Source organism: Klebsiella sp. JB_Kp031 (assembly GCF_040064295.1).
Taxonomy (GTDB): Bacteria; Pseudomonadota; Gammaproteobacteria; order Enterobacterales; family Enterobacteriaceae; genus Klebsiella; species Klebsiella quasipneumoniae.
In genome coordinates this window covers 1-228,762 of record NZ_JBEAJW010000038.1, presented here as the reverse complement: position 1 = coordinate 228,762, position 228,762 = coordinate 1, and the positions used below count along the sequence as shown (strand labels likewise).

At 58.6% G+C, this 228,762-nt stretch carries 201 protein-coding genes, 2 tRNA genes and 1 pseudogene (1 of these 204 only partly in view); 80 read left to right on the top strand and 124 right to left on the bottom strand.

Features of this window, described 5'->3' with window-relative positions; genetic code table 11:
- Window positions 1-264 carry the 5' end (the start) of a LysR family transcriptional regulator gene (locus tag ABLV64_RS18285; RefSeq protein ID WP_135690244.1) on the bottom strand. It extends 651 nt beyond the left edge of the window, so the window shows 264 of its 915 coding nt (coding positions 1-264); the start codon lies at window positions 262-264; its stop codon lies beyond the left edge, outside the window.
- Between the two features lie 120 nt (window positions 265-384).
- Here ABLV64_RS18285 and ABLV64_RS18280 point away from each other — a divergent pair, with 120 nt between their 5' ends.
- Both ABLV64_RS18280 and ABLV64_RS18275 read left to right on the top strand, forming a co-directional pair.
- Window positions 385-2,196 carry an adenine deaminase C-terminal domain-containing protein gene (locus ABLV64_RS18280; protein WP_048295199.1) on the top strand — a complete coding sequence of 604 codons (1,812 nt, stop codon included), beginning with the start codon at window positions 385-387 and terminating at the stop codon, window positions 2,194-2,196.
- Between the two features lie 2 nt (window positions 2,197-2,198).
- Complete coding sequence (locus ABLV64_RS18275) at window positions 2,199-3,542, top strand: NCS2 family permease (protein WP_004201588.1); 1,344 nt, start codon at window positions 2,199-2,201, stop codon at window positions 3,540-3,542.
- Here ABLV64_RS18275 and ABLV64_RS18270 read toward each other — a convergent pair.
- Window positions 3,532-4,431, bottom strand: coding sequence for a LysR family transcriptional regulator (locus ABLV64_RS18270; protein ID WP_004201589.1), 900 nt, complete (start codon window positions 4,429-4,431; stop codon window positions 3,532-3,534). The genes ABLV64_RS18275 and ABLV64_RS18270 overlap by 11 nt on opposite strands.
- A gap of 183 nt (window positions 4,432-4,614) precedes the next feature.
- On the opposite strand from ABLV64_RS18270, the gene ABLV64_RS18265 reads away from it, so the two are divergent.
- Together ABLV64_RS18265 and ABLV64_RS18260 are read left to right on the top strand one after the other, a co-directional pair.
- On the top strand, window positions 4,615-4,932 hold the full coding sequence (locus tag ABLV64_RS18265; RefSeq protein WP_004201590.1) for an RcnB family protein: 318 nt from the start codon (window positions 4,615-4,617) through the stop codon (window positions 4,930-4,932).
- A complete protein-coding gene (locus ABLV64_RS18260) occupies window positions 4,922-5,368 on the top strand; it encodes a GNAT family N-acetyltransferase (protein WP_032425762.1) in 447 nt (148 codons plus the stop codon). Before ABLV64_RS18265 ends, ABLV64_RS18260 begins: the two co-directional genes overlap by 11 nt.
- Here the strand turns inward: ABLV64_RS18260 and apbC are convergent.
- A complete protein-coding gene (gene apbC, locus ABLV64_RS18255) occupies window positions 5,365-6,474 on the bottom strand; it encodes an iron-sulfur cluster carrier protein ApbC (protein ID WP_062914156.1) in 1,110 nt (369 codons plus the stop codon). The genes ABLV64_RS18260 and apbC overlap by 4 nt on opposite strands.
- A 153-nt stretch (window positions 6,475-6,627) precedes the next feature.
- Between apbC and metG the strand changes: the two genes are divergently transcribed.
- The gene (gene metG / locus ABLV64_RS18250; protein WP_348843049.1) at window positions 6,628-8,661 is read left to right on the top strand and encodes a methionine--tRNA ligase; all 2,034 of its coding nucleotides are present in this window, start codon (window positions 6,628-6,630) and stop codon (window positions 8,659-8,661) included.
- A 109-nt stretch (window positions 8,662-8,770) separates the two neighbouring features.
- On the opposite strand, the gene ABLV64_RS18245 is transcribed toward metG, so the two are convergent.
- From ABLV64_RS18245 to ABLV64_RS18235, 3 genes are read right to left on the bottom strand one after another with little or no spacing between them, the layout of a single operon-like run.
- Window positions 8,771-9,241, bottom strand: a complete 471-nt coding sequence (locus ABLV64_RS18245) for a DUF1456 family protein (RefSeq protein WP_017899341.1) — start codon at window positions 9,239-9,241, stop codon at window positions 8,771-8,773.
- Window positions 9,242-9,288: 47 nt separating this feature from the next.
- On the bottom strand, window positions 9,289-10,008 hold the full coding sequence (btsR, locus tag ABLV64_RS18240; protein ID WP_149796341.1) for a two-component system response regulator BtsR: 720 nt from the start codon (window positions 10,006-10,008) through the stop codon (window positions 9,289-9,291).
- Window positions 10,002-11,690 (bottom strand): sensor histidine kinase, encoded by a 1,689-nt coding sequence (locus ABLV64_RS18235; protein WP_004201596.1) that lies wholly within the window; start codon window positions 11,688-11,690, stop codon window positions 10,002-10,004. The genes btsR and ABLV64_RS18235 overlap by 7 nt, the downstream gene beginning before the upstream one ends.
- Window positions 11,691-11,919: 229 nt before the next feature.
- Between ABLV64_RS18235 and ABLV64_RS18230 the strand changes: the two genes are divergently transcribed.
- Complete coding sequence (locus ABLV64_RS18230; protein ID WP_002912762.1) at window positions 11,920-12,033, top strand: protein YohO; 114 nt, start codon at window positions 11,920-11,922, stop codon at window positions 12,031-12,033.
- Here the strand turns inward: ABLV64_RS18230 and ABLV64_RS18225 are convergent.
- The 5 genes from ABLV64_RS18225 to bglX all read right to left on the bottom strand — a co-directional run bounded on the left by ABLV64_RS18225 (window position 12,008) and on the right by bglX (window position 18,185).
- Window positions 12,008-12,745, bottom strand: coding sequence for an ABC transporter permease (locus tag ABLV64_RS18225; RefSeq protein WP_004201597.1), 738 nt, complete (start codon window positions 12,743-12,745; stop codon window positions 12,008-12,010). The genes ABLV64_RS18230 and ABLV64_RS18225 overlap by 26 nt on opposite strands.
- Window positions 12,729-13,676, bottom strand: coding sequence for an ABC transporter ATP-binding protein (locus ABLV64_RS18220; RefSeq protein WP_017899338.1), 948 nt, complete (start codon window positions 13,674-13,676; stop codon window positions 12,729-12,731). Before ABLV64_RS18220 ends, ABLV64_RS18225 begins: the two co-directional genes overlap by 17 nt.
- Complete coding sequence (locus ABLV64_RS18215; RefSeq protein ID WP_348843015.1) at window positions 13,669-14,826, bottom strand: ABC transporter permease; 1,158 nt, start codon at window positions 14,824-14,826, stop codon at window positions 13,669-13,671. Before ABLV64_RS18215 ends, ABLV64_RS18220 begins: the two co-directional genes overlap by 8 nt.
- 7 nt (window positions 14,827-14,833) lie before the next feature.
- The gene (locus ABLV64_RS18210) at window positions 14,834-15,751 is read right to left on the bottom strand and encodes an ABC transporter substrate-binding protein (RefSeq protein WP_348843016.1); all 918 of its coding nucleotides are present in this window, start codon (window positions 15,749-15,751) and stop codon (window positions 14,834-14,836) included.
- A gap of 136 nt (window positions 15,752-15,887) precedes the next feature.
- Complete coding sequence (bglX, locus tag ABLV64_RS18205) at window positions 15,888-18,185, bottom strand: beta-glucosidase BglX (protein ID WP_348843017.1); 2,298 nt, start codon at window positions 18,183-18,185, stop codon at window positions 15,888-15,890.
- A gap of 194 nt (window positions 18,186-18,379) precedes the next feature.
- On the opposite strand from bglX, the gene dld reads away from it, so the two are divergent.
- Together dld and ABLV64_RS18195 are read left to right on the top strand one after the other, a co-directional pair.
- The gene (dld, locus tag ABLV64_RS18200; protein ID WP_004201602.1) at window positions 18,380-20,125 is read left to right on the top strand and encodes a D-lactate dehydrogenase; all 1,746 of its coding nucleotides are present in this window, start codon (window positions 18,380-18,382) and stop codon (window positions 20,123-20,125) included.
- 85 nt (window positions 20,126-20,210) lie between these two features.
- A complete protein-coding gene (locus tag ABLV64_RS18195; protein ID WP_002912829.1) occupies window positions 20,211-20,765 on the top strand; it encodes a GNAT family N-acetyltransferase in 555 nt (184 codons plus the stop codon).
- Between the two features lie 111 nt (window positions 20,766-20,876).
- Here ABLV64_RS18195 and pbpG read toward each other — a convergent pair whose 3' ends face one another.
- Entirely contained in the window at window positions 20,877-21,827 is a 951-nt protein-coding gene (pbpG, locus tag ABLV64_RS18190; RefSeq protein WP_074194143.1) for a D-alanyl-D-alanine endopeptidase, read from the bottom strand.
- 188 nt (window positions 21,828-22,015) lie between these two features.
- Window positions 22,016-22,603, bottom strand: coding sequence for a Yip1 family protein (locus ABLV64_RS18185; protein WP_004201605.1), 588 nt, complete (start codon window positions 22,601-22,603; stop codon window positions 22,016-22,018).
- Window positions 22,604-22,756: 153 nt separating this feature from the next.
- On the opposite strand from ABLV64_RS18185, the gene ABLV64_RS18180 reads away from it, so the two are divergent.
- Window positions 22,757-23,326 (top strand): DedA family protein, encoded by a 570-nt coding sequence (locus ABLV64_RS18180; RefSeq protein ID WP_117263296.1) that lies wholly within the window; start codon window positions 22,757-22,759, stop codon window positions 23,324-23,326.
- Window positions 23,327-23,359: 33 nt separating this feature from the next.
- Here ABLV64_RS18180 and mdtQ read toward each other — a convergent pair whose 3' ends face one another.
- Entirely contained in the window at window positions 23,360-24,799 is a 1,440-nt protein-coding gene (gene mdtQ / locus ABLV64_RS18175) for a multidrug resistance outer membrane protein MdtQ (protein ID WP_032425764.1), read from the bottom strand.
- Window positions 24,800-24,927: 128 nt separating this feature from the next.
- Between mdtQ and ABLV64_RS18170 the strand changes: the two genes are divergently transcribed.
- Entirely contained in the window at window positions 24,928-25,662 is a 735-nt protein-coding gene (locus tag ABLV64_RS18170) for a class I SAM-dependent methyltransferase (RefSeq protein ID WP_004201609.1), read from the top strand.
- Window positions 25,663-25,695: 33 nt separating this feature from the next.
- Here the strand turns inward: ABLV64_RS18170 and ascB are convergent, their stop codons facing one another.
- The 5 genes and pseudogenes from ascB to dusC form a co-directional block, all read right to left on the bottom strand.
- Complete coding sequence (gene ascB, locus ABLV64_RS18165) at window positions 25,696-27,090, bottom strand: 6-phospho-beta-glucosidase (protein WP_004201610.1); 1,395 nt, start codon at window positions 27,088-27,090, stop codon at window positions 25,696-25,698.
- Window positions 27,091-27,105: 15 nt separating this feature from the next.
- A pseudogene (gene bglF, locus ABLV64_RS18160) lies at window positions 27,106-29,077 on the bottom strand (PTS beta-glucoside transporter subunit IIABC).
- A gap of 28 nt (window positions 29,078-29,105) precedes the next feature.
- The gene (gene bglG, locus ABLV64_RS18155; RefSeq protein WP_049115890.1) at window positions 29,106-29,939 is read right to left on the bottom strand and encodes a transcriptional antiterminator BglG; all 834 of its coding nucleotides are present in this window, start codon (window positions 29,937-29,939) and stop codon (window positions 29,106-29,108) included.
- A 155-nt stretch (window positions 29,940-30,094) separates the two neighbouring features.
- On the bottom strand, window positions 30,095-31,459 hold the full coding sequence (locus ABLV64_RS18150; RefSeq protein WP_004201617.1) for a carbohydrate porin: 1,365 nt from the start codon (window positions 31,457-31,459) through the stop codon (window positions 30,095-30,097).
- A 356-nt stretch (window positions 31,460-31,815) separates the two neighbouring features.
- Window positions 31,816-32,748, bottom strand: coding sequence for a tRNA dihydrouridine(16) synthase DusC (gene dusC, locus ABLV64_RS18145; RefSeq protein ID WP_004201619.1), 933 nt, complete (start codon window positions 32,746-32,748; stop codon window positions 31,816-31,818).
- Window positions 32,749-33,105: 357 nt separating this feature from the next.
- On the opposite strand from dusC, the gene ABLV64_RS18140 reads away from it, so the two are divergent.
- The 4 genes from ABLV64_RS18140 to sanA all read left to right on the top strand — a co-directional run bounded on the left by ABLV64_RS18140 (window position 33,106) and on the right by sanA (window position 36,200).
- A complete protein-coding gene (locus tag ABLV64_RS18140; RefSeq protein WP_004201620.1) occupies window positions 33,106-33,510 on the top strand; it encodes a CidA/LrgA family protein in 405 nt (134 codons plus the stop codon).
- Window positions 33,500-34,195, top strand: coding sequence for a CidB/LrgB family autolysis modulator (locus ABLV64_RS18135; protein ID WP_004201621.1), 696 nt, complete (start codon window positions 33,500-33,502; stop codon window positions 34,193-34,195). The genes ABLV64_RS18140 and ABLV64_RS18135 overlap by 11 nt, the downstream gene beginning before the upstream one ends.
- A 128-nt stretch (window positions 34,196-34,323) precedes the next feature.
- Entirely contained in the window at window positions 34,324-35,208 is an 885-nt protein-coding gene (gene cdd / locus ABLV64_RS18130; RefSeq protein WP_004201623.1) for a cytidine deaminase, read from the top strand.
- 275 nt (window positions 35,209-35,483) lie between these two features.
- Window positions 35,484-36,200: an outer membrane permeability protein SanA gene (gene sanA / locus ABLV64_RS18125; protein ID WP_004201624.1), complete on the top strand. Its 717-nt coding sequence runs from the start codon at window positions 35,484-35,486 to the stop codon at window positions 36,198-36,200.
- Between the two features lie 70 nt (window positions 36,201-36,270).
- Here the strand turns inward: sanA and mglC are convergent, their stop codons facing one another.
- The 6 genes from mglC to folE form a co-directional block, all read right to left on the bottom strand.
- Window positions 36,271-37,281: a galactose/methyl galactoside ABC transporter permease MglC gene (gene mglC / locus ABLV64_RS18120; RefSeq protein WP_002912871.1), complete on the bottom strand. Its 1,011-nt coding sequence runs from the start codon at window positions 37,279-37,281 to the stop codon at window positions 36,271-36,273.
- Window positions 37,282-37,296: 15 nt separating this feature from the next.
- Window positions 37,297-38,817, bottom strand: coding sequence for a galactose/methyl galactoside ABC transporter ATP-binding protein MglA (gene mglA, locus ABLV64_RS18115; RefSeq protein ID WP_004201625.1), 1,521 nt, complete (start codon window positions 38,815-38,817; stop codon window positions 37,297-37,299).
- Window positions 38,818-38,935: 118 nt separating this feature from the next.
- Complete coding sequence (gene mglB / locus ABLV64_RS18110) at window positions 38,936-39,934, bottom strand: galactose/glucose ABC transporter substrate-binding protein MglB (RefSeq protein ID WP_348843019.1); 999 nt, start codon at window positions 39,932-39,934, stop codon at window positions 38,936-38,938.
- A gap of 295 nt (window positions 39,935-40,229) precedes the next feature.
- Complete coding sequence (galS, locus tag ABLV64_RS18105; RefSeq protein ID WP_017899327.1) at window positions 40,230-41,252, bottom strand: HTH-type transcriptional regulator GalS; 1,023 nt, start codon at window positions 41,250-41,252, stop codon at window positions 40,230-40,232.
- 155 nt (window positions 41,253-41,407) lie between these two features.
- A complete protein-coding gene (gene yeiB / locus ABLV64_RS18100) occupies window positions 41,408-42,565 on the bottom strand; it encodes a DUF418 domain-containing protein YeiB (RefSeq protein WP_004201630.1) in 1,158 nt (385 codons plus the stop codon).
- Between the two features lie 15 nt (window positions 42,566-42,580).
- Window positions 42,581-43,249 (bottom strand): GTP cyclohydrolase I FolE, encoded by a 669-nt coding sequence (folE, locus tag ABLV64_RS18095; RefSeq protein WP_004201633.1) that lies wholly within the window; start codon window positions 43,247-43,249, stop codon window positions 42,581-42,583.
- A gap of 360 nt (window positions 43,250-43,609) precedes the next feature.
- On the opposite strand from folE, the gene fghA reads away from it, so the two are divergent.
- A complete protein-coding gene (gene fghA / locus ABLV64_RS18090; RefSeq protein ID WP_004201634.1) occupies window positions 43,610-44,443 on the top strand; it encodes an S-formylglutathione hydrolase in 834 nt (277 codons plus the stop codon).
- Window positions 44,444-44,513: 70 nt separating this feature from the next.
- Here the strand turns inward: fghA and cirA are convergent, their stop codons facing one another.
- From cirA to yieE, 3 genes are all read right to left on the bottom strand, one after another.
- Window positions 44,514-46,487: a catecholate siderophore receptor CirA gene (gene cirA / locus ABLV64_RS18085; RefSeq protein WP_023318747.1), complete on the bottom strand. Its 1,974-nt coding sequence runs from the start codon at window positions 46,485-46,487 to the stop codon at window positions 44,514-44,516.
- Window positions 46,488-46,787: 300 nt separating this feature from the next.
- On the bottom strand, window positions 46,788-48,257 hold the full coding sequence (locus ABLV64_RS18080) for an amino acid permease (RefSeq protein WP_004201637.1): 1,470 nt from the start codon (window positions 48,255-48,257) through the stop codon (window positions 46,788-46,790).
- A 181-nt stretch (window positions 48,258-48,438) separates the two neighbouring features.
- Window positions 48,439-49,305, bottom strand: coding sequence for a DNA-binding transcriptional regulator YeiE (yieE, locus tag ABLV64_RS18075; protein WP_004201638.1), 867 nt, complete (start codon window positions 49,303-49,305; stop codon window positions 48,439-48,441).
- Between the two features lie 265 nt (window positions 49,306-49,570).
- On the opposite strand from yieE, the gene ABLV64_RS18070 reads away from it, so the two are divergent.
- Together ABLV64_RS18070 and nfo are read left to right on the top strand one after the other, a co-directional pair.
- Window positions 49,571-50,620 (top strand): YeiH family protein, encoded by a 1,050-nt coding sequence (locus ABLV64_RS18070; protein WP_004201639.1) that lies wholly within the window; start codon window positions 49,571-49,573, stop codon window positions 50,618-50,620.
- A 71-nt stretch (window positions 50,621-50,691) separates the two neighbouring features.
- Window positions 50,692-51,546 carry a deoxyribonuclease IV gene (gene nfo, locus ABLV64_RS18065; RefSeq protein ID WP_023318749.1) on the top strand — a complete coding sequence of 285 codons (855 nt, stop codon included), beginning with the start codon at window positions 50,692-50,694 and terminating at the stop codon, window positions 51,544-51,546.
- Window positions 51,547-51,599: 53 nt separating this feature from the next.
- Here nfo and fruA read toward each other — a convergent pair whose 3' ends face one another.
- The 3 genes from fruA to fruB are packed head-to-tail and all read right to left on the bottom strand — an operon-like array spanning window position 51,600 to window position 55,380.
- A complete protein-coding gene (fruA, locus tag ABLV64_RS18060; RefSeq protein WP_004201641.1) occupies window positions 51,600-53,294 on the bottom strand; it encodes a PTS fructose transporter subunit IIBC in 1,695 nt (564 codons plus the stop codon).
- A gap of 16 nt (window positions 53,295-53,310) precedes the next feature.
- Window positions 53,311-54,249, bottom strand: a complete 939-nt coding sequence (gene fruK, locus ABLV64_RS18055; protein ID WP_002912941.1) for a 1-phosphofructokinase — start codon at window positions 54,247-54,249, stop codon at window positions 53,311-53,313.
- The gene (gene fruB, locus ABLV64_RS18050; RefSeq protein ID WP_004201642.1) at window positions 54,250-55,380 is read right to left on the bottom strand and encodes a fused PTS fructose transporter subunit IIA/HPr protein; all 1,131 of its coding nucleotides are present in this window, start codon (window positions 55,378-55,380) and stop codon (window positions 54,250-54,252) included.
- Window positions 55,381-55,716: 336 nt separating this feature from the next.
- On the opposite strand from fruB, the gene setB reads away from it, so the two are divergent.
- On the top strand, window positions 55,717-56,898 hold the full coding sequence (gene setB / locus ABLV64_RS18045) for a sugar efflux transporter SetB (RefSeq protein ID WP_004201643.1): 1,182 nt from the start codon (window positions 55,717-55,719) through the stop codon (window positions 56,896-56,898).
- 34 nt (window positions 56,899-56,932) lie between these two features.
- On the opposite strand, the gene ABLV64_RS18040 is transcribed toward setB, so the two are convergent.
- Window positions 56,933-58,069, bottom strand: a complete 1,137-nt coding sequence (locus ABLV64_RS18040) for an HlyD family secretion protein (RefSeq protein WP_004201644.1) — start codon at window positions 58,067-58,069, stop codon at window positions 56,933-56,935.
- Between the two features lies 1 nt (window position 58,070).
- Complete coding sequence (locus tag ABLV64_RS18035) at window positions 58,071-58,415, bottom strand: DUF3302 domain-containing protein (RefSeq protein ID WP_004201645.1); 345 nt, start codon at window positions 58,413-58,415, stop codon at window positions 58,071-58,073.
- Window positions 58,416-58,628: 213 nt separating this feature from the next.
- Between ABLV64_RS18035 and ABLV64_RS18030 the strand changes: the two genes are divergently transcribed.
- Complete coding sequence (locus tag ABLV64_RS18030) at window positions 58,629-59,561, top strand: LysR family transcriptional regulator (RefSeq protein WP_049004214.1); 933 nt, start codon at window positions 58,629-58,631, stop codon at window positions 59,559-59,561.
- A gap of 2 nt (window positions 59,562-59,563) precedes the next feature.
- Here the strand turns inward: ABLV64_RS18030 and ABLV64_RS18025 are convergent, their stop codons facing one another.
- Window positions 59,564-59,818 carry a YkgJ family cysteine cluster protein gene (locus ABLV64_RS18025; protein ID WP_004201647.1) on the bottom strand — a complete coding sequence of 85 codons (255 nt, stop codon included), beginning with the start codon at window positions 59,816-59,818 and terminating at the stop codon, window positions 59,564-59,566.
- Window positions 59,819-59,965: 147 nt separating this feature from the next.
- On the opposite strand from ABLV64_RS18025, the gene yeiP reads away from it, so the two are divergent.
- On the top strand, window positions 59,966-60,538 hold the full coding sequence (yeiP, locus tag ABLV64_RS18020; RefSeq protein ID WP_002912951.1) for an elongation factor P-like protein YeiP: 573 nt from the start codon (window positions 59,966-59,968) through the stop codon (window positions 60,536-60,538).
- 70 nt (window positions 60,539-60,608) lie between these two features.
- On the opposite strand, the gene uxuA is transcribed toward yeiP, so the two are convergent.
- Window positions 60,609-61,799, bottom strand: a complete 1,191-nt coding sequence (gene uxuA, locus ABLV64_RS18015; protein WP_241366011.1) for a mannonate dehydratase — start codon at window positions 61,797-61,799, stop codon at window positions 60,609-60,611.
- A gap of 207 nt (window positions 61,800-62,006) precedes the next feature.
- On the opposite strand from uxuA, the gene ABLV64_RS18010 reads away from it, so the two are divergent.
- The 9 genes from ABLV64_RS18010 to yejF all read left to right on the top strand — a co-directional run bounded on the left by ABLV64_RS18010 (window position 62,007) and on the right by yejF (window position 73,663).
- Window positions 62,007-63,473 carry a fructuronate reductase gene (locus tag ABLV64_RS18010; protein ID WP_004201649.1) on the top strand — a complete coding sequence of 489 codons (1,467 nt, stop codon included), beginning with the start codon at window positions 62,007-62,009 and terminating at the stop codon, window positions 63,471-63,473.
- Window positions 63,474-63,593: 120 nt separating this feature from the next.
- On the top strand, window positions 63,594-64,571 hold the full coding sequence (locus ABLV64_RS18005; RefSeq protein ID WP_004201650.1) for a GTP-binding protein: 978 nt from the start codon (window positions 63,594-63,596) through the stop codon (window positions 64,569-64,571).
- Between the two features lie 37 nt (window positions 64,572-64,608).
- Entirely contained in the window at window positions 64,609-65,322 is a 714-nt protein-coding gene (locus ABLV64_RS18000; RefSeq protein ID WP_004201651.1) for a phosphatase PAP2 family protein, read from the top strand.
- Window positions 65,323-65,749: 427 nt separating this feature from the next.
- Window positions 65,750-66,319 carry a bifunctional murein DD-endopeptidase/murein LD-carboxypeptidase gene (mepS, locus tag ABLV64_RS17995; protein ID WP_004201653.1) on the top strand — a complete coding sequence of 190 codons (570 nt, stop codon included), beginning with the start codon at window positions 65,750-65,752 and terminating at the stop codon, window positions 66,317-66,319.
- Between the two features lie 187 nt (window positions 66,320-66,506).
- Window positions 66,507-68,069 carry a cyclic di-GMP phosphodiesterase gene (locus tag ABLV64_RS17990; RefSeq protein ID WP_080828030.1) on the top strand — a complete coding sequence of 521 codons (1,563 nt, stop codon included), beginning with the start codon at window positions 66,507-66,509 and terminating at the stop codon, window positions 68,067-68,069.
- A 68-nt stretch (window positions 68,070-68,137) separates the two neighbouring features.
- Entirely contained in the window at window positions 68,138-69,943 is a 1,806-nt protein-coding gene (locus tag ABLV64_RS17985; RefSeq protein ID WP_048295217.1) for an extracellular solute-binding protein, read from the top strand.
- Between the two features lie 9 nt (window positions 69,944-69,952).
- The gene (locus ABLV64_RS17980) at window positions 69,953-71,047 is read left to right on the top strand and encodes a microcin C ABC transporter permease YejB (RefSeq protein WP_004201658.1); all 1,095 of its coding nucleotides are present in this window, start codon (window positions 69,953-69,955) and stop codon (window positions 71,045-71,047) included.
- A complete protein-coding gene (locus ABLV64_RS17975; protein WP_348843023.1) occupies window positions 71,047-72,072 on the top strand; it encodes a microcin C ABC transporter permease in 1,026 nt (341 codons plus the stop codon). The genes ABLV64_RS17980 and ABLV64_RS17975 overlap by 1 nt, the downstream gene beginning before the upstream one ends.
- 1 nt (window position 72,073) lies before the next feature.
- Complete coding sequence (gene yejF / locus ABLV64_RS17970) at window positions 72,074-73,663, top strand: microcin C ABC transporter ATP-binding protein YejF (protein ID WP_348843024.1); 1,590 nt, start codon at window positions 72,074-72,076, stop codon at window positions 73,661-73,663.
- Between the two features lie 3 nt (window positions 73,664-73,666).
- Here yejF and ABLV64_RS17965 read toward each other — a convergent pair whose 3' ends face one another.
- The 3 genes from ABLV64_RS17965 to rsuA all read right to left on the bottom strand — a co-directional run bounded on the left by ABLV64_RS17965 (window position 73,667) and on the right by rsuA (window position 76,254).
- Entirely contained in the window at window positions 73,667-74,011 is a 345-nt protein-coding gene (locus tag ABLV64_RS17965) for a YejG family protein (protein WP_002912974.1), read from the bottom strand.
- Between the two features lie 330 nt (window positions 74,012-74,341).
- On the bottom strand, window positions 74,342-75,538 hold the full coding sequence (locus tag ABLV64_RS17960; RefSeq protein WP_004201661.1) for a Bcr/CflA family multidrug efflux MFS transporter: 1,197 nt from the start codon (window positions 75,536-75,538) through the stop codon (window positions 74,342-74,344).
- Entirely contained in the window at window positions 75,535-76,254 is a 720-nt protein-coding gene (gene rsuA / locus ABLV64_RS17955; RefSeq protein WP_064178377.1) for a 16S rRNA pseudouridine(516) synthase RsuA, read from the bottom strand. The genes ABLV64_RS17960 and rsuA overlap by 4 nt, the downstream gene beginning before the upstream one ends.
- Before the next feature lie 147 nt (window positions 76,255-76,401).
- On the opposite strand from rsuA, the gene ABLV64_RS17950 reads away from it, so the two are divergent.
- Together ABLV64_RS17950 and rplY are read left to right on the top strand one after the other, a co-directional pair.
- A complete protein-coding gene (locus tag ABLV64_RS17950) occupies window positions 76,402-78,159 on the top strand; it encodes a DEAD/DEAH box helicase (protein WP_065878339.1) in 1,758 nt (585 codons plus the stop codon).
- A gap of 136 nt (window positions 78,160-78,295) precedes the next feature.
- Window positions 78,296-78,580 carry a 50S ribosomal protein L25 gene (rplY, locus tag ABLV64_RS17945; protein WP_004201664.1) on the top strand — a complete coding sequence of 95 codons (285 nt, stop codon included), beginning with the start codon at window positions 78,296-78,298 and terminating at the stop codon, window positions 78,578-78,580.
- A 58-nt stretch (window positions 78,581-78,638) separates the two neighbouring features.
- Here rplY and ABLV64_RS17940 read toward each other — a convergent pair whose 3' ends face one another.
- Entirely contained in the window at window positions 78,639-79,526 is an 888-nt protein-coding gene (locus ABLV64_RS17940; protein WP_217324772.1) for a LysR family transcriptional regulator, read from the bottom strand.
- A gap of 103 nt (window positions 79,527-79,629) precedes the next feature.
- On the opposite strand from ABLV64_RS17940, the gene ABLV64_RS17935 reads away from it, so the two are divergent.
- On the top strand, window positions 79,630-80,916 hold the full coding sequence (locus ABLV64_RS17935; protein WP_085845924.1) for a serine hydrolase: 1,287 nt from the start codon (window positions 79,630-79,632) through the stop codon (window positions 80,914-80,916).
- 19 nt (window positions 80,917-80,935) lie between these two features.
- Here ABLV64_RS17935 and ABLV64_RS17930 read toward each other — a convergent pair whose 3' ends face one another.
- Entirely contained in the window at window positions 80,936-81,532 is a 597-nt protein-coding gene (locus ABLV64_RS17930) for an NUDIX domain-containing protein (RefSeq protein ID WP_004201667.1), read from the bottom strand.
- An 81-nt stretch (window positions 81,533-81,613) separates the two neighbouring features.
- Between ABLV64_RS17930 and ABLV64_RS17925 the strand changes: the two genes are divergently transcribed.
- Window positions 81,614-82,381: a DeoR/GlpR family DNA-binding transcription regulator gene (locus ABLV64_RS17925; protein ID WP_004201668.1), complete on the top strand. Its 768-nt coding sequence runs from the start codon at window positions 81,614-81,616 to the stop codon at window positions 82,379-82,381.
- Between the two features lie 14 nt (window positions 82,382-82,395).
- Here ABLV64_RS17925 and yejK read toward each other — a convergent pair whose 3' ends face one another.
- Window positions 82,396-83,403, bottom strand: coding sequence for a nucleoid-associated protein YejK (yejK, locus tag ABLV64_RS17920; RefSeq protein ID WP_004144267.1), 1,008 nt, complete (start codon window positions 83,401-83,403; stop codon window positions 82,396-82,398).
- Between the two features lie 186 nt (window positions 83,404-83,589).
- On the opposite strand from yejK, the gene ABLV64_RS17915 reads away from it, so the two are divergent.
- The 5 genes from ABLV64_RS17915 to eco all read left to right on the top strand — a co-directional run bounded on the left by ABLV64_RS17915 (window position 83,590) and on the right by eco (window position 87,709).
- Window positions 83,590-83,817: a YejL family protein gene (locus tag ABLV64_RS17915; protein ID WP_004195346.1), complete on the top strand. Its 228-nt coding sequence runs from the start codon at window positions 83,590-83,592 to the stop codon at window positions 83,815-83,817.
- Window positions 83,818-83,835: 18 nt separating this feature from the next.
- Window positions 83,836-85,596, top strand: a complete 1,761-nt coding sequence (yejM, locus tag ABLV64_RS17910; RefSeq protein ID WP_348843027.1) for an LPS biosynthesis-modulating metalloenzyme YejM — start codon at window positions 83,836-83,838, stop codon at window positions 85,594-85,596.
- Between the two features lie 76 nt (window positions 85,597-85,672).
- Window positions 85,673-85,749 (top strand) — tRNA-Pro (locus tag ABLV64_RS17905).
- 185 nt (window positions 85,750-85,934) lie between these two features.
- Window positions 85,935-87,044, top strand: a complete 1,110-nt coding sequence (locus ABLV64_RS17900) for an AI-2E family transporter (protein ID WP_004201670.1) — start codon at window positions 85,935-85,937, stop codon at window positions 87,042-87,044.
- 173 nt (window positions 87,045-87,217) lie between these two features.
- Window positions 87,218-87,709 (top strand): serine protease inhibitor ecotin, encoded by a 492-nt coding sequence (eco, locus tag ABLV64_RS17895; RefSeq protein WP_004201671.1) that lies wholly within the window; start codon window positions 87,218-87,220, stop codon window positions 87,707-87,709.
- Window positions 87,710-87,764: 55 nt separating this feature from the next.
- Here the strand turns inward: eco and mqo are convergent, their stop codons facing one another.
- Entirely contained in the window at window positions 87,765-89,399 is a 1,635-nt protein-coding gene (mqo, locus tag ABLV64_RS17890) for a malate dehydrogenase (quinone) (RefSeq protein ID WP_004201672.1), read from the bottom strand.
- 280 nt (window positions 89,400-89,679) lie between these two features.
- Between mqo and ABLV64_RS17885 the strand changes: the two genes are divergently transcribed.
- The gene (locus ABLV64_RS17885; RefSeq protein WP_228741305.1) at window positions 89,680-90,918 is read left to right on the top strand and encodes a SulP family inorganic anion transporter; all 1,239 of its coding nucleotides are present in this window, start codon (window positions 89,680-89,682) and stop codon (window positions 90,916-90,918) included.
- Here ABLV64_RS17885 and mgtE read toward each other — a convergent pair.
- The 6 genes from mgtE to ompK36 form a co-directional block, all read right to left on the bottom strand.
- Entirely contained in the window at window positions 90,881-92,317 is a 1,437-nt protein-coding gene (gene mgtE, locus ABLV64_RS17880; protein ID WP_004201674.1) for a magnesium transporter, read from the bottom strand. The two genes, ABLV64_RS17885 and mgtE, sit on opposite strands and share 38 nt — an antisense overlap.
- 148 nt (window positions 92,318-92,465) lie before the next feature.
- Window positions 92,466-94,109 (bottom strand): multidrug ABC transporter permease/ATP-binding protein, encoded by a 1,644-nt coding sequence (locus ABLV64_RS17875; protein WP_064189625.1) that lies wholly within the window; start codon window positions 94,107-94,109, stop codon window positions 92,466-92,468.
- 74 nt (window positions 94,110-94,183) lie between these two features.
- On the bottom strand, window positions 94,184-94,837 hold the full coding sequence (gene alkB, locus ABLV64_RS17870) for a DNA oxidative demethylase AlkB (RefSeq protein ID WP_017899302.1): 654 nt from the start codon (window positions 94,835-94,837) through the stop codon (window positions 94,184-94,186).
- A complete protein-coding gene (ada, locus tag ABLV64_RS17865) occupies window positions 94,837-95,901 on the bottom strand; it encodes a bifunctional DNA-binding transcriptional regulator/O6-methylguanine-DNA methyltransferase Ada (RefSeq protein WP_017899301.1) in 1,065 nt (354 codons plus the stop codon). Before ada ends, alkB begins: the two co-directional genes overlap by 1 nt.
- A gap of 73 nt (window positions 95,902-95,974) precedes the next feature.
- The gene (apbE, locus tag ABLV64_RS17860) at window positions 95,975-97,027 is read right to left on the bottom strand and encodes an FAD:protein FMN transferase ApbE (protein ID WP_004201678.1); all 1,053 of its coding nucleotides are present in this window, start codon (window positions 97,025-97,027) and stop codon (window positions 95,975-95,977) included.
- Window positions 97,028-97,130: 103 nt separating this feature from the next.
- On the bottom strand, window positions 97,131-98,222 hold the full coding sequence (gene ompK36 / locus ABLV64_RS17855) for a porin OmpK36 (protein ID WP_044524243.1): 1,092 nt from the start codon (window positions 98,220-98,222) through the stop codon (window positions 97,131-97,133).
- 772 nt (window positions 98,223-98,994) lie between these two features.
- On the opposite strand from ompK36, the gene rcsD reads away from it, so the two are divergent.
- A complete protein-coding gene (gene rcsD / locus ABLV64_RS17850; RefSeq protein WP_348843032.1) occupies window positions 98,995-101,652 on the top strand; it encodes a phosphotransferase RcsD in 2,658 nt (885 codons plus the stop codon).
- Between the two features lie 15 nt (window positions 101,653-101,667).
- Complete coding sequence (gene rcsB, locus ABLV64_RS17845; RefSeq protein ID WP_004201684.1) at window positions 101,668-102,318, top strand: response regulator transcription factor RcsB; 651 nt, start codon at window positions 101,668-101,670, stop codon at window positions 102,316-102,318.
- 45 nt (window positions 102,319-102,363) lie between these two features.
- On the opposite strand, the gene rcsC is transcribed toward rcsB, so the two are convergent.
- A complete protein-coding gene (gene rcsC, locus ABLV64_RS17840) occupies window positions 102,364-105,204 on the bottom strand; it encodes a two-component system sensor histidine kinase RcsC (protein ID WP_017899297.1) in 2,841 nt (946 codons plus the stop codon).
- A 131-nt stretch (window positions 105,205-105,335) separates the two neighbouring features.
- Window positions 105,336-107,969, bottom strand: coding sequence for a DNA topoisomerase (ATP-hydrolyzing) subunit A (gene gyrA / locus ABLV64_RS17835; protein WP_004201688.1), 2,634 nt, complete (start codon window positions 107,967-107,969; stop codon window positions 105,336-105,338).
- Window positions 107,970-108,115: 146 nt separating this feature from the next.
- Between gyrA and ubiG the strand changes: the two genes are divergently transcribed.
- From ubiG to yfaE, 4 genes are all read left to right on the top strand, one after another.
- Window positions 108,116-108,844, top strand: a complete 729-nt coding sequence (ubiG, locus tag ABLV64_RS17830; protein ID WP_004201690.1) for a bifunctional 2-polyprenyl-6-hydroxyphenol methylase/3-demethylubiquinol 3-O-methyltransferase UbiG — start codon at window positions 108,116-108,118, stop codon at window positions 108,842-108,844.
- Between the two features lie 344 nt (window positions 108,845-109,188).
- Window positions 109,189-111,474: a class 1a ribonucleoside-diphosphate reductase subunit alpha gene (gene nrdA, locus ABLV64_RS17825; protein ID WP_004201691.1), complete on the top strand. Its 2,286-nt coding sequence runs from the start codon at window positions 109,189-109,191 to the stop codon at window positions 111,472-111,474.
- 101 nt (window positions 111,475-111,575) lie between these two features.
- On the top strand, window positions 111,576-112,706 hold the full coding sequence (gene nrdB / locus ABLV64_RS17820) for a class Ia ribonucleoside-diphosphate reductase subunit beta (protein WP_004140835.1): 1,131 nt from the start codon (window positions 111,576-111,578) through the stop codon (window positions 112,704-112,706).
- Window positions 112,706-112,960 (top strand): class I ribonucleotide reductase maintenance protein YfaE, encoded by a 255-nt coding sequence (yfaE, locus tag ABLV64_RS17815; protein WP_004201692.1) that lies wholly within the window; start codon window positions 112,706-112,708, stop codon window positions 112,958-112,960. Before nrdB ends, yfaE begins: the two co-directional genes overlap by 1 nt.
- Before the next feature lie 463 nt (window positions 112,961-113,423).
- Here the strand turns inward: yfaE and glpQ are convergent, their stop codons facing one another.
- Window positions 113,424-114,494 carry a glycerophosphodiester phosphodiesterase gene (gene glpQ, locus ABLV64_RS17810; RefSeq protein WP_339110533.1) on the bottom strand — a complete coding sequence of 357 codons (1,071 nt, stop codon included), beginning with the start codon at window positions 114,492-114,494 and terminating at the stop codon, window positions 113,424-113,426.
- A 9-nt stretch (window positions 114,495-114,503) separates the two neighbouring features.
- Entirely contained in the window at window positions 114,504-115,850 is a 1,347-nt protein-coding gene (glpT, locus tag ABLV64_RS17805; protein WP_004201695.1) for a glycerol-3-phosphate transporter, read from the bottom strand.
- 272 nt (window positions 115,851-116,122) lie between these two features.
- On the opposite strand from glpT, the gene glpA reads away from it, so the two are divergent.
- The 3 genes from glpA to glpC are packed head-to-tail and all read left to right on the top strand — an operon-like array spanning window position 116,123 to window position 120,169.
- Entirely contained in the window at window positions 116,123-117,745 is a 1,623-nt protein-coding gene (glpA, locus tag ABLV64_RS17800) for an anaerobic glycerol-3-phosphate dehydrogenase subunit A (RefSeq protein WP_004201696.1), read from the top strand.
- Complete coding sequence (gene glpB / locus ABLV64_RS17795) at window positions 117,735-118,994, top strand: glycerol-3-phosphate dehydrogenase subunit GlpB (protein ID WP_049092580.1); 1,260 nt, start codon at window positions 117,735-117,737, stop codon at window positions 118,992-118,994. Before glpA ends, glpB begins: the two co-directional genes overlap by 11 nt.
- Window positions 118,991-120,169: an anaerobic glycerol-3-phosphate dehydrogenase subunit GlpC gene (glpC, locus tag ABLV64_RS17790; RefSeq protein ID WP_135722270.1), complete on the top strand. Its 1,179-nt coding sequence runs from the start codon at window positions 118,991-118,993 to the stop codon at window positions 120,167-120,169. The genes glpB and glpC overlap by 4 nt, the downstream gene beginning before the upstream one ends.
- Window positions 120,170-120,190: 21 nt before the next feature.
- Here glpC and yfaU read toward each other — a convergent pair whose 3' ends face one another.
- The 6 genes from yfaU to ABLV64_RS17760 all read right to left on the bottom strand — a co-directional run bounded on the left by yfaU (window position 120,191) and on the right by ABLV64_RS17760 (window position 126,386).
- Window positions 120,191-120,994: a 2-keto-3-deoxy-L-rhamnonate aldolase gene (yfaU, locus tag ABLV64_RS17785; RefSeq protein ID WP_004201703.1), complete on the bottom strand. Its 804-nt coding sequence runs from the start codon at window positions 120,992-120,994 to the stop codon at window positions 120,191-120,193.
- Between the two features lie 14 nt (window positions 120,995-121,008).
- On the bottom strand, window positions 121,009-122,298 hold the full coding sequence (locus ABLV64_RS17780) for an MFS transporter (RefSeq protein ID WP_163619429.1): 1,290 nt from the start codon (window positions 122,296-122,298) through the stop codon (window positions 121,009-121,011).
- 41 nt (window positions 122,299-122,339) lie between these two features.
- Window positions 122,340-123,545 carry an L-rhamnonate dehydratase gene (gene rhmD, locus ABLV64_RS17775; protein ID WP_017899291.1) on the bottom strand — a complete coding sequence of 402 codons (1,206 nt, stop codon included), beginning with the start codon at window positions 123,543-123,545 and terminating at the stop codon, window positions 122,340-122,342.
- Between the two features lie 10 nt (window positions 123,546-123,555).
- Window positions 123,556-124,341 carry an IclR family transcriptional regulator gene (locus tag ABLV64_RS17770; RefSeq protein WP_048325206.1) on the bottom strand — a complete coding sequence of 262 codons (786 nt, stop codon included), beginning with the start codon at window positions 124,339-124,341 and terminating at the stop codon, window positions 123,556-123,558.
- Between the two features lie 203 nt (window positions 124,342-124,544).
- A complete protein-coding gene (locus tag ABLV64_RS17765; protein WP_064178364.1) occupies window positions 124,545-125,741 on the bottom strand; it encodes a nicotinamide mononucleotide deamidase-related protein YfaY in 1,197 nt (398 codons plus the stop codon).
- A 102-nt stretch (window positions 125,742-125,843) separates the two neighbouring features.
- Window positions 125,844-126,386: a YfaZ family outer membrane protein gene (locus ABLV64_RS17760; protein WP_064178363.1), complete on the bottom strand. Its 543-nt coding sequence runs from the start codon at window positions 126,384-126,386 to the stop codon at window positions 125,844-125,846.
- 414 nt (window positions 126,387-126,800) lie between these two features.
- On the opposite strand from ABLV64_RS17760, the gene nudI reads away from it, so the two are divergent.
- Window positions 126,801-127,226: a nucleoside triphosphatase NudI gene (gene nudI, locus ABLV64_RS17755; RefSeq protein ID WP_348843035.1), complete on the top strand. Its 426-nt coding sequence runs from the start codon at window positions 126,801-126,803 to the stop codon at window positions 127,224-127,226.
- On the opposite strand, the gene ABLV64_RS17750 is transcribed toward nudI, so the two are convergent.
- Together ABLV64_RS17750 and tctD are read right to left on the bottom strand one after the other, a co-directional pair.
- Entirely contained in the window at window positions 127,218-128,624 is a 1,407-nt protein-coding gene (locus ABLV64_RS17750) for a sensor histidine kinase (RefSeq protein WP_032456424.1), read from the bottom strand. The genes nudI and ABLV64_RS17750 overlap by 9 nt on opposite strands.
- Window positions 128,611-129,288: a transcriptional regulator TctD gene (tctD, locus tag ABLV64_RS17745; protein ID WP_004201723.1), complete on the bottom strand. Its 678-nt coding sequence runs from the start codon at window positions 129,286-129,288 to the stop codon at window positions 128,611-128,613. Before tctD ends, ABLV64_RS17750 begins: the two co-directional genes overlap by 14 nt.
- 133 nt (window positions 129,289-129,421) lie before the next feature.
- On the opposite strand from tctD, the gene ABLV64_RS17740 reads away from it, so the two are divergent.
- Genes ABLV64_RS17740 through ABLV64_RS17730 form a run of 3 tightly spaced genes read left to right on the top strand, consistent with a single transcriptional unit; the run spans window position 129,422 to window position 132,378 of the window.
- Window positions 129,422-130,402 (top strand): tripartite tricarboxylate transporter substrate binding protein, encoded by a 981-nt coding sequence (locus ABLV64_RS17740; protein WP_288466169.1) that lies wholly within the window; start codon window positions 129,422-129,424, stop codon window positions 130,400-130,402.
- A gap of 15 nt (window positions 130,403-130,417) precedes the next feature.
- Window positions 130,418-130,849, top strand: coding sequence for a tripartite tricarboxylate transporter TctB family protein (locus tag ABLV64_RS17735; RefSeq protein ID WP_004201725.1), 432 nt, complete (start codon window positions 130,418-130,420; stop codon window positions 130,847-130,849).
- A gap of 11 nt (window positions 130,850-130,860) precedes the next feature.
- Window positions 130,861-132,378, top strand: coding sequence for a tripartite tricarboxylate transporter permease (locus tag ABLV64_RS17730; RefSeq protein WP_004201726.1), 1,518 nt, complete (start codon window positions 130,861-130,863; stop codon window positions 132,376-132,378).
- Here the strand turns inward: ABLV64_RS17730 and menE are convergent.
- From menE to ABLV64_RS17695, 7 genes are all read right to left on the bottom strand, one after another.
- Window positions 132,375-133,736, bottom strand: coding sequence for an o-succinylbenzoate--CoA ligase (gene menE, locus ABLV64_RS17725; protein WP_065903316.1), 1,362 nt, complete (start codon window positions 133,734-133,736; stop codon window positions 132,375-132,377). The genes ABLV64_RS17730 and menE overlap by 4 nt on opposite strands.
- Window positions 133,733-134,698 (bottom strand): o-succinylbenzoate synthase, encoded by a 966-nt coding sequence (gene menC, locus ABLV64_RS17720; protein ID WP_348843036.1) that lies wholly within the window; start codon window positions 134,696-134,698, stop codon window positions 133,733-133,735. The genes menE and menC overlap by 4 nt, the downstream gene beginning before the upstream one ends.
- On the bottom strand, window positions 134,698-135,555 hold the full coding sequence (gene menB / locus ABLV64_RS17715) for a 1,4-dihydroxy-2-naphthoyl-CoA synthase (RefSeq protein WP_032456427.1): 858 nt from the start codon (window positions 135,553-135,555) through the stop codon (window positions 134,698-134,700). Before menB ends, menC begins: the two co-directional genes overlap by 1 nt.
- A gap of 14 nt (window positions 135,556-135,569) precedes the next feature.
- On the bottom strand, window positions 135,570-136,328 hold the full coding sequence (gene menH, locus ABLV64_RS17710; protein WP_348843037.1) for a 2-succinyl-6-hydroxy-2,4-cyclohexadiene-1-carboxylate synthase: 759 nt from the start codon (window positions 136,326-136,328) through the stop codon (window positions 135,570-135,572).
- Entirely contained in the window at window positions 136,325-137,995 is a 1,671-nt protein-coding gene (gene menD / locus ABLV64_RS17705; RefSeq protein ID WP_069603717.1) for a 2-succinyl-5-enolpyruvyl-6-hydroxy-3-cyclohexene-1-carboxylic-acid synthase, read from the bottom strand. Before menD ends, menH begins: the two co-directional genes overlap by 4 nt.
- 81 nt (window positions 137,996-138,076) lie before the next feature.
- Window positions 138,077-139,366 (bottom strand): isochorismate synthase MenF, encoded by a 1,290-nt coding sequence (gene menF, locus ABLV64_RS17700; protein ID WP_049092498.1) that lies wholly within the window; start codon window positions 139,364-139,366, stop codon window positions 138,077-138,079.
- Window positions 139,367-139,501: 135 nt separating this feature from the next.
- Window positions 139,502-139,963 carry a GNAT family N-acetyltransferase gene (locus ABLV64_RS17695; protein WP_017899278.1) on the bottom strand — a complete coding sequence of 154 codons (462 nt, stop codon included), beginning with the start codon at window positions 139,961-139,963 and terminating at the stop codon, window positions 139,502-139,504.
- Between the two features lie 57 nt (window positions 139,964-140,020).
- Here ABLV64_RS17695 and rnz point away from each other — a divergent pair, with 57 nt between their 5' ends.
- Window positions 140,021-140,941, top strand: a complete 921-nt coding sequence (gene rnz, locus ABLV64_RS17690) for a ribonuclease Z (protein ID WP_348843038.1) — start codon at window positions 140,021-140,023, stop codon at window positions 140,939-140,941.
- A 56-nt stretch (window positions 140,942-140,997) separates the two neighbouring features.
- Here rnz and nuoN read toward each other — a convergent pair whose 3' ends face one another.
- The 14 genes from nuoN to ABLV64_RS17620 form a co-directional block, all read right to left on the bottom strand.
- Window positions 140,998-142,455, bottom strand: coding sequence for an NADH-quinone oxidoreductase subunit NuoN (gene nuoN / locus ABLV64_RS17685; RefSeq protein WP_004201737.1), 1,458 nt, complete (start codon window positions 142,453-142,455; stop codon window positions 140,998-141,000).
- A 6-nt stretch (window positions 142,456-142,461) separates the two neighbouring features.
- A complete protein-coding gene (gene nuoM / locus ABLV64_RS17680; protein ID WP_004201738.1) occupies window positions 142,462-143,991 on the bottom strand; it encodes an NADH-quinone oxidoreductase subunit M in 1,530 nt (509 codons plus the stop codon).
- A gap of 298 nt (window positions 143,992-144,289) precedes the next feature.
- The gene (gene nuoL / locus ABLV64_RS17675; protein WP_004201740.1) at window positions 144,290-146,131 is read right to left on the bottom strand and encodes an NADH-quinone oxidoreductase subunit L; all 1,842 of its coding nucleotides are present in this window, start codon (window positions 146,129-146,131) and stop codon (window positions 144,290-144,292) included.
- The gene (nuoK, locus tag ABLV64_RS17670) at window positions 146,128-146,430 is read right to left on the bottom strand and encodes an NADH-quinone oxidoreductase subunit NuoK (protein ID WP_002913148.1); all 303 of its coding nucleotides are present in this window, start codon (window positions 146,428-146,430) and stop codon (window positions 146,128-146,130) included. Before nuoK ends, nuoL begins: the two co-directional genes overlap by 4 nt.
- Window positions 146,427-146,981, bottom strand: a complete 555-nt coding sequence (gene nuoJ / locus ABLV64_RS17665) for an NADH-quinone oxidoreductase subunit J (RefSeq protein WP_004201743.1) — start codon at window positions 146,979-146,981, stop codon at window positions 146,427-146,429. The genes nuoK and nuoJ overlap by 4 nt, the downstream gene beginning before the upstream one ends.
- Before the next feature lie 10 nt (window positions 146,982-146,991).
- On the bottom strand, window positions 146,992-147,534 hold the full coding sequence (gene nuoI, locus ABLV64_RS17660; protein ID WP_002913152.1) for an NADH-quinone oxidoreductase subunit NuoI: 543 nt from the start codon (window positions 147,532-147,534) through the stop codon (window positions 146,992-146,994).
- A gap of 14 nt (window positions 147,535-147,548) precedes the next feature.
- On the bottom strand, window positions 147,549-148,526 hold the full coding sequence (gene nuoH, locus ABLV64_RS17655) for an NADH-quinone oxidoreductase subunit NuoH (protein WP_002913156.1): 978 nt from the start codon (window positions 148,524-148,526) through the stop codon (window positions 147,549-147,551).
- A complete protein-coding gene (gene nuoG, locus ABLV64_RS17650) occupies window positions 148,523-151,249 on the bottom strand; it encodes an NADH-quinone oxidoreductase subunit NuoG (RefSeq protein WP_004201744.1) in 2,727 nt (908 codons plus the stop codon). The genes nuoH and nuoG overlap by 4 nt, the downstream gene beginning before the upstream one ends.
- Before the next feature lie 33 nt (window positions 151,250-151,282).
- The gene (gene nuoF, locus ABLV64_RS17645; RefSeq protein WP_002913158.1) at window positions 151,283-152,620 is read right to left on the bottom strand and encodes an NADH-quinone oxidoreductase subunit NuoF; all 1,338 of its coding nucleotides are present in this window, start codon (window positions 152,618-152,620) and stop codon (window positions 151,283-151,285) included.
- Window positions 152,617-153,117, bottom strand: coding sequence for an NADH-quinone oxidoreductase subunit NuoE (gene nuoE / locus ABLV64_RS17640; protein ID WP_002913160.1), 501 nt, complete (start codon window positions 153,115-153,117; stop codon window positions 152,617-152,619). Before nuoE ends, nuoF begins: the two co-directional genes overlap by 4 nt.
- 2 nt (window positions 153,118-153,119) lie before the next feature.
- Complete coding sequence (nuoC, locus tag ABLV64_RS17635; protein ID WP_004201746.1) at window positions 153,120-154,928, bottom strand: NADH-quinone oxidoreductase subunit C/D; 1,809 nt, start codon at window positions 154,926-154,928, stop codon at window positions 153,120-153,122.
- Window positions 154,929-155,015: 87 nt separating this feature from the next.
- Window positions 155,016-155,690 carry an NADH-quinone oxidoreductase subunit NuoB gene (gene nuoB, locus ABLV64_RS17630; protein ID WP_002913178.1) on the bottom strand — a complete coding sequence of 225 codons (675 nt, stop codon included), beginning with the start codon at window positions 155,688-155,690 and terminating at the stop codon, window positions 155,016-155,018.
- 15 nt (window positions 155,691-155,705) lie between these two features.
- A complete protein-coding gene (nuoA, locus tag ABLV64_RS17625) occupies window positions 155,706-156,152 on the bottom strand; it encodes an NADH-quinone oxidoreductase subunit NuoA (protein ID WP_002913181.1) in 447 nt (148 codons plus the stop codon).
- A gap of 650 nt (window positions 156,153-156,802) precedes the next feature.
- The gene (locus tag ABLV64_RS17620) at window positions 156,803-157,729 is read right to left on the bottom strand and encodes a LysR family transcriptional regulator (protein ID WP_049004653.1); all 927 of its coding nucleotides are present in this window, start codon (window positions 157,727-157,729) and stop codon (window positions 156,803-156,805) included.
- Between the two features lie 875 nt (window positions 157,730-158,604).
- On the opposite strand from ABLV64_RS17620, the gene alaA reads away from it, so the two are divergent.
- Window positions 158,605-159,822: an alanine transaminase AlaA gene (alaA, locus tag ABLV64_RS17615; RefSeq protein ID WP_004201748.1), complete on the top strand. Its 1,218-nt coding sequence runs from the start codon at window positions 158,605-158,607 to the stop codon at window positions 159,820-159,822.
- 81 nt (window positions 159,823-159,903) lie between these two features.
- A complete protein-coding gene (yfbR, locus tag ABLV64_RS17610; RefSeq protein ID WP_004201749.1) occupies window positions 159,904-160,503 on the top strand; it encodes a 5'-deoxynucleotidase in 600 nt (199 codons plus the stop codon).
- Between the two features lie 45 nt (window positions 160,504-160,548).
- Here yfbR and ABLV64_RS17605 read toward each other — a convergent pair whose 3' ends face one another.
- The 4 genes from ABLV64_RS17605 to yfbV form a co-directional block, all read right to left on the bottom strand.
- Window positions 160,549-162,381, bottom strand: coding sequence for an SLC13 family permease (locus ABLV64_RS17605; RefSeq protein WP_004201750.1), 1,833 nt, complete (start codon window positions 162,379-162,381; stop codon window positions 160,549-160,551).
- Between the two features lie 76 nt (window positions 162,382-162,457).
- Window positions 162,458-163,117 carry a sugar phosphatase gene (locus tag ABLV64_RS17600; protein ID WP_004201751.1) on the bottom strand — a complete coding sequence of 220 codons (660 nt, stop codon included), beginning with the start codon at window positions 163,115-163,117 and terminating at the stop codon, window positions 162,458-162,460.
- A gap of 11 nt (window positions 163,118-163,128) precedes the next feature.
- Window positions 163,129-163,623: a YfbU family protein gene (locus ABLV64_RS17595; RefSeq protein WP_004201754.1), complete on the bottom strand. Its 495-nt coding sequence runs from the start codon at window positions 163,621-163,623 to the stop codon at window positions 163,129-163,131.
- 87 nt (window positions 163,624-163,710) lie between these two features.
- Window positions 163,711-164,166 carry a terminus macrodomain insulation protein YfbV gene (gene yfbV / locus ABLV64_RS17590; protein ID WP_002913194.1) on the bottom strand — a complete coding sequence of 152 codons (456 nt, stop codon included), beginning with the start codon at window positions 164,164-164,166 and terminating at the stop codon, window positions 163,711-163,713.
- 338 nt (window positions 164,167-164,504) lie between these two features.
- Between yfbV and ackA the strand changes: the two genes are divergently transcribed.
- Both ackA and pta read left to right on the top strand, forming a co-directional pair.
- Window positions 164,505-165,707, top strand: a complete 1,203-nt coding sequence (gene ackA, locus ABLV64_RS17585) for an acetate kinase (RefSeq protein ID WP_004201756.1) — start codon at window positions 164,505-164,507, stop codon at window positions 165,705-165,707.
- A 190-nt stretch (window positions 165,708-165,897) separates the two neighbouring features.
- Entirely contained in the window at window positions 165,898-168,045 is a 2,148-nt protein-coding gene (pta, locus tag ABLV64_RS17580; protein WP_348843039.1) for a phosphate acetyltransferase, read from the top strand.
- A gap of 88 nt (window positions 168,046-168,133) precedes the next feature.
- Here the strand turns inward: pta and yfcD are convergent, their stop codons facing one another.
- The 3 genes from yfcD to yfcF are packed head-to-tail and all read right to left on the bottom strand — an operon-like array spanning window position 168,134 to window position 169,995.
- Window positions 168,134-168,685 (bottom strand): NUDIX hydrolase YfcD, encoded by a 552-nt coding sequence (yfcD, locus tag ABLV64_RS17575; protein WP_002913197.1) that lies wholly within the window; start codon window positions 168,683-168,685, stop codon window positions 168,134-168,136.
- A 57-nt stretch (window positions 168,686-168,742) separates the two neighbouring features.
- Window positions 168,743-169,294 carry a phosphodiesterase gene (gene yfcE / locus ABLV64_RS17570; RefSeq protein WP_049092044.1) on the bottom strand — a complete coding sequence of 184 codons (552 nt, stop codon included), beginning with the start codon at window positions 169,292-169,294 and terminating at the stop codon, window positions 168,743-168,745.
- Between the two features lie 56 nt (window positions 169,295-169,350).
- Complete coding sequence (yfcF, locus tag ABLV64_RS17565) at window positions 169,351-169,995, bottom strand: glutathione transferase (protein ID WP_004201762.1); 645 nt, start codon at window positions 169,993-169,995, stop codon at window positions 169,351-169,353.
- 169 nt (window positions 169,996-170,164) lie between these two features.
- Between yfcF and yfcG the strand changes: the two genes are divergently transcribed.
- The 3 genes from yfcG to ABLV64_RS17550 all read left to right on the top strand — a co-directional run bounded on the left by yfcG (window position 170,165) and on the right by ABLV64_RS17550 (window position 172,134).
- Window positions 170,165-170,794 carry a GSH-dependent disulfide bond oxidoreductase gene (gene yfcG, locus ABLV64_RS17560; RefSeq protein ID WP_004201763.1) on the top strand — a complete coding sequence of 210 codons (630 nt, stop codon included), beginning with the start codon at window positions 170,165-170,167 and terminating at the stop codon, window positions 170,792-170,794.
- 65 nt (window positions 170,795-170,859) lie between these two features.
- Window positions 170,860-171,222, top strand: a complete 363-nt coding sequence (gene folX, locus ABLV64_RS17555; RefSeq protein WP_002913200.1) for a dihydroneopterin triphosphate 2'-epimerase — start codon at window positions 170,860-170,862, stop codon at window positions 171,220-171,222.
- Window positions 171,223-171,240: 18 nt separating this feature from the next.
- Window positions 171,241-172,134, top strand: coding sequence for a TIGR01777 family oxidoreductase (locus ABLV64_RS17550; RefSeq protein ID WP_217324761.1), 894 nt, complete (start codon window positions 171,241-171,243; stop codon window positions 172,132-172,134).
- Here the strand turns inward: ABLV64_RS17550 and ABLV64_RS17545 are convergent.
- Window positions 172,114-172,230, bottom strand: a complete 117-nt coding sequence (locus ABLV64_RS17545; protein ID WP_032425776.1) for a hypothetical protein — start codon at window positions 172,228-172,230, stop codon at window positions 172,114-172,116. The genes ABLV64_RS17550 and ABLV64_RS17545 overlap by 21 nt on opposite strands.
- Before the next feature lie 119 nt (window positions 172,231-172,349).
- On the opposite strand from ABLV64_RS17545, the gene ABLV64_RS17540 reads away from it, so the two are divergent.
- Window positions 172,350-172,877, top strand: coding sequence for a GNAT family N-acetyltransferase (locus tag ABLV64_RS17540; RefSeq protein WP_017899517.1), 528 nt, complete (start codon window positions 172,350-172,352; stop codon window positions 172,875-172,877).
- A gap of 5 nt (window positions 172,878-172,882) precedes the next feature.
- Here the strand turns inward: ABLV64_RS17540 and hisP are convergent, their stop codons facing one another.
- The 5 genes from hisP to argT all read right to left on the bottom strand — a co-directional run bounded on the left by hisP (window position 172,883) and on the right by argT (window position 176,962).
- On the bottom strand, window positions 172,883-173,656 hold the full coding sequence (gene hisP / locus ABLV64_RS17535; protein ID WP_002913206.1) for a histidine ABC transporter ATP-binding protein HisP: 774 nt from the start codon (window positions 173,654-173,656) through the stop codon (window positions 172,883-172,885).
- A gap of 7 nt (window positions 173,657-173,663) precedes the next feature.
- Window positions 173,664-174,380 (bottom strand): histidine ABC transporter permease HisM, encoded by a 717-nt coding sequence (hisM, locus tag ABLV64_RS17530; protein WP_002913207.1) that lies wholly within the window; start codon window positions 174,378-174,380, stop codon window positions 173,664-173,666.
- A complete protein-coding gene (locus tag ABLV64_RS17525; protein ID WP_004201769.1) occupies window positions 174,377-175,063 on the bottom strand; it encodes a histidine ABC transporter permease HisQ in 687 nt (228 codons plus the stop codon). The genes hisM and ABLV64_RS17525 overlap by 4 nt, the downstream gene beginning before the upstream one ends.
- Window positions 175,064-175,129: 66 nt before the next feature.
- Window positions 175,130-175,912 (bottom strand): histidine ABC transporter substrate-binding protein HisJ, encoded by a 783-nt coding sequence (gene hisJ / locus ABLV64_RS17520; RefSeq protein WP_002913209.1) that lies wholly within the window; start codon window positions 175,910-175,912, stop codon window positions 175,130-175,132.
- Between the two features lie 267 nt (window positions 175,913-176,179).
- Window positions 176,180-176,962, bottom strand: coding sequence for a lysine/arginine/ornithine ABC transporter substrate-binding protein ArgT (argT, locus tag ABLV64_RS17515; RefSeq protein ID WP_348843040.1), 783 nt, complete (start codon window positions 176,960-176,962; stop codon window positions 176,180-176,182).
- A 40-nt stretch (window positions 176,963-177,002) separates the two neighbouring features.
- Between argT and ABLV64_RS17510 the strand changes: the two genes are divergently transcribed.
- On the top strand, window positions 177,003-177,164 hold the full coding sequence (locus tag ABLV64_RS17510; protein WP_004140952.1) for a hypothetical protein: 162 nt from the start codon (window positions 177,003-177,005) through the stop codon (window positions 177,162-177,164).
- Window positions 177,165-177,220: 56 nt separating this feature from the next.
- On the opposite strand, the gene ABLV64_RS17505 is transcribed toward ABLV64_RS17510, so the two are convergent.
- The 10 genes from ABLV64_RS17505 to pdxB form a co-directional block, all read right to left on the bottom strand.
- Window positions 177,221-177,814 carry a UbiX family flavin prenyltransferase gene (locus ABLV64_RS17505; protein WP_017899515.1) on the bottom strand — a complete coding sequence of 198 codons (594 nt, stop codon included), beginning with the start codon at window positions 177,812-177,814 and terminating at the stop codon, window positions 177,221-177,223.
- A 137-nt stretch (window positions 177,815-177,951) separates the two neighbouring features.
- On the bottom strand, window positions 177,952-179,469 hold the full coding sequence (purF, locus tag ABLV64_RS17500) for an amidophosphoribosyltransferase (protein ID WP_004180758.1): 1,518 nt from the start codon (window positions 179,467-179,469) through the stop codon (window positions 177,952-177,954).
- A gap of 33 nt (window positions 179,470-179,502) precedes the next feature.
- Complete coding sequence (gene cvpA / locus ABLV64_RS17495; protein WP_002913214.1) at window positions 179,503-179,991, bottom strand: colicin V production protein; 489 nt, start codon at window positions 179,989-179,991, stop codon at window positions 179,503-179,505.
- Window positions 179,992-180,208: 217 nt separating this feature from the next.
- A complete protein-coding gene (gene dedD / locus ABLV64_RS17490) occupies window positions 180,209-180,895 on the bottom strand; it encodes a cell division protein DedD (RefSeq protein ID WP_004201770.1) in 687 nt (228 codons plus the stop codon).
- On the bottom strand, window positions 180,885-182,153 hold the full coding sequence (gene folC, locus ABLV64_RS17485) for a bifunctional tetrahydrofolate synthase/dihydrofolate synthase (RefSeq protein ID WP_064183446.1): 1,269 nt from the start codon (window positions 182,151-182,153) through the stop codon (window positions 180,885-180,887). Before folC ends, dedD begins: the two co-directional genes overlap by 11 nt.
- A gap of 75 nt (window positions 182,154-182,228) precedes the next feature.
- Window positions 182,229-183,149 (bottom strand): acetyl-CoA carboxylase, carboxyltransferase subunit beta, encoded by a 921-nt coding sequence (gene accD, locus ABLV64_RS17480; protein WP_004201773.1) that lies wholly within the window; start codon window positions 183,147-183,149, stop codon window positions 182,229-182,231.
- Window positions 183,150-183,334: 185 nt separating this feature from the next.
- Window positions 183,335-183,994 carry a DedA family protein gene (locus tag ABLV64_RS17475; RefSeq protein ID WP_002913221.1) on the bottom strand — a complete coding sequence of 220 codons (660 nt, stop codon included), beginning with the start codon at window positions 183,992-183,994 and terminating at the stop codon, window positions 183,335-183,337.
- Between the two features lie 26 nt (window positions 183,995-184,020).
- Window positions 184,021-184,833, bottom strand: coding sequence for a tRNA pseudouridine(38-40) synthase TruA (gene truA, locus ABLV64_RS17470; protein ID WP_004201775.1), 813 nt, complete (start codon window positions 184,831-184,833; stop codon window positions 184,021-184,023).
- A complete protein-coding gene (locus ABLV64_RS17465) occupies window positions 184,833-185,846 on the bottom strand; it encodes an aspartate-semialdehyde dehydrogenase (protein WP_004201776.1) in 1,014 nt (337 codons plus the stop codon). The genes truA and ABLV64_RS17465 overlap by 1 nt, the downstream gene beginning before the upstream one ends.
- A 63-nt stretch (window positions 185,847-185,909) precedes the next feature.
- Window positions 185,910-187,046, bottom strand: a complete 1,137-nt coding sequence (gene pdxB, locus ABLV64_RS17460) for a 4-phosphoerythronate dehydrogenase PdxB (RefSeq protein WP_069135489.1) — start codon at window positions 187,044-187,046, stop codon at window positions 185,910-185,912.
- Between the two features lie 110 nt (window positions 187,047-187,156).
- On the opposite strand from pdxB, the gene flk reads away from it, so the two are divergent.
- On the top strand, window positions 187,157-188,134 hold the full coding sequence (gene flk / locus ABLV64_RS17455) for a flagella biosynthesis regulator Flk (protein ID WP_017899511.1): 978 nt from the start codon (window positions 187,157-187,159) through the stop codon (window positions 188,132-188,134).
- Window positions 188,135-188,220: 86 nt separating this feature from the next.
- Here the strand turns inward: flk and ABLV64_RS17450 are convergent, their stop codons facing one another.
- Window positions 188,221-189,396 (bottom strand): MFS transporter, encoded by a 1,176-nt coding sequence (locus tag ABLV64_RS17450; protein WP_023318791.1) that lies wholly within the window; start codon window positions 189,394-189,396, stop codon window positions 188,221-188,223.
- Between the two features lie 209 nt (window positions 189,397-189,605).
- Window positions 189,606-190,826: a beta-ketoacyl-ACP synthase I gene (fabB, locus tag ABLV64_RS17445; RefSeq protein WP_002913291.1), complete on the bottom strand. Its 1,221-nt coding sequence runs from the start codon at window positions 190,824-190,826 to the stop codon at window positions 189,606-189,608.
- A 158-nt stretch (window positions 190,827-190,984) separates the two neighbouring features.
- On the opposite strand from fabB, the gene mnmC reads away from it, so the two are divergent.
- Window positions 190,985-192,973, top strand: coding sequence for a bifunctional tRNA (5-methylaminomethyl-2-thiouridine)(34)-methyltransferase MnmD/FAD-dependent 5-carboxymethylaminomethyl-2-thiouridine(34) oxidoreductase MnmC (mnmC, locus tag ABLV64_RS17440; protein WP_004201784.1), 1,989 nt, complete (start codon window positions 190,985-190,987; stop codon window positions 192,971-192,973).
- A 61-nt stretch (window positions 192,974-193,034) separates the two neighbouring features.
- Here the strand turns inward: mnmC and ABLV64_RS17435 are convergent, their stop codons facing one another.
- From ABLV64_RS17435 to prmB, 6 genes are read right to left on the bottom strand one after another with little or no spacing between them, the layout of a single operon-like run.
- A complete protein-coding gene (locus ABLV64_RS17435; protein ID WP_004201785.1) occupies window positions 193,035-193,316 on the bottom strand; it encodes a YfcL family protein in 282 nt (93 codons plus the stop codon).
- A 31-nt stretch (window positions 193,317-193,347) separates the two neighbouring features.
- Window positions 193,348-193,896 (bottom strand): elongation factor P hydroxylase, encoded by a 549-nt coding sequence (locus ABLV64_RS17430; RefSeq protein WP_004201786.1) that lies wholly within the window; start codon window positions 193,894-193,896, stop codon window positions 193,348-193,350.
- The gene (locus ABLV64_RS17425; RefSeq protein WP_004201787.1) at window positions 193,896-194,705 is read right to left on the bottom strand and encodes a sulfite exporter TauE/SafE family protein; all 810 of its coding nucleotides are present in this window, start codon (window positions 194,703-194,705) and stop codon (window positions 193,896-193,898) included. The genes ABLV64_RS17430 and ABLV64_RS17425 overlap by 1 nt, the downstream gene beginning before the upstream one ends.
- Window positions 194,705-195,529, bottom strand: coding sequence for a penicillin-insensitive murein endopeptidase (mepA, locus tag ABLV64_RS17420; protein WP_348843042.1), 825 nt, complete (start codon window positions 195,527-195,529; stop codon window positions 194,705-194,707). Before mepA ends, ABLV64_RS17425 begins: the two co-directional genes overlap by 1 nt.
- A 2-nt stretch (window positions 195,530-195,531) precedes the next feature.
- Window positions 195,532-196,617, bottom strand: coding sequence for a chorismate synthase (gene aroC, locus ABLV64_RS17415; RefSeq protein WP_004201789.1), 1,086 nt, complete (start codon window positions 196,615-196,617; stop codon window positions 195,532-195,534).
- A 42-nt stretch (window positions 196,618-196,659) separates the two neighbouring features.
- Window positions 196,660-197,592, bottom strand: a complete 933-nt coding sequence (gene prmB / locus ABLV64_RS17410) for a 50S ribosomal protein L3 N(5)-glutamine methyltransferase (protein WP_004201790.1) — start codon at window positions 197,590-197,592, stop codon at window positions 196,660-196,662.
- A 167-nt stretch (window positions 197,593-197,759) separates the two neighbouring features.
- Here prmB and smrB point away from each other — a divergent pair, with 167 nt between their 5' ends.
- Complete coding sequence (gene smrB / locus ABLV64_RS17405; protein ID WP_004201792.1) at window positions 197,760-198,311, top strand: endonuclease SmrB; 552 nt, start codon at window positions 197,760-197,762, stop codon at window positions 198,309-198,311.
- Between the two features lie 19 nt (window positions 198,312-198,330).
- Here smrB and sixA read toward each other — a convergent pair whose 3' ends face one another.
- From sixA to ABLV64_RS17385, 4 genes are all read right to left on the bottom strand, one after another.
- Complete coding sequence (gene sixA / locus ABLV64_RS17400) at window positions 198,331-198,816, bottom strand: phosphohistidine phosphatase SixA (protein WP_004201794.1); 486 nt, start codon at window positions 198,814-198,816, stop codon at window positions 198,331-198,333.
- 209 nt (window positions 198,817-199,025) lie between these two features.
- The gene (gene fadJ / locus ABLV64_RS17395; RefSeq protein ID WP_348843043.1) at window positions 199,026-201,170 is read right to left on the bottom strand and encodes a fatty acid oxidation complex subunit alpha FadJ; all 2,145 of its coding nucleotides are present in this window, start codon (window positions 201,168-201,170) and stop codon (window positions 199,026-199,028) included.
- Window positions 201,170-202,480, bottom strand: coding sequence for an acetyl-CoA C-acyltransferase FadI (fadI, locus tag ABLV64_RS17390; protein WP_017899503.1), 1,311 nt, complete (start codon window positions 202,478-202,480; stop codon window positions 201,170-201,172). Before fadI ends, fadJ begins: the two co-directional genes overlap by 1 nt.
- Before the next feature lie 158 nt (window positions 202,481-202,638).
- Window positions 202,639-202,923 (bottom strand): YfcZ/YiiS family protein, encoded by a 285-nt coding sequence (locus ABLV64_RS17385; protein ID WP_004201797.1) that lies wholly within the window; start codon window positions 202,921-202,923, stop codon window positions 202,639-202,641.
- A gap of 373 nt (window positions 202,924-203,296) precedes the next feature.
- Here ABLV64_RS17385 and fadL point away from each other — a divergent pair, with 373 nt between their 5' ends.
- The gene (gene fadL / locus ABLV64_RS17380; protein ID WP_064183442.1) at window positions 203,297-204,619 is read left to right on the top strand and encodes a long-chain fatty acid transporter FadL; all 1,323 of its coding nucleotides are present in this window, start codon (window positions 203,297-203,299) and stop codon (window positions 204,617-204,619) included.
- A gap of 59 nt (window positions 204,620-204,678) precedes the next feature.
- Here the strand turns inward: fadL and mlaA are convergent, their stop codons facing one another.
- Window positions 204,679-205,440, bottom strand: coding sequence for a phospholipid-binding lipoprotein MlaA (gene mlaA, locus ABLV64_RS17375; RefSeq protein ID WP_004201799.1), 762 nt, complete (start codon window positions 205,438-205,440; stop codon window positions 204,679-204,681).
- A gap of 289 nt (window positions 205,441-205,729) precedes the next feature.
- Between mlaA and ABLV64_RS17370 the strand changes: the two genes are divergently transcribed.
- The 5 genes from ABLV64_RS17370 to ABLV64_RS17350 all read left to right on the top strand — a co-directional run bounded on the left by ABLV64_RS17370 (window position 205,730) and on the right by ABLV64_RS17350 (window position 210,348).
- Complete coding sequence (locus ABLV64_RS17370) at window positions 205,730-206,659, top strand: formate/nitrite transporter family protein (protein WP_004201800.1); 930 nt, start codon at window positions 205,730-205,732, stop codon at window positions 206,657-206,659.
- Window positions 206,660-206,748: 89 nt separating this feature from the next.
- Window positions 206,749-206,823, top strand: a tRNA-Arg gene (locus ABLV64_RS17365).
- A gap of 363 nt (window positions 206,824-207,186) precedes the next feature.
- Window positions 207,187-208,524 carry a sensor domain-containing diguanylate cyclase gene (locus ABLV64_RS17360; RefSeq protein ID WP_186933353.1) on the top strand — a complete coding sequence of 446 codons (1,338 nt, stop codon included), beginning with the start codon at window positions 207,187-207,189 and terminating at the stop codon, window positions 208,522-208,524.
- A 117-nt stretch (window positions 208,525-208,641) separates the two neighbouring features.
- Window positions 208,642-209,124: a WbuC family cupin fold metalloprotein gene (locus tag ABLV64_RS17355; RefSeq protein WP_032456441.1), complete on the top strand. Its 483-nt coding sequence runs from the start codon at window positions 208,642-208,644 to the stop codon at window positions 209,122-209,124.
- Window positions 209,125-209,487: 363 nt separating this feature from the next.
- Window positions 209,488-210,348: a hypothetical protein gene (locus ABLV64_RS17350; protein WP_025999167.1), complete on the top strand. Its 861-nt coding sequence runs from the start codon at window positions 209,488-209,490 to the stop codon at window positions 210,346-210,348.
- Between the two features lie 30 nt (window positions 210,349-210,378).
- Here the strand turns inward: ABLV64_RS17350 and cynR are convergent, their stop codons facing one another.
- The gene (gene cynR / locus ABLV64_RS17345; RefSeq protein ID WP_186933354.1) at window positions 210,379-211,287 is read right to left on the bottom strand and encodes a transcriptional regulator CynR; all 909 of its coding nucleotides are present in this window, start codon (window positions 211,285-211,287) and stop codon (window positions 210,379-210,381) included.
- 132 nt (window positions 211,288-211,419) lie between these two features.
- Here cynR and ABLV64_RS17340 point away from each other — a divergent pair, with 132 nt between their 5' ends.
- The 3 genes from ABLV64_RS17340 (at window position 211,420) to ypdK (ending at window position 213,480) form a co-directional block, all read left to right on the top strand.
- The gene (locus ABLV64_RS17340) at window positions 211,420-211,878 is read left to right on the top strand and encodes a nucleoside deaminase (RefSeq protein ID WP_004202034.1); all 459 of its coding nucleotides are present in this window, start codon (window positions 211,420-211,422) and stop codon (window positions 211,876-211,878) included.
- Window positions 211,875-213,071 (top strand): CynX/NimT family MFS transporter, encoded by a 1,197-nt coding sequence (locus ABLV64_RS17335; RefSeq protein ID WP_017899497.1) that lies wholly within the window; start codon window positions 211,875-211,877, stop codon window positions 213,069-213,071. Before ABLV64_RS17340 ends, ABLV64_RS17335 begins: the two co-directional genes overlap by 4 nt.
- Window positions 213,072-213,408: 337 nt before the next feature.
- A complete protein-coding gene (ypdK, locus tag ABLV64_RS17330) occupies window positions 213,409-213,480 on the top strand; it encodes a membrane protein YpdK (RefSeq protein ID WP_099119320.1) in 72 nt (23 codons plus the stop codon).
- A gap of 69 nt (window positions 213,481-213,549) precedes the next feature.
- Here the strand turns inward: ypdK and alaC are convergent, their stop codons facing one another.
- Together alaC and ABLV64_RS17320 are read right to left on the bottom strand one after the other, a co-directional pair.
- Window positions 213,550-214,764, bottom strand: a complete 1,215-nt coding sequence (alaC, locus tag ABLV64_RS17325; RefSeq protein ID WP_004202031.1) for an alanine transaminase — start codon at window positions 214,762-214,764, stop codon at window positions 213,550-213,552.
- Between the two features lie 286 nt (window positions 214,765-215,050).
- A complete protein-coding gene (locus ABLV64_RS17320; protein WP_032431109.1) occupies window positions 215,051-215,149 on the bottom strand; it encodes a hypothetical protein in 99 nt (32 codons plus the stop codon).
- Here ABLV64_RS17320 and ABLV64_RS17315 point away from each other — a divergent pair.
- Together ABLV64_RS17315 and ABLV64_RS17310 are read left to right on the top strand one after the other, a co-directional pair.
- The gene (locus ABLV64_RS17315; RefSeq protein WP_017899496.1) at window positions 215,148-216,845 is read left to right on the top strand and encodes a sensor histidine kinase; all 1,698 of its coding nucleotides are present in this window, start codon (window positions 215,148-215,150) and stop codon (window positions 216,843-216,845) included. The genes ABLV64_RS17320 and ABLV64_RS17315 overlap by 2 nt on opposite strands.
- Window positions 216,846-216,856: 11 nt before the next feature.
- Entirely contained in the window at window positions 216,857-217,594 is a 738-nt protein-coding gene (locus ABLV64_RS17310) for a LytTR family DNA-binding domain-containing protein (protein WP_069135932.1), read from the top strand.
- Window positions 217,595-217,648: 54 nt separating this feature from the next.
- On the opposite strand, the gene glk is transcribed toward ABLV64_RS17310, so the two are convergent.
- Window positions 217,649-218,614, bottom strand: a complete 966-nt coding sequence (gene glk / locus ABLV64_RS17305) for a glucokinase (RefSeq protein WP_348843044.1) — start codon at window positions 218,612-218,614, stop codon at window positions 217,649-217,651.
- A gap of 263 nt (window positions 218,615-218,877) precedes the next feature.
- Between glk and ABLV64_RS17300 the strand changes: the two genes are divergently transcribed.
- Window positions 218,878-220,113, top strand: a complete 1,236-nt coding sequence (locus tag ABLV64_RS17300) for an ion channel protein (RefSeq protein ID WP_348843045.1) — start codon at window positions 218,878-218,880, stop codon at window positions 220,111-220,113.
- Here ABLV64_RS17300 and ABLV64_RS17295 read toward each other — a convergent pair.
- Entirely contained in the window at window positions 220,110-221,771 is a 1,662-nt protein-coding gene (locus tag ABLV64_RS17295; protein WP_004202025.1) for a thiamine pyrophosphate-binding protein, read from the bottom strand. The genes ABLV64_RS17300 and ABLV64_RS17295 overlap by 4 nt on opposite strands.
- Window positions 221,772-221,951: 180 nt before the next feature.
- Here ABLV64_RS17295 and ABLV64_RS17290 point away from each other — a divergent pair, with 180 nt between their 5' ends.
- Together ABLV64_RS17290 and ABLV64_RS17285 are read left to right on the top strand one after the other, a co-directional pair.
- On the top strand, window positions 221,952-222,944 hold the full coding sequence (locus ABLV64_RS17290) for an aldo/keto reductase (protein WP_348843046.1): 993 nt from the start codon (window positions 221,952-221,954) through the stop codon (window positions 222,942-222,944).
- A 130-nt stretch (window positions 222,945-223,074) separates the two neighbouring features.
- Window positions 223,075-223,434 (top strand): DUF2502 domain-containing protein, encoded by a 360-nt coding sequence (locus tag ABLV64_RS17285; protein WP_023318845.1) that lies wholly within the window; start codon window positions 223,075-223,077, stop codon window positions 223,432-223,434.
- A 56-nt stretch (window positions 223,435-223,490) separates the two neighbouring features.
- Here the strand turns inward: ABLV64_RS17285 and ABLV64_RS17280 are convergent, their stop codons facing one another.
- Complete coding sequence (locus ABLV64_RS17280) at window positions 223,491-224,732, bottom strand: Nramp family divalent metal transporter (protein WP_004202021.1); 1,242 nt, start codon at window positions 224,730-224,732, stop codon at window positions 223,491-223,493.
- 345 nt (window positions 224,733-225,077) lie between these two features.
- Between ABLV64_RS17280 and nupC the strand changes: the two genes are divergently transcribed.
- Complete coding sequence (nupC, locus tag ABLV64_RS17275) at window positions 225,078-226,280, top strand: nucleoside permease NupC (protein WP_012540950.1); 1,203 nt, start codon at window positions 225,078-225,080, stop codon at window positions 226,278-226,280.
- Between the two features lie 48 nt (window positions 226,281-226,328).
- Here nupC and ABLV64_RS17270 read toward each other — a convergent pair whose 3' ends face one another.
- Window positions 226,329-228,500 carry an EAL domain-containing protein gene (locus ABLV64_RS17270; RefSeq protein WP_080841613.1) on the bottom strand — a complete coding sequence of 724 codons (2,172 nt, stop codon included), beginning with the start codon at window positions 228,498-228,500 and terminating at the stop codon, window positions 226,329-226,331.
- Window positions 228,501-228,762: the final 262 nt, after the last annotated feature.

Genomic DNA, 228,762 nt, shown 5'->3' with positions numbered 1-228,762 from the left:
CGCCTGCGCCACGCTGAGGATCCGCTGGGCGTGGGGTAAAATCGCCGCCCCCAGCTCAGTCAGGGTGACCGCCGAAGCGGTGCGGTTGACCAGCTTGCCGCCGAGCACCGTTTCAATCTGCCGCAGGGCGCTGCTCAGCGCCGGCTGGCTAATCGCCAGCCGACTGGCGGTATCGGTAAAATGGCGCAGCTGGGCCAGGGTGACGAAATACTGAAGCTGTTTAAGAGAGAGCGCGGGCAGCCGCTGCCAGGGTTCGTTCATCATCGGGTTCGCTACGGTGGTCCTGCACAATAACCCGAGCTTATCGGGTGATAAATTTATTCATCTGGGCAAACGTTTGCTGTGCCCCTAGAGTATCCGCATTATCCTTGTGCCGGAGTGGTTATGTCCAGCAATGCTCAAGTCCGCCGTCGCGCCGTACAGGCCGCGCGCGGCGAATCCCCGTTTGATCTGCTGCTGGTCGATGCGCAGATCGTCGATATGGCCACGGGCGAAATTCGCCCCGCTGACGTCGGTATCGTCGGCGAGATGATCGCCAGCGTCCACCCCCGCGGCAGCCGCGCCGACGCCCATAAAGTGCGTTCCCTGGCCGGTAGCTACCTGTCGCCCGGCCTGATGGACACCCACGTGCACCTCGAAAGCTCGCATCTGCCACCTGAGCGCTACGCCGAAATCGTCCTCACCCAGGGCACCACCGCGGTGTTCTGGGATCCGCATGAGCTGGCCAATGTGCTCGGCGTCGAGGGCGTGCGCTACGCGGTAGACGCCAGCCGCCACCTGCCGCTGCAGGTGATGGTCGCCGCGCCGTCGAGCGTGCCCTCCACCCCCGGCCTCGAAATGTCCGGCGCCGATTTCGCCGGCGCGGAAATGGAGACCATGCTCGGCTGGCCGGAAGTGCGCGGCGTGGCGGAAGTGATGGATATGCACGGCGTGCTGCACGGCAGCGAGCGGATGCAGGAGATTGTCCAGGCCGGTCTCAACAGCGGCAAACTGATTGAAGGCCACGCCCGCGGCCTGAGCGGCGCCGACCTGCAGGCCTACCTCGCCGCCGGCGTCACCTCCGATCATGAACTGACCTCGGCGGACGACGCGCTGGAAAAACTGCGCGCCGGACTGACGATCGAGATCCGCGGCTCGCACCCCTATCTGCTGCCGGATATCGTCGCGGCGTTGAAAACGCTGCCGCACCTCTCCTCGCAGATCACCGTCTGCACCGATGACGTGCCGCCGGATATGCTGCTGGAGAAAGGCGGGATCATTGCCCTGCTCAACCTGCTGATCGAGCACGGTTTACCGGCGGTCGACGCGCTGCGTTTCGCCACCCTCAACGCCGCTATTCGTCTGCAGCGCCACGATCTCGGGCTGATTGCCGCCGGGCGACGCGCCGACCTGGTGGTGTTTGACTCCCTGGAAAAACTGGCGGCCCGCGAAGTCTATGTTGGCGGGGAACGGCTGGCCCATGCCGGCCGCCTGCTGAAGCCGATCGCCCCGGCGCCGGGCGTGACGCCGCCGCGCGATACCTTACAGATAGCCCCCCTCGCCGCCGATGACTTTATCCTGCGCATCAAGGGCATTCGCCACGGCGTCGCCCGCCTGCGCCATATCCGCGGCGCGCGCTTCACCCAGTGGGGTGAGGTCGAGGTGCAGATCCGCGACGGCCAGGTCCAGCTGCCCGCCGGCTTCAGCCTGATCTGGGTCAAGCACCGCCACGGCCGCCATCAGGCGACGCCGCAAATCGCCCTGCTTGAAGGCTGGGGCGAGCTGCGCGGCGCCATCGCCACCAGCTACTCCCACGACTCACATAATCTGGTGGTGCTCGGGCGCGATGCTGAGGATATGGCGCTGGCGGCCAACCAGCTTATCGCCTCCGGCGGCGGGATGGCGCTGGCGCAACAGGGCGAGATCCTCGCCCATGTGGCGATGCCGATTGCCGGCATGCTGTCGGATCTGCCGGCCGCCGAGCTGGCGCGTCAGTTCCGCGAGCTGCGCGATCTGAGCAGCAGAGTCGCTGACTGGGAGCCGCCGTACCGGGTCTTCAAGGCTATTGAAGGCACCTGTCTTGCCTGTAACGCCGGGCCGCATTTAACCGATTTGGGTCTCACCGACGGCGGCAGCCGCCAGATAGTCGACCCGTTGATAGCCTGCCGGGAGACCCCGGCACCAACGCCTCACAACAATAATCCTCAGGGAGCCTGAGCATGGCCGATAACACACTTCACTCTTCCGCCCGCGATAACTGGCTGGAGCGCCGCTTTGCGCTGCGCTCGCGCGGCGGCACGCTACGCACTGAATGCCTGGCCGGGATCACCGGTTTCCTCGCCGCCGCCTATTTACTGGTGGTCATCCCGGGACTGCTGGCGATCGGCGGGATGGACAAAGGCGCCGCGACCACCGGCACCATTCTGGTCTTCGTCGTCGGTTCGCTGCTGATGGCGTTTTACGCCAACCTGCCGTTTATCGTCGGCCCGGGCATTGGCGGCTCGGTGCTGGTAGGGGTCACGCTGGCAGGTAGCGAGGGGATTGGCTGGCAGACAGGCCTCGGGATCGCCTGCTGGTCAGGGGTTCTCTTCTTCCTGCTGACCCGCTTTGGCCTGCGCGAAGTGGTCACCCGCTCGGTGCCACAGTCGATCAAGCTGGGGCTGACGGCCTCCATCGGCCTGTTTGTCGCCGTTCTCGGCTTTCGCAACGCCGGGCTGGTGCTCGCCAATGCCAAAACCAACGCCCTGATGCTCGGCGACTTTCTCGCCCCCAGCGCGCTGGTGGCGCTGTGCGGCCTGTTCCTGGCGATAGCCCTGCAGGCGCGTAAGGTGCCGGGCGCCATTTTGTGGGCCATTCTGTGCGCTACCCTGGTGGGGATCCCGTTCGGCGTGACCAAACTGCCGACGCATTTTATCGATGTCCCCCACTCGCTGGCGCCGGTGCTGGGACAGGTTGACCTGCTGGGGGCGTTAAACATCGCCTTCCTGCCGTTCCTGTTCGTCTTTTTCGCTTCTGAGTTTTTCTCCACCATGGGGACGACGCTGGCGGTGGGCGGCGAGGCAGGTCTGCTGGATGAAGAAGGCAACATGCCGCAGATTAATCGCCCGTTTATGGTCGATTCGATTGCTGCGGCGCTCGGCCCGTGGGTGGGGATTCCGGCGGCAACGGCGCTGATCGAGTCCTCGGCGGCAGCGGAAGCCGGCGGCAAAACCGGCCTCACCGCGCTGTCGGCGGCGGTGATGTTCCTGCTGATGCTGCTGTTCACGCCGGTGGCGCTGATGATCCCGAAGGAGGCCACCGCCCCGGCGCTGATCCTGATCGGCCTGAACATGTTCAGCGGCCTGCGCAAAGTGGATCTCGGCAACTTCACCGACGGCCTGCCGGTGCTGATGATGGTGATGATCACCCTCATCGCCAACAGCTTCGGCACCGGTATCGCCGGCGGGCTGCTGTTTTACATTGTGATCAAGGCCATCGCCGGCAAGTGGCGGGAAATCCCGATTGGCCTGTGGGTGCTGGCCGTCCCGCTGGTCTACTACTTCGCGACCTTAGTCAGACATTAAGCCCTTCACAATGTGCTTTCACCTCTTCATATAACAAACGCACCGCGGCAGAGAGCTGCTTGCGGTGCGGACAAATCAGGTTTAACGGCACCATATCCCCCTGGTAACGCGGCAGCAGGCGCCGCAGGCGGCCCGCCCGCAGATCGTCGCTGACGTCGAGCATCGATTTATAGGCAATGCCCTCCCCGGCCACCGCCAGCCGCCGGATCACCTCCGCGTCGTCGCTCATCACCGTGCCGGAGACCTTCTGCTGCTGAACTTCTCCGTCGAGGCTCAGTGACCAGCGGTCGAACGGGCGGCCGCGCAAAATGTAGATCAACGCATTGTGCTGGCCGAGCTCCTGAAGGGTCTGCGGCTCGCCGTGGCGGGCGATCCACTCTGGGGAGGCCACCAGCACCCGACGATTTTCCGGCGCCACCGGCAGCGAAATAAACGAGGCGTCATCGTTATTTCCATAGCGAAACGCGACGTCCACCGGATCTTTAAACACGTCGGTCAGCTGGTCGGAAAAGAGCAGCCGCAGGCGCAGCGCCGGATGGCGTTGCCGAAAGTCGCGGAACAAGGTCAGGAGCAGGTTACGCCCGAGGTCTGACGGCACGGCAATCTGCAGCATGCCGCGAATTTCATCATCCGGGGTCTGGATCTTCTGCAGGCCGGCCTCGAGGGTATCGAGCATCTGGGTGGCATACGGCAGCCAGGTCTCCCCCTCCGGCGTCAGGCGCAGGCTGCGGGTCGAGCGGGCGAACAGGCGAATATTGAGGATCGTCTCCAGACGTTTAATCGCCGCGCTCACCTGCGCCGGCTGCTGCCCCGCCTCGCGCGCGGCGTCGCTAAAACTGCCCAGTGCCGCGGCGCGGACAAATAAGGTCAGATCTTCCAGCCTGAACATGCCGATTCTCCCCTGCTTCAGATTGCTCCCAAAATACGCATCACCGTCGCTGCAACGCAAGCGGCGCAGGACTTGCGCCGTGTTTTGCTTACACTTTTTAAAAATCCAGTGCTTGCCATTTCAGCAACGCATCAGGAATGATACGAGGCTGCTATTTTGAGTCCAGGTAATATTGAGGAAATTATGCGTAAAACAAAAATGATGCTTCTGGGCGTACTCCTTGCCACCGCTGGCGCCAGCTGGACGGCTTCTGCCGCGGGGATCGATCAGTATGCGCTGAAAGAGTTCACCGCCGACTTCACCCAGTTTCACATTGGCGACACCGTTCCGGCGATGTACCTCACCCCGGAATACAACATCAAAGGCTGGCAGCAGCGTAATCTGCCCGCGCCGGACGCCGGCAGCCACTGGACCTATATGGGCGGTAACTACGTGCTGATCACCGACACCGAAGGCAAAATCCTCAAGGTGTACGACGGCGAGATCTTCTATCATCGCTGATCCGCTCAATATCCGCATCCGCCCCGGCGAACCAGCGGACTCTCCGGCGCTGCGCCAGCTCTTCCTGCGGGCGCGCAGTGTGTCGTGGACCTGGCTTCCCTCCACGACGTGGCGGCTGGAAGATTTCGATGCCGCCACCGCGGATGAACAGCTGTGGGTCGCGGAATGCGACGGCCTGCCGGTGGGCTTTGCCGCCGTATGGACCGCCGATAATTTCCTTCACCATCTGTTCGTCGACCCGGACTGGCAGGGCAAACATATCGGCAGCGCGCTGCTGGCGCAGGTCGAACGGACCTTTACCGCCAGCGGGACGCTGAAGTGCCTGATGGAAAATAAAAACGCCCTGCGCTTCTACCAGCGTCACGGCTGGACCATCGAAGCACAGGGCGCCTCGCCCGAGGGCAGATACTGGCTGATGCGCTCGCCGCGGCCTTAAACGGCGCGGAAGGCAATCTCACCCGGGATCACTTCTCCCTGCCAGTACATCTGGGCCGCCACCCGGCCCGCCAGCTGGCGGTAAATGTCGGTAAATTCGCTGTCCGGACGCGCCACCACCGTCGGCGTGCCGTTATCCAGATCTTCCCGCAGCGTAATATGCAGCGGCAGCTGGCCTAGCAGCTGGGTGTGGTATTTCTCGGCCAGTTTTTGCGCGCCGCCGGTGCCGAAGATCGGCTCGTGGTGCCCGCAGTTGCTGCAGATATGCATGCTCATGTTTTCCACGATCCCCAGCACTGGCACTTCCACTTTCTCGAACATCACGATGCCCTTTTTGGCGTCGATCAGCGCGATGTCCTGCGGCGTGGTGACCACCACCGCGCCGGTGACCGGAATGTTCTGCGCCAGCGTCAGTTGAATGTCGCCAGTGCCCGGCGGCATATCCAGCACCAGGTAATCCAGATCCGGCCACAGGGTCTCCTGCAGCATCTGCATCAGCGCCTTGCTGGCCATCGGGCCGCGCCAGACCATGGCGTTGTCGTCAGTCACCAGGTAGCCGATGGAATTGGTGGCCAGCCCGTACTTCATGATCGGCGCCATATGGGTGCCGTCCGGCGAGGTCGGGCGGCTGTCTTCCGCGCCAAGCATGGTGGGAATCGACGGGCCATAGATATCGGCATCCAGAATGCCCACCTTCGCCCCTTCCGCGGCGAGTGCCAGCGCCAGGTTTACCGCCGTGGAGGATTTACCGACGCCGCCTTTCCCGGAGCTGATGGCGATAATGTTCTTCACGCCGTTGATCCCGGGCTGGTTTTTCACGCGCTTGAGGGTGGCGATGCTGTGGGTCAGCTTCCAGTCGATAGCCTTCGCGCCAGTGATGCGCAGCAGCTCGGCGCTACACTGCTCTTTCAGCGCTTCGAAGGCGCTGCTCCAGACGAACGGCATCTGCAGCTCAATATGAATGGTATCATCCAGCCAGGCGACATGGTGCAGCGCCTTGAGGGTGGTGAGGTTATGCTTCAGGGTTGGGTGCTGGAAATTGGCCAGCGTCCCGGCGACCATCGCACGTAGGCGCTCGGGGGATTTGGCCTGGGATTGCGAATTCATCCCGACTCCTTTGTTGTTTTGAGATGCTTTCAGTAATCACAGAGTTTATCACAGGTAAGGATTATCCATATATGGGCAGCCATTTATGGCGCACCCACAGCCCTTTTGGTAATATCGGAAGCCCTTTTTACAACAGAAGATGTAATGCTCACTATGACTCAAGTCGCGAAGAAAATTCTGGTAACGTGCGCCCTGCCGTACGCCAACGGCTCCATCCACCTCGGCCACATGCTGGAGCACATCCAGGCTGATGTCTGGGTCCGTTACCAGCGAATGCGCGGCCATGAAGTCAACTTCATCTGCGCCGACGACGCCCACGGCACGCCGATTATGCTCAAGGCGCAACAGCTCGGTATCACTCCGGAGCAGATGATTGGTGAGATGAGCCAGGAGCATCAGACCGATTTTGCCGGCTTCGACATCAGCTACGATAACTATCACTCGACGCATAGCGATGAGAACCGCGAGCTGTCGGAGCTGATCTACACTCGTCTGAAAGAGAACGGTTTTATCAAAAACCGTACCATCTCTCAGCTCTACGATCCGGAAAAAGGCATGTTCCTGCCGGACCGTTTTGTGAAAGGCACCTGTCCGAAGTGTAAATCTCCAGACCAGTACGGCGATAACTGCGAAGTGTGCGGCGCGACTTACAGCCCTACCGAGCTTATCGACCCGAAATCGGTGGTCTCCGGCGCCACGCCGGTGATGCGTGACTCCGAACACTTCTTCTTCGACCTGCCGTCATTCAGCGAAATGCTGCAGGCGTGGACCCGCAGCGGCGCGCTGCAGGAGCAGGTGGCGAACAAAATGCAGGAGTGGTTTGAGTCCGGCCTGCAGCAGTGGGACATCTCCCGCGATGCGCCGTACTTCGGCTTCGAAATTCCGAACGCGCCGGGCAAATACTTCTACGTCTGGCTGGACGCGCCGATCGGCTACATGGGCTCCTTCAAGAACCTGTGCGACAAGCGCGGCGACACCACCTGCTTCGACGAATACTGGAAGAAAGACTCCACGGCCGAGCTGTATCACTTTATCGGCAAGGACATCGTCTACTTCCACAGCCTGTTCTGGCCGGCGATGCTGGAAGGCAGCCAGTTCCGTAAGCCGACCAACCTGTTCGTGCACGGCTACGTGACGGTCAACGGCGCGAAGATGTCCAAGTCGCGCGGGACCTTTATCAAGGCCAGCACCTGGCTGAAACACTTTGATGCCGACAGCCTGCGCTACTACTACACCGCCAAGCTCTCTTCGCGCATCGATGATATCGACCTTAACCTGGAAGACTTTATCCAGCGCGTGAATGCCGACATCGTCAACAAGGTGGTTAACCTCGCCTCGCGCAACGCCGGCTTTATCAGCAAGCGTTTTGACGGCGTGCTGGCCGCTGAGCTGGCCGACCCGGCGCTGTACAAAACCTTCACCGACGCGGCGGAAAGCATCGGCGAAGCGTGGGACAGCCGCGAGTTCGGCAAGGCCATCCGCGAAATCATGGCGCTCGCCGACGTGGCCAACCGCTATGTCGATGAGCAGGCGCCGTGGGTGGTGGCGAAACAGGAAGGCCGCGACGCCGACCTGCAGGCCATCTGCACCATGGGTCTGAACATGTTCCGCGTGCTGATGACCTGGCTGAAACCGGTCCTGCCGCAGCTGGCCGCGCGTGCGGAAGCGTTCCTCAACAGCGAGCTGAGCTGGGACGCCATTCAGCAGCCGCTGCTGGCGCATAAGGTCAATCCGTTTAAGGCGCTGTACAACCGCATCGAGATGAAACAGGTCGAAGCCCTGGTTGAAGCGTCAAAAGAAGAGGTGAAAGCCGCAGCTGCGCCAGTGACCGGCCCGCTGGCGGACGATCCGATTCAGGACACCATCACCTTTGACGATTTCGCCAAAGTCGATCTGCGCGTGGCGCTGATTGAGAACGCGGAATTTGTTGAAGGCTCCGACAAGCTGCTGCGCCTGACGCTGGATCTGGGCGGCGAGAAACGTAACGTCTTCTCCGGCATCCGCTCCGCTTATCCGGATCCGCAGCCGCTGATTGGCCGCCTGACGGTGATGGTCGCCAACCTGGCGCCGCGCAAAATGCGCTTCGGTATCTCGGAAGGGATGGTGATGGCCGCCGGCCCTGGCGGGAAGGATATCTTCCTGTTAAGCCCTGACGACGGCGCCAAGCCGGGTCAGCAGGTGAAATAATAAAAAAGCCGGATTAACCATCCGGCTTTTTTTTGCCCGGCGGCGCTGCGCTTGCACGGGCCTACGGGTTATGTAGACCGGGTAAGGCGAAACCGCCACCCGGCAAAAATCACGGTTTCGGGTGATGCACCCGCTGGGTCAGCCCGCGCAGGAAATTGCGCAGAAACTGGTCGCCGCACTCGCGGTAGTTTTTGTGGTCAGGCGATCGCATCATGGCGGTCACTTCCGGCACCGACACGCGGTATTTCTGCTCGCTCATGATCGCCACAATATCGTCCGTTTTCAGCGAGAAGGCGATCCGTAGCTTTTTCAGCACCGTGTTGTTATTCACCCGACGCTCCAGCGCTAACTCCGGCGCCGAATCGTCTTTGCCGCGCTTGTCATAGATAAGGCCGTTGAGGAAACCCGACAGGATAATGTCCGGGCAGCGGACAAAGCCCTCTTCATCCTCTTTCGTGGTCCAGGTGTCGAAGCTGGCGGAGGTGGATTCCATAGCGGATAGCGCAAGAATGCGCACCATATCGTTATTATTGACTTTCAGGGTGTAGCGCAGGCTACGAAGAATATCATTACTGAGCATGAGTGCCTTTTACTGTCGATGATGCAATGGGGCGCAGTGTAGCAGCTTTACAGGCCAATCGCCTCTTTCAGGCTTTTTAAATAGCGTCGGCTCACCGGCACCGTTTGCCCGGCGCGCATTAGCAGCTCCGCCTGACCATTCTCCTCCAGGCGAATCTCCTTCAGGTGCGCCATATTCACCAGATACTGGCGATGGCAGCGCAGCAGCGGCGTGCGGCTCTCAAGGGTGCGCAGGGTCAGCTCGGTAAACCCTTCCTTGCCCTCGCGGTCGGTCACGTAGATGCCGCTCATCCGGCTGCTGACGAAGGCTACATCCTCCATCTGCAGCAGCCAGATACGGCTGTGACCGGTACAGGGTATGTATTTCAGCGTCTGCTGAGCATCATCCAGCAGCGACACATCCTGCAGATTACGCTCCTGGCACAGGCGGGCGAGGGTTTTCTCCAGCCGCGCAGCTTCAATCGGCTTGAGCAGATAGTCAAAAGCATGCTCCTCAAAGGCTTTCACCGCGTATTCATCAAAGGCGGTGAGAAACACAATATAGGGGCGATGCTCCGGGTCGAGCATCCCGACCATCTCCAGACCGCTGATGCGCGGCATCTGGATGTCGAGAAACAACACGTCGGGACGCAGCTTATGTACCGCGCCAATCGCCTCCACCGCGTTGCCGCACTCGCCGACGATCTCGATATCGCGCTGTGTCTCCAGCAATATACGCAGGTTTTCCCGCGCCAGCGGCTCATCATCGACGATCAATACTCTCAGCATGCATTCTCCTCCAGGGGCAGACGTAGGGTGACACGGGTAAAGCGCTCCGGCTCGCAGGTGACGCTGATGCCGCAGTCGGCGCCAAAACGCGCCCGCAGCCGCCTGTCCACCAGATTCATCCCCAGCCCGCTGGCCTGAGGGTTGGCCTGGTACAGCCCGGCGTTATCTTCGATATCCAGCTGCAGCCAGCGATCGTCCTGGCTGGCGCGAATGGTAATTTCGCCGACGCCAAGATGCTGCGATGTGCCATGCTTAATGGCGTTCTCCACGATCGGCTGCAGGGTAAAGGCCGGCAGCTGGTGATGCGCCAGCCCTTCCGGCACCGCCATCTGGATCTGCAGGTTAGCCTGAAAGCGGGCCTTCTCAATCTGCAGATAGGCGTTAACATGCTCTATCTCATCGGCGAGGGTGACGATTTCCGTCGGCCGCTTCAGGTTCTTGCGAAAGAAGGTCGACAGATACTGCACTAGCTGGCCGGCCTGCTCGCTGTCGCGACGGATCACCGCCTTCAGGGTGTTGAGCGCGTTAAACAGGAAGTGCGGGTTAACCTGGGCATGCAGGAGCTTGATTTCGGATTGCGTCAGCAGCGCCTTCTGCCGCTCGTACTGCCCGGCGAGGATCTGCGCCGACAGCAGCTGAGCAATCCCCTCTCCGAGGGTGCGGTTGATCGAACTGAACAGACGGTTTTTCGCCTCATACAGTTTGATGGTGCCGATCACCCGCTGGTTCTCACCGCGTAAGGGGATCACCAGCGTCGATCCCAGCTTACAGTGCGGATGAATCGAGCAGCGGTAGGGAACCTCGTTGCCGTCGGCATACACCACCTCCCCGGTCTCAATCGCCCGTTGCGTATACGACGAGGAGATAGGTTTGCCCGGCAGATGGTGGTCGTCGCCGATGCCGGTAAACGCCAGCAGCTTGTCGCGATCGGTGATCGCCACCGCGCCGATATCCAGCTCCTGGATAAGCACCTGGGCCACCTTCATGCTGTTCTCTTCGTTGAACCCCTGACGCAGGATCCCCTCGGTGGACGCCGCCACCTTCAGCGCCGTGGCGGAAAAAGCGGAGGTGTACTTCTCGAACATCGCCCGCTTGTCCAGCAGAATGCGCATAAACAGCGCCGCACCGACGGTATTGGTCACCATCATCGGCGCGGCAATGCTCTGCACCAGATGCAGGGCGTCCTGGAACGGGCGGGCAATCAGCAGAATGATCATCATCTGCACCAGCTCGGCCACGAAGGTGATCGCCCCGGCGGTGAGCGGGCTAAAGACTTTGTCCGGCCGGCCGCGTTTGACCAGCACGCTGTGCACCAGACCGCCCAGTAGCCCCTCGACGATGGTGGAGACCATGCAGCTTAAGGCGGTCATCCCCCCCAGCGAGTAGCGGTGCAGTCCGCCGGTCAGCCCCACCAGCCCGCCGACCACCGGGCCGCCGAGCAGGCCGCCCATCACGGCGCCGATGGCGCGGGTGTTGGCGATAGAGTCTTCGATATGCAGACCAAAATAGGTCCCCATAATGCAGAAAATGGAGAAGGTGACGTAGCACAGCAGCTTGTGCGGCAGGCGAACAGTGACTTGCATCAGGGGGATAAACAGTCGGGTTTTGCTCATCAACCACGCGATGACCAAAAATACGCACATCTGCTGAAGCAGCAGCAACACCAGATCAAACTCGTACATACCCGCAAACCACACATTTCAGAAAGCGCGTACCATACCCTGACTGGCGAAAACTTTCTTTGAAGCCCTGCATAAAAATGAAAAATGACGGGCAGGATCACACTTTTTTGCGGCGCGTTGCTCAGCCAAATAGGCAAAAAGCCCGGCGCGGCGCGCTAAACCGCAATTAATGTTTCATTAACACCTGCGCTTCACCGTATAATCCCCCTGTTAACATCAGGAGCCTATTATGAAGCCAGCGAAAATCGCGGTCGTCACTCTCTTCTTACTTATGGCCATCGGCGGGATCAGCGGCGTAATGCTGGCCGGCTATTCCTTTATTGTGCGTGGCGGTGTCGGCTGATCCAGCGGGTCAGACGCTCAAACGCGCGGTCGACAATGATCGCCGCCAGCGCCACCAGTAGCGCCCCCTGCACAATATAGGCGGTATTAAACCCGCTCAGGCCGATGATGATCGGCGTCCCAAGCGTATTGGCCCCCACCGTCGAGGCTATCGTCGCGGTACCAATATTGACGATGACCGAGGTGCGGATCCCCGCCAGGATCACCGGGGCCGCCAGCGGCAGCTCCACCTTATACAGACGCTGCCAGCCGGTCATTCCCATCCCTTCTGCCACATCTGACACGCCCGACGGTATCGATCCCAGCCCGGCCAGCGTCCCCTGCAGCACCGGCAGTATGCCATACAGCGCGAGGGCGATCAGCGCCGGCAGCCAGCCAAAGCCCAGCACCGGTACCGCCATCGCCAGCACCGCCACCGGCGGAAAGGTCTGCCCGATAGCGGCGATGGTCTCCACCAGCGGACGAAAAGCGCTGCCCGCGGGCCGGGTAACCGCCACCCCTGCCCCCAGCCCGACGGCGGTTGCCGCGAGGCTGGATACCACTACCAGCCAGCCGTGATCGAGAGTGAGCGCCCAGAAGCTCTCCTGCTGGTAAACCGGCCGCGGCAGCTCCGGAAACAGCCGGCTGAACAGCGGCGCGCTGTAGGGTAGCCCCATCAGCAGGCCGATGAACAGCGCGATAAGCCACCACAACGGCTCACGAAGCGCCTTCATGGCTCGCCTCCTGGCGCAGCAGATCGGCAAAATGCAGCGTGCCGCAGGGCTGCCCCTCGGCATCCACCACCGGCAGCGCCTCGCAGCGCCGGGCGACAAACTGCGATAGCGCTTCCCGCAGGGTCATGGTGACGATCAGCCCCTCGCCCGCCAGCCGCTCGTCGGGGCGCAGATAGTCCCGCACCTCACGCAGCGACAGCAGGCGCACGCCCAGCTCGCTGCGGCCAAAAAAGGTCTGCACAAAGCTATTCTCTGGCCGCAGGAGCATCGCCAGCGGCGCCCCCTGCTGGACCACCTCGCCACCGTCCATCAGCACCAGGTGGTCCGCCAGACGCAGCGCTTCGTCAATATCATGGGTCACCAGGACAATGGTTCGCCCCAGCAGGCGGTGAATGCGCAGCATCTCCTGCTGCAGCGCCTCGCGGGTCACCGGGTCGAGGGCGCCGAAGGGTTCATCCATCAGCAGCACCTCCGGGTCTGCCGCCAGCGCCCGCGCCACCCCGACCCGCTGCTGTTGGCCGCCGGAAAGCTGATGGGGATAGCGGTCGCGCAGCGTCGCCTCCAGCCCCAGCAGCGCCATCAGCTCGTCGACCCGGTCGGCGATCCTCGCCCGCGGCCATTTTTGCAGCTGCGGCACGGTGGCGATATTCTGCGCCACCGTCCAGTGGGGAAACAGGCCGATAGACTGGATGGCATAGCCCATCCGTCGCCGCAGGGTCAGGAGCGGCTGCTGGCGGATGTCTTCGCCGGCAAAGCGAATCATGCCCCGGTCCGGCTCCAGCAGGCGGTTGATCATTTTCAGCGTCGTCGACTTGCCCGAGCCGGAGGTCCCCACCAGCACCGAAAATGCGCCTTCGCGCAGCTCCAGGGTCAGGTCCTTCACCGCCGGGTGGCCGGCAAACGCTTTGCTGACCCCTTGAAACTCAATCATTGGCCTCTCCTTTTAGCCAGGCGCCCCACAGGGCGAACAGAGCATCCACCACCACCGCCAGGGCAATGGTCGGCACCACGCCCAGCAGCACCAGATCCAGCGCGCTGCTCAGCAGCCCCTGAAATACCAGCGCGCCAAAGCCGCCGGCGCCGATCAGCGCCGCCGCCACCGCCATGCCGACGGTTTGCACGCTGACCACCCGCAGGCTGCGCAGCAGCACCGGCATCGCCAGCGGGAGCTGCACCTGACGAAAGCGCTGCCCGGCGCTCATGCCCATCGCCGTCGCGCTCTCCAGCGCATCCTGCGGCACCTGCTGCAGGCCGGTCACCACCCCGCGCACCAGCGGCAACAGCGCATACAACGTCAGGGCAATCAGGGCCGGCGCCACGCCGGTCCCGGAGACGCCCAGCTCGCCCAGCGCCGGAAAATAGCGCGCCACACCGGCAAGCGGGGCAATCAGCAGGCCGAACAGCGCCACCGACGGGATAGTCTGGATCACATTGAGCACGGTGAAGGCCGGCGCCTGCCAGCGCGGACGCCGCCAGAGCCATACCCCCAGCGGCAGGCCGATCAGCAGGCCCGGCAGCAGGGTGCCAAACAGCAGAAGCAGATGCTGGCGCAGAGCGTCGTCAAACACCTCCTGGCGGTTGGCATACTCTTTCAGCAGCGAGAGCTGATCGAGCGCCCCGGCGGCGAGCAGGATGATGGGCAGAAGCCAGACTTGCGCATTGAGCAGCCAGCGCCATAGCGGCCGGGCGGTAAGATGACGAATGGCCTCGCTGGCCAGCAGCAGGCAGAGCGCCAGCGACAGCCACAGGCCGCTGCCGGGCGAGGTGCGCGCCAGCGGCGAGCCGTGCCGGGAGAGCTCAAGCGCCGCCTGGCCGCTGCCCCAGATAAGCAGCGGGAAGAGCAGTTCGGCCAGCAGCAGATGGAGAAGCGGCGCGACCCTGCCCGGCAGCCAGCAGAGCAGGATCCCGGCGAGGGCTGCCGCCAGCTGAACGCCGGCGAGCCAGGGCATCACCTGCCACAGCCCGCGCCCTTCCCCGGAGAGTAAGCGATTCGGCGCGTAAGTGATAAACGGCAGCGCCAGCGTAACCAGCAGCAGGCCTGTCAGCAGCAGGCCGACGCGGTGAGTACAGCGAATGGTCACCGGTGGCTTACTTCAGCAGGCCTTTCTGCTGCAGATAATCTGCCGCCACGCGCTTCGCATCCTGGCCTTCCACTGCGATGCGGGCGTTGAGCTGCTGCAGGGTCTTTTCATTGAGGCTGGCGAAGACCGGCTTCAGCCAGTCGGCGATCTGCGGGTAGGCTTTCAGCACCGTCTCGCGCACCACCGGCGTTGGGGCGTAAATCGGCTGCACGCCCTGCGGGTCGCTCAGCGTCTGTAATCCCAGGGCCGCCACCGGGCCGTCGGTGCCGTAGGCCATCGCCGCGTTGACGCCGGAGGTCTGCTGCGCCGCCGCTTTGATGGTCACCGCCGTATCGCCCCCGGCCAGCGACAGCAGCTGGTTCTGGTTAAGTTTGAAGTCATACGCTTTTTCAAACGCCGGCAGCGCGTCCGGGCGTTCAATAAACTCCGCCGAGGCCGCCAGCTTAAATTCGCCGCCCTGCTGCAGATAGCGGCTGAGGTCGGCCAGCGAAGTCAGGTGATTTTTCTCCGCCAGCTCCTGACGCACGGCGATGGTCCAGGTGTTGTTAGCCGGCGCCGGGGTAAGCCATACCAGCTGATGTTTCTCCTGATCCAGGCGCTTCACCTTCTCATAGCCCTGCTGGGCATTCTTCCACGCCGGGTCGTTTTCATCTTTAAAGAAAAAAGCGCCATTGCCGGTATATTCCGGGTAGATATCCAGCTCGCCGGCGACAATCGCCCCGCGCACCACCGGCGTGGTGCCGAGCTGGATTTTGTTAATCGTTTTGACGCCGTGGCTTTCCAGCACCTGCTGGATCATATTACCGAGCAGCGCCCCTTCGGTATCAATTTTCGAGCCGACCTTCACCGGCTCCGCCGCCTGCAGCGGCACACTTATCAGGGCGGCCAGCGCCAGCGCGCCGGACCATTTCGTCGCCATCTTCATCCCGCATCCCTCAGTTCTTTTGCGCTTCGCTTACAGAAGCTTAAGAGAAAAGCGTAGTCCATTTGCCAGCGATACGAAAAAGAAAAGGCCGATTAATCGGCCTTTTAAGTGTGACGTTGGGCTTAAGGGCTATATCTTACAACAGCTCAAACTCGCTCTGCTTCACGCGGGCGGAGTCCACGCCGATAAAGACATTGAATTTGCCCGGCTCAGCGACGTATTTCATCTGCTGGTTCCAGAACTTCAGCGCGTCGACGTCGATCGGGAAGCTGACGGTTTGCGTTTCGCCCGGCTTGAGGTTGACCTTTTTAAAGCCGCGCAGCATTTTTACCGGCCGGCTCATGGAGGCGGTGACGTCCTGCAGATACAGCTGAATGACCGTCGCCCCTTCGCGTTTGCCGGTATTGGTCACCTGCACGCTGGCGGTCACGCTGCCGTCGCGCGGCAGCATGGCCGACGACATGGTGACATCGGAGACGCTAAAGGTGGTATAGCTCAGGCCGTAGCCAAACGGGTACAGCGGGCCGTTGGCTTCATCGAAGTAGCGCGAGGTGTACTTGTTCGGCTTCTCCGGATTATACGGACGACCGGTATTCAGGTGGCTGTAGTAGGTTGGGATCTGCCCCACCGAGCGCGGGAAGGACATCGGCAGCTTGCCCGACGGGTTATAGTCGCCAAACAGCACGTCGGCGATGGCATGCCCGCCTTCGGTGCCGGCAAACCAGGTCTCCAGCAGCGCATCGGCTTGCTGATCCTCTTTCACCAGCGCCAGCGGACGGCCGTTCATCAGCACCAGCACCAGCGGTTTGCCGGTGGCCTTGAGGGCGGCAATCAGGTTGCGCTGGCTCTGCGGCAGGGTGATGTCGGTCCGGCTGGAGGCCTCATGGGCCATGCCCTGCGCCTCGCCCACTACGGCAACCACCACGTCGGATTGCTTCGCCGCCGCGACGGCTTCGTCGATCATTTCCTGCGGCGAGCGCGGGTCAACCTGCACCGCGTTCTCATACAGGTTAAGGAAATCGACAATGCCTTTGTCGTCGGTAACGTTCGCCCCTTTGGCGTAAATCACTTTGCCGTTATCGCCCAGCGCTTCTTTGATGCCGGTCAGGACGGTCACCGACTGGTCGGCCACGCCCGCTGCCGACCAGCTGCCCATCATGTCGCGTTTGCTGTCCGCCAGCGCGCCCACCACCGCGATAGTGCCGGATTTTTTCAGCGGCAGCGTATCAAGCCGGTTTTTCAGCAGCACCAGGCTCTCGCAGGCGACTTCCCGCGCCTCTTTACGATGCAGACGGCTTTCTGCGTTGGTGTCCTGCGGGTCAGAATCTTTTGGCCCCAGGTGGCTGTACGGATCGTTGAACAGCCCCATATCATATTTGACGTTAAGCACGTGACGGGTGGCGTCATCCAGCTCGGCCATGGTCACCTTGCCGGACTTCACCAGCCCCGGCAGGTACTTGCTGTAATACTCGTCGCTCATGCTCATGTTGATGCCGGACTTGAGCGCCACGCGCACCGCGTCTTCCGGGTCGGAGGCCACGCCGTGCTTGATCAGCTCTTTAATGGCGCCGTGGTCGGAGACCGTGATGCCTTTAAAGCCCCACTGGTCGCGCAGGACATCTTTCAGCAGCCAGGAATCGGCGGTCGCCGGGGTGCCGTTCAGCGAGTTCAGGGCCACCATCACCGCGCCGCTGCCGGCATCCAGCCCGGCTTTATACGGCGGCATATAGTCGTTGAACAGGCGCTGCGGGCTCATGTCGACCGTGTTGTACTCTTTCCCGCCCTCCACCGCGCCGTAGGCGGCGAAGTGCTTGACGCTGGTCATCACCGAATAGCGGTCCGCCGGGCTCTTACCCTGCATCGACTCCACCATCGCCTGGCCCATCATCGTGGTCAGATAGGTGTCTTCCCCGAACCCTTCGGAAGCGCGTCCCCAGCGCGGGTCGCGGGAGACGTCGACCATCGGCGCCCAGGTCATATTCAGCCCGTCATCGGCAGCTTCATAAGCTGACACGCGGCCCACGGTCTTCACTGCGTCAAGGTTAAACGACGAGGCCAGGCCGAGGCTTATCGGGAACACGGTACGCTGGCCGTGCAGCACATCGTAGGCAAAGAACAGCGGGATCTTCAGGCGGCTAAGCTGCATCACCTGATCCTGCATCACGCGGATATCCGGGCGGGTGACGGTGTTAAAAATCGCCCCCACCTGACCGTTTTTGATCATTTCACGGATCGCCTCTTTGGGGTTATCCGGGCCGACGCTTATCAGACGCAGCTGGCCGATTTTCTCGTCTACGGTCATTTTTTTCAGCAGGTCGGTGACAAAGGCATCCCGCGCCTGCGGGGTCAGGGGGTGGTTACCAAACAGTTCATCCGCCAGCGCGGGTTGCAGCGCCAGACTCACGGCGACGCCTACAGTGCAGAGCCATTTCATTGTTATCTCGCTTTTTCTCAGACGGGGACTCGGTAAAACATAATAAAAACCGCAGTTTGCCATATATATAAACAACGCGCCCGCAGAATGCTAAGGTTCTTCTCTGATTTTTGCGAAACATTCATGCATCAAATTGTCATACAAAGCGCTATGCTTATCCTCGATATTTCGCGCACCACCACAAGGAGTGGAACATGTCATCTGCACCCACTAACACCAATAAAACGTTTCTGGCTGACCTCGCGCGCCTGGTTGGCCCTTCGCATCTGCTGACCGACCCGGCAAAAACCCAGCGCTACCGCAAAGGCTTCCGCTCCGGTCAGGGCGAGGCGCTGGCGGTTGTCTTTCCCGGCACCCTTTTGGAACTCTGGCGCGTGCTCAACGCCTGCGTCGACGCCGATAAAATCATTCTGATGCAGGCGGCCAACACCGGCCTGACCGAAGGCTCCACCCCCAACGGCAATGATTACGATCGCGAGATCGTGATTATCAGCACCCTGCGCCTGGATAAACTGCATCTGCTGGACAAAGGCGAGCAGGTGCTGGCCTGGCCCGGCACCACGCTCTACTCACTGGAAAAAGCGCTGAAACCGCTGGGGCGCGAGCCGCACTCAGTGATCGGCTCATCGTGCATCGGCGCGTCGGTGATCGGCGGGATCTGCAACAACTCCGGCGGTTCCCTGGTGCAGCGCGGGCCGGCCTACACCGAGATGTCGCTGTTCGCACAGATTGACGCCGACGGCAAGCTGAAGCTGGTCAACCATCTGGGCATCGATCTCGGCAGTACGCCGGAGCAGATCCTCAGCCGACTCGACGACGAGCGGATCAGCGATAGCGATGTGCTGCACGATGGCCGCCACGCCCACGATCACGATTATGTTACCCGCGTGCGCGATGTCGATGCCGACACCCCGGCGCGCTACAACGCCGACCCGGACCGCCTGTTCGAATCCTCCGGCTGCGCCGGCAAGCTGGCGGTTTTCGCCGTGCGTCTCGATACCTTCCCGGCGGAAAAGCGCCAGCAGGTGTTTTACATTGGCACCAACCAGCCGCAGGTATTGACCGAGATCCGCCGCCATATCCTCGCCGAGTTCCAGCATCTGCCGGTGGCCGGGGAATATATGCACCGCGATATTTACGATATCGCCGAGAAGTATGGCAAAGACACCTTCCTGATGATCGACAAGCTCGGCACCGACAAAATGCCGTTCTTCTTCACCATGAAGGGGCGCACCGACGCGATGCTGGAGAAAGTGTCGCTGTTTAAACCGCACTTTACCGACCGCTTTATGCAGAAGCTCGGCCACGTCTTCCCGGCGCATTTACCGGAGCGGATGAAAACCTGGCGCGACAAATATGAACACCATCTGCTGCTGAAGATGGCCGGCGACGGCATCGAAGAAGCACAGCGCTGGCTGACGGAATACTTCCAGCAGGCCGAGGGAGATTTCTTCGCCTGTACGCCAGAAGAAGGCAGCAAGGCATTCCTCCACCGCTTTGCCGCCGCCGGCGCGGCGATCCGCTATCAGGCGGTGCATGCCGACGAAGTCGAAGATATTCTGGCGCTGGATATCGCCCTGCGCCGCAACGATACCGAGTGGTTCGAACATCTGCCGCCGGAGATCGACAGCCAGCTGGTGCACAAGCTCTACTATGGCCACTTTATGTGTCATGTGTTCCATCAGGATTACATCGTCAAGAAAGGGGTCGATGCCCATGCGCTGAAGGAGCAGATGCTGGAGTTGCTGAAAGCGCGCGGCGCCCAGTACCCGGCGGAGCATAACGTGGGTCATCTGTATGAAGCGCCGGAGAGCCTGCAGCAGTTCTATCGCCAGAACGATCCGACCAACAGCATGAACCCGGGGATTGGTAAAACCAGTAAGCAGAAATATTGGGGTGAAGCGGCCCCGGCGCCGGTCTCCCCGGCGGATCCGCAATAATCGGCGGCAGGACTATTCAGCCTGGCGCTTCTGTATTACGCTGCACGCCGGAGAATGTCTCTCCGGCAGATTCAGGAGCGCCGCCATGCCCGCAGAGGCCCCGTTACTCGACAGTGATTTAGAAATTCGTGAAGCGCTGCCCGACGATGCGCACGCCATCGCCGCGCTGTATGTCTGGCACGTGCTTAATGGCCGCGCCTCCTTCGAAGAGATCCCCCCCACCGTTGACGAAATGCGTAAACGGATCCAGACCGTGCGCGATAACGGGCTGCCCTGGCTGGTCGCGCTGTGGCGCGGGGCTATCGTCGGCTACTGCTACGCCACTTTCTATCGCCCGCGCCCGGCCTATCGCTATACCCTCGAGGAATCCATCTACGTGGAGTCCGGAATGGGCGGGCGCGGCATCGGCAGCGCGCTGCTGTCGCGGCTGATCGCCGAATGCGAGAAAGGCCCGTGGCGGCAGATGCTGGCGATCATCGGCGATGGCCATAACAATGCCGGCTCGCTGGCGATCCATAAAAAGTTCGGTTTTACCGTGGCGGGTCAGCTGCGCAGCGTCGGCTATAAGATGGGCGACTGGCGGGATACGTTGATTATGCAGCGCGCGCTGGGTGACGGCGACTGGACGCTCCCGGAGTAATATTCGGCGTCAAATCCCCGGCTCGCGGCGTAAACGCCTCAGCCGGGCTACCGTTCAGCGCGGTTCCCCAGGCCGGCTAAGGCGTCAGCCGCCATCCGGGGGATGTGCAGATTAATCGTTCTGCGCGGTCTGGGCGCCGCCTTTCAGCATCGCCTCCGCCATCTGCGCTTCGCGCTGCTTCTTATAGCTCAGCGCCGAAGCCGGCACCGGCATCACCTTCCCGGTCTCGATCCACGTGCGCAAACGGCTGGCGTCGGCAAAGTGGGTATATTTGCCGAAGGCATCCATCACCACCAGCGCCACCGGGCGTTGGTTGATCACCGTGCGCATAATCAGGCAGTGGCCGGCGGCGTTGGTGAAGCCGGTTTTGGTCAGCTGGATGTTCCAGTTGTCGCGATACACCAGATGGTTAGTGTTGCGGAACGGCAGGCTGTAGGCCGGATGGGCAAAGGTGGCGGTCTCTTCTTTGGTGGTGCTCAGCTGGCCGATCAGCGGGTACTGCTCGCTGGCGATCAGCAGTTTGGTCAGATCGCGGGCGGTGGAGACGTTATGCACCGACAGTCCGGTGGGCTCCACGTAGCGGGTATGGGTCATCCCCAGCGCCTGCGCTTTGGCGTTCATCGCGCGAATAAAGGCGTCGTAGCCGCCCGGATAGTGATGCGCCAGGCTGGCGGCCGCACGGTTCTCGGAAGACATCAGCGCCAGCAGCAGCATATCGCGGCGGCTGATTTGGCTGTTGAGACGCACGCGCGAGTAAATCCCCTTCATTTCCGGGGTATGGCTGATATCCACCGTCAGCATCTCATCCAGCGGCAGATGGGCATCGAGCACCACCATGGCGGTCATCACCTTGGTGATCGACGCCATCGGGCGCACCAGATCCGGCTGGCTGGCGTAGATGATTTTTTTGGTGGCCAGATCGACGATCATGGCGCTGCCGGAAGCGATGTCCGGCTGCGAGGCGGTCACCGCCATCGGGGTTTTTGCTAACGCCTGGGGCGCAAAAGGCACAGCCAGCAGCAAGGTCAGGCTGAGCAAAGAGACTCGAAATTTCGGCATCATGGGCATTCTGAAAAGTATTTTTGCACGTTATGCAACGTACGCCGCGAGGTTAAGTGGGCAACTTCGCTGGCAAACGCCATCATACCGCGCTGTAAGGCCCTGTGCCTAATAAGAATCGTGAAGAAATGCTGCATTGCCGACATAAAATACATATTTGCCGGCAATGCATATTGACCCGTTACGTCCGATCAGAAGAGTCGGTAGCCATACCCCCACAGCACCACGGTGATCGCCAGCAGGACTTCCAGCACCAGCACCCCGATGGCCAGGGTTGAGCTGGCGAAACTGAGCCCCTCTTCCCGGTTAATGCTCAGGAAGGTCGGGATCCCGAGATAGAGCAGATAGCCAGTATAGAACAGGGCAATGGTACCGATCAGCGCGCATAGCCAGACCAGCGGATAGAGCGCCACAATCCCGCTCAGGAACAGCGGTGTGGCCACATAGCCGGCAAATACCATGCAGCGTTTCAGGGAAGGCTGCTGTGGATACTGCCTGGCCATCCACCAGATGACCCGCCCCATGATCGCCACCCCGGCGAGCATCACGGCATAAAACAGCACCGCCAGCGCCAGCCCGGTCAACATCGACAGTTTAATAATAGTGCCGTCGCCGAAGTTCCAGCCCAACTGCGTGGTGCCGATAAAGGCGCAAACCACCGGAACCGCCGCCATCAGCAGCACATGGTGCGTATAGTGATGAGAAATGGTTTCATTCTCGCTCTTAATCACGCTCATCTCCCGGTTGGGATGAGCGAAGAGCCCCCAGACATGGTTCATAGCGTCCCCCTTGTCACGGCTTCGTACTGCACTGATCCAAGTATAATTCACCCTGTAGATTATTTTGTGTACAGCGCAAAAAATCTGCCTCGCCGCGTTTTGGTCAGCAGGGTGTATGATTAAGAGGTGAAGAGGTAAGGAGAAAAGCTGTTTATGGATATCAATCACCTGATTTCCCAGTATGGCTACGCGGCGCTGATCGTCGGCAGCATGGCGGAAGGTGAGACCATTACCCTGCTGGGCGGCGTCGCAGCGCATCAGGGGCTACTGAAGTTTCCCCTGGTGGTGATCGCCGTCGCCCTCGGCGGGATGATTGGCGATCAGATGCTCTATCTGCTTGGTCGCCGCTTCGGCGGGCGCATTCTGCGCCGTTTCGCCAGCCAGAAAGCGCGGATCCGGAAAGCGCAGCGCATGATCCAGCACCGGCCGTGGCTGTTTGTCATCGGCACCCGCTTTATGTACGGCTTCCGGGTGATCGGCCCCCTGCTGATCGGCGCCAGCCGCCTGCCGCCGCGCATTTTCCTGCCGCTGAATATTGTCGGAGCGCTGGTGTGGGCCCTGCTGTTTACCACCATAGGCTATCTTGGCGGCGAGGTGGTCGGCCCGTGGCTGCACCATCTGGACGCCCATCTGAAGCATTGGATCTGGCTGATCCTCGCGGTGCTGGTGGTTGTGGCCGCCCACTGGTGGCTCAGGCGGCGCGAGAGTAAGAAGAAAGACTGAGCGGCGCGCCCGCGGGCGCACCGTGGTTGGCGGTTACTTCACCGTCTGATGGTAGCCGCCGCCAAGGGCTGAGGTCAGCTGAATGCTGGCGTCAATCCACTGGCCGTGCAGGCGCAAGGCGGTGATACGCTCCTGCAGCGCCGGGAGTTTCGCCAGGCTCACCCTGGAGCCGGGCAGGATCCCCGCCGCCATTCGGGCCTGCGCCAGATCCACCACCCGCTGGGCGTCTTTTTCAACCTGCTGCTGCTGTTGGCTTTTGGCCATCAGCGTCTCAACCTGGCTGGCGGTTTTCGCCACCTGGTTGACGGCGTCCACCACCGCTTTGTTGTATTGGGCGATGGACAGGCTGTTCTGCGCGCTGGCGATATCCAGATTAGCATTGAGACGACCGCTGTCGAAGATCGGCAGCGTCAGTCCGGCGGTGACGCCCATCTGCTGCGCCGAATGGCGGAAAAGATCGCTTAAGTGCAGGGCATCCTGCTGCAGGAAAGCCATCAGGTTGATGTCCGGATAAAACGCCGCCTTCGCCGCGTCCACTTCGCTCAGCGACGCCTCGATATACCAGTGAGCGACCTGCAGATCCGGGCGGCGCGCCAGCAGCTCATAGCCGAGGGTATCCGGCAGCTGCGCGCTGACCGTCGGCAGGCTGGCGGGTTTGAGGTTTAGCGACTGGCTCTGGCTGTTGGTCAGGGCCATCAGCCGCGCTTCAATCTCTTTCATCGTGCCCGCCACGTCCGCCAGCTGCTGGTCGGTTTTGCTGACGTTAATATCGTTCTCCGCCCCTTCGGCGGAGTTGGTGATCCCGCGCTGATACAGGGCCTTGTCGACCGTCACGATATTATTTTGCTCGTTTTTCACCTGCTGCAGCACCGCTTTGATCGCCGCTTCCGTCTGCCACTGCCAGTACAGGCGCGCCACGCTGCCGGAGAGCAGCTCGCGGGTCTGGGCCTGCTCGGCCACCTGGGCTTTCAGCTCGCCGATGCGCGCTTTCACCAGCGCGCGGTTTTTGCCCCACAGATCGAGATCCCAGCCGGCAGTCAGGCCGAAGGTGCCATTGGTGTACCACGGGCCGGTATTGCCGTCGGTATCGGTGGCGAACGGCCCCATCAGGCCTTCAGCGGACATTTTCTGCCGTTCGATATCGGCGGAGAAATCCATCTCCGGGCCAAGATTCGCCTGCGACATTCGCGCCTGCGCTTCAGCAAGCCTGATGCGCTGTTCGGCAATCTGCATGTCCGGCGCGTTGGCGAGTGCGCGCTGAATCAGATTATCCAGTTGGGCATCGTGGTAGTCTTTCCACCAGTCGGTGTGTGGCCAGCCATTTTGGACGGCGGCGGGAAGATCCATGGAAACGTGGGAAGCCGGAATTTGCTGCTGCGGCGGATTAGCGACCTCATGAGAAGGCGCGCAGCCAGCCAGCGCGATGGCCAGGGGCAACGCCGCCAGCACGCTATTTTTTAATATCAATTTCATTTAACAGGTCAGATAACGTAATCAGGTTGGTTATCATAAATTAATTGAATTAAACGCGTTTAGTAAAGCGTGTGACTAAATTATTAGTTAGCTAAAAATAAACAACCTTATCAATTCAAGGGATGAATATGAGTCAGAATATTTATGACGACCCGCAGTTCTTTGCCGGCTATGCGACCCTCGATCGCTCGGTGAAGGGACTGGAGGGTGCACCAGAGTGGCCATCGCTGCAGGCAATGCTGCCGCCAGTAACCGGTTTGCGGGTGGTGGATCTCGGTTGTGGCTACGGCTGGTTTTGCCGCTGGGCGCAGCAGCAGGGAGCCAGCCAGATAATTGGTTTTGATATCTCCCGACGTATGCTGGCGCAGGCGCGAGAGATGACCCGCGGGGATGAGATTGACTACCGCTGCGCCGATCTGCAAACCCTGACGTTGCCCGCCAACAGCTGCGATCTGGTCTACAGCTCACTGGCGCTCCATTACTTACCAGACATCGCCCCGCTCTTCACCGCCCTGCAGCAGGCGCTGGTCCCTGGCGGCATCCTGGTCTTTTCCGCGGAACATCCCATCTATACCGCGCCGCTGCAGCAGGGATGGCAGGTGAATGAGCAGGGGCAAAAAAGCTGGCCGGTCAGCCACTATCAGCAGGAGGGCGAGCGCGTAAGCAACTGGTTTGCCGAGGGCGTCATTAAACAGCACCGCAAACTCTCAAGCTGGGTAAACGCGCTTATCGCCGCTGGTTTTGTGCTGGAGCAGCTGGATGAGTGGGGTCCGAGCGCCGAACAGATTGCTCAACAGCCCGCCCTGGATGAAGAGAAAGAGCGTCCGATGATCTTTTTACTGCGCGCGCGTAAACCGGGCTGATCCCTCGCCCGGCGATGGCCGGGCGGGGAAGTATTACGCTTTCAGGCTGGCGCCGCGGCTGGCAATCACCTCTTTATACCAGTCAAAGCTCTTCTTCTTACTGCGTGCCAGGGTGCCGGTGCCGTCATCATGGCGGTCAACATAGATAAAGCCGTAGCGCTTCGACAGCTCCGCCTTCGAGGCGCTCACCAGGTCAATCGGCCCCCAGCTGGTAAAGCCCATCAGCTCAACGCCATCGTCAATGGCTTCCCGCGCCTGCACCAGGTGGTCGTTCAGGTAGCTGATGCGGTAGTCATCATTAATGCTGCCGTCGGCTTCCACCTTATCTTTGGCGCCCAGACCGTTTTCCACGATAAACAGCGGCTTCTGATAGCGATCCCACAGCACGTTCAGCAGCGTACGCAGGCCGAGGGGGTCTATCTGCCAGCCCCACTCCGAGCTCGCCAGGTGCGGGTTCGGCACCATGCTGAGAATATTGCCGCGCGCCTGCTGGTTCAGCGCCTCATCGGCGGTGACGCACCCGGTCATGTAGTAGCTGAAGGAGATAAAATCGACGGTGGTTTTCAGCGTTTCGCGATCGGCCTCGGTGATGTCGAGCGTGATGCCGTTGTCGCGGAAAAAGCGCTGCATATAGCCCGGGTACGCCCCGCGCGCCTGCACGTCGCCGAAGAACTGCCAGCTGCGGTTCTCCTGCAGCGTCGCAAACACATCTTCCGGTTTGCAGCTCAGGGGATACATCAGCCCGCCGAGCAGCATATTGCCGATTTTGCCCTCGGGCACCAGCTCATGACAGGCTTTGACCGCCAGAGCGCTGGCCACCAGCTGGTGATGAATGGCCTGATACACCTCGCCTTTACTGCTGCCGGCCGGCAAGCCGACGCCGGTCATCGGGGCATGCAGCGACATATTGATTTCGTTAAAGGTCAGCCACAGTTTGACTTTGTTTTTATAACGGCTGAACACCGTCCGGGCGTAGCGCTCAAAGAAGCCAATCACCTGCCGGCTGCCCCAGCCGCCGTAATTTTTCACCAGCGCCCATGGCATTTCATAATGCGACAGCGTCACCAGCGGAGTGATGTTGTGCTTCGCCATCTCGTCGAACAATTTGTCGTAGAAGGCGAGTCCGGCTTCGTTCGGCTCGGCGTCGTCGCCGTTGGGGTAGATGCGCGTCCAGGCGATGGAGACCCGCAGGCAGTTAAAGCCCATCTCAGCGAACAGGGCGATATCTTCCGGGTAGCGATGGTAAAAATCGATCGCCACATCCTTTATGCCGCTGTCGCCGGGTACGCGCTCGACCACTTCGCCGAAGACGCCGTGCGGCTGCACATCGGAGGTGGATAACCCTTTGCCATCTTCCAGGTACGCCCCTTCCACCTGATTCGCCGCGGTCGCGCCGCCCCATAAAAAATCTGTCGGGAATGTTTTCATCTCTCTCTCCTGTGATTAATGGCTGACTGACAACAACGGCTGACCGGCTTCGACGGCGCTGGGCGCCACCGTGTCGATCTCACGATAGTCATCGCTGTTGCTGATAATAATCGGGGTCGCCAGGTCGTAACCGGCGTCCAGAATCGCCTGACGATCGAACTCAATCAGCAGATCGCCGGCCTGTACCCTGTCGCCCTCTTTCACATGCGCGGTAAACGGCACGCCATCGAGTTTGACCGTGTCGATGCCAACGTGGATCAGCAGCTCGATGCCGCTGTCGCTCTGCAGGCCGATGGCGTGTTTAGTCTGAAACAGGGAAGCCACTTCGCCCGGGAATGGGGCGATGACTTTGCCCACCGCCGGGATAATGGCGACTCCTTTTCCCAACAGGCCGCTGGCGAAGGTGCTGTCCGGCACCTGATCGAGGGCGATGACGCTGCCGCTCATCGGCGCCAGGATGTCATTTGCCGAGACCGGCGCTACCGCCACGGCGCCCGGCGCGGCGCTGGCGCGCGGCAGGCCGGCGAAGAAAGTTAAACCACAGGAGATAATCAATGCCGCGAAGATACCCACTACGCCGCCCCAAACGGTGCTATCAAGCCCTTGGGGCGGGATCATTTGTGCGACAGTAAAAATGTTCCCGAAACCGAATGAATAGACGTGAGCGTTACTGAAGCCCACAATCGCGCCGCCAATGGCGCCCGCCACGCAGCCGAAGATAAACGGCCGGCGCAGCGGCAATGTTAAGCCATAGATAGCCGGCTCGGTAATGCCGAAGATGCCCGCTGAAAACGCAGAGCCGGCCAGCACTTTCTGGCGGGCGTCGCGGGTTTTCAGCAAAATACCCAGCACCGCGCCGACCTGTCCCATCACGGCCGGCAACAGCATGGGCAGCATGGAATCATGGCCAAGCACCGTCAGATTGTTAATCATCAGCGGAATCAGCCCCCAATGCAGGCCGAAGATCACACAAACCTGCCACAGCGCGCCCATCGCCGCTCCCGCCAGCCACGGCGCCACCGCGTAGATAATCTGATACCCCTGGGCCAACAGATGACTGAGCCAGGTCGCCAGAGGACCAATCAGCAGAAACGTCAGCGGAACCACAACGGCGAGACAAATCGCCGGGGTAAAAAAGTTTTTCATCGATGACGGCAGCAGCGCGTTGCTCTTGCGCTCCAGCCAGCAGCAGACCCATGAAGCGAGAATAATCGGGATCACCGATGAGCTGTAATTGATAAAGGTCACCGGGATGCCGAGAAAGTGCTCCACCGCCGCGCCCGGCGCCTGGCTGGCCTCAAAGGCCTGAATCATCAGTGGGTGGGTTAACGCTCCACCGATCACCATTGAGACAAACGGGTTACCGCCAAATTTTTTACCGGCGGTGTAACCGAGAAACAGCGGGAAGAAAAAGAACAGCGCGTCGCTGGCGGCAAACCAGATTTTATAGGTTCCCTGTTGCGGGGTCAGCCAACCGCAGACGACCGCCAGCGCCAGCATTCCTTTGAGGATACCAGAGGCTGCCAGCACGCCGATAAACGGCGTGAATATCCCCGACACGACATCGATGATCTGCCCCAGCAGCGACCCTTTTTCAACGCTTTCCGCCGTCGGCTCGCTGTCATCGCTCAGCCCAGCCTCCTGGCGCACCGCCTGCCAGACGTCGTGGACGTGGTTGCCAATCACCACCTGAAACTGGCCGCCGCTCTCCACCACCATAATGACGCCCGGATTCGCCTTCAGCCCTTCGGCATCGGCTTTGCCGTTATCTTTCAGTTTAAAACGCAGACGTGTCGCACAGTGAACCAGACTCACAATGTTCTCTTTGCCGCCGACGCGGTTGAGAATATCCTGCGCGAGTGCTTTATATTCCATGCTCTTTTCCTTACTGCCGCTGCCCGCAGACAACCGGCGACTGAGTAGTAAAAATAAAAAAAACCCGAGAACCACGCCGGTAGGCGTCGCGCTCAGGTTTTGCCTGCATCATGCAGTAACAATCCAGTTTGTCGGGAGACTTAGCGTCCCTCTTTTCTTACCCGTTCAATATGAATGGCAAGAAACATAATTTCTTCGGTGGTCAGCGCCCGCTGATACTGCTTTTGCAGATGCGTCGCCACCGTTTCCGCACACTTCCACGCTTTGGCGTAGTTGTCTTTCACCGCGCTGTGCAGCGAGACGTCGTCATCTTCCACCACCGTGCGGGTCAGCATCCGCTGAGCGAAAAACTTCAGGTGGGTGACGAAACGCTGATAGCTCAGCGACTCCTCGTCGTAGTTCAGCTGCAGCTGATACTTCACCAGCTGCAGGATCTCCTGCATCACCCGGGTCACGTGCATGACCTCCGGCATTTCGCTGTTGAGCTGCGCCGTCACCAGATGCAGGGCGATAAATCCGGCTTCATCCTCCGCCAGCGCCACGCCTAGCCTTTTGGCAATGATGGCCCTTGCCTCCTGGCCCAGCGCGAACTCCTTCGGATAGAGCCGCTTGATCTCCCACAGCAGTACGTTACGCAGCGCGATGCCCTTTTTTTGCCGCTCGATAGCAAAGTGACAGTGATCCGTTAACGTGATGTACAAACTTTCCTGTAACTTGCCCAACCGCCCGCGTGCCAGGTCGATAATGCGATCGCAGGTGGTCATCACTTCTAACGGAATCTGACTGAGTAACTCACCCAGACGGCCTACCAGTTCATCGCTTTGTAAGGCGAAGACTTTTTCAATTTTGCTGTCGTCCAGCGCGTCGCCCGGGCGTTTCTGAAAGGCCAGCCCTCGCCCCATCACCACCTGTTCGCGCTGGTGCTCGTCAAGAACCACCACCACATTGTTATTGAGTACTTTGGCGATTTGCATATTGACCCCAGAAACAAAAAAACCTGACCCCCGACGAAACGCCAGGTAATCAGGTTTTGCCTGCCGCAGCAGTTGCAATCCAACGCCAGCACTGTAACAACTTCTGCTGCGCGCTCAACCTGACAAGTGAAAAAACGTGATAAAGATCGCGACTATCAGAAGGTCACGACGGTTTTCCACTCCACCACCCACGCGTCCTGGGTCTGCGCAACGCCGCCCGGACGGTGCCAGTACTGCAGGCCCGGCTGCAGCTCCAGCCAGGAGACCGGGCGGAAGCGATAATAGAGTTCGCCATTCAGCGAGTGGCCTGCCACCGGCTGCCAGGCCGGATCGTTATAGTCGGTGGCGCCGCTGAGCTGGTTCATATAGCGCTGATTGCGCGCGTAGTGGCTGCTCATGTCGATCCACGTCAGGCCGAAGCCGATCCAGTCCTCCGGACGGGCGTCAAACAGCCCGCGGTAGCGCAGTGAGGCGGCGACGGCGGAGTGGATATAGTTGCTGCGCTGGTCGCTGAGGCTGCCGCTCAGCGAGACGCTCATTCCCCGCAGCGGATCGTCGGCATGGCGGGTAATCTGCTGGTTCAGGCCAGCGTACATAAACCAGGTGCTGTCGTGCTCGGCGTAGCCTTGCGGGTCCGTCGCCCCGGCGCCCCCAGATTTGCCGCTATAGAGGTCGCTTTGCGGCGCGTTAGTCCAGACCACACCGAGGTTATAGGCCCCCGGAAGGCCATTAATCAGCGGGCGGGTTTCGATCTCCATTGGCAGTAAAATGCCTTTGCTGCCCTTCGTCGACCAGCTCCAGGCGTGGCTGCGCGAGGCGGCCTGCGGGTTCTGCTCCATCACCCCGCCTTTGAGGGTGACCGTCGGCGTCAGCTTGTACTCGAGGGTGGTGCCCCAGGTGTGGATGTTCCAGTTATTCCACGTCAGCGAGTTGGCCGATTTGCCGCCGCACTGGGTCAGCAGCTGGAAATCGCAGGGAATGATTTGGTCGAAGGTTTGCACCTTGTTCATCATGCCGATACGCCAGGTCAGGCGACGGTCGTCAAAGCTGCGGGCGAAGGTCAGCCAGCCGAGACGGGTGATCGACCCGCCGCCCCAGCTCTCCTGCGACAGATCGTTAAAGCTGACCCGCGGATCCTGCAGCCGTTTCGTGGTGAGGTTATCATCATGGTTGCGATTGACGATATTACCCTCAAGCCGCGCGTCCGGTATGCCGGTCCAGCGCTCCAGATCCTGGGTAAAGGTCAATGACACCTGGTCAATATAGGCCAGATGTTTATCATGGTTATAGCCGCCGCCGGCGTTGTAGGCCATCTCGTTAAGATAGCCAAGATTATAATGAAAGCCGTTCTCTTCAAGGATGGGACGAATGCCCAGCATATCGCCCAGCAGCCCTGGCTGTCCGGCTTCAAACCCCAGCACGCTGCCGTTCCACGCCGGGGTTTGCGCCGCGTTCACGGCGGGCGCCATAGTCGCCAGCGCCGCGCCGATAAAAAGCTGATTTATTTTTTTGTTATACATTGTGATCTCCACCGTGACTGAATAAAAACAAAGGGGATCCCCAGGCTATTTATTTACCTGTTTTCTTTTTTAAAAAATGAATGGCAAGGGGCGTCCTTCGGTAATAAAACCGCGACCGAGCCAGAGAAAAGATTAATTACAACCTCTTGTTTTACGTCATCATTTACCCACCGTTAAATTTTTGCCAAAAAAAAACCTAAGCACTTGCCGCCACGCATGACGGAAGTGCTTAGGTTTTGCCTGTGTTCAGTAGCAATCCTGAATTGATTGACGGCACATTATCACTTTATTCAACCCATGCCTATCATCAATAGGCATGCAAGTAATAATATGTGAAGCGAATAACAATATGGCGCTTAATAGCGGGCGATCGCCGCCGCTATTTCAGCAGAGGTTTGCAGGGCGCGAATTTCATTAAATAGCGTCAGCGCCTCGGTATATTCCTTGCGTAAATAGCCTAACCATTGCTTAATTCTCGCTACATGATACAGGCCGGTATCGCCCTGCTTTTCCAGACGGGTATATTTTTGCAACAGCTGAACCACCTGCGGCCACGGCATGCGCGGTTCGTTGTATTTGATCACCCGGCTGAGGTTCGGCACGTTGAGCGCCCCGCGGCCAATCATCACCGAATCGCAGCCGGTGACGGCCATACAGTCCTGCGCGCTTTGCCAGTCCCAGATCTCGCCGTTGGCGACCACCGGAATAGTCAGACGCTGGCGGATCTCGCCGATGGCCTGCCAGTTGATGCGCTCTGCTTTGTAGCCATCTTCTTTGGTGCGGCCATGGACCACCAGCTCGCTGGCCCCTGCCTGCTGCACCGCGTCGGCGATTTCAAAGCGCCTTTCGCCGCTATCCCAGCCGAGACGCACCTTGACGGTAACCGGTAAATCCGCAGGGACCGCTTCGCGCATGGCTTTCGCGCCGCGATAGATCAGCTCTGGATCTTTCAGTAGCGTCGCCCCACCGCCGCTGCCGTTCACCAGCTTCGACGGACAGCCGCAGTTTAAATCAACGCCCCACGAACCCAGCGCCACCGCGCGGGCGGCGTTTTCCGCCAGCCACTCGGGATATTGTCCCAGCAGCTGGACGCGCACGCGGGTACCGGACGGGGTGCGGCTTTGATGATGCAGTTCCGGGCACAGCCTGTAGAACGATTTGACCGGCAGCAGTTGGTCCACCACGCGCAAAAATTCGGTGATGCACAGATCGTAATCGTTAACCTCGGTCAGCAGCTCGCGCACCAGCGAATCGAGCACGCCTTCCATCGGCGCCAGTAGTACACGCATATCGTTACCCGGAAAAAAAAGAGGCGCTATGGTAGCGCCTCCGGGCGTTGGTTGAAAGCGCTCAATGCGTCCGACCCGGCGCACTCCGGTCCCCGGACGCCCGAGGCGGCAAAACGGCGAGATAATCTCTATGCTTTACAGGGGCCTGTGGCGTCTCATTTACCTTTATTTGCCGCGCCTCGTCCAGCAAGGTAGCGTGGGGAGAGAAACCGTCTAAGCCGCAAGGCTTCGGACTCTGACGGGCGAGACGATGGTTCCCGTAAGCTATCAGCGCTATGCATAGAATTCATGATGTGATCGGTAGCACATTTTAGGGATTAATTGTATGATGAATGAACTTCATCAAGGGTTATTACCATGAGTAAATCGCTGACTATTATCTGGCAGTACCTGCGGGCTTTCGTCCTGATTTACGCCTGCTTGTACGCCGGAATATTTATCGCCGGGCTGCTGCCCATCACCATCCCCGGCAGCATCATTGGCATGCTGATCCTCTTCGTGCTGCTGGCGCTGCAAATCATGCCGCCGCAGTGGGTCAACCCCGGCTGCAATATCCTGATCCGCTATATGGCGCTCCTGTTCGTGCCGATCGGCGTCGGCGTGATGCAGTACTGGGATCTGCTACGCGCCCAGCTTGGGCCTGTCGTTATCTCCTGCGCCATCAGCACGCTGGTGGTGTTTGTGGTGGTGAGCTGGAGTTCCCATCTGGTGCATGGCGAACGTAAAGTGATTGGGCAAAAGGAAAAGAAAAATGATGCATGAAATCTGGTGGTCGCTACCGCTTACCCTGATCGTCTTTTTCCTCGCCCGCAAACTGGCGGCCCGCTTCAAATTCCCGCTGCTCAACCCGCTGCTGGTGGCGATGGTGGTGATCATTCCCTTTCTGCTGCTGACCGGGATCTCCTATGAACGTTATTTTGCCGGCAGCAAGATCCTGAACGATCTGCTGCAGCCGGCGGTGGTCGCGCTGGCCTTCCCGCTATATGAACAGCTGCACCAGATCCGCGCGCGCTGGAAATCGATCATCACCATCTGCTTTATCGGCAGCTGTGTGGCGATGATCACCGGTACCACCGTGGCCCTGCTGATGGGCGCCACGCCGCAAATCGCCGCCTCTGTTCTGCCCAAATCGGTGACCACGCCGATTGCGATGGCGGTGAGCGGCAGTATCGGCGGCATCCCGGCCATCAGCGCCGTGTGCGTGATTTTTGTCGGTATCCTTGGCGCGGTATTCGGCCATACGCTGCTCAACCTGATGCGTATTCGCACCAAAGCATCGCGTGGCCTGTCGATGGGCACCGCCTCGCACGCCCTCGGTACCGCCCGCTGTGCGGAACTGGACTATCAGGAAGGAGCGTTCAGCTCGCTGGCGCTGGTGCTGTGCGGGATCATCACCTCGTTGATGGCGCCATTTTTATTCCCGCTGATCCTCGCGGTGGTGGGATAAATTGTGATTCAAGTCACATTTATTAATGCAACAATGAAAAGTTGCATTAGCAATGGGATGTAAATCACATTTGAAACCCCTTGACGCCCGTACACTGGTTCCCCATTACACTGTTATGAGGCAACGCTATGCACTCACGTTTTCAAGCTGCTTTGACTACCCTGGCAGCAGACCTGCAGGCGGCCATCTCCCCGATGCTCGCCGACCCGCACTTCCCGGCGCTGCTCGAAGCCGATCAGGTGGCGACGCTGCAACAGGCGACAGGTCTGGACGAAGACGCGCTGGCCTTTGCGCTACTGCCGCTGGCCGCCGCCTGCGCGCGCGCCGACCTTTCTCACTTTAACGTCGGGGCTATCGCCCGCGGCGTCAGCGGCCGCTGGTACTTTGGCGGCAACATGGAGTTTCTCGGCGCCACCATGCAGCAGACCGTCCATGCGGAGCAGAGCGCCATCAGCCACGCCTGGCTGCGCGGTGAAACCTCCCTGCGCGCTATCACGGTGAACTACACGCCGTGCGGCCATTGCCGTCAGTTTATGAACGAACTGAACAGCGGACTGGCGCTGCGCATTCATCTGCCCGGTCGCGAAGCCCATGCTCTGCAGCACTATCTGCCGGATGCCTTCGGCCCGAAAGACCTGGAGATCAAAACCCTGCTGATGGACCACCAGGACCACGGCTTCCCGGTCAGCGGCGATGCCCTGACGCAGGCGGCGATTGAGGCCGCTAACCGCTGCCATGCGCCGTACAGCCATTCGCCTTCCGGCGTGGCGCTGGAGCTGAAAGATGGCACCCTTTTCAGCGGCAGCTATGCGGAAAACGCGGCGTTCAACCCGACGCTGCCGCCGCTGCAGGGGGCGCTGAATCTTCTCAGCCTCAACGGCTATGATTATCCGGACATCCAGCGGGCGATCCTGGCGGAGAAAGCCGATGCGGCGCTGATTCAGTGGGACGCCACCGTCGCCACCCTGAAGGCGCTGGGCTGCCACAATATCGAGCGCGTGCTGTTAGGTTAATCCGCCTGCGCAGACGGCCGGATGGCGTCTTCGGCTTATCCGGCCGACCTTTTATACCCTTAGGTGTCGGGTGGCGCTACGCTTACCCGACCTACGGTTCGCGCCATGGCGAGCTGAAGATCCCTATGCCGGGTGTCGGCTCACGCCTTACCCGGCCTGCGTTCGGCGATCTGTCTATATTGCTGAAAATCCCCGCAATCAAACGCGGGTTTCTTGCGCTTACCCGGCGGGTAAAGTAGCCTGAAGACTCCGTTGTCTATTATTGAGCCAAGTTCATGTTAAAGCGTGTGTTCTACAGCCTGTTAGTCCTGCTCGGCCTGCTGCTGTTGACCGTGCTGGGTCTTGACCGTTGGATGAGCTGGAAAACCGCGCCCTATATCTATGACGAGCTGCAGGACCTCCCCTACCGCCAGGTCGGCGTGGTGCTGGGCACTGCTAAATACTACCGCACCGGCGTCATCAATCAGTATTACCGCTACCGCATCCAGGGCGCGCTCAACGCCTACAACAGCGGCAAGGTCAACTATCTGCTGCTGAGCGGGGATAACGCCCTGCAAAGCTACAATGAACCGATGACGATGCGCCGGGACCTGATTAAAGGCGGCGTCGATCCGGCGGATATCGTGCTGGACTATGCCGGTTTCCGCACGCTTGATTCGATCGTCCGCACCCGCAAAGTGTTCGACACCAACGACTTCATTATCATCACCCAGCGCTTCCACTGCGAACGGGCGTTGTTTATCGCCCTGCATATGGGGATCCAGGCCCAGTGCTACGCGGTGCCGTCGCCGAAGGATATGTGGAGCGTGCGGCTGCGCGAATTCGGCGCCCGCTTTGGCGCGCTGGCGGACCTCTACATCTTCAAACGGGAACCGCGCTTCCTTGGCCCTTTAATCCCGATTCCGGCGCAGCAGCACGACGTGCCGGATGACGCCCAGTCCTACCCGGCGGTCACGCCGGAGCAGCTGCTGGAGCTGCAGAAAGAAAAGTAGCCTCCATCATCGCATCCGTTTCAGGTATAAAAAAACCCGCGCCAGGCGCGGGTTTTTACTCAGGCAAAAATTACTTCTTACGGGCGTATTTCAGGGAATCCAGAGCCACGGCGAAGATAATGATCGCCCCCTTGATGATGTACTGCCAGTAAGGGTTGACGCCAATGTAGGTCAGGCCGTAGTTGATCACGGTGAAGATAATTACCCCTGTCACCACGCCGAATACGGTCCCTACCCCGCCGCTGAACGATACACCGCCCACCACGCAGGCGGCGATGGCGTCCAGTTCGTACATAAAGCCGAGGTTATTGGTCGCCGAGCCGATACGACCGGCTTCCAGCAGGCCGCCGAAGGCGTAGAACACCCCGGAGAGGGCATAGATCATCAGCAGGTTCAACGCCACGTTAACCCCGGAGACTTTCGCCGCTTCCGGGTTACCGCCGATAGCGAAAATGTTTTTGCCAAAGCGCGTCTTGTTCCATAGGATCCAGACAAAGAAGACGGCAATCAGCGCGTAGAAGGTAATGTAGGACAGGCGGAACGAGCCCAGCGCCACAAACCCCTGCGCGAAATGGGAGAAGTGACTGTCGAAGCCGGAGATCGGCGACGCGCCCACGAAATCGTAGTACAGCGAGTTAATGCCGTAGACGATGATCATGGTCCCGAGAGTGGTAATAAACGGCGTTACGTTCAGATAGGCAATGACGATCCCGTTAATCAGGCCGATGACCGCCCCGATGGCGCATACCAGCAGGATGACCAACGGGATCGGCATGGTCGCCATATCCGGGAACACCTTGTTGGCATTATCCACCGCCTGCAGCATGGTCGCGGCAATCACCGCCGCCAGTCCCACCTGACGGCCGGCGGAGAGGTCCGTGCCCTGCGTGACGATCAGTCCGGCCACGCCGAGGGCAATAATAATACGCACCGAGGACTGGGTCAGAATATTACTCAGGTTGAGCAGACTTAAAAATGTCGGATCCTGGAAAATAATAATGGCCAACAGGACCAGAAGGACGACGTATATCCCACCCTCTTTCAGGTAAGTGAGAAAACTCTTTTTATTTAACGCACTCATGTGAAGCCCCTGATCTTAAAGGTGCAATGACGCAAGACGCAGTATTTCGTTTTGCGTGGTGGTTTTAGTCTCAACAATGCCCGCGACCAGGCCGTTGCTCATTACCAGAATGCGGTCGGTAATCCCCAGCAGTTCCGGCATTTCGGAAGAAATAATAATGATCCCTTTATCTTTTTTAGCCAGCTCGGCAATCAGCTGATAGATCTCGAATTTGGCGCCGACGTCGATACCACGCGTCGGCTCGTCCAGCATCAGGATCTCCGGCTGGGTCAGCAGCCAGCGGCCAATAATGACCTTTTGCTGGTTACCACCGGAAAGCGAACCAATCTGCGTATGCTGGCCGGGGGTTTTAACGCGCATGGAGTCAATCACCCATTGGGTATCGCTCTTCATCCGCGAGTTATCCAGCAAGCCGACGCTGTTTTTATATTTCTTAATATTGGAGATCAGCGAGTTAAAACCGATGTCCAGATAGGCGTAAATTCCGGTGGAGCGCCGCTCCTCGGTTACCAGCGCAAAACCGTGGTTAATCGCCTCATTGGCGCTGTGGTTGTTGATCTTCTTCCCGTGCAGGGTGATGGTGCCGCTGGCCTTCTCACGGATCCCGAACAGGGTCTCCACGATGTCGGTACGCTTCGCGCCCACCAGACCGGCGATACCGAGAATTTCGCCCTTATGCAGGTCGAAGGAGACATCGCGAATGGAGGGCTGGCGCAGGGAGGTGAGATTGCGCACCTGGAGGATGACTTCCCCCGGGGTGTTTTCACGATCCGGGAAGCGCTGATTGAGCGAACGCCCGACCATCATGGCGATGATCTTGTCCATATCCAGCCCTTCCAGCGGCTGGGTAGCGATCCACTGGCCGTCGCGCAGGATGGTAATTTCATCGCACAGCTGGAAAATCTCTTCCATTTTGTGCGAGATATAGACGATACCGCAGCCGCGATCTTTCAGCTTGCGGATGATCTTGAACAGATGGTTGACCTCTTTCTCCGTCAGCGATGACGTCGGCTCGTCCATGATGACGATTTTGGCGTCATAGGAAAACGCCTTCGCGATCTCAATCATCTGCATCTGAGATACCGATAAAGTCCCGACGCGGGCGCGCGGATCGATATCAATATCCAGCTCATCAAAAATAGCCTTGGTATCCCGGTACATTTTGTCCTGATCGACAAACATGCCTTTGGTGGGATAGCGGCCGAGCCACATGTTGTCCATGACCGAACGCTGTAAGACCAGGTTTAATTCCTGATGCACCATCGAAATACCGTTTTCCAGGGCTTCTTTCGCCGAATGGAAATCGATCTCTTTTCCCTGAAAAAGAATGCTGCCGGAATCTTTTTGATAGATCCCAAAAAGGCATTTTAATAATGTCGATTTACCGGCGCCGTTCTCACCCATTAACGCATGAATGGAGTGCGGACGAACCTTCAGGTTGACATTATCAAGAGCCTTGACGCCAGGAAACGATTTGTTGATGTTGGTCATCTCCAACAAATATTCGCCTGACCGTTCGCTATTATTGCTGACCATAGTTATACCTGGCTGCGTTCATGCACGCCCCGTCCGGCGCAATTACGCCAGCAGGAGTCTGGTTCTGTATCAGGAATAATCGGGCGTGGATAACCCACGCCCGCAACTCACATCACGATTATTTGCCGGTAAACTGGCTCAGGTTGTCTTTATCGACCCCCACGTAGGGGACGCGAACAATCTTGTTGTCAATTTTCCAGTTGGTGCCTGCCGCCGCCTCTTTTCCGTCGGCAAGGTTTTTCGCCAGCTCGAAGGTCGCTTTCGCCTGGTTGTTAGCATCGTTCAGCACGGTACCGGCCATCGCGCCGGATTTCACCAGCGCCAGGGCTTCCGGCAGGGCGTCAACGCCGAACACCGGAATGCTGCTCTTGTTGTGCGCTTTCAGCGCTTCAACCGCACCCATCGCCATGGCGTCATTGTTGGCGATCACCACTTCAATCTTGTTCGCATTCGGGCCGGAGAGCCAGGCGTCCATTTTGTCTTTCGCCTGGGCGGTATCCCACATAGCGGTGTCCATCTGCAGCTGCTGGGTCTTCAGACCTTTATCGTTCAGCTCTTTGATAACGTAGGTGGTACGCGCTTCCGCATCCGGATGGCCCGGCTCGCCTTTCAGCAGGACGTACTGGATCTGGCCGTCTTTATTCAGATCCCAGTTCGGGTTTGCTTTCCAGTGCTTGGCGATCAGATCGCCCTGAATAATCCCGGACTCTTTCGAGTCGGTACCGACGTAGTAAGCCTTGTCATAACTATCCAGCGCTTTACTGGAAGGCTCTTTGTTGAAGAACACCACCGGAATATTCTGCCCGCGCGCTTTTTCGATGACCGTTCCCGCCGCAGCCGGGTCAACCAGGTTGATCGCCAGGGCTTTCACGCCTTTCGCCAGCAGCACGTCAATCTGATCGTTTTGTTTCGACTGGTCGTTCTGCGAGTCATTCATCAGCAGCTGGACGTCAGGCGCGGATTTGCCATCTTTTTCAATCGCCTTACGCACCACCGACATAAAGTTGTCGTCATATTTATAAATCGTCACGCCGATACGGGTATCTGCTGCGTGTGCTGCGGCGCCAAATAACAGACCAGCCATTACAGCAGAGAGGGTAAACACCTTCTTATTCATGGAATCTCCGGTTTTATTATGCAGGGTCATTTTTGTGAAAAGTGCGGGCGGGACTTGTTGCATTAGTGTTACCGCACAACGCATTTCACGACGAAAATTCGGTCTTCCGTGTCGGGTAACGCTCCAGGAAAATACGACTCTAATACTCGTTTAACGCCTTGTTCCTAATGATAAAAGTGAGGATTTCCCCTCACCTTGTGGTTCAGACTGGTAAACGCTGCCATCATAATCAGGCGAATGTTAATATACTGTGAATTTACTCACAAATTGAAAGCGGTTACATCCCGCTGCCGCTTCAGTTAGTGATCGGCCCCACAGTTTGCCGCTGGGCAACGGAGTGACGGCGCACCAGGGTCGGCATAAAGCAGTGCGTCGCCTCGCGATCCAGCTTGCCGGCCGCCCCCAGCAGCGCCAGCTCGGTGGCCAGCTTCGCCATCGACATCACCGGATAGCGCACGGTGGTCAGTTGAGGATCGGTGTAACGGGAAATAGGAATATCATCAAAGCCAATCAGCGACAGATGCTGCGGCACGACAATGCCGTTATCCTTTAGCGTTGTCAGCGCGCCGGCCGCCATGCTGTCGTTATAGGCGAACACGGCGGTGAGGCCGAGATTCCGCCCCAGCAGTTCGACCATCGCCGCTTCGCCGCCCTGCATGTCCGGGGAGCCGGACCCGACCCAGCTGTCCGGGGCGATGATGCCCTGCTCCTGCAGCGCTTTGCTCCACCCTTCCCGGCGCATATCGTCGTCTTCAATGCCGTGATTTGAGGAGAGATAGCCGATGCGCTGGTGGCCGTGATTGAGCAGCATGCGGGTAGCCATCAGCGCGCCGCTGACGTTGTCGAGACCCACGCAGCGATGGGCAAAGCCCGGCACGATGCGGTTGATCAGCACCATCCCCGGGATATGTTGCATAAAGTCGCTCAGTTCAGCATCGCTGAGCGCTTTCGAATGGACGATCAGCGCCGAGCAGCGCTGGCGGATCAGCACCTCGATGGCGTGGCGCTCTTTTTCCGCCTCGTGATAGCTGTTGCCGATCAGCACATACTTCTGATGCTGCTGGGCGACGGTATCCACCGCTTTCACCAGCGCGCCGAAGAAGGCATCGGAGACGTCCATCACCACCACGCCGATGGTATCGCTGACCTGGGTGGCCAGCGCCTGGGCATTGGCGTTTGGCCGGTAGCCCAGCTGGGTCACCGCTTTCATCACGACGTCGCGCGTATCCGGACTCACCAGCGCGCTGTTGTTCAGCACCCGCGACACGGTGGCCACGGATACGCCCGCCTGGCGGGCGACATCACGAATGGTGATCATACTCAGCGACCTTAAGAGAATTACAGCACGTCACATTCACCTCCTGTGCTCAGCAAGGAGGCTATTCTGGCAGCGACCCGCGGTCCGCTACGTGAGTGAGGTCACACGGCTGGAAACGTTTACATCCGTTTTGTTAATGATTGTGATCGAGATCGTTATCTGGATGTGTCTTTCAATGATGTCCCTGACGCACGCAGGGTTAACTGACGCCACAGCCATTCCACCGGCCCCTGGCGGAAGCGGCGCAGCCAGAGTGATGACAGAAGGAGGTTTACGGCCCAGATGGGGGGAACAAAGGCCAGCAGCTGCAGACGATCGAAGCGCATAAACAGCCCGAGATGATAAAACAGGGTGGTGCAGATCAGGGTCTGCAGCAAATAGTTGGTCAGCGCCATGCGTCCAACGCAGGCGATAGCCCCCACCAGGCGGAAACGGCAGAGCTGCGGCCAGTAGCCCCAGGCCAGCGAGGCATAGCCGATAGCCTGCAGCGGGGCGCTCAGTTCACGCGGCGCCTGCAGTAAAAACGCGCACCAGCGATAGTCCCAGGCCAGATACCACTGGGCGACAATGGCCGGCACATTCACCGCCATCCCGGCCGCCACCAGCAGCACGCCGGTGCGCCGATAGTGACGCTGGCTGAACTGCCCTTTCAGCCAGCCGCTGCGCATCAGCGCCGCGCCTATCAGCATCATCCCCGCCAGCTGCCAGCCATACTGCGCGCCGAGCGCCAGCAGATTGTCCGACAGCATATCCGCCCGGTTGCTGACCGCCTCCATGCCGCCGTGCAGCTTCCAGTACTGCTCATACTGCAGATTGGCCGCGTCCGGGACCCAGGAGCGATTGGCTGCGGGTCCGGAGATCATCCCCAGCAGGACCAGCACCGCAATGCCGGTGAGGTAGAGCACCACCCCGGTGTTGAACAGCGATTTGACATGCTGCGCCTCGCGCACCATGCGCCAGCTCACCAGCCCCACCAGGGCGTAGGCCAGCAGAATATCGCCATCCCAGAAGAAAAGACCGTGAATGAAACCAAGCAGCGCCAGCAGGGTCAGGCGCGACTGGATCCAGCGTTTTCCGCGGGGGAGCAGAAGCTGCAGACCGGCGCCAAACAGCAGCGCGAACAGGGTGAGAAATTTCACCTGCGCCAGCAGGTCGAGAAGCGCCCAGGTCCAGGTATCGCCGAGGGTCGCGCTTCCTGACCAGGCCGGATTGAGGTAAGCGGCCTTCGGCAAGCCGAAGGCGCTGATATTGAGAAGCAGGATACCGAGGATGGCGACGCCGCGGACAAAGTCCAGCGTGACATTTCTCTCCATGTACCCTGCTCCGTTTTAGCTGTGGTGACGTACTGCGCGCAGGAATTCCTGGCGGGTATTCTGGCTGGATTTGAACAGGCCACCGAGGGAGGTGGTGGTAGTGGCGCTGGTCGCGTCGCGGATGCCGCGCGCTTTCACGCAGTAATGCACCGCGTCAATGGATACCGCCACGTTGCTGGTGCCGAGCAGCGTCTGCAGCGCAATCAGGATCTGCTGCGTCAGACGCTCCTGGACCTGCGGACGCTGGGCGAAAAACTGCACGATACGGTTGATTTTCGACAGGCCGATCACCGAATCTTTCGGGATATAGGCTACCGTCGCTTTACCATCGATGGTGACGAAATGGTGTTCACAGGTGCTGGTCAGGGTGATATCGCGTACAGTGACCATTTCATCGACCTTCATTTTGTTTTCAATGACGGTGATTTTCGGGAAGCGAGAATAATCCAGTCCGGAGAAGATCTCATCGACATACATTTTGGCGATGCGATGCGGGGTCTCCATCAGACTGTCATCACTCAGATCCAGATTCAGCAGTTGCATAATCTCGGTCATATGACCGGTAATCAAACGCTTGCGTGTTTCGTTATCAATTTCTTGTACTGGCGCACGCATCGGCGTCTCCAGCCCACGAGCGACCAGCGCTTCATGAACGAGGACGGCTTCTTTACTCAGTGATGACATTTGGGTTTCTCCTGCAGGTGTGGCGCTCTTTGCTTTTTCTGGGGGCAAAGTTTGTATTCATTGTGCGTGAGGCGGCGCACAGAATCCAGTAGCCGTAACGATAATTATTGAAATTGGCGCTGCCTTTTATTAAGGCGCGAAGTCTCGCCTCAAGCGCGGCGCCAAATCCCTACCGCCGAATCCGGAATGATCCAACCGCTGTACGCATCCATAAGCGCCATCGCTACACCGGCATGTTGGCTATAAGTTGCATTAATGATGCAGTAAGTTCTCAAAAGGAGAAAGTGAAAGTTGCTCACCGGCTAATGAAATATCTGTATTATGAACGTTTACGCGCACACCCCTTCCGAGGAGCCTTGCATGGAACTGCTTGAAGAGCATCGCTGTTTTGACGGCCGGCAACAACGCTGGCGTCATCACTCCCCTGTCCTGAACTGCGCCATGACGTTCAGCATTTTTTTACCGCCTGAGCGCGAAACGCCGCCGCCGGTGCTGTACTGGCTGTCCGGGCTGACCTGTAACGATGAAAACTTTACCACCAAGGCGGGCGCGCAGCGCATTGCCGCCGAGCTGGGCATCGCGCTGGTGATGCCGGATACCAGCCCGCGCGGTGACGAGGTGGCCAACGACGACAGTTACGATCTGGGGCAAGGCGCCGGCTTCTACCTGAACGCCACCCAGGCGCCCTGGGCGGCGCACTACCGAATGTACGATTACCTGCGCGACGAACTGCCCGCGATTATCCGCAGCGAGTTTAGCATCGGCGACCGCTGCGCCATCAGCGGCCACTCGATGGGCGGTCACGGCGCGCTTATCATGGCGCTCAACAATCCCGGCCGCTACGTCAGCGTCTCCGCCTTCGCGCCGATCGTCAATCCCTCCCAGGTGCCGTGGGGTAAGAAAGCGTTTACCGCCTATCTCGGCGCCGATGAATCGACATGGCACGCCTGGGACAGCTGCGCCCTGATGCAGGCCAGCCAGCCGGCGGACGCTGTGCCAACGCTTATCGATCAGGGCGACAGCGATCCATTCCTTGCCGGACAGTTGCAGCCGGCGGTACTGGCGGAGGTCGCGCGGCAGAAGGCCTGGCCGTTAACGCTGCGCATCCAGCCCGGTTACGACCACAGCTACTACTTCATTGCCTCGTTTATTGAAGACCATCTGCGCTTCCATGCGCAGCATCTCTTTGGCTAAACGCAAATGCGCCGCGAAGCTGCTTCGCGGCGCATGTTCAGGCCTACAGGACGCGTTTTAGCGCCGGCAATCAGAAGCGATAATCCACCGCCATAAAGTAGCGACGGCCCTCTTCGGTATAGCTGTAGTCGTCCCGGCTGAGATCTTTATCGCCCACGTTCTGCACCCCGGAGCGCAGTTTCACATTCTTGGTGACCTGCCACGCCGCGCCGACGTCAAACAGGGTATAGCCGCCCGGCGTTTTGCCGGTGGCGCTCACCGCGCGCTGCTGGCCAGTATAGTTGGCCGTCACGTAGAAGGACCAGTCATCCAGCGGTTTCCAGTCGAGCGTGCCGTTGGCGGTATGGAACGGCAGCGTCTGCAGCGGTTTGTCGCCGCCGTTGCTCAGATCGCGACCATCGTTGTAGGTGTAGTTCACCGTCAGCTTCCACTCATCGCCAAACGGGATCTTCACCTCGGTCTCTACCCCTTTGATGCGCGCTTTGTTGACGTTGAAATAGCGGAAGATCGGCACGCGCTTGCCGTTGACGGTTTTCCAGCCGACAAAGTTCGGGTAGCCCGGCGCTTCGCTGGCGCTGGAGGTGCGCAGAACATCGATCATGTCGTCGACATTATTCTGGAAGGTGGTGATGCTGCCTTCGACATTTTCAAGCCAGCCCTCTTCCCCGCGGTAGTAGAGACCGAGCTCGAAGCTTTCGCTGGTTTCCGGTTTTAGATCCGGGTTACCAACGATGCTGCACGAGCCGCGGCAGGAGTTGGTGGTCCAGTCGGGATTAAGCTGCAGCAGGGACGGGGCTTTAAACGCCGTCGCCCAGCCGCCTTTAACGGTGACGGTATCGGTGGCGTTATACACCAGATAGGCGCGCGGGCTCCAGTGATCGCCATAGGTCTGATGGTCGTCCATACGAATGCCGGTGGTCAGCGCCAGCGGCTCGATGATGCGCCATTCGTCTTCAATAAACAGGGCGTACTGGCTGGCCGACGTTGACTGACCGCCGCTGCTCAGGTTGACCGGATCTTTCAGCTTGTCGTGGCGCCATTCGCCGCCGAAGGTCACCAGCTGGTTAATCATGTCCAGCGGCAGAACGTACTTGCCGTCGATGGCATTGCTTTCCGAAGTGATGGTCCCATTCTGCCCCGGATTTTTGTTATCCACCTTTTCGCCGTAGAACTTGAGCTCGCTGTTGCCCATATCCCAGCGGCCGTTATGGCTCAGGGAGTAGTTCTCACGCTCAAGGCGGTTGCGGTCAAGGGAATCGGAGTCGCGATCCTGGCGGTCAAAGCCATAGCCCGCGGTGAAATCGTGGCTGTCGTTCGGCGTCCAGGCGAATTCAACATTGCCATCGCGGCTGGTGAAGCCCTCGATGCGCGGCGTTTCGCCGGTGGCATTGCTGGAGGACTGCGGATCGTCCTTGGCGCGTTTCGCCAGGCTGCCGTAGGCCTTCATCCCGAGCACGCCGTCGATCAGCGGGCCGCTGGTGAAGAACTGGCCGTTCCAGGTATCCCCGCGGTCGCGGTGCTCCTGGATGGTGGTATCAGCACTCAGCGTCCCGGTCCATTTCTGGCCGATTTTTTTGGTAATAATGTTGACCACGCCGCCGAGCGCATCGGAGCCGTACAGGGAAGACATCGGGCCGCGCACCACTTCGATACGTTCGATGGCATCCACCGGGATCCAGTTAAGGTCGAAGTCGTTGTGGCGGAAGACGGCGTTCCGCGAGTTGACGCGCTTGCCGTCAACCAGGATCAGGGTATAGCTGCTGCTCAGACCGCGGATGCTGACGCCTTTGCGGTTATCCCCTTCGTTGGTGAGCTGGACCCCGGGCACATCGCGCAGTACGTCTTTCAGGTTCTGGACCGGCTTGCGCTGCAAATCCTGCTGAGTGATGACGCTGATGCTCGCCGGCGCGTCTTTGACGCTCTGTTCAGTCGCCGAGGCGGTCACCACCAGCGTTTCTTCATTCACGTCGGCCAGGGCCGGAAACGCCAACGATACGACGGACGCAGACAATCCCGCCCGGATAAAAGGGTTTAACCTGAACATTCCAAATCTCCATGAGGTGTACAACCAAACAAACAAAAAAGGTGCTGCTCACACGCGCTGGCGGCCTGCCGCTCTGTCGGCGGTAGACTCGCTGTTTTCTTGTCGATGTGGCTGGTCGCCCGATGTCAGTCTGTACACATGGCAGAGACGGGGGAGTGGCTTCATCCGTAATGGTCGGAAATGATAAAGATAATGATTTCTATTATCAATATAATTATGAAGAATTGTGTCAGGCTGTAACTGCGCGGACATAAAAAAAGCCCTCTGTATCAGAGGGCTTATGCTGTATCACCGCCGGGATTAACGCTTAAAGCGGTCCGGGAAGGTCATATCGCTGTAACGAACGAAGCGGGTGCCTTTCGCCAGTTTGTAGCCAAACCAGATGACGAGGAACAGCGGAATACCGATGTAGGTCGCCGCCACACCGCCCCAGTCAATGGTGTCCTTGAGGAACGCTTCATAGTTCTGTCCCAGGGTGATGATGAGGCACAGCACGAAGGCGAAGATCGGCCCCAGCGGGAAGAACCCGGAACGATACGGCAGGTTATTGAGATCGTTACCCTGCAGGACGTAGCCGCGACGGAAACGGTAGTGGCTGATGGCAATCCCCAGCCAGGCGATAAAGCCCGTCATCCCGGAGGTGTTCAGCAGCCACAGGTACACCGTCTGGTTACCGAACATCGAAGTCAGGAAGCACAGCGCCGCGATAACGGTGGTCGCGTACAGGGCGTTGCGCGGCACGCCGCCACGCGACAGCTTCGAGAAGATGCGCGGCGCTTTGCCGTCGCAGGCCAGGGTATACAGCATACGCGTAGAGGCGTACATCCCCGAGTTACCCGCCGACAGAACGGCCGTCAGGATAACGGCGTTCATGATCGCCGCCGCCGACAGCAGACCGGCGTGCTGGAAGACCAGCGTGAACGGGCTGACGGAGATATCTTTAACGTCGTTGCGCAGCAGGCTCGGATCGGTATATGGAATGATCAGGCTGATAATCAGGATCGCGAAGACGTAAAACAGCAGGATACGCCAGAAGACCTGGCGCACCGCGCGCGGAATGTTCTTCTCCGGGTTCTCAGACTCACCGGCGGCAATACCGATAAGCTCGGTGCCCTGGAAGGAGAAGCCGACAATCATCGCCACGCCGATCATCGCCGAGAAGCCGCCGGCAAACGGCGCATCCGCGATCCCCCAGTTGCTCCAGCCGGCAGGCTGCGCCCCTTTGAAGATGCCGACAATCATCATCACGCCGACGATGATAAAGATAATGACGGTGGCCACTTTGATCAGCGAGAACCAGTATTCCGCCTCGCCAAAGCCGCGCACCGAGATCCAGTTCAGCAGGAACATAATGCCGAGGAACAAGGCGCTCCAAATCCAGCCCGGGGTGTCAGGGAACCAGTAGCTCATCACCAGCTGCGAGGCCACCAGATCAACGGCGATCGTTACCGCCCAGTTGTACCAGTAGTTCCAGCCCAGCGCGAAGCCAAAGCCCTCTTCAACATAATTCTGCCCGTAGGTGGCGAAGGAACCGGACACCGGCATAAACGCCGCCAGTTCGCCCAGGCTGGTCATCAGGAAATAGACCATCAGACCGATCAGAATATAAGACAGCAGCGCCCCGCCGGGACCTGCTTGCGAAATCGTTGCGCCAGAGGCAACAAAAAGACCCGTACCGATGGAACCGCCGATGGCGATCATGGTCAAGTGGCGCGCCTTCAGTTCACGACGTAGCGTGGGCGCTTCTGTGGTTTTAGTTTCCGAAACCATGTGATAATGCTATCCATCCAAAAAATGAGGCGCGATTGTAGCAGACGATCGGGGTTCCATCCGGTACAAATGCAAAGTTATAAGAGAGCTTCATGATCGACCGCAAATTATTAGTAAAGCACTAACCTGCGGAATTGCCAGCAAATTCCCCCCACCATTATCAGGCGATAAAGCCGGATCGCTACACCTGGCAATACTGCAGAAAACGTTGTAATGCTTTAGAAATATGCTTCTGCCGGTGGTGGATCCGCCATAGCGTGCGCGTCAGCCGGGGCAGCGGCACTTTCAGCTCCGCCAGCGTGCCGGAGGCCAGCTGTTCGGCAATCACCCGCCGCGATAAGCAGCTGATCCCCAGCCCATGGCGTACCGCGTGTTTGATCGCCTCCGAGTTGCCGAGCTCCATCCCCAGATGAAACGCCGGCAGATGCGACAGCAGAACGTAATCGACAATCTCCCGGGTGCCGGATCCATGCTCGCGCAGGATCCACGGCGCCTCGGCCAGTTGCTGCAGGGTCACCTCCCCCGCCAGCAGCGGCGAGTCAGGCGCGGCAAACACCACCAGCTCATCTTCGAGCCACGGCTCGGCAATAATATCTGCGGCATGACACGGCCCCTCGATCAGACCGAAATCCACCCGCAGGTCGGCAACGGCGTTGATCACGTCCAGGCTGTTGCCCACGCTCAGCTCAACCGGCAGATCCGGGAAGTCATGGCGATAGCGGGCGATGATCTCCGGCATAATATAGTTGCCGATGGTGCTGCTGGCGTAGACCCGAATCGCCCCGTTGTCGCCGCGAAACAGCTGCTCGATCTCCAGGGCCCGCTCCAGCAGCGCCAGGGCGCGCGGATAGAGCAGCCGTCCATGCTCATTGACCACCAGCCGCTTGCCGACGCGGTCGAACAGCTGTACGCCGAGCTGCCCTTCCAGATCGGTCAGCGCGGCGCTGACCGCAGATTGCGAAAGCGCCAGCATCTGTGACGCCTGAGTGGTCGACCCACTCTTGTGGACTTCGGCGAACACTTCCAGCTGCCGCAGCGTAATATGCATAACCCACCCGTTGAGTAATCCAGTCTGAATAACCTTTCTTACTATGGTGACACAAATCGAGGCGGCTGATGGAAGGAAAATCCCCTTACGTCACAAAATCATCGTCTTGCTGACAAGAACAGCTCGCCTCCGCGCCTCACTCCCCTGCCCCATTGTCACCGGCGAAGCGGTCATTAACCACTTATTACGATTGATTATAAACATATAATCAATTTTATATTTAATCCCGCGCGGCGTAACCTTTAGGCAGACAAAGGAGAAGGTTATGACAGCACTCACTTTACCCACCAAACATCGTTCCCTGTGGCATTTTGTCCCAGGCCTGGCGCTGACCGCCGCCCTGACCGGCGCCGCCCTGTGGGCCGGTAGCTTTCCGGCCATCGCCGGGGCGGGCTTCAGCGCCCTGACTCTCGCTATCCTGTTCGGGATGGTCGTCGGTAATACGGTCTATCCGAAAATCTGGCAACCCTGCGACGGCGGGGTGATCTTCGCCAAACAGCATTTGCTGCGCCTGGGGATCATCCTCTACGGCTTCCGCCTGACGTTCGCCCAGATTGCCGACGTCGGCGTGAGCGGTATTTTGATTGACGTTCTGACGCTCTCCAGCACCTTTTTCATCGCCTGCTTCCTGGGCCAGAAAGTGTTTGGGCTCGATAAGCACACCAGCTGGCTGATCGGCGCCGGCAGCAGCATCTGCGGCGCGGCGGCTGTGCTCGCCAGCGAGCCGGTGGTCAAAGCCGAAGCCAGTAAAGTGACCGTCGCCGTCGCCACGGTGGTGATCTTCGGTACCATCGCCATCTTCCTCTACCCGGCGATGTACCCGCTGCTGGCGCACTGGTTTACCCCGGAGACCTACGGCATCTATATGGGTTCCACCATGCATGAAGTGGCGCAGGTCGTCGCCGCCGGCCATGCGGTCAGCCCGGATGCGGAGAACGCCGCGGTTATCGCTAAAATGCTGCGCGTGATGATGCTGGCCCCGTTCCTGCTGTTCCTGGCGGCGCGTGTTAAACAGCTGACCCCGGCGGGTAACGGCGAGAAAAGCAAAATCACCATTCCGTGGTTTGCCATTATGTTCATCCTGGTGGCAGTGTTTAACTCCTTCCATCTGCTGCCGAAAGCGGTAGTGGATATGCTGGTGACGCTGGATACCGTCCTGCTGGCGATGGCCATGGCCGCTCTTGGGGTGACCACTCACGTCAGCGCGCTGAAAAAAGCCGGGGCGAAACCGCTGCTGATGGCGCTGATGCTGTTCGTCTGGTTGATTGTCGGCGGCGGGGCCATTAACGTCGCGATTCACAGCCTGATGGCATAAAGCACTACATCTTTCTCCAGTTAAGCCGCTATCATTACCCACCCCCCAGCGGCTTTAACTGGAGTTTTTTTATGAAATACGTAGGAGCGCACGTGAGCGCCTCAGGTGGACTGGCCAATGCCGCCATTCGCGCCGCCGAAATCGAAGCAACCGCCTTCGCCCTCTTCACCAAAAACCAGCGCCAGTGGCGCGCCGCGCCGCTCAGCGACGAGACCATCGCCGAATTCAAAGCCGCCTGTGAAAAGTATCACTTTGGCCCCGGGCAGATCCTGCCGCACGACAGCTACCTGATTAACCTCGGCCATCCGGTGGAAGAAGCGCTGGAAAAATCCCGTGATGCCTTCATCGATGAGATGACCCGCTGCCAGCAGCTGGGGCTGACGCTGCTCAACTTCCACCCCGGCAGCCATCTGCAGCAGATCCCGGAGGAGGAGTGCCTGGCGCGCATCGCCGAATCGATCAATATCGCGCTGGCCAAGACCGAAGGCGTCACCGCCGTGATCGAAAACACCGCCGGCCAGGGCAGCAACCTCGGCTTTAAGTTCGAGCATCTCGCGGCCATCATCGATGGCGTGGAAGATAAAACCCGCGTTGGCGTCTGCATCGATACCTGCCACGCCTTCGCCGCCGGCTACGACCTGCGCAGCGCCGAAGCCTGCGAGAAGACCTTTGCCGACTTCGAGCGTATCGTCGGCTTTCAGTATCTGCGGGGCATGCATCTCAACGATGCCAAGAGCGCCTTTGGCAGCCGGGTTGACCGTCACCATAGTCTGGGGGAAGGCAACATCGGCCACGACTGCTTCAGCTGGATCATGCAGGACAGCCGCTTCGACGGCATTCCGCTGATTCTGGAAACCATCAACCCGGATATCTGGGCGGAAGAGATAGCCTGGCTGCGGGCGCAGCAGATCGCCGAAGTGGCGTAAACAGAGACATAAAAAAAGGGCCGAACAGTCGGCCCTTTTTTATTGCGGAGAGATTATGCCGCTTTTTCGACTTCCGCTACCTGCGCTTCCGGGCGTTTCAGCACCGCGTAGGAGAGGCCCGCCACCAGCGTCCCGGCGACAATCGCCAGCAGGTAGCCCAGCACTGGCGTAATCGCCCCCGGGATCAGCAGAACAAACAGCCCGCCGTGCGGCGCCATCAGTTTTGCGCCAATTGCCATCGAGATAGCGCCGGTTACCGCGCCGCCGACGATACAGCAAGGCAGCACGCGCATCGGGTCACGGGCGGCAAAAGGAATCGCCCCTTCAGAGATAAAGCACAGGCCAAGAACCAGCGCGGCTTTGCCCCCTTCCCGCTGCCCTTTGTCGAACTTATTGCGGGCAACCAGCGTCGCGACACCCATCGCCAGCGGAGGCACCATACCGGCCGCCATGATCGCCGCCATCGGCGCGTATGTCTGGGTACTCAGCAGGCCAACGCCGAAGGCATAGGCCGCTTTGTTCACCGGGCCGCCCATGTCGGTACACATCATCGCTCCGAGGATCGCGCCCAGCAGAACCGCGTTGGCGGTGCCCATGGTTTGCAGCCAGTGGGTCAGCCAGGCGAGGATACCGGCGACCGGTTTACCGATCAGGTAGATCATCGCCAGGCCCACGATCAGGCTGGAAACCAGCGGAATGATCAGGATTGGCTTCAGCGCTTCCATACTCTGCGGCAGTTTCAGCTTAGTGCTGATGGCTTTCGCCACGTAACCGGCAAGGAAACCGGCGATGATCCCGCCGATAAAGCCGGAGCCGCCGCTGACCGCCAGCATACCGCCGATAAGACCCGGGGTCAGACCCGGACGGTCGGCAATAGAGAAGGCGATAAAGCCCGCCAGCACCGGCACCATCAGCGCGAAGGCCGAGCCGCCGCCGATTTGCATCAGCGCCGCCGCCAGGGTGTCTTTTACTTCAAACGCTTTGATCCCGAAAGCAAAGGAGAGCGCGATACACAGGCCGCCCGCCACCACCATCGGCAGCATGTAGGAGACGCCAGTCAGCAGGTGGCGGTAGGCGCCCGCCGACTCTTTTTTACCTTCGCCAGCAGCCTGAGGTTTCCCGGAAGGCTGGTACGGTTTGGCTTCCACCACCGCTTTGTCCAGCTCCTGGGCGGTTTTCTTCAGCGCCAGACCGGTGGTAGTGCGATACATCGGCTTGCCGGCGAATTTCGCCAGGTCGACTTCGATATCAGCGGCGACGATCACTAGATCCGCCTCGGCCACCTCTTCCGGGGTGATAGCATTGCCCGCGCCGACGGAGCCGCGAGTTTCCACTTTCACCCACCATCCGCGTTTTTTCGCTTCGGTTTCAATGGCTTCAGCGGCCATAAAGGTATGGGCAACGCCGGTCGGACAGGCGGTGACCGCGACAATACGTTTCGGTCCGCTGGTGGCCGCCGGGACTGCCGCGGCGGCAGGCGCCGCGTACGGCGTCGCATGGCCCTTGGCTTCGCTCAGGAACAGCTCCGGGTGCGCCACGGCGCGATTAATATCGCCGAGGAAAACCTGTTTGCCGTTCAGCGCGCTGTCAGTGGGCAGCGCCGACCCGAGAACAATCACCAGTTCGGCGTCGTTGGGGTTATCAATCAGTTCAAGGTGCGCTTTTGGCGCGGCGGCGCCCAGCAGGGTTTTCGCCATATAGGCGCGCGCCTGTCCGAGTCCGGCATCAATAATCAGCAGCGTTTTCATTATGCCTCTCCTGCTGTCAATTAAAGGGTTGTAAGTCGACGCGCGCCATCATCGCGGCCAACTGGGTACGGTCGGTGATCCCTACATTGCTCTGGCTGACGGCTAGGGCAGCGACAGCGGTCGCCAGGCGCAGGGTATGCTCGCTGGATTCACGCATCAGCAGGCCGTAAATCAGGCCGCCGACCATCGAATCGCCGGCGCCAACGGTGCTGACCACTTCGACTGAAGGCGGTTTGGCAATCCACTCGCCGGAAGCGTTCACCCACAGCGCGCCCTCTTCGCCCAGGGAAATCACTACGTGAGCGATCCCCTGCTCGCGCAGCGCATGGGCGGCGTCGATAACGTCTTTCATCTCCGGCAGCTTACGGCCAGCCCAGATTTCCAGCTCGCGACGGTTCGGTTTCACCAGCCACGGCGCCGCTTTCAGTCCGGCAACCAGCGCTTCGCGGCTGCTGTCGAAAATGATGCACGGGCACTGGCTGCGCAAACGGGTCATCCAGTCGGTAAAGGCCTCCGGGCTGACGCCGGACGGCAGACTGCCGCTGACGCAGACCATATCGAACTGCCCGAGCCAGCTCAGGGAGTCGTTGACGAAGCGTTCCCAGTCGCCCGGGGTCACTTCAAAGCCGGAGAAGTTGAAATCGGTCACTTCGCCATCTTTTTCCGTCAGCTTAACGTTGATGCGGGTCCGGCCCTGCACCACCTGGAAACGGTTGGCGATCCCCAGCTCGCTGAACAGCTGCTGAAAGCCATCCTGGTTGTCTTTCCCCAGGAAGCCGCCGACGGTGACGTCAATGCCAAGATCTTTCAGCACTTTCGCCACGTTGATGCCTTTCCCGGCGGCGTGCAGGCCGGTGGTACGCACCAGGTTCACTTCACCGCGCTCGATCTCCGGGGTGAAGCCCACCAGATCGTACGCCGGGTTTAAAGTAATGGTTGCTACACGTCTGCTCATTTATGCGCCCTCCCCAAGGCCTGCGGCGATCGCTTCGCCAATCGCATCCAGCGCTTGTTGCGCATCTTCACCCTGCGCGGTAAAGCGCAGACGGTGACCTTTTTTCACACCCAGCGCCACGACCTTCATCAGGCTACGACCGTTGGCCGGCTTGCCGGAACCGTCGAGGTTAGTGACGGTGACGTCACTGGAAAATTGTTTAATGGTGTTGACCAGCATGGTGCCCGGACGGGCATGCAGGCCATGCTCATTGCGCACCACAAATTCGGCGCTCAGCACATCTTCGGCAATCGCGTCGTCGCTGGTCAGCAGCGCCAGCACGGTGGCGGCGTCGGCTTTCAGCAGATGGTCAGCTTTCTTGTCCAGCAGCAGCTTGCTCAGGCGGTTCAGCACCGCGGTTGGCTGCTCGTCGGTCATCGCCACCGTGACCAGCAGGGAAACCGGCTGATCGTCGCGGGTGAAGGCGGTGGCGGCGCGGCTGACCGCCACGGCGCTGCGCAGATTGCCTTCAGCGCTGTCGTTCAGCCAGATGCCCTGACCGAGGTTCAGCGGCGTATCGTTAATGACGTGGCTAACGAAGGCGGAATCCACCGCGCCTGCTTCTTTCAGACGCGCGGCGTTCAGCGCCTGCAGGGTCAGCAGATCGCTGGCCGCGACGTCGAGACTGAGGGTCTCGTTATCCAGCTTCAGCGCTTCGCTCTGTTTCTCTCCCATCAGCAGCGCACGCAGCTCTTCCGCGGTGGTGGCGGACTGCAGCTGGGCGGCGACGGCGTCATCGCTCAACACGTGGGTCAGCTGACGCAGCAGGCCGAGGTGTTCATCTGAGCTGGCGGCAATCCCGATCGCCACATAGGCGGTCTGCCCTTCGCCCCAGGTGACGCCCTGCGGGAACTGAAACACCTGAACGCCGGTCTTCAGCACCTGATCACGCGTATCCGTAGTGCCGTGCGGGATCGCGATCCCGTTGCCGAGGAAGGTCGAGGTCTGCTGCTCGCGCGCCAGCATGCCGTTCACGTAGCCATCGGCCACGTTGCCGGCGCTGACCAGCGCGGCGGCGACCTGCCGGATGGCCTCTTCTTTATTACCGGCCTGCTGGCCGGGATGAATATCCTGCACAGATAACTGGAACATGGTTCTCCTCTCCTGCTGAATTGAATCGTTTCAGCTAACTTGAGAAAAAAGGCGCCATCTGACGGTGAATGATATGTCGAATGACGCTGAAACGTTTCAAGAATTTTGTACCTTTCTTGCTCAATGCGCAAGGAACGTCAGCGACTTGATTGCAGAACTTAGAGGTACTGCACACTTTTGCTGAAGCCCTGACGCCTGGCTGGGGTAAGCGTCAGCTTTTTGCTGAACCTTGTATTTTGAAACACCTTTTTAATTATTCGTGCCATACTACTGTTTATTTTCAGCCAGCAGGCGTAAACTCCGCGCCGTCTCCTGAAACTACAGAAAACCAAACACATGGAAAACCGAAGCGCCGCCCTTCCCCGACGCGGGTTCGATGTCACCTCTTCCGCCTTCCTGATCGTCGCCTTTCTGACGGGCATTGCCGGGGCGTTGCAGACGCCGACCCTGAGCCTGTTTCTGACCAATGAAGTACACGTCCGCCCGGCGATGGTGGGTTTCTTTTTTACCGGCAGCGCCGTCATAGGCATTCTGGTCAGCCAGTTCCTCGCCGGACGTTCTGACCGTCAGGGCGACCGCAAGCAGCTGATTGTCGTCTGCTGCCTGCTGGGAGTGCTGGCCTGCGTGCTGTTTGCCTGGAACCGGAACTACTTCATTTTGCTGTTCGTCGGCGTCTTCCTCAGCAGCTTTGGTTCGACCGCCAACCCACAGATGTTCGCCCTCGCGCGCGAGCATGCCGACAAAACCGGCCGCGAAGCGGTGATGTTCAGCTCCATTTTGCGCGCCCAAGTTTCCCTGGCATGGGTGATTGGTCCCCCGCTGGCCTATGCGCTGGCGATGGGGTTTGGCTTTACCGCGATGTACCTCAGCGCCGCGGCGGCGTTTATCGTCTGCGGGATAATGGTCTGGCTGTTCCTGCCCAGCATGCACAAAGCGAAGGCGGTGGCGACCGGCCGGCTGGAAGCCCCGCGCACGCACCGCCGCGATGCGCTGTTGCTGTTCAGCATCTGCACGCTGATGTGGGGCACGAACAGCCTGTACATCATTAATATGCCGCTGTTTATCATTAACGAGCTGCATCTGCCGGAGAAGCTGGCCGGCCTGATGATGGGTACCGCCGCCGGGCTGGAAATCCCCACCATGCTGATTGCCGGTTACTATGCCCGGCGCTTCGGTAAACGCTTTCTGATGCGCCTCTCCGCGGTGGCTGGGGTGCTGTTTTATGTGGGCATGCTGACGGTGCATACGCCGGGGCTGCTGCTGGCGATGCAGGTGCTGAACGCCATCTATATTGGGATCCTCGCCGGGATTGGCATGCTTTATTTCCAGGATTTGATGCCCGGGCAGGCAGGCGCTGCCACCACCCTCTACACCAATACCACCCGCGTCGGTTGGATCATCGCCGGCTCACTAGCGGGCGTGGTGGCAGAGATCTGGAGCTATCATGCGGTGTTCTGGATTGCGCTGGTCATGGGGATCGCCACGCAGGCCTGCCTGTGGCGGATCAGGGACGTCTAGATAAGGTTGCCCGGCCGGAGCCGGGCAATGGGGATTAATGATCCAGATAGAGATAATGCAGCCAGCTGGTCATGCGCAGCAGCACTTTGCGCATGATCGACACATGGGCAAAATAATCGGTATACACCGCCGCCTGGGCGCTGACCCCGTCCGGTAAATGTTCCACTTCCGGATGGGGATCGAGGTCGATCAGCACGTAAATGCCCTCTTTCCCTGCCCCGGCGTTCAGTCCTTGCAGCGCGCCGCTGGCCTGGTAGCTGCCGTCCGGGACGGTCGGCAACACCCGCGATACCTTACCGCTGTAGACGCTGCCCGGCAGACCGTTAAACACCACCTCCGCGCTATCCCCGGCCGTCAGACGCAGGACCGAATTCTGGCGGAATACCGCCACCACCTGGCGCTTTTGCTGGGGAATAAACACCAGCACCGGCTTGAAGGGCAGACGCACCGCGGTCATCCCCGGCCGCGCCAGAAGCTGGGTGACGTAGCCGTCGCTCGGCGCGCGAATCACGGTTTGCGCCAGATTATACTCCGCTTCAAGGATCTGCGATTTCAGGCTGGCAATATTGGCATCCAGCCCGTGGTAGCGTCCGGATACCTGCTCTCGGGCGTTTTGTAATTGCGCTTTCGCCGCCTGCAGTACCGCCGACTGGATCTGCACCTGCTGCCTGGCATGGGTCACATCCTGTTCCGAAAAAGGATTCACCGGCATGGCCGCTCCCTGGGCATAGCGCTGGTAGTCGCGGGTGACCCGGTCGTACTCCGCCTGCGCCTGCTGTACTCTGGCGCTGGCATCGTCAATGGTTGCCTGCTTCGCCCGCAGCGTGGCCTCCTCGGCCGCCAGATCGGCTTTCAGCTTGTTCAGCCGTGCGCGGTAGCGGGTATCGTCGATGCGAAACAGCAGTTCGCCCTTCTTCATTAACACATTGGTTTTACTGGTCACCTCCACCACCTCGCCTGATACCTGCGGCACCATCGGAATGGAGACGACAATTTTTTGCGCTCGCATCGTATAGGGGTGGTTATAGTTCATCGTTAATATTAGCGCACCGACGATCACTATTCCGCCTAATATAGCGGTGGGGATCGTCCATTTATTTACTGGAATGCGAAATATTTTAAACACGCCCCAGGCAATGGCGACATAGCAAAGGATAATTAACAGATCCATATTATTTCTCGCTATTCTCCACCGACGCCTGCTGGCTGTTTTTTAATGCCGCTTCAAGTAACGCAATGCGTTTCTCCAGCTCCGCTCGCTGCTGATGTCCTTCGGTCTGTGAGCCCATCCCCCAGCCACGATCAGGCCGGTACAACGTGGCCCAGATCCACAGAAAAGGCCAGATAGCATGCAGGGTAAACAGGCTTATCCAGCCTGCTACATGAATCGCGTCCTGATGGGGATGCTGGCGTTTTTGCGCGATGTGATAGGGAATATCGTGGATAATAATAACTCCATAAAACAATATGAGAAATACCAGTATTAATACAAACAAAGCAAAATAATTAAGCAGCATGGTGCATATACACTCAGTAAGCCAGCGGGAAGATCGTTATTTTTAATCACGTCGAGAACCACAAAAGAAGCAATAAAACGCACAGATTTCCTTAAATAAACGACTGTTCAACGCAAAGGCCATCATACGTTCAGCGGATCAATAAATCACATGGCAATTCAGCCAAACTGGTATATCATTTTTGATATACCATTAATATCAGGCAGCGATAAGATGTTGAAAGACTTTAAAATGGACGAGCTGAGGATCCTCTGCGCCATCGCCGAAACCGCCAGCGTAAGCCGGGCAGCCCAGCGCCTGAATATGCCCCAGTCTAACGTCTCACGGACGCTGACCAGCGTGGAGCGGAAAGTCGGTCTGGCTATTTTTCTGCGCACCGCCAGGGAACTGGTGCGTACCGAGTTCGGCGAGCAGTTTATTCACGCCAGCAGCGCCGTTCTTGCGCAGCATGAGCAGCTTATCAACCTCGCCGACCGTTATAAGAACACACTGCAGGGCGTTGTCACCCTTGGAGCGCCCATCGGCATCCACCAGTTTCTCGGGCGCTATATTCTGCCAGCGCTAAGAAAAACGCTGCCGGAGTTGCAGATCAATCTGGTCACCCGCAACGCCAGCGAGCGGGAACAGAAATACGGCGCCATTTTCAATAGCGACTGCGATCTGCTGATAAGCCCCTTTAAGCCACAGAATGAAAACCTCATCGCCCGCCCGTTTACCCGCTTTCGTACCGGCGTCTTCGCCTCCCCAGATTACCTCGCGCAACACCCTATCGCCGAACCGGAGGCGCTGGCGGATCATGAGTGCATTACCCTGCGTATGCTGGGCGGCAGCGACAATATCTGGACCTTCAAAAGCAAAAACGGCAAACCGCTTAATCTCACGGTAAAGGGGGGATTCGTGTGCGATAACACGCTGCCGGCGGTGGAGCTGGCGAAGCTGGGGATGGGGATCGTTTATGCGCCCTACTATTCACTCGCCACCGAGCTGGCGGCAGGACAGTTGGTTCCCTGTCTGAAAAAGGAGCGCTGTATCGATCTGCAGGCCTGGCTTATCTACCAGCGACGGGACATTCTTCCGCTGCGCGTCCAGGCGCTGCTGGACGGCCTCAGCGTCCATATCAAAAACCTGTCTCATTTGCTGCTTTAAGCTCAGGGCGCGGTGGCCAGCTCAAGCGCCAGCAGCCAGGTAATGGCTTCATCACGATGAGTCAAGCACATCTCCGGCGAGGGCTGCAGGCTGGCGCACACCTTCGGGCGCAGTGGGGAACCGAAAATGAGGCACAGATTGTGCTCGGAGAGCTGAATACAGCGAGTGTTGGCCGGCTTGCCCTGCGGCATGCCGGGGATCGGCGATGATATAGAGGGGGCGATGCAACATGCGCCACAATCAGTACGACATTCCACAACCCAGCTCCCGAACGCTCATTTTGCGCCACAGCCTAAACGTTTTGCCAGAAGATAGCAAAACTCGCGAATTCCACTTGCCTGAACGCCCGGGCGCGAGTAGTTTTACGCGATATTTTTGACTCGTTAAGTGACAGGATTACTGCAATGCCAAGAGCGAATGAAATTAAAAAAGGTATGGTGCTGAATTACAACGGCAAGCTGCTGATTGTGAAAAATATCGATATTCAGTCACCCAGCGCCCGCGGTGCTGCGACACTGTATAAAATGCGCTTCTCCGATGTGCGTACCGGCCTGAAAGTAGAAGAGCGCTTCAAAGGCGACGATATCGTCGATACCGTGACCCTGACCCGCCGTTTCGTTGACTTCTCTTATGTCGATGGCAACGAATACGTGTTCATGGATAAAGAAGACTACACCCCTTACACCTTCACGAAAGAGCAGATCGAAGAAGAGCTGCAGTTTATTCCGGAAGGCGGCATGCCGGATATGCAGGTGCTGACCTGGGATGGGCAGCTGCTCGCGCTTGAGCTGCCGCAGACCGTGGACCTGGAAATTATCGAAACCGCGCCGGGGATTAAAGGGGCATCCGCCAGCTCCCGCACCAAGCCCGCCACCATGAGCACTGGCCTGGTGATTCAGGTGCCGGAATACCTGACCACCGGTGAGAAAATCCGCATTCATATCGAAGAGTGCCGCTATATGGGCCGCGCGGATTAATCTTCCGTGACGAGTTGACATAAAAAAGGACAGCCGCTGGCTGTCCTTTTTATTATCCCCATTGCCGCGATTACAACAGTTCAGGGTATTTGGTCATCTTCAGCGCCAGCTCCACGCCGCGTACTTCCGCCATCCCCTTGAGACGGCCAATAGCCGAATAGCCTGGGTTGGTTTTCTTGCGCAGATCGTCGAGCATCTGATGACCATGATCCGGACGGAAGGGGATCGGGCGCAGATCGCCGGCCTGCTTACGCCGCTGCTCTTCACGCAGAATCGCATCCACCACCGCCACCATATTGACGTCGCCGCTAAGGTGCGCCGCCTCGTGGAAGGTTTTCGGGTTCGCTTCACGGCAGGTGGAGCGCAGATGGGTAAAGTGAATGCGATCGCCAAAGGTCTCCACCATCTTCACCAGATCGTTATCGGCGCGGACGCCATAGGATCCGGTGCACATGGTAAAGCCATTATTAATGCTGTCCACTGTCTCTTTCAGCCACTGCATATCTTCAATGGTCGAGACGATACGCGGCAGGCCAAGGATCGGCCGCGGCGGATCGTCCGGATGCACAGCCAGACGGATCCCCACCTCTTCGCACACCGGCACGATGGCCCGCAGGAAATAGGCCATATTTTCGCGCAGCTGCGCTTTATCGATGTGGTCATATTCCGCCAGACGCGCGCGGAACTGGTCGAGGGTGTAACCCTCTTCCGCCCCCGGCAGGCCGGCGATGATATTGCGGGTCAGTTTCTCAATGTCCGCTTCGCTCATCGCCTTGTAATACGCCTCGGCCTGGCGCTGCTCTTCTTCGCTGTAATCCGCTTCCGCCCCCGGGCGTTGGAGGATATGCAGTTCAAAGGCGGCGAAGGCGATCTGATCGAAACGCAGCGCCCGGGAGCCGTCCGGCAGCTCATATTCCAGATCGGTGCGCGTCCAGTCGAGGATCGGCATAAAGTTGTAGCATACGGTATCGATGCCGCAGGCCGCGAGGTTGCGGATGCTCTGCTGATAGTTGGCAATCCAGGTCGTATACTGCCCGCTGTGGGTTTTAATATCCTCGTGCACCGGAATGCTTTCGACCACCGACCAGGTCAGCCCTTTCGCCGCTAACAGCGCCTGACGCTCTTTAATCTCGTCGACCGGCCAGACCTGACCGTTTGCAATATGGTGCAGCGCAGTGACGACCCCGGTCGCCCCTGCCTGCCGTACATCATCAAGCGATACCGGATCGTTCGGCCCATACCACCGCCAGGTTTGCTCCATCGCTATGCCCTCACAAAAGTTGTTATACCAATAATGGCGACACTCATGACGACTACCATACATGTTTCTCAGCAGGCTGCAAACAGTGCCGGTGCATTGATTGATCCAGCTCACAGTCAGCGGATAATTTCGGCTTACCAATTTAATTTCCTGTCATATAACTTTAGACTGGCAATGTTAATAAGCAGTTAAACAGGTGTGTAAAGAATGACAACAATTGCAACCGCTACGCTACCGGAAAACGTGCAACGTCCTCAGTACGATCGCAGCCAGCTCCGCTCGCGTATTGTCCATTTCGGCTTTGGCGCGTTTCATCGCGCGCACCAGGCGCTGCTGACCGATCGCGTGCTGAATAACATCGGCGGCGACTGGGGGATCTGCGAAATCAGTCTGTTCAGCGGCGATACGCTGATGAGCCAGCTTCGCGAACAGGACCACCTGTTTACCGTACTGGAAAAAGGCGCCGACGGTAATCAGCCCATTATTATCGGCGCAGTGCACGAATGCCTGAACGCCAGGCTCGATTCGCTGGCGGCGATTATCGAGAAATTTTGCGAGCCGCAGGTGGCGATTGTCTCGCTGACCATCACGGAAAAAGGCTATTGCATCGATCCGGCGACCGGCAAGCTGGATCCGACGCATCCGCGCATCGTTCACGATCTGGAAAATCCGACGCTCCCGCAGTCGGCTCCCGGTATTTTAGTTGAAGCGCTGGCCCGCCGCCGGGAACGCGGCCTGCCGCCCTTTACCGTGCTCTCCTGCGATAACATTCCCGATAACGGCCACGTGGTGAAAAATGCCGTCCTCGGCATGGCGGAAAAACGCAGTCCGGCGCTGGCGAGCTGGATCGCCGACAACGTTAGCTTCCCGGGCACCATGGTGGATCGCATTGTTCCCGCCGCCACCGCCGAATCGCTGGCGGAAATCGCCGCCGTGCTGGGGGTGGAAGATCCCTGCGCCATCAGCTGCGAACCCTTCATTCAGTGGGTAGTCGAAGACCACTTTGTCGCCGGGCGCCCCGCCTGGGAGACGGCAGGCGTGCAGATGACCGACGACGTGCTGCCCTGGGAGCAGATGAAGCTGCGGATGCTCAACGGCAGCCACTCTTTCCTCGCCTGGCTTGGCTATCTGGCAGGTCATGCGCACGTTAGCGACTGCATGCAGGATGAGGTCTTCCGCCGCGCCGCCCGCCAGCTGATGCTCGACGAACAGGCCCCGACGCTGACCATTACCGGCGTCGACCTGGCGGCCTATGCCGACAGTCTGATCGCGCGCTTCAGCAACCCGGCGCTCAAACACCGTACCTGGCAAATCGCCATGGACGGCAGCCAGAAGCTACCCCAGCGCATGCTCGACGGTATTCGCGTGCATCTTGAGCGCGGCAGCCGCTGGCCGCTGCTGGCCCTCGGCGTGGCCGGCTGGATGCGCTACGTCAGCGGCACGGATGATGCTGGTCAGACCATCGACGTGCGCGATCCGCTGGTAGACAAGATCCAGCAGCGGGTGGCGCAGAGCGATGAGCAGCAGCGTGTTGACGCCCTGCTGGGTCTGGAGGAAATATTTGGCCGCGACCTGCCGCGCAACGCCCTGTTTGTCGCCGGGATCCGCGCCGCCTGGCAGCAGCTGGCGATGCACGGCGCCCGCGAGGCAGTTGCCCGCGCGCTCGATTCTTAACAATATTTGCGCTTATGCGGACAGAATTCCCTTCTGTCCGCCTCAGGACTTCTCTTTTCCCTCTTTTTTCGTCAGGATAGGCATAACTGTTACAACATTACATTTATCCTGGAGAAAAGAGTGACCAGAACCAATTTGATCACCGGCTTTCTCGGCAGCGGTAAGACGACCTCGATTCTTCATCTGCTGGCGCAGAAGCCTGCGGATGAAAAATGGGCCGTACTGGTTAACGAGTTTGGCGAAGTCGGGATAGACGGCGCGCTGCTGGCCGACAGCGGCGCCCTGCTCAAAGAGATCCCCGGCGGCTGCATGTGCTGTGTCAATGGCCTGCCAATGCAGGTCGGGCTGAACACCCTGCTGCGCCAGGGGAAACCCGATCGTCTGTTGATCGAACCTACCGGACTTGGCCATCCAAAGCAGATCCTCGATATTCTCACCGCGGCGGTGTATGAACCCTGGATCGATCTGCGCGCGACCCTGTGCATCCTCGATCCGCGTCAGTTACTGGACGAGAAAGCGGTCAACAACGACAACTTTCGCGACCAGCTGGCGGCGGCGGATATCATCGTGGCCAATAAAAGCGATCGGGAAACGCCCGAAAGCGCTCAGGCGTTTGCCGACTGGTGGCAACGCTGGGGTGGCGAGCGCCGCCAGGTGTCGGCGATCCAGGGGAATATCGACCTCGCCCTGCTTGATGAACCCCGGCGCAACACCGCCCCACTGCCGGCGAGCGCGGAGCACGCCCATCGCCATCCTCCAACAGCCGGTCTCGCCGCCCTTAGCCTGGCGGAACACCAGCGCTGGCGCCGCCACCTTAACAGCGGCCAGGGCTATCAGGCCTGCGGTTGGATCTTCGACGCGGAAACGGTCTTTGACACCATCGCCCTGCTGGAGTGGGCCCGGCTGGCGCCGGTGGCGCGCGTCAAAGGTGTGCTGCGCATTGCCGAAGGGGCGGTGCGGATCAACCGCCAGGGTGAGGATCTGCATATCGAGACCCTCAGCGTCGCCCCGCCCGATAGCCGCATCGAGCTTATCTCCGCTAATGAAGCCGACTGGAATGCGCTCCAGACCTCATTGTTGAGGCTTCGTTTAAGTTAAGGCGGCTAAGGTTGCCGCCGACTGTCACAAAATCGCAATGGCTATGATGAAAAACCGAATTCCTTTAATCTTGCTGCTAAACATCGCGGGTGTGGCGCTATTTTGCTCCTGGTATCTGCCAGCCAACCACGGCGCGTGGGCGCCTGTTGACTCCGCGATCTTCCATTTCTTTAACCATGGCGTCAGCGTCAGCCGCGCTTACGCCTGGCTGCTGGCGATCATCAACAATCGCGCCTTCGACGCCTGCTCGCTGCTGGCGATGGGGTGCCTGATGCTTAGCTACTGGCTCAAGGCGCCGGCGGCAGGCCGTCGTCAGATCGCCATTATGGGCCTGGTGATGCTGCTGGCGGCGGTGATCATCAACCAGCTGGCGCAGCACCTGATGCCGGTTCAGCGCGCCAGCCCGTCGCTGTTTTTCAGCGATGTGACCCGCGTCAGCGACGTCGTTAACTTCCCCACTAAGGATGCTTCCAAGGACAGCTTCCCCGGCGATCATGGGATGATGCTGCTGATCTTCGCGAGCTTTATGTGGCGCTATTTTGGTCGCCGCGCGCTGGCTGTGGCGCTGGTGATATTTGTGGTCTTTGCTTTCCCGCGGGTGATGATTGGCGCCCACTGGTTCAGCGATATTGCCGTCGGCTCGCTGACCGCCGTGCTGATTGGCGCGCCCTGGGTATTGATGACTCCCCTGAGCGATAAACTGATCGCCTTTTTCGATCGCTACTTACCCGGTGGAATATCAGCCAAATAATGTCTCCGGCAGTCGCCAGACTCATTATCTATAAGGGGACCTTTTGGGTCCCTTTTTTTCAATTGTCCTTTTTTTCTACATCACGTTCATCTTCTTGTCACATTAATCCCGTGACAAATGAAGGAATTGTCTGTTTTTTGCCCGATATTGTCGCTATTTTGGCCTTTCCCGATGATTCACTTTTTGTCACCAAAATACTTATAAGAAATCGCGCAAAACCGCTCGCCATGCGGCGTTTGATAGGGTAATCTCGTTCTCGTTTTGCCTTTTCCGCAACATTAATTCAAGGCGTGAATAAAATTGTGCGTGACTGCACAAATTTAAGCTTAAGGAATTGTCTCATTGCGGATGGGTATTTAGGCTCTAACACGTTTGGCATTTTTTATAACGACATTGTCGTTAAGGACAACAAGGGAAAATAAACAGCATGGTCAAATCTCAGCCGATTTTGAGATACATCTTGCGGGTAGCCCCCGCGATTGCAGTAGCGGTTCTGCTTTCCGCGTGTAGTTCAACAAGTACCGCCAGGAATATGCATTCTGAGACGCATGCTGTGGGTAGTGGCGATTTATCATCACTGCAAGCCTCTCAGGATGAATTTGAAACGATGGTCCGTAACCTGGACGTGAAGTCCCGTTTAATGGATCAGTATGCCAGCTGGAAAGGCGTGCGTTACCGCCTCGGCGGCAGCACCCGCAAAGGTATCGACTGCTCGGCGTTCGTGCAGCGCACCTTCCGCGAACAATTTGGTCTGGAACTGCCGCGTTCAACTTCTGAACAGCAGGAAACCGGAAAATCGATTTCCCGTACCCAGCTGCGTACCGGCGATCTGGTTCTGTTCCGTGCCGGTTCTACCGGCCGCCATGTAGGGATCTACCTCGGCAACAACCAGTTTGTTCACGCCTCTACCAGCAGCGGGGTGACTATCTCCAGCATGGATGAGCCATACTGGAAAAAGCGCTACAACGAAGCGCGTCGAGTCCTGAGCCGCTCGTAAACTGTCCTCTACCGCCGCCGGTTATCCCTTGGCTGGAAGCGGGATAAAAAACACTGCCCCGGCAGTGTTTTTTTTTGCCACCTGATTCTGAACGACGCAAAATAAGCTATGTCTTTTAAGTGGGAATGAGAAAAACGACGACTGACAACCCGTTGCTGCGCATCAATAACACGGAAAGACTATAGCTATGCTGACTCGCTACTTTTCGCCCCAGCGTAAAACCTGGATAACCAGCTTGTGCGTGGGAGTTATCGTCGCGCTACTGGCCGGCAGCATTCAGTTTATGGTGATTTACCATAACCGGGCGGAGCGTTTCGACGCCATTATCAACAACGTTAATACCTATCTGAAGAGCTACTTTCACGACCTGCGGCAGACCATCAACGGCCTGCAGCCGCTGGTGGACCAGCCCTGCGAGAATATTGACTCCGGGCTCACCTCCCATGCCGCTTTCAGCCCTAACGTCCGCGCCTTTCTGCTGGTCAAAAACGGCGTGGCCTTTTGCTCCTCGGCAACCGGCGCCATGGATACCCCCCTCACCCAGCTGATCCCGGCCATTGATATCCGCAAACCCCTTGATATGGCCATTTTGCCGGGCACGCCGATGATGCCGAAGAGCGCGGCGCTGGCGTTGTGGGTAGGAAAACCTGGTGATAAAAACAGCGGCATTTTCGTGTCGATTAACGCCAATCTCACACCGTATATCCTCTATTCTGCACGGCAGAATGATTTCAGCGGCATTGCGCTGGCCATCGATCACACCGCCATCTCCACCTTCAGTAACCGGCTGGTGGATCCGCAAACGCTGCATGACGCGCCGATCCGCCAGACACAGATCGAGGGTTTACCGCTGAAGGTCTACCTGTATGCCAACAGCTGGCTGGCGGAAAATACGCAGTTTGCTCTGCTGCTCGGGGTGGTGTGCGGCCTGCTGGCGGGGCTGCTCTGCTATTACGTGCTGACGATCAAATCCGATCCGCGAAAATCCATTCTCCTGGGGATCAAAAACAACCAGTTCTACATCGTCTATCAGCCGGTGGTGAATGCTCAGACCTTGCGGATCATGGGCGTGGAGGTTCTGATGCGCTGGCGCCATCCGGTGGTGGGCGAAATCCCGCCTGACATCTTTATTAACCTCGCGGAAACCCAGCAGATGATCGTGCCGCTGACCGATCACCTGCTGGCGCTGATCGCCCGCGACGCGCCGGCGCTGCAGCGTATTCTGCCGCGCGGCGTCAAGCTGGGGCTGAATATTTCCCCTGCGCATCTGCAGGCCGACAGCTTCCGCGACGATATGCTGCGCTTCACCGCCGCCCTGCCCGCCGGCCATTTTCACGTGGTGCTGGAGGTGACCGAGCGGGCGATGATTGATAAAGAAAAATCGATGGCTAACTTCGCCTGGCTCCACCGCCAGGGATTCGAAATCGCGATTGATGATTTTGGCACCGGGCATAGCGCGCTGATCTATCTTGAGCGCTATAACTTCGACTATCTGAAGATCGATCGCGGCTTTGTGCAGGCGATTGGCACAGAAACTGTTACCTCGCCGGTGCTGGATGCGGTGCTGACCCTCAGCCGCCGGCTGAAATTAATGACCATCGCCGAAGGGGTGGAGACCCAGGAGCAGGCGGAGTGGCTCCGCGCTCAGGGGGTTCATTTCCTGCAGGGGTACTGGATCAGCCGGCCGCTGTCGCTGGCGGCGCTGGTGGCCGCCCACGATGAACCCGCGAACTATTTCACAACGCGTTAAGTCTCACTTATGATGCGGGAACAGAAGTCGGCCATGGGGGCCGGCTATGACGGGGTATTCTGCCGCCTATGTATGCGCGACTTTTTCTGCTTCTGCTTGCTCTGTTTAGCCTGAGCGCTAACGCGCAATCCATTCAGGAAAGCGTCGCCTTCGCGATTATCGGCGAGCCCAAGTACGCCGCCGGTTTCAGCCATTTTGATTATGTCAATCCACAGGCGCCGAAAGGCGGTACCCTCACCCTGGCGGCAATCGGCACCTTCGACAACTTCAACCGCTATGCGCTGCGCGGCAATCCCGCGGTACGAACTGAGGCGCTCTACGATCCCCTGTTCACCACTTCGGATGATGAGCCCGGGAGCTATTATCCGCTGATTGCCGAGCGGGCGCGCTACGCCGGGGACTATTCATGGATGGAGATCGCTCTCAACCCCCGCGCCCGTTTTCACGACGGCACGCCAATCACCGCCCAGGATGTCGCTTTTACCTTCAAGAAGTTTATGACCGAAGGGGTGCCGCAGTTCCGCCTCTTTTATAAAGGCACCACCGTGAAGGCCATCGCGCCGTTGACTGTGCGTATCGACCTCGGCCAGCCCGGTAAAGAGAATATGCTGAGCCTGCTGAGCCTACCGGTGATGCCCGAGGCGTTCTGGCGCCATCACAAACTTAGCGACCCGCTGTCAAAGCCGCCGCTGGCCAGCGGACCCTATCGCATCAGCGCCTGGCGGATGGGACAGTATATTACCTATTCCCGGGTCGCCGACTACTGGGCGGCCGACCTGCCGGTCAACCGCGGTCGCTGGAACTTCGATACGCTGCGCTATGACTATTATCTTGACGACAACGTCGCTTTTGAAGCCTTTAAAGCCGGGGCCGTTGACCGCCGGGAAGAGACGGTCGCCAAAAACTGGGCTACCCGCTACGTTGGCCGCAACTTCAGCCGCGGCTACATCATCAAAGAGGAGTATGCCAACACCTCGGCGCAGGATACCCAGTGGCTGGCGTTCAATATCCAGCGCCCGGTATTCGCCGATCGCCGGGTGCGGGAGGCTATTACCCTGGCGTTTGATTTTGAATGGATGAACAAAGCGCTGTTCTACAGCGCCTATCAGCGCGCCAATAGCTATTTCCAGAACACCGAATATGCCGCCCGCAGCCTGCCCGACGCGGCCGAACTGGCCCTGCTGACGCCGATGAAAAACGAACTGCCCCCCGAGCTCTTCAGCCAGGTTTACCAGCCGCCGGTCTCCCGCGGCGATGGCTTTGACCGCGCCAACTTACTCAAAGCCGACGCCCTGCTCAACGCGGCAGGCTGGACGGTGAAGAACCAGCGCCGGGTTAACGCCGCCACCGGTAAGCCGCTGCGCTTTGAGCTGCTGATGCCGGCCGGAAGCAATGACCGCTGGGTGCTGCCGTTCCAGCACAACCTGCAGCGCCTGGGGATCGTCATGGATATTCGTCAGGTGGATAACTCGCAGTACAGCAACCGCCGCCGCAGCCGCGATTACGACATGATGCCAAGCCTGTGGCGTGCCATGCCCTGGCCGGGGACCGACCTGCAAATCTCCTGGGCGTCAGACTATATTCACTCCAGCTACAACGCGCCGGGGGTGCAGAGTCCGGTGGTAGATAAACTGATTGCGCAGATCCTGCAGTGGCAGGGTAATAAGCAGAAGCTGATCCCGCTCGGCCGGGCGCTGGACCGCGTCCTCACCTGGAACCACTATATGTTGCCGATGTGGTATATGGCGCAGGACCGCACCGCGTGGTGGAATAAATTCTCGTTCCCGAAAACCCGCCCCATTTATTCGTCCGGCCTTGATACCTGGTGGTATGACGTGAACAAAGCGGCCACCCTCCCCGCGGACAGACGCTAAGGACATACCATGGGCAGTTACCTGATCCGCCGTTTGCTGTTAGTGATCCCCACCCTGTGGGCCATCATCACCATTAACTTTTTTATTGTGCAGATCGCCCCCGGCGGCCCGGTCGACCAGGCCATCGCCGCCATCGAATTTGGTCAGCACGGCGGAATGCCAGGCGCCGGCGACGGCGGGATGGGCGCCAGCCATGCCCGCACCGGCGCCGGCAATATCAGCGAGGGGCACTATCGCGGCGGGCGCGGCCTCGATCCGGAAGTCATCGCCGAGATCACCCACCGCTACGGCTTCGACAAACCGCTGCACGAGCGCTACCTGAAGATGCTGGGCGATTATCTGCGCTTTGATTTTGGCGACAGCCTGTTTCGCAGCGCCTCCGTGCTGCAGCTGATTAAAGACAGCCTGCCGGTCTCGGTGAGCCTCGGGCTGTGGAGCACGCTGATCATCTATCTGGTCTCCATTCCGCTGGGCATCCGCAAAGCCGTCAGCAACGGCAGCCGCTTTGACATCTGGAGCAGTACGCTGATTATCATTGGCTATGCGATCCCCGCCTTTCTGTTCGCCATCCTGCTGATCGTGATTTTTGCCGGCGGCAGCTATTTCGACCTCTTCCCGCTGCGCGGTCTGGTCTCGCCAAACTTCGACACCCTGCCGTGGTATGAAAAGATCCTCGACTATCTGTGGCACATCACCCTGCCGGTGCTGGCGACGGTGATCGGCGGCTTCGCCGCCCTGACCATGCTGACCAAAAACAGCTTCCTCGACGAGATCCGCAAACAGTATGTGGTTACCGCCCGCGCCAAAGGGGTCGGGGAGAAACAGATCCTCTGGGGACACGTGTTCCGCAACGCCATGCTGCTGGTGATCGCTGGTTTCCCGGCCACCTTTATCAGTATGTTCTTTACCGGCTCGCTGCTGATCGAAGTGATGTTCTCGTTGAATGGTCTGGGGCTGCTGGGCTATGAAGCGACGGTCTCCCGCGACTATCCGGTGATGTTCGGGACGCTCTATATTTTCACCCTGATCGGCCTGCTGCTTAATATCGTCAGCGATATCAGCTATACGCTGGTCGACCCGCGTATTGATTTTGAGGGCCGCTAATGTCGTTCTTCAGTCCCGTTAATCAGGCCCGCTGGGCGCGCTTTCGCCACAACCGTCGCGGTTACTGGTCGCTGTGGCTGTTTTTAATTCTCTTCCTCTGCAGCCTGGGGGCTGAGCTGCTGGCTAACGATCGGCCGCTGCTGGTGCAGTACCAGGGCCAGCTGTACGTCCCGGTATTAAAAAACTACACCGAGCAGACCTTCGGCGGCGCATTCGCCACCGCCGCTGACTATAAGGATCCGTGGCTGCAGCACCAGCTGGCCAGCCACGGCTGGGCGCTTTGGCCGCCGGTGCGCTTCGGCGCGACGACGATCAATTTTGCCAGCACGGTTCCTTTTCCCTCGCCGCCCTCGGCCAGCAACTGGCTCGGCACCGACGCCAACGGCGGCGATGTGCTGGCGCGGATCCTCTATGGGACGCGCATCTCGGTACTCTTTGGCCTGCTGCTGACGCTGTTCTCTAGCGTGCTGGGGGTGCTGGCCGGGGCGATCCAGGGTTATTACGGCGGTAAAATCGACCTCTGGGGGCAGCGTTTTATCGAAGTCTGGTCCGGCATGCCGACGCTGTTTCTGATCATTCTGCTCTCCAGCGTGGTGCAGCCGGGCTTCTGGTGGCTGTTGGCGATCACCGTCCTGTTTGGCTGGATGACGCTGGTGGGCGTGGTGCGCGCTGAATTTCTCCGCACCCGCAACTACGACTACATCCGGGCGGCGCAGGCGTTAGGGGTCAGCGACCGGCAGATCATCCTGCGGCATATGCTGCCCAACGCGATGGTGGCGACCCTTACCTTCCTGCCTTTTATTCTCTGCAGCTCTATTACCACCCTGACGTCGCTGGATTTTCTCGGCTTCGGCCTGCCGCTTGGCTCGCCCTCACTCGGCGAGCTGCTCCTGCAGGGCAAAAACAACCTGCAGGCGCCCTGGCTGGGTATTGCCGCGTTTCTTTCCGTCGCCGTGCTGCTGACGCTGCTGATTTTCATCGGTGAAGCGGTTCGCGACGCCTTTGACCCCAGTAAGGCGGTGTAATATGACCCACCCGCTGTTAGCTATCGACAATCTCTCTATCGCCTTTCGCCAGCAGGGCGAGACGCAGCCCGTTGTGCATAATCTGTCGCTCGAAGTGGCGGTCGGCGAAACGCTGGCCCTGGTGGGTGAATCCGGCTCCGGTAAGAGCATCTCCGCCCTGTCGGTGCTGCGGCTGCTCCCTACCCCGCCGGCAAGCTACCCCAGCGGCGATATCCGTTTTCATGGCCAGTCGCTGCTGCATGCTGATGAGGCGACCCTGCGCGGCGTGCGCGGCAACCGGATCGCGATGATCTTTCAGGAGCCGATGGTGTCGCTCAATCCCCTGCACACCCTGGAAAAACAGCTCTACGAGGTGCTGTCGTTACACCGGGGAATGCGCAAAGAGGCGGCGCGCGGGGAGATCCTCGACTGCCTGGAGCGCGTCGGGATCCGTCAGGCGCCGCGGCGGCTGGCGGACTATCCGCACCAGCTCTCCGGCGGCGAGCGCCAGCGGGTGATGATCGCCATGGCGCTGCTGACGCGCCCTGAGCTGCTGATCGCCGACGAGCCGACCACCGCCCTCGATGTGTCAGTGCAGGCGCAAATTCTGCAGCTGCTGCGCGAGCTGAAGCGGGAGCTGAACATGGGGATGCTGTTTATTACCCATAACCTGAGCATCGTCCGCCAGCTGGCTGACCGGGTGGCGGTAATGCAGAACGGCCGCTGCGTGGAGCACAATCACTGTCGGGCGCTGTTCAGCGCGCCGGCTCATCCCTACACCCAACGCCTGCTGGATAGCGAACCGGACGGTGAGCCGGTGCCGTTGGCCGTCGATGCCCCGGTGCTGCTGCAGGTGGACGATTTAAACGTGGCATTTCCTGTTCGCAAAGGGATCCTGCGCCGGGTTGTCGATCACCATCGGGTGGTCAACAGCCTCAGTTTTCAGCTGCGCGCCGGCGAGACGCTGGGGCTGGTGGGCGAATCGGGATCGGGGAAAAGCACCACCGGTCTGGCGCTGCTGCGCCTGATCTCATCCGAGGGCAGGATAACCTTTACCGGTCAGCCGATTCAGGGGCGTAACCGTCGACAGCTGCTGCCGCTGCGCCGACAAATGCAGGTGGTTTTTCAGGATCCGAACTCGTCGCTCAATCCGCGCCTGACGGCGCAGCAGATTATTGAAGAAGGATTGCGCGTCCACCAGCCGACGCTGACGGCAGTCGAACGCGAACAGGCGGTAATTTTTGCCATGCAGGAGGTCGGGCTCGATCCGGCCAGCCGCCAGCGCTACCCGGCGGCATTCTCCGGCGGCCAGCGCCAGCGTATCGCCATCGCCAGAGCGTTAATCGTCAAGCCGCAGCTGATCGTCCTCGACGAGCCGACTTCCTCGCTGGATAAAACCGTTCAGGCGCAGATCCTGAATCTGTTGAAAGCATTACAGCTGAAGCATCAGCTGGCCTATATTTTTATCAGCCATGATTTAGGCGTGGTGCGCGCGCTATGTCACCAGGTGATGGTGCTGCGGCAGGGAGTGGTGGTTGAACAGGGCGAGTGCCAGTCCGTCTTCAGCGCGCCCAGGCATGAGTATACCCGCCAGCTGCTGGCGCTAAGCTGACGGTCAGAAAGGGTTATTGCCGGAGAAGGGCTCGGCGATCGCCACGCCAAAATTTTTCAGACGACAGGTGGCGGCAAACTCATCCTGCAGATTAACGAACAGGCAGGGTTCGCCTTCGCACTCAAGAACGGAACAGTCGACTTCGATGTCGCTTAACGCCTGGCTGAGCTTATGCATCACCGGCCAGGCTTTTTCACCGTCCGGACTCAGCAGTTTCAGGGCGACGAGACTGTTTTCGTTCTGCGCGCCGTTTTGCGGAATCGGTTCAACTCTGGAACCCGCAAAACCGGCCAGCCAGCGATAGCTCTGCGGCAGACGGTGTACGATAGAGAGTTGTTGTGTATTCACGTGGTTTCCCCGGAAGCAAAAGGCTTCACAATAAATTTACATCAATATTAACACACTGTTGACAAATAGTCCTGCTCAGACGCAGAAAACGTTTACAGCCGCGTCGGACCAGGGTTAAGCGCTTATATTCCAGCGTGTTATTTTTTAACCCTGTAAGCCGATTGGCGCTATATGTACCCGTTTCTGTGATCCAAAACAACTTTTTTATCGCAACAATGCGACTTTTTACACTAATTGATTTTACATAAAGGAAACAAATCACAGAACCCTGAAGCCCATTGCGGTTGACATGCATCAAGAAAGGGGCGATTTCGCCCCTGAAAATGTGACCTAGCGTGCGATTTTTCGCCGGCGGGAAGCGTAAAGCGAGAAGAAAATAGAGCTGGTGGCGCAGAAGGCGATAGAGATCAGCATCGGCCAGGCGGTGGTAAAGGTCGCCATCGACAGCAGCGCGCCGATAATCGCCCCGATACCAAAGCGGAAAGTCCCCGCCAGCGACGAAGCGGTGCCCGCCATATGCGGAAACTCATCGAGGATCACCGCCATAGCGTTAGACGACACCATCGATACGCAGCCAACGAAGGCCGCCACGCCGATCACCAGCGACCAGAAACCGACGTCGAGCAGCGCGCAAACCACCATCCACACCGCCATGGCAAACTGGATCCACAGCCCGGCGCGGAACATGCGCAACGCCCCTACCCGCCGCACAAACCGGCTGTTGAACATGGTCATCAGGAACAAAAAGACAATGTTCAGCGCAAAATAGTAGCCAAAGTGCTGAGGCGCAACGTGGTTAATATTGATATAGACGAAAGGCCCGGCGCTAAGGAAAGAGAACATGCCCGCGAAGCTAAAGCCGCTCGCCAGCATATAGCTCAGGACCCGCTTATGGCGGAACAGGGTGGCAAAGTTACCCAGCGTGGTGCGCAGGTGGAACGGCTGACGCCTTTCAGCCGGTAGCGTTTCGCGGATAAACAGGCCGATCATCAGCGACGCCAGCAGGGCCACCAGGGCGAGGATCCAGAAAATGGCATGCCAGCTGAACCAGACCAGCACCGCCCCGCCGACCATCGGCGCCACCAGCGGCGCAATGGTCGTCACCAGCATGACAAACGACATCATCCGCGAAAACTCATCTTTCGGATAGATGTCGCGCATCAGGGCGTTAATCACCACGCTGGCCGCCGCGGCCGCCAGACCGTGGAAGAAGCGCATGGCGATCAGCATCTCGATGGTCTGCGACAGGGCGCAGGCCACCGCCGCCGCCGCGAAGACCAGCGTTCCGCCGAGGATCACCGGCTTGCGGCCGAGGCTGTCAGCCATCGGACCGTACAGCAGCTGACCCAACGCAAAGCCGAGGATATAGGTGCTGAGGGTCATCTGCGCGCTGCCGTCCGGCACGTGGTACTGGGCAGCGATCACCGGCAGGGCCGGGAGGTACATATCGATCGACAGCGGCATCAGCATGGCCAGCAGGCCAAGGATAAACACAATCCCCAGTGAAGAATTCTGCTTCAGCGTCACGTTTTACTCCGTGGCTGCGGGGCGCCCACGCTGGCAATTTCCGCTTCCGTCAGCGGACGATATTCACCCGGCGCCAGCGATTCATCCAGCTGGATGTCGCCGATGCGTTCCCGATGCAGGCCAACCACGTGGTTACCCACGGCGGCGAACATGCGTTTCACCTGATGGTAGCGGCCTTCGCTGATGGTGAGGCGCACTTCGGTCGGAGTGATCACTTCCAGCACCGCCGGTTTGGTGAGATCTTTTTCGTTATGCAGCTGGACCCCTTTGGCGAACAGCTCCGCGGTCCCTTCCGCCAGCGGGCTTTCCAGCGCCACCAGATAGGTTTTTTCACAATGGTGGCGTGGCGAGGTAATGCGGTGCGACCACTGGCCGTCATCGGTCATCAGCACCAGTCCGGTGGTGTCGATATCCAGCCGTCCGGCGGCGTGCAGCTTATGCGCCACCGGCTCGTCGAGGAAATAAAGGATAGTCGGATGATCGGGATCGTCGGTGGAACAGACGTACCCTTGCGGCTTGTTGAGCATAAAATAGCGCGGGCCGTTCTGCTGGGTCAGCGTGTTTCCGTCATACTCCACCTCGTGCTCCGGCTGAAGCTTAAAGGAAGCATCTTTTACAATGTCGCCGTCCACGGTAACGCGGCTGCCGCGGATTTCACGCCCGGCAATAGCCCGGCTGACGCCAAGCTGCTGAGCGATAAACTTATCAAGTCGCATGAGATTTTTTTAGCCTGTCAAAGTGCTGGAGCGGGCAAATCGCCCGAAAAAGAAGAATTTCACTGGCTAGTATAACGGGCTCTTAACACCACTCAAGGGAAAAGATTCATGGCATACTATTCGCGAGTTAATTAGCCCCGTGAATTCATGACTTTTACATTACGTCCTTACCAACAAGAAGCCGTCGATGCCACCCTCGCCTGGTTCCGTCGCCATACCGAGCCGGCGGCGATTGTCCTGCCCACCGGCGCGGGCAAAAGCCTGGTGATCGCCGAGCTTGCCCGCCTGGCCCGCGGCCGCGTGCTGGTGCTGGCCCACGTCAAAGAGCTGGTGGCGCAGAATCATGCCAAATACTGCGCCCTTGGACTTGAGGCGGATATCTTTGCCGCCGGTCTGCAGCGAAAAGAGAGCCACGGCAAAGTGGTGTTCGGCAGCGTACAGTCGGTGGCGCGCAATCTCGACCAGTTTCGCAGCGAATTTTCGCTACTCATCATCGATGAATGCCACCGCATCAGCGATGATGACGACAGCCAGTATCAGCAGATCATCGGTCACCTGCGGCAGGTCAATCCGCAGATCCGGCTGCTCGGCCTGACGGCCACTCCGTTCCGCCTTGGCAAGGGCTGGATCTATCAGTTCCACTACCACGGGATGGTGCGCGGCGATGAAAAGGCCCTGTTCCGCGACTGCATCTATGAGCTACCGCTGCGCTATATGATTAAGCACGGCTACCTGACGCCGCCGGAGCGCCTCGATATGCCGGTGGTGCAGTACGACTTCAGTCGCCTGCAGGCGCAAAGCAACGGCCTGTTCAGCGAAGCCGATCTTAACCATGAGCTGAAAAAACAGCAGCGTATCACCCCACATATCGTCAGCCAGATCGTGGAGTTCGCCGAAAGCCGCAAAGGGGTGATGATCTTCGCCGCCACCGTGGAGCACGCCCGGGAAGTGACCGGCCTGCTGCCGGCAGGCCAGGCGGCGCTGATCACCGGGGAAACCCCGGGTCCGGAACGGGATCGCATCATCGAGGCGTTTAAAGCGCAGGAGTATCGCTATCTGGTGAACGTCGCGGTGCTGACCACCGGCTTCGACGCCCCGCACGTCGACCTGATCGCCATCCTCCGCCCCACCGAGTCGGTGAGTCTTTACCAACAGATCGTTGGCCGCGGCCTGCGCCTGGCACCGGGAAAAACCGACTGCCTGATCCTCGACTACGCCGGCAACCCGCACGACCTGTACGCCCCGGAAGTGGGAACGCCGAAGGGTAAAAGCGACAACGTGCCGGTGCAGGTCTTCTGCCCGGCCTGCGGCTTCGCCAATACCTTCTGGGGCAAAACCACCGCCGACGGCACCTTGATTGAACACTTTGGCCGCCGCTGCCAGGGGTGGTTCGAAGATGACGACGGCCACCGCGAACAGTGCGACTTCCGCTTTCGCTTCAAAAACTGTCCGCAGTGCAACGCGGAAAACGATATCGCCGCCCGCCGCTGCAGGGAGTGCGACACCATTCTGGTTGACCCGGACGATATGCTGAAGGCGGCGCTGAAGCTGAAGGACGCGCTGGTGCTACGCTGCAGCGGCATGGCCCTGCAGCACGGCGGCGACGAGAAAGGCCCGTGGCTGAAAATCACCTACTACGATGAAGACGGCGCCGACGTCAGTGAGCGCTTCCGTCTGCAGACGCCCGCCCAGCGCACCGCCTTCGAACAACTATTTATTCGCCCGCATACCCGCACCCCCGGGGTGCCGCTGCGCTGGATAACGCCGGCGGATATCGTGGCCCAGCAGGCGCTGCTGCGCCATCCGGACTTTGTCGTCGCCCGCATGAAAGGCCAGTACTGGCAGGTGCGGGAAAAAGTGTTCGATTATCAGGGGCGTTTTCGCCGCGCCAACGAGCTGCGTTAATCACCCGAAAGCTGAGGTTTTGATTGCCCGGGTGTCGTTTGGCGGCTATAATGCCGCCCGCTTTTGCATTCGCAAAGCAGATAATCCGCCTGTTGCTGGGTCGCCTGTAGCAGGCTTTATATATAGAGAGACATCAATGTTTACTATCAACGCAGAAGTACGTAAAGAGCAGGGTAAGGGTGCGAGCCGCCGCCTGCGCGCAGCTAACAAGTTCCCGGCAATCATCTACGGTGGCGAAGCTGCTCCGGTTGCTATCGAACTGGACCACGACAAAGTTTGGAACATGCAGGACAAAGCTGAGTTTTACGGCGAAGTTCTGACCGTCGTGGTTGATGGCAAAGAAGAAAAAGTCAAAGTTCAGGCTGTTCAGCGCCACGCGTTCAAGCCGAAACTGACTCACATCGACTTCGTTCGCGCGTAATCGCCGATAGCAAGTTGTATGGCAAGCGCCCCGGGGTCTTCGGCTCCGGGGCGTTTTGTTATCCGCGCCGCCAAAGCTCCGGCGCCTCGTCCACGATGTCGCTCAGCAGCCGGTGCTTATTCATTCCGGGCAGCCAGAGCATCACCATGGTGACGTTCAGCCCCTGACTGCCGACCTCCGTCGCGATTTCACTGACTCCCTGCCACTCGCCTGGCCGCAAATGGTCCGGTAAAAACCCCCAGCCCCTCCCCTGCTCCAGCGCATGGCGCAGCAGAGTAATTTCGTTCATATACAGCGTATGGCCGGAGATCTGCAGCCGGCGGGCAATCTGATCGTCACTGCGCCGGTGCATCACTAACTGCGGCGTCAACGAAAGATTCAATAGCGTCAGCGGCCGCGGAGCGTCGTGGAACAGGCTGTCCGCCGCGTAGAAACGCAGATCCACGGTGCCGAGCGCCCGCCACTCCATTTCGCTCCCCAGCGTGCGGTTGTTAGCCTGGCACAGCGCCATATCCGCCACGCCATCGCTCAGCGCCTGCTCGGCTTCGCGCCGCGAGGCGCTCCAGCAGCTCAGGCGGATCTGCCGCCGGGCCAGCGTATCGGCCAGCGCGCAGAGAAAATCACGTGGGATAAAGGGATCGTACACCAGACGCAGCGCCTGTCCGGTGGTTTGCGGCAGCGTTTGCGCAAAAGACTCGAAAGCCTGCGCCTGGCGCAACAGCAGATGCGCCTGACGAAAAAGCTGCTCGCCTTCGCCGGTTAAGGTCAGGGTACGCCCTTCCCGGCTGAACAGATGGTAACCCAGCGCGTCTTCCAGATAGTCCAGCAGATCGCGCAGCGTGGTTCGGTCTTTACCTAACCGAATGGCCGCCCGCGACAGGCTGCCGGTCTCGGCGATGGTGGCGAATGCTTCAATCTGCGCGAAAGAATATTGCAGGGTTTTCATCCTTCTCTCCCTTACGGGGGAAAATCCCCCCTGTGCTGATTTTAGCCGGCGCGCGCCGATTTATATACTGCGCAGCGAATCTATGGCAAACGAGGAAAGGAAGATGATAAGAAAACCACTGGCCCTGGCGTTAATCCTGGCGGCGCTGCCGGCGGCGGCAATGGCGCAAAACTGCGGCGGCCTGACGCTGGATGTCTGCCCAACGCCTTACGATCAAACGCTACCCGCGGCCAAAGACATGCTCAGCTGGGATCAGACTTCACGCGTGATTGGCTTTCGCAATGACTATCGCAACTATGCCGGGGATGTCTTCCGCCACGGCGCCTCAGTGCCGCTGGAACGCGCTGAAAAACAATTGACCGATGCCCGCTATACCCTTAACGGCCACACCTGGACCCTGCAGGATTACCTGAAGCGCGAGAACGTCAGCGGTATGCTGGTGCTGAAAGACGGCAAAGTCGCCTGGAAATATCTTGGCGACGGCAACACCGATACCACCCTGTGGACCTCACGCTCGGTGGGAAAATCGGTGGTCTCGACGCTGGTGGGTATCGCCATTCAGCAGGGTAAGATCCACTCCCTCGATGATCTGATTACCGTTTATGAGCCCGAACTGAAAGGCACCGCCTGGGACGGCGTGACGCTGAAGCAGTTGATGCAGCACACCAGCGGTGTGGAATGGAATGAAGACTACACCGACCCGCAGTCGCACTTCGCCCGCCTGACCCAGTGCGAGGCGCAGCCCGGGGCCTATGCCTGCGTGCGCAAGATCGTCACCGGCCTGGCGCGCCAGCATCCGGCGGGGGAGCAGTGGTCCTACTCTTCCGGCGGCGCCTGGCTGCTGGGCGATATCCTGGAGCGCGCCACCGGCATGTCGCTGGCCGCCTGGCTTGAGCAGTCGCTGTGGCAGCCCGCCGGGATGGCCCACGACGGCGTATGGCATGCTTATCAGCAAGGGAAGCATGATGTTGGCGCCCACGGCTTTAACGCCACCCTCGAAGACTGGGGCCGCTTCGGCGAATTCGTCGCCCGCGATGGTCGGTTAAGCAACGGCAAACAGCTGGTGCCTGCGGGCTGGTTCGATCAGGCCGCAAGCTGGACCACAGCGCTGAACTCGGTCTCGGCGGCGCATCCGGAAGGTATCTACGGCTATCAGTGGTGGAATAACGCCATTCCGGCGAATGCGCAAAACGTCCAGCCGACGCCGCAGGAAGGGCTGAAGGACTCGCTGTGGGCGCTGGGTATCTACGGCCAGGTGATCATGGTGAACCGCGCGGAACACCTGGTGATCGTCCAGTGGTCGACCTGGCCGCAGGCGGAACCCTCCTTTAACGCCCAGCCGCTGGAAGCGGCGCTGATGTACAGCGCCATTGCCCGCGAGCTGCGTTAACCCCCCCGCTCCTTGCCGCTCAGCCGGCGAGGAGCGAGTCGGCATTCAGCGCAAGGTGCTGCAGCAGGATAATGGTTTTGGCATCCATGATCTCGCCATCGCGAATGGCCTGCAGCGCCCGCGCCAGCGGCCACTCCAGCACTTCAATGTCCTCACCTTCCGCCGCCAGCCCGCCGCCCTCTCCCTGCCGGTCATCGGCCTGATATTCGGCGATAAAAAAGTAGAGTTTTTCGGTGACAGATCCGGGGCTCATAAAGACGGTGAAGACGGGTTCGATGCGCGTCACCCGAAAGCCGGTCTCCTCTTCCGCTTCGGCAACGATCCTCGCCTCCGGCGAGGCGTTATCCAACAGCCCGGCCGCCGCTTCAATGAGATATCCGTCGTGACCGTGAGTAAACACCGGAAAACGGAACTGACGAGTCAGGACCACCGTTCGCTTTTCCCGGTTGTAGAGTAAAATGACCGCGCCGTTGCCGCGATCGTAGGCCTCGCGGCTCTGCTCCTGCCAGCGTCCATCCCGGCGCTGCAGTTCAAAGGTATATTTTTTCAGCGTGTACCAGTTATCAGAGAGCAGCGTCTCGCGAATGTGGCGGACGTGCGGTGCATGAGTTTGCATGTTATATCCCCTTTAAGATGACAGCAGGCACCATAACATGCATAATCGTGCACAAACAAGATCACTCGTGAAGGAAAAATCATGCTCGCCAGTCAACGAAAACAGCAAATCCTGCAGATTCTTGCGGAGGAAAAACAGGTGATGTCCGGGGAGCTGAGCCAGCGGTTTAACGTCTCAGAGGACTCCATTCGCCGCGACCTGCGCGAGCTGGCGGCGGAAGGAAAACTGCAGCGGGTCCACGGCGGGGCGCTGCCGGTCTCCGCTGCCATCGCCCCTATTGAAACACGCAAAAGCGTGCAAATCGCCTCCAAGCAGGCGGTAGCGCGCGCCGCCGCCGCCCTGATCCAGCCTGGACAGGTGGTGATTGTCGATGGCGGCACCACCACCGCGGCGATGATCGGCTTCTTACCCGCCGACCTCAGCTGCACGGTGGTCACCCACAGCCCCGGCATCGCCGTGGCGCTGGTCGATCACCCGCGAATCGAGGTGATCCTGCTTGGCGGCAAAGTGTTTAAGCATTCAGTTGTCGCCGTCGGCCCCGAAACGCTGGAAGGAATGGCGCGGATCAACGCCGATGTGTTCTTTATGGGGGTGACCGGCGTCCACCCGCGAGCGGGTTTTACCACCGGTGATTATGAAGAGGCAGGCATCAAGCGCGCGCTGGCGGCCAGGGCCGCGGAAACCGTGGTGATGGCCTCCCGGGAAAAGCTCAACGCTGCGTCGGCCTTTGCCATCGGCGAGCTGAACCTCGCCAGTACGCTTATCGTCGATGGGGATCCCGACGCCGCGCTGCGCCAGCAGCTGGTGCAGCGCGGCGTGGAGATCGTCCCCGTTCAGCGGTCGCGCTGAACGGGGCGCGGCGCTTAGTTGCCGCCGGAGGTCCGGCGCTGCAGCTGGTCGCGCAGGTTCGGCGGGGTGCCCTTAATGGTCAGAGTATCGGTGGCGGGATCCCAGAATACGCGTTCGCCCAGCAGCATCGCGTCGAAGTTAATGGTTAAACCGCCGCCGCTGCCGGCAAACTTGGTCAGCTGACGTAAGGTGCTGCGATCCGCCGGGAAGCTCTCTTCCAGTTCGTAACCCTGTTCGGCGGTGAATTCCTGGAAGCTCTTTTCGCTGACGCCGGCCAGCTCTTTGGACAGCGATTCCAGCTCAATCTCTTCCCCGGCCTGCAGCTGTTCGTTGCAGTACGCATAGACCTGCTGACGCACATTCTGTCGCTCGGATTTATCAAGCTGCGCGTCGGCGGCGAAGTCGTCCACCGCCTGCAGCAGGCCGCGGTTCTGCGCTTTGGCGTTGAGGCCTTCGCTGGCCCCGAGGAAATCCATAAAGAAATCGGCCACTTTGCGCCCCACCCGCCCTTTCAGGAAGGTTAAGTAGCGGGTCGACTCCGGGTTGGTTTCCCACTCAGTCAGATCGATGCGCGCGACGATATCGGCATGGTTAATATCCAGATAATGGGTCGAGCGGATATCCAGCTCTTCGTTGACGCGCATACTGCTCAGGTTATTGAGCACCGCCACCAGCAGATACTCGACCGCCAGGTAACGATACTGACAGAAGAGGACAATGCCTCCTTCGGCGAACGGGTATTTCGCCAGCTCATCGCGTAGGCGGCCGGTCGCCGCGCGGCTGAACGCCAGAAACTCCTCTTCGCCCTGACGCTGCAGGCGCAGCGCCTGCGCCAGTTCGCTCTCTTCATTGAACAGCCCATAGGCTTTGCTTTTGGCGCTATAAACCCGGTGCAGTTCAGCCATCATCTCGACGACCGTCGCGTTCGGCTCCAGCAGTGACTCGCGCAGCACCAGCTCCAGATTTTGTTCATCACGTTTGATTAACTGATGCAGGGCAATCTGGTCGATATCCAGACTCATGTTAAACTCTCCTTTTAGACCGGGCGGTATTCAACCACCGCCGGGTAGCCGACGCAACTGGCGCCACACATTTCGACGTCATGACTGACAATCGATGCGCTTTTGCGCCGCGGCGAAAAAATGCGGAAAAAAAGCTGCTGCTACGGTAATATGTTGCCCTTTCACGAACAAACAGATTTTGAGTTTATGCCGCAAATTTCCCGCTATAGCGATCAACAGGTCGAACAGTTGCTCAGCGAGCTGACGAACGTCCTGGAATCACACAAAGCCCCGGTTGACCTTTCACTGATGGTGTTAGGCAATATGGTGACCAACCTGATCAACAGTAGCGTCGCGCCGGCGCAGCGTCAGGCCATCGCCCGTTCTTTCGCGCAGGCTTTGCAATCTTCGATTAACGACGATCCAGCGCATTAAGGATAACAGCAACAGTATATGGTGACTCTACGTCAGCCCTACCGAGAAAAAGTCTCCCAGATGGTTAGCTGGGGGCACTGGTTCGCCCTGTTCAACATGTTGTTGGCCATGGTGCTCGGCAGCCGCTACCTTTTTGTCGCCGACTGGCCGACGACGCTTGCCGGACGACTCTTTTCGTACGTCAGTCTCGTCGGGCACTTCAGCTTCCTGGTGTTTACCAGCTATGTGCTGATCCTCTTTCCGTTGACCTTTATCGTGGTCTCGCAGCGCCTGATGCGCTTCCTGTCGGTGATCCTTGCCACCGCCGGGATGACGCTGTTGCTGATAGACAGCGAGGTCTTTACCCGCTTCCATCTTCATTTAAATCCGGTGGTCTGGGAGCTGGTCATCAACCCTGACCAGAATGAGATGGCGCGCGACTGGCAGCTGATGTTTATCAGCGTCCCGGTCATCTTTTTGATTGAAATGCTCTTCGCCACCTGGAGCTGGCAAAAGCTGCGCAGCCTGACGCGCCGCCGCCATTACGCCCGCCCGGTCGCCTGGTTCTTCTTTTTGTCGTTCGTCAGCAGCCACCTGGTCTATATCTGGGCGGATGCCAACTTCTATCGCCCGATCACCATGCAGCGAGCGAATCTACCGCTTTCCTATCCGATGACCGCCCGTCGTTTCCTTGAGAAACATGGCCTGCTCGACGCCCAGGATTATCAGCGTCGCCTGGTGGAACAAGGGGCGCCGGAGGCGGTATCGGTCCAGTATCCGCTCAGTAACCTGCGCTACCGCGACCTCGGCGCGGGCTATAACGTGTTGCTGATCACCGTCGACAACCTGAACTACTCGCGGTTTGAAAAGATGATGCCGGCGCTGGCGGCATTTGCCAAAGAAAACGTCAACTTTACCCAGCATATGAGCTCGGGCAATACCGCCGACAGCGGCCTGTTTGGCCTGTTCTACGGCATTTCGCCAGCCTATATGGACGGTGTCCTCTCGGCGCGTATTCCCGCAGCGCTGATCACCGCCCTCAACCAGCAGGGCTACCAGCTGGGGCTGTTCTCTTCCGATGGGTTTAGCAGCCCGCTGTATCGCCAGGCGCTGCTCTCCGACTTCTCGCTGCCGAGCGCGAAGACCCAGAGCGACGAACAGACCGCCAATCAGTGGATCAGTTGGCTGGACCGTTACGCGCAGGATGAGAATCGCTGGTTCTCGTGGATCTCGCTGAATGGCACCACTCTCGACGACACGCAGCAGCAGAACTTTGTCCGCCGTTATAGCAAGGCGGCAGGCGACGTTGATGCCCAGATCGATCGGGTGCTGACCGCGCTGCGCGAAGCCGGCAAGCTCGATAATACGGTGGTGATTATCACCGGCGGCCACGGCAAGCCGCTTAACGTCAAACACGACTCATTCGACTGGTCGCGCGAGCAGCTGCAGGTGCCGCTGGTTATTCACTGGCCGGGCACGCCGGCCCAGGAAATTGCCACCCTGACCGATAACAAAGATGTGATGACCACGCTGATGCAGCGCCTGCTTCACGTTTCGACGCCGGCCAATGAGTATTCGCAGGGTGAAGATCTGTTCAGCGCCGCGCGGCGTCGGAACTGGGTCACCGCGGCCAACGGCGATACGCTGGCCATTACCACCCCGACCATCACCGTGGTCCTCAACCATAACGGCACCTACACCACCTGGAGCCGCGACGGCGAGAAAATCAAAGATCAGAAACCGCAGCTCAGCCTGTTGCTGCAGGTCCTGACCGACGAAAAACGCTTTATCGCTAACTGATTGATTAATTATGAATCAATCGCGCGCGACCCGCTTGCATTCGCCTGGGGAACGGGTAATATTGTTCCCCACGCGTCGGCACGTAGCGCAGCCTGGTAGCGCACCGTCATGGGGTGTCGGGGGTCGGAGGTTCAAATCCTCTCGTGCCGACCAAAAATCCCAGAGAAACCAGCCTTTTAAGGCTGGTTTTTTTATGTCTCTCTTTTACGCCCGTCCCCCACCTCGTTGAATTTGTGCCCTTTCCGCGCCACAGCGTATAGAGTACGACTATCCTGATGGTAAATTACGTCGTAGCATCTATTATTCGACCGTATGACTCATAAGCAGGAGCGGATGACATGAGAGTTAATGGACTTACCAAAGGATTTTTCATCCTTATCGTCTTCATTGTAACCCTGGCCTTTTTTGATGTTCTCTCACCCTACTATTCCGCCATTCTCTGGGCCGCGATCCTCGCGGTGATTTTTAATCCGGTCAAAAACAAAATTCGCACCCGCCTCGGCGAGCGTAATGGCCTCGCGGCGCTGATGACCATCGTCATTATCTGCCTTATCGTGTTTACGCCGCTGGCGATTATCCTGTCGTCACTGGCCTACGAGCTGAACGTGGTGTACAGCAAACTGCAGCATAACGATACCCAGTTCCCGACGGTGGTCGCCAGCCTGATTGCCCACCTCCCCGGCTGGGCCAGAAGCTTCCTGGCAGAACATAACCTTGATAGCGCGCAGCAGATCCAGCAGCAGCTCTCCGATGTCGCCCTGAAAGGTGGCCAGTATCTGGCCGGCAGCGCGTTTCTGATTGGCAAAGGGACCTTTGGCTTTACCGTCAGCTTCGGCATCATGCTGTACCTACTGTTTTTCCTGCTGAAGGATGGACCTTACCTGGTGCTGTTGATCCTCGAATCTCTGCCGTTATCCAGCTATGTGAAGCAGCACCTGTTCGCTAAGTTCGCCGCAGTGGCCCGCGCCACGGTAAAAGGCACCGTCGCCGTGGCGCTGGCGCAGGGGGCGCTGGGCGGCTTAGCCTTCTGGATCGCCGGTCTGGACGGCAGCATTCTCTGGGGGGCGCTGATGGCGTTCCTGTCGCTTATCCCGGCGGTGGGCTCGGCCATTATCTGGGTGCCGGCGGCTATTTACCTTTTTGCTACCGGCCAGTTGTGGCAGGGCGCCTTTATCGTGGGCTTCTTTGTCGTTGTGATTGGTCTGGTGGACAATATTCTGCGTCCGCTGCTGGTGGGCAAGGATACCAAGATGCCGGACTACCTGATCCTGATCGCCACTTTAGGCGGCATGGAGATCTACGGTATCAATGGATTCGTGATCGGGCCACTGATCGCCGCCTTGTTTATCGCCTGCTGGAATTTGCTGTCGGGACGGGAACATGCTGGCAACACCGATGAAATCGATGAAGAGTTTATTGAGGAGGCGAAAAATAGCCGTACTGAATAGCTTCTCCGGCAGGCGTCTGGCGGCCCGCCAGCGCCTCTGTTGCGCTCTGAACGCTGCCTTTTTGCCAGTAGATAACACTGTTCACTTTGCAAAAAATGGTAAATAAATCTTAATATTCAGCTAAGTGATGATAGGCTATCCCTGTCAGGAACGAAAATAAAGGATGATCAACCGTGAAAAAAATCACTACGCTAGCCGTTTCTCTGCTCACCGCCGCCTGCATGTCTGCCGGCGCCCTGGCCGCAGACCAGCCGCTGGAAAAAGTCGCGCCGTTCCCGAAAGCGGAAAAAGGCATGAAGCGTCAGGTTATTCAGCTGCCGCAGCAGCAGGATGAGTCGGCGTTGAAGGTTGAGCTGATGATCGGCCAGACGCTGGAAGTCGACTGCAACCACCATCGTTTTGGCGGGCAGCTGGAAAGCAAAACCCTGGAAGGCTGGGGTTATGACTACTATGTCTTTGATAAGCTGAGCGGCCCGGTATCCACCATGATGGCCTGCCCGGACGGCAAGAAAACGAAGAAATTTGTTACTGCCGGCCTCGGCGATGACGCTATGCTGCGCTACAACAGCAAGCTGCCGATCGTCATCTACACGCCGACTAATGTCGATGTAAAATATCGCATCTGGCGTGCCGACGAGACTATCGGCAACGCCGAGATCCGCTAAGGCGCGCAATTAAATCAGTAATAAAACAACGGCAGCCCGCAGGCTGCCGTTTTTGTCAGAGCGCGATGTCCGCCATCGGCTTGCCGCCGCTCAGCGGCTTCAGCTCCGCCTGCGGAACTTCATCCGCCGCCGCGGCCGGCTCATATTTCAGCTCCAGCACTTCACTGGTCCACGCCAGCGCTTTCTCAATCTCCGCCGGGTTGCCATCAAGGCGAATACCGTAGGTCGGGATGATCGCCTTCAGCCTGGCCTGCCATTCGGGCGAATTCACTTTGTCTTTAAACACTTTTTCCATCAGCTGCAGCATGATAGGCGCCGCGGTGGAGGCGCCTGGCGATGCGCCGAGCAGCGCCGCGACGGTGCCTTCGTCATCGCTGACCACTTCGGTGCCCAGGCGCAGTACCCCGCCCTTCTTCGCATCGCGCTTGATGATCTGCACACGCTGACCGGCCTGCCACAACCGCCAGTCCTCTTTCCGCGCTTCCGGATAGTATTCGCACAGCGCGGCCAGACGATCTTTATCTTTCTGCATCACCTGGCTAATCAGGTATTTCACCAGATCGAAGTTGTCCAGGCCGACGTTGAGCATCGGCAGGATATTCGAGGTATTGGTCGAGGCCAGCAGATCCCACAGCGAACCGTTCTTCAGGAAGCGGGTCGAGAAGGTGGCGAACGGCCCGAACAGCACCACGCGTTTACCGTCGATAATACGGGTATCGATGTGCGGCACCGACATCGGCGGCGCGCCCACTTCGGCCTGGCCGTAAACCTTCGCCAGATGGTGGTTTACTACCTCCGGATTTTCGCAGACCAGGAACTGGCCGCCGACCGGGAAGCCGGCATACTCTTTGGCCTGCGGAATGCCGGTTTCCTGCAGCAGGGTCAGCGCCGCGCCGCCGGCGCCGATAAAGATAAATTTGGCTTTAATAACCCGCTTCTGACGACGGTTGTCGGCATCCGCGAGGGTCACCGTCCAGCTCTTATCGGCGTTGCGCTTGAAGCGACGCACCACGGTGCCCAGCTGCAGGGAGAAATTATCATGCTTTTGCAGGCTGGCGATCAGCTGGCGGGTGATTTCGCCATAGTTGACGTCGGTTCCCATTTCCGTACGGGTGGCGGCCACCTTTTGCAGCGGGTCGCGGCCTTCCATCACCAGCGGCGCCCAGGCTTTGATCTGCTGATGGTCTTCAGAATAACGAATGCCGCGGAACAGTTCGCTCTGCTGCAGCGCCGCATAGCGCGCGCGCAGGAAGTTGACGTTATCTTCGCCCCACACAAAGCTCATGTGCGGCACGCTGTTAATGAATGATTTTGGTTTGTTCAGGACGCCGCGCGTCACCTGATGCGCCCAGAACTGACGCGAGATGTGGAAGGCTTCGTTGATGTCGACCGCTTTGTCGATATTGATGCCGTTGGCGGTCTGCGGCGTATAGTTCAGCTCCATCAGCGCCGCGTGGCCGGTACCCGCATTGTTCCACCCGTTTGAGCTCTCTTCCGCCACGCTGGACATCTGCTCAACCATGGTAATAGACCAGTCTGGCTCAAGCTCCTGCAGCCAGGTTCCCAGTGTGGCGCTCATAATGCCGCCGCCAATCAACAATACATCCGTCTCTTGCTCATGGCGGGTGTTGGTCCGAGTGCTGTTGGGACCAACCGCCTGTGAGCGTGGTACGGCCATCTTTTTATTCATCGGATTTGAGCCTTACTTTACTCGCTGTTTTATTTAGCGCAGGTGATACGATTGTCACCCCTCACGTTACCACCGAAGCTCAAAAATTTAAATATTGTTTAAATTTTAAGTTCTGTTTTGAGATCCGTTATAAAAATGTTTAATAAATGTATACACCAAATCACTTTTTGTACTGGTGCCCTGGCAGATTCCGCGCTATCATCCCTGGTTTTGTGACAGACCGCACGGAAGCAGGGCCTGACACCGCTCCTCCTTTTTTTATAATCTGCGAACTTTTTTTATGCCCCCAGTTTCAGACCCCGCCGCTTCCGGCAACCTGCGTCCAATCCTTCGTTCTCCGTCGCTGCTGACGCGCGAAGTCCTGGCCGGCGTGCTCAGCGCCCTGGCGTTAATTCCTGAAGTGATTTCGTTTTCGGTTATTGCCGGCGTTGACCCGCAGGTGAGCCTGATTGCTTCCGTCGTGCTCTGTCTGGCGATGTCGCTACTCGGCGGACGCCCGGCAATGGTCACCGCCGCCGCGGGATCAGTGGCGCTGGTCATTGGCCCGATGGTGCATCAGCACGGCGTGGGTTACATTCTGCCAGCCGTCATTCTGGCGGGTATGATTCAAATTTTGTTTGGTCTGTGCGGCATGGCGCGCCTGATGCGCTTTATTCCCCCGGCAGTGATGACCGGGTTCGTCAACGCCCTCGGGATCCTGATTTTCTTCGCCCAGGTGCCGCACTTCTGGAGCCGCCAGCCGCTGATCGTCGGCCTGTTCGTCCTGACGCTGCTTATCGTTCTGTGGGCGCCGCGCTTTATTAAGACTATCCCGGCGCCGCTGATCGCCATCGTCGCGCTCACTCTCTATACCGCGACCACCGGCCAGCTGCTGCCGACCGTGGGTGATGAAGGGTCAATGAGCGGCGGCCTGCCGGGGTTCACCGCCCTGACCGTTCCCCTGAACCTGACCACCCTGCAGATAATCTGGCCGTGCGCCCTCAGCATCGCCTTTGTCGGCCTCATGGAGTCTCTGCTGACGGCTAAGCTGGTGGATGACCTGACCCATACGCCGTCGAATAAATCGCGGGAGAGCGCCGGGCTGGGGATCGCCAACATCCTCGCCGGCTGTTATGGCGGTATCGCGGGCTGCGCGATGATCGGCCAGACTATCGTTAACGTGGAAATGGGCAAAGCCCGTAGCCGTCTCTCAACGGTTATCGCCGGCCTGGTGCTGCTCCTGCTGGTGACAGCGCTCAGCCAGGTGATGGCGAAAATCCCGATGGCGGTCCTGGCCGGGGTGATGGTGATCGTGGCGGTGAAGACCTTTAGCTGGCACAGCATTCTCCCGGGCGAGCTGGCGCGCAATCCGTGGCCGGAAACGCTGGTGATGCTGGTGACCGTCGCCGCGACGGTGGGAACCAGCAATCTGGCGATTGGCGTGCTGGCGGGGATTGTCGCGATGGCGATCATCCCCCGCCGCCTGCGGGCAAAAGCGCAGGCTACATCAGAAACAGCGTCGCCAGACCCAGAAAAATAAAGAAGCCGCCGGTGTCGGTGATAGCGGTGATCATTACGCTGGAGCCGACCGCCGGGTCACGCCCCAGCTTCACCATGACCATCGGGATTATCACGCCCATCATCGCCGCCATCAGCAGGTTGAGCATCATGGCCAGCGTCATCACCCCGCCAAGCTGTGGATCGTCATACAGCCACCAGGTGATGGCCCCCATGATCCCGCCCCACACCAGGCCATTAATCAGTGCAACGCCCATTTCACGCAGGATCAGAAAGGTAAAGCTGCCGGGCTGGATCTGCTGCAGCGCCATCGCCCGAACGATCATGGTGATCGTCTGGTTGCCGGTATTGCCGCCGATCCCGGCGACGATCGGCATCAGCGAGGCCAGCGCCACCAGCTGTGAAATGGTATGTTCGAAGCCGTCGATGACCCTGGAAGCGATAAACGCCGTACACAGGTTCACCGCCAGCCACGCCCAGCGCGTTTTCACCGCTTTGCTGACCGGGGCGAAGACATCTTCTTCATCGCTCAGGCCGCCCATCCGCCGCAGATCGTTGTCGGTCTCTTCATAGACCACATCGACGATCTCATCGATGGTCAGACGGCCGATCAGTTTGCCATCGGCATCGATAACGGCGGCGCTGAGCAAGTCATCACGCTCGAAGGTGCGCGCCACCTTCTCCGCTTCTTCATGCGGCTGAAAGGTGACCGGATCGCCCTCCATCACCTCCCCCACCCGCTTCTGCGCATCGTTGAGCAGAATGGTCTGCAGCTCCAGCTCGCCGAGCAGCAGCTTATTGCGGGTGGTGACGAACAGTTTATCGGTGTTCTCCGGCATTTTCCCGAGACGCCGCAGATAGCGCTGGACCGCCGCCAGGGTGGCCTCCGGCCGCACCGTAATGACCTCAAACTCCATGATCGACCCGACGCTGTTGTCGGCGTAGCGCATAATCTGGCGGATACGGGCGCGCTTCTCAGCCGGCAGGGTCGCCAGCAACCGTCCGGTCAGATTGCGCGGCAGATGCTGCAGCAGGTAAACCTGTTCATCGATATCCAGCGGCTGCATCGCCTGCAGCAGCTCGTGGTCGCTCATCTTATCGATGAGGTCGCCCCAGACGTTTTCTGAAGCTTCCAGCAGCACTTCGCCGCGTTTATCGTCGGGCACCAGGCACCACAGCGCGGTGCGGGCGTCATAGGGGAGCGCTTCCAGCGCATCGGCGAGATCCGGCGGCGGCAGATGCGAGACCAGCATTTCCACTTCAGCCAGGTCATCGGCCAGCGTCCCTTCATCGTAACGTTCGGCCAGCGTCAGTTTGCCCAGCAGCGCGGAGGTCACTGCTTTATCGGTGCTCAAGAGCCAAATCAGACGGGCGCGCTCTTCGTCACGCAAGCGGGCGCTTTTTTTATGCAAAACGGACATCGGTCAGGCAATCCTTTTGAGAATAGTGAGCCGGCCTGCGGGCCGGAAGCCTTAAGCATAGCGCGAGGAGGGGGAAATAATAACCGTCAGCACTGTAGACGCTGAAAATTTCAGCGGCGCCCGGCTTTCCCCGGGCGCGCAGCGTGAATCAGGCCGTGCGGGCCACCGCATCGCGGGAGGCCTGCGCCCGCTCTTCGCCAGTGAGCTCGGACAGCTGCCCGGCACGCATCTCCAGCAGGCGATCGGCGTGCTGGAAGTAGTGATCGTCATGGCTGATGGCGAACACGGTTTTCCCCATCTGCTTCATCAGCGGCAGCAGGACCTGGTAGAACTCGCGGCGGAAATGCGGATCCTGATCCGCTGCCCATTCATCCAGCAGAATGATATCCCGGGACTCGGCCAGCGCCAGCAGGAGCGCCACGCGCTTCTTCTGCCCTTTCGACAGCCGCAGGTCGCCGATCTTACCGTTTTCCAGCTGCAGCTTGTGGGCCATTTGCAGACGCTCCAGCCACGTTGCCACCAGCGCCGGATCGGCCTCCTCGCCCTGCGGCCCGAGCAGACGGTCGAACAACCAGACGTCAGTAAACACCGCGGAGAACAGTTTGCGGTACGCCTCCGGTTTATCCGCCGCCAGCGGCTGGCCATCCACCAGAATCTGACCGGAAACCGGCTGATACAGGCCGGTCAGGAGCATCGCCAGGGTTGATTTGCCGCTGCCGTTGCCGCCGATCAGAAACACCAGTTCGCCGCGTTTTAGCGTCAGATTAAGCGGCCCTACCGCAAAGCGATGGTCCGGATAATGGAAAGTGACATCGCGCAGCTCCAGCGTCTGCCAGTCAGCCTGCGGCTGCGGCCGGGGGAAATCCGCCCGGTAAGGGGCGAGCGAGAACTGGCGCAGCTTGTTGAACGCCACCTGGGCGCTAAGCAGCGTGGGCAGCGCGCCGACGGCGGAGAGCAGCGGCGTGCGCAAAAACAGCAGCGTCAGGGAGTAGGTCGCCGCCACGGCGGTATCGGCCCAGCCGAGGCTGTTGGCCATCCAGAACACCAGCCCGATGGCGCCAAGCATCATAATATTCGACCAGTTGACCGCGCTGAGATGGAAGGTATCGGCGCGAACGATGTGGTGCCGGTAGTCGCGGGCGTCCGGGAGATAGAGCTGATTAAACACATACTCCGCGCGCTCCCGGTTGAGGGTCAGCTCTTTACGCCCTTCCAGCACCGTCTGGTAGTCGTGATAGAGCTTATCTTCCGTTTCGCGCAGGCTGGCCATATGTTTGTACACCCGCGACACCAGCACAAAGCCGCCCCAGATGGTGAGCGCCATCCACAGCGCCGTCACCAGCATCATTTTTCCTGACAGCCAGGCCAGATAAGCGGCGGAGCCGAAGGTGAGAATGATCCCCTGCACCAGCTCAGGGAGGCGTACAAAGGCGATGGTAATATTGCGGATATCGCTGGTCAGCCCGGCAAGCAGCGACGCGCTGCCGATCTTCTCCACCTGTTCAATCTGGGTATCGAGGATGCGTTTCACAAACTCGCCGCGCAGGCGAAAAACAAAATGGTGGCCGAGGGTGGTCAGCGCCAGCTGCGAGCCCAGGGTCACCGCCATTAACAGCCCCAGCAGGCCAAGAAATTCCGGCAGCACCCGCAGCGAGGTATCGACAGTGGCGATCAGGCGCATGTTAATAAAAGCGATTAAGCCGATACCCAGCGCGGCGCTGAGCAGGCTAAGGGCAATAACGCCCAGAAACGGCCAGCGATACTGGCGCCAGACGAGAGAAAGAAGTTCCATAACAGGCTATCCGGAAAAGCAAAACAGCCAGCAGTTTAAACGGCTCGCCGGTGACATCAAGAATAATTCTTATTTTAATCGCCGGGACGGCCCGCCTGCCGAAAGGTGAGGTTATATCGACAGTCGCCGGTCTCGGGATGATGGCCCGCTTTCAGCGGCTGAATGCCATGATAAAACAGGCGCGACTCCCCGCCCCAGACCACCACATCGCCATGCTCCAGCAACAGCCGCTGCAGCGGGTCGCTGCGCTGCAACCCGCCAAACTGAAAGATGGCCGGCAGGCCCAGGGAGACCGAGACGATCGGGGCCCGCAGATCCTGTTCATCTTTATCCTGATGCAACGACAGCTTTGCGCCGGGCTGGTAGCGGTTAATCAGACAGGCGTCGGGGGAAAAGCCCGGATAGCCGCCGGCCGCGGCTGCCGCCAGCGCCAGTTCATGGAACACGGCCGGCATCGGCGGCCAGGTGTGACGGGTGACCGGATCGACCGGGGCGTAGAGGTAGCCGTGGCGATCGGTGGTCCAGCCCAGCCGGCCGCAGTTGGTCATCGCCACCGACATGGTGTACCCGCCCGGCGTGACCATCTGGCGAAACGGCGACTGGCGGGCGACGTCGGCAATCGCCTGCAGCAGCCCTGGGGCACGCTCGCGGGCAAAGCGGCGAAGCACCACCGCGCCGGGGGCCAGCGGCTCCTGCCACGGTGGGGTATCGCTAAACAGATCGAGCATTACTCCTCCTCTCGTTGCGCCTCGCGCGCCAGCAGCTGCGCTTTTCGCGCCGTTCCCCAGCGATAACCGGATAGCGCGCCATCTTCACGCACCACCCGATGGCAGGGAACGATCACCGCCAGTGAATTCGCCGCGCAGGCGCCGGCCACGGCTCTTACCGCCCGCGGCTGGCCAATATGCTCGGCCACCTGGCGGTAGCTTCGGGTCTCCCCCGCCGGGATCTGCCGCAGCGCCTGCCAGACCTGCAGCTGGAACGCGGTGCCCCGCAGATCCAGCGGCAGCGACACCGGCCGCCGGCTGTCGTCGAGGTGGGCGAAAATCTCCGCCATCTGACGACGAAACTCAGGGTCGCCCTGACGCAGCTCGGCGCGGGGAAAGCGCTGACGCAGATCGTCGAGCAAAGCAGCATCGTTATCACCCGGCAGCACAGCGCAGACGCCGCGTTCACTTTGTGCCACCAGGCAGCGGCCCAGCGCACAGTCGCCTGTCGTCCAGGTCACCACGGTGGCGGCGCCGCCGCGGCGAAACTGGCTAGCGGTCATCCCTAAGGCGGCATCGGCCTGGCGATAATAGCTGCTGCTGTCGGGAAAGCCGGCCGCCAGCGCGGCGCGGGTCACCGGTTTCCCCTGCTCCAGCGCCTCGCGCAGGCGTCGCGCGCGCCACGCCTGCTGCCAGGCTTTCGGGGTCATGCCGGTGACGGATTTGAATAGACGGTGGAAATGAAACGGGCTGACCGCCAGCTCGCACGCCAGCGCCTCGAGGGTCAGGGGCGCCTCCTGCTCCAGCAGCCGACAGGCCTGCGCCACCTTGTCGATCCTTTGCTGCTGCGGAGAGTCTTTATCCGGCTGGCAGCGTTTGCAGGGGCGGAATCCCGCCGCCACGGCAGCAGCGACGTCAGCAAAAAAGCGCACGTTTTCCCGCCGCGCGCGCCGTGAGCGGCAGGAGGGACGGCAGCAGACGCCGGTGGTCAGTACCGCAAAGACGAACTGACCATCGGCCCGGGTATCACGCTCGCAGACCGCCTGCCAGCGGCGGTCATCGGTATCGGCAACTATCGGTTTCATCACGGGTCTCCTGCTGTAAGTGTATCCTCAGTCTGCGGTAAAGCCCGCAGCAAAAAACCCGCAATCTTGCTTTTTAATTTTTTTCGCCGACGAGAAAGGTACGGAACTGCGGCGACATCCAGGTTTTAAAGCCCTCCCCCTCTTTGACGATCATGTAGACCGCCAGGCCCTGCTCGCGCACCACCTGCTGCGCTTTTTCCGGCCCCAGCACCATCAGCCCGGTATCCCAGCCGTCCGCCTCCAGCGCCGTTGGCGCAATGACGGTCACGGAGACCAGCTTATGGGTTATCGGCTGCCCGGTCTGCGGATCGATGACGTGCGAGATACGTTTGCCATCGAGTTCATAGTAGTTGCGATAGCTGCCGGAGGTGCTGATGCCGTGACCATTGATGTCGACAATCGCCTGAACGGCGTTTTCCCGGTCGGTCGGTTTCTGGATCGCCACCCGCCAGGGCTTGCCTTCGCCGTTCATCCCGCGGCTCACCAGCGCCCCGCCTACCGACACCAGATAGCGGGAGATCCCTTCCTGCTCCATCAAGCGCGCGAGGTGGTCGGCGGCATAGCCTTCCCCCACAGTGGAGAGGTCGACAAACAGATCGGGAATATCTTTTTGCAGGAACTGCCTGCCGCTCTGATTGATAACCTGCAGATGCTGCAGGCCGGTGCGCGCTTTCGCCGCGGCGATCGCCTGCGCATCCGGGGTGGCGACCGGCTGTTTATCCGGGCCAAAGCCCCACAGGTTGACCAGCGGCCCGACGGTAATATCCATCGCGCCGTGCGTTTTGGCGCCAATCCGCAGCGACAGGGTGACGATATCCGCCATCGCTTCGCTCACCGGCCAGGGCCGGGTATCCGTCGCGTGGTTGAAACGCATCAGCGCCGAGTCGTTTTTCCAGGTCGACAGCAGGCGATCGTCGGCGTCCAGCTGGGCCTGAACCTTGGCGCGCAGCGCCTGCGCCTTTGCCTCATCCACGCCGATAACGCTGACCCGCCAGAAGGTGCCCATTGTTTTGCCATCCAGCACGGTGGCCGTTGATGCGGGTGTCGCGGGAGTGGTGGCTGAATCGCAGCCAGAGAACAGTACGCAGGCGCCCAACAGCGCGGCGCGAAAGAAAGTCATATCCATTAATCGAGGCTCCTCTTACCAGGGCGACAAGAGTATACCAGCGAGGTTAAACCAGACATAAAAAAAGGCGCCGGAGGCGCCTTTTTGTTATGCATCTTGCGACTTAGAACTGGTAAACCAGGCCCAGTGCAACCACGTCGTCGGTAGAAACACCGGCGTTGCGGGTGAAGCTGTTGTCGTCCAGCAGGTTGATTTTGTAATCAACATAGGTGGACATGTTTTTGTTGAAGTAGTAGGTCGCGCCCACGTCAACATATTTCAGGATGTCCTGGTCGCCGTAGCCTTCCAGATCCTTACCTTTAGACTGCAGGTAAGCCACGGACGGACGCAGACCGAAGTCGAACTGGTACTGAGCAACCACTTCGAAGTTCTGCGCTTTGTTAGCAAAGCCCAGAGAACCAGCGCGGGTCGCGTTGTAGGTCTGGGTGTACTGAGTGGCCAGGTAGATGTTGTTGGCGTCGTATTTCAGACCGCCGGTGTAGGTTTCAGCGTTGTCGCCGTTACCCAGAACCAGGTTGTTCTGATCGTCGGTACGTTTAGAGTGAGAGTACGCGAAACCAGCGCTGATGCCATCAAAGATGTCATAAGTTACAGAGGTACCGAAGCCGTCGCCGTTCTGTTTCTGAGCGCCACGACCGTTGTTGGTCGCGCCTTCGCCGCTGACGCTGCCGTTTTTACCCTGGTACTGCAGAGCAAAGTTCAGGCCGTCAACCAGACCGAAGAAGTCAGAGTTACGGTAGGTTGCAACGCCGTTAGCACGGGACTGCAGGAAGTTGTCAGAACCGTAGGTGTCGCCGCCGAATTCCGGCAGAACGTCGGTCCAGGACGTTACGTCGTATACTACGCCGTAGTTACGACCGTAGTCGAAAGAGCCCGCGTCGCCAAATTTCAGACCGGCGAATGCCAGACGAGTCCATGCCTGATCGCTGGAGCTTTCAGTGTTGTTCGCCTGAACGTTGTATTCCCACTGGCCGTAACCGGTCAGCTGGTCGTTGATCTGAGTTTCGCCTTTCACGCCTACACGCATGTAGGTCTGGTCGCCGTCGACGCTCTTGTCGTCAGAGAAGTAGTGCAGACCGTCAATTTTACCGTACAGGTCTAATTTGTTGCCGTCTTTGTTATAAATTTCAGCCGCATTTGCTGCGCCTGCTACCAGCAGAGCCGGTACCAGGAGGGACAGTACTTTAACTTTCATGTTATTAACCCTCTGTTTGTTATATGCCTTTTATTATGCCACTGCTTACTGATTACCCTTCTAATCAGTCGGCTATTTCATTGTGCTGCAAAATGCAGAATAATCCAACAAGAATATGATACTAAAACTTCTAAGATGTTTCAAAGTTCCCACAAGATGTTTCAATTTGTAAATATGGCGGAACTTTTTTTTACCCCAAAATGGCCAGGGAAATACGCACTAATAATCAAAAAAATTATTTAGCTATTTAAAATCAACAGGATATACAAAACTAAGCCTATAGCACTGAATGGTAAAACAAAATGATCATCGGTGACTAAAATAACAGTCGCTATCATCATTAACTTTATTTATTACCGTCATTCAGTTCTGAATGTCTGTTTACCCCTATTTCAACCGGATGCCTCGCATCCGGTTTTTTTTACCCTTCTTTACACAACTTTAATTTATCTGTGCTAAAGCCAATGATTCCCTAACGACTATTAATCAATCAATTAGGCCGTCTTTTGCGCTTATTCTGCCAATGTCTTGTTATTTCGTGCGATTCCTGGCTTTTGTTTCTGTCAATATCGTCACTGGTCAGTCTTGCGGACGCGGTTTCATTTACGCTTCGTTTCTAAGATAATTCCTGGGCGGTATCGCGCCGCTGGCACCAATCTGTAGTATGGATTTACGCCATTAGCCTTTATACTGCCTGCAGCATCTGCTTTGTTGCCAGTTACTCTGGCGCTACATCCTGTTTACAAACAATGATGAGTCGTTCAGCCACAAGATGACCCCGAAAAAATTCTCTCTGATCCCCGGCAACATCAGCCGCTTCTTCATTTTGATGGTTATTGTCCTGCTGGCGACGATGGGGGTAATGATTCAAAGCGCCGTCAATGCCTGGCTGAAAGAGAAGAGCTATCAGGTAGTTGATGTCTCCCATGCCCTGCACCAACGCATTGATACCTGGCGCTATGCCACCTGGCAGATCTACGACAATATCGCCGCCACCTCCGCCAACACCGCCAGCGGCGGTCTGCAGGAGACGCGTTTAAAGCAGGACGTGTACTATCTGGAGAAGCCCCGGCGTAAAACCGAAGCCCTGATCTTTGGCTCCCACGACAGTTCGACCCTCGAGATGACGCAGAAAATGTCCGATTATCTGGATATTTTGTGGGGTGCGGAGACCATTCCGTGGTCGATGTACTATCTCAATGGGCTGGACAATAGCCTGATCCTTATCTCCACCCTGCCGTTGAAGGACCTCTCCTCAAGCTTTAAAGAGTCAACGATCAGCAGCGTGGTGGAATCCCGGCGTGCGGAAATGCTGCTGCAGGCCAATACCCTTGATGAGCGCGAGACCTTCTCGCCGCTGCGCCATCTTGCCTGGCAGAACGCGCACTACTTCACGTTACGTACTACCTTCAATCAGCCAGGACACCTGGCAACGGTGGTCGCCTTCGACCTGCCGATTAACGATCTGATCCCGCCGGGCATGGCGCTGGATAGCTTTCGTATCGAGCCTGATCCCACGCAAAATGTGGCCGCCAGCCCCGACAAAGAGGCTAGCGATCATATCGGGATCACCTTCAACGGCATGCAGATTGACATCGCCACCGACATCAGCACCACCGGTATGCAGTTAGTGTGGACGGTACCGATGAGCACCATGCTGCTGGAATCCCTGCAAAACATTCTTCTGCCGCTGCTGCTTAACATTGGCCTGCTGGCGCTGGCGCTGTTCGGTTTCACGACCTTTCGGCATTATAAAGGTCGCAGCAGCGCCTCGGGCGCCGGGCTCCCCTCCGCCGCCAATAGCGAACTGCGTTTACTGCGCGCCCTTAATGAAGAAATTGTTTCTTTGCTGCCGCTGGGGCTGCTGGTCCACGATCAGGAAGCCAACCGAACGGTGATCAGCAACCCGATTGCCGACCATCTGCTTCCGCACCTGAATCTGCAGAACATCACTAACATGGCGGACCAGCATCAGGGGGTGATCCAGGCCACCGTCAACAACGAACAGTATGAGATCCGCCAGTATCGCAGCCAGGTTGCGCCGCGCACGCAGATCCTGATTATCCGAGACCAGGACCGCGAAGTGCTGGTCAATAAAAAGCTCAAACAGGCCCAGCGCTTGTATGAGAAAAACCAGCAGGGCCGGACGACCTTTATGCGGCATATCGGCAGCGCCCTGAAGCAGCCAGCCCTTAACCTGGCGGCTGAGGCAGCGGCGCTCGACGGCGCGGAGAGCCGGACGCTGGCGCAGCATGCCGATGAGCTGGTCAAACTGATCGATGATATTCAGCTCGCCAACCTGCTGGAAAGCGATGCCTGGAAAACCAGCCAGTCGCTGTTCTCGGTGCAGGAGCTGATCGACGACGTTGTACCGGAGGTGCTGCCGGCGATGAAGCGCAAGGGTCTGCAGTTGCTTATCAATAACGCGCTGCCTGCCGGCGAACAACGCTATGGTGACCGTGAAGCCCTGCGGCGCACGCTGGTACTGCTGATCCAGTATTCCATCACCACCACGCCTATCGGCAAGATCACCCTCGACGTCTGCCAGGAAGAGTCGGCCAGCGATCGCCTGACCTTCCGCATACTGGATACTGGCAACGGGGTCTCGGCAAACGAGATCGACAATATGCACTTCCCGTATCTCAATGAGACTCAGAGCGATCTGTACGGCAAAGCGAACGCCCTTACCTTCTGGTTATGTGACCGTATGACGCGCAAGCTGGGCGGGCAGTTGACCATCAAAGCGCGGGAGTCGCTGGGGACTCGCTATAGCCTGCATCTGAAAATGCCGGCCAGCGAAGAGGCGCCAGAGGCGGGAGAACATCTGCTGGATGACGTTATCGTCCTGCTGGATGTGACCTCCAGCGAAGTACGGCGGATTGTCACCCGCCAGCTGGAGAGCTGGGGGGCGTCCTGCATCACGCCGGACGATCGAGCGACAAGTCAAGCGTTCGATCTGTATTTAACGGATAATCCGTCTAATCTTACTGCTTCGGGCTTGCTTTTAAGCGATGATGAGGTTGGGATACGCAAAATCGGCCCGGGCCAACTGCGGGTCAACTTTAATATTAGCACGGCGATGCAGGAGGCTATCCTGCAGCTTATTGAGCAGCAGCTGGCGGAGGAGGCGGTTCAACCCGCCACCTCAGGAAACGAGAGTAACGCCGAACTCCATGCCAGCGGCTATTACGCACTGTTTGCCGATACGGTACCGGATGATGTTCAGAGATTGTATACTGAAAACGAAGCGGGTGATTTTGCTGCTCTGGCGCAAACCGCCCACCGCCTCAAAGGGGCATTTGCTATGCTTAATCTGATACCCGGCAAGCAGTTATGTGAAACGCTTGAGCATCTGATTCGCGAAAAGGATGCGCAAGGCATAGAAAAATATATCAGCGACATTGACGCTTACGTCAAGAGTTTGCTGTAGAAGGTAGCCTTATACATGAACACTATGAACGTAATTATTGCCGATGACCATCCGATCGTACTGTTCGGTATTCGTAAGTCACTTGAGCAAATTGAGTGGGTGAACGTCGTTGGCGAGTTTGAAGACTCCACGGCCCTTATCAACAATCTTCCGAAGCTGGACGCCCATGTGCTGATCACCGATCTGTCCATGCCCGGTGATAAATACGGCGACGGGATCACGCTGATCAAATACATCAAGCGCCACTTCCCGGATCTGTCGATCATTGTTCTGACCATGAACAATAACCCGGCAATCCTCAGCGCGGTGCTGGATCTGGATATCGAAGGGATCGTCCTCAAGCAGGGGGCGCCGACCGATCTGCCTAAAGCGCTGGCCGCGCTGCAGAAAGGGAAGAAATTCACCCCGGAAAGCGTCTCTCGTCTGCTGGAAAAAATCAGCGCCAGCGGCTATGGCGATAAACGTCTGTCGCCGAAAGAGAGCGAAGTGCTGCGTCTGTTCGCCGAAGGCTTCCTGGTGACCGAGATCGCCAAAAAGCTTAACCGCAGCATCAAAACCATCAGTAGCCAGAAAAAGTCGGCGATGATGAAGCTGGGCGTCGAAAACGACATCGCCCTGCTGAACTACCTCTCCTCCGTCTCGCTGAGCTCGACGGACAAAGAGTAATCCCGACGCGCTCTCCGTCTCGCCCCGGCGAGACGGAGCTCCCGATTATTCCCGCCCTTTACGTACCCGCGCCGCATATACCGTCAGCGTTTGCTTCAGCACGTCAAGCGTCACCGGCTTGGACAGACAGCTGTCCATCCCCGATTCCAGACAGCGCTGCTTCTCTTCCGCCAGGGCATTGGCCGTTACGCCAATGACTGGCAGCGTCAGGCCAAGCTGACGAATGCGCTGCGTCAGGCGATAACCATCCATATTAGGCATGTTGACGTCGCTGAGCACAATATCGATGTGCTGCTTGCTGAGGACGTTGAGCGCGTCAACCCCGTCGTTGGCGGTCACGCACTGGTAGCCGAGCGATCCCAGCTGATCCGCCAGCAGGCGGCGGTTGATCGGATGATCGTCGACCACGAGAATCATCATGTCGTCGTTATTGCCGACCTGCGCCTCCGGCGCCATCAGCGCCCGGCTATTCTCCGCACTGGCCAGCGCGACGTGGAAAATACGTCCCAACAGCGGCAGCAGTTCATGCGGCGTCGTCACGCTATGCAGCCACTCGCCGGCGGCCCGCTCCTGCGGAATACCGATATGACGACGGCAAAAGATGACCATCGCCCTTCCCTGCCAGCCGCTCAGCGCTTCATCGTCAGTGAGTAAGACATCCTCGGCGTCCGGGGTTTCTCCGGCATGGCGGCGTACCGTCAGGCCGTGATAGCTGAGCAGCGAGGTGACGAACATCGCCAACGAGGTGTTGTGGATGGCCAGCCAGCAGGTCTTGCCAGCGAAACCGTCCGCCGTCACCTGCGGCGTGTTCTGCACGCCATACAGCGGGATGCGGATGGTAAAGCGGCTGCCCATTCCCGGCTCCGTTTCCACGGCGATATCGCCATCCATCATGCTGATCAGTTTTTCGCAGATCGCCAGGCCAAGGCCGGTGCCCTGGAAGTTGCGCTGCACGCCGGTCCCCACCTGGAAGAAAGGGTCGAAGAGGCGCAATACCTCTTTCGCCGGGATCCCCTCCCCGGTGTCGCGGACGCTAATCTGCAGATAATCTCCCGCGCACTGAACGTGGAGGATAATGCAGCCGGTGTCGGTGAACTTGATCGCATTGCTCAGCAGGTTTGAGATCACCTGCTGCAGACGCATCGGGTCGCCTGACATCTGTTCCGGAACGTCCGGTTCGATAAAGCAGTACAGACCCAGCTGCTTGCGCACCACCAGCGGCAGATAGTTGGCGGAGATATGGTTCATGACCTCGCGCGGGGAAAATTCCCGCGGCTCGATCTTCAACTGCTCGGACTCGATTTTGGAGAAATCGAGAATATCGCTGATGATTTTCAGCAGCAGGCTCGAGGAGTTGTTCATCGCCGTCACCAGGCGATCGACGCCTTTCGGCAAGGCTTTAGTCTGCAGCAGATCGAGGTTACCGATGATGCCATACAGCGGGGTACGCAGCTCATGGCTGACGGTGGCAAGGAACATCGATTTCGACTGGCTGGCCTGCTCCGCCGCCTGGGCCATCTCCTGCAGCGACTCCTCCATCTTCACGCGGGCGGAAACGTCCACCAGCACGCAAATCGCCACGTTTTCATTGCGATAGCGCGAGTGGACAAAGCTAATCTGCAGGTTGGTATGGTTGCTGGTCAGCACATCGACAAAGTTGACCTGCTGGCCGCAGATAATCTGCGTCAGCCGCTGGCGGTCCTCGTGGGTCAGCATGTTCAGATAGTTGTGCGCCAGCTCGTTACTGAGAATGTTGGTCCCGTCGAGGGTGCGCAGAATACAGATCCCCACCGGGGCGGAGGCCACGATTTTGCGGTTGAACTGCTCATGCTCTTCCAGCCGTTGAGCGTCATTTTCCGCCGGGATAAAAATGCGCCGCTCATACATCCGCGCCAGCGCAAACAGCATCGCGCCGCTGAGGATATTGAGAACGATGGCGTTGATGATCAGCATGCGGATCCGCTCCAGCACCTGGTCTACCGAGACGGAATAGACGATGCTCAGGGAGGACGGCGCGAGGCTTTTCTTCAGCACCAGCTCGCGGAAACCCGTGCTGTAGCCAAACCACATTCGCTCCTGCATCCACTTCGCTTCGCTCTGGACTTTGCCTTCCGCGCCGGCCAGCGAGATCAGCGGCTGGCCGTTATCGTCGAAGATCGTCACGCTCATCGGCAGGCTGCCCGGCGTAAAGAAGCTTTCCATGCGGATGGTCTGCTCCACGCCGAGCATCGCCTGCAGGCGATTGGCCATATAGATCGGCGTCAGGGCGTAAAAGTAGCCCACCCCGGGGCGCACGCCCTGACTTATCCAGAACAGGTTGTTGCCGCGCTCGTTTTGCGGCGCATTGCGGTATTGCTCAATGCGTTGATGCAGGACTTTCAGCGCCTGATCGCGCTCAATCGGCACGTCCCTCAGGCCAAAGTTGGCCATACAGAGATTATCGCTGCCGATGAGAAAGATGCGGTTAAGGTCGTAGGCGGCGGTAAAATTATCCCGCCAGTAGCGCATAAACCACGCCAGCGATTGGAGCGAATTACGCCATGCACTACTCATTGCGCTGCAGTCGGAGTCAGGATACAGGGGTTCAAAGCTGGGGATCGCAATATCGCCGCTTTGCCCTTGCGCTACCGCATCCCCTGCCGACAGCCGGTTACCGGCGACATACTTGAGCTCTTTAATCACGTCCGCCGTACGCTGAATGTAGCGCTGGGCCTGATCGGCATTGAGATTGAGCTCCTGATGGATCTCGGCTTCCCGCTCGTGTAGCGCGTTGACGATATAAAACACAGAGACAAACGCAATCAGCAGCCACAGCAATACCGCCAGCGCTCTGAACAGATAACGTGAAACCTTCAGGGTTGTGTGGAAAGAGGCAAGATATTTCAATGTGGCGATGCTCGGCCGTCAGGGACTCAACAGAATGGGGTTAAAGTAGCGGTAAACCGGCTTTGCCGCAATGTTAATGCAAAAAGGGCCGGGAGAATACCCGGCCCTTTCAGAACATTTACCTGGGACGATTACTCTTCGTCTTCGGCGATGTCGTCATCGGTATCTGCTTCCGGGGCGATATCATCATCGCCTTCCGCCGCGCTACCGTCGATGGCGTCCAGTTCTTCGTCGTCTACCGGCTCAGCGACGCGCTGCAGACCCACCACGTTTTCATCTTCCGCGGTGCGGATGAGGATCACGCCCTGGGTGTTACGGCCCACGATGCTCACTTCGGAAACGCGGGTACGCACCAGCGTCCCGGCGTCGGTGATCATCATGATCTGATCGCAATCATCCACCTGTACGGCGCCGACCACGGAACCGTTACGCTCGGTGACTTTGATCGAGATAACGCCCTGGGTGGCACGCGACTTGGTCGGATACTCAGCCGCGGCGGTACGTTTACCGTAACCGTTTTGCGTCACCGTCAGGATCGCGCCTTCGCCGCGCGGAATAATCAGCGAGACGACGCTGTCGTTTTCCGCCAGCTTAATGCCGCGTACGCCGGTGGCGGTACGGCCCATGGCGCGAACGGCATCTTCTTTGAAGCGCACGACCTTGCCGGCCGCGGAGAACAGCATCACTTCGTCCTGACCAGAGGTCAGATCGACGCCGATCAGCTCATCGCCTTCGTTCAGGTTCACCGCGATGATGCCAGCGGAACGCGGACGGCTGAACTCGGTCAGCGCGGTTTTCTTCACGGTACCGCTGGCGGTGGCCATAAAGACGTTAACGCCCTCTTCGTACTCGCGGACCGGCAGGATAGCGGTGATACGCTCATCAGCTTCCAGCGGCAGCAGGTTGACGATCGGACGACCGCGCGCGCCGCGGCTGGCTTCCGGCAGCTGATAGACCTTCATCCAGTACAGACGACCGCGGCTTGAGAAGCAGAGGATAGTGTCATGGGTGTTGGCCACCAGCAGGCGGTCAATAAAGTCTTCTTCTTTAATGCGCGCTGCCGATTTGCCTTTACCGCCACGACGCTGTGCTTCGTAGTCGGTCAACGGCTGATACTTCACATAGCCCTGATGCGACAGGGTGACCACCACGTCTTCCTGGTTGATCAGATCTTCGATGTTGATATCAGCGCTGTTGGCGGTGATTTCGGTACGACGTTCGTCGCCGAACTGGTCGCGGATCAGCTCCAGCTCTTCGCGAATCACTTCCATCAGACGGTCGGCGCTGCCGAGGATGTGCAGCAGTTCCGCGATCTGTTCCAGCAGCTCTTTATATTCGTCGAGCAGTTTTTCATGCTCAAGGCCGGTCAGTTTCTGCAGACGCAGATCCAGAATCGCCTGAGCCTGCTGCTCGGTCAGGTAGTATTTACCCTCGCGCACGCCGAACTCTGGCTCCAGCCATTCCGGACGCGCGGCGTCATCACCGGCACGTTCCAGCATCGCCGCCACATTACCGAGATCCCACGCCTGGGCAACCAGCGCCGCTTTCGCTTCAGCCGGGGTCGGCGCGCGACGGATCAGTTCGATAATCGGGTCGATGTTGGCCAGCGCCACGGCCAGCGCTTCGAGGATATGCGCCCGGTCGCGCGCTTTGCGCAGTTCGAAAATCGTTCGACGGGTCACCACTTCGCGGCGGTGGCGCACGAAGGCGGCGATGATGTCTTTCAGGTTCATGATCTTCGGCTGGCCATGGTGCAGCGCAACCATGTTGATACCGAAGGAGACCTGAAGCTGGGTCTGGGAATAGAGGTTGTTGAGCACCACTTCCCCTACCGCGTCTCGCTTCACTTCAATCACGATGCGCATCCCGTCTTTATCAGACTCATCACGCAGCGCGCTGATGCCTTCCACGCGTTTTTCTTTTACCAGCTCGGCGATTTTCTCAATCAGGCGCGCTTTGTTCACCTGATAAGGAATTTCATGCACGATGATGGTTTCGCGGCCGGATTTGGCGTCCACTTCCACTTCCGCGCGCGCGCGGATGTAGACTTTACCGCGACCGGTGCGGTAGGCCTCTTCAATGCCGCGACGGCCGTTGATAATGGCGGCGGTCGGGAAATCAGGGCCAGGAATATGCGCCATCAGCCCTTCAATGCTGATGTCTTCGTCGTCGACATAGGCCAGACAGCCGTTGATCACTTCCGTCAGGTTATGCGGCGGTATGTTGGTGGCCATCCCGACGGCGATCCCGGAGGCGCCGTTTACCAGCAGGTTAGGAATTTTGGTCGGCATGACGTCCGGAATACGCTCCGTACCGTCATAGTTGTCAACGAAATCGACCGTCTCTTTTTCAAGATCGGCCATCAGCTCATGAGCGATTTTCGCCAGACGAATTTCGGTATAACGCATCGCCGCGGCGGAGTCGCCGTCGATGGAACCAAAGTTACCCTGGCCGTCCACCAGCATGTAACGCAGCGAGAACGGCTGCGCCATACGGACGATGGTGTCGTATACCGCGGAGTCGCCGTGCGGGTGGTATTTACCGATTACGTCACCAACGACACGGGCTGATTTTTTATAGGCTTTGTTCCAGTCATTGCCCAATACGTTCATGGCGTAAAGTACGCGACGGTGTACCGGCTTCAGGCCATCTCGGACATCCGGCAGCGCACGGCCAACAATGACCGACATCGCATAATCCAGATAAGAGTTCTTAAGCTCTTCCTCAATGTTGACCGGTGTAATTTCTCTCGCAAGGTCGCTCATCTAACCGCTATCCCTCTACTGTATCCCGGATTCAAAGGTCGCAAATTATAACACAGCCGCGCTAAGAGAGGTAAAGCAATACGGTTTATTCATGGCGCGCTGCTGATATACTCCCAGGTCTGAACAGAAAAGGAGTAAAAGCGCCCATGAATGCCGAAAAAACGTCGGTAGCCCCTAACGTCGATCATGCTGAAATCGCCAAATTCGAAGCCGTCGCCTCGCGCTGGTGGGATCTGGAGGGCGAGTTCAAACCGCTCCACCGCATTAATCCCCTGCGGCTGGGCTATATCGCCGAACGCTCAGGCGGCCTGTTCGGTAAAAAAGTCCTCGATGTCGGCTGCGGCGGCGGCATCCTCGCCGAGAGTATGGCGCGCGAAGGCGCGACGGTCACCGGACTGGACATGGGCGCAGAGCCGCTGCAGGTGGCGAAACTGCACGCCCTGGAGAGCGGTATTCAGGTGGAATATGTTCAGGAAACGGTTGAGGAACATGCCGCGAAGCACGCGCAGCAATACGATGTCGTCACCTGCATGGAGATGCTGGAGCACGTCCCTGACCCACAGTCGGTAGTCCACGCCTGCGCGCGGCTGGTGAAGCCTGGCGGTCAGGTCTTCTTCTCCACCATCAACCGCAACGGTAAAGCGTGGCTGATGGCGGTGGTCGGCGCGGAATATGTCATGAAGATGGTGCCCAAAGGCACCCATGATGTGAAAAAGTTTATCAAGCCGGCCGAACTGCTGGGCTGGGTAGATCAGACTACTCTGAAAGAGCAGCATATCATCGGTCTGCATTACAATCCGTTGACCAACACCTTCAAGTTGGCGCCAGGGGTTGATGTTAACTATATGTTGCATACCAGCGCCAAAAAAGCGTGACGTCAGCAGCTGCGCTTATGATGATTGCGCGGCATCAAGCCGCGTGATTATTTCTTCCGATGAAGAAATCAGCACTCGATCAAATTTTCATTTTTTTTTCTGTTTTATTGACTTCTTCTCCAGGCCTTATGCGACGTGGACTTGCGGATTATTACCCTTCCGCAACCTCAATTTAACGTCAAAATCAACCCTTGTACTCAAAAGATTCCTTACTAAAATACTCACCATATAGCGTTCCTTTTATCGACAACCCCCTACATATAGTATTTATCCACAGAGTTAGTCACAACGGCCTTCTGTGGATAAACGGGGGATATTTTCTTTCACGGACAGGTAAAATCCACATGAATCAGAGTCTGCTGGTGACAAAGCGCGACGGGACCACCGAGCGCATCAATCTCGACAAAATCCATCGCGTACTGGATTGGGCGGCAGAAGGACTGAATAACGTTTCGATTTCCCAGGTAGAGCTGCGCTCGCATATCCAGTTCTATGACGGCATTAAAACCGCGGACATCCACGAAACCATTATTAAAGCCGCTGCGGACCTGATCTCCCGCGAGGCGCCGGATTACCAGTACCTCGCCGCACGTCTGGCGATCTTCCACTTGCGTAAAAAAGCCTTCGGCCAGTTTGAGCCGCCGGCGCTTTACGATCACGTGGTGAAGATGGTCGAGAAGGGTAAATACGATCATCATCTGCTGGAAGACTACACGGAAGAAGAGTTCCAGCAGATGGACGGTTTCCTCGACCACTGGCGCGATATGAACTTCTCCTACGCTGCCGTGAAGCAGCTGGAAGGCAAGTATCTGGTACAGAACCGCGTCACCGGCGAAATTTATGAGAGCGCGCAGTTCCTTTATATTCTGGTGGCTGCCTGCCTGTTCTCTAACTACCCGCGCGAAACGCGTCTGGACTACATCAAGCGTTTCTACGACGCGGTGTCGACCTTTAAAATCTCGCTGCCGACGCCGATCATGTCCGGCGTGCGTACCCCGACCCGTCAGTTCAGCTCCTGCGTGCTGATCGAGTGCGGCGATAGCCTGGATTCCATCAATGCCACCTCCAGCGCGATTGTGAAATACGTTTCCCAGCGCGCCGGCATCGGCATCAACGCCGGCCGCATTCGCGCGCTGGGCAGCCCGATCCGCGGCGGCGAAGCCTTCCACACCGGCTGCATTCCGTTCTACAAACATTTCCAGACCGCGGTGAAGTCCTGCTCGCAGGGCGGCGTTCGCGGCGGCGCGGCGACCCTCTTCTACCCAATGTGGCATCTGGAAGTGGAAAGCCTGTTGGTGCTGAAAAACAACCGCGGTACCGACGCCAACCGCGTTCGTCACATGGACTACGGGGTGCAGATCAATAAGCTGATGTACACCCGTCTGCTGAAGGGCGGCGACATTACCCTGTTCAGCCCTTCCGACGTCCCGGGCCTGTATGACGCCTTCTTCGCCGATCAGGACGAGTTTGAGCGCCTGTACACCCAGTACGAGCAGGACGACAGCATTCGCAAGCAGCGCATTAAAGCGGTTGAGCTGTTCTCGCTGATGATGCAGGAGCGCGCCTCCACCGGCCGCATCTACATCCAGAACGTCGACCACTGCAACACCCACAGCCCGTTCGATCCGGTGGTCGCCCCGGTGCGCCAGTCTAACCTGTGCCTGGAGATCGCTCTGCCGACTAAACCGCTGGAAGACGTCAACGACGAAAACGGCGAAATCGCGCTGTGCACCCTGTCGGCCTTCAACCTCGGGGCTATCGACAGCCTCGACGAGCTGGAAGAGCTGGCGGTGCTGGCGGTGCGTGCCCTGGACGCGCTGCTCGACTATCAGGATTACCCCATCCCGGCCGCCAAACGCGGCGCAATGGGCCGCCGTACGCTGGGCATCGGCGTGATCAACTTCGCTTACTATCTGGCGAAGCATGGCAAACGCTACTCCGACGGCAGCGCCAACAACCTGACCCACAAAACGTTCGAAGCGATTCAGTACTACCTGCTGAAGGCCTCCAACGAGCTGGCTATCGAACAGGGCGCCTGCCCGTGGTTCAACGAAACCACCTATGCGCAGGGTATCCTGCCGATCGATACCTACAAAAAAGACCTGGACGGCATCGTCAGCGAATCCCTGCACTACGACTGGGAAGCGCTTCGCGAGTCCATTAAAACCCACGGCCTGCGCAACTCTACGCTCTCCGCGCTGATGCCGTCCGAGACCTCGTCGCAGATCTCCAACGCCACCAATGGCATCGAGCCGCCGCGCGGTCACGTGAGTATCAAAGCCTCGAAGGATGGGATCCTGCGCCAGGTGGTGCCGGACTACGAAAACCTGCAGAACGCCTACGAGCTGCTGTGGGAAATGCCGAACAACGACGGCTACCTGCAGCTGGTGGGTATCATGCAGAAGTTTATCGACCAGTCGATCTCTGCGAATACCAACTACGATCCGACGCGCTTCCCTTCCGGAAAAGTGCCGATGCAGCAGTTGCTGAAAGACCTGCTCAACGCCTATAAATTCGGCGTCAAAACGCTGTACTATCACAACACCCGTGATGGCGCTGAAGACGCTCAGGATGACCTGGCCCCGTCCATTCAGGACGACGGCTGCGAAAGCGGCGCTTGTAAGATCTAAGGTATTTTTGCCGGGTGGCGCTACGCTTACCCGGCCTACGATTTTGTAGGCCCGGCCAACCCATTCCCGCCGGGCAATACAGTTCAACAGGACTCACTTCAATGGCATACACCACTTTTTCACAGACGAAAAACGATCAGCTGCTTGAGCCAATGTTTTTTGGCCAGCCGGTTAACGTGGCCCGCTACGATCAGCAAAAATACGACATCTTTGAAAAGCTGATTGAAAAGCAGCTCTCCTTCTTCTGGCGCCCGGAAGAGGTTGACGTTTCCCGCGATCGCATCGACTACCAGGCGCTGCCGGAACATGAAAAACACATTTTCATCAGCAACCTGAAGTACCAGACGCTGCTCGACTCCATCCAGGGCCGCAGCCCGAACGTCGCTCTGCTGCCGCTGATCTCCATCCCGGAGCTGGAGACCTGGGTGGAAACCTGGGCCTTCTCTGAGACCATTCACTCGCGCTCGTACACCCATATCATCCGCAACATCGTCAACGATCCGGCGACCGTGTTCGACGATATCGTCACCAACGAGCAGATCCAGAAGCGTGCCGAGGGGATCTCTCACTATTATGATTCGCTGATCGAGATGACCAGCTACTGGCACCTGCTGGGCGAAGGCACCCACACCGTCAACGGCAAGACCGTGACCGTCAATCTGCGCGAGCTGAAAAAGAAACTCTATCTGTGCCTGATGAGCGTTAACGCCCTGGAAGCGATCCGCTTCTACGTCAGCTTCGCCTGCTCCTTCGCTTTCGCCGAGCGCAAACTGATGGAAGGCAACGCCAAAATTATCCGCCTGATCGCCCGCGATGAAGCGCTGCACCTGACCGGCACTCAGCATATGCTGAACCTGCTGCGCTCCGGCAGCGACGATCCGGAAATGGCGGAAATCGCCGAAGAGTGCAAACAGGAGTGCTATGATCTGTTCGTGCTGGCGGCCCAGCAGGAGAAAGAGTGGGCGGACTACCTGTTCCGCGACGGCTCGATGATTGGCCTGAACAAAGATATTCTCTGCCAGTACGTCGAGTACATCACCAATATCCGCATGCAGGCGGTGGGCCTTGATCTGCCGTTCCAGACCCGCTCCAACCCAATCCCGTGGATCAACACCTGGCTGGTCTCCGACAACGTTCAGGTGGCGCCGCAGGAAGTAGAGGTCAGCTCTTACCTGGTCGGCCAGATCGACTCTGAAGTCGATGCCGACGATCTGAGCAACTTCCAGCTGTAATGAAGCGGATCTTCTTGAAAATCTCTGACACTCGCCTTGAGTGTCAGGATGAACACCCTTCCCTGTTGGCTGCTCTTGAATCGCATAATATCGACGTCGAGTATCAATGCCGCGCAGGCTATTGCGGCTCCTGCCGCACCCGTCTGGTCTCCGGCCAGGTTGACTGGCTGACCGAGCCGCTGGCCTTTATCCAGCCGGGCGAGATTTTGCCCTGCTGCTGCCGGGCGAAAGGCGATATTGAGATCGAGATGTAGTCTTGTCAGGTGGCGCTACGCTTACCTGAGCTACTGTTCCAGGACCGGCCGTTTACGCACTGCCGCCCTGGGCTGCTGAAACTGCCGGTGTTGACGGCCTCAAAATCGCTGAGACGTTCCCGGAAGGCCGTGGCAGCCCGCTTGGATGCGGGCTGAGGGCCGTGTTTTGCATGGACGCTGCCTCGGCCCGATCCGAAGCTTGCAGGGATAAGTCGAAGGGACCGCGCAGCGGCGATTTTGCTGGCCGGAGCCCGGGGGTACAGGGGGAGGCGGCGACTGGCCTCCCCCTGTGCGCTCCCTGCGCTATGAAAGGCATAACGCAGAAGAAATATCCGGAGCACAATCTTCCAGGAAATATCATAGAACAAACGTTATTCCCGGGTCGAAATCGTTGCACGCCGAGAACCGTGTCAACAAAACCGCAGTTCGTACGCCGGGTAAGGCGCAACCGCCACCCGGCTTTTTAGCGTTTAGCGTCCAGGAACTGCACTGCTTTATCCGGGAAATCGGTAAACAAGCCGTCGACGCCCGCCTGGTTATACAGCAGGTCATAGAGCTGATTAACGTTAGTCGCGTACTCCGGCAACTGATCCGCGCGCACGGTGTACGGATGCACCTGCAGATGGCTGGCGTGCGCCTCTTTCACCATCGCCGTCAACTTCACCGCCCCCGGCTTTGAGCCTTCCGCCACCAGCATATGGTAATCCGGACCAATGCCGTCGGCGTACTGTGCAATCTGCGCCATAGCCCCCGGCTTGAACATCCAGTCATAGCTGTAGTTCACCCATTGGCCATCGGCCTGTTTCTGCTGGGTTTCATTCCAGTCGGTATAGGCGATGAGCTGCACCAGATTAAGATCCATGCCCATCTTCGGCTCCAGCTCATTTTTAATGCGCTTCAGCTCGTTGGCGTCAAAGCACTGCAGATAGACCTTATCCTGCTTGCTGGTGTAGCCATACTCTTTCAGCACTTTCAGGGTGCTGGCTGCAATATCTTTGCCTTCCTGATGGTGGAACCACGGCGCTTTGATTTCCGGGTAAATACCGATGTTTTTGCCGGTGGAATGGTTCAGCCCCTGGACAAACTCAATCTCCTCTTCAAAGGTATGAATGCGGAAATCGGATTTGCCCATCGGGAAACGCCCGGGGTAGGTTTGCACGTTCTTGCCATCTTTCGGCTCAAAGCCTTCGGTAAACTTCAGCGACTTAATCTCGGCCAGGGTAAAGTCGAAGGCATAGAAACGGCCATCTTGACGCGCCCGCTGCGGGAAGCGCTGAGCGACGTCGGTCACCCGGTCGAGATAATGGTCGTGCAACACCACCAGCCGGTCGTCTTTGGTCATCACCAGGTCTTGCTCAAGGTAATCCGCCCCCTGCGCGTAGGCCATCGCTTTCGCCGGCAGGGTATGCTCAGGCAGATAACCGCTGGCGCCCCGGTGGGCGATAACCATTTTTTCTGCCGCGACGACACTGGAGCACAGTGCCGAACCGACCAACATCATGCTGCTCATTAACGCGGTGAGTTTCATGTTCATCGCCGCTCCTTAGGCTTGTTTCAGCTGTTGATGATGACGGCGTTCACCGAGCATCACGATAACCAGCAGGACGACCGCCAGCACACTGCCGCCGATCATTACCATAAAGCCGCCGTCCCAGCCGAAGAAATCGACGGTGTAGCCGACGATGGCGCTCGCGGCCACGGAGCCGCCGAGATAACCGAACAGACCGGTGAAGCCTGCCGCGGTACCGGCAGCTTTCTTCGGCGCCAGCTCCAGCGCATGCAGACCAATCAGCATCACCGGGCCGTAGATCAGGAAGCCGATAATAATCATACAGGCCATATCCACGCCCGGGTTACCCGCCGGGTTCAGCCAGTACACGATGGTAGCGATGGTCACCAGGGTCATAAAGAACACGCCGGTGGCGCCGCGGTTGCCTTTAAACACCTTATCCGACATCCAGCCGCACAGCAGGGTGCCCGGGATCCCGGCGTACTCGTACAGGAAGTAGGCCCAGGAGGATTTATCCAGCGCGAAGTGCTTCACCTCTTTCAGGTAGGTCGGCGACCAGTCGAGAATGCCGTAGCGCAGCAGATAAACGAAGACGTTGGCGACCGCGATGTACCACAGCAGCTTGTTCGGCAGAATGTACTGCATAAAGATCTGCTTCGCCGTCAGCTCTTGTTCATGCTCTTCGCTGTAATCGTCCGGGTAGTCATTTTTATATTCTTCGATTGGCGGCAGGCCGCAGGATTGCGGAGTATCGCGCATCATCGCAAAGGCGAAAATCGCCAGCAGGATAGCGGCGAACGCCGGCATATAGAGCGCCGCGTGCCAGTCATTAAACCAGGCCATACCTAACAGGAACAACAGCGGCGGGATCCCGCCGCCGACGTTATGCGCGCAGTTCCACACTGAAACAATTCCGCCACGCTCTTTCTGCGACCACCAGTGGACCATGGTACGGCCGCACGGCGGCCAGCCCATCCCCTGGAACCAGCCGCAGAGGAACAGCAGCACGAACATGATCATGATGCTCGAGGTGGCCCACGGTACGAAGCCCATCACCAGCATCACCAGCGCGGCGAGGATCAGCCCCGCCGGCAGGAAAATGCGCGGATTCGAACGGTCAGAGACCGATCCCATGATGAATTTCGAAAATCCGTAGGCAATGGAGATGCCGGAAAGGGCGAAACCGAGGTCGCCGCGGGAGAAACCCTGCTCGATAAGATAGGGCATCGCCAGGGCAAAGTTCTTACGAACCAGATAGTAAGCGGCATAACCAAAGAAGATGCCGATAAAAATCTGCCAGCGTAACCGACGATAGAGCGGGTCGATCTCCGCGGCTGGCAAACGCGCTTTATGCGCGGCGGGTTTAAAAATACTTAACATATCAGCCTCCGTGGCCCTTGCTGTTTTTTACTAACGTCACGACAACAATCCCAGATTAATCACTAACTTCGAATCTGGCCGCGATGGTAGGCAATACGTAGAGCTGATACTGTGAAACATCGCACAATTTGTTACAGAAATATGACAAAAGGTTCCAATGTGAGCACGAAATCACATAACACGCTCAAATAACGCGCGAATATGCTCGAAATCAAACAATAACCTTATAGACTGTGGCTAAATGGTGTTAAACGAAAGCAAAGGAGCTGAAGATGACGGGACGTCTGGATAGCGAGGTTATTATCATCGGCGGCGGAGCAACCGGCGCCGGTATCGCCCGCGATTGCGCCCGGCGCGGATTACGCACACTGCTCATTGAGCGTCATGATATCGCCACCGGGGCCACCGGCCGTAATCATGGGCTGCTGCACAGCGGCGCCCGCTATGCGGTGACCGACAACGAATCCGCCCGCGAATGCATCAGTGAGAACCGCATCCTGCGCCGCATCGCCCGTCACTGTATCGAACCGGCCGGCGGTCTGTTCATAACCCTGCCTGAAGACGATCTGGCATATCAGCAGACCTTTATCGCCGCCTGCCAGCAGGCTGGCATAGAGGCCACGCCGCTCTCTGCGCAGGAGGCGCTGCGCCGCGAGCCCGCCGTCAACCCGGCGCTGCTGGGGGCGGTGCAGGTTCCGGACGGCACCATTGACCCGTTTCGCCTCACCGCGGCCAATATGCTCGACGCCCGCGAACACGGCGCGCAGATCCTCACCGGCTGCGAAGTCACTGGCCTGCTGCGCCAGGGCGATCGCGTCTGCGGCGTCCAGGTATACGACAGTCAGCTTCACCAGGCCCGCACGCTGTACGCCGGGGTAGTGGTTAATGCCGCCGGGATCTGGGGGCAGCGCATTGCGGAATATGCCGACCTGCGCATCACCATGTTCCCGGCGAAGGGATCGCTGTTGATCCTCGACCACCGGATTAACAACCTGGTGATCAACCGCTGCCGTAAGCCGGCCGATGCCGATATTCTGGTGCCCGGGGATACCATCTCGCTGATCGGCACCACCTCGATGCATATTCCTTATGACGAAATTGACGACAACCGGGTCACGACCGCGGAAGTCGATACCCTGCTGCGCGAAGGCGAAAAGCTGGCGCCGGTCATGGGCCGCACCCGGATCCTCCGCGCCTACTCCGGCGTCCGCCCGCTGGTGGCCAGCGACAACGATCCCAGCGGACGCAGCGTCAGCCGCGGCATCGTCCTGCTCGACCATGCTCAGCGTGACGGCATGGAAGGCTTCATTACCATCACCGGCGGCAAGCTGATGACCTATCGCCTGATGGCCGAGTGGGCCACCGACGCCGTCTGTCGTAAGCTGGGCAACACCACCCCCTGTACCACGGCCGAGAGCCCGCTGCCCGGCTCACAGGAGCCGACGGAAAGCACCCTGCGAAAAATTATCTCCCTGCCTGGCCCGCTGCGCGGCTCTGCCGTCTACCGCCATGGCGATCGCACTCCGGCCTGGCTTGGCGACAGCCGCCAGCACCGTAGCCTGGTCTGCGAATGCGAAGCCGTCACCGCTGGTGAAGTGAAATACGCGGTGGAAAATCTGGCGGTCAACACCCTGCTCGACCTGCGCCGCCGTACCCGGATTGGCATGGGGACCTGCCAGGGGGAACTCTGCGCCTGCCGCGCCGCCGGGCTGCTGCAGCGCTTTAACGTCACCACCCCCGCGCAGTCGTTGGCCCAGCTGTCGGCGTTTCTCAATGAACGCTGGAAGGGCGTGCAGCCCATCGCCTGGGGCGACGCGCTGCGCGAAAGCGAATTCACCCGCTGGGTCTACCTCGGCCTGTGCGGACTGCCACAGGAGCATCAGGATGAAATTTGACTGCGCGATTATCGGCGGCGGACTGGCCGGTCTGCTGTGCGGCCTGACGCTGAATCAGTCCGGCCTGCGCAGCGTTATCATCAGCCGCGGGCAAAGCGCGCTGCATTTTTCCTCCGCGTCGTTAGATCTGCTCTCGGCGCTGCCGAACGGCGATAACGTCACTGACCTCGCGCAAGGTCTGCAGCAGCTCGCTGAACTGCTTCCTGAGCACCCTTATTCCCGGCTCGGGGCCGGGGCGGTGCTCGAATACGCTAAACAGACTGAAGCCCTGCTGACCACCTGCGGGGCGGTGATGCAGGGCGACGCGCACCACCCGCACCGGCGAGTAACGCCGCTGGGGACGCTGCGCGCGGCGTGGCTATCGCCGCAGGAGGTGCCTGTCGCGCCACTCCCCCGACAAGGGGTCTGCCTGGTGGGGATCAGCGGCTTTGCCGATTTTCAGCCGCATCTCGCCGCCGCCGCGCTCGGGCAAACCGGCGTTACCGCCGTGGCGGCGGAAATCGAGTTACCGCTGCTGGATGTGTTGCGTGACAACCCCACCGAATTTCGCGCCGCCAATATCGCCCGCCTCCTCGACGATGAAAACCACTGGCCTGCCCTGCACGCGGCGCTGCTGCCGCTGGCGCAGCAGCATGAGCTGCTGATCATGCCCGCCTGCTTTGGTCTCGCCGACGATCGCCTGTACCACTGGCTGCAGGCGCGCCTGCCCTGCCCGCTGCGTCTGCTGCCAACGCTGCCGCCTTCGGTTCCCGGGATGCGCCTGCACAGTCTGCTGCAGCGGCAGTTTATTCGCGGCGGCGGCACCTGGCTTGCCGGCGATGAAGTGGTGAACATCAGCCATCGACAGGGCGCCGTCGAGGCCGTCTGGACGCGAAATCACGGCGATATTGCGCTGCGTCCGCGTTTTACCGTGCTGGCCAGCGGCAGCTTTTTCAGTAACGGTCTTGTCGCCACGCGGGAGAGCGTGCGCGAACCCATTCTTGGTCTCGATCTGCAACAGACCCTGCCGCGCGACGACTGGTACCAGCGGGACTTCTTTGCCTCCCAGCCGTGGCAGCGCTTCGGGGTGAAAACCGATGCCCTGCTGCGTCCCCTGCTGAGCGGGCAGCCGTTCAGCAATCTGTTCGCCATCGGTTCGCTGCTCGGCGGGTTCGATGCCATTCAGCTCGGCTGCGGCGGCGGGGTCTGTGCCGTCACCGCGCTGCACGCCGCCAGACAGATCCACGCCCTTGCCGGAGGCCGGCCATGAACGATACCCATTTTGAAAGCTGCATTAAGTGCACGGTCTGTACCACCACCTGTCCGGTAAGCCGGGTCAATCCGCGTTATCCCGGGCCGAAACAGGCGGGGCCGGATGGCGAACGCCTCCGCCTGAAGGATGGCGCGCTGTACGATGAGGCGCTCAAGTACTGCATCAACTGCAAGCGCTGTGAGGTGGCCTGCCCGTCGGATGTGAAAATTGGCGATATCATTCAACGCGCCCGGGCACAGTACGGCCAGCAAAAGCCGACCCTGCGCGACGCCATCCTCAGCCATACCGACCTGATGGGCACCCTTTCCACCCCCTTTGCCCCACTGGTTAATGCCACCACCGGCTTAAAACCGGTACGCCGCCTGCTCGACGCAGCGCTCCATATCGATCATCGCCGCACGCTGCCGAAATATGGCTTCGGTACCTTCCGCCGCGCTTACCGCCAGCTCGCGGCCCACCAGACGCAGTACCCTGAGCAGGTGGCCTTCTTTCATGGTTGCTACGTCAACTATAACCACCCGCAGCTGGGCAAGGACCTGATTCGCGTCGTCAATGCGCTGGGCACCGGCGTGCAGTTGTTATCAAGGGAAAAATGCTGCGGCGTGCCGCTGATCGCCAACGGCTTTTTTGACAAAGCGCGTAAGCAGGCGCTGAGCAACGTCGCCGCGATGCGGGAAAACGCGCTGCCGATCATTGCCACCTCTTCGACCTGCACCTTTACCCTGCGCGATGAATACCCTCACCTCCTGGATGTTGACAACAGCGATCTCCGCGACCGGGTGGAACTGGCCACTCGCTGGATCTGGAAACAACTGGATAGTGGCAAAACGCTGCCGCTGCGCCGGCTGCCGCTGAAGGTGGTCTATCACACCCCGTGCCATATGGAGAAAATGGGCTGGTCGCTGTATACCCTCGAACTGCTGCGGCTGATCCCCGGCCTGCAGCTGGAGGTGCTGGATTCCCAGTGCTGCGGCATCGCCGGCACCTACGGGTTTAAGACTGAGAATTACGCGGTATCCCAGGCTATCGGCGCCCCGCTGTTCCGTCAGATTGAGGAGAGCGGAGCCGACATCGTCGTCACCGACTGCGAGACCTGCAAATGGCAGATAGAAATGTCCACCAGCAAACGCTGCGAACATCCGCTAGCGGTGCTGGCGCAGGCGCTCGCCTGAGTCCGGCGCCAGCCTGCGCCGTCAATAGCTCGCTTTCCCCTGCGGCTGAGCGCTGGCGGATTTAAACATCGCCAGCCGGCGGTCCAGCGCCTCGGTGTAGAGCATGGTATCGACCCCGACGGCGACGAAATTGGCCCCCCAGGCGAGACATTTTTCCGCCATCGCCGGGTCGACCGCCAGAAATCCGGCCGCTTTTCCCGCCGCGCGAATGCGCCGGATGCTCTGCTCAATCACCCGCTGCACGTCAGGATGGCCGGCATCGTCCGGGTGCCCCAGCGAAGCGGAGAGATCCGCCGGACCGATAAATACGCCGTCAATGCCCTCCACCTCGAGGATAGCGTCCAGATTTTCCAGCGCGGTTCGGCTCTCTACCTGAATCAGCAGACAGAGCTCGTCATTCGCCTCCGCCATATAATTCTCCACTCTGCCCCAGCGTGCCGCCCGGGCCACGCCGGCGCCGACGCCGCGGCTACCGACGGGAGGATAACGGGTTGCCGAGACGACTTCCCGCGCCTGCTCGGCGGTATCGACCATCGGCACCAGCAACGTTCTGGCGCCAATATCCAGCACCTGTTTTATCAGGCTGCGGCTGCCCTCCACCGGTCGGATCACCGGCTGACTGGCATAGGGAGCGATGGCCTGGAGCTGATGATAAAGGTCCTGAATGGTGTTCGGGGCATGCTCGCCGTCGATCAGCAGCCAGTCATATCCTGAGGTGGCGGCAATCTCCGCCATATAGGAGGAGGTCGAGCTCAGCCACAGGCCAATTTGCGTCTCACCGCGTAATAATCCACGTTTGAAGGGGTTAGATAACAGTGCGTTCATAGCGATTCCTTTAATCAATGCTGTACGCTGCCGCGCTGAGGAACCGCGCGGGTGAGGCTTAATGAGAAGATGATGATCACCCCGACGATGGCCACGCCGGCCAGGGTTAACAGTCCGGCGGCGCTGCTGGCGAACAGCGTTTCGGCCTGCACGCGAACGATCGGCGCCAGAAAGCCGCCAATGGCGCCAAACAGGTTAACGAAGCCAATCCCGGCGGCCAGCGCCGTGCCGGAGAGCAGCTGCGTCGGCATCGTCCAGAAGACCGGCTGCACGGCAATCACCCCAACCGCCGCCACGCACAGCGCGATGATAGCCAGCACCGGCGCCACCAGCCCGGAAACCGCAATCCCGACCGCTGCCGCCAGCAGCGTCAGCGCGGCAATATTGCGCCGCTCGCCGGTGCGATCGGAGTAGCGAGGGATAAGCCAGGTGCCGAACAGCGCCGCCACCCATGGGATAGCCGTCACCACCGACGCAATGAAGCCGACTTTGGTGCCCAACAGCGCGGCGACCTGAGTAGGCAGGAAGAAAATCAGGCCATAGACCGCCACCTGAATGGTCATGTAAATCAGCGCCAGTTGCCAGACCCGCCCGTTACGCAGCGCATCGGACAGGCGCGAGGTGACCTTTTTCTCCTCCTCTCGCGCCAGCTCGCCGATCAGCGCCTGTTTCTCCGCAGCGCTCAGGAAGCGGGCATACTGCGGCGAATCGTCCAGCCAGAAGAAGGTGAACGCTCCCGCGGCGACAGCAAGCAGGCCTTCAATCACAAACATCCAGAACCAGCCGGGATGGCCCATAAACCCATGCATCTCCAGCAGTGCGCCGGATAAAGGCGAACCGAGCGTCAGCGCCAGCGGCGCCCCCATATAAAAAAGCCCCATAATGCTGGCGCGGTTTTGCTGGGGAAACCACTGTGAAGTGAGGTAGATCATGCCGGGGAAGAAGCCCGCCTCCGCCGCGCCCAGCAGGGTGCGTACCAGCAGGAATTTCGCTTCCGTATCCGCCCACGCCATCGCCGCCGACAGCACGCCCCACAGCAGCGTGGTGCAGCCGATCCATTTTCTGGCGCCGAATTTGCGCATCAGCAGGTTGGCCGGTACCCCGAGAAAGGCATAGACCACAAAGAAAATCCCCGCCCCCAGCGCATAGGCTTCGTTGCTGAGGCCCGTATCCAGCTGGTAGGTCTCTTTGGCGAAACCGATATTCGAACGGTCAAGAAACGCCAGCACGTACAGCGCCAGCATAAAGGGGATTAAGCGGGCGCGGTTTTTCTTCACCACGCTCTCCAGCAGAGTGTTGCTCATCATAATATCCTCAGGCGTGGGCCGCCGGGCGGCCCGGGGGATCAGTGTTGATAAGGACGTTTCAGGTTGCAGTCGCGATTGAGCTCGACGCCAAAGCCGGGTTTATCCAGGACCGATTTATGAATGCGCCCCCTCTCAGGCACCGGCTCGCCGAGCAGGATCGGGTCGAACTGCGGACGCAGCGTGGCGCAGTCCGGACTGGTCATCAGAAACTCGCTGAACGGCGTGTTGGTGAAGGTGATCACCGCATGATGTGAGTACACCGACGAGCCGTGCGGCACCACCAGCTGCCCGCGCGCTTTAGCAATAGCCGCTATCTCCACCAGCGTGGTTAAGCCGCCGCACCAGCCGACGTCGGGCTGCATAATATCAATCCCGGTCTCCGACAGGGTGCGGAAGGACTGCAGGGTGCCGTGGTGCTCGCCGCTGGTCACCATCATCCCGGCGGGCGCCTGGCGCTTCAGCTCGCGATAGCCTTCATACTGCTGCGGCGGCAGGCACTCTTCGATCCACTTAAGGTTGTAAGGGGCGCAGGCATGGGCAAGTTTGGTGGCATAGTTAACGTCCTGGCTCATCCAGCAGTCCAGCATTAACCAGAAATCCGGGCCGCATTTTTCGCGCATGTCCGCCACCATGGCGACGTCTTTGCGGATCCCGGCGTCGCCATCGTGCGGCCCCCAGTGGGTGGGCATTTTGCCGCCGATAAAGCCCATCTCCTGCGCCAGATCCGGACGAGCGCCGGTAGCATAGAACTGGATTTCGTCACGCACCGCTCCACCCAGCAGTTTGTAGACCGGCAGGCCAACCACTTTCCCGAACAGATCCCACAGCGCGAGGTCGACACAGGAGATAGTGTTCATCACCAGACCGCCGGATCCTGCGTAGTAGAGGGTGGCGTTAAGCATCTGGTCATGGATCAGTTTGATATCGCTGACGCATTTGCCTTCGATAAAGCGGTTGAGATGTTTCTCCACGATAAAGCAGCCCATCTCTCCGGCCGTCGACACAGCAAAGCCGGTCTGCCCGTTGTCAGCCTCCACTTCCACAATCAGCGTGCCCAGCACGTTGATGCCAAACGACTGGCGGGACTGCTCATACTGTTTATATTTGCTCATCGGGGTAGCGATATGATCGTCAATCCAGTGGTTAGCCCCCTGATCGTGGTAATCGCCGCCGCCGGCGCCCTGCTCTGCCGTGGCGCCGCCGGTAAACCAGGCACGGACGTGTTTAATTTTCGGTAGGGTCATGGTGTTCTCCTTATGATGAGGCGAGTTGTTCGAAGGGGCTTTTCCACCCCAGCAGTCGTGAAATATCTTTCGCGCAGGCAATCGCCTTACCGGCCAGATAATCGCGATTGTCTTCATTGATTTGCAGACGGGTGCCCACCACCGAGATGGCGGCGGTCAGGTCGTTATTGGCGTTAAAAACCGGGGCGGCCACGCAGCGCACGTCCGGGTAGTCCTCGCCATTATCAAAGCTCCAGCCCCGGGCGCGGATCCGCCGCAGCTCCTCCCGCAGCTGTTGAGCATTGCTGATGGTCGTTGGCGTAGCCCGCTCCCACTGCAATTCATCGATAATGGATGCCTGAACCCCGGCGGGCTGCCAGGCCAGCAAACATTTGCCGATCCCGGAGCGGTAAAGCGACAGGCTCTTTCCTTCGTGCGAACGCACGCTAATGGTGGCGGGTGATTCAATTTTCAGAATGTAGTAGGCGTTACCGTGATCGATAATGCCCAGATGGCAGAGCAGGCCGCACTCATCCATCAGCCGGGTCAGGCGTGGCCGCGCCAGCTCGCGCAGGTCCATTTTGCTTAGCGCCTGCCCGGCCAGCTCCACCAGTTTGGTCCACAGGCAGTAGTTATCCTGATTATCCATACTGATGAAGCGCTGCTTTTTCAGCTCGCCCAGCAGCAGATAAACCGTGCTTTTCGGGATCCCCAGCTCCGCTATTATCGTCGCCGCGCTGCAGGGTCCGATGCGGCCAATTAAATTGAGGATCTCAATCGCGCGGGTCAGCGCCGGGACTTTCGTTGATTCCAACATACTGGACTCCAATCCTGAATACTGGAATCAGTGTTGCGGTTGTCCGGGCGGTAAAGTGTGAGCGACATCGCGGGGCAATCGCTTTCCCGTATGCTGGACCGTTCGCAGCGGAAAATTGCGACTTAACGCACAGAATTTTTTCAGGAGAGTACAACAGGCTGGACAACCGGCGCCAGGGAGAAGCCCGTGCGCCGGGAAACGACTTACAGCGAGAGGGAATCCACCACGTTAATCCAGCCATGTTCGCTGGCCAGCGGTTGGCCATTCAGCCAGCGACGCAGCAGGTTTAATGCCATCATGGCGCAGACTTCCTGACGTACCGCCAGGCTGTGGCGGGTGACGCTGAACTTCACCCGCAGCGCGAAGGTGCCGTCCGGGGTGGCCAGGGCCACGTTAAGATGATCGTTCTCCTGGCCGCTCACCGCCAGGGCCAGGCCGGCAAAATGGTTTATGCGCCGCTCGGCCGCCCAGCGGGCCGCCTGCGCCAGCGTCTCCTCCTGCGCCGGGACCACTTCGCTGGCCAGCAGCGGCGCGCCGGCGCGGGACAGCTGGAGCGCCAGCAGACCGCCGGTAAACTGCTCGCTGAGCGTCAGGCTCAGCTGCCGCTTCTGCAGGGAGCGTGCAATCTGCGCCGGTAACCCTTCAGTGCCTTCGAAAATCAGGCTGTCGCCAGCCACTTTACGCACTTCCGGCCACAGAGCCAGCATGGCGTCACGCTGCTCAGCCGGTCCGGTCAGCTTCAGCTCAATGATCGGCATCGACGAGCGGTAGCCCATCACGACGCCAGGCGGTAACGTCAGCGGATTGAGGCTTTGCGCCAGCTCGCTCTCCGAGCGGCCAAAGGTGGTCAGACGCAGGCATACCGGCGGCTCCGGCAGCGTAAAGCGCTGGCGCAGACGCGGTAAAATCTCCTGCTCGACCATCACTTTAAATTCAGAGGGTACGCCGGGGGTGAAAAACATCAGGCAGCGATTGAGCTGGATGGCAAAGCCACAGGCCGTGCCCACCGGGTTATTGATCATCTCGGCGCTGGCAGGGATTTCCGCCTGCTTACGGTTGCTTTCCGCCATCGGCCGCCCACGTTCGGCAAAGAAGCGGGTCATGGTATCCAGCCACTCCGGATGCAAAATAAGCCCTTCGCCTTTCGCGGTGGCCGCGGCCAGCGCGCTCAGGTCGTCGCTGGTGGGGCCGAGGCCGCCATTGACGATCAGCACATCCGCCTGTTCGCTGCGTTCGCGCAGAATCGCCACCAGCGCATCGAGATCGTCGCCGACGGTATGACGGCGCGTTAACGGTAAACCCTGATTAAAAAAGAAATCCGCCAGCCATGCTGCATTGGTGTCAACGATTTGACCATGCAACACTTCATCGCCAGTGGACAGCATTTCCACATTCAACATTGCTCACTCCTTGCCTGCCAGGTGGCAAATACTATAACGCAAAGCGGGAGGCTGACGAGGAGGAAAATCTGGCGCGGCAAGAAGAGACCGCGCCGGAGGAGATTAGAAGCTGGCGCTGGCGCCGATGTACGGGCCGTCGGCGATGGTGTTATCGCGGTTGCCATCTTTACCCGCCAGGTTCAGATAGCGATAGCCCGCCTGGATGCTGAGCGGACGCATAATGGTCCAGCTGGCGCCGACGTTGGCTTCCTGATAGCTGTCAATACCGCTGGAGAGGGAATCTGGAGAATAGTAGTAGTCGCCATACAGACGGAAGCTGTCGCCGATTCTCCACTGCAGGCCGCCGCCGACCGCGGCCGCATAGCCTTCATCACCCTGTTTCGGGTTGGTGTATACCCCTTTACCGCCCACGGTCGCGAGGAACGGCCCCAGCGGAATATTCAGGCCCAGGCCTAAACCCGCGGCGTCGCCGTCGTTATCGCTGTGCAACCAGTTACCCGAAACAGCCAGACCGGTGGACTCGGTGCCGAAGCCGACCCCAAGGTTGGTGTAATGCTCGCCTGCTTCGCCGGTAACGCTGATCGCATGGGCCGCCGAAGAAACCAGCATGACGCCAGCCAGCGCCATAAAAATGCTTTTTTTCATTATTTACTCTATCCAGAAAATTAAAATCAAAGAAGTCCCGAAAAAACTCGAAAATTCTACTGCGCACTCGTCAGGAATCAATGACCTGGCGAAATGATTTTTCACAAGAGTGTAACCAGTTGCGTCTTTTTACGGCATCGGACGTTGCCGGTGCGGGGCGTCGGGAATTCAGCGTCCTTCATATTGATGTTTAATATGATTTACGCCAAATACATTGACGTTAAAAGGGGCACACCGCACGATCGGCGCGGCGAGGGGGAATTCGTCGCCCTTTCCATGGCGGTGCTCCATACGGTTATTTTCGCTTAACGTAGCACTCGACAAGGCCAGGGCTTTATTTCTGTTGCGATTTACCGAGGCGGCTCGCAAACTGTTTCATCAGCCTACCGCCCTATCCCCTGAAGGAGAAAAACCATGCGTCAAAGGACGATTGTTTGCCCGCTAATCCAAAATGATGGCCATTACCTGTTGTGCAAGATGGCTGCCGACCGCGGCGTTTTTCCCGGACAATGGGCCTTGTCCGGCGGCGGCGTGGAGCCGGGGGAAAGTATTGAAGAGGCGCTGCGACGCGAAGTCCGCGAGGAGCTTGGCGAAAAACTGCAGTTGACCCGTATCACGCCATGGAGCTTCCGCGACGATACCCGCGTGAAAACCTATCCCGACGGGCGCCGGGAAACGATCTATATGATCTATCTGATCTTCGACTGCGTCAGCGCCAATCGTGACGTGACGATCAACGAGGAGTTTGACGATTACGCCTGGGTGAAAGCGGATGAGCTTAAAAACTACGATCTCAACGCCGCTACCCGCCTCACCCTGAGCATGAAGGGGCTACTCTGACGCCACGGTCGGCAGGCGCAGCGTCGCCTTCAGTCCGCCCAGGCTTTCGCTGCGCGAAAGCTGCAGGTGGCTACGATGCAGACGCGCGATATCGTTTACCAGCGCCAGCCCCAGCCCGGCGCCGGGTATCGCGCCCGCGTTATCGAGGCGGCGAAACGGCATCAGCGCCTGGTGTACCTGCTGGTCGTCAATTCCCGGGCCGCTGTCTTCCACGCTGAGCAGCACGGCGTCGCCGTCGCGATGCAGGCTAAGCGTGACCGTACCATATTCCGGGGTATAGCGAATGGCATTGTCGAGCAGGTTAGCGCACAGTTCCCCCAGCAGAACGCTATCGCCTGCCACCTGTACCGCCGACTGCTCGCCCTCATAGCCAAGATCGATATGTTTGCTCCGCGCTTGCGCAATACGCGAAAAGCAGCTGTTGCGCACAATTTCCGGCAAGTTAATCACCGCAAACGCCTGATCCCGCTGTTTTACCGTCGCCAGCTGCAGCAACCGCTCCGTTAACAAGACCGTATCGTCCAGCGTGGCGCGCATCGCCTGCAGGCTTTCGCGCCACAGTTGCGGATCGTCGCTGGCCAGCGCAACCGAAGCCTGCGTTTTCAGCACCGCCAGCGGGGTTTTCAGCTGATGGGACGCATCGGCGCTGAAGCGCTCCTGGCGGGAGATCATCACCCGCAGGCGATCGATATAGCGGTTGAACGCGACAATCAGCAGCCGCGTTTCTGACCAGGGCAGCAGCTCCGGCAGCGGCGTCAGCAGGCCGGGTTCACGGCGCACCATCAGCGCGGAGAGCTGGCGCATGGGCCGCAGCACGCGGCGCAGCAGCCAGGCTGCCAGCACCAGCGTCAACAGGACCAGTAAGCCCTGCGACACCCAGGATGAGAAGAGTAATTGTCCAGCCAGCCAACGGCGGGACTGCAGCGTTTCGGCAATATAGATCTCCGCCATGCCCACGATGCCCCCTTCGTTGATGGGCTGCAGCAGGCGCGCCACGCGAATTGCCTGACCGCGATATTCGGTATGATAAAACCATGCCAGCGCCGGATAGAGCTGAGTTCGCGAGGTGGAGGGCGGCATCGCGGGCAGATCGTCATAGCCGGAAATGACCTTCCCCTGCGGGTCAAGCACCTTGTAATAGAGGCGATCGTTCATGTTGAGCTCGAAGCTGTCCAGCACCACCCAGGGCACATTCACCTCCAGTTGTCCTCCGCGCACCACCAACCGCTCGGCCACCGTCCGCGCTGACGACAGCAGGGTACGATCGTAAGCTTGCGTCGCCGCCTGCAGCGCGCTGACGTAGCTATTAAACGCGGAGAGTCCCCACAGCAGGACCAGCGGCAGGCCGAGAAACAGCAACAGTTGGGCATAGAGCGATTGCGGCTTACCCCATCTCATGGCGCTCGCACTCAAGCAGATAGCCTAACCCGCGCAGGGTGGTTATACGCACATTGCTCGCCTGAAGTTTCTTGCGCAGACGGTGAATATAGAGTTCGATGCTTTCCGGACTGACGTCGTCGCTGAGACTGAACACCTGTTCGAATAACTGCTGGCGCGAAACCGGGCGGGTGCGGCGAAACATCAGCACCTTCAATAACGCCAGCTCACGCGGCGTCAAAGACAGCATCTGGCCACGGAGTAAAAAATAGCCTTCGTCACAATACGCCAGCTCACCAAGCTGCTGCACCTCATGCACCTGCCCTTCGCTGCGCCGGAGCAGCGCCCGCAGGCGGGCGTCGAGCTCTTCCAGCTCAAAGGGCTTGGGTAAATAATCATCCGCGCCGGCATTTAAACCTTTCACCCGGTCCGCTACCGCGCTGCGGGCGGTCAGCAACAGCACCGGCAGAGTCTGCCCGCGCTTGCGCAGCCGCTGGACCACTTCAAGGCCATCGTACCCCGGCATACCGATATCCAGCACCGCCAGCGCATATTGCTCGCTTTGCAGCAGATGGTCGGCCGCACGCCCGTCAGCGACACAATCCACGGCAAAACCGCCCTGCACCAGCGCTTTTTCCAGCCAGTGAGCCAGCTCACGGTTATCCTCGGCTAATAAGAGACGCATATCACATCCTGTAACGTTGCTGCCGCATTGAAAGGGAAATGAAAGGTAACTGTTTTAACAATCATGCAACCGAATCGCCATATGTCGGTTCACATAATCAAAAAAACCTGCCCTGTACCTGCTGAGGAAGCCTATGAAAACGCCATTTCTCCGTCATCTGAGCGCCATCGCGCTGTGCCTCTGTACCACATCCGCCTTCGCCGCGGAGGCCCCGTCCCGCACCGAATGTATCGCGCCTGCTAAACCGGGCGGCGGCTTTGACCTGACCTGTAAGCTGATTCAGGTGAGCCTGATGGAAACCGGCGCCATCGAAAAACCGATGCGCGTCACCTATATGCCCGGCGGCGTGGGCGCGGTGGCCTACAACGCCATTGTCGCCCAGCGCCCGGCAGAGCCGGGGACCGTCGTCGCCTTCTCCGGCGGCTCGCTGCTAAACCTGTCGCAGGGTAAATTCGGCCGTTACAGCGTCGATGACGTGCGCTGGCTGGCGAGCGTCGGCACCGACTACGGCATGATCGCCGTGCGCGCCGATTCGCCATGGAAAGATCTGAAATCGTTTATGACCGCGATGGAGAAAAACCCCTCCAGTATCGTGATTGGCGCCGGGGCCTCTATCGGCAGTCAGGACTGGATGAAAGCGGCGCTGCTGGCGCAAAAAGGCAACGTCGACCCGCATAAAATGCGCTATGTCGCCTTTGAAGGCGGCGGCGAGCCGGTGACCGCGCTGCTCGGTAACCATGTGCAGGCAGTCTCCGGCGATCTCAGCGAGATGGTGCCCTATCTGCAGGGTAATAAAATCCGCGTGCTGGCGGTCTTCTCCAGTGAACGGCTGCCGGGCGCGCTCGCCGATGTCCCCACTGCAAAAGAGCAGGGCTACGACCTGGTCTGGCCGATTATTCGCGGCTTCTTTATGGGCCCGAAAGTCAGCGACGCCGAGTACCAGTGGTGGGTCGATGAATTCACTAAACTGCAGCAAACCGAAGCGTTCAAAAAGCAACGTGAACTGCGCGGCCTGTTTGAATTCAATATGAACGGCAAGGCGCTCGATACCTACGTTAAGCAGCAGGTCAGCGACTACCGCGAACAGGCGAAAGCCTTTGGCCTGGCAAAATAAACCGCGGAGGCGCTCATGAGCGATCGTATTTTTGCCGGAGTATGGCTGTTGTTATGTACTGGCGGTCTGTTTATCGCCTGGCAGATCCATAGCGAATACTCCTATGAACCCGTCGGCCCGCGCCCCTTCCCGCTCGGGATCATCGGCCTGATGCTGCTGTGCTCGGCGTTAATGCTGTTGCGTCGCCCGGACGCCGTCGAGTGGCCGGGACGGCATGTGCTGCAGCGTCTGCTGACCATGGTCGTGGTGCTGGTGGTGTACGCCTGGGGGTTTGAATGGCTCGGTTTTCCGTTGGCCACCGCGCTGCTGACGGCGATCATTGGTCTGCTGTTCGGCGCGACGCTGCCGGCGGCGGGCATTGCCGGCGTCGCGATGGGCGTGTCGTTATGGTACGCCTTCGACACCCTGCTCGATGTCACCCTGCCCCTCGGCATCTGGTTTAATTAACGGAGGCGTTTATGGATACCTGGATCTATCTCTCGCAGGGCTTCGCCGTCGCCATGACGCCGGAGAACCTGCTGATCGCCCTGATCGGCTGCTTTGTCGGGACTATCGTCGGCCTGCTGCCGGGGCTGGGCCCTATCAACGGCGTGGCGATCCTGCTGCCGCTGGCTTTCGCCCTTCACCTGCCAGCAGAATCGGCGCTGATCCTGCTGGCGACGGTCTATATCGGTTGCGAATACGGCGGGCGAATCTCATCGATTCTGTTGAACGTGCCCGGCGATGCCGCCGCCATTATGACCGCCCTCGACGGCTATCCGATGGCCCAGCAGGGTCGCGGCGGCGTTGCGCTATCGATTTCCGCCGTCAGTTCCTTCTTTGGCTCACTGATCGCCATCGGCGGTATTATTTTGTTCGCGCCGCTGCTCGCCCAGTGGTCGCTGGCGTTCGGTCCGGCGGAATACTTCGCGCTGATGGTCTTCGCCATCGCCTGTCTTGGCAGCATGATGGCGCAGAACCCGCTGAAGTCGTTCCTCGCGGCGTTAATCGGCCTGGGTCTGGCGACGGTGGGCGTAGACGCTAATACCGGGGTTTACCGCTTCACCTTCGACAGCGTCCATCTCTCCGACGGCGTACAGTTTATTGTGGTGGTGATCGGCTTGTTCTCGGTTTCGGAGATCCTGCTGATGCTGGAGAGCACCAGCGGCGGACAAACCCTGGTGCGGAAAACCGGACGGATGCTGTTTAACACCAAAGAGGCCGCACAGTGCGTCGGCGCGACGCTGCGCTCCTCGGTGGTGGGTTTCTTCGTCGGTATTCTGCCCGGCGCCGGGGCGACCATCGCCAGCGCCATTACTTACATGACGGAGAAAAAACTCAGCGGTAACAGCGATAACTTCGGCAAGGGAGATATTCGCGGCGTGGCGGCGCCGGAAGCGGCTAATAACGCCTCCGCCTGCGGTTCCTTTATTCCCATGCTGACGCTCGGCGTGCCGGGGTCCGGCACCACCGCGGTGATGATGGGCGCGCTGACGCTGTATAACATTACGCCCGGCCCGGCGATGTTCACCGAACAGCCGGATATCGTCTGGGGGCTGATTGCCGCCCTGCTGATCGCTAACGTGATGCTGCTTATCATGAACATTCCGCTGATCGGCCTGTTCACCCGTATGCTGACCATTCCGCTGTGGTTTCTGGTCCCGGCCATCGCCGCGGTCTCCGCCGTCGGCGTTTACGCAGTACACAGCACCACTTTTGACCTGTTGCTGATGGTGGGGCTTGGCGTGCTTGGCTACATCATGCGCAAAATGCACTTCCCGATGTCGCCGCTGATCCTTGGCTTCGTGCTGGGGGAGATGCTGGAGCAGAACCTGCGTCGCGCGCTGTCCATCAGCAACGGCAACCTGGCGATCCTGTGGCAAAGTGGAGTGACCAAAACGCTGCTGGTGCTGGCCATCGCCGTGCTGGTGGTGCCGCCGCTGCTGCGTCTGCGGCGTAAACAGCGCCAGCGTCGCGCCGAAGCCAATATCGGCTAAGCCGGCGAATTGACCCATTCGCGCAGCGCCCGGCGCGAGATCTTAATCCCACCGTTCTTTAACGTTTCCGGCAGCCGCAGCCAACGCACCGGCTGCTGGAAACGCGCCAGCCGCTCCGCGCTCCATGCCGCCAGCACGCTCATTTCGCAGCCATCATCGCATTCCACCACCGCGACCGGACGCTGGCCATATTCCGCATCGTCCAGCGGCACGACAAACGCCTGTTGTATCTGCGGATGCGCCACGATGATCCGTTCCACCTCCTCAGGCTGGATCCCTTCCCCACCGCTGAAAAAGAGATTATCCAGGCGCCCGAGGAGAGTGAGCCGTCCATTGATGATCTCGCCGCGATCGCGGGTGGCAAACCACCCTTCGTCGTTGGTCAATGGCAACAATTGACCGTCGCGCCAGTAGCCCGCGGCCATACTCGCCGCCCGCAGCCAGACCTCGCCGGCAACGATTTTCATCTCCCGCCCCGGCAACGGCGCGCCCACATCCGCCGCACCGTCGGCCTCTTTGGCGCAGACGGTGGAAGCAAATTCGGTCAGGCCATAGCCGCAGTAGGTGCGTACCCCCTGCCCCCGCGCCCGCTCGGTCAACTCGACGGGGATCGCCGCGCCGCCAAGCAGCACCGCCTTGAGGGAGAGCGCAGCACCGTCATTCAGCAGGCGCCACAGCTGAGTCGGCACCAGCGAAGCGTGGGTGCAGCCCTGCAGCATCTGCGCCAGCGGCTGTTTATCGCGCACCGTCAGCCGCGCGCCGGCCAGCAGCCAGCGCCACATAATCCCCTGGCCGGAGACATGAAACAGCGGCAGCGACAGCAGCCAGTCATCTTCTGCGGCAAACGGCATCAGCGCCAGCACGCCGGCGGCGCTGGCCAGATGGGCGCTGGCATCATGCACTGCAGCCTTCGGCAGACCGGTCGACCCCGAGGTCAGCGTCATTGAGGCGAAACGATCCCCGCGCCACGGCACAGCATGGGTTCCCGCTGCCGCCTGCAGGGTTAACGCCGGTAAATCCCCCGGCAGCGCATCGCCGTTAAGCACCAGCTGATGCTGGACGGTCAACGCTGGCAGCAGTTCCTGCAGCAACGCTGCGGGCAGCTGCGGATTCAGCGGCAGCACCCGCGCGCCGCACTGCAGCAGCGCCAGCCAGGCCAGCAGCGTCGAGGGCTGGTTAAAAGCCTGCAGCGCCACCCCGTGACCTGCCGTTACGCCCTGCGCGGCAAAGCCGGCCGCCAGCGCGTCAACGTGGTCGCACAGGTCGCGCCAGGTCAGCGGCTGGTCATTCAGGCGCAGCGCCTGCGCCTCTCCGCGCCGCTGGCGCCAGTGGCGCCAGGGCCAGTCGCAAAAGCTCACAACAGCGCCTCCAGCGTATCCATGTTGATCATCGGCAGGGTGCTTTCCGGCCACGGCCGCACCAGCTGGGCGCCCATCAGCGACAGGGTGTCCAGTCCGGGGATGGTCTGCGGCGTCAGCCAGGCGGCAACCCGCGCCAGCTGAGTTAACCCGAGGCTGGACTCGATCGACGAACTGATCACCGCGCTCAGCCCCAGCGCATGGGCCGCGGCGACCTGCTGCTGAACCTGGTGTAAACTGCCGGTTAGCGTCGGCTTAATCACCACCGCGCGCACGCCCGGCTCGGCGACAAAGCGAAAATCCGCCTCGCGAAGGCTTTCATCCCAGGCGATAGCGATCCCGGCTTCGCGGCTAAAGGCCCGCGAGTCCTCCCGCGTTTTACAGGGCTCCTCAATAAACGCAATGCGCTGGCGATACGCCGGATTGACGTATTTCGCAAACTGCTGCGCTTTCAGCGGCGTCCAGGCCCGGTTGGCATCCAGACGCAGCTGCAGGTCGGGGATGGCTTCCAGCAGCAGATTAACCACCATGCCGTCGCGGACCGCCTCCCAGAGACCCACTTTCACCTTAGCGACTTTCTCGCCGGGCATCGCCGCCAGCCTGGCGAACAGCTCATCCGGATCGCCGGAGCAGAGCGGCGCTGCGCGATAATCCGCGGCCAGCGGCAGCTCGCCGCTGAGCTCCGCCTGCGCGCAGCTGATGCCAAACGCGACAGAGGGCAGCGCAGGAAGCGCCGGCTCCGCGCCGTCGCGCCAGGCCTGCGCCCACGCCAATAGCGCCGCCTGCGCCTCCTCCAGGGACTCTGCGCTGAATCCCGGCAGGGGAGATATTTCCCCCCAGCCCTCCCGTTCACCCTCCCGCAGGTGGATGAACAGCCCGTCGCGGGTTTTTAACCGCCGTTCGCGCAGCACCACGCCCGCGTCCATCGGTATCTGCCAGCGGTAAACCTGCGATACGCGCATTAGGGATTCCGTTTAAATTTGCTGAAGTCCGGCTGACGTTTCTGGTTGAAGGCATTGCGGCCTTCCTGCCCCTCTTCCGTCATGTAGAACAGCATGGTGGCGTTGCCGGCCAGCTCCTGCAGACCGGCCTGGCCGTCGCAGTCGGCGTTCAGCGCCGCTTTCAGGCAGCGCAGCGCCATTGGACTGTTCTGCAGCATTTCCCGACACCAGCGCACCGTCTCTTTTTCCAGATCCGCCAGCGGCACCACGGTGTTCACCAGCCCCATATCCAGCGCCTGCTGGGCGTCATACTGACGGCAGAGGAACCAGATTTCCCGCGCTTTTTTCTGCCCGACGATGCGCGCCATATAGGAGGCGCCCCAGCCGCCGTCGAAGGAGCCGACCTTCGGCCCGGTTTGACCGAAGATGGCGTTTTCCGCCGCGATGGTCAGATCGCACATCATGTGCAACACGTGGCCGCCGCCGATAGAGTAGCCGGCCACCATCGCCACCACCGGTTTCGGGCAGGTGCGGATCTGGCGCTGAAAGTCGAGTACATTGAGATGATGTACGCCGGAGTCATCCTGATAGCCGCCGTAATCACCGCGAACTTTCTGATCGCCGCCCGCGCAAAAGGCTTTCTCACCTTCGCCGGTCAGGACAATCACCCCGATATTGTCGTCATAACGGGCATCCGCCAGCGCCTGGATCATTTCTTTGACGGTCAGCGGGCGGAAGGCGTTGCGCACCTGCGGGCGGTTGATAGTGATTTTGGCAATGCCGTCGGCCGATTTGTGGTAGCGAATATCGGTATAGCCTTCGGAACAATCGCGCCATTCAACAGGGGCATAGAGCATTGCTTCATCAAGAGAGATCATAGAATGTCCTTCAGTTAACTTGCCAAAATCTGCGCCAGACAGGCAATCACCGCCGCCGGGTTGTCCCGGTGCGCGTTGTGTCCGGCATGGTGAATAAGATGGAGATCCGCCGCGAGCGCTTGGGCGATGGCGTGAAACTTCGCGTCGCGCTCGCCGCACAGGTAATGAAAGGGGAGATCGCGCGCCTGCAGGGGTGCGCGCAGATCGGCCTGCCCGGCAAGGGAGGTCGCCTGCAGCATCGCCGCCAGCGTCGCACCGTTGTTCCGGCTGCGTAAGGCGACCAGCGCCGCGCGCTGCCCGGCGTTCAGTGAAGCGAAGACCGGCTGCTGATACCAGTCGGCAAAGACCTGTGCCAACGGCTCATGGCGAAAACGGTCCGCCCAGGCGCTGTCGTTGCTGCGCCGCGCCAGCCGCGCTTCGGCATCCTGCAGGCCCGGATGGCCGCCTTCGACGATCAGGCCGCGCAGACCCGCGCGCGGCTGGCAGGCGAAGTTCATCGCCACCCGGCCCCCCAGCGAGTAACCGATCAGCCAGTATTTAAGTATGTTGTAACTATTAAGCGTAGCCTGCAGCAGGATATTGACCCCGGCAAAGTCCTGCACTGCGATATTCGCGGAGCCGCCGTGGCCCGGCAGATCGAGATACAGCCGCGGCCAGGCGCGAAACGCGTCGCCCACTTCCCGCCACTCGTTGCGGTCGCCGGAAAAACCGTGCAGAAAGACCAGCCAGGGATAACCCGGCTGGCCATGTTCGACAACCGCGCTGAGGGTCACAGGCGGCTTACCTGCGCCAGCAGCTGCTGGAGGGTCTGTGTGCCGTCGGTCTCATTGACCGCCAGCTCAATCACCGTCGCCCCTGCCCTGCGCCAGGCGCCGGCCAGCGCCTCATCCAGCGCCTGCCAGTCAGCCGGGCGATGATAGGCCAGGCCGAACATCGCCGCCGCGTGGCTGAAATCAACATCCTGCGGCATTAAGTAGAACTGACGCCGCTCGTCCTGCGGCGTCGGCAGCATGGAGAAAATCTGCCCGCCGTTGTTGTTCACCACGATCAGCACCAGCGGCGCCGACGCCTGGCGCAGTAGAGCCAGCGAGTTGAGATCGTACAGCGCCGAAAGATCGCCGACGATGGCCAGGGTTGGCCTGGCGCTGGCGCGCTGCACGCCGGCGGCGGTGGCGATCAAGCCATCAATGCCGCTGGCGCCGCGGTTGCTGTAAACCGGGTAGCCGGCCGGCAGCTGCGCCAGGGCGTCGATCAGGCGCACCACCAGGCTGTTGCCGACAAACAGTTGCCCCTGTTCCGGCAGATAGCGGCGAATTCGCTGCGCCAGCTGCGCTTCGCCAAAGGGGTCGTTGCTGGCGACCGCCGCCTCCCACGCCTGACGGGCCAGTTCAGGAATGGCCGTCGCCCACGGCTGGCGTTTCTCCGCCGGGTGCAGCTCAAGCCAGCGGTCAACGCTGGCAAGCAGACGGCGGCCGCGGTGCTGTGCCGGATCGAGACGACCGGGCAGATTATCCACCAGCCAGTATTCATCAGGCTCGCAGGTGGCCTGCCACTGCAGAACCCGCTTGCCGGTCAGGCTGCTGCCGAGCTGAACCACGATCTGCGCCTGTGCCAGCTCGCTCACCGCTTTGCCATTGCCCAGCCACAGGTCAGCGCACGGCAGCGGCTGCCCGGTCTGCGACAGGACATCGCCGATCAGCGGCCAGCCGAGGGTTTGGGCCCACTCGGCCACTTTTTTCCCTTCGGCAGCGCTCATTCTGCCCGCCACGACCACGCCGCGCTTTTGCCGCCAGAAGAACCAGTCGCGCTGTTTCTCACTTTCCCTCTGCAGCGCCTGACGCAGCCAGGGCTTATCGCTCTGCCACCAGCTGCCGAGCTGCTGCTGCCACTCCACGCCGGTATCATCCATATCGCCATACAGCGGTTCGGCGAACGGGCAGTTGATATGCACCCCGCCGGCGTGCAGCTCGCCCAGCGCCTGGTCGATGGTCGAGACCAGCCAGCGGGCGGAAATATCCTGCGAGGGACGCGGCAGAGAAATCGTCTGCGACGGATGGGAGGCGAACATCCCCGGCTGACGAATCGCCTGATTGGCGCCACAGTCGATCAGCTCCGGCGGACGGTCGGCGGTCAGGAGAATCAGCTTTTCCCCGGTGAGACCCGCCTCAATCAGCGCCGGATAGAGGTTCGCGGTGGCGGTCCCGGAGGTCACAATGACCGCCACCGGCTGGCGACTGGCTTTCGCCAGACCGAGCGCCAGGTGGCCAAGGCCGCGTTCGTCAAAATGGGTATGATGGATAAAGGCGCGGTTTTCCGCCGCCGCCAGGGTTAAGGGTGTCGAGCGCGAGCCCGGCGCGATGCAGATATGCTGCACGCCGTGGCGCGTTAAAGCTTCCAGGATCACTGCCGCCCAGCGTCGGTTGAATGCGCTTACTGACATGAAATTGTCCGGTATCAAATATTGATGCTAAGTATAGATAAGCCAAAGTGACGGCGTTTTGATATGCATCGTCATTCCCGCTTATGGACAGAGTAGCGAGCGCAGCCCGGCCGCTTTGTTGTCAATCTCCTGCCACTCCTGCAGCGCATCGGAGCCGCTGACGATCCCCGCCCCGGCATACAGTCGCAGGGTGTCGTTGTCCACTTTCGCCGAACGCAGCGCCACGCAAAACTCGCTTTGCGCCAGCGACAGATACCCGGCGGAACCAGCGTACCATTCACGGGAAAAAGGTTCATGGCGCTGAATGAATGCCAGCGCCGCCCGCCGCGGCAGGCCGGCCACCGCGGCGGTAGGCTGCAGCTGCAGCAGACAGCGGCTGTCGTCAGGCTCCGCCAGCTCGGTCCAGATGCAGCGTCGAAGATGCTGTACCTTGCGCAACCTCACCACCTGCGGCGGCAGAACGTCCAGCGTCGAGGCCTCACTCTGCAGGCGCTGGCAGATATCCTCCACCACCAGCATGTTTTCCCGCTGATTTTTGTCGTCTTTCATCAACCAGTCGGCCAGCTGCTGCGCCTTCGCGTCATCCTGATGATTAGCGACGGTGCCCGCCAGCGCTTCGGTGCGCAGCAGCGCGCCGCGCCGGCGCCACAGCCGCTCCGGCGTGGAGCCGAAAAACGCCTGACGGGCATTGAACGCCATCAGGAAATGAAAACAGTTAAGATTGCGGCTGCGGCTGGCGGCCATGATGCTCACGGCATCCAGCGGGGCGGCAAACTGCAGGTCGGTTGCCCGCGCCAGCACCACTTTATCCATGTCGCCGGCGGCGATGGCCTGCGTCGCCAGGTCTATCATTGCCTGCCACAGGGGATAATCGGAGGAGTGGCGCTCGCACAACAGCGGCGGTACGCCGCCAGGGGTCGCCTGGGCGGTGGTCAGGCTGGCGAGAAAATCACGCGCCGTCATGGCATCGTCGCGCAGGGAGAGGTCGCTGTGCAGCACCAGCCGCATCACGGCCCTGCCGCCGCACCGACGCCATTCCAGACGCGGCAGCACCAGCCGGCCTTGCTGCGGGGCAAACGCATTCAGGCCGCAGATGCGCAGATCCTGCCGTCCGGCCTGGTGTAAAAAGCGGTTCGCCGCGTCGAGCGAGGGAAAGCTTTTTACCGCCCCCAGCGCCGCCATCTCCTCGTCGCCATTGCGCTGCTGCCAGTAGAACTGCGGCCACTGCGGCTGCTGGCCGCACCATAGCAGCGGATCGAAGGCATCATTCAGCGGAAAGGCAATATCGATAATTCGCGTGCCGGGTGAGTCAGGAAAGGGCTCACTCAGGCCGTCACGTAAACGGGCCAGCGCAGTGGAAACAGACAGCACGCAAACCTCCACGGTAGTAAAACCCCACATTATAAGGGGTTCGACGGCGGAATAGCAGTACCCATGATGAGGGAGCGGGTTTTATCTCACCTGCTCGCCGGCCCGGAACAGGGTTGGAATATGAGTGGTGAGGGGTCAAACAGCGCGGCTTTCCCGCGCCATGCCGATGTGCGGAATGCCATCCTCATCATAGACCTCAGTCACCGGCGTAAAACCGAAGTGGGCGTAAAAAGTTTGCAGGTGCGCCTGCGCCCCAAGGTAAATCGACTTTTGCGGCCAGTGCCGCTGACAGCTGGCCAGCGCCTGCGCCATCAGCTGATGACCGAGCTTTTCGCCGCGCGCGGCGGGGCTGACGATAACCCGGCCAATCACCACCGGATCGTACATCTCTTCGCTTTTAAGGATCCGCGCATAAGCCACCAGTTCGCCATCGCGCCAGCCGAGCAGATGGCGATTTTCCCCGACCAAATCATCGCCGTCGACATCCTGATAGGCGCACTGCTGCTCCACGACAAAGACTTCGCTGCGCAGCTTCAGCAGCGCATACAGCTGGGGAACGGTGAGTTCACTATGATGGAGATCCTGCCAGGTCATCATCTGCTGCTCCTTATTGATATACTGATGTTTTGCGACTCGCCCTGAGGACACTGGACGATGGAATTAACTTTTTTGGGGACATCCGCCGGGGTGCCGACCCGCACGCGTAATATGACGTCGATAATACTCAATTTGCAACAGCCAACCCGCGCCGAAATGTGGTTGTTTGACTGCGGCGAAGGGACCCAGCATCAGTTTCTGCATACGCCCCATCATCCTGGCAAACTGAATAAGATCTTTATTACCCATTTGCACGGCGACCATCTGTTCGGCCTGCCCGGGCTGCTGTGCAGCCGCTCGATGCAGGGGAATTCGCTGCCGCTGACGGTCTACGGACCAACAGGAATAAAAGAATTCATTGACACCGCGCTGCGCCTCAGCGGCTCGTGGGCCGACTATCCTCTGACCATCATCGAAGTCGGCCCCGGTCTGGTGTTCGACGAAGAGGGCTATCGGGTCACCGCGTTCCCGCTTAGCCATCCGGTGGAGTGCTACGGGTATCGCATTGAGCAACACGACAAGCCCGGCGCCCTCGACGCCGCCCAGCTGATTGCCGACGGCGTGCCTCCCGGGCCGCTGTTTCACCGCCTTAAGCGCGGTGAACAGGTGACGCTGGCGGATGGCCGGGTGATCGACGGCAGCCGCTACCTGGGGCCCGCCACGCCGGGTAAAACGCTGGCCATCTTTGGCGATACCGCTCCCTGCCCGCAGGCGCTGGAGATGGCGCGCGGCGCGGATGTGATGGTCCACGAGACCACCCTGGAGCAGGCGATGGCGGAGAAAGCCAATAGTCGCGGCCACTCCTCCAGTCAGCAGACCGCGACGCTGGCTAAAGAGGCAGGCGTCGGCACGCTTATCGCCACCCACTTTAGCTCACGCTACGATGCCGAGGGCTGCCTGCGGATGCTGGCGGAATGCCGGGAGATTTTCCCGGACACCCTGCTGGCGGAAGACTTTATGGTTTACACGGTGGCGTAACATTCCGGGCATAAAAAAACCGCCATTCCGGCGGTTTTTTTATTGAGTCAATCCACTTACATCAGCGGCGTCGCCAGCTGCACGATGCTAATCAGCGGCTGCGGCCAGATACCGAGCACCAGCACCAGCAGGGCAGAGATCAGCACCACGATACCGCCAGCGCTGTACTGCCAGTTCGACGGCGCATCACGGTTCAGCTGCTCCGGCGCGCTCAGGTACAGGCTCACCGCCACGCGCAGGTAGTAGTAGAGACCGATCGCCGAGCCGACAACCACCGCGGCAACCAGCCACCACAGATGGGCGTGAACACCGACGGCCAGCACGTAGAACTTACCGATAAAGCCGAGAGTCATTGGGATACCGGCCAGGGAGAGCATCATCACCGTCATCACCGCCGACAGGATCGGACGGTGCCAGAACAGACCGCGGTAGGAGAACAGCGAGTCCGCGTCCGGGCCACGGTATGGGCTGGACATCAGGCTGACCACGCCGAACGCGCCGAGGCTGCTGAACAGGTAGCCGGCCAGGTAGACGCCAACGGCTTCCATCGACATTTCGCCGCTTTGCAGGGCGATCAGCGCCACCAGCAGATAGCCGAGGTGGGAGATAGAAGAATAACCGAGCAGACGTTTGATATTGGTCTGGCTCAGCGCCATCAGGTTACCGAAGATGATAGAGGCGAAGGCGATCAGCCCCAGCACCACGCGCACCGCTTCGCTGTTGCCCACCGGCATGTACAGGAACAGACGCATCACCACGCCGAAGATGGCGATCTTGCTGGCGGTCGCCAGGAAGGTGGAGACCGGCGCAGGCGCCCCCTGGTAAACGTCCGGCGTCCACAGGTGGAACGGCACCAGCGACAGCTTAAAGCCAAGACCGACGATCATCAGGCCGAGACCCGCCAGCAGCAGCGGCTCGTGCAGCGTGTTGTCCGCCAGGCTCTTGCCCAGCGCAAGGAAGGACAGGTTGCCGGAGTTCGCATACACCAGCGCCATACCGAACAGCAGGAAAGAGGAGGCTGCCGCGGAGAGGATGGTGTATTTGATGCTCGCTTCCAGCGAACGCTTCTGGCGGAAGGCGTAGCCGACCAGGCCGAACAGCGGCAGCGAGATTAACTCAATGCCGAGGAACAGCGCCGCCAGATGATTCGCACCGGCCAGCAGAATGCCGCCCAGGGCGGCGATCAGCACCAGCAGGTAGAACTCTTCTTTGTTGTCCTTGTAACCCTCAAGCCACGGATAGGCGAAAGTACAGGTGGCGAGACTCGCCAGCAGCACCAGCCCAGTGTAGAGCATCGCGTAGCCGTCAACGCGGATCAGCGGCGTGACGTCCATTGCCCCATTCTGGCCGACGAACCAGAGCGAAACCAGCGCGGCATTAAGCCCGAGAACCGACAGCGTGGCATTGAGAAAATGATTGCGTCGCCACGCAATGGAGAGCATCACAACCACCACCGTCAAGCCGACGATCAGCAGCGGTAGCAGTGCGATCAGTTGTTGTGGAGTTATTGTCATGGCGAATTACGGCCTTGTAGTAGAAACAGAATTAACAAACCACTGCTGAATGTTGCTCATCGCAGCATGCGAGGTGTCGAGGATCGGCTGCGGGAAGAAGCCCAACAGCACCAGCAGCACCACCAGCAGCAGGATGATAGACAGTTCACGCAGGGACATCCCCGGCAGCGCTTTCGCCGCGATTTCGCTTTTCGCTTTACCGAAGTAAGCGCGATGCAGCATCGACAGCGAGTAAACGGACGCGAATACCAGACCAAAGGTCGAGATCACGGTGATCACCGGCACCACTTTATAGCTGCCGAACAGGATCATAAATTCGCCGACGAAGTTACCGGTGCCCGGCATCCCCAGGGTGGCGACGGCGAAGAACATCGACATCGCCGGCAGCCATTTGATTTTGCTCCACAGACCGCCCATCTGACGCATGTCACGGGTATGTAGACGTTCGTACAGCTGGCCGCAGAGAATAAACAGACCCGCCGCGGAGAGACCGTGAGCAATCATCTGGATCACCGCCCCCTGATACGCCAGCTGGCTGCCGGTGTAGATAGCAATCAGCACGAAGCCCATGTGGGACACGGAGGTGTAGGCGATAAGACGTTTGATATCAGTCTGGGCAAAGGCCATCCACGCGCCGTAGAAGATCCCGATCACGCCCAGCCACATGGCGATAGGCGCAAACTCGGCGGAGGCGTTCGGGAACAGCGGCAGCGCAAAGCGCAGCAGACCGTAGGCCGCAGTTTTCAGCAGGATCCCCGCAAGGTCGACGGAACCGGCGGTCGGCGCCTGGGAGTGGGCGTCCGGCAGCCAGCCGTGCAGCGGCACCACCGGCATTTTCACCGCGAAGGCGATGAAGAAGCCGAGCATCAGCAGATATTCCACGCCGTGGGACATCGGGGTTTTCAGTAGCTCTTCATAGTTGAAAGTCCACACGCCGGTGGCGTTGAAGTGGACGAATGCCAGCGCCAGAATGGCAATCAGCATCACCAGGCCGCTCGCCTGGGTATAGATGAAGAACTTGGTGGCCGCCGTGATACGCGTTTTACCATCAGAGGCTTTGTGGCCCCACAGCGCAATCAGGAAGTACATCGGCACCAACATCATTTCCCAGAAGAAGAAGAACAGGAACATGTCGATGGCGAGGAACACGCCGATGACGCCGCCCAGGATCCACATCAGGTTGAGGTGGAAGAAGCCCTGGTATTTTTCGATTTCGCGCCAGGAACAGAGCACCGCCAGCACGCCGAGCAGGCCGGTCAGCACTACCATCAGCAGCGACAGGCCGTCGATCGCCAGATGAATGCTAATGCCGAAGCGTGGGATCCACGGCAGCACGAACTCAGACTGCCACTGCGGAATACCCGCGGATTGCGTCAGAGAATAGCCGCCCTGCATCCACAGCTGCAGGCCAAGCACCAGCGTCAGTCCCATGGTAATCAGCGCGATCCAGCGCGGCACTTTCACGCCAAAGCGTTCGGTCTGCCAGCACAGGAAGCCGCCGATAAAGGGGATTAATATCAACCAAGGCAATAACATGGTGATTTTTATTCCTTATTTAAGTCCGGTTCAGGCTATCTTACTCGTCATAACGAACTCCGGCTGTGCTCACAATCCTCACGTACTTTAGTACGCTCCGATTGCTCCGCGCAGGCGGCGTCCACTTTGACTTCGCCGATAACGCCTGTCCTTTACGACCTGATTTTCAACGAATTCTCACAGAAAATTCACTTCGGTTTGAGGCTTGTTTTGTCGGGTGGCGCTAACGCTTACCCGACCTACGCTCCCGTAGGCCCGGCAAGCACCGCGCCGCCGGGCAACACAAAGGTTCTCAAACTCAACGCAATACCATCAGCAGCGCCAGCACCACCACCGCGCCAATGCTCATTGACGCCACATACCAGCGCAGATAGCCGTTCTCGCTCACCAGCAGGCCTTTACCTGCGAAGCGGGAGAGGAGCGCCGGGATGTTCATCAACGAGTTCAGCGGATCGCTCTTCAGCAGCCAGGCAATGCCGAGGAATGGCTTAACGAATACTTTGTCGTATAACCAGTCGAAGCCCCAGGCATGGAACCACCAGGTACCGAAGAAGCGGCCAGGCGCGCTGTTGGCGATAGAGGTCACCAGGGTGCGTTTGCCCAGCCACAGCCATGCGGCGATCAGGATGCCGGCAATAGCGATGATCCCGGAGGCAATCTCCAGCGTCATCACGCTGCCGTGCGCCAGTTCTGTGGTCTGCGGTAAGACGCCTTCCAGCGGCGGCACGATCAGCGCGCCAACGAAGGTGGACAGCACCAGCAGCACAATCAGCGGCAGATGATGGGTGATCCCCTTCCCTGCGTGCGCGTGAATTTGCTCTTTACCGTGGAACACAATGAAAATCATGCGGAAGGTGTACAGCGAGGTCATAAAGGCGCCGACCAGGCCCGCCACCATCAGGTTGATATGGCCGTTGGCCATCGCCCCCGCCAGAATCTCATCCTTACTGAAGAAGCCTGCGGTAATGAGCGGCAGAGCGGACAGCGCCGCGCCCCCCACCAGGAAGCAGACGTACACCAGCGGAATAGATTTGCGCAGGCCGCCCATCTTGAAGATGTTCTGTTCGTGATGGCAGGCGAGAATCACCGAACCAGACGACAGGAACAGCAGCGCTTTAAAGAACGCGTGAGTCATCAGATGGAAAATCGCCGCGTCCCATGCCTGCACGCCCAGCGCGAGGAACATGTAGCCAATCTGGCTCATCGTGGAGTAAGCGAGAACGCGTTTAATGTCGGTCTGCACCAGCGCGGCGAAGCCCGCCAGCACCAGGGTAACCGCCCCGACGATCCCGACCAGATGCAGCACTTCCGGCGTCATCAGGAACAGACCGTGGGTACGGGCGATCAGGTAGACGCCCGCGGTGACCATGGTCGCGGCGTGGATCAGCGCGGAAACCGGCGTCGGACCCGCCATCGCATCGGCAAGCCACGTTTGCAGCGGCAGCTGGGCGGATTTACCGACCGCGCCGCCGAGCAGCATCAGCGTCGCCCACTGCAGCGTGGTGCTGCCGTTAGCAAAGTGCTGCGGCGCCAGCTCAACCATTTCGCGGAAGTTGAGGGTACCCAGTTCGTTGTAGAGGATGAACAGCGCGAAGGCGAGGAACACGTCGCCGACGCGGGTCACCACAAACGCTTTCATCGCTGCGGCGCCGTTCTTCGGATCGGTGTAGTAGAAGCCGATCAGCAGGTAAGAGCAAAGACCCACCCCTTCCCAACCCAGGTACATCAGCAGCAGGTTGTCGGCCAGTACCAGAACCACCATGCTGGCGATAAACAGGTTGGTGTAGGCGAAGAAGCGGGAGTAGCCCTCTTCACCGCGCATATACCAGGAGGCGAACATGTGGATCAGGAAGCCGACGCCGGTCACCACGGAGAGCATGGTCAGCGACAGGCCGTCCAGCACCAGGTTGAAGCCGATGTTGAAATCCCCTACCGACATCCAGGTCCACAGCGGCACGCTGACCGCCTGTTTGCCGTTAGCGAAAAAGTCGACGCCGACATAGGCGGTGACCAGCGCCGCCAGGCCTACCGAGCCCATGCCAACGGTGGCGGAAAGGTTTTCCGACCAGCGCCCGCGGGAGAAGGCCAGCAGCACAAAGCCAATCAATGGCAAAAGAATGGTTAAGGCAAGCATGTTCATCCACGCAACTCACTTACTGAATCGATGTTCAGGTTCTGGCGGCGACGATGGAGCTGCAGCAGCAGCGCCAGACCGATACTCGCTTCCGCAGCCGCAAGGCTGATGGCGAGGATATACATAATCTGACCATCTGCCTGGCCCCAGTAGCTGCCCGCCACCACAAAGGCCAGCGCGGCGGCGTTAATCATGATTTCCAGGCTGATCAACATAAACAGCAGATTGCGGCGGATCACCAGCCCCGTCAGACCAAGCACAAACAGGATGGCCGCGAGGATCAGTCCATGTGTTAAGGGGATCATGCGTGTTCCTCCGTTTTTCTTTTGTCGCTGTCGTTCACGCGGTTGCTCAGCACCTCGCCGGCGCGCTCTTCGCGACCGATGTGGAAGGCGACCACCAGGCCCGCCAGCAGCAGCATGGAGGCCAGCTCCACCGCCAGGACGTACGGCCCAAACAGCGCAATACCCACTTCTTTAGCGTTGATTGCCGCGCCGTCGATACCCTGGTCGTTAATCCCCAGAATGGCGTAAACGATAACCACCAGCAGCACTGCGGAGAGGATGGCCGGGCCAATCCAGATCCCCGGCTGCAGCCATTTGCGTTCCTGTTCGATTTCGCTGCCGCCCAGGTTGAGCATCATCACCACGAAGACGAACAGCACCATAATGGCCCCAGCGTAGACGATAATCTCCAGCGCCCCGGCGAAGTACGCGCCCAGCGAGAAGAACACCCCGGCAATCGCTAACAGCGAAATGATCAGGTACAGCAGCGCATGCACCGGATTGGTGTGAGTGACGACCCGCAAGGTTGCGAGGATGGCGATCAGGCCACAGATATAAAAAGCGAATTCCATTGCCCTCTCCTTACGGTAACAGGCTCTTGACGTCGATCGGCTTAGCTTCGTTTTCCGCTTCGCCCTTATCTTTGCCGTCGATTGCCATACCCGCCATCCGGTAGAAGTTATATTCCGGGTATTTGCCCGGACCGGAAATCAGCAGATCCTCTTTTTCGTACACCAGATCCTGACGTTTGTATTCACCCAGCTCGAAGTCAGGGGTCAACTGGATCGCCGTGGTCGGGCACGCTTCTTCGCACAGACCGCAGAAGATGCAGCGTGAGAAGTTGATGCGGAAGAACTCAGGATACCAGCGGCCGTCTACCGTCTCTGCTTTCTGCAGCGAAATACAGCCCACCGGGCAAGCTACCGCACACAGGTTACAGGCGACGCAGCGCTCTGCACCGTCCGGATCGCGCGTCAGCACGATGCGGCCGCGATAACGCGGCGGCAAATAGACCGGCTCTTCCGGGTACATCCGGGTTTCACGTTTGGCGAAGGCATGCAGGCCAATCATCCAGATACTCCGGACCTGGGTGCCGAACCCCACCAATAATTCTTTTAAGGTCATGTTCAATTCACCCCTTATTGCGCCTGCCAGAGAATGACAGCCGCCGTTACCAACAAGTTGACCAGCGTTAATGGCAGGCATACCTTCCAGCCAAAGGACATTACCTGGTCATAGCGCGGACGCGGTAATGATGCGCGGATCAAAATGAACATCATCATGAAGAACGCGGTTTTCAGCGCGAACCAGATGAAAGGAGGTAACCACGGGCCATTCCAGCCGCCGAAGAACAGCGTGACGATCAGCGCTGAAACGGTGACGATACCGATGTATTCACCCACGAAGAACAGACCGAACTTCATGCCGGAGTATTCAATGTGGTAACCATCGGCCAGCTCCTGCTCCGCTTCCGGCTGGTCGAACGGGTGACGGTGACACACCGCCACGCCGGCGATGGCGAACGTCACGAAGCCGAAGAACTGCGGGATAACGTTCCACAGATGCGCCTGGTTGTTGACGATATCGGTCATATTGAATGACCCCGCCTGCGCCACCACGCCCATCAGGGAGAGGCCGAGGAACACTTCGTAGCTTAGGGTCTGCGCGGAAGCACGCATCGCCCCCAGCAGGGAGTATTTGTTGTTGCTCGACCAACCGGCGAACAGCACCGCGTAAACCGCCAGGCCTGCCATCATCAGGAAGAACAGGATCCCGATGTTCAGGTCAGCCACCACCCACGTCGGGCTGACCGGCACGATAGCGAAGGCCAGCAGCAGCGAGGTAAAGGCGATAACCGGCGCCAGAGTAAAGATCACGCGATCGGAAAAGCGCGGGATCCAGTCCTCTTTAAAGAACATCTTGATCATGTCGGCGACCAGCTGCAGCGAACCGCCCCAGCCCACCCGGTTTGGCCCGTAGCGGTTCTGGAACAGACCGAGCAGACGACGCTCGCCGAAGCTCATGAACGCGCCGCAGGTGACCACCACCAGCAGAATGACCACGGCCTTCAGGATGCTTAACAGAATGTCGATAAGATCCGGCGTTAACCAGCTCATGCTTTCGCCTCCTGCAGTGAATCGATACGCGATCCGGTCAGTACCGGCGCAATGCCCGGCATGCCCATCGGTAAGCCAACCTGTCCTGCGGTCAGACCTTCAGAGATAACCAGCGGCAGACGCAGGGTCTGGCCTTCCACGCTAAAGGAGAGCATCGCCCCGGCGTTGACGCCAAGCTTCGCGGCATCCGCCGGGTTCAGCTTGATGTACGGCTCAGGCATCCGGCTCTGGAACACCGGCGCGCGCTGTGACAACTCATCGCTGCCAAACAGGTGATAATAAGGTGCGATACGCCATTTCCCCTCTTCCGCCTGGAAGCTGGCCGGCACCGCCGTGAAGTATTCCAGCCCGCTGGCGGAAGCTTCAAACAGGCGGACGCCCGGATCGCCATGGCGCAGTTTCCCGCCCACTTCATCCTGGAACTTGTTCCATGCCTGCGGGGAGTTCCAGCCCGGCGCCCAGGCGAACGGGATCTGCGAACGCGGGGCAGACGGCTGGTTGTTCCCTTCCATAGAGAAGGCGAACATCGTGTCTTTATCCTGCGGCTGACGCGGCTCGTGGACGCTGATGTTAGCGCGCATCGCCGTGCGGCCGCTGTAGCGGTGCGGTTCACGCGCCAGTTTCTGCCCACGAATGCGGAAGGTCGCATCCGGCGCGGCATCTTTTATGCCCGCCAGCTGCGGCAGTGCGGCAATCGCGGCATCGATAACGTGGTCCAGCTGCGTCCAGTCAACCTGACGGTTGTTAACGGTGCTGTGCAGAGAATGCAGCCAGCGCCAGCTTTCCAGCATCACGGTTTTCGCGTCGTAGTAGGCCGGGTCGTAGACCTGGAAGAAACGCTGGGCGCGGCCTTCGTTGTTCACCACGGTACCGTCGCTTTCCGCAAAGCTTGCCGCGGAGAGCACCAGGTGCGCTTTGTCCATAATCGCCGTGCGCTGATGGTCAACCACCATCACCAGCGGCGCTTTGGAGAGCGCTGCGTCGACGCGGGCGGCGGAAGCATGACGGTGAAGGTCGTTTTCCAGCACGATAACTGCGTCTGCGGCGCCGCTTTCCAGTTCGTCGAGCGCCTCCTCAAGCGAGCCGCCGCCGATCATACCCAGACCGACGCTGTTCACCGCGCGGGCAACCATGGTCACGCCGACGTCGGCGCCACGGCCTTTCAGGGCTTTCGCCACGTTAGCGGCGGCCTGGATGATCTCCATGCTGCCGGCGTTGGTCCCGGAAATAATCAGTGGTTTTTTCGCCCCGGCCAGCGCCTGGACGATGACATCGACTTTACCCTGCAGTTCGCGGCTCAGGCCGTCAACCGCCGGCGCGCTGTCGTCCAGCGCATGGGCGATGGCGAAGCCGAGACGCGCCTGATCTTCTACCGGCGCGCGGTAGGTCCACGCGGCGATGTCATCCAGGCGGGTGTCATCGATGTTGGTGACGAATAGCGGGTGCTTGGCGCGCTGGCCGATGTTGAGGATCGCCGCAATCTGCCAGTCGGCCACTTTCTGTGCCGCCGCCATTTCGCGTGCTTTCCCTTTCACCGCCTGACGCACCGCCAGCGCGACGCGCGCGCCGGTCTGGGTAATGTCTTCGCCCAGCACCAGTACCGCGTCGTAGGATTCGATATCGCGCAGGCTTGGGGTGTGGATCCCACCTTCGCGCAGCACTTTCAGCATCATCTGCAGGCGCGCTTGTTCGCCTTTGGCGATGCCGGTATAGAAGTTGTCGGCGCCCACCAGCTCGCGCAGCGCGAAGTTGCTTTCAATGCTGGCGCGCGGGGAGCCGATGCCGATCACTTTCTTCGACTGGCGCAGAATATCCGCCGCGCCCTGCATCGCCTGCTCGGCGTTGAGGGTAATCAGATCGTCGCCGCGGCGCTGAACCGGCTGACGCGGACGGTCTTTCAGGTTCACGTAGCCATAGCCGAAACGACCGCGGTCGCAGAGGAAGTAGCGGTTAACGGTCCCGTTATAGCGGTTTTCGATACGACGCAGCTCGCCATAGCGTTCGCCCGGGCTGATGTTGCAGCCAATGGAACACTGCTGGCAGATGCTCGGCGCAAACTGCATGTCCCACTTACGGTTATAACGCTCAGAGTGCGTTTTATCAGTGAAGACGCCGGTCGGGCAGACTTCCACCAGGTTGCCGGAGAATTCGCTCTCCAGGGTGCCATCTTCCGGGCGGCCGAAGTAGACGTTGTCGTGGGCGCCATAGACGCCCAGATCGGTGCCGTCGGCATAATCTTTGTAGTAGCGCACGCAGCGGTAGCAGGCGATGCAGCGGTTCATTTCGTGAGAAATAAACGGCCCCAGATCCTGGTTGCGGTGGGTACGCTTGGTAAAACGATAGCGGCGGAAGCTATGGCCGGTCATCACCGTCATATCCTGCAGGTGGCAGTTGCCGCCCTCTTCGCAGACCGGGCAGTCGTGCGGGTGGTTGGTCATCAGCCACTCCACCACGCTTTCGCGGAACTGCTTCGCTTCGCCGTCGTCGATAGAAATAAAGGTGCCGTCGGATGCCGGAGTCATACAGGACATCACCAGGCGACCACGCGTGTCTTCCGCGTTCTGATATTGCTTCACCGCACACTGGCGGCAAGCACCGACGCTCCCTAGCGCCGGATGCCAGCAAAAGTAGGGAATATCAAGCCCAAGAGAGAGACAAGCCTCCAGCAGGTTGTCCGCTCCGTTGACCTCGTATTCTTTGCCGTCTACATGAATCGTAGCCATTAGCGTGCTTCCAAAAATAAAAAAACCTTTAGATTACCAGCGCGTCTTAAGCAGGTTCGGCTGAATCCCGTTGATTGCATGGGTATTGCTGAACTGCTGCTTAATGCCAGCCTCGAATTCTTCGCGGAAATATTTAATCGCGCTCTGCAGCGGCTCAACCGCGCCCGGCGCGTGCGCGCAGAAGGTTTTCCCTGGGCCCAGGAATCGACACAGTTGCTCAAGCGTTTCGATATCGCCAGGCTGACCTTCGCCGCGCTCCAGGGCGCGCAGGATCTTCACGCTCCACGGCAGACCATCGCGGCACGGCGTACACCAGCCACAGGACTCGCGGGCAAAGAACTCTTCGAGGTTGCGCACCAGCGAGACCATGTTGATCTCGTGGTCAACGGCCATCGCCAGCGAGGTGCCCAGACGGCTGCCCGCTTTACCAATGCTTTCGAACTCCATCGGCAGATCGAGGTGCGCTTCGGTGAGGAAGTCGGTCCCTGCCCCACCCGGCTGCCAGGCTTTAAACTTCAGGCCATCGCGCATACCGCCGGCGTAATCTTCAAGGATCTCGCGGGCAGTGGTGCCGAACGGCAGCTCCCAGACGCCCGGGTTCTTCACGCGGCCGGAGAAGCCCATCAGCTTGGTGCCGGCATCTTTACTGGTGGAGATGTTCTGGTACCACTCGACGCCGTTAGCCAGAATCGCCGGCACGTTGCACAGGGTTTCCACGTTGTTGACGCAGGTCGGCTTACCCCACACGCCGGAGCTCGCCGGGAACGGCGGCTTGGAGCGCGGGTTAGCGCGGCGGCCTTCCAGGGAGTTGATCAGCGCCGTCTCTTCGCCGCAGATATAGCGTCCTGCCCCGGTGTGGACAAACAGCTCGAAGTCAAAACCAGTGCCGAGGATATTTTTCCCCAGCAGGCCCGCCTCGGTGGCTTCGGCAATCGCGCGGCGCAGATGCTGGGCCGCTTCGATATACTCTCCGCGCAGGAAGATGTAGCCGCGATAAGCCTTCAGCGCAAAGGCGGAGATCAGCATGCCTTCCACCAGCAGGTGCGGGAGCTGCTCCATCAGCAGGCGGTCTTTATAGGTGCCCGGCTCCATCTCATCGGCGTTACACAGCAGGTAACGGATGTTCATGGATTCGTCTTTCGGCATCAGGCTCCACTTCAGACCGGTGGAGAAGCCCGCGCCGCCGCGCCCTTTCAGGCCAGCGTCTTTTACCGCCGTGACGATCTCGTCCGGCGCCATGCCGGTCAGCGCTTTTCGCGCCCCTTCATAGCCATTTTTGCTGCGATACTCGTCCAGCCAGACCGGCTGCTTGTCGTCGCGCAGGCGCCAGGTGAGCGGATGCGTTTCCGCAGTACGAATTACGGTTTTCATTTGTACTGCTCCAGCAGGTCAGGAATTGCCTCCGGCGTCAGATGGCTGTGAGTGTCCTCATCAATCATCATGGTCGGTCCCTTGTCGCAGTTGCCCAGGCAGCAGGTCGGCAGCAGGGTAAAGCGGCCATCAAAGGTGGTCTGCCCTGGCTTGATGTTCAGCTTCTTCTCGATGGCGGCCTGAATCCCCTGATAGCCGGTAATGTGACACACCACGCTGTCGCAGTAGCGGATCACGTGACGGCCAACCGGCTGGCGGAAAATTTGGCTATAGAACGTCGCCACGCCTTCGACGTCGCTGGCCGGGATGCCCAGCACATCGGCAATGGCGTAGATCGCGCCATCCGGCACCCAGCCGCGCTGTTTCTGAACGATTTTCAGCGCTTCGATGGACGCCGCACGCGGGTCTTCGTAGTGGTGCTTCTCGTGCTCAATAGCCTCACGCTCTGCCGCACTCAGCTCAAAAGCCTCGGTTTGTGGTTGTTGATTCTCGTGCATAATTAGCGGTCCACGTCTGACATAACAAAATCGATACTACCCAGATAGACGATCAGGTCGGATACCAGGCTGCCGCGGATCGCCGACGGGATCTGCTGCAGGTGCGCAAAGCTCGGCGTGCGGACGCGGGTACGGTAGCTCATGGTGCTGCCGTCGCTGGTCAGGTAGTAACTGTTAATCCCCTTGGTCGCCTCAATCATCTGGAAGGATTCGTTGGCCGGCATGACCGGGCCCCACGATACCTGCAGGAAGTGGGTGATCAGGGTTTCGATATGCTGCAGCGTGCGCTCTTTCGGCGGCGGCGTGGTCAGCGGGTGATCCGCTTTGAACGGCCCTTCCGGCATATTGTCGAGGCACTGCTGAAGAATGCGCAGGCTCTGGCGCAGCTCTTCGACTTTCAGCATCACGCGGGTGTAGCAGTCAGAAACGCCACCGCCGGTCGGGACTTCGAAGTCGAAATTTTCGTAGCCAGAATAAGGACGCCATTTACGCACGTCGAAGCCGATACCTGTGGCGCGCAGGCCTGCGCCGGTGGTGCCCCACTCCAGCGCCTCTTTGGCGGTATAGGCTGCCACGCCGACGGAACGGCCCTTCAGAATGGTGTTGCGCAGGGCGGCTTTTTCATAGGAGTCCAGACGCTTCGGCATCCACTCGAGGAACTCACGCAGCAGACGATCCCAGCCGCGCGGCAGATCGTGCGCGACGCCGCCGATGCGGAACCACGCCGGGTGCATACGGAAACCGGTGATCGCTTCCACCAGATCGTAGATTTTCTGCCGATCGGTAAAGGCGAAGAAGACCGGCGTCATCGCGCCGACGTCCTGAATAAAGGTTGAGATATACAGCAGGTGGCTGTTGATGCGGAACAGTTCGGAGAGCATCACGCGGATCACGTTGACGCGATCCGGCACGGTGATCCCGGCCAGTTTTTCTACGGCCAGCACGTACGGCATCTCGTTGACGCAGCCGCCAAGGTATTCGATACGGTCGGTGTACGGGATGTAGCTGTGCCAGGACTGGCGCTCGCCCATCTTCTCGGCGCCGCGGTGGTGGTAACCGATATCCGGCACGCAGTCGACGATCTCTTCGCCATCCAGCTGCAGAATAATGCGGAAGGCACCGTGCGCGGACGGGTGGTTCGGACCGAGGTTGAGGAACATGAAGTCCTCGTTGTCGGTGCCGCGTTTCATGCCCCACTCTTCCGGTTTGAAAGTCAGCGCTTCCATCTCCAGATCCTGTTTGGCTTTGGTCAGCTCAAACGGATCGAATTCGGTGGCGCGCGCCGGGTAGTCTTTACGCAGCGGGTGGCCTTCCCAGGTCGGCGGCATCATGATGCGACGCAGATTTGGGTGGCCATCGAAGGTAATACCAAACATTTCCCAGGTTTCACGTTCATACCAGTTGGCGTTGGGGAACAGTTTGGTGAAGGTTGGCAGATGCAGATCGTTTTCAGACAGCGCCACCTTGAGCATGATGTCGCGGTTGCGGTCGATGGAAATCAGGTGATAGAAAACGGAAAAATCCGCGGCGGGCAGGCCATCGCGGTGCGTGCGCAGACGTTCGTCCATACCGTGCAGGTCAAACAGCATCACGTAAGGCTTCGGCAATTTCTTCAGGAAATCACCCACCTCAAGCAGCTGCTCGCGCTTGACCCATACCACCGGTACGCCGGTGCGGGTTGGCTGAACGGTAAAGGCATCCGGCCCAAAGCGGTTGCGCAGTTCGCCGATCACCGGGTCATCAAGGTGATCGCGGGTTTGCCAGGCTGGTGCGGCGTCATGCGCGGTTAAATCGGTCATATTGTTCACCATTGCAAAAGGTCCGTGGTGACTGCCGGGCGAGACTTCGCGCTGTTGTAGATTGATTTGCGAAGTGTTTCTCCCGCCCGCAGGCGCAAATTAAATCTCGTCCGGCGTCCGCAGATTGGTCACTGCAATACGTTCGCCGCGTTTACGCTCGCGTTCCGACTGCATATTGGCGCGATAGACGCCCTGATCGCCAACCACCCATGAGAGCGGACGACGTTCTTTACCAATGGACTCCTGCAGCAGCATCAGCGCCTGCATATAGGCCTCCGGACGCGGCGGGCAGCCCGGGATGTACACATCGACCGGGATGAATTTATCCACGCCCTGGACGACGGAATAGATGTCGTACATGCCGCCGGAGTTCGCGCAGGCGCCCATGGAAATCACCCACTTCGGCTCCAGCATCTGATCATAGAGACGCTGAATCACCGGCGCCATTTTGGTGAAGCAGGTTCCGGCGACCACCATCAGGTCCGCCTGACGCGGAGAGGCGCGCAGAACTTCGGCCCCAAAGCGCGCAACGTCATGCACCGCAGTGAATGACGTCACCATTTCCACATAACAGCAAGAAAGGCCGAAGTTATACGGCCAAATTGAGTTCTTACGGCCCCAGTTCACCATGTCATGCAGCGCGTGTTCGAGTTTCCCCATATACACGCTTTTGTTGACTTCCTGCTCCAGGGGGTCGGTAACGATCTCCTGTTTCTGCAGGGGGTAACGGTCGTTCTCACCGTTAGGATCTATGCGGGTGAGCGTATAATCCATCTTATTGCCTCGCTTTTACTGCATATGACGGTTAGTGGGACTGTCTGTTTCCGGGTTAACCAGCGTGCGACGGGAACGCGCAGGCGTCCAGTCCAGTGCGCCGATGCGAACGAGATAAACCAGACCAGCCAGTAGCACTAAAATGAAAATTGCGGCTTCCACAAAGCCGACCCAACCGCTCTCGCGGATGGAGGTCGACCATGCGTAGAGATACAGGGCTTCCACATCGAAGATAACGAAGAACATGGCAACCAGATAAAACTTCGCAGAAAGACGTAAGCGGGCCGAACCAACGGAGTCGATCCCCGATTCAAACGGCGTGTTTTTGCTACGCGCGCGCGCGCGACCGCCAAGGTACCAGCCGCCGACGAGCATCAGGCAGCACAGGCCGATAGCGATGATGAGAAATATAGCGAATGCCCAGTGATGAGCGATGACTTCAGTGGATGTTGACATACGCATTGCTTAACCAAAAAAGTGTAGCGCCAAAACCCTCTGCTCTTACTGGCAGATGAACGCCACAGCGTTTCACGGGAGGAATAAAAAATAACCGTGCAAAAAAGCGTCCCTGGAAGATGTGAGAAGCCCAGATGCCGTGGCTTTTTACCCCTTTCTTTAACCTTTTGTCAACTTTAACAAAAGTTTTCATAACATTAATTTACATTGGAATCTTTTCATTAACATTAAATGCCCTTTTATGCGAAATAACCTTGCATACTGTTCGGTTTTAGTGTTGTTGAATCGTGTCCGTTTCCGTCGTAAATCAAAAATCCCTGCTATTTTGACAGGATTTAGCCTCGATTCCTCCCCCCAAAGAGGGGTATTTTCTTGATCTGCGACACGGTTTTGTTAATTACCCCAGGAAATCGGCAACAATCCATCCGGTTTTTTAACATTAGCAGGAAGTGTTGAAAGTGCTGGGAAAAGTCGGCAAGGTGAGCGCCAGGTCACGCCAATATGCTGATTTTCTTGCAAAGAAATAAAAAAAAGATTCAAAACATCAATAATAGTGCAAAAAAAAGAGCCACCAGACGGGAAACCCACCCTTGAGGCTCTTTTTGGGCACTTACATTCTGTTACCAGTTTTTGTGATCTTTGTTAGCAAAATAACCTCACAAAATGAAGGTGCTTCCTCCCTCTTCCGGAGTAAGTGCCGGCCCGGCGCGCCAGGGATCGCTCTCCTGGCTCAGAGACTGAAAAATCGCCTGCGGTAGTTCGCCCACCGTCTGCGGATTGCAGCTAACGACGTACCGGGTATCCGGCAGGACCGGCAGGTCATCGCTGATGCCGGCCACGCGCAAATCCGGGCTCATCATTTCGACCGGACGCGCGGTGACCCCCAGCCCGGCTTTCACCGCCGCTTTCACCCCGGAGAGCGACGAGGCGCCGTGAGCCAGATGCCAGGAGACGCGGGCAGCCTCCAGCGCGGCGATGATGTCCTCACGGAACGGGCCAGGCTCTTCGAGCAAGATGAGGGGGATCGATTCCCCTTTCGCCAGCACGTAGTCCGCTGCACAGTACCAGAGGGTAGGCGACGTTCTCAGCGTGAAAGCGGTAAAACCGGGAAGCTGATGGGTGGTTAATGCCAGATCGACCTCTCCCGCGCTCAGCATCGCCATGATGACGGCATGGGGATGGACTTTAATCTCCAGCGTCATTCTGGGATAGAAGCAGCCGATGCGGTTTAACAGAAACGGCAGGATAGTATCAGCGGTTTCTTCCGACGCGCCGATGGTCAGTCCCCCCTGCAGGCTGCCATACATCAGCGACATGCAGGCTTCATCGTTAAAGCGCAGGATTTTGCGGGCATAGCCCAGCAGCTGGATGCCCTGCTCGGTCAGCAGTTTATTGCGTCCGTGACGAGCGAAAAGCTCCTTGCCAACCAGTTGCTCCAGGCGTTGCATTTGCTGGCTGACCGCGGACTGGGTACGACACACTGCGGCGGCGGCGGCAGCGAAGGTGTTCAAATCAGCGACTGCTACAAAGGTGCGCAGCAGATCGAGATCGAGGTTGAGTATCGGACGTGTTGTATTAATCATCTTTCTTCACTTACAGGTGGCTAACGCTGACCTGCCTTGTTGATGCTTTACGCCAGGTTTCCGGCTATTCCCTGAGCCTCGTGCTCACCGTCTGATGGCGGATAAACAACTGGACGAACGTTATTACATGCCAAAGTACTCGTCTGAGCAAATGCGCAGAACACCGGAGTAATATATTGTTCGTATTTCTCATTATTATTTATTACCACGGCCAGCCAGGCGTCTTACGTCGCCCCGGAAAATCGCGCAGTAGTGGTGAGAAAGCCTCTCTTTCGCCGGACTTCTTTTTGGCGAAAAACGAACAATAAAATCCTGTAATAACAATATATTAAATATCAATTCAGCCATAATTCATGCCGACTACCACTGATATTAACGGCGATATTCTAACCGATTCCCATCCTTTTTATAAGCCTTAATAAGGATTAACTGAGATAATTTTAAATTTTTTTCAGCATTTTATATAAATTAACAAACCTCAGATTATTACCTGTCAAAAATAATAATAATGCGCTTGCGCGCAGTTTTTTATTAAAATTATTTAACATCAAAATTACAAATCAACCGCTATGAGATTAAGAATAGCGTTTTCTAGCGGTCACCCATTCTCCAGCGCCCCGTTTACCTAACCAACAAACCAGATAAATGATGGTAAAAAAGGCACTACATCAACATAGACGACCGAAAAAATGCCATGAAAAGGCATAAACAATAGGAAAAACCAGCAACCAACAGATAAATCAATTACGCTTAAAATCCTGCATTAGCAAAATCTTCTCCTGCAAAGCCTTCAAAACAGCGGGGAGGCGGAGTACATTGTTCCGTGCTGACTTCCACGGCAGGGAGTGGCGATAACAGCTAAAAGGTCAAGATTCATGTCCCCCATCGAAAAATCCAGCAAGTTAGAGAACGTCTGTTATGACATCCGCGGACCGGTTCTGAAAGAAGCGAAACGTCTTGAAGAAGAAGGCAATAAGGTTCTGAAACTGAACATCGGCAACCCGGCGCCCTTCGGCTTCGAAGCCCCTGACGAGATCCTCGTCGACGTCATCCGCAATCTGCCTACCGCCCAGGGATACTGCGATTCGAAAGGATTGTACTCGGCGCGTAAAGCTATCATGCAGCATTACCAGGCACGGGGAATGCGCGATGTCACCGTGGAAGATATTTACATCGGCAACGGCGTGTCCGAGCTGATTGTGCAGGCGATGCAGGCGCTGTTAAACAGTGGCGATGAGATGCTGGTTCCCGCTCCGGACTACCCGCTGTGGACGGCGGCGGTGTCTCTTTCCAGTGGTAAAGCGGTGCACTATCTGTGTGACGAATCCTCTGACTGGTTTCCGGATCTTGACGATATCCGCGCCAAAATCACGCCTCGCACCCGCGGGATCGTGATCATCAACCCCAACAACCCCACCGGCGCGGTCTACTCCAAAGAGCTGCTGCAGGAGATCGTGGAGATCGCCCGCCAGCACAACCTGATTATTTTCGCCGATGAGATCTACGACAAGATCCTCTACGACGAAGCCCAGCATCACTCGATTGCCGCTCTGGCGCCGGATCTGCTGACGGTGACCTTCAACGGACTGTCGAAAACTTACCGCGTCGCCGGCTTCCGTCAGGGCTGGATGGTGCTGAACGGCCCGAAAAAACACGCGAAAGGCTATATCGAAGGACTGGAAATGCTTGCCTCGATGCGTCTGTGCGCCAACGTGCCGGCCCAGCATGCTATCCAGACCGCGCTGGGCGGCTACCAGAGTATCAGCGAATTCATCATTCCCGGCGGGCGTCTGTATGAACAACGCAACCGCGCCTGGGAGCTGATCAACGATATTCCGGGCGTCTCCTGCATGAAGCCAAAAGGCGCGCTGTACATGTTCCCGAAAATTGACGCCAAACGCTTCAATATTCACGACGACCAGAAAATGGTGCTCGATTTCCTGCTGCAGGAGAAAGTGCTGCTGGTGCAGGGTACTGCCTTTAACTGGCCGTGGCCGGATCACGTGCGTATTGTGACCCTGCCTCGCGAAGACGACCTGGAAATGGCGATCTCCCGCTTTGGCCGCTTCCTCTCCGGCTACCATCAGCTTTAGTCGTGCTGCCGCCGGCATTTGCATCCGGCGGCGATCCCTGCGCACAATGGAACCCGATGTTGTCACTGATTAAGGGTCCCTATGAGTCAGAGTCATTTCTTTGCCCACCTCTCCCGTCTGAAACTGATTAACCGCTGGCCGCTGATGCGCAACGTGCGCACCGAAAATGTCTCCGAGCACAGCCTGCAGGTGGCGATGGTCGCCCACGCGCTGGCGGCGATTAAAAACCGCAAATTTGGCGGCCAGGTCAACCCAGAGCGTATCGCCCTGCTGGCGATGTACCACGACGCCTCCGAGGTTTTAACCGGTGATCTCCCTACCCCGGTGAAATATTTTAATTCACAGATTGCTCAGGAATATAAGGCGATTGAGAAAATCGCCCAGCAGAAGCTGGTGGATATGGTGCCTGACGAGCTGCGCGATATTTTCGAACCGCTGATTGACGAGCATCATTACAGTGAGGAAGAGCAGTCGATCGTCAAACAGGCTGACGCCCTCTGCGCCTACCTGAAATGCCTCGAAGAGCTGTCGGCGGGCAACAACGAATTTCTGCTGGCCAAAGGCCGTCTGGAAAAAACGCTGGCGTCGCGGCGCAGCGCGGAGATGGATTACTTTATGCAGGTGTTTGTCCCGAGCTTCCAGCTGTCGCTGGATGAAATCAGCCAGGATTCGCCGCTGTAATTTTTCAGGCCGGGCAGCGGTCGCCCCCTACCCGGCCTGCATATCTTAAAACGGGAAGAGCACCGGGATCAGCAGAACGCAGACCACCATCACCAGCACGGTAAAGGGCACGCCGATTTTGACAAAATCGCTAAATGAGTACTTACCCGGGCCAAGCACCAGAGTATTAACCGGCGAAGAGACCGGGGTCATAAACGCCGCCGAAGCCGCCATCGCCACCACCATGGCAAAGGGATACGGCGACACACCCATCGACTTCGCCGCCGCCAGGGCAATAGGCGCCATCAGCACCGCGGTGGCCGTGTTAGAGATAAACAGGCCTATCGCCGCGCACATCACAAACAGGCAGCCGAGCATCAGATAAGGCCCCTCGCCTCCGGCGACGTCCATTAGTCCCTTAACCACCAGATCCACCCCACCGGTTTTCTGCAACGCCAGGGCGAACGGCATCATCCCGACAATCAGAATGATGCTCGGCCAGTGGATCGCCTTGTAGGCGCTTTCGGCGTTGATACAGCGGAATTTGCCCATCAGCAGACAGGCGATGATCGCGGCGATGGGGTTGGGGATTTCATCCGTCAGCATCAGGGCCACCATCAGGACCAGACAGAAAATCGCGTGCGGAGCCTGGCTGTGGGCCGGCGAAGCGTCATCGACCTCAACCGGCATATTGAGCACCACGAAATCCCGGCCGCGCTTCGCCAGCAGGGCAATTTGCCGCCAGTTGCCGACCACCAGCAGAATATCGCCGAGCTGCAGCGGCTCATCGACCACGGAACCATCCATCGCCTTGCCATCGCGCTTCATGCCGACGATATTGAGACCAAACCGGGTGCGGAAGGCTATCTCACGCACCGTTTTGCCTATCATCTCTGAATCCGGGATCAGAGCCACCTCCGCCATCCCCACATCCAGCGCCTGATCGGCAAAATACTCCCCGCGCAGCACCATCGGCTCGAGCATTTGCTCGCCGCAGAACTGGCGCAAGTCGACATCGGAGGCAGACATATCGATTAGCAGGACGTCGCGGGCGCGAAATTCCGAGACCCCATTGACGTTAACAATCACCCGACGGAACCGCCGCCAGCGCTCAACGCCGATGACGTTGGCACAGTAGCGCTCACGCAGCTTTAAATCATCCAGTCGCTGACCGATCATCGGCGAACCGGGTCGGATCGCCAGCCGGCGAGCGCGGCCGGTGAGGTGATATTCGCGGATCAAATCGCGAAAGGTACTTCTTTTTCGCCCATCGCGCGCGGAATCGCCATTATCCGTCTTCAGCATAAAGCGCACCGCCAGCATATAGACGATGCCCAGGATCAGCACCACCAGGCCAATCGGCGTGACGCTGAAAAAACTGAAGCCGTGCAGTCCTTCGCGCAGCAGTTCACTGTTGACCACCAGGTTGGGCGGCGTCGCCACCAGGGTCATCATCCCGCTGATAAGCCCGGCGAAGCTCAGCGGCATCATCAGCCGCGAGGGTGAGGTATTCATCCGCGCCGAGACGCTGAGGACCACCGGAATGAAAATGGCGACCACGCCGGTGGAGCTCATAAACGCGCCCAACCCGGCGACGGTGAGCATCAGGTAGATCAGCATTTTGGTTTCGCTGTTGCCTGCCACGCTCACCAGCCAGGCGCCCATCTTGGTGGCCACCCCGGTACGCACCAGGCCGTCGCCGATAATAAACAGGGCGGCAATCAGGATCACGTTAGGATCGCTGAACCCGGAAAAAGCTTCAGTCAGCGTCAGCGTGCCGCTGAGGACAAAGGCGACAATGACCATCAGGGCGATAGCATCCATGCGCACCTTACCGGTAGCAAACAGCACAACCGCGATGGCCAGGAGGGATAAAACCCAAATCAATTCACCGTTCACAACGTTTCCTTGTCACAAGTGGGAGTCGACATAGTGGCATAAAAAAGCCCCGACGACGCGGGGCGAAATCATGGGTTTACGCTTTAAGACGCACATTTACCACGCCGTCAGTCTGGCGTTCAACCACCAGATCTTCCAGGCTGCTCAGCACGAGGTCAGCTTCATCCCGACGGGGGGCATCGGCGGGCACGTTGACCGCGATAGTGCGACAGCCGGCCGCCAGTCCGGAGAGGAGCCCCGCCGGCGCATCTTCCACCACCGCGCACTCCCCGGCAGGCAGACCCAGCCGCTCGGCGCCCAGCAGATAGGCGTCCGGCGCCGGCTTGCCATGCTTCACCTGCTCAGCGGTGACAAACACCTCCGGCATCGGCAGGCCCGCCGCGCGGTGACGCGCATGGGCAACCGGAATCGAGCCGGAGGTGACAATCGCCCACGGGATCCCGGCCTCATTGAGCGTATTCAGCAGGGCTAACGCCCCCGGTAGAGCGACGATGCCTTCGATATCAGTGGCTTCCATCTGCTCGAGATAACGGAATTCGGCCTGGATATCCTCCTCGCTGCGACCCGGCATAAAATGGCGAATGGAGGTAATGGCCTGCTTGCCGTGAATAAAACTGAGAATTTCATCATGGTCAATGGCGAAACGATCCCCCCATTTGCACCATGAACGCTCCACCACCGGCAAGGAATCCACCAGCGTCCCGTCTAAATCGAACAGGAAACCTTTACACTGCACGGGCACCTCCCTCAGGCATTGATGATTTGGTTAATTTCGTTACTGCTCAGATGATACTGGCGTGGGCAGGCGTGCCAGACGCTCAGCATCCGCTGATATTTCTCCCACATCGGGGTCTGCGAGTTAAAGCCATGGGTGCCGGCGTCAAAGTGGCTGTAACGGCCTTCAACGTTGACCATAAAGCGCACGTAGCCGAGAAAGCGCGCTTCGGTGGCGGCATCAAATCCGAGGAAGGTGACCCGACGCTCGTCGATACCCGCCGCATCTTTCAGGTTGGTCCAGGAGACGTGTAGCGCGTGGTACATCTCCATGATGTCGATTACGGTACGGCAGGTTTCTTCCGTCAGCTGGCCGAACTCGCGGTCCAGTTCACGCATCTGCAGCCCATACCCACGCTCAATGATGGTTTGCAGACGACGGTAGCGCTCCGCATTGTCCGGGTCGAGCATCGTCATCATCTTGTACTGATTGGATAAAATCAGACGCTGCGCATTGGTCATTTCCATGTTGTGACTCCTGTAGCACGGTAGGGCGTGAAATAAAGAAGGCGCATAAATCATGCGCCTTCTTTTATATGCGTTTTCCGTAGTGAATTACAAATCATCAAGGAAAGTTTTATCGAGTTGTTTGAAGGCGCGCTTAAGCGTGTCAGCCAACGCCTGATAATCGGGCTTGCCTTCGACAGGCGCCAGCGCCTGCCCCGCCTCCTGCAGTTTGCCGCGTACTTCGTAGAACCAGTTAAGAATGGAAGGCGGCAGCGGCGTCACTGAACGTTTACCCAACCACCATAACCCCTGCATCGGCAGGCTCAGTGCAAACAGCGCAGTGGCCACGGCGGGCCCCAGCTGGCCGCCCAGCGCTATCTGCCAGCAGAGGGTGAAAATGGCGATCGGCGGCATGATTCGGATGGCGTAGCGGGTGGCACGAATGATGCGGTTTTCAATAAATACCGGCGCGAGGCGCTTGTCGAGAGGCCAGGTCTTCGCGTAGTGCTGCCCGCGGTTGAACAAGCTAAAGAAGCTAACGGGGCGTTTCTCAGGGGTCGACATGGCTTTACCTCAACTTTACATATAAAACTTAAAAAATTCGTGCAAAACACCAACTATGCATGACATCGTTCAAAAGATTTTGGCAAAGGATGCCGCAATCAGGTATCCTGTGCCCGCCTGAAAGGGCGGATAGACTCTTTTGCCAGGCTAGTCAAATTATCGCATATTCTGCCATTGGCTGAAAATTATGCAAAATGGCATAAAATCAAATGTACTTATCTCATCGTGCCTGAAAACAGAACAAGGCATGATGTTAATCATAAATGTCGAGGTCATCCTGCGCTACGCTAATGACACACTGACGTTTTTTTAGCCACGTATCATAAAAAGGTACTTCCATGTCGAGTAAGTTAGTACTGGTTCTGAACTGCGGTAGCTCCTCTCTGAAATTTGCTATCCTTGACGCCGTTAACGGCGACGAATACCTGTCCGGTTTAGCGGAATGCTTCCACCTGCCAGAAGCCCGTATCAAATGGAAAATTGACGGCGGCAAACAAGAAGCCGAATTAGGCGCGGGCGCCGCGCACAGCGAAGCACTGAACTTTATCGTTAACACTATTCTGGCACAAAAACCAGAACTGTCTGCTCAGCTGACCGCAATTGGCCACCGTATCGTCCACGGCGGTGAAAAATACACCAGCTCCGTCGTCATCGACGAGTCCGTGATTCAGGGCATTAAAGACGCGGCGTCCTTCGCACCGCTGCACAACCCGGCACATCTGATCGGCATCGCTGAAGCGCTGAAATCCTTCCCGCACCTGAAAGACAAAAACGTGGCAGTATTCGATACGGCGTTCCACCAGACCATGCCGGAAGAATCCTATCTCTACGCCCTGCCGTACAGCCTGTACAAAGAGCACGGCGTTCGTCGTTACGGCGCACACGGCACCAGCCACTTCTACGTGACTCAGGAAGCCGCTAAGATCCTGAACAAGCCGGTTGAAGAGCTGAACATCATCACCTGCCACCTTGGCAACGGTGGTTCGGTTTCCGCTATTCGTAACGGCAAATGCGTTGACACCTCCATGGGTCTGACCCCGCTGGAAGGCCTGGTGATGGGTACCCGCTCCGGCGATATCGATCCGGCAATCATCTTCCATCTGCACGACACCCTGGGCATGAGCGTTGACGCCATCAACAAAATGCTGACCAAAGAGTCCGGCCTGCTGGGCCTGACCGAAGTCACCAGCGACTGCCGCTACGTGGAAGACAACTACCAGGAAAAAGCCGACGCTAAACGCGCGATGGACGTCTACTGCCACCGCCTGGCGAAATACATCGGCTCCTACACCGCGCTGATGGACGGCCGTCTCGACGCCGTGGTCTTCACCGGTGGCATCGGTGAAAACGCCGCGATGGTGCGTGAGCTGTCGCTGGGCAAACTGGGCGTACTGGGCTTCGAAGTTGACCATGAGCGTAACCTGGCTGCCCGCTTCGGCAAGTCTGGCTTCATCAACAAAGAAGGCACCCGTCCTGCCGTGGTTATCCCGACCAACGAAGAGCTGGTCATCGCGCAAGACGCCAGCCGTCTGACCGCATAATTCCACACCGCCAGCCCTGACCCGCAATACTTCGCGCTGCAGGAAGGCGGCGACACAGCAGATCCCCGGCGCATACGCGACCGGGGTGAGCAAGTAGAGCCAACGCACGTGCAACGTGGAGTATGACGGGTCGCTGGTGGTGCTGTTTTGTATCCCGCCTGATACTGGCGGTAACGAAAGAGGATATACCGTGTCCCGTACTATCATGTTAATTCCTACCGGTACCAGCGTAGGTCTGACCAGCGTCAGCCTCGGTGTGATCCGCGCTATGGAACGCAAAGGCGTTCGTCTGAGCGTCTTTAAACCTATCGCCCAGCCGCGCTCCGGCGGCGATGCCCCGGACCAGACCACCACCATCGTTCGCGCCAGCTCCTCCACCACCACCGCTGCTGAACCGCTGAAGATGAACCACGTTGAATCTCTGCTCTCCAGCAATCAGAAAGATGTGCTGATGGAAGAGATCATCGCCAACTATCACGCGAACACCCAGGACGCGGAAGTGGTGCTGGTGGAAGGCCTGGTGCCGACCCGTAAGCATCAGTTCGCCCAGGCGCTGAACTTTGAAATCGCCAAAACCCTGAACGCGGAAATCGTCTTCGTCATGTCGCAAGGCACCGATACGCCAGAACAGCTGAACGAGCGTATTGAACTGACCCGTAACAGCTTTGGCGGCGCGAAAAACACCAGCATCACCGGCGTTATCATCAACAAACTGAACGCGCCGGTCGACGAGCAGGGCCGTACCCGTCCTGACCTGTCGGAAATTTTCGACGACTCATCCAAAGCGAAAGTCGTGAAGATCGACCCGGCTCAGCTGCAAAAAGGCAGCGCGCTGCCGGTGCTGGGCGCCGTACCGTGGAGCTTCGATCTGATCGCCACCCGCGCGATCGACATGGCCCATCACCTGAATGCGACCATCATCAACGAAGGCGATATCAACACCCGCCGCGTGAAATCCGTGACCTTCTGCGCGCGCAGCATCCCGCACATGCTGGAGCACTTCCGCGCAGGTTCGCTGCTGGTTACTTCCGCAGATCGTCCTGACGTGCTGGTTGCCGCCTGCCTGGCAGCGATGAACGGCGTGGAAATCGGCGCCATCCTGCTGACCGGCGGCTATGAAATGGACGCGCGCATCAGCAAGCTGTGCGAACGCGCCTTCGCCACCGGCCTGCCGGTGTTTATGGTCAACACCAACACCTGGCAGACCTCCCTGAGCCTGCAGAGCTTCAACCTCGAAGTACCGGTTGACGATCACGAGCGCATTGAGAAAGTTCAGGAATACGTTGCCAACTACATCAACGCCGACTGGATCGAATCGCTGACCGCGACCTCCGAGCGCAGCCGTCGTCTCTCTCCGCCAGCCTTCCGCTACCAGCTGACCGAGCTGGCGCGTAAAGCCGGCAAACGCGTCGTTCTGCCGGAAGGCGACGAGCCGCGTACCGTGAAAGCCGCAGCCATCTGCGCCGAACGCGGGATCGCCACCTGTGTGCTGCTGGGCAACCCGGATGAGATTAACCGCGTTGCAGCAGCGCAGGGCGTTGAGCTGGGCGCCGGTATCGAAATCGTCGACCCGGAAGTGGTGCGCGAAAGCTACGTGGCTCGCCTGGTCGAACTGCGTAAGAACAAGGGCATGACCGAAGCCGTCGCCCGCGAGCAGCTGGAAGATAACGTGGTTCTCGGCACCCTGATGCTGGAACAGGACGAAGTCGATGGCCTGGTGTCCGGCGCGATACACACCACCGCCAACACCATTCGTCCGCCGCTGCAGCTGATCAAAACCGCACCGGGCAGCTCGCTGGTCTCTTCCGTGTTCTTCATGCTGCTGCCGGAACAAGTTTATGTTTACGGCGACTGCGCGATCAACCCGGATCCGACCGCAGAGCAGCTGGCGGAAATCGCGATTCAGTCCGCTGACTCCGCGATTGCCTTCGGCATCGAACCGCGCGTGGCGATGCTCTCCTACTCCACCGGTACTTCCGGCGCGGGTAGCGATGTAGAAAAAGTCCGCGAAGCGACCCGTCTGGCGCAGGAAAAACGTCCTGACCTGATGATCGACGGCCCGCTGCAGTATGACGCCGCGGTGATGGCTGACGTCGCGAAATCCAAAGCGCCGAACTCGCCGGTAGCTGGCCGCGCGACCGTGTTCATCTTCCCGGATCTGAACACCGGTAACACCACTTACAAAGCGGTACAGCGCTCTGCCGACCTGATCTCCATCGGGCCGATGCTGCAGGGTATGCGCAAGCCGGTCAACGATCTGTCTCGTGGCGCGCTGGTTGACGATATCGTCTACACCATCGCACTGACCGCGATCCAGTCAGCTCAGCAGCAGAAGTAATCGCCCGCTGAGAGAAAGCAAAAGGCAGCCAGATGGCTGCCTTTTTTGTCAGGAGGCGAACAGCAGTTGCTGCCACGCGTTAGCGCGTTTATTCGCGCTCGCTCTCTTCCGCGTCATCATACTCGTTGCCGGCGTTACGGGTCATCCACAGCGCCAGCGCTTTCAGCGAGTCGGGCGTGAACTCATCGCAGCGGGCGGTGATCTCTTCCGGCGTTAACCAGCACACCTCGCTCACCTCCTCTTCCTGCAGGGCAAACGGCCCGTGGGAGACGCAGCTGAACAGGCTTCCCCAGACGCGGCAGAATTTATCTTCGTAGTAGAACTGGCCGTGATCGGCAAACGGCACCCCGGCGATGCCTAACTCCTCTTCCGCCTCCCGACGGGCCGACTCCAGCAACTGCTCATCAGCCTGCACGACGCCGCCGGCGGTGGCATCCAGCATGCCCGGATGAAAGTCTTTTGTCTCGGTGCGTCGCTGCACCAGAATTTTCCCCATTCCGTCGTGAACGACGATATAGGTCGCCCGGTGGCGCAGGCACTGCGCGCGCATCTGCTCGCGGCTGGACTGTGCTATCACCTCATTGTTTTCATTAACAATATCGACCCATTCTGTGCTTGCCAAATGATTCTGTTCCGCCATCAGGAAACCTTACTTTAAAAGCGCTCTTGCGGCGCGTCTTTATGATTGAGGGCTAAATTACGGGTAAATTGCGACCTCTGCAATAACCTGATTATCATTGAGTGCTAAAACCTGCAGACGCCCCTCATCCAGTAGCCCATAGCTGGCGGAATATCCCCCTTTCGGGATACTCACTGAGCCTGGATTAAACAGAGAGAACGCCCCGCGTTTTTCAGCAACCGGAATATGAGTATGGCCATACGTCAGGACATCGCCAGCGGCAAGTGGCGGCAAATTGTCCGGGCTATAAAGATGACCGTGGGTCAGAAACAGGCGGTAGCCTTCGCCAAGCACCTGCTGCCAGGGCGCGGTCATGGGAAAACGAAGCAGCATTTGATCCACTTCGCTGTCGCAGTTACCGCGAACCGCAATGATGCGCTCCGCCACGCTGTTCAGCCGCTCGGCCACCTCCGCCGGAGCATAGCCTTCCGGCAGCGCGTTGCGTGGCCCGTGATTAAGCACATCGCCGAGGATGATCAGCCAACTGGCGCTACTTTGCGCGAACCGCTCAAGCACGCGTTCCGTCGCAGGTAGCGAACCATGAATATCGGAGGCAAACATCAGCTTCATAGGTTCCATCTCCACTGGTTACGATGCCTCTATGATAGCGGAAGCGCGGCGGGTTATCAGCCTCCGCGTTTGGCGGAAAGCGCCGCGTAACGCTGGATTGAGGCCCGCTGCCACTGGAAAGTCGCATAATCCGCCAGCGCCTCCGGCACCTCATCGCCATTAAGAACCAGACGATTGAGCATCAGCGCCAGGTCGGCATCGGCAATAGACCATTCGCCGAATAAATTTTGCCCGCCGTGGGCCAGCAGCGTGGTAGCGGTGGCAAACAGTTTTTCCGCCGACCGCTTGCCTGCCTCGCTGAGCGCCGGCATTTTCACCCCGCCAAACACCACGGCGGTGGATCGCTCTTCACGAATGGGCACCAGATCGCTGCGTAGCCAGGCCTGGATCTGCCGGGCGCGGGCCCGCTTTTGCAGATCGTGTGGATAAAGGCGCTCCCACTCAGGCGGCGCGAAACGCTCATCCAGATATTCGGTAATCGCCGAAGACTCGCTCAGCGCGAAATCGTCAACCTCCAGCAGCGGTACGCGACGGGTGGCAGTATAGCCCGTCCAGCCGGCCTGCAGATGTTCGCCGCTGCCCAGGTCGATGGTTTTAAGGCTAAAAGGCAGGCTCTTTTCCTGTAGCGCGACATAAACAGACATCACGTACGGTGAGAAAAAATCGGCATCGGACCACAGGGTAATCACAGGCTGGCTCATAACTTCCTCAGGGTTGGTAGACAGGGCAATAAACCAACATAGCCTGTCTTACCGGCGATGTCACTGCTCGTCCGCTGCGTGGCTGGCGCCCCGCTCGCGGATTTTTTCCCGGGTCGCGCAGCTTCACCTATACTCGATCAGTTTGCGACCCACGACGGCGGGAAATATTATGATCGATCTCTACTATGCACCCACCCCAAACGGCCACAAAATCACCCTGTTTCTCGAAGAGGCGCAGCTGGCCTATCGGCTAATTCGGGTCGATATTGGCAAAGGGGAGCAGTTTCATCCGCAGTTTCTGGCGATTTCGCCGAATAACAAAATTCCAGCTATCGTCGACCACATGCCTGCCGACGGCGGCGCGCCGTTGAGCGTCTTCGAGTCCGGCGCCATCCTGCTCTATCTGGCGGAAAAAAGCGGCAAGCTGCTGAGCGGGGAGCTGCGGGCGCGCTATACCACCCTGCAGTGGTTGTTCTGGCAGGTCGGCGGCCTGGGGCCGATGCTGGGGCAAAATCAGCATTTTTCCCACTCAGCGCCGCAAACCGTGCCCTACGCAATTGAGCGTTTTCAGGTGGAAACCCAGCGACTCTATGGGGTACTGAATCACCGCCTGGGATCCAGCCCGTGGCTGGGCGGGGACCACTACAGCATCGCCGACATCGCCGCCTGGCCATGGGTGAACTGCCATGTCCGCCAGCGGATCGATCTGGCGAACTATCCGGCGGTGCATAACTGGTATGAGCGCATTAAGCAGCGGCCGGCGACGGTGGAAGCGATGCTAAAAATTCAGCCTTATTAACCCCCTGCTCGCCCGTCGCGCTTTGTTGTATGATTGCAGGACTTAAACCACGGAGGAAGCCTGCAATGTCTCAACCAGACGCCATTATTCGTATTAAGAACCTGCGCCTGCGTACTTTTATTGGTATTAAAGAGGAAGAGATCGCCAACCGCCAGGACGTGGTAGTGAATGTGGCCATTCACTACCCTGCCGATAAAGCGCGCGACAGCGAGGACATTAATGATGCGTTGAACTACCGCACCATTACCAAACGCATCATTAGCCATCTTGAGAATGGTCGTTTCTCGCTGCTGGAAAAATTAACTCAGGATGTGCTGAATATCGCATGCGAACATCACTGGGTCACATATGCTGAAGTGGAGATCGATAAACTTCACGCGCTGCGCTATGCCGACTCGGTATCCATGACCATGAGCTGGCGGCGCTAACCATGTCAGGGAGGTGGTATGAAGATCCTGCTTACTGGTGGTACCGGCCTGATTGGCCGACATCTGATACCCAGACTGCTGGAGCTTGGGCATAGCGTCACGGTCTCCACCCGACATCCGGATACCGCCCGCGCCCGTCTCGATCCGCGCGTCACGCTGTGGCGCGATTTCGAGGGCCATCACCACCTCAATGGCATCGATGCCGTCATCAATCTGGCGGGCGAGCCCATCGCCGATAAACGCTGGACCGCCGAGCAGAAACAGCGCTTATGCCATAGTCGCTGGGATCTCACTCAGCGGCTGGTGGGCTTGATCCACGCCAGCGACACCCCTCCCTCCGTGCTGATCAGCGGGTCAGCCACCGGCTATTACGGCGACCTCGGCGAAGTGGTGGTGACTGAAGAAGAGCCGCCGCACAATGAGTTTACCCATAAGCTCTGCGCCCGCTGGGAGCAAATTGCCTGCGAAGCGCAAAGCGAGCGCACCCGCGTCTGTTTGCTGCGCACCGGCGTGGTACTGGCGCCGCGGGGCGGTATTCTTGGCAAAATGACCCCGGCCTTTAAGCTCGGCCTCGGTGGGCCTATCGGCAGCGGCAGACAGTACCTGGCCTGGATCCATATCGACGATATGGTTAACGGCATTCTGTGGCTGCTGGATAACGATCTGCGCGGCCCATTCAATATGGTTTCGCCCTATCCCGTGCATAACGAGCAGTTCGCCCACGCGCTGGGGCATGCGCTCAATCGACCGGCGATTTTCCGCGTTCCCGCCGCCGCCATCCGCCTGCTGATGGGCGAATCCGCTGTGCTGGTGCTCGGCGGCCAGCGCGCGCTGCCTAAGCGACTGGAAGCCACCGGCTTCGCCTTCCGCTGGTACGATCTCGACGAAGCGCTAAAGGATGTGCTGAGTTAATGGCTGACACAGGGGAGCATTGGCTCCCCTGATTCCATTCTGCTGGCTCATGCTCCACGCCTGGATGGCCTCAGCCTGGCGCTGCAGCATCGCCATATCCCGGACAGCCAGCGCCCTGAAGCGCCTGAGTTCATCGCCAGCCGGCCGGTTCGCCGGTGTTACCTGGCGAAGCAAAGTGCTAAGGTAGGCCTTTCCTTCTTCGAATTGACTGCTTTATGACGACCATCACCACGCCTCGCCTTTCGCTTACCCGCTTTGTTACCGATGACTGGCCCTTTTTTCTGCGCCTGCGCCAGGATCCGCAGGTGATGCGTTTTATGGGCGAAGTGTTAAGCGAGGAGGCGTTGCGCAGCGTGTTCGCCAGTCGCTGCGCCGATCCCGGCGTGTATGTTCTGCGTAATAAGCGCGGCGATGCGCTGGGCGATATTGGGCTTCGCATCAGCCCTAAAAATCCGCACGAGGCCGACGTCGGCTATGCGCTGCTGCCCGAGGCTCAGGGAAAAGGCTATGCCAGCGAAGCGCTGCGGGCGATCTGCGATTATGGTTTCAGCACGCTGGGGGTACAGGCCATCAATGCCTGGGTGTTGGGAGAGAATCGTGGATCATCGCGCCTGCTGGAGAAGCAAGGCTTTGTGCGCACGCAGGTGCTGGAGAAAGCCTATCATCTGAACGGCGTCGATTACGATGACTGGATTTACCGGCTGGAGCGTGAATCCCACCCGGCGCCCGCAGACGCCGGGTAAGCCGTTTATTTCAGCGAACCTTTCAGAAACTGCTGCAGGCGCGGGCTTTTCGGCGCGCCGAACAGCGCGTCCGGATGCCCTTCCTCTTCGATTTTTCCCTGATGCAGGAAAATGACATGCGAAGAGACGTGGCGGGCAAAGCCCATTTCGTGGGTCACCACCACCATGGTTTTCCCCTCTTCCGCCAACTGCTGCATGATGCGTAACACTTCGCCCACCAGCTCCGGATCCAGCGCGGAGGTCGGCTCATCGAACAGCAGCACTTCCGGCTCCATCGCCAGCGCGCGGGCAATAGAGACACGCTGCTGCTGGCCGCCGGAAAGATGCACCGGGTATTTCGCCTGCTGACGTTCGTCTATCCCGACCTTGGCCAGGTATTTTACCGCCCGTTCGCGCGCTTCCTGTTTGCTTAAGCCCAGCACCTGAATCGGCGCCTCCATGACGTTCTCCAGCACCGTCATATGGCTCCACAGATTGAAATGCTGAAACACCATGGTCAACCGGGTGCGCAGCAGGCGCAGCTGGTTCTTGTCGGCCACCTTCAGCTGACCGTCTTTATCCCGTACCAGGCCAATATTCTGGCCGCTGACGACGATCGTGCCTTCGCTCGGTTTTTCAAGGAAGTTAATACAGCGTAAAAAGGTACTTTTCCCGGAACCCGATGAACCGATGATACTGATAACGTCCCCGGCTTTCGCCTGCAGCGAGACGCCCTTCAGCACCTCGTGTTCCCCATAGCGTTTATGCAGATCGATAACGTTTAATTTATTGTCGGACATGGCGTTCTCAATGCGTCGAAGAAGGTTTGATATGCTGCAACCAACGCTTTTCCGCTTTGCGGAACAAGCTAATCAGCACATACGAGATAATTAAATAGAGCACCGCGGCGATGCCAAAGGCGGTGAACGGCTGATAGGTGGCCGAGTTGATATCGCGGGCGATTTTCAGCAGATCCGGCACCGTAGCGGTAAACGCCAGCGCCGTCGAGTGCAGCATCAGGATCACTTCGTTACTGTAGGCCGGCAGCGCAATCCGCAGCGCGGAAGGCAGGATGATGCAGCGGTACAGTTTGACCGAAGAGAAGCCGTAGGCCCGCGCCGCTTCAATTTCACCCGCCGGTACCGAGCGGATCGCGCCGGCGAAAATTTCGGTGGTATAAGCGCAGGTGTTCAGGGTCAGCGCCAGCACCGTACAGTTTAGCCCGCTGCGGAAAAAGGCGTTCAGCAGTTCAGTGCCTTTGACGATTTCCAGGGTGTACATACCGGAGTAAAAGACCAACAGCTGCACATACAGCGGCGTGCCGCGAAATATGTAAGTAAACAGCCAGATGGGAAACTGGATGAACTTATTGCTCGAAACGCGGCCGATTGCCAGAAAGACCGCCAGGATGCCCCCCATGACCACCGAAGAGATCAGCAACCATAAGGTAATCGCCACGCCGGTAAAGCGATAGCCGTCGGTCCACAGCAGGGATTTCCAATATTCCTGAATAATTTCAATCACAGGTCAGCCCTCTTGACGCCAACGGTATAGCGGCGTTCGAGCAGCAGCAGTACGCCATTAGAAAGGGTGGTAAATACCAGATAAATCAGGCCGCAGACGATGGCGAAGTAGAACGGCTGCCAGGTGCTTTTGCCCGCCAGCTGCGTGGCTTTGACCACATCCTCCAGCCCCAGCAGCGAGACCAGCGCCGTCGCCTTGAGGATAACCTGCCAGTTGTTGCCGATCCCCGGCAGCGCGTAGCGCATCATCGCCGGGAACAGGATGCGCCGGAACGTCTGCCCGCCGCTGAAGCCAAAGGCGGTGGCCGCTTCGATATGCCCCTTCGGCACCGCCAGGTAGGCGCCGCGGAAGGTTTCCGTAAAATAGGCGCCATAGATAAAGCCAAGGGTAATAATCCCGGCGATCATCGGGTCAATATCAAACTGCGCCATGCCCAGCGCATCGGTAACGCTGTTAAGCGCAATCTGCAGGCCGTAGAAAATCAACAGCATCAGCACCAGGTCGGGGACGCCGCGGATCAGTGTGGTATAGCCTTCAAATACCAGCGCCAGAGGACGATTGCTCGATAGCTTTGCGCCAGCGCCCGCCAGCCCAATCAGGACGGCGAGAACGACCGAGCTGAGCGCAAGCTCCAGGGTGACAAGCGCACCCTGCAAAATAACCTGTGAAAACCCATACAGCATGCTGCCTACCCTGTCTGTCATCCACCATTGCGCGTGAATCGGACGCGCAATGGTGAGGCGTGAGAATTATTCGCCGTATACGTTAAAATCGAAATATTTTTTCGCCAGCTTGTCGTAGGTGCCGTCCTTACGCATCTCTGCAAACGCTTTATTCAGCGCTTCGCGCAGTTCGTTGTCTTCCTTACGCAGCCCCATACCGGTGCCGACGCCGAACAGCTTTTCGTCCTTAATCGACGGACCGCCAAACTGATAATCTTTACCGATAGGCTGTTTCAGGAACCCTTCGCTGGCCGCGACCTCATCCTGGAAAGCGGCGTCAATACGGCCGGCGGTCAGGTCGGAATAGATATTGTCCTGCCCCTGATAGGAGACAATTTCGATACCTTTCGGCGCCCAGTGCTCATTACCATAAGTTTCCTGCGTCGTACCCTGCAGCACGCCCACGCGCTTACCCTTCAGGGTGGCAAGATCCGGCGTTACCGGGCTGCCCTTTTTCACCACCAGACGCGAATCAGCCGCATACAGTTTGTCGGTGAAAGCGATTTCCTGCTGACGCTTTTCGGTAATCGACAGCGAAGACATAATCGCGTCGATTTTCTTCGCTTTTAAAGAGGGGATCAGCGCATCCAGCGGGTTTTCCACAAAGGTACATTGGGTATTAATACGCTTACACAGCTCTTTTGCCAGATCGATATCAAAACCCACCAATTCCCCCTGCGCATTCTTCGATTCGAAGGGAGCATAAGTCGGATCGGTACCGATACGAATTTTTTGCGGAATAGCGGCAAAGACCGTGGAAACGCTGGAAAGGGCCAGCGCTAAAGAGAGAGACAACGCCAGTTTTTTCATAACTATCCTCGACAGACTGTCATTCTAACGGGTTTATTAGAACTATTAACACCAGTTATCGTGCCATTATTCGCCCCTTGAGGGCAAAGATTTATGCACCAGAAAGGCCATTTTTTTGCACCACAAACGCTTAACTATGCATTTTTTAGCCACAAAAGCGCCTGCCTTTGCACTAAAATGATCCACAGCGTCTGGCGATGCACCTTTTCAGGGCTTTTACACGAGCATGGCGGCAGGCCCACCCGATAGCGCGGGCCTGCGGCAGTCTTAGTCGCCGTAGACGTTAAAATCGAAGTATTTCTTCGCCATTTTGTCGTAGGTGCCGTCTTTGCGCATCTCGCCCAGCGCTTTATCAAACGCGGCTTTCAGCTCGGCGTCGTCCTTACGCAGGCCGATACCGGTGCCGTCGCCAAAGTACTTTTTGTCTTTAACGGACGGGCCGGCAAAGGCGAAATCTTTCCCGGCAGGCTGCTTCAGGAAGCCTTCGCTGGCGGCGACTTCATCCTGCAGCGCCGCATCCAGACGACCAGCGGAGAGGTCGGAATAGATCAGGTCCTGGTTCTGATATGCCACCACGTCAACGCCTTGGCTGCGCCAGCGATCGTTAGCATAGGCTTCCTGCGTGGAGCCCTGCAGCACGCCGACGTGCTTACCTTTCAGCGCCTCCAGCGTCGGCTGGTTCGGCGAGCCTTTGGCCGCGATCAGCCGGGAGTCGGCGGCATAAAGCTTGTCAGAGAAGGCGATCTCTTGCTGGCGCTTCTCGGTGATGGAGAGCGAGGAGATGATGGCGTCAATTTTCTTCGCCTTGAGGGAGGGGATCAGGGAGTCAAAATCACTGCCGACCCAGGTACATTTCACCTTAATACGGGAGCACAGTTCATTGCCTAAATCGATATCAAAGCCAACAAAGTCCCCTTTCGCGTCTTTCGACGAAAAGGGTGCATAGGTCGCGTCAGTGCCAATGCGAATGCTCTGCGGCAGAGCAGCAAACACACTGGCCGTGCTGCTCATTCCCACGAGTAAAGAGAGAGCCAGAATCGTCTTCTTCATACAGTACCCTTAAGTGTCGTGATGTGGTGCGTTGCTTGTTATGGTGATTGCCGATCAATCCTGCAGTTTTTGTGCCATCTTCCCGGTGCGTGCCGGGAACAGGGTTAAATTTGTTAAAATAAAGTTGCAGGATTGTCTTAAAAGGGAAGATACCAGCATTACTGGCGAAACCGCAGCGCCTGAGCGCAAAAAGACGAAATAAATGTCGAGGATTTGATCGGGACGACAAATTTGCACCAGCGCAGCGCAAGCGTACATTTATCGCACCTGGTTGGTGCAATCCTGTGACCCTTGCCAGCGCGTAAATAAGTCTTGTTCCAGGCTAATGTCGAACTGATCGAGTACCCGGTTGACGGTCTGGTTGATAACATCATCCAGGCTTTGCGGCCGATGGTAGAAGGCCGGCACCGGCGGCATAATCACCGCCCCCAGCTCCGCAGCCTGCACCAGCAGTCGCAGATGGCCAAGATGGAACGGAGTCTCCCGCACGCAGAGCACCAGCGGACGACGCTCCTTCAGCACCACATCCGCCGCCCGCGTCAGCAGACCATCCGTGTAGCTATGGACAATACCCGAGAGCGTTTTCATTGAGCAGGGTAAAATCACCATCCCGGCGGTTTTAAACGAGCCGGAGGAGATACTGGCGGCGATGTCGCGGGCATCATGCACCACATCAGCCAGCGCCTGCACTTCACGCACGGTAAAGTCGGTCTCCATCGCCAGCGTCTGGCGCGCCGCCTGACTGAGGATCAGATGGGTTTCAATATCCGGCACATCCCGCAGCACCTGCAGCATCCGCACGCCATAGATGGCGCCGCTGGCGCCGGAAATGCCAATAATCAGTCGTTTCACGTTCTGTTACCCCTTGCGCGTCATGCCGCAGACTTTGCCGGATTATAGCCGTTGGCGCAACCATTGACGCACCGTTGCCGGGCGAAAAAAAGGCCCGCCGTCCATCAGGAACGGCAGGCCCGCGACGCGTGAACGGCTTAACCCTCGTTGTGCATCTCGAGGTTTTCGACTTCGTTCTGCAGCTGAACCGCTTTGGCATCATCGTTACGCAGGGAATCGAGGTAGTCGAGGTACTGCTGGTCGACATCCCGGGTGACGTACACGCCGTTGAACACAGAACATTCAAACTGCTGAATATCCGGATTTTCCGCGCGCACCGCCTCGATCAGATCGTTGAGATCCTGGAAAATCAGGCCATCGGCGCCGATGATCTGGCGGATCTCATCCACTTCGCGGCCATGAGCGATAAGTTCGTTGGCGGTCGGCATATCGATACCGTACACGTTCGGGAAACGAATTTCCGGCGCGGCTGAGGCCAGATACACTTTTTTCGCCCCTGCTTCGCGCGCCATCTCGATGATCTGCTCCGAGGTGGTGCCGCGAACGATGGAATCGTCCACCAGCAGCACGTTCTTATCGCGGAACTCCGCACGGTTGGCGTTGAGCTTGCGGCGCACAGACTTACGACGCAGTTGCTGGCCCGGCATGATAAATGTGCGGCCGACGTAGCGGTTCTTCACGAAGCCCTGTCGATAAGGCTTGTCGAGGATGCGGGCGATCTCCAGCGCGATATCGCAGGAGGTCTCCGGGATCGGGATAACGACGTCAATATCCAGATCTTCCCACTCGCGGGCAATCTTCTCGCCCAGCTTGGTTCCCATATTAACGCGGGCGCTGTAGACGGAAATTTTGTCGATAAACGAGTCCGGACGGGCAAAATAGACGTACTCGAACAGGCACGGGTTGCTGACCGGGTTATCGGCGCACTGACGGGTAAACAGCTGGCCCTTCTCGGTAATATAAACCGCTTCGCCCGGCGCCACATCGCGCAGGAATTCAAAGCCAAGGGTGTCAAGCGCCACGCTTTCCGAGGCCACCATATACTCGGTGCGGCCATCGCCTACGTCACGTTTGCCCAACACCAGCGGACGAATGCCGTTCGGGTCGCGGAAGGCCACCATGCCATGACCGATGATCATCGCCACGCAAGCATACGCGCCGCGGATCAAGCGGTTGGTCGCCGCAATCGCGGCAAAGATGTTATCCGCTTCCAGTGGGTAGTGACGGAAGTTATCCAGCTCACTGGCGAAAATATTGAGGAGGATTTCGGAATCTGAGGTGGTATTGATGTGGCGGCGTTTTTCTTCAAACAGCTTTTTACGCAGCTCATGGGCGTTGGTCAGGTTGCCGTTATGCGCCAACGTGATGCCATACGGCGAGTTGACGTAAAACGGCTGCGCTTCGGAGGCGCTGGAGCTGCCCGCCGTGGGGTAACGCACGTGGCCAATCCCCATATTGCCCTGCATACGCTGCATATGGCGGGCTTCGAATACGTCGCTTACCAGCCCGTTAGCCTTACGCAACCGGAAGCAGTTGTTGGCATCAATGGTGATGATGCCAGCGGCATCCTGTCCACGGTGCTGGAGCACCGTTAGCGCATCATAAATCGACTGGTTAACCGGCATAACACCGGCGATACCGACAATACCGCACATACGTCTTTTCCTCGTTCAGCAACGACCTAAAGTCTATACTTTAGGCAAGAAACTTGACGAGCTTTGCAGGTATTCAAAAAACCATCTGATGACGGGGGTAAAATAGGGAATAAACTGCGACTGATGCCAGTCATCGCTCTTCGCCATCCCGGTAAAGGTGTCAAGGAAGAACAGAATAGCGGCGATGATCAGCACCCCACGTAGCGCGCCGAAGCAGATCCCCAATACCCTGTCGGTACCTGACAAACCGGTCTTCTCCACCAGCTGGCCTATCACATAGTTCACGATAGCGCCAACGATGAGCGTCACGATAAACAGCGCCGCAATAGCAATCCCATTTCGAACCCGTTCATCCTCAAAGCCCGTAAACCAGACAGACAGATCAGCGTAGTAGTGGCTGGCGACATAAAACGCGCAACCCCACGTGACTAACGATAAAGCTTCGCGAACGAAGCCGCGGATCAGGCTGACCAGGCAAGAAAGACCCAGCACCGCCATAATGGCGTAATCAATCCAGACCATATACGTCCCACGATTTTACGCCCTGTCGTCCAGTTCGGGGCGCATTCTAACAGAAAAAGAAAACGTTTGCGTAGGGATTTCCTTGCCCTACAGAAATAAAAATGGCGCTGAAAAAACATTCAACGCCAGACTGTCTTTCGCCTCTTCAGGGCGGCTGAGACAGGGTTTACGGGGCGTTTAGCCCCGCCGCGTTCTTTCCGCATCGCGGAAAAAACAATCAGTTCGGGGTGAAGCCCATCACTACCCCGCTGAGCCCGGAGATCTGTTGCAGATCGCCCAGCTGGCCCTTGAGCTTGTCTTTTGACGCATCCGGCCCGACGAGGATACGGGTAATTTTACCCTGTACCGGCGTCGAAGGCGACGTATACACTTTGAAGCCCGACGCCCGCAGTTTACCAACGATCTCGTTCACCTTATCGGCGTTCTTCAACGCGCCCAGCTGAACCACATAGGCTTTGCCGGTCGGCGCCGGCAGGGCCGCCTGCTGCTGCGGTTGTTGCTGCTGTGGCTTAGCAGGCGGTGGCGTTGGCGTCGCGGCCTGCTGTTGCGGCTGCGGCTTCGGCTGAGGTTTAGGCTGGGGTTTCGCGGCCACTACCGGCTCCTGAACGTCATCGAAGCTGTTGCTGTTCACCGGGATACGCGACGGATCTAACGATGGCGCGGCGGCATCGCCCGCCCGCACCTCTTCCGCCGCCCCTTCCGGCGGCTGCGAAGGCAGCGCCTGAGTCGCCGCCGGAAGCATATCCGGTTCATCACGATCGCCCGGTTTCGGCACCAGCGGGATCGCGGCAAACTCATCCTGGTAATGCTTTTTCTGCCCGTCCAGCAGCCCTGGCAGGATAATCACCCCCAGCGCTACCAGCACGATTGTCCCGACTAAACGGTTCTGAAACTTACTCGCCACCGATTCTCCCCGCGTCTATCTCTTCCATAACCTGTGCGACCGTGTGAAACGAACCACACACCAGCACGGTATCTTCCACTTTAGCGTCAGCCATGGCCGCATGCCACGCCTGCGCCACGCTGCTATAGACTGTGCCGCCACGCAAATGTTCCACCAGCTGCTCCGCCGTCGCCCCGCGCGGCCCTTCCAGCGGCGCGCAGTACCAGGCGTCGACTTCCGGGGCCAGATTGGCCAACGTGCCGGCAATGTCCTTATCATGCAGCATACCAATAACCGCCAGCACGCGTCCCGTTTTCGCTAACGTTTTGAGACGCCCGGCGAGATAAGCCGCCGCGTGCGGGTTATGCGCCACATCGAGGATCACCCGCGGGGCGTCGCTGATTATCTGAAAGCGTCCCGGCAGCATCGCGTCGCGGATCCCCGCGCGCAGGATAGCGTCATCCACGGCAAGTCCGCTGGCGCGCAGCGCCGCCACGGCCGTGGCGGCGTTCGGCAACGGCACCTGAGGCAGAGGCAGGTGGCTTAACGCCCCGCCCGCGTCGCGGAAAGACCATGTCTCGCCTTCCACCTCATAGCGCCAGTCGACGCCGCGGCGCTGGAGCAGGGCGCCCTTCTCGCTCGCCACTTCAGCAATGGTGTGCGGCATATCCGGCTCCCCTACTACCGCCGGTTTTCCGTCACGGAAGATACCGGCTTTCTCCCGGCCGATACTTCCGCGATCCGGTCCCAGCCAGTCGGTATGATCGAGAGCGATGCTGGTAACCACGGCGACATCGGCATCCACGATATTAGTGGCGTCGAGACGGCCGCCGAGCCCCACCTCCAGGATCACCACGTCCAGCTGCGCCTGCTTAAACAACCATAGCGCAGAGAGCGTGCCGTACTCAAAGTAGGTCAGCGAGATGTCGCCCCGCGCCGCTTCAATCTCCGCAAACGAGGCCGTATGCGCCGCCTCCGGCAGTTCCGCTCCCTGAATGCGCACGCGTTCGGTGTAACGCACCAGATGCGGAGAGCTGTAGACCCCCACTTTATAGCCAGCCGCCATCAGGACGGTTTCCAGCGTGCGGCAGGTGGTGCCTTTGCCATTGGTACCCGCGACCGTAAAGACGAACGGCGCCGGTTTGACGATATCCATCTGCCGCGCGACCTCGCTGACGCGCGCCAGCCCCAGGTCGATGGTTTTACTGTGCAGATGTTCCAGATAAGAAAGCCACGTAGCCAGGGGCGACGTGGCCTGAGGAATAGGATCTTTTTCCATGATGCCCGCAAGAATTGACGGTTAACGAGTATGAATAAAAAAGGGCAGCGCCGCCAGGCCCTGCCCTCTGCTTTATCAGGCCTCGGGTTCCTGATCCGGTGCCGGCGGCACCACCACGCCTTCATGAGGCGTTTCCGAAGCGGCAACCGGCGCCGGCAGGTTCATCAGCTTCGCCAGAATGCTGGCCAGCTTGAGACGCATTTCCGGACGGCGAACGATCATATCGATCGCCCCTTTTTCAATCAGGAACTCACTGCGCTGGAATCCCGGCGGCAGCTTCTCACGTACGGTCTGCTCAATGACGCGAGGACCGGCAAAGCCGATCAGCGCTTTCGGCTCGGCAATGTTCAGGTCACCCAGCATCGCAAAGCTCGCCGATACGCCGCCCATGGTCGGGTCGGTCAGCACAGAGATGTACGGTAATCCGCGCTCCTGCATTTTCGCCAGCGCCGCGGAGGTTTTCGCCATCTGCATCAGCGACATCAGCGCTTCCTGCATACGGGCGCCACCGGAGGCGGAGAAGCAGATCAGCGGGCAGTTATCTTCCAGCGCCTGCTCCACCGCGCGCACAAAGCGTGCGCCAACGACGGAACCCATCGATCCCCCCATAAAGGAGAATTCAAAGGCGGCGGCCACAACCGGCATCGCGTAGAGCGTACCTTTCATTACCACCAGCGCGTCTTTCTCGCCCGTCTCTTTTTGAGCGGACGCCAGGCGGTCTTTGTATTTTTTTGAATCGCGGAACTTCAGCACATCTTTTGGCTCAAGTTCGCTACCCAGTTCCACCAGAGAACCTTCATCCAACAGGCTATGCAGGCGATTACGCGCCGACATGCGCATATGGTGATCGCACTTAGGACAAACCTCCAGGTTGCGCTCCAGCTCGGCGCGGTAGAGTACCTGACCGCAGCTGTCGCACTTGGTCCATACACCCTCAGGAATGCTCGCCTTGCGGGTGGGAGTGATGTTGCTTTTAATTCGTTCAATCCAGCTCATTGATAACCTTTCTGCCTGAACCTGGTCGATGCCAGTTTTGTCGTAAGGGGCGCATAATGCCATTTTTGCCTCTTACAGACCATGAATGTTGCACATTAAATCATATCATCCCGGAACATGGGATAAAAAAGTGGTCAAACCGCTGCGCGTGACGCTCTGCACCGTCACGCGCAACACAGGCTAAACTACTTCGCCTGCTTCGCCGCCGCCCGCTTATGGCGAATAATCTCAATCACGCCCGGCAGGACGGAAAGCACGATGATCGCCACGATCAGCAGCTTAAGGTTCTCCTGCACCACCGGCAGATCGCCAAACAGATAGCCGGCGTAGGTGAACAGCAGCACCCACAGCAGCGCCCCGACGACGTTATAGGCCGCAAAATGACGATAGGACATATGCCCCATTCCCGCCACAAACGGCGCGAAGGTTCGGACTATCGGCACAAAGCGCGCGAGGATAATGGTTTTTCCGCCGTGACGTTCGTAGAAGCTATGGGTTTTATCCAGATAGCTGCGACGGAAAATCTTCGAGTTCGGATTGCTGAACAGCTTTTCGCCGAACAGCCGGCCAATGGTGTAGTTGACCGCATCGCCGACGATAGCCGCGATAACCATCAGCAATACCATCAGATGGACATTAAGATCGTTGGTGGGCAGGGCCGAGAGCGCGCCCGCGACGAACAGCAGGGAATCTCCCGGCAGAAACGGCGTCACCACCAGCCCGGTTTCGCAGAACAGAATCAAAAACAGAATGGCATAAACCCAGACGCCGTACTGGGCGACCAGCTCGGCCAGGTGCACATCAATATGCAGGATGAAATCAATTAAAAAGTGAATCAAGTCCATGTTTGTCTTTACCCTTAATGACCCTATTAGTCCGCCAGAAACAGCGGGCCCATTGGCAGCACCGGTAAATCATAATGGGCCGGGTAATCCACCGACACCAGATACAACCCTTCCGCTTTTGCCGTTGCCGCAGCGAGCGTCCTGTCTTTTGCTGCCAGCAGTTCTGCCATCCAGCTCTCCGGCTGGTTACCGGCCCCGATTTCCATCAGGCTGCCCACAATATTCCTGACCATATGATGTACAAAGGCATTCGCTTTGATATCCACCACCACATAAGCGCCGTAACGGGTAACGTTAATGTGCATCACGTTGCGCCACGGGGTTCGCGACTGGCACTGCACTGCGCGAAACGAGGTAAAGTCATTCTCCCCCAGCAGACACTGCGCGGCGCGCTGCATGCGCGCGGCGTCGAGCGGCTGGTGAAAATGCGTGACGCCATGACTCAATACCGCCGGACGCAGGCGATGATTATAGATGACGTAACGATAGCGGCGCGCCGTGGCGCTGAACCGGGCATGAAAATCCGCCGGTACATGTTTGACCCAACGCACCGCGATGTCACCAGGTAAATTCGCATTTACCCCCAGCGTCCAGGCGGCATCTTTACGCTGCGCCCGGGTTTCGAAATGCACCACCTGGCCGGTGCCATGGACACCGGCGTCGGTGCGGCCGGCGCAAAAGACGGTAATCGGTTCGTTCGCCACCTGCGAGAGCGCCTTTTCCAGCTTCTCCTGCACGCTGCGCACTTCGTTTTGCCGCTGCCAGCCGTAATATTTGCTACCGTCGTACTCGATGCCCAGCGCGATTTTACAGACCGGCTGTTGCTCCATCTCAGACATCAGTACAGGTACTCCTCAATCAGCTTCTCGGCGATCTTCACCGCCATCAGCGCGCCGCCGAAGCGGACGTTATCCGCCACCGACCAGAACTGGACCTGCTCCGGCATGCCGTAATCATTATGCACGCAGCCGATGGAGAGACGGGCGTTACCGGAGGCGTCGCCAACCTGAGTGGGGAATTCGCCCTCTTCAGACAGTTCGATCTCCTCGCCGCGGGTAAAGGCGTCACGCGCCTCTTCCGCCGCCAGCGGACGCATCGCTTCAAAGTTCACCATCTGCGCATGGCCGTAGAAGACCGGCGACTGGACGACGCTGGCGGAGATCATCAGCCCGTCATCCTGCAGAATTTTGCGCGCTTCATCGACGATACGGCGCTCTTCGCGCACGCTACCTTCACGATCCGGCAGTAGAGGCAGCATGTTGAACGCCAGCTGGCGGCCAAAGAAATCGTCTTCATCGATGGGGATGCCGTTCAACAGCTTGGCGCTCTGCCCTGCCAGCGCATCCACCGCTTTTTTCCCCTGCCCTGAGGCGGAGAGCAGGTTAGTGACGCTAATGCGCGACAGTCCACCCTGATCGATAAGCGGCTTGAGCGCCGTCAGCAGCTGGCTGGTCAGACTGTTGGGCACCGCAATCAGATTGCGGTTGCGGTAATCGCCTAACACAAACGGGTTCACGTCCGGCACCACCAGCGGTACGTCCGGCTCCAGCGCAAACAGGCCGCTGAGATCGATAACCAGACACCCGGCGTTTGTCGCATCTTCGACATACGCCGCACTGGCTTCTGCGCCTGCGGCAAAGAAAGCCAGCTGGGCCTGGGTCCAGTCAAACTCGGCGGCGTCCTTGACGATCACCGACTTGCCACCAAAACGCAGATGTTCGCCCGCGCTTTCATTGCGCGCCAGAGCAAAAATCTCCCCCACCGGGAACTGGCGTTCAGCAAGAGTTTCGAGCAGGGCTTCGCCTACGGCGCCCGTTGCGCCCAGTACGGCAATATTCCAGCCTTCAGACATGGTGGTTTACTCCAGAAATAAAGCGGCCCTGCCGGAGTATCCGGCAGGGGCATTAAGAAGACATTAACGAACAGGATGATGCACGGCGTTAAAACCGAGCTGGCGCAACAGGGCCGCCGCCTGCTCATCGCTGCACTGCACGTACAGCGAAGACCATTCGCGACGTTCCTGATAATTTTTACGCAGCTTGTCGAATTCACCGGCGACGCCCGCCACCTTCCGCAGCGGCGCATCATCGCGGCGCACATCATACACCAAATGTACCAGTCTTTTCAGCGTCGGCTGATCGAGCGGGCCATGCAGGGTGATGCGGCCAAACTCCGGGGCCGGCAACAAGGTATCCAGCGCCACCTGCTGCGGATGGCCGATAAAGGCGCTATAGGCTTCGAATACCTGCGTCGTCCCGCGCGCCTTCCCTTCAAGGGTATAGCCGGCGATATGCGCCGTGCCGATATCCACTCGCTTAAGAAGCTCTACGTTGAGATCCGGCTCCGGCTCCCAAACGTCCAGCACCACGCTCAGGGACTGACCGGCTTCCAGTCGTTTCAGCAACGCAGCGTTATCCACCACCGGCCCGCGGCAGGCGTTGATCAAAATCGTTCCGGGCTTCAGGCGGCTAATCAGCGCCTCATCCGCCAGATGCAGGGTTTTATATTGCCCTTCTTTATACAGCGGGGTATGGAAGGTGATGACATCAGCTTGCTGGACCAGATCGTCGAGGGAGCGGAAGTCGCCTTCGTCGCCGCGGTCGGCACGCGGGGGATCGCAAAGCAGGGTTTTGATACCCAACGCCTCCAGGCGCTTTTGCAGCCGCCCGCCGACGTTACCGACGCCGACGATCCCGATGGTGCGATCGCGCAGCGCGAAGCCGTCACGTTCAGCCAGCATCAGCAGCGCTGAAAAGACATACTCCACCACCGCGATGGCGTTGCAGCCGGGCGCCGCGGAGAAACCAATCCCCGCCTGCTGCAGCCACGCCTGATCGACATGATCGGTGCCTGCGGTCGCGGTGCCGACGAACCTGATGGCCTTGCCGGCAAGCAATGCTTCATTGACCCGGGTGACCGAGCGCACCATTAAGGCATCCGCATCGGTCAGGGCATCGGCCGGAACCGGGCGGCCCGGGATCGCCTGCACGTCGCCTAAACGGCTAAAAAGCTCACGGGCATAGGGCATATTTTCATCAACGAGGATTTTCACAGTTCAGTACCTGTCTGAGAACGAGAGTTAACCGGGGAAGTGTGCCATAATCTGGCCGCCAGGCATACTCATCACCTGGTTCCAGTACCGCGATATCGAAAGGATGAATCATGACGCACCCCCTTGCAGATATGCCAGACCGTCCTCCTGGGCGAGGCCCATCAGGCACTGCCGCCACCGGCGAACCTTCGCTTTCCATGCAGCAACGCACCGTCCTGGAGCGATTGATCACGCGCCTGGTGGCGCTGACCTCGCAGCAGAATGCGGAAGTGTGGGCCTGCGTCAAACATGATCTCGGACTAAAAGGCGACACGCCCCTGCTGGCCCGCCATTTCAGCGCCGCAGAGGCCAGTCTCAACCAGCGCTTAGCCGCCGCGCAGGACAATCATCATCATCGCCAGACCCTGGCGCAGCTCAGCGATCTGCTCGGCCAGGGCAATAACCGCCAGGCGGTGAGCGATTATATTCGTCAGCATTATGGGCAAACGGCGCTGCATGCCCTCAGCCAGACGCAACTGGAGCACATTCTGCATCTGCTGCAGCGTGGTCAGCTGTCTATCCCGCAGCCGCAGCAGCGCCCGCCGACCCTCCGCCCGCTGTTGCCAGCCGAGCACAACACGCTCAATCAGCTGGTGACGAAGCTGGCGGCCGCCACTGGCGAACCAAGCAAGCTGATTTGGCAGTCCATGCTGGAACTTTGCGGCGTCAAGTCCGGGGAGCTGATCCCGGCGACGCACTTCACGCCGCTTTCCTACTGGCTACAGGCGCGGCAGACCCTCAGCGCGCAAACCGCGCCGACGCTGACCTCGCTGCAGGGAGCGCTCAAGCAGCCGCTGGAGGCCGCAGAGTGGCAGAAGATTGTCGACTTTGCCCGTCGCAACTGGCAGGTTACGCCGCAGACCACGCTGAGCCCGGCGCAGATCCTGGCGCTGTTGAACAAGGTGTTTGTGCTGCGGGTAGCCCGCGCCCAGGAGACGCTGGCGATCCCGCAGGAGGAGCCCGTGACCAGGCGGACATGGGCCGCTAAGCCCTGGCAGCTGGCGCTGGGCGCGGTTGTCCTGCTCCTGGTGCTGTGGCTCCTGCTGTAGCCCAGCAGGCACAGGTGGCGTTCACGGCTCCCTTTCATGCCAAACGCCACGGTGTTGACTACAGCGGTTTCAGGCCGGACAACAACCTAGCGGCGAAATGAGATGAGGGTGACGAGGATCCCCAGCGCCGCGCAGAGGGCGCCGGCAAGAAATACCGACGAGTAGCCCAGCGAAGTGGCCAGTAGACCGGTCAGCGGCCCGGTCAGGCCATAAGAGATATCCTGAAAGGCTGCATAGCCGCCGAGCGCAGTGCCGCGCACCTGCGCCGGGACGCGCTTCACCACCTCCACGCCAAGCGACGGGAAAATAAGCGAACAGCCGCATCCGGTCAGCGCCGCGCCGGCCAGCGCTACCCAGACGCCCGACGCCAGCCCCAGCAGCGTCAGACCGACCGCCTCTATCAGCAGCGAGACCATCGCCACTTTAACGCCGCCAAACCGATCCGGCATCCAGCCGAACAGCACCCGCATCAGCACAAAAGCGCCGCCAAACGCCGTCAGGGTAAAGCCGGCCATCGGCCAGTGATGGCTGGCAAAATAGAGGGAGACGAAGGTGCCGATCACCGCAAAGCCGACGCCCTGCAGGCCCAGACCAATCCCCGGCCGCCAGATCATGCCGATGACGCTCCACAGTGAAGGCCGCTCGCCTCCGTGCGCCGCCACTTTGCGCACCGTCCCGTTGATGAGCCAGGCGACGAGCGGCAGTGCCATGGTGACGCAGGCGAGGACCGCCACGCCAAAATGGCTATATATTAACAATCCCAGCGGGGCGCCCACCGCCAGCGAACCGTACATCGCCATACCGTTCCATGACATCACTTTGCCGGAGCGGGCCGGACCCACCAGTCCCATCCCCCAGCTCAGGTTGCCGGTCAGCAGCTGGCTTTCGCCAAACCCGAGAATCAGGCGGCCCAGCAGCAACAGGCCCAACTTCGCGAACACCGGCAGCGGCAGCAGCGCAGCGGCCAGCCAGGCCGCACCGGCCAGGGCGCAGGCCAGCATCCCCTGCAGGACGGAACGTTTGGCGCCGTACTGGTCTGCCAGACGCCCGGCGTAGCCGCGGGTCAGAACGGTGGCGAGGAACTGGATCCCCACCGCCACGCCGACCACAGTGTTACCAAATCCCAGCTCCTGATGGACAAATAGCGGGATCACCGGCAGCGGCAAACCGACGGTCATATAGGTCAAAAAGACGGCGAATGTAATGCGAAAAAGCGAAAAATTCGCGGAAGAATGAGATGTTGTTTCAGTGACTGCGGACATGCATTACTCCAGATTCGCAGAGTAAGGCGAGCAAAGCGACACGCCCCCTCCACCTGACTATCAGGGTTAAGGCGCGTTGGTTGACGTTAAACGCTTACGCATTAGTGGAGAGACTAATGGATTCGCCAGCAGTGTGCCTGCGGGACCTTACCCTGTCAAGATGACAAAAAAGGGGAGCCGTTGGCTCCCCTCAGTGCATCGCGTGCTGATTAGGCGTTGTATTTACGCATCACCAGCGTGGCGTTGGTGCCGCCGAAGCCGAAGCTGTTGGACATCACGGTGGTCAGCTTAGCGTCAGTCGGTTTGGTGACGATGTTCAGGCCGGCTGCCTGCTCGTCCAGCTCTTCGACGTTGATGCTCGGCGCGATAAAGCCGTGCTCCAGCATCAGCAGGGAGTAGATAGCTTCCTGTACGCCCGCCGCGCCCAGCGAGTGGCCGGTCATCGCTTTGGTCGCCGAGATAGCCGGGCTGTTATCGCCGAACACTTCGCGGATCGCGCCCAGCTCTTTCACGTCGCCGACCGGCGTGGAGGTGCCGTGAGAGTTCAGGTAGTCGATCGGGGTATCCACGCCGTGCATCGCCATCTGCATACAGCGCACTGCGCCTTCACCCGATGGAGCTACCATGTCTGCGCCATCGGAGGTTGCGCCATAGCCGACGATTTCGGCATAGATGTGCGCGCCGCGCGCCAGAGCATGTTCCAGCTCTTCCACCACGACCATACCGCCGCCGCCGGCGATAACGAAGCCGTCACGGTTGGCGTCATAGGTGCGGGAGGCTTTTTCTGGAGTGTCGTTGTATTTGGTGGACAGCGCGCCCATGGCGTCGAACTCGCAGGCCATTTCCCAGCACAGCTCTTCGCCGCCGCCGGCAAAGACGATATCCTGTTTGCCCAGCTGAATCTGCTCTACCGCATTACCGATGCAGTGTGCGGAAGTGGCGCAGGCGGAGCTGATGGAGTAGTTAACGCCGTGGATTTTAAACGGCGTGGCGAGGCAGGCGGAAACGCCGGAAGCCATCGCTTTGGTGACCACATACGGACCCACGGCTTTCAGACCACGCGGGCTACGCATGGCATCAGCGCCGAAGACCTGGAATTTCGGGGAGCCGCCGCCGGAGCCTGCGATCAGGCCGACACGCGGGTTATTCTGGTATGCTTCCGGCGCCAGACCTGCGTCGGCAACGGCCTGTTCCATGGACAGGTAAGCATAGATGGAGGCGTCGCTCATGAAGCGCACTACTTTGCGGTCAATGAGGCCAGTGGTATCCAGTTTGACGTTGCCCCATACGTGGCTGCGCATCCCTGAATCTTTAAGCTCCTGAGAGAAAGTGATCCCTGAACGTCCTTCACGCAGAGATGCCAGGACTTCCTGCTGGTTATTACCGATGCTGGAAACGATGCCCAAGCCAGTAATCACTGCACGTTTCATTAAATACCTCTGTAAGTCTCACTATTTTAAGTTTCGTGTCGCACAATAGCGTACACTTGTACGCCGAACAAGTCCGATCAGACATTTTGTGTATAAATTTGCGCCCTCAGGCACACATCGCTAAGATCGCGCTACGCCTTGTGATTCGAGTAACTTACGTGAAACAAAACGCTATACAACCCGCCAACCTGGAATTCAATGCTGAGGGTACACCTGTTTCCCGAGATTTCGACGATGTTTACTTTTCCAATGACAACGGTCTGGAAGAGACGCGCTACGTCTTTCTCGGCGGAAATCGCCTGCCGGAGCGCTTCTCCAGCCACCCTCGCCCGCTGTTGATCGTCGCGGAGAGCGGCTTCGGCACCGGGCTCAATTTCCTCACTCTCTGGCAGGCGTTTGACGTTTTTGTTCGCGATAACCCGGACGTTACCCTGCAAAGGTTACATTTCATCAGTTTTGAGAAATATCCGCTGAAGGCGGAAGATCTCCGCCTGGCGCACCAGCGCTGGCCAGAGCTGGCCCCATGGGCAGAACAGCTGCAGGCGCAATGGCCTTCGGCCTTCGCCGGGTGCCATCGTCTGCTGCTCGACGGCGGACGGGTGACGCTCGATCTGTGGTTTGGCGATATCAACGAGCTGACCAGAGAGCTGGATGATTCGCTGAATCAGCAGGTGGACGCCTGGTTTCTCGACGGCTTTGCCCCGGCGAAAAATCCCGACATGTGGACCCAGGATCTGTTCAATGCCATGGCGCGCCTGGCGCGTCCCGGCGGAACACTGGCCACTTTTACCTCCGCCGGTTTTGTCCGCCGCGGCCTGCAGGAAGCCGGATTTACCCTGCGTAAAACCAAGGGCTTCGGCCGCAAACGGGAGATGCTGACCGGCGAGATGGCGCAAACGCTGGCCTTTCCGGCGCGCGCGCCCTGGTTCGCCCGCCGAGGCAGCGAGGCCCGCGAAGCGGCCATCGTCGGCGGCGGTATCGCCAGCGCCCTGCTCTCCCTGGCGCTGCTGCGTCGCGGCTGGCAGGTGACCCTCTACTGCGCGGACGACGCCCCGGCGCAGGGCGCCTCCGGTAATCGCCAAGGCGCGCTCTACCCGCTGTTAAGCCAGCACGATCCGGCGCTGGCGCGCTTTTTCCCGGCCGCCTTTACCTTCGCCCGCCGCACCTACGACGCGCTGCCGGTGCTGTTCGATCATCAATGGTGCGGGGTCACCCAGCTTGGCTGGGATGAAAAAAGCGCGCACAAAATCGCCCAGATGTTGGCCCTGGAGTTGCCCCCTGATATCGCCTGCGCGGTGACGGCGGATCAGGCCGCGGAGCTGACCGGCGTCGAGACCGGCTGCGGCGGCATAACCTATCCGGCCGGCGGTTGGCTGTGTCCACAGCAGCTCACCGCCGAGCTGCTGGCGCTGGCGGCAACTCGCGGTCTGCACGTGCATTATGGTTATCAGGTCGAGACGCTGAGTGCAGAAGGCGATGGCTGGCTGCTCAACCACCAGCGCTATCATCAGGCGGTCGTGCTGGCCAACGGCCACCGCATCGCGGATTTTGCGCAAACCGCGCCGTTGCCCGTCTATCCCGTGGGTGGCCAGGTCAGCCATATACCCACCACCCCGCGGCTTTCCGCTTTGCGCCAGGTGCTGTGCTACGACGGCTACCTGACGCCGCAGAATCCGCAAAACCAGCAGCATTGTATTGGCGCCAGCTACCATCGCGGCAAAACCGACACCACCTTCAGCGAAGGAGATCAGCAGCACAACCGGCAACGGCTGATCGACTGCTTCCCGGGCGCGGAGTGGCCGCAGGACGTGGATATCAGCGCAAGTGACGCCCGCTGCGGCGTGCGCTGCGCCACCCGCGATCATTTGCCGATGGTCGGCAACGTGCCGGACTATGCGGCGACATTGACGCAATACGCCAACCTCCACGAACGGCAGGATAGCGCCGGTAGCGCGCCGGTCTTTCATAACCTGTTTATGCTTGGCGCCCTCGGATCGCGAGGCATTTGCACCGCGCCGTTAAGCGCTGAGATACTGGCGGCGCAGATGAGCGCTGAACCGCTGCCGCTGGATAGCGACACCCTGGCGGCGCTGAATCCGAACCGGCTATGGGTGAGAAAACTGCTGAAGGGAAAAGCGGTGAAATAAAACCATGAGGGCAGGCAATTTCCCGGGTACGGCTGACGCCTGACCCGGGCTACAACATGGCTCAGGCCTGATTTTTTGCCTGCAGATACAGGTTTTCCCACATGCCCTGCACCAGAATTTGGTCCGGCGGCGACAGCTCGCCAGCGCCGATGGCTTTCTCCAGGCTATGGCTGACTTTGCTGTGTACCGCTTCAGCTGAATGCTCGCCCTCACCTTCCAGCTCTGCCACCGCCAGCGTCAGGTGGCCGCGCAGATAACCGCCGGCAAACAGTTCATCATCACTGGCGTGGTCTACCATGTTGTCAATCAGCGCCAGAATGCGTGATTCAAACTCCGCGATCATCGTCTTACCTCTTGTCATGTAATGTGTGGCCTTAGTGCAGGTCTTCCGGCCACGGAAAGTGTTCTGCCGTCAATGGCGGCGTTTGATAATAGTGTTGTAGTGCGCGAATAAGACGCGCCGGACGTTCGGGGATCCCTTGTTCAAGCAGAGTCATCACCTGGGCATGTACCCGGCGCTGAAAGGCGATGCGATCGGGTTCGACGTCACCTTCCAGATTGTCACAGCTGACGTTAAACGGAAATCCCGCCGCCACGCAGAACAGCCACTCCAGGGCCTGCGGTTTCACCTCGACGTCCTCAAACTGGCTTTGGGTCATTGCATCGCGACCGTCCGGGCAGTACCAGTAGCCAAAATCCACCTGTTCGCGGCGAGCCTTGCCGGCGATACACCAGTGGGAGATCTCGTGCAGAGCGCTGGCAAAAAAACCGTGCGCGAAGACGATACGGTGATATGGCGTGCCATCGTCTGCCGGAAGGTAGATCGGCTCATCGTCGCCTTTCACCAGGCGAGTATTAAAATCTGCGGCAAAGCAGCTATCGAAGAGATCGATCAGCTGCTGATAATGGTGTTGCTGTTGCATTAATGAATTCCCAACCACTGCAAAATCTCAGCCCCGTGGCTGTCGTAGAGAAGCTTCGCGCTCATCACCGCCGAGACGATAACGATCATCGGTCGGATCAGCGATTGCCCTTTACTCAGCACCAGCCGGGAGCCGGCGCGGGCGCCAATAAATTGTCCGGCCATCATCACAAAGCCGGTAGCCCAGATAACCTTCCCGCCGATAATAAACAGCAGCAGGCCGCCGACGTTCGAGGTGGCGTTGAGCAGTTTGGCGTGGGCCGTCGACTTCGCCAGGTTAAACCCGGCGAGGGTGACAAACGCCAGCGCATAAAACGAACCGGCGCCGGGGCCGAAAAAACCGTCGTAAAACCCGACGCTGCCGCCGGCGACCAGCGCAAACGGAAGACCGTAGAGCCGACGCTGCCGGTCCGCTTCGCCCAGTTTCGGCATCAGCAGAAAATAGAGACCGATGCCGATCACGAGCAACGGCAGGATCTGCTTAAGAATATCGGACTGCACGTGCTGGACCAGCAGCGCGCCGGCGGTTGAACCGATAAAGGTCATCAGAATATTCAGCTTCTGATCGGCGAGATTGACCACCTTGCGCCGGACAAAGTAGAGGGTCGCCGACAGCGATCCGCCGCAGGCCTGCAGCTTATTGGTCGCCAGCGCCTGGGCCGGCGGCATGCCTGCCGCCATAAGCGCCGGCACGGTCAGTAAGCCCCCGCCCCCGGCCAGTGAATCAATAAAACCGGCCAGGATGGCGACAAAAAAAAGCACCACCAGCACCAGCGGCGATACGGAAAACAACTCGATAAAACTATCCATTACAGCACATGCTCATCCAGTAGCGCCTGGCAGGAAGGCGGCAACGGCGGCGGCGTCTTCTTCACAGGTGGGGTAGACCCGGGTTTAGGTGGCTCGAACCAGCTCTGCAGCTCCGCTCCGCAGCCATCGCCGGCCGGCGGTGGCGCCTGATCTTCGCACTCCAGGCTGCCTGCCGGGCAGCGCAGACGGACGTGCATATGGGCGCGATGCTGGAACCAGGGACGAACTTTGCGCAGCCACTGGCGGTCGCTTCCCGCGTCCAGGCACAGCTGCTGTTTAATCGCCGGGTTGACGAAGATGCGGGTCACTTCGCTATCTTCCGCCGCCAGCTTGATCAGCTGGCTGATTTGCGGACTCCACAGCGACGGTACCACGCGTTTGCCATCGCTGGCGACCAGATCCAGGGCCTGCGGCTTCAGCAGCTGGGACGATGTCCAGCGCGTCTGCGGCAGCTGGAGGAAGATATCGACATCGAGGCCCGTCTGATGGCTGGCGTGGCCGCCGTTAAAACGGCCGCCTGCCGGCATCCCCATGTCGCCAATCAGCACGGTCCCTATGCCTTTATTGTGCACCTGATTGCTCAGGCGCTGAATAAACTGAATCAGATCCGGATGACCGAAGTAGCGCCGCTGATCGGTACGCATCACCTGATAGCCGACAGCGTTCAGCGGCAGCGCCTCGGCGCCAACGATACAGCCATTGGAGAACGCGCCAATCGACTGCGCGCTGCCGCCGATTGGCTGGGATATCTTCTGCCATGGCGTGGCGGCCAGGCTGCCGGCGCTGGCCAGCAGCGCCAACAGGGCGATAACGGTGTTTTTCATGGTTACCAGCGTGGAATTGTCGTCGTCACGTCGCCATTCTGCGCGCGCTGACGCATAAAATGATCCATTAAAACGATCGCCAGCATGGCCTCAGCGATCGGTACGGCGCGAATGCCGACGCACGGATCGTGACGCCCTTTGGTGATCATCTCCACCTCTTCGCCAAAGCGGTTAATGGTATGACCGGGAACGGTAATACTGGAGGTCGGCTTCAGCGCGATGTTGGCAACGATCTGCTGACCGCTGCTGATGCCGCCAAGAATGCCGCCGGCGTGGTTGCTCTGGAATCCGGCTTTGGTGATCTCATCGCGGTTTTCGCTGCCGCGCAGCTTCACCACCTCGAAGCCGTCGCCAATCTCCACGCCTTTCACGGCGTTGATGCTCATCAGCGCATGGGCGATATCGGCGTCAAGGCGGTCAAAGACCGGCTCGCCAAGGCCCGGCGGTACGCCGTCGGCGACGACGGTAACTTTGGCGCCAATGGAGTCGCCCTCTTTTTTCAGACCGCGCATCAGTTCATCGAGAGCGTCGATTTTCTCCGGATCCGGGCAGAAGAAGGGATTCTGTTCAACCTCTTCCCAGTCCTTAATGGCCAGCGGAATGTCGCCCATCTGCGTCAGGCAACCGCGAATGACGATGCCGAACTTCGCGGCGAGGAATTTTTTGGCAATCGCCCCGGCCGCCACGCGCATCGCGGTTTCGCGGGCGGAGGAGCGACCGCCGCCACGATAGTCGCGTAGACCATACTTTTGTTCGTAGGTGTAATCCGCATGGCCAGGACGAAACAGATCTTTGATCGCGCCGTAATCCTGCGAACGCTGATCGGTGTTCTCAATCAGCAGCCCGATACTGGTCCCGGTGGTGACGCCTTCGAAGACGCCGGAGAGGATTTTGACCTGATCCGGCTCGCGACGCTGCGTGGTGTAACGCGAGGTGCCCGGGCGACGACGATCGAGGTCGTGCTGCAGATCGGCTTCGGTCAGCGGAATGCCCGGCGGCACACCATCAACGATGCAGCCAAGCGCCAGGCCGTGCGACTCGCCGAAGGTGGTGACGCGAAAGAGTTGTCCAATTGTATTTCCTGCCATCACGGCTCCATTATTTGTCGTTATGTTGGCGTGTTGTTTTTTTTAGTCTTTATAAATACCGAAGTGCGCGCGAGCGTCAATCAGCTGCTGTTTGGTCAGCATAAAGACGCCGTCGCCGCCGTTATCAAACTCAAGCCAGGTAAACGGCACGTCCGGATACTGCTCCATCAGATGTACCATGCTGTTACCGACTTCACAAATCAGAATGCCGTCGTCGCTGAGATAATCCGGCGCATTGCCGAGGATGCGGCGCGTCAGCTTTAGGCCATCGCTTCCGGAGGCCAGACCCAGAACCGGCTCATGCTCATACTCTTCCGGCAGGTCGGCCATGTCCTCTTCATCGACATACGGCGGATTAGTGACGATCAGATCGTACTGTAGCTTCGGCAGATCGCGAAACAGGTCGGAACGGATCGGGGTCACGTGATGGATCAGGCCATGGGATTCCACGTTGTGCTCGGCGACGGCCAGCGCGTCCGGGGAGATATCCACGGCGTCGACTTCGGCTTCCGGGAAGGCATAGGCGCAGGCGATGGCGATGCAGCCGCTGCCGGTGCACATATCAAGGATATGCTGCGGCTTATGGTTAATTAGACCGGCAAACTGGTTATTGATCAGTTCGCCGATCGGGGAGCGCGGCACCAGCACCCGCTCATCAACGAAAAACTCATGGCCGCAGAACCACGCTTTGTTGGTCAGATAGGCGACGGGAATACGCTCGTTCACGCGGCGAATCACCCGCTCTACAATGCGGTGTTTCTCGCTGGAGGTCAGGCGCGCAGTGCGCATATCTTCCGGGATATCCAGCGGCAGATACAGTGAAGGCAGCACCAGCTGTACCGCCTCGTCCCACGGGTTGTCAGTCCCGTGACCGTACCAGATATTAGCAGCGCTGAAACGGCTTACCGCCCAGCGCAGCATGTCCTGAATGGTATGCAGCTCATTGACTGCCTCATCAACAAAAATTTTATCCACGACATCCTCCAGGGCACACTCTGCTATAAATTCGGCGGCTAGTGTGCCATGAAGACGGCGATAAATCAGCATTCTTGCGTAGGGTGGCGGGGGAAAAAACAGGTTTTCCTTGCCCGAAGGGATATTGAGTCGGGTAAACTAGCGCAAAGTATTAATGAGAGCGGACAATGAAAAAGAAGACATCGCTTAGCGAGGAGGATCAGGCGCTGTTCCGTCAGCTGATGACCGGCACGCGGAAGATCAAACAGGACACCATCGTGCACCGCCCGCAGCGCAAGAAAATCACCGAGGTTGCCCCTAAGCGTCTGTTGCAGGAACAGGCCGACAACAGCCACTATTTTTCCGATGAGTTTCAGCCGCTACTGAATACCGAAGGCTCGACGAAATATGTCCGCGCCGACGTCAGCCATTTTGAGCTGAAAAAGCTGCGCCGTGGGGATTATTCGCCGGAACTGTTTCTCGATTTGCATGGGCTCACCCAGCAGCAGGCCAAACAGGAACTGGGCGCGCTGATTGCCGCCTGCCGCCGCGAGCATGTGTTTTGCGCCTGCGTGATGCACGGGCACGGCAAGCACATTCTCAAACAGCAAACCCCGCTGTGGCTGGCGCAGCATCCACACATCATGGCTTTTCATCAGGCGCCAAAAGAGTACGGCGGTGACGCCGCACTGCTGATTCTGATAGAGGTCGAGGAGTGGCAACCACCGGAACTGCCTTGACGGCGAGCTCCGGGGGCCGTCAGATGGCGTTGGCCATTTTGAGGTTGCAGGGGCTTTTCTGCCAGAGGTATTCACCCTTGCCGTCGGCGTCCAGATTGACGCAGGCGATAGCCGAGGTGGTGAACATCGGGGGCGTTTCCCCCGGGCACAGCTCTGAGACGAGGTACCCCACCAGCGGCAGGTGGGAGACGACCAGCGCCGTCGCCACGCCTTCATTTGCCAGCGCCTGCAGATAGGCGCTCACCATACCTACATCGCCGCACGGCGTGAGTTCCGGCATCACGTCGACATGTTTCGGCAGGTTCATGCACTCCCCAACAATATCCAGCGTCTGTTCCGCACGCAGATAGGGACTGACAAGAACGCGCTCAATATCCACTTTTTGACCTTTCAGCCAGGTTGCCATCTGACGAGACTCATCACAACCGCATACGGTTAATGGACGAACCGAGTCGCTGGCTGCATCGAGGGCAGCGTCGCCGTGACGCATAATAAAAACTTGCATATTGCACCGCTTTTGTTAACCAGAAGCACCGAAGTTTAGCCTGCGAAGACAATACGCAGGCAACCCGGTGGCCGGGCATTGTGCCTGATCCATTCAACGAATGAAACGCTGTTTTTTACCTCAATGGCGTAAGTATAGTCAATGATTGTTTACAAAACAGCCAATCAACAGCGTCATCCGCAGCCGGATTTACCTTCTTTGACCACAACTTAGGTCAGCCGTTCATCCGCTGGCCAAAAGGTGGTCCCCTGTTCGGCCATGCGTAACAAAGTGTCACAGGGTGTAAAACGTGGGCCGTACTGGGCGGCCAGGCGCTGCAGGATCGCGGCAACTTCACCCGCGCCGATAGTATCCATATACCGGAACGGGCCGCCAAGAAATGGCGGAAACCCTATACCAAATACGGCGCCGATATCACCATCGCGCGCGCTACGGATGATCTGCTCCTCAAAGCAGCGCGCCGCCTCGTTAAGCATCAGCATCACACAGCGCTCGGCCACCTGCTGCGCGGACAACCGCGACTGCGGGCGGTCGATGCCCAGCAGCGGATAGACTGCCGGGTCGGGCCGTTTTTTGCTTTTACGCCCTTTTATCTCATAAAGATAGAAACCACGATTATTTTTTCTACCTTTGCGATCGTCCTTCAAAATCGCGTCAATGATGTTTGCAGGCGGGCTAAAACGTTCTCCAAAGGCATTCTCCAGTACGGGAATAATTTTGGTGCCGGTATCGATACCCACCTCATCCAGCAGTTGAACCGGTCCCACCGGAAAACCGAATTTCACCAGGGCCTTATCAATCACCTCAACCGGTTCTCCCTCCACCAGCAGACGCATCGCTTCATTTATATACGGCGCGAGAATGCGGTTCACATAGAAGCCCGCTTTGTCCGCCACGACGATCGGCGTTTTCCCCTGACGTTTAGCCAGTTGCACCACCGTGGCAATGGTCTGCGGATCGGTTCCCTTATGCGGGATCACCTCAACCAGCGGCATTTTCTCCACCGGACTGAAAAAGTGCAGGCCGACCACCCGCTCAGGGTGGCTGGCATGGGCGGCTATATCGCCTATCGGTAACGACGACGTATTCGAGGCAAAGATAGTCTGCGGCCCGCCGTTTTGCTCCACTTCACTGACCATCCGCTGTTTCAGCGCCAGGTCTTCGAATACCGCCTCAATCACCACGTCGCGATGGGCAAAGCCCTGATAGTCGGTAGTGCCGGTGATCAGCGCCAGCTGACGATCGCGCTCGCTGGGGCGCAGTCGGCGCTGGCGAACCTGTTTGTTCAGCAGATCCCAGCTGTACTTTAAGGCGTGGTTGATCCCGCTCGGCTGAATATCTTTAATTCGCACCGGCAGTCCGCCTTTACAGGCGGTCACATAGGCGATCCCCCCGCCCATCAGGCCGCCGCCCAGTACTGCAACGCTTCTCAGCGGAGCGGGTTCCGCCTCGGCGCCACGGTCTTTTTTCAGATCGGTACTGGCAAAGAAGATCGATCGCAGCGCCTGCGACTGCGGGGTCATCGCCAGTTCGCCAAACGCGCGGGCCTCTTCGGCGTAACCGCTGCTGCAGCCGTGGGCCAGACCATTCTCGACGACCTGCAAAATTCGCTTCACCGCCGGGTAGTTGCCCTGGGTCTTGCGCTGCGTTTGCTTGCCGACGTACTGAAATAACAGATGGCGACCGAGGGGGCCCGCCAGCACGCGTTCGCGAACCGGCACCTCGCGGCTGGTCGGACGTCCCTTCAGCGCCAGCTCCACCGCCGCCTGCAGTAAAATTGTCTGCGGCACCACCTCGTCCACCAGACCGGCCTTCAGCGCCTGGCGCGGCCGTAATTGCCTGCCGGTGAGCATCATATCCAGCGCCGTGCTGACGCCGATTAGCCGCGGTAAACGCTGCGTCCCACCGGAACCCGGCAGCAGACCAAGCTGTACCTCCGGCAACCCGAGTCGGGTTTTTTCATCATCGCTACAGATGCGGCCATGGCAGGCCAGCGCCAGCTCCAGTCCGCCGCCCAGACAGGCGCCATGGATGGCGGCAATGACCGGAATCGACAAGCCATGGATTTCGGCCATAATCTGCTGCCCCTGGCGCGCCAGCGCTTCCGCCTCCTGCGCGCTGCGGCAGCGGGCAATCATGTTGATGTCTGCGCCGGCGATAAAGTTATCGGCTTTGGCGGAGATAAATACCACGCCGCGCACCGACTTATCGTCGCGTATCTGGCGTATCAGTCCCCGCACCTGATTGCCGAACTCGGCCTTCAGGGTATTCATTTTTTCACCCGGAGCATCAATGGTGATCACCGCGATTTTGTCCTCACGGACCTCAAGCTTAAAAGCGGAAACAGTATCCATTATTCAGCCTCCACAATCATCGCCGCGCCCAGACCGCCTGCCGCGCAGGCCGTCACCAGACCAAATCCCCCTCCCCGTCGCCGCAGCTCATGCAGCGTCTGGGTGATCATCCGCGCGCCGGTGGCGGCAAAGGGGTGACCGTAGGCGATAGAGCCGCCGAGGACGTTAAATTTACTCTCATCCACCTCACCGGTGGCCTGCGCGCGGCCCAGCACCTCGCGGGAAAAGCGGTCGCTTGCCAGACACTGGAGATTGGCCAGCGTCTGCGCGGCGAAAGCTTCGTGCATATCGATAAGCGTGAGATCCGCCAGCGTCAGGCCAGCGCGCTCCAGCGCCAGCGGCGTGGACCATGCGGGCCCCAGCAGCATATCCTGCCAGACATCGATGGCGGTAAAGGCATAGCTGCGCAGATAACCCAACGGCGTCAGACCCAGCTCTTTGGCCCGCGACTCGGTCATCAGGATCACCGCCGCCGCGCCATCCGTGAGCGGCGTGCTGTTGGCGGCGGTAACGGTGCCATGTTTACGGTCGAAGGCCGGACGTAACTTTTGGTAATCCGCGAGGGTTGAATTTTTACGGATATTGTTATCCTGCTCCAGCGGTTCGCGGAAGGGAGAAGCATAGGCGGTCATCACCTCTGCGGACAGCTTGCCCTCCTCCCAGGCTTTCGCTGCCAGCTGGTGTGAACGATGTGCCAGCGCATCCTGTTGTTCCCGGGTGATCCCCCAGCTTTTCGCCATCTGCTCGGCGGTATCGCCCATCCGTAAGCCGGTTGAATATTCAGCAACCGCCGGGGGAACCGGCAGCAGGTCGCGCGGCCGCAGGCGGGAAAACAGCTTCAGTTTCTGGCTCAGCGTGCGGGCTTTGTTCGCATCTACCAGCGCGCGGGCCAGCGTTTTGCTGACGCCGATAGGCAACACAGAGGAGGAGTCGGCACCGCCGGCGATACCGGCGCGGATGGTGCCGGCCATCAGGCTTTCGGCGACATTCGCCACGGCCTGGAAGCTGGTGGCGCAGGCGCGACTGACACTGTAAGCGTCGGTGTGCACGCTCATTCCGGTACCGAGCACAATTTCCCGGGCGATATTCGGCGCCTCCGGCATCTGCACGACCTGACCAAAGACCAGTTGCTCAATGGCTTGCGCAGGAATGTCGCTGCGCGCCAGCATTTCGCCAACCACCATTTTTCCTAAATCAACGGCGGGAATGCCATGAAATGCCGTCGCCTGACGCGCAAACGGCGTGCGTAACCCTGTGACAATGGCAATGCGATCGCCCTGCCGGGTGATAAGCGGTAATGCCTGACTCATAACTCTCCCCTGTTAACCAAGACAAACAAGTGGTCTGACCTGATAGCATTGTTAACTAATTTTTTACATTAAGCCAATCGGGGAAGCGAAAAATTGCGAGCCAAAACACATTGAACGGAAAAGATAACGCCCCTTTCACGGGGCGTTAAGCGGAGGGATTAACGCAGACCCAACTGGAAGATCAGGGATTCGGCCTCACAGCTAAACACAAAATCGATATCCAGCTGTACGCCGCCGTCAACGTCGGCGAAGACGGGATTAATCTTGCACGGTTCAGATTCCACACTGCGGGCTTTTTCGCTCAGCGCGGCGAGCATTTGCTCTGCTTCCGCACGGTTGGCGAATACGCGGCTGTATGAGGCGGTGCAGTCGGTGTTGTCGACAATGGTCCCAACATCCATACAGCAGCAAACCGGGGTTTCATCAGCGCTACATTTACTCATCGTAGATTTCCTCTGGATATGCACCTGCGGTGCCAGACAATTTATGTGCCTATTTTACGCCCGCTCCCTGGTCTGCCTCCAGCCGATAATCGCCATCGCGGCGTTAAGTGACAGAAATCACACTTAAAAATGATCTAAAACAAAAATCACCTTTTCTCTCTCTCCTTCCCCCCGACAATTTTGCCAGCTGGATCGCGTTTCTGTTATCACAATTGAAAAACTTCATAAACAAACTTGCAACAACTCATCTGGTCAGACCTATACTCAGCGCACTGGTCTGATTTCTCTGTTGTACCGCAGACCCTACACTTCCGCGCTTCTGTTACGGCATGTAACATAGTTTAAAAAAAAATAACTCAATGAGGTTATGGGCATGAGCCAGAAAACCCGCTTTACCCAATCTGCCCTTGCAGTGGCTGTCGCACTTGTTTCCACCCAGGCCTGGTCAGCAGGCTTCCAGCTCAACGAATTCTCTTCATCAGGGCTGGGTCGGGCCTATTCCGGTGAAGGGGCTATCGCAGACGATGCAGGCAATGCCAGTCGTAACCCGGCATTAATTATGATGTTTGACCGTCCGACCATGTCGGCGGGCGCCGTTTTTGTCGACCCGGGCGTCAATGTCTCCGGGACTTCACCCACCGGCAAAAGCCTGAATGCAGACAATATCGCCCCGACGGCGTGGGTACCTAACTTCCACTTTGTCGCGCCGATTAACGATCAGTTTGGTTGGGGGGCGTCCATCACCTCCAACTACGGCCTGGCAACCGAATACAACGATGACTATGCCGCCGGCAGCATGGGCGGGAAAACCGACCTGACCACCGCGAACTTTAACCTGAGCGGCGCCTACCGTCTCGACAGCAACTGGAGCTTCGGCTTAGGCTTTGACGCGGTCTACGCTAAGGCGAAGATCGAGCGCTATGCTGGCGATCTGGGGCAGATTGTCGCTGGCTCGGGCGCGCTGCCGCCGGCGCTGGCGGGCCAGGTAGCGAAGATCCCGGCCGACACGCAGATCGCCCATCTTAACGGCAACGCCTGGGGCTTTGGCTGGAACGCCGGTATCCTCTACGAGCTGGATAAAAATAACCGCTACGGTTTAACCTACCGTTCCGAGGTCAAGATCGACTTCGACGGTAACTACCGCAGCAGCCTGCCGGCAGCCTATAACCAGATCCTCGGCAACTTCGGTCTGCCAGCAGGTACTAATGGCCAAACCACCGACGGTTCACTGACCCTTAACCTGCCGGAAATGTGGGAGCTGTCGGGTTATAACCGCGTAGCGCCGCAGTGGGCGGTCCACTACAGTCTGACCTACACCAGCTGGAGTCAGTTCCAGGAGCTGAAAGCCACCGGCAGCAACGGCCAGACGCTGTTCTATAAAGAGGAAGGCTTTAAGGACGCCTACCGACTTGCGTTGGGGACCACCTATTATTATGACGATAACTGGACCTTCCGCACCGGTATCGCCTTCGATGACAGCCCGGTACCAGCCAACAATCGCTCCATTTCCATTCCGGATCAGGATCGCCTGTGGCTGAGCGCGGGTACCACCTACGCGTTCAACAAGGATGCGTCGGTTGACATCGGGATTTCCTATATGCACGGGCAGCATGTTGAAATCAAGGAAGGCCCGTATACCTTCCGCTCCGAAGGGACCGCCTGGCTGTACGGCGCCAACTTCAACTACCGCTTCTGATAAGCGGCACACAACAAAAAAGGGTGAACATCATGTTCACCCTTTTTTTTCTTTGCCGATTACTGTGAATCGATATCTTTCAGTTCATCCTGAATGGCCTGGGCGTTCGGATTGTCCGCCGGGGTCAGCTTACCGCCGTTGGCGATAAAGTCATGACGCTGGAAGTAAGCTTCACGCACCATAATGTAAGGATCGGAAGACTGGCGCAGCAGACCGTCGGAATCCAGCAGCTGAGCGCGTGTTTCAATGCCTTCCACCGCCCATTTGCCGATCGACATCGGCCAGGTCAGCCAGGAGAGCACCGGATAGAGGCCATCGGCCATATCGCCGCCTTCGTCGCGCAGGGTAAAGCTGCCGTAGAATGGCAGTTGCACATACGGACCATAGCCGACGCCATAGTGGCCAAGCGTGCTGCCGAAACGATGCGGTTCAACGCGCTGCAGCTGCGGATTAGCCATCCCGGCGACATCGATCAGCCCCCCCATCCCGAGGATGGTGTTCAGGAAGAAGCGGGTAAAGTGGACCATCCCTTTATAGGGGTCGCCCTGCAGGAAGGAGTTCACCATCACCGCCGGCTCTTCCAGGTTGCTGGTGAAGTTACTTAAGCCATTGCGCGCCGGCTGCGGAACATAGTCACGCCATGCCACCGCGACGGGACGAAGCACGTAAGGATCAACCACGTTAAAGTTGAAATTGAACATCGTGCGGTTAAACCCTTCTAACGGGTCTGAGCGCCCCTGCGGCTGATCGCCAGAGCTGGAACTGGCACATCCCACCAGCAATGTGGCGCCAAGCGCAAGCGCCGACAGGCGATAATTCATAGATGTCTCCCTGGTTTTTATGGCTATCGCGAGTTGCCATCCATGACGGAAAGACAACGCTTCCGCCCGTAAAGATGTGAGCGATTGTAACAGCACGTTGAACGATGTCTATATCACCCAAGTTGTTGATTTGATCATAGCCTGGGAATAACGAGATCGCGGGGCTCCTATTCTAGCGGAGCGATAAAAATCTGGCGTAACCATTTTTGCGATTTAAGAGTATCCCCAGCCAGTCGCCAGGGAAAGCCGCTACGCTTTAACTAGATAAATTGTCAGCGAGGGCCGTGAAATGGATGAACCAGACGATAACAAATTAAAGCCTGCGGATGACGAACGCGAGGTCGAAAGTGAAGAAAAACAGCGCGGTGAAGAGATAGAAGTTGACGAAGATCGCCTTCCCTCTCGGGCGATGGCGATCCATGAACATATTCGCCAGGAAGGGGAAAAAGAGATGGAGCGCGATGCGCTGGCCCTGCTGTGGTCGGCGATTGCGGCCGGTCTGTCGATGGGCGCCTCCCTGCTGGCGAAAGGGATTTTTCACGTCAAGCTGGAGGGGATCCCTGGCGGATTTTTACTCGAGAACCTCGGGTATACCTTCGGCTTTATTATCGTGATTATGGCCCGCCAGCAGCTGTTCACGGAAAACACGGTCACCGCCGTACTGCCGGTGATGCACAATCCCACCCCCGGAAACGTCGGTTTGCTGATGCGGCTATGGTCGGTGGTACTGGCGGGCAATCTCATCGGCACCGCGGTGGCCGCATGGGCCTTCAATTATATGCCTGTTTTTGATGAGCCGACCCGCCAGGCCTTCGTCAGCATCGCCGAAGATGTGATGAAAAACAGCCCGACGGAGATGTTCGCCAATGCGATTATTTCCGGCTGGCTGGTCGCCACCATGGTCTGGATGTTTCCCCTTGCCGGCGCCGCCAAGATCGTGGTGATCATTCTGATGACCTGGCTTATCGCCCTGGCGGATACCACCCATATCGTGGTGGGCTCGGTAGAGATCCTCTATCTGGTATTTAACGGAAGCCTTCCCTGGAGCGACTTCATCTGGCCGTTCGCCCTGCCGACGCTGGCGGGAAATATCTGCGGCGGAACCTTCATCTTCGCGCTGTTGAGCCATGCGCAGATCCGTAACGACATGAGCAACAAGCGAAAAGCAGAAGCCCGCGCGCAGGCCGCCGGAAAAGCCAAAAACGCCGACCGGGCATAAAAAAAGCGCTCAGAATGGCGAGGGTTTAAGCAGTCAGACGGTATGGCACTTACTCAGGCGGGCGAAAAACGCTATACTCGTGCCGCCTTGTCCCCTTAGTTAAATGGATATAACGAGCCCCTCCTAAGGGCTAGTTGCAGGTTCGATTCCTGCAGGGGACACCACGCCCCTCCTGTTTTATGACGGATCCACGGCGATTTTTGATGATTTTTCTGCAGCTCCGGTAGATAGTTCACTCAAGCTAGTACCGACCTGATCATCAATGCCCCTCCCTGTTAACGCACAAAGTGATTTATTTATAGATATAAAACCCGTTGCGCCATTCCTCTTTTTAAAAAGAGGAAAACACCAGTGATCATTTTACAAATAAAATGAAAGACTCACAGGAAAAGATGAGTTGTAAAACGTAATGATATCGTCAGCAGCAACCGCACGAAAAGCATACTGCTCACTCCTCACCGTCATTCACAATATTGATATTCACGATCATAACAACATAGTTTTCTTACCCTGACAGGTATGACCTAATGAACAGGCCTTCAGCCTCATCAACGCTCCGGACACCGTTGTTTTTTATTGTATCTATACTGGCGCTATTTTGCTTAATTAATTTTACCACAACCTACATTAACACGATAACGACCCCGGCGCCGTTGTTGTTTTACGGCATGACCCTTATTATATTGATATTTTACTTTTTAATATCAATAACTATCGCTTTAAAATACTTAAGTGATAAACGCTGTCTGTTTCTCATACCAGTAGCCTGTGCCTTTATTGGCTCTGCCATAATGATGATTCTTGCGTTACAAAATTACAGCAAACTGTTTTATTGCAATCTCAACGACTCAATCTCATACAAGGAATTTCTGCGGTATTACTTTTACCGCAACGCCTTAACACTCACCCAAATCATCACCGCGGCATTAGTATACAGATTTCGTTCTCATCGCCTGCTGGCCTCCCATAATCACATTATTATTACCTTTGCCTGCATAAGCCTTACTTTAGCTATCGTCCTGATTGTTGGATTTTCCTCAACGCACTTGTATGAACCAACGATTCGCTTAGCCAGTAATATAATGGTTTACATGTGGACGCTCCTCTTTTTCACGACGATTGCATTAACCCGCTTCAGAAATATATTCTGGACAGGAATCTATTTTTACTGCTTCGTTTATATCTTAACCTTCTCTTTCTTAACAACCGCAGATGTCGCTAGCGAAAACACATGGTATAAAGCGAGGCTTTTCGAAACGCTGGGCACCCTGATCTTTATTATTATTATTTTCCTTAATGCGTTTAAGCTTTATCAATTATCCAACAATAAATATGAGAATGCCTATCAGAACTCGATTCGTGATTATCTGACGCAGCTGTACAACCGTCGCTATTTTTACCTTGCGCTGACAAAAAAAATGCAACGGGTCTCTGTGCAAAAACCATTGTCTATCTTGTTATGCGACATCGATCATTTCAAACGCATAAATGACAAATATGGCCACTTTCAGGGAGATCTTGTTATTCAGTATGTAGCCTGGGTTCTTCAGGATCAGGTTCGAAGAGATGATATTGTGGCCAGAACAGGCGGCGAGGAATTTGCACTATTACTGCCTGACGTCGGCCAACAGCAGGCGCAACTCATCGCCGAGCGGATTCGCCAGGCCATTATCTCCCCAGGCGACGTCAGCAGCAGGGTTAAACTCCCCGAGAGCGTCACGATCAGTATCGGCCTTGCCACTACGGAGGATCCTAAAACGGTAGAGACTGAATTACTTAACCGCGCCGACGACGCCCTGTACCTGGCAAAAAAAGCAGGAAGGAATTGTGTGGTTGCCTGGCAGAAGTCCTCCTGTACTCGATAGCCTCGACAATTAACCGACAGCAACACGCTTTCTGCGTACAATATCGCGTGGCCTGGGCGTCAACCTACCGCCCTGCCGATTCAACATCTCTGGACAACAAAGGAGCCAGGCGTTGGTATGAAACAGATCACCCTTAGCGATATGCAGCAGCAGAGCGAAGCGGCAGCCACTTCCCCGCGCTTACGTGCCCATCGCAATTTTCACCCTGAGCTGAGCGATCCGGTGCAGCGCCTGGCTATCGCTATGGAACCCGGCACCTATATCCGCCCGCACCGGCACCGACATACTTTTGAACTTTTGCTGCCGCTGAAAGGCCGCTTTGTGGTGCTAAATTTTGATGACCATGGCGTGATTACTAACCGGGTGGTGCTGGGTGAAACCTGCACGGCCCTGGAAATGGAGCCCGGCACCTGGCATACGGTGCTCTCACTTGACGCAGGAGGAATGGTATTTGAAGTCAAACAAGGCGCTTATCAACCGCTTGCTGAAATCGACACCATGGACTGGGCGCCAGCCGAAGGGCAGCCGGGTACCGCGGAGATGATGGCCTGGTATGCCATCGCGCAGCCGGGGGATCGCTATCCCTCTGTGTCGCAGTAAGCCTGGCCGCTGCAAACGGATGCTGCGAGCATCCGTTTGCGTTATCCCGGTCGTCGCGGCATTTGTCTCCAGAGCCGCGTACTCCTCATGCTGCGTTCACCCTCGTCGGAGTCATTAATAAAAATAACAAAAAAGTGTTGTATTCAGGCGCTAAGCAAACTATTTTTCTCGAGCGAAATAAATGATAGGATAACGCAGTCAAGTTAATATCTGACGTAACAATAAGAATAATCAACTTATCGATATAATATTCTCAACGTGAATGCGTTTCATTAATCAGGTCAGGGAGCTCAGGCAATAAAACGTGGCTGTTAGATGATTACGCCCAATACTAACCGCTATTTTTTAGCAGCAAAAAAACTTATGAATATAACAGAACGGAATATCTGGAAATTAAATAATTTACCGCCAATGGAGTATTGTTCTCTCCCCCGGGCGCAAAAATTATTAAACTGCGAAATTGAAGACATTCTTCACTGGCATGATATCGGCGCGATCAATCTATGCCTGAAGCTTAACCCGACGCGGGGAACATTAAAACTCGCCGTCCTTTCTCATCAGGAAAAAGAAGTAACCAGCACATTTAATCCACTCAATTCATCGGAGACGGTGGAGACCTTCTTGTCGCCACACTCTCATATCCATAGCATTCTGCGGCTTGATGGCGATATTCCCGTCATGGAAACCCTGCGCGGGAATACCGTCACGCAGTTCAACGTCAAGGTCACTGCGTCAGGACTCTGGCATCCGCACAGCCGGAATTTAATGGCGTTACTGGAGGCGCCTGACGATATTCATCATGAAAACAGGCTCAGCATGATGCTGCCTGAGAAACCGTTTGTATATTGTCACTTCATTCCGCAGGAGGCAGAAAACCCCACCCTGTCATTGAACCGGCTCTATATTACCAGTCAGGCAATTGAGAAAATATTTGCCCATAGCATTAGCGCCCGACCGATGGATGTCACAAAAAATCCGCTACGGCAACAAACCGGTTATATCCATCAGGAATTAACCTCCCTTCCGCAAAGTGAGGTACTGCTGGAATTTATCCACGATCTAATTCAGTCCCATACTTTATTTAATGTGAAATTGCAGAAGATGGCTGAGCCAGACAAGACCCAGCTCTTTCATCACGTGCTGGAAAGGCTTAAGGAGGAAGTCATGCTGAGAGAGGATGTCCTGCCCAATGAGGCCGACTTCAGCAGCGCAACCCACCGTTAGTCCAGGCTCGCCGCCGAGCGACGCAGGCCGTCAGGCAGGAGGCAGGCGGTTTTCCTGCTCAAGCGTTAGCGCAATCTCCCGCGCCAGGGCGATAAATTCGCGTGCCGCGGCGCTCTGCCATGCATCCCTGCGCTGTAGCAAACAGGCCGTTCGCTGCAGCAGCGCAGGTTCGAGCTCAATAGCCACTACATCATCAAACTGCCCGGCGATCGCCGCCGGCAGCAGTGTCGCAAGGGGCGTGCGCCGAATGACCGACATAACGGCGCCGATAGAGTTGGCCTCCATCCGCACGTCAGGTTCGAGCCGATGACGACGGCAATAACGATCGATCTGCTCCCGGGTGGCAAACTCGCTGCTCAGTAAAATCAGCGGCTGCGCGTCGAGCGCCTGCAGCCGGAGCGCGTTCTCTCTGGCCAGAGGATGACTGCGGCTCACCACCAACGCGAGGGTTTCCGTCAGCAGCGGATGAACGACAATATCCCGGGAACGGCTTTCGTCAAAGGCAATGCCGACATCCAGTTCATCCTGCAGCAACATCGTTTCCATGCGCTCCTGGTTCATCTCCTGAATCAGCAATTTCACTCCGGGGTAGCGTCGATAGTAGTTTTCCACCAGCGGTCCCAGCATATAGGTGGTGAAGGTCGGCGTCATGGCAATGCGGAGTTTGCCATGCTGCAGATCCTCAGCGTCATGCAGAGCGCGCCGCCCTTCCTCAAGATCGCGTAACGCCCGGCGGGCATACTCCAGCCAGATCTCTCCGGCATCGGTTAACCGGGTATAACGGCCAGAACGATCGAAAAGCTGAACCTCCAGCATGGCTTCAAGCTGGCGGATCTGCTGTGACAGCGCAGGCTGGGAGACGTGCAGCGCCGCGGCGGCGCGAGTAAAGCCACGGTGTTCTGCCACGGCGATAAAGTAGGAAAGATGGCGCAGGAGCATCCGCTTACCTATAAGTAATTCAACTAGGGTTAATCATAAATAAGTCTTTTAACTTATGAAACAAGTTACGTACCCTCTACGCACGACCCGTTGCCTTTTTTTCCCTGAACAGCATCTTATGCAGGAGTGACTATGTCCGCTCACGATCGCTATCTCCAGCGCGCCCTAACGCTGGCAAACCACAACATCAGCCACGGCGGTCGTCCCTTTGGCGCCGTGCTGGTGCGCCATGACGAGGTTGTCGCCGAAGCCGTCAATACCTTTCATCTAAGCGGCGACCCAACGGCGCATGCCGAACTGAATGCCGTCCGCGATATTGCCGCCAGGCTGGGGAGCGAGGTTCTGCGCGAGTGCGTTATCTACGCCAGCGGACAACCTTGCCCGATGTGTCTTAGCGCCCTCTATTTAACCGGCGTGCGGGAAGTGTTTTTCGCCAACAGCAATCAGGACGGAGAACCTTTCCAGCTATCTACCGCCGCGATTTATCAGCAGTTGCAGCAGCCGCTGGCGCAGCAGACGTTGCCGATCCATCATCGCCCGCAGCCGGAGGGGCTGGCAGTTTATCAGCGGTGGGCGGAACAGCAGCCATGAAAGCCGTGTTGCGACAGAATCTGACGCTGGGGATCCTGGTGCTGATCGGCATAAATATGCGACCGCTGCTCACCTCCATCGGCCCTTTACTTCCGGAGATCCGCGCCGCCAGCGGGATGAGCTATACCCTGGCCGCGCTACTGACCGCCCTGCCGGTGATAGCGATGGGCGTGCTGGCGCTGGCCGCCGGTTCGGTCGATCGTTATGTCGGTCAAAACCGTAGCATTGCGCTAAGTCTGCTGATTATCGCGGCGGGCGCCCTGCTGCGGGAAATCGCTCCGAATAGCGGCCTACTGCTCACCAGCGCCCTGGCCGGAGGCGTTGGCATCGGCATAATCCAGGCTGCCATCCCGGCGGTAATTAAGCGCTTGTTCGCCCGCCGGACGCCGCTGGTGATGGGGCTATGGTCAGCGGCGCTAATGGGCGGTGGCGGGTTAGGCGCCGCGTTTACGCCATGGCTGGCGTCGCATTGCACAGCATGGCGGGATGCGCTGGCCTGGTGGGCGCTCCCCGCCCTCCTCGCCCTGTTCAGCTGGCTGGCGATTTGTCGGCACCTGCCCCGCGCCCCGCATCAGACCAGCGCCGCGCCCCGGGTGGCGATTATTGGCCAGCGCCGCGCCTGGACGCTGGGACTCTATTTCGGACTGATCAACGCCGGCTACGCCAGTCTAATCGCCTGGCTGCCGCCCTACTATATGCAGCTTGGCGACAGCGCCCAGTACAGCGGCTCGCTGCTGGCGCTGCTGACGGTTGGGCAAACCGCAGGCGCGCTGCTGCTGCCGGCGCTGGCTCGCCAGGATGACCGGCGCCAGCTTCTGCTGCTTGCTCTGGCGCTACAGCTGATTGGGTTCTGCGGCTTCATCTGGCTGCCGCAGCACTTCCCAGCGCTTTGGGCCCTCGCCTGCGGCGTGGGTCTGGGCGGCGCGTTTCCCCTGTGCCTGGTGCTGGCCCTCGATCACGCCGGGCAACCGACGGTGGCCGGCCGGCTGGTAGCCTTTATGCAAGGTATCGGATTTATCATCGCCGGCCTGTCGCCCTGGCTTTCCGGCCTGCTGCGTAGCCTGAGCGGGAACTACACCCTTGACTGGTCCTGGCATGCGCTTTGTGTCCTGTTACTCATGGCGCTCACGCTGCGCTTTATCCCAGCGCACTACCCGGCCGAGTGGCGACAGCGCGCCTCTGATCTGCATTAAACCGGCGGCGCGTGGCAACCTGAATGCCGCGCGCCAAGCCTGACTAGCCCCGCTAATCTCACTAACGAGAAACCCGTTTTGGTAGCGTCGCTGGCGCTAAATTTATTACCGGGCGAAATTAATGTGTCGCCGAATCACGACACTCGTAAGTAACTAAAAATTAATAAAAAAATGCCCCTTGTTTCCCTGATTTTTTAGGCGTACATTAGCGCCATCTGGAGCACTAAACGCACAGAATTGCGAGCTGCCGCAGGGTGAGATTTCACCGGCGACAGCCCTTGAAAAACAGAACAATTAATTCATTTGAACGTCGCATAAGCGCGTGGAGTGATGAGTCGTGAAATACTTCTTTATGGGTCTCTCTTTTATGGTCATCGTTTGGGCCGGTACTTTTGCCCTGATGATCTAGACTGCAGCGGTGTCAAAAAAACGGGAGCCCACAGGCTCCCGTTTTTGTTATAGCGTATTCGCCGAAGCGCTAGCTCGCAGCGGGCAGTAAGCCATCAGCGCGGAACATCGCCTTGATGCCGCGGATCGCCTGACGCGTCCGGTCCCGGTTCTCGATCAGCGCGAAGCGGACATGGGTATCGCCATAATCGCCAAAGCCAATCCCCGGAGAGACGCAAACCTTCGCTTCGTTAAGCAGCTTTTTCGCAAACTCCAGCGAGCCCATGTCGGCATAAGGTTCCGGAATTTTCGCCCAGACGTACATGGACGCCTTCGGACACTCAACCATCCAGCCGGCCTCGTGGAGCCCTTTCACCAGCACATCGCGGCGGCGCTTATACTGTTCCGCGATATCCCGCACGCATTGCTGATCGCCCTCCAGGGCCGCGATCGCCGCCACCTGCAGCGGCGTAAACGTGCCGTAGTCATGGTAGCTTTTGATGCGGGCGAGCGCGTTCACCAGGGTCTTATTGCCGACCATAAAGCCAATGCGCCAGCCGGCCATGTTATAGCTTTTCGACAGGGTAAAGAACTCGACGGCGACATCGCGCGCGCCGGGCACCTGCATAATGGAGGGCGCTTTCCAGCCGTCATACACGATATCGGCATAGGCCAGATCGTGGACGACCAGGATGTCATACTGCTTCGCCAGGGCGACAACCTTTTCAAAGAAATCCAGCTCGACGCACTGCGCGGTTGGATTCGAGGGAAAGCCAAGGATCATCATCTTCGGCTTTGGATAGCTCTCGCGGATGGCGCGTTCCAGTTCGTTAAAGAAATCCACCCCTTCCACCAGCGGCACCGAGCGCACCTGCGCCCCGGCAATCACCGCGCCGTAGATATGGATCGGATAGCTGGGGTTCGGCACCAGCACGGTGTCGCCATGATCCAGCGTCGCCAGCATCAGGTGCGCCAGCCCCTCTTTCGAACCAATGGTGACAATCGCTTCCGATTCCGGATCGATATCGACGTTATAGCGTTCTTCATACCAGCGCGAAATAGCGCGACGCAGGCGTGGGATCCCCCGCGAGGTAGAGTAACCATGGGTGTCAGGCCGCTGCGCGACGGTGCAGAGTTTTTCCACGATATGCGGCGGCGTCGCGCCATCGGGATTGCCCATACTGAAATCGATAATATCTTCGCCGCGCCGGCGCGCAGCCATTTTCAGTTCGGCAGTAATATTAAAAACGTACGGGGGGAGACGATCGATACGCGTAAAACGGCGTTCAGGACTGGATTCAGCCATAGGTTCCTCTGATTAACGTTAGCGCCCGGACCGTCCGAGCGACGCTGCCGCTGTTGCGGCTCGTTTAGAAAATAACCTGAAAAAAAACACGTTGTCGAGTGCCCTGACGAAAAATAATCACTGGCGTTAAAAACGGGTATCGTCTGCGCTAAATACGGCAGTACGCCGCGGGATGAATACCGTTTTGTATGCAAGTGGTAACATATTGATATCTTTTCTATCACGGGTATTTATCGTTTCCCCTGCTGTCTAGCGGTTTGTCGCCTTGCCATGATTCAATCCCCTTTTAAAAGTGTGTCTTTTCCTCATTATTTTTCTGCGGCTGGTCTTCTGTCGTCAGGTTTTTTATCATGTCCTTTTCTGGCCACTGACGCGGCGCACCCATGCACGAAATCTTTACTATGATGCTGGCGGTCTATGATCGTGCGGCCCTGATGCTTATTTGCCTGTTTTTCCTTATTCGCCTGCGCCTGTTCCGCGAACTGCTGCATAAATCAGCGCATACGCCGAAAGAGCTGCTGGCTGTCACCGCCATCTTCTCGCTGTTCGCGCTCTTCAGTACCTGGTCCGGTGTGCCGGTGGAAGGATCGCTGGTAAACGTGCGTATCATCGCCGTGATGTCCGGCGGGATCCTGTTTGGCCCATGGGTGGGAGCCATTGTCGGGGTGATTGCCGGTGTGCACCGCTATCTGATTGATATTGACGGCGTGACCGCCGTACCCTGCTTTATCACCAGCATCATCGCCGGTCTGCTGTCGGGGTTGATTAACCGCAAGGTGGCCCGCGATCAACGCTGGAAAATCGGCATTCTGGCCGGCATGGTCTGCGAGACCCTGACCATGATCCTGGTGATAGTCTGGGCGCCCTCTCTGAGCCTCGGCCTGGATATCGTCTCGAAAATTGGTATCCCGATGATCCTTGGCAGCGTCTGCATCGGCTTTATCGTGCTGCTGGTGCAGAGCGTGGAAGGGGAAAAGGAGGCCAGCGCCGCGCGGCAGGCGAAACTGGCGCTCGACATTGCCAACAAAACCCTGCCGCTGTTCCGTCAGGTCAACAGCGATTCTCTGCGCCAGGTTTGCGACATCATCCGCCGCGACATTACCGCCGACGCGGTGGCAATCACCAATACGGAACACGTGCTGGCCTACGTGGGCGTCGGTGAAGCCAACTATCAACACCATGACGATGTCATCAGCCCCACTACCCGACAGGCCATTCGTTATGGAAAGATCATTATAAAAAACAATGACGAAGCCCACCGCACGCCGGAGATCCACTCCTTAATGGTCATCCCGCTGTGGGAAAAGGGGGTGGTCACCGGCACGCTAAAAATCTATTACTGCCACGCCCATCGCATCACCTCGACGCTGCAGGAGATGGCGATTGGCCTGTCACAAATCATCTCCACCCAGCTGGAGGTTTCCCGCGCCGAACAGCTGCGGGAGATGGCCAACAAAGCGGAGCTGCGCGCTCTGCAAAGCAAGATTAACCCACACTTTTTATTCAATGCCCTGAACGCGATCTCCTCCTCGATTCGCCTTAATCCGGACACCGCGCGCCAGCTCATTTTTAATCTGTCGCGCTATCTGCGCTATAACATCGAATTAAAAGACGATGAGCAGATCGATATCAAACGAGAGCTGTATCAGATCAAAGATTACATCGCCATTGAACAGGCGCGATTCGGCGACAAACTGACGGTCATCTATGATATTGACGACGACGTCAGCTGCGTGATCCCGAGCCTGCTTATCCAGCCCCTGGTGGAAAATGCCATTGTGCACGGCATTCAGCCGTGTAAAGGGAAAGGGGTGGTGACGATTGGCATCAATGAGTGCGGCAATCGGGTTCGCATCAGCGTTCGCGACACCGGCAACGGCATCGATCCCGCCGTGGTCGCCCGCGTGGAAGCCGATGAAATGCCAGGTAACAAAATCGGCCTGCTCAACGTTCATCATCGGGTGAAACTGCTCTACGGCGAGGGGCTGCATATCCGCACCCTGACGCCAGGAACGGAAATCGCCTTTTATGTCCCCAATCACTCTACGCCGCAGGCGCTGACGGAGTCTCTGTTGTCATGAGCGGAGAAAAGATGAAAGTTATCATTGTGGAGGATGAGTTTCTGGCCCAACAGGAGCTCACCTGGCTTATCAACACCCACAGCCAGATGGAGATCGTCGGCAGCTTTGACGACGGTCTGGACGTGCTGAAATTTCTCCAGCACAACAAGGTCGACGCCATCTTTCTCGATATCAATATTCCGTCGCTGGACGGCGTTCTGCTGGCGCAGAACATCAGCCAGTTCGCCCATAAGCCTTTTATCGTTTTTATCACCGCGTGGAAAGAACACGCCGTGGAAGCCTTTGAGCTTGAGGCGTTTGACTACATCCTCAAGCCCTACCAGGAGTCGCGCATCATCAATATGCTGCAGAAGCTGACCGCCGCCTGGCAGCAGCAAAATAACGCCGCCTCCGGGCTAGCCAGCGCGGCGCCTCGGGAAAACGACACCATCAATCTGATAAAAGATGAACGGATCATCGTCACCAGTATCCATGATATCTATTATGCAGAGGCACACGAGAAGATGACCTTCGTCTACACTCGCCGGGAGTCTTTCGTCATGCCGATGAACATTACCGAATTCTGCAGCAAACTGCCCACCGCACATTTCTTTCGCTGTCACCGCTCGTACTGTGTGAATCTCAGCAAAATTCGTGAAATTGAGCCATGGTTTAACAATACCTACGTGCTACGCCTGCGCGACCTGGAGTTTCAGGTTCCGGTCAGTCGCAGTAAAGTGAAAGAGTTTCGCCAGCTGATGAATCTGTAGACGACGGGGAGCCCCGCCTTGCCGGGCTACGGCGGTAGCCCGGGAGGAATGCGCTTACAGCACCTGACCCAGCGTCTGACGCAGATGCGCGCCGGAGCCCAGCAGGCCTGGGTTGTCATGCACGATCAGGTAAACCGGGATATCCTGGACATAGGCTTTAAATCGGCCTTTATCCTCAAAACCGCCGCGGAAGCCGGAGACTTTAAAGAACTCCAGGAAGCGCGGCACGATGCCGCCGGCGATATACACGCCGCCAAACGTCCCCAGGGTCAGCGCCAGGTTTCCACCGAAGCGCCCCATAATGACGCAGAACAGCGACAGCGCCCGGCGACAGTCGGTGCAGCTATCCGCCAGCGCCCGCTCGGTGACCTCACGCGGCTGCAGGTTCTCCGGCAGTCGACCATCCGATTTGACTATCGCGCGATAGAGGTTGACCAGACCAGGCCCCGAGAGCACGCGTTCTGCGGAGACGTGCCCCAGTTCAGCGCGCAGCTCTTCCAGAATAATGCCCTCTTCTTCACTGTTCGGCGCAAAATCGACATGGCCGCCTTCGCCAGGCAGGCTGACCCAACGCTTATCAACGTGCACCAGATGGGCTACGCCCAGCCCGGTTCCGGCGCCATAAACGGCGATCGGTTTGCCGGCTACCGGCGCGCTGCCGCCGAACTGAATCAGGTGCTCAGCTTTCAGCATCGGGATGGCCATTGAAACGGCGGTGAAATCGTTAATAATCTCCAGGTGCGCAAAGCCAAGGTTGCGCTTCATCTCGGCGATGGAGAAGGCCCAGGTATGGTTGGTCATCGCCACCCAGTCGCCGGTGATCGGGCAAGCGATGGCGATACAGCCTTCGCTGACCGTCACCTGATGCTCCTCGAGATAGACGCGCACCACCGCCTCCAGACTGGGGTAATCGAGCCCGGAATAGGTCTTTGCACGAGAGATCTCTCCGCTCGCCAGATCACACAGCGCCAGGCGGGCGTTGGTCCCCCCGACATCTCCTACTAAAGCAAATTTTGTCATTCCGTTACGGCTCCGCTAAAGTCAAAATAAATCTTTTGGCACACTGTAAATTCATGGCGGCTTAACAACAACGTCCAACTCGCGGACGCCCCTTGTTTAGCGACACAGGTCACATTTAGTTTGTAATCAATGCAAAGTAGCCTATTAACGAGGCCACGGGTATCAGACGCCGCCTTAACTTTATCGTTTCAGCACCATTTGCATCGACGGTCCCCGTCGACAAAGGCAAAGTAGTGCTCCTGAACTTTAACAAGGACATTTTCATGCTCCATCCTCGCGCCAGAACAATGCTGATCCTGTCGGTGCCAGCTATCCTGATTGGCATCGCCTCCAGTTTCATCCTGATCGGCGCGATGAAAGTTGCCGCGTTGCTGCAGCGCATCCTGTGGAGCGATCTGCCTGTGCAGTTTGGGGTGAGCGCCGACAACCCGCTGTGGATCATCGCCATTCTCACGGCGACGGGGATCGCGGTGGGCCTGGTCGTCCGTTACAGCCCGGGGCACGCCGGGCCGGACCCGGCGACCGAGTCGTTAATCGGCGCGCCTATTGCCACCGGCGCGCTGCCCGGGCTGCTGGCGGCGCTGATCCTTGGCCTCGCCGGCGGCGTCAGCCTGGGCCCGGAGCATCCAATTATGGTGGTGAATATTGCGCTGGCCGTCGCCGTCGGCTCCCGACTGTTCCCCCGGGTCAGCTCTCTGGACTGGACCATTCTCGCGGCCTCAGGCACCATCGGCGCCCTCTTCGGCACCCCGGTGGCCGCCGCGCTGATTTTTTCGCAAACCCTGAACAGCAGCAACGAGTCGCCGCTGTGGGATCGTCTGTTTGCCCCGATGCTTGCCGCCGCCGCGGGCGCGCTGACGACCGGGCTGTTTTTCCACCCCCACTTCACGCTGCCGATCGCGCACTATAGCCAGATGCACTTCGTCGATATCGTCAGCGGCATGATCGTCGCCCTGATCGCTATCGCTGTCGGTATGGTCGCCGTCTGGTGTCTGCCGCGCCTGCACACGCTGATGCATCGCCTGAAAAACCCAATCCTGACGCTGGGCCTCGGCGGCTTGCTGTTAGGGATCCTTGGAACCATTGGCGGACATTTAACGCTGTTTAAGGGGCTGGATGAGATGCAGCAGTTGGCCTTCAGCCAGACGCTGACCGCCTCGGATTATCTGCTCATTGCGCTGGTCAAACTGGCTGCGCTGGTTCTCGCCTCGGCCTGCGGCTTTCGCGGTGGGCGGATTTTCCCCGCGGTCTTCGTCGGCGTGGCGCTGGGGCTGATGCTGCATGCCCACGTGGACGCCGTGCCGGCGGCAATTACCGTCTCCTGCGCGATCCTCGGCATGGTGCTGGTCGTCACCCGCGACGGCTGGCTGAGCCTGTTTATGGCCGCTGTGGTGGTTCCGGACACCACGCTGCTGCCGCTGCTGTGCATTGTGATGCTCCCGGCCTGGCTGCTGCTGGCCGGGAGGCCCTTAATGATTGCCAGACACCATACCGACTAAACGCGGCTGTTTCGTTCCTCCAGCGCCTGCGTCACCGCGCGCAGGAAATCGGGGATATCCATTTTCGGCAGCATCACTTCCACCAGGGTGAGAGTATCGGAGGTGATACTCTCCGCCATCGCCTCCCGTAGCTCAGCAGTGTGCGTAACCCGCCAGCAGCGCGAGGCAACGTCCGGGGCGAAGGCTTCCGGCAGGCGCCGCCAGTCCCACAGGGCAATATCATTGTAGCGCTGCTCCGGACCGTGAATCGCCCGTTCTACGGTATACCCTTCGTTATTCAGCAGCAGAATAAGCGGCTTTTGTTTATCGCGCAGCATAGAGCCCATTTCCTGAATCGTCAGCTGGGCGGCGCCATCGCCGACGATCAGCACCACCCGCCGCTCTGCCGCCGCGGTTTGCGCGCCATAGGCGGCCGGGAGGGTAAAACCAATCGATCCCCACAGCGGCTGGACGATCAGCGATGCCTCAGAGGGGAGCTTAAGCGCCGCGATGCCAAATGCCGCCGTCCCCTGATCGGCGAGGATAATATCGCCGGGGCGCAGCGCATCCTGCACTGTCGACCAGAAATTCTTCTGGGTTAACTCGCCTTCGCCCTCCTCTTCCACTTCCGGCGCCACGACCTGAGGCGCCGCCCACTCCGCCGCCAGCGGTGCGGAAAGGGACATCAGCGCAGCCAGGGCTTGATCCATCGGCACGCCGCTGAACCAGTGATCGCCCACCCTGACCGCGAAAGGCTGGATCTCTATCGTCTTCTCCCGCGCCAGATGCTGGGTGAATCCTGCGGTGATAGTGTCGGTGAAGCGCGTCCCAATGCAGATGATGGTGTCGGCGTTTTCGATAGCCTCCCGGGTCTGCGGCGCGCTGGCGATGCCGCTGTAGGTGCCGACAAAACCTCTCTGCTGCTCATCGAACAGCCCCTTGCCCATGAGCATGGTGGCGTGGGCGACGGGGGTTTTCGCTACCCACTCCCGGAGCGTGTTCTGCAGGCCATAGCGTTGCGCGAGGAAGTCCGCCAGCAGGGAAATGCGTCGACTGCCCCGCAGCAGGCGGCTGGCATGTTCGCAGAATCCGGCGAGCTGGTTTTGATCCGCCGGAGCGGCCTCCACCAGCAAGCGCTGCGCTGGGGCAATCGCTGCCGCTCTGGCGACATCGGCCGGCAACATCAGATAGCCGGGTCGATGATGCGTCAGCATATCGCGCAGAACACGGTCGATTTCATGGCAGGCGTTGCCAGCGGTCAGCAGCGCCTGGCTACAGGTGATCTGCTCGCTCATTCGCGCAAAATGGCGGAAATCGCCGTCACCCAGGGTGTGATGCAGCAGTTCGCCGCGCTGCTGAGCGCCAGTGGAGGGCGCACCGACGATATGTAATACCGGAATATGCTCCGCATAGCTTCCCGCCACGCCGTTCAAGGCGCTTAGTTCGCCGACGCCGTAGGTTGTTAGTAACGCGCCGGCCCCCTTAATGCGTGCGTAACCGTCAGCAGCATAGGCCGCATTCAGCTCGTTGGCGCAGCCGACCCACCCCAAGGCGCTGTGCGCAATGACGCGATCGAGAAACTGTAAGTTGTAATCTCCTGGTACGCCGAACAAGCGGTCAATACCGCAGTCAACGAGGCGATCCAGCAGATAATCCCCAATAGTGTAGGTCGGTTGCATGTCCATTATCCTCATTTTGGTGCAGGTGTAATTTGAGTATTGAATAAGCGATCCGCCTGTCCAGAAGGGGGACGATAAAGCCGGTGTAAAGCAATAGTTACGCCTAAAAAGCGGTGTACTCCACGCAAAACATTGATTAGTGTAAACGTATACACACCTTGTTTTATCTGCGGAGGAAGAATGGTTTACCAGGCAAGCACCACGCGATATCAAACGATGGCCTATCGTCGCTGCGGGCGCAGCGGCCTTCAGCTCCCGGCTATTTCTCTCGGTCTGTGGCATAACTTTGGCGATGAAACGCGGGTGGAAACCAGCCGGCAGATGCTCCTGCACGCGTTTGATCTCGGCATTACCCATTTCGACCTGGCCAATAATTATGGGCCGCCGCCGGGCTCGGCGGAGAGCAATTTTGGCCGCATCCTTAAAGAGGCCCTCCTGCCCTATCGCGATGAGTTGATCATCTCCACCAAAGCGGGTTACACCATGTGGGACGGCCCTTACGGCGACTGGGGTTCACGCAAATACCTGGTGGCCAGTCTGAACCAGAGCCTGCGGCGCATGGGGCTGGAGTATGTCGATATTTTTTATCATCACCGCCCGGACCCGGAGACACCGCTGACGGAAACGATGCGCGCGCTCGATCATCTTGTCCGCCAGGGTAAAGCGTTGTACGTCGGCCTCTCTAACTATCCGCTCGCCCAGGCGCGAGAAGCGGTGAAAATCCTTAACGACCTCGGCACCCCCTGCGTCATTCACCAGCCTCGCTACTCCATGTTTGAACGCGGTGTGGAAGGGGGATTACTGGATTTTTTGCAGACCGAAGGGGTGGGAAGTATAGCGTTTTCACCGCTGGCCGGCGGGCAGCTAACCGACCGCTATCTTAACGGCATTCCGGCAGACTCACGCGCCGCCAGCAGCAGTCGTTTTCTGCAGCCGGAGCAACTGACCAGCGCCAAATTAGAAAAAATTCGTCAGCTGAATACGCTGGCGGAAGCCCGCGGGCAGAAGCTGTCGCAGATGGCGCTGGCCTGGGTGCTGCGCGAGGAGAAAGTCACCTCCGTGCTGATCGGCGCCAGCAAAACCGCCCAGTTGGATGATGCGGTTGGGATGCTGAAAAACCGTCATTTCAGCGCCGGGGAGTGCGCGGCGATTGATGCCATCCTGGCGCTGTAAAGCAAATGTTACTTTAGCAAAAAGTGCTCTTTTCTGCGCTTTCGGAGTTCGTCCGATGCGACGGGTCTTTACCGGCCCGTAATATCAGGTTAACAGGCCGCTTACGGCCCCGATCGTGAAGGAGAAGAGTATGTTCAGGTCACTGATTCTGGCAGCAGTACTGCTGGCCGCAGCGCCACTAGTCGCTAACGCTGGTGAAATCACCCTGCTGCCATCGGTAAAATTACAAATAGGCGATCGTGACAATTACGGTAACTACTGGGACGGTGGCGGCTGGCGCGACCGTGATTACTGGCGTCGTCACTATGAATGGCGTGATAACCGTTGGCATCGTCATGACAACGGCTGGCACAAAGGCTGGTACAAAGGCAGAGATAAAGCCTGGGAGCGCGGCTATCGCGCGGGCTGGAGCGACCGCGACGACCATCGCGGCGGCTGGGGACGTGGTCCCGGCGGACGCGGTCACGGTCATGGACATGGCCATCACTAACAGACGAAAAGGGGAGCCCATCGGCTCCCTTTGCTTTATTCCGCAGCAGGAAGTCATCAATCCACCCCGAGCAGCGATCCCACAATTAACCAGCCGTTCAGGCTCACCACAATGGCGACTATCGCCCAGCCGATGCCTCTCACCCAACGGGTATTCACCAGGTCTCCCATTAGCTTTGCATTGCTGGTAAATATCAGCAGCGGCACCAGGGCAAGCGCAATACCAAAGCTGAGCAACACCTGACTCATCACCAGAATACGCGTTGGATCCAGTCCCAGCAGAATGACGACAAACGACGGCAGCATGGTGACCGCCCGGCGAAACCACAGCGGAATATGAAAGCGGATGAAGCCCTGCATGACCACCTGACCTGCGAGAGTTCCCACCACCGTCGAGGATAAACCTGCAGCGACCAGGCTGAGGCCAAAGATGGTCGCCGCCGCGTGGCTCAGGAGTGGCTCCAGCGTTCTGTAAGCCTGATCGAGATCGGCGACGCCGGTATGGCCGTTGAAGTGGAATGCCGCCGCGGCGGTCGCCATCATCGCCAGGTTAACGAACCCCGCAATGGTCATGGCGATCGCCACATCCCAGCGGGTCGCGTTATAGCGTTCTTTTCGCGTCCCGCCGTGCAGATGCTGAGTAAGCGAGGAGTGTAAGTAGATCACGTGCGGCATAATAGTGGCCCCCAGCACCCCGGCGGCTAAGAATACCGCCTCGCCGTTGGGCAGCGTAGGGATCGCCAGCCCTTTGGTCAGGGGAGCCAGCGCGGGCTGGGAAAAGATCAATTCAACGACATAGGCGACGGCAACAAACAGCAGCAAGCCGCCAATCACCTTCTCCAGCGGTTTTTGCCCGCGCCGCTGCAGCATCAGGATCAGGAAGGTCGCCACTCCGGTCAGCACCGCCCCTTGCAGAAGCGATACGCCCAGCACCAGCTTAAAGCCAATCGCAGCGCCGATAAATTCGGCCAGATCGGTGGCCATGGCGATGATTTCCGCCTGTACCCAATAAAACCACACCACCGGGCGCGGGTAATGGTCGCGGATCTGCTCGGCCAGGTTTTTACCGGTGGCAATGCCCAGTTTGGCAGAGAGCACTTGGATCAGCATCGCCATCAGGTTGGCCCATACTACGACCCACAGCAGCTGATAGCCAAAGCTGGCGCCAGCCTGAATATTCGTGGCGAAATTACCCGGATCGATATAGCCAATGGCAGCGACGAAAGCGGGCCCCATTAAGGCGAGCTTCACCTTGCGCGCGGCGCGACTACTGCTATTCTCAACGCGACTGCTAGTCATCTTCTGCCTCTGGAAATATAGCCTTTGCTATGTTTCATGCTATCAAAATGCGAATGATTATCAAGTTCATTTAGAATGGAGATAATAATTGCTGTGATAGGAGGGAACAATTGCTGGCCGGATATGGAAAAGGGCGTCAGAAAATCCGATCGCGCCAAATATTAAGAGTAGTACAAGAATGCAACTTTTAAAACCTTTACGTAACATAACAAAAGTGGATGTTTGATCACTATTTTTGCCATTGGTCACAGTTCCTTGCAATAGTGTGCAATTGATCTCGTTTTCTTTAAAGCCGTTGCATAGAATGTGCACGGAAATTTAACCTGCCTCATATTTGGAGCAACTATGGACCGCGTCTTGCATTTTGTCCTCGCGATCGTTGTGGTGGCTATACTGGCCCTGTTGGTCAGTCATGACCGTAAAAAGATCCGTATTCGTTATGTTGTTCAACTGCTTGTCATTGAAGTCCTGCTGGCCTGGTTCTTCCTGAACTCCGATATTGGTCTGGGTTTTGTGAAAGGCTTCTCCGAGATGTTTGAAAAACTTCTCGGCTTTGCCAACGAAGGGACAAACTTCGTGTTCGGCAGCATGAACGACAAAGGTCTGGCCTTCTTCTTCCTTAAGGTTCTGTGCCCTATCGTCTTCATTTCCGCTTTGATCGGTATTTTGCAGCATATTCGCATCCTGCCGATTGTTATCCGCGCCATCGGTACCGTGCTGTCGAAAATCAACGGCATGGGCAAACTGGAGTCCTTCAACGCCGTCAGCTCGCTGATCCTCGGCCAGTCGGAAAACTTTATTGCCTATAAAGATATTCTCGGCAAAATGTCGCGCAACCGTATGTACACCATGGCGGCGACCGCGATGTCCACCGTATCGATGTCCATCGTCGGCGCGTATATGACCATGCTGCAGCCGAAGTACGTCGTCGCGGCGCTGGTGCTCAACATGTTCAGCACCTTTATCGTGCTGTCGTTGATTAACCCGTACCGCGTGGAAGAGAGTGAAGAAAATCTGCAGATGTCGAATCTGCACGAAGGTCAAAGCTTCTTCGAGATGCTGGGCGAATACATTCTGGCGGGCTTTAAAGTTGCGATTATCGTGGCGGCGATGCTGATCGGCTTCATCGCGCTGATCTCCGCGCTGAACGCCCTGTTCGCTACCGTCACCGGCTGGTTCGGCTACAGCATCTCCTTCCAGGGGATCCTTGGCTATATCTTCTACCCGGTCGCCTGGGTGATGGGTGTGCCGGCAAGCGAAGCGCTGCAGGTGGGTAGTATTATGGCCACCAAGCTGGTCTCCAATGAATTCGTCGCCATGATGGATCTGCAGAAAATCGCCTCGACGCTCTCCCCGCGTGCGGAAGGCATTATCTCTATCTTCCTGGTCTCCTTCGCCAATTTCTCGTCTATCGGCATCATCGCCGGGGCGATTAAGGGTCTGAACGAAGAACAGGGCAACGTGGTTTCACGCTTCGGTCTGAAGCTGGTTTACGGCTCCACGCTGGTCAGCGTACTGTCTGCTTCAATTGCGGCTCTGGTTCTGTAACAGGCGCCAGTCCTCTGAGCCGGGCAATGCCCGGCTTTTTTTTACCCGTCATTCGCCCAGCGGCCGGGGCTTGCCCACCAGGTAGCCCTGCAGATAATTCACCCCCAGCTCCAGCAAGCGCGCTTTTTGCGGTTCGCTTTCGACATATTCCGCCACCACGCTCATCTGTTTCGCCCGCGCCATCTCAACAATCGATTTCACCATAATGGCATCCAGCGGGTCAGTGAGGATGTCGCGAACGAAGCAGCCGTCAATCTTGATGATATCGGCCTGCAGATGCTTCAGTCGTTCATAGTTCGCATACCCGGTGCCAAAGTCATCAATGGCGATGGCGCAGCCAAACGCGCGCAGCGCTTCAAGATTTTGCTGGCTGATGTCGGCATTGGAGAAGGCCTGCTCTTCAGTGACTTCAATAGTGATAAGGCCTGGTGAGACCGCATAGCGTTGAAACAGCGCGATAATCTGCGCGGCGCTGTCCTTTTGCATTAGAGTTGCAGGCAGCAGATTGACCGAGAATCGCTGGCCAGGGTGCTGATGAAGCACGCTGAACAAGGTCTCCAGCACCAGCATGTCGAAACGTTGGCTGAGGTTAAACTGCACAATCAACGGGATAAACTGATCGGGCATAATGACGCTATCGCCACAGCGCATGCGGGTGAGGATCTCATGATATCCCTCCCCTTCCCTGTTATGAATCGGCTGCGCATAGAGCATCAGCGCCCGCTCTTTAAGCACCTGCTTGACGCGCATGAGGAGGCGCACCTGTTCGGTGGTTTGATCCACCACCAGCTCCTGCTCCTCATCCAGGGCCAGCACCCGACGTTCGCTACCCGCCTGTTCGGAAAGCCAGCTTAGCTGACCCAGCATCTGGTGAAGCCCTTCGCGCTGACCGTCGTCGCGGCCCCAGGCCGCGCCAAACTCCAGATCCAGCGGCTGATTGTGCCAGCTGAATTTTTTGTGGTTGAGAACCGCGACCATATGGTGCAAACGGGACGAAGGCTCCGGTCCGTCAAGCACGAGGATCAGCTCGCTGCCCGGCACCTGGAAAACTTTATCCGCTGCCCCCAGCAGCGGTTGCAGCGCCCGAATTATCTGCCGTTTACAGTCCACCCCCATCATCAGGCCATAGTGCCTGCTGAGAAAGTCGAGATTATGAATACGCAGGCTGCAGATAACCTGCTGCGGACAGCTCTGTAAATGGCTCTCCAGCGCGCGCAGGTTAGGCAAGCCAGTCAGCGGATCTTCTTCCGCCTGACTACGCCAGCGGCGTTTATTGCGGTCGCTACGGGCATAGGTGTCTGCCATATAAAACAAACAGATAGTAAAGGAGATCAGCACTGAGAGCACAAAGGATAATGAATACTCGCTTTGGACGCCCTGGAGAAAGTTTTTGTTATACACCACCAGTAAAAAAGCCGAGACCGACCATGAAATACGCAGCAGCGCATGACCAATTCGGCTAATCCCGATAAAGTAGACGATAAAAATCACCGGAACTAAATAACCGGCAATAAATTCAGACTGATACGGCGCACACAATAGCGTTAATATCACCGCCAGCGCAATAAACCAATATAGCGTAAAGGAACGATATTTTGCTGCCAGCCACGGTAAACATTCCTGCCGCCAGAAACGTCGGGCGTAGCGTGGATTGATAATCATCCGCATTGGATAATATAAAAAAGTGGTAAAAATTAATGCCGCGCTGATTAAACTTTGAATATCTATTACGGTATAAATCAATGGCATACTGCCAAAATAGCTGGTAATAGATAAGGGAAAAGCAAAATATTGCCCGGCAAGGTACATGGTGAGTTTCAGCAGCACCGGCGCGAAGAAGCCGCCCCAGAAGATCCGCGCTCCCATATGTTTTGCCGTCGGGCCACAGCGCCAGCGCTTACCCACCATCAGTCTTAGAATAGCGCAGGAGAAGAACACCGCAAACAGCTGACAAAAGAGTAAGATAAGCGCCTGCGGTAGCGTTAATTTAATAAGAAAGCAATTGGTGATGGCAAATGCGAGGATTAATGGCGCAATCGCATAGCGGCCAAAGATAAAAATAACAGAAAACATCACGCTAATGGGCAGCCAGGCAATATAAATAAGATTGCCATCAATAACCGTTTGCGGTGAAATAAAACGAGCCAGCGGAATAGCGACTAAACAGACGATAAAGGCCAACAGAGTTTTTTTGATATTAATGTTAATTTTATCAACCATTATTGTTAATTAAAACTCCGGCAACCTCATTACGTTTAATGGGGGAAATGTTATGTTGCTTATTTAGGGCAGGCAAGGTGATTTATCAGGAAAAAGTCTGAAATTACTTTCGATTTTAATTGCTGGAGATTAACTGACTTAAGCAGAAAATGCTTTACATGAAAATAGATAAAAACAAAAACCCCCGCCGAAGCGAGGGTTCTGAATTTTGGTGGAGCTAAGCGGGATCGAACCGCTGACCTCTTGCATGCCATGCAAGCGC

What these genes read in the sequence shown, in the direction of transcription:
- ABLV64_RS17550 (WP_217324761.1), top strand. Translation starts at nt 171,241, where the DNA reads ATGAAGATCCTGCTTACTGGTGGTACCGGCCTGATTGGCCGACATCTG.
- ABLV64_RS17930 (WP_004201667.1), bottom strand. Translation starts at nt 81,532, where the DNA reads ATGCAAACTCATGCACCGCACGTCCGCCACATTCGCGAGACGCTGCTC.
- cynR (WP_186933354.1), bottom strand. Translation starts at nt 211,287, where the DNA reads ATGCTCCTGCGCCATCTTTCCTACTTTATCGCCGTGGCAGAACACCGT.
- ABLV64_RS17990 (WP_080828030.1), top strand. Translation starts at nt 66,507, where the DNA reads ATGCTGACTCGCTACTTTTCGCCCCAGCGTAAAACCTGGATAACCAGC.
- ABLV64_RS18210 (WP_348843016.1), bottom strand. Translation starts at nt 15,751, where the DNA reads ATGAAGATGGCGACGAAATGGTCCGGCGCGCTGGCGCTGGCCGCCCTG.
- yejM (WP_348843027.1), top strand. Translation starts at nt 83,836, where the DNA reads ATGGTGACTCTACGTCAGCCCTACCGAGAAAAAGTCTCCCAGATGGTT.
- nuoC (WP_004201746.1), bottom strand. Translation starts at nt 154,928, where the DNA reads ATGGTGAACAATATGACCGATTTAACCGCGCATGACGCCGCACCAGCC.
- nuoH (WP_002913156.1), bottom strand. Translation starts at nt 148,526, where the DNA reads ATGAGCTGGTTAACGCCGGATCTTATCGACATTCTGTTAAGCATCCTG.
- ABLV64_RS17525 (WP_004201769.1), bottom strand. Translation starts at nt 175,063, where the DNA reads ATGCTGTATGGGTTTTCACAGGTTATTTTGCAGGGTGCGCTTGTCACC.
- nrdA (WP_004201691.1), top strand. Translation starts at nt 109,189, where the DNA reads ATGAATCAGAGTCTGCTGGTGACAAAGCGCGACGGGACCACCGAGCGC.
- ABLV64_RS18265 (WP_004201590.1), top strand. Translation starts at nt 4,615, where the DNA reads ATGCGTAAAACAAAAATGATGCTTCTGGGCGTACTCCTTGCCACCGCT.
- nuoJ (WP_004201743.1), bottom strand. Translation starts at nt 146,981, where the DNA reads ATGGAATTCGCTTTTTATATCTGTGGCCTGATCGCCATCCTCGCAACC.
- ABLV64_RS17360 (WP_186933353.1), top strand. Translation starts at nt 207,187, where the DNA reads ATGAACAGGCCTTCAGCCTCATCAACGCTCCGGACACCGTTGTTTTTT.
- fruA (WP_004201641.1), bottom strand. Translation starts at nt 53,294, where the DNA reads ATGAAAACGCTGCTGATTATTGATGCCGGACTCGGACAGGCGCGCGCC.
- menB (WP_032456427.1), bottom strand. Translation starts at nt 135,555, where the DNA reads ATGATCTCTCTTGATGAAGCAATGCTCTATGCCCCTGTTGAATGGCGC.
- ABLV64_RS17290 (WP_348843046.1), top strand. Translation starts at nt 221,952, where the DNA reads ATGGTTTACCAGGCAAGCACCACGCGATATCAAACGATGGCCTATCGT.
- ABLV64_RS17900 (WP_004201670.1), top strand. Translation starts at nt 85,935, where the DNA reads ATGAGAGTTAATGGACTTACCAAAGGATTTTTCATCCTTATCGTCTTC.
- ABLV64_RS18220 (WP_017899338.1), bottom strand. Translation starts at nt 13,676, where the DNA reads ATGATTGAGTTTCAAGGGGTCAGCAAAGCGTTTGCCGGCCACCCGGCG.
- ABLV64_RS17595 (WP_004201754.1), bottom strand. Translation starts at nt 163,623, where the DNA reads ATGGAAATGACCAATGCGCAGCGTCTGATTTTATCCAATCAGTACAAG.
- nudI (WP_348843035.1), top strand. Translation starts at nt 126,801, where the DNA reads ATGCGTCAAAGGACGATTGTTTGCCCGCTAATCCAAAATGATGGCCAT.
- ABLV64_RS18275 (WP_004201588.1), top strand. Translation starts at nt 2,199, where the DNA reads ATGGCCGATAACACACTTCACTCTTCCGCCCGCGATAACTGGCTGGAG.
- ABLV64_RS17730 (WP_004201726.1), top strand. Translation starts at nt 130,861, where the DNA reads ATGGATACCTGGATCTATCTCTCGCAGGGCTTCGCCGTCGCCATGACG.
- ubiG (WP_004201690.1), top strand. Translation starts at nt 108,116, where the DNA reads ATGAATGCCGAAAAAACGTCGGTAGCCCCTAACGTCGATCATGCTGAA.
- nuoM (WP_004201738.1), bottom strand. Translation starts at nt 143,991, where the DNA reads ATGTTATTGCCTTGGTTGATATTAATCCCCTTTATCGGCGGCTTCCTG.
- ABLV64_RS18170 (WP_004201609.1), top strand. Translation starts at nt 24,928, where the DNA reads ATGAGTCAGAATATTTATGACGACCCGCAGTTCTTTGCCGGCTATGCG.
- nuoE (WP_002913160.1), bottom strand. Translation starts at nt 153,117, where the DNA reads ATGCACGAGAATCAACAACCACAAACCGAGGCTTTTGAGCTGAGTGCG.
- yieE (WP_004201638.1), bottom strand. Translation starts at nt 49,305, where the DNA reads ATGCATATTACGCTGCGGCAGCTGGAAGTGTTCGCCGAAGTCCACAAG.
- mgtE (WP_004201674.1), bottom strand. Translation starts at nt 92,317, where the DNA reads ATGTCCGTTTTGCATAAAAAAAGCGCCCGCTTGCGTGACGAAGAGCGC.
- alaC (WP_004202031.1), bottom strand. Translation starts at nt 214,764, where the DNA reads ATGGCTGAATCCAGTCCTGAACGCCGTTTTACGCGTATCGATCGTCTC.
- apbE (WP_004201678.1), bottom strand. Translation starts at nt 97,027, where the DNA reads ATGGATATGACTTTCTTTCGCGCCGCGCTGTTGGGCGCCTGCGTACTG.
- bglX (WP_348843017.1), bottom strand. Translation starts at nt 18,185, where the DNA reads ATGAAATGGCTCTGCACTGTAGGCGTCGCCGTGAGTCTGGCGCTGCAA.
- ABLV64_RS17510 (WP_004140952.1), top strand. Translation starts at nt 177,003, where the DNA reads ATGGTGATTGCCGATCAATCCTGCAGTTTTTGTGCCATCTTCCCGGTG.
- ABLV64_RS17335 (WP_017899497.1), top strand. Translation starts at nt 211,875, where the DNA reads ATGAAAGCCGTGTTGCGACAGAATCTGACGCTGGGGATCCTGGTGCTG.
- ABLV64_RS18180 (WP_117263296.1), top strand. Translation starts at nt 22,757, where the DNA reads ATGGATATCAATCACCTGATTTCCCAGTATGGCTACGCGGCGCTGATC.
- nuoK (WP_002913148.1), bottom strand. Translation starts at nt 146,430, where the DNA reads ATGATCCCCTTAACACATGGACTGATCCTCGCGGCCATCCTGTTTGTG.
- mepA (WP_348843042.1), bottom strand. Translation starts at nt 195,529, where the DNA reads ATGAAAAACACCGTTATCGCCCTGTTGGCGCTGCTGGCCAGCGCCGGC.
- ABLV64_RS18150 (WP_004201617.1), bottom strand. Translation starts at nt 31,459, where the DNA reads ATGTATAACAAAAAAATAAATCAGCTTTTTATCGGCGCGGCGCTGGCG.
- ABLV64_RS18230 (WP_002912762.1), top strand. Translation starts at nt 11,920, where the DNA reads ATGAAGCCAGCGAAAATCGCGGTCGTCACTCTCTTCTTACTTATGGCC.
- dusC (WP_004201619.1), bottom strand. Translation starts at nt 32,748, where the DNA reads ATGCGTGTACTACTGGCGCCGATGGAAGGCGTGCTCGATTCGCTGGTG.
- cirA (WP_023318747.1), bottom strand. Translation starts at nt 46,487, where the DNA reads ATGTTCAGGTTAAACCCTTTTATCCGGGCGGGATTGTCTGCGTCCGTC.
- nuoF (WP_002913158.1), bottom strand. Translation starts at nt 152,620, where the DNA reads ATGAAAACCGTAATTCGTACTGCGGAAACGCATCCGCTCACCTGGCGC.
- ABLV64_RS18010 (WP_004201649.1), top strand. Translation starts at nt 62,007, where the DNA reads ATGACAACAATTGCAACCGCTACGCTACCGGAAAACGTGCAACGTCCT.
- nuoN (WP_004201737.1), bottom strand. Translation starts at nt 142,455, where the DNA reads ATGACAATAACTCCACAACAACTGATCGCACTGCTACCGCTGCTGATC.
- purF (WP_004180758.1), bottom strand. Translation starts at nt 179,469, where the DNA reads ATGTGCGGTATTGTCGGTATCGCCGGTGTTATGCCGGTTAACCAGTCG.
- ABLV64_RS17985 (WP_048295217.1), top strand. Translation starts at nt 68,138, where the DNA reads ATGTATGCGCGACTTTTTCTGCTTCTGCTTGCTCTGTTTAGCCTGAGC.
- mlaA (WP_004201799.1), bottom strand. Translation starts at nt 205,440, where the DNA reads ATGAATTATCGCCTGTCGGCGCTTGCGCTTGGCGCCACATTGCTGGTG.
- bglG (WP_049115890.1), bottom strand. Translation starts at nt 29,939, where the DNA reads ATGCAAATCGCCAAAGTACTCAATAACAATGTGGTGGTGGTTCTTGAC.
- folC (WP_064183446.1), bottom strand. Translation starts at nt 182,153, where the DNA reads ATGGAAAAAGATCCTATTCCTCAGGCCACGTCGCCCCTGGCTACGTGG.
- ABLV64_RS17620 (WP_049004653.1), bottom strand. Translation starts at nt 157,729, where the DNA reads ATGATTAATACAACACGTCCGATACTCAACCTCGATCTCGATCTGCTG.
- ABLV64_RS17765 (WP_064178364.1), bottom strand. Translation starts at nt 125,741, where the DNA reads ATGTTGAATGTGGAAATGCTGTCCACTGGCGATGAAGTGTTGCATGGT.
- ABLV64_RS18080 (WP_004201637.1), bottom strand. Translation starts at nt 48,257, where the DNA reads ATGGTTTCGGAAACTAAAACCACAGAAGCGCCCACGCTACGTCGTGAA.
- nuoB (WP_002913178.1), bottom strand. Translation starts at nt 155,690, where the DNA reads ATGGATTATACGCTCACCCGCATAGATCCTAACGGTGAGAACGACCGT.
- ABLV64_RS17465 (WP_004201776.1), bottom strand. Translation starts at nt 185,846, where the DNA reads ATGTCTGAAGGCTGGAATATTGCCGTACTGGGCGCAACGGGCGCCGTA.
- ABLV64_RS18195 (WP_002912829.1), top strand. Translation starts at nt 20,211, where the DNA reads ATGCCCGCAGAGGCCCCGTTACTCGACAGTGATTTAGAAATTCGTGAA.
- rcsD (WP_348843032.1), top strand. Translation starts at nt 98,995, where the DNA reads ATGACCCCGAAAAAATTCTCTCTGATCCCCGGCAACATCAGCCGCTTC.
- mglB (WP_348843019.1), bottom strand. Translation starts at nt 39,934, where the DNA reads ATGAATAAGAAGGTGTTTACCCTCTCTGCTGTAATGGCTGGTCTGTTA.
- glpC (WP_135722270.1), top strand. Translation starts at nt 118,991, where the DNA reads ATGAACGATACCCATTTTGAAAGCTGCATTAAGTGCACGGTCTGTACC.
- ABLV64_RS18030 (WP_049004214.1), top strand. Translation starts at nt 58,629, where the DNA reads ATGTTGAAAGACTTTAAAATGGACGAGCTGAGGATCCTCTGCGCCATC.
- galS (WP_017899327.1), bottom strand. Translation starts at nt 41,252, where the DNA reads ATGATCACCATTCGTGATGTCGCCCGCCAGGCGGGCGTATCCGTGGCC.
- glk (WP_348843044.1), bottom strand. Translation starts at nt 218,614, where the DNA reads ATGACAAAATTTGCTTTAGTAGGAGATGTCGGGGGGACCAACGCCCGC.
- ABLV64_RS17780 (WP_163619429.1), bottom strand. Translation starts at nt 122,298, where the DNA reads ATGAGCAACACTCTGCTGGAGAGCGTGGTGAAGAAAAACCGCGCCCGC.
- ABLV64_RS17450 (WP_023318791.1), bottom strand. Translation starts at nt 189,396, where the DNA reads ATGTCCGCAGTCACTGAAACAACATCTCATTCTTCCGCGAATTTTTCG.
- yfcD (WP_002913197.1), bottom strand. Translation starts at nt 168,685, where the DNA reads ATGGCGGAACAGAATCATTTGGCAAGCACAGAATGGGTCGATATTGTT.
- glpQ (WP_339110533.1), bottom strand. Translation starts at nt 114,494, where the DNA reads ATGAACATGAAACTCACCGCGTTAATGAGCAGCATGATGTTGGTCGGT.
- fabB (WP_002913291.1), bottom strand. Translation starts at nt 190,826, where the DNA reads ATGAAACGTGCAGTGATTACTGGCTTGGGCATCGTTTCCAGCATCGGT.
- ABLV64_RS17940 (WP_217324772.1), bottom strand. Translation starts at nt 79,526, where the DNA reads ATGAAAACCCTGCAATATTCTTTCGCGCAGATTGAAGCATTCGCCACC.
- folE (WP_004201633.1), bottom strand. Translation starts at nt 43,249, where the DNA reads ATGTCATCACTGAGTAAAGAAGCCGTCCTCGTTCATGAAGCGCTGGTC.
- mdtQ (WP_032425764.1), bottom strand. Translation starts at nt 24,799, where the DNA reads ATGAAATTGATATTAAAAAATAGCGTGCTGGCGGCGTTGCCCCTGGCC.
- ABLV64_RS17430 (WP_004201786.1), bottom strand. Translation starts at nt 193,896, where the DNA reads ATGCAACAGCAACACCATTATCAGCAGCTGATCGATCTCTTCGATAGC.
- ABLV64_RS17750 (WP_032456424.1), bottom strand. Translation starts at nt 128,624, where the DNA reads ATGAGATGGGGTAAGCCGCAATCGCTCTATGCCCAACTGTTGCTGTTT.
- rsuA (WP_064178377.1), bottom strand. Translation starts at nt 76,254, where the DNA reads ATGCGACTTGATAAGTTTATCGCTCAGCAGCTTGGCGTCAGCCGGGCT.
- glpB (WP_049092580.1), top strand. Translation starts at nt 117,735, where the DNA reads ATGAAATTTGACTGCGCGATTATCGGCGGCGGACTGGCCGGTCTGCTG.
- ABLV64_RS17315 (WP_017899496.1), top strand. Translation starts at nt 215,148, where the DNA reads ATGCACGAAATCTTTACTATGATGCTGGCGGTCTATGATCGTGCGGCC.
- fadI (WP_017899503.1), bottom strand. Translation starts at nt 202,480, where the DNA reads ATGAGTCAGGCATTACCGCTTATCACCCGGCAGGGCGATCGCATTGCC.
- fadL (WP_064183442.1), top strand. Translation starts at nt 203,297, where the DNA reads ATGAGCCAGAAAACCCGCTTTACCCAATCTGCCCTTGCAGTGGCTGTC.
- dld (WP_004201602.1), top strand. Translation starts at nt 18,380, where the DNA reads ATGTCATCTGCACCCACTAACACCAATAAAACGTTTCTGGCTGACCTC.
- ABLV64_RS17875 (WP_064189625.1), bottom strand. Translation starts at nt 94,109, where the DNA reads ATGGAACTTCTTTCTCTCGTCTGGCGCCAGTATCGCTGGCCGTTTCTG.
- btsR (WP_149796341.1), bottom strand. Translation starts at nt 10,008, where the DNA reads ATGCTGAGAGTATTGATCGTCGATGATGAGCCGCTGGCGCGGGAAAAC.
- ABLV64_RS18270 (WP_004201589.1), bottom strand. Translation starts at nt 4,431, where the DNA reads ATGTTCAGGCTGGAAGATCTGACCTTATTTGTCCGCGCCGCGGCACTG.
- ABLV64_RS17950 (WP_065878339.1), top strand. Translation starts at nt 76,402, where the DNA reads ATGACTTTTACATTACGTCCTTACCAACAAGAAGCCGTCGATGCCACC.
- fruB (WP_004201642.1), bottom strand. Translation starts at nt 55,380, where the DNA reads ATGTTCCAGTTATCTGTGCAGGATATTCATCCCGGCCAGCAGGCCGGT.
- ABLV64_RS17935 (WP_085845924.1), top strand. Translation starts at nt 79,630, where the DNA reads ATGATAAGAAAACCACTGGCCCTGGCGTTAATCCTGGCGGCGCTGCCG.
- nrdB (WP_004140835.1), top strand. Translation starts at nt 111,576, where the DNA reads ATGGCATACACCACTTTTTCACAGACGAAAAACGATCAGCTGCTTGAG.
- pbpG (WP_074194143.1), bottom strand. Translation starts at nt 21,827, where the DNA reads ATGATGCCGAAATTTCGAGTCTCTTTGCTCAGCCTGACCTTGCTGCTG.
- ABLV64_RS18225 (WP_004201597.1), bottom strand. Translation starts at nt 12,745, where the DNA reads ATGAAGGCGCTTCGTGAGCCGTTGTGGTGGCTTATCGCGCTGTTCATC.
- ackA (WP_004201756.1), top strand. Translation starts at nt 164,505, where the DNA reads ATGTCGAGTAAGTTAGTACTGGTTCTGAACTGCGGTAGCTCCTCTCTG.
- ABLV64_RS17980 (WP_004201658.1), top strand. Translation starts at nt 69,953, where the DNA reads ATGGGCAGTTACCTGATCCGCCGTTTGCTGTTAGTGATCCCCACCCTG.
- ABLV64_RS18035 (WP_004201645.1), bottom strand. Translation starts at nt 58,415, where the DNA reads ATGCTGCTTAATTATTTTGCTTTGTTTGTATTAATACTGGTATTTCTC.
- ABLV64_RS17270 (WP_080841613.1), bottom strand. Translation starts at nt 228,500, where the DNA reads ATGGTTGATAAAATTAACATTAATATCAAAAAAACTCTGTTGGCCTTT.
- ABLV64_RS17355 (WP_032456441.1), top strand. Translation starts at nt 208,642, where the DNA reads ATGAAACAGATCACCCTTAGCGATATGCAGCAGCAGAGCGAAGCGGCA.
- ABLV64_RS17885 (WP_228741305.1), top strand. Translation starts at nt 89,680, where the DNA reads ATGCCCCCAGTTTCAGACCCCGCCGCTTCCGGCAACCTGCGTCCAATC.
- ABLV64_RS17340 (WP_004202034.1), top strand. Translation starts at nt 211,420, where the DNA reads ATGTCCGCTCACGATCGCTATCTCCAGCGCGCCCTAACGCTGGCAAAC.
- ABLV64_RS17425 (WP_004201787.1), bottom strand. Translation starts at nt 194,705, where the DNA reads ATGGATAGTTTTATCGAGTTGTTTTCCGTATCGCCGCTGGTGCTGGTG.
- yfaE (WP_004201692.1), top strand. Translation starts at nt 112,706, where the DNA reads ATGAAGCGGATCTTCTTGAAAATCTCTGACACTCGCCTTGAGTGTCAG.
- yeiP (WP_002912951.1), top strand. Translation starts at nt 59,966, where the DNA reads ATGCCAAGAGCGAATGAAATTAAAAAAGGTATGGTGCTGAATTACAAC.
- alaA (WP_004201748.1), top strand. Translation starts at nt 158,605, where the DNA reads ATGTCCCCCATCGAAAAATCCAGCAAGTTAGAGAACGTCTGTTATGAC.
- ABLV64_RS17975 (WP_348843023.1), top strand. Translation starts at nt 71,047, where the DNA reads ATGTCGTTCTTCAGTCCCGTTAATCAGGCCCGCTGGGCGCGCTTTCGC.
- yfcE (WP_049092044.1), bottom strand. Translation starts at nt 169,294, where the DNA reads ATGAAGCTGATGTTTGCCTCCGATATTCATGGTTCGCTACCTGCGACG.
- ABLV64_RS17475 (WP_002913221.1), bottom strand. Translation starts at nt 183,994, where the DNA reads ATGGACTTGATTCACTTTTTAATTGATTTCATCCTGCATATTGATGTG.
- smrB (WP_004201792.1), top strand. Translation starts at nt 197,760, where the DNA reads ATGAAAAAGAAGACATCGCTTAGCGAGGAGGATCAGGCGCTGTTCCGT.
- ABLV64_RS18245 (WP_017899341.1), bottom strand. Translation starts at nt 9,241, where the DNA reads ATGCTCAGTAATGATATTCTTCGTAGCCTGCGCTACACCCTGAAAGTC.
- ABLV64_RS17770 (WP_048325206.1), bottom strand. Translation starts at nt 124,341, where the DNA reads ATGTTGGAATCAACGAAAGTCCCGGCGCTGACCCGCGCGATTGAGATC.
- hisP (WP_002913206.1), bottom strand. Translation starts at nt 173,656, where the DNA reads ATGTCCGACAATAAATTAAACGTTATCGATCTGCATAAACGCTATGGG.
- ABLV64_RS18235 (WP_004201596.1), bottom strand. Translation starts at nt 11,690, where the DNA reads ATGTACGAGTTTGATCTGGTGTTGCTGCTGCTTCAGCAGATGTGCGTA.
- metG (WP_348843049.1), top strand. Translation starts at nt 6,628, where the DNA reads ATGACTCAAGTCGCGAAGAAAATTCTGGTAACGTGCGCCCTGCCGTAC.
- gyrA (WP_004201688.1), bottom strand. Translation starts at nt 107,969, where the DNA reads ATGAGCGACCTTGCGAGAGAAATTACACCGGTCAACATTGAGGAAGAG.
- folX (WP_002913200.1), top strand. Translation starts at nt 170,860, where the DNA reads ATGTCTCAACCAGACGCCATTATTCGTATTAAGAACCTGCGCCTGCGT.
- cdd (WP_004201623.1), top strand. Translation starts at nt 34,324, where the DNA reads ATGCACTCACGTTTTCAAGCTGCTTTGACTACCCTGGCAGCAGACCTG.
- ascB (WP_004201610.1), bottom strand. Translation starts at nt 27,090, where the DNA reads ATGAAAACATTCCCGACAGATTTTTTATGGGGCGGCGCGACCGCGGCG.
- ABLV64_RS18185 (WP_004201605.1), bottom strand. Translation starts at nt 22,603, where the DNA reads ATGAACCATGTCTGGGGGCTCTTCGCTCATCCCAACCGGGAGATGAGC.
- mglC (WP_002912871.1), bottom strand. Translation starts at nt 37,281, where the DNA reads ATGAGTGCGTTAAATAAAAAGAGTTTTCTCACTTACCTGAAAGAGGGT.
- yfcG (WP_004201763.1), top strand. Translation starts at nt 170,165, where the DNA reads ATGATCGATCTCTACTATGCACCCACCCCAAACGGCCACAAAATCACC.
- rcsB (WP_004201684.1), top strand. Translation starts at nt 101,668, where the DNA reads ATGAACACTATGAACGTAATTATTGCCGATGACCATCCGATCGTACTG.
- rhmD (WP_017899291.1), bottom strand. Translation starts at nt 123,545, where the DNA reads ATGACCCTACCGAAAATTAAACACGTCCGTGCCTGGTTTACCGGCGGC.
- rplY (WP_004201664.1), top strand. Translation starts at nt 78,296, where the DNA reads ATGTTTACTATCAACGCAGAAGTACGTAAAGAGCAGGGTAAGGGTGCG.
- tctD (WP_004201723.1), bottom strand. Translation starts at nt 129,288, where the DNA reads ATGCGTCTCTTATTAGCCGAGGATAACCGTGAGCTGGCTCACTGGCTG.
- sanA (WP_004201624.1), top strand. Translation starts at nt 35,484, where the DNA reads ATGTTAAAGCGTGTGTTCTACAGCCTGTTAGTCCTGCTCGGCCTGCTG.
- ABLV64_RS17915 (WP_004195346.1), top strand. Translation starts at nt 83,590, where the DNA reads ATGCCGCAAATTTCCCGCTATAGCGATCAACAGGTCGAACAGTTGCTC.
- yejF (WP_348843024.1), top strand. Translation starts at nt 72,074, where the DNA reads ATGACCCACCCGCTGTTAGCTATCGACAATCTCTCTATCGCCTTTCGC.
- yfbR (WP_004201749.1), top strand. Translation starts at nt 159,904, where the DNA reads ATGAGTCAGAGTCATTTCTTTGCCCACCTCTCCCGTCTGAAACTGATT.
- flk (WP_017899511.1), top strand. Translation starts at nt 187,157, where the DNA reads ATGACGCACCCCCTTGCAGATATGCCAGACCGTCCTCCTGGGCGAGGC.
- uxuA (WP_241366011.1), bottom strand. Translation starts at nt 61,799, where the DNA reads ATGGAGCAAACCTGGCGGTGGTATGGGCCGAACGATCCGGTATCGCTT.
- alkB (WP_017899302.1), bottom strand. Translation starts at nt 94,837, where the DNA reads ATGCTCGATCTGTTTAGCGATACCCCACCGTGGCAGGAGCCGCTGGCC.
- sixA (WP_004201794.1), bottom strand. Translation starts at nt 198,816, where the DNA reads ATGCAAGTTTTTATTATGCGTCACGGCGACGCTGCCCTCGATGCAGCC.
- cvpA (WP_002913214.1), bottom strand. Translation starts at nt 179,991, where the DNA reads ATGGTCTGGATTGATTACGCCATTATGGCGGTGCTGGGTCTTTCTTGC.
- mepS (WP_004201653.1), top strand. Translation starts at nt 65,750, where the DNA reads ATGGTCAAATCTCAGCCGATTTTGAGATACATCTTGCGGGTAGCCCCC.
- nuoA (WP_002913181.1), bottom strand. Translation starts at nt 156,152, where the DNA reads ATGCGTATGTCAACATCCACTGAAGTCATCGCTCATCACTGGGCATTC.
- fadJ (WP_348843043.1), bottom strand. Translation starts at nt 201,170, where the DNA reads ATGGATACTGTTTCCGCTTTTAAGCTTGAGGTCCGTGAGGACAAAATC.
- ABLV64_RS17320 (WP_032431109.1), bottom strand. Translation starts at nt 215,149, where the DNA reads ATGGGTGCGCCGCGTCAGTGGCCAGAAAAGGACATGATAAAAAACCTG.
- mqo (WP_004201672.1), bottom strand. Translation starts at nt 89,399, where the DNA reads ATGAATAAAAAGATGGCCGTACCACGCTCACAGGCGGTTGGTCCCAAC.
- yfbV (WP_002913194.1), bottom strand. Translation starts at nt 164,166, where the DNA reads ATGTCGACCCCTGAGAAACGCCCCGTTAGCTTCTTTAGCTTGTTCAAC.
- glpA (WP_004201696.1), top strand. Translation starts at nt 116,123, where the DNA reads ATGACGGGACGTCTGGATAGCGAGGTTATTATCATCGGCGGCGGAGCA.
- ABLV64_RS17740 (WP_288466169.1), top strand. Translation starts at nt 129,422, where the DNA reads ATGAAAACGCCATTTCTCCGTCATCTGAGCGCCATCGCGCTGTGCCTC.
- yeiB (WP_004201630.1), bottom strand. Translation starts at nt 42,565, where the DNA reads ATGGAGAGAAATGTCACGCTGGACTTTGTCCGCGGCGTCGCCATCCTC.
- ABLV64_RS18000 (WP_004201651.1), top strand. Translation starts at nt 64,609, where the DNA reads ATGGCTATGATGAAAAACCGAATTCCTTTAATCTTGCTGCTAAACATC.
- ABLV64_RS17385 (WP_004201797.1), bottom strand. Translation starts at nt 202,923, where the DNA reads ATGAGTAAATGTAGCGCTGATGAAACCCCGGTTTGCTGCTGTATGGAT.
- ABLV64_RS18135 (WP_004201621.1), top strand. Translation starts at nt 33,500, where the DNA reads ATGATGCATGAAATCTGGTGGTCGCTACCGCTTACCCTGATCGTCTTT.
- ompK36 (WP_044524243.1), bottom strand. Translation starts at nt 98,222, where the DNA reads ATGAAAGTTAAAGTACTGTCCCTCCTGGTACCGGCTCTGCTGGTAGCA.
- nfo (WP_023318749.1), top strand. Translation starts at nt 50,692, where the DNA reads ATGAAATACGTAGGAGCGCACGTGAGCGCCTCAGGTGGACTGGCCAAT.
- ABLV64_RS17545 (WP_032425776.1), bottom strand. Translation starts at nt 172,230, where the DNA reads ATGGCGATGCTGCAGCGCCAGGCTGAGGCCATCCAGGCGTGGAGCATG.
- ABLV64_RS17435 (WP_004201785.1), bottom strand. Translation starts at nt 193,316, where the DNA reads ATGATCGCGGAGTTTGAATCACGCATTCTGGCGCTGATTGACAACATG.
- ABLV64_RS17310 (WP_069135932.1), top strand. Translation starts at nt 216,857, where the DNA reads ATGAAAGTTATCATTGTGGAGGATGAGTTTCTGGCCCAACAGGAGCTC.
- ABLV64_RS17760 (WP_064178363.1), bottom strand. Translation starts at nt 126,386, where the DNA reads ATGAAAAAAAGCATTTTTATGGCGCTGGCTGGCGTCATGCTGGTTTCT.
- ABLV64_RS18280 (WP_048295199.1), top strand. Translation starts at nt 385, where the DNA reads ATGTCCAGCAATGCTCAAGTCCGCCGTCGCGCCGTACAGGCCGCGCGC.
- yfcF (WP_004201762.1), bottom strand. Translation starts at nt 169,995, where the DNA reads ATGAGCCAGCCTGTGATTACCCTGTGGTCCGATGCCGATTTTTTCTCA.
- menC (WP_348843036.1), bottom strand. Translation starts at nt 134,698, where the DNA reads ATGCGCGTATCGCAGGTTTACCGCTGGCAGATACCGATGGACGCGGGC.
- yfaU (WP_004201703.1), bottom strand. Translation starts at nt 120,994, where the DNA reads ATGAACGCACTGTTATCTAACCCCTTCAAACGTGGATTATTACGCGGT.
- setB (WP_004201643.1), top strand. Translation starts at nt 55,717, where the DNA reads ATGGAAAACCGAAGCGCCGCCCTTCCCCGACGCGGGTTCGATGTCACC.
- fghA (WP_004201634.1), top strand. Translation starts at nt 43,610, where the DNA reads ATGGAACTGCTTGAAGAGCATCGCTGTTTTGACGGCCGGCAACAACGC.
- ABLV64_RS18040 (WP_004201644.1), bottom strand. Translation starts at nt 58,069, where the DNA reads ATGGATCTGTTAATTATCCTTTGCTATGTCGCCATTGCCTGGGGCGTG.
- nuoG (WP_004201744.1), bottom strand. Translation starts at nt 151,249, where the DNA reads ATGGCTACGATTCATGTAGACGGCAAAGAATACGAGGTCAACGGAGCG.
- apbC (WP_062914156.1), bottom strand. Translation starts at nt 6,474, where the DNA reads ATGAATTCGCAATCCCAGGCCAAATCCCCCGAGCGCCTACGTGCGATG.
- ABLV64_RS17280 (WP_004202021.1), bottom strand. Translation starts at nt 224,732, where the DNA reads ATGACTAGCAGTCGCGTTGAGAATAGCAGTAGTCGCGCCGCGCGCAAG.
- nuoI (WP_002913152.1), bottom strand. Translation starts at nt 147,534, where the DNA reads ATGACCTTAAAAGAATTATTGGTGGGGTTCGGCACCCAGGTCCGGAGT.
- truA (WP_004201775.1), bottom strand. Translation starts at nt 184,833, where the DNA reads ATGTCTGAGATGGAGCAACAGCCGGTCTGTAAAATCGCGCTGGGCATC.
- yejK (WP_004144267.1), bottom strand. Translation starts at nt 83,403, where the DNA reads ATGAGTCTGGATATCGACCAGATTGCCCTGCATCAGTTAATCAAACGT.
- ABLV64_RS17285 (WP_023318845.1), top strand. Translation starts at nt 223,075, where the DNA reads ATGTTCAGGTCACTGATTCTGGCAGCAGTACTGCTGGCCGCAGCGCCA.
- aroC (WP_004201789.1), bottom strand. Translation starts at nt 196,617, where the DNA reads ATGGCAGGAAATACAATTGGACAACTCTTTCGCGTCACCACCTTCGGC.
- ABLV64_RS17925 (WP_004201668.1), top strand. Translation starts at nt 81,614, where the DNA reads ATGCTCGCCAGTCAACGAAAACAGCAAATCCTGCAGATTCTTGCGGAG.
- argT (WP_348843040.1), bottom strand. Translation starts at nt 176,962, where the DNA reads ATGAAGAAGACGATTCTGGCTCTCTCTTTACTCGTGGGAATGAGCAGC.
- hisJ (WP_002913209.1), bottom strand. Translation starts at nt 175,912, where the DNA reads ATGAAAAAACTGGCGTTGTCTCTCTCTTTAGCGCTGGCCCTTTCCAGC.
- ABLV64_RS17300 (WP_348843045.1), top strand. Translation starts at nt 218,878, where the DNA reads ATGCTCCATCCTCGCGCCAGAACAATGCTGATCCTGTCGGTGCCAGCT.
- rnz (WP_348843038.1), top strand. Translation starts at nt 140,021, where the DNA reads ATGGAATTAACTTTTTTGGGGACATCCGCCGGGGTGCCGACCCGCACG.
- mglA (WP_004201625.1), bottom strand. Translation starts at nt 38,817, where the DNA reads ATGGTCAGCAATAATAGCGAACGGTCAGGCGAATATTTGTTGGAGATG.
- ABLV64_RS17370 (WP_004201800.1), top strand. Translation starts at nt 205,730, where the DNA reads ATGGATGAACCAGACGATAACAAATTAAAGCCTGCGGATGACGAACGC.
- ada (WP_017899301.1), bottom strand. Translation starts at nt 95,901, where the DNA reads ATGAAACCGATAGTTGCCGATACCGATGACCGCCGCTGGCAGGCGGTC.
- ABLV64_RS18140 (WP_004201620.1), top strand. Translation starts at nt 33,106, where the DNA reads ATGAGTAAATCGCTGACTATTATCTGGCAGTACCTGCGGGCTTTCGTC.
- fruK (WP_002912941.1), bottom strand. Translation starts at nt 54,249, where the DNA reads ATGAGCAGACGTGTAGCAACCATTACTTTAAACCCGGCGTACGATCTG.
- ABLV64_RS17295 (WP_004202025.1), bottom strand. Translation starts at nt 221,771, where the DNA reads ATGCAACCGACCTACACTATTGGGGATTATCTGCTGGATCGCCTCGTT.
- glpT (WP_004201695.1), bottom strand. Translation starts at nt 115,850, where the DNA reads ATGTTAAGTATTTTTAAACCCGCCGCGCATAAAGCGCGTTTGCCAGCC.
- ABLV64_RS17735 (WP_004201725.1), top strand. Translation starts at nt 130,418, where the DNA reads ATGAGCGATCGTATTTTTGCCGGAGTATGGCTGTTGTTATGTACTGGC.
- ABLV64_RS17350 (WP_025999167.1), top strand. Translation starts at nt 209,488, where the DNA reads ATGAATATAACAGAACGGAATATCTGGAAATTAAATAATTTACCGCCA.
- nuoL (WP_004201740.1), bottom strand. Translation starts at nt 146,131, where the DNA reads ATGAACATGCTTGCCTTAACCATTCTTTTGCCATTGATTGGCTTTGTG.
- menD (WP_069603717.1), bottom strand. Translation starts at nt 137,995, where the DNA reads ATGTCAGTAAGCGCATTCAACCGACGCTGGGCGGCAGTGATCCTGGAA.
- ABLV64_RS17695 (WP_017899278.1), bottom strand. Translation starts at nt 139,963, where the DNA reads ATGATGACCTGGCAGGATCTCCATCATAGTGAACTCACCGTTCCCCAG.
- ABLV64_RS17540 (WP_017899517.1), top strand. Translation starts at nt 172,350, where the DNA reads ATGACGACCATCACCACGCCTCGCCTTTCGCTTACCCGCTTTGTTACC.
- accD (WP_004201773.1), bottom strand. Translation starts at nt 183,149, where the DNA reads ATGAGCTGGATTGAACGAATTAAAAGCAACATCACTCCCACCCGCAAG.
- ABLV64_RS18070 (WP_004201639.1), top strand. Translation starts at nt 49,571, where the DNA reads ATGACAGCACTCACTTTACCCACCAAACATCGTTCCCTGTGGCATTTT.
- nupC (WP_012540950.1), top strand. Translation starts at nt 225,078, where the DNA reads ATGGACCGCGTCTTGCATTTTGTCCTCGCGATCGTTGTGGTGGCTATA.